Source organism: Paenibacillus sp. Lou8.1 (assembly GCF_024213565.1).
Taxonomy (GTDB): Bacteria; Bacillota; Bacilli; order Paenibacillales; family Paenibacillaceae; genus Paenibacillus; species Paenibacillus polymyxa_B.
This window is the reverse complement of the sequence record NZ_JANAVN010000008.1, coordinates 1-230,686: the sequence shown is the minus strand read 5'-3', so window position 1 is coordinate 230,686 and position 230,686 is coordinate 1. Positions and strand designations below refer to the sequence as shown.

Annotated in this window: 159 protein-coding genes, 5 tRNA genes and 2 pseudogenes; 38 read left to right on the top strand and 128 right to left on the bottom strand. The window is 46.0% G+C overall.

The annotated features are described in order from the left end of the window. Positions 1–77: 77 nt before the first annotated feature. The 28 genes from NLX78_RS13555 to NLX78_RS13420 form a co-directional block, all read right to left on the bottom strand. The gene (locus NLX78_RS13555; RefSeq protein WP_302057384.1) at positions 78–2,060 is read right to left on the bottom strand and encodes a heavy metal translocating P-type ATPase; all 1,983 of its coding nucleotides are present in this window, start codon (positions 2,058–2,060) and stop codon (positions 78–80) included. Between the two features lie 431 nt (positions 2,061–2,491). Further along, positions 2,492–3,940, bottom strand: a complete 1,449-nt coding sequence (locus NLX78_RS13550) for a PEP-utilizing protein (RefSeq protein WP_254350679.1) — start codon at positions 3,938–3,940, stop codon at positions 2,492–2,494. Between the two features lie 306 nt (positions 3,941–4,246). Next, positions 4,247–6,688 carry a heavy metal translocating P-type ATPase gene (locus tag NLX78_RS13545; RefSeq protein WP_254350678.1) on the bottom strand — a complete coding sequence of 814 codons (2,442 nt, stop codon included), beginning with the start codon at positions 6,686–6,688 and terminating at the stop codon, positions 4,247–4,249. A gap of 185 nt (positions 6,689–6,873) precedes the next feature. Then, positions 6,874–7,242, bottom strand: a complete 369-nt coding sequence (locus NLX78_RS13540; RefSeq protein ID WP_007432172.1) for an ArsR/SmtB family transcription factor — start codon at positions 7,240–7,242, stop codon at positions 6,874–6,876. 158 nt (positions 7,243–7,400) lie between these two features. Beyond that, entirely contained in the window at positions 7,401–8,522 is a 1,122-nt protein-coding gene (locus tag NLX78_RS13535; RefSeq protein ID WP_254350677.1) for an NADH:flavin oxidoreductase, read from the bottom strand. Between the two features lie 202 nt (positions 8,523–8,724). Beyond that, positions 8,725–9,060: a cytochrome o ubiquinol oxidase subunit IV gene (cyoD, locus tag NLX78_RS13530; RefSeq protein WP_013311980.1), complete on the bottom strand. Its 336-nt coding sequence runs from the start codon at positions 9,058–9,060 to the stop codon at positions 8,725–8,727. Continuing rightward, on the bottom strand, positions 9,061–9,669 hold the full coding sequence (cyoC, locus tag NLX78_RS13525; RefSeq protein ID WP_023990327.1) for a cytochrome o ubiquinol oxidase subunit III: 609 nt from the start codon (positions 9,667–9,669) through the stop codon (positions 9,061–9,063). Beyond that, a complete protein-coding gene (locus NLX78_RS13520) occupies positions 9,669–11,645 on the bottom strand; it encodes a cbb3-type cytochrome c oxidase subunit I (protein WP_235309930.1) in 1,977 nt (658 codons plus the stop codon). Before NLX78_RS13520 ends, cyoC begins: the two co-directional genes overlap by 1 nt. Before the next feature lie 25 nt (positions 11,646–11,670). Further along, positions 11,671–12,654, bottom strand: coding sequence for a ubiquinol oxidase subunit II (cyoA, locus tag NLX78_RS13515; protein ID WP_061828908.1), 984 nt, complete (start codon positions 12,652–12,654; stop codon positions 11,671–11,673). A gap of 346 nt (positions 12,655–13,000) precedes the next feature. Further along, positions 13,001–13,249 carry a hypothetical protein gene (locus NLX78_RS13510; RefSeq protein WP_061828909.1) on the bottom strand — a complete coding sequence of 83 codons (249 nt, stop codon included), beginning with the start codon at positions 13,247–13,249 and terminating at the stop codon, positions 13,001–13,003. 223 nt (positions 13,250–13,472) lie between these two features. Continuing rightward, complete coding sequence (locus tag NLX78_RS13505; RefSeq protein ID WP_025721514.1) at positions 13,473–14,819, bottom strand: GH1 family beta-glucosidase; 1,347 nt, start codon at positions 14,817–14,819, stop codon at positions 13,473–13,475. Then, complete coding sequence (locus tag NLX78_RS13500; protein ID WP_254350676.1) at positions 14,816–17,293, bottom strand: glycoside hydrolase family 95 protein; 2,478 nt, start codon at positions 17,291–17,293, stop codon at positions 14,816–14,818. The genes NLX78_RS13505 and NLX78_RS13500 overlap by 4 nt, the downstream gene beginning before the upstream one ends. A gap of 106 nt (positions 17,294–17,399) precedes the next feature. Further along, on the bottom strand, positions 17,400–19,094 hold the full coding sequence (locus tag NLX78_RS13495) for an ABC transporter substrate-binding protein (protein ID WP_254350675.1): 1,695 nt from the start codon (positions 19,092–19,094) through the stop codon (positions 17,400–17,402). 74 nt (positions 19,095–19,168) lie between these two features. Beyond that, positions 19,169–20,071 carry a carbohydrate ABC transporter permease gene (locus NLX78_RS13490; protein ID WP_061828913.1) on the bottom strand — a complete coding sequence of 301 codons (903 nt, stop codon included), beginning with the start codon at positions 20,069–20,071 and terminating at the stop codon, positions 19,169–19,171. Positions 20,072–20,086: 15 nt separating this feature from the next. Further along, complete coding sequence (locus NLX78_RS13485; RefSeq protein WP_254350674.1) at positions 20,087–21,100, bottom strand: ABC transporter permease; 1,014 nt, start codon at positions 21,098–21,100, stop codon at positions 20,087–20,089. Between the two features lie 451 nt (positions 21,101–21,551). Beyond that, positions 21,552–21,968, bottom strand: coding sequence for a cupredoxin domain-containing protein (locus tag NLX78_RS13480; protein WP_254329516.1), 417 nt, complete (start codon positions 21,966–21,968; stop codon positions 21,552–21,554). 104 nt (positions 21,969–22,072) lie between these two features. Then, on the bottom strand, positions 22,073–23,839 hold the full coding sequence (gene cydC / locus NLX78_RS13475; RefSeq protein WP_254350673.1) for a thiol reductant ABC exporter subunit CydC: 1,767 nt from the start codon (positions 23,837–23,839) through the stop codon (positions 22,073–22,075). Then, positions 23,820–25,580 carry a thiol reductant ABC exporter subunit CydD gene (gene cydD / locus NLX78_RS13470; RefSeq protein WP_254350672.1) on the bottom strand — a complete coding sequence of 587 codons (1,761 nt, stop codon included), beginning with the start codon at positions 25,578–25,580 and terminating at the stop codon, positions 23,820–23,822. Before cydD ends, cydC begins: the two co-directional genes overlap by 20 nt. After that, the gene (gene cydB / locus NLX78_RS13465; RefSeq protein ID WP_254350671.1) at positions 25,580–26,593 is read right to left on the bottom strand and encodes a cytochrome d ubiquinol oxidase subunit II; all 1,014 of its coding nucleotides are present in this window, start codon (positions 26,591–26,593) and stop codon (positions 25,580–25,582) included. Before cydB ends, cydD begins: the two co-directional genes overlap by 1 nt. After that, complete coding sequence (locus NLX78_RS13460; RefSeq protein ID WP_069290415.1) at positions 26,580–27,986, bottom strand: cytochrome ubiquinol oxidase subunit I; 1,407 nt, start codon at positions 27,984–27,986, stop codon at positions 26,580–26,582. Before NLX78_RS13460 ends, cydB begins: the two co-directional genes overlap by 14 nt. A gap of 403 nt (positions 27,987–28,389) precedes the next feature. Then, on the bottom strand, positions 28,390–30,048 hold the full coding sequence (locus NLX78_RS13455) for a response regulator transcription factor (RefSeq protein WP_254350670.1): 1,659 nt from the start codon (positions 30,046–30,048) through the stop codon (positions 28,390–28,392). Then, complete coding sequence (locus NLX78_RS13450) at positions 30,041–31,831, bottom strand: cache domain-containing sensor histidine kinase (RefSeq protein WP_165179320.1); 1,791 nt, start codon at positions 31,829–31,831, stop codon at positions 30,041–30,043. The genes NLX78_RS13455 and NLX78_RS13450 overlap by 8 nt, the downstream gene beginning before the upstream one ends. A 162-nt stretch (positions 31,832–31,993) precedes the next feature. Further along, on the bottom strand, positions 31,994–32,575 hold the full coding sequence (def, locus tag NLX78_RS13445) for a peptide deformylase (RefSeq protein WP_165179319.1): 582 nt from the start codon (positions 32,573–32,575) through the stop codon (positions 31,994–31,996). Between the two features lie 299 nt (positions 32,576–32,874). Beyond that, positions 32,875–33,849: a polysaccharide pyruvyl transferase family protein gene (locus NLX78_RS13440; RefSeq protein ID WP_367988162.1), complete on the bottom strand. Its 975-nt coding sequence runs from the start codon at positions 33,847–33,849 to the stop codon at positions 32,875–32,877. Beyond that, on the bottom strand, positions 33,824–35,203 hold the full coding sequence (locus NLX78_RS13435) for a lipopolysaccharide biosynthesis protein (RefSeq protein ID WP_254350668.1): 1,380 nt from the start codon (positions 35,201–35,203) through the stop codon (positions 33,824–33,826). Before NLX78_RS13435 ends, NLX78_RS13440 begins: the two co-directional genes overlap by 26 nt. A gap of 72 nt (positions 35,204–35,275) precedes the next feature. Beyond that, on the bottom strand, positions 35,276–36,229 hold the full coding sequence (locus NLX78_RS13430) for a glycosyltransferase family 2 protein (protein ID WP_367988195.1): 954 nt from the start codon (positions 36,227–36,229) through the stop codon (positions 35,276–35,278). 39 nt (positions 36,230–36,268) lie between these two features. Continuing rightward, on the bottom strand, positions 36,269–37,210 hold the full coding sequence (locus NLX78_RS13425; protein ID WP_235309915.1) for a glycosyltransferase family 2 protein: 942 nt from the start codon (positions 37,208–37,210) through the stop codon (positions 36,269–36,271). Between the two features lie 205 nt (positions 37,211–37,415). Beyond that, positions 37,416–38,216 (bottom strand): DUF1836 domain-containing protein, encoded by an 801-nt coding sequence (locus NLX78_RS13420; RefSeq protein ID WP_254350666.1) that lies wholly within the window; start codon positions 38,214–38,216, stop codon positions 37,416–37,418. A gap of 224 nt (positions 38,217–38,440) precedes the next feature. Between NLX78_RS13420 and NLX78_RS13415 the strand changes: the two genes are divergently transcribed. Next, complete coding sequence (locus NLX78_RS13415) at positions 38,441–39,811, top strand: hemolysin family protein (RefSeq protein ID WP_254350665.1); 1,371 nt, start codon at positions 38,441–38,443, stop codon at positions 39,809–39,811. A gap of 127 nt (positions 39,812–39,938) precedes the next feature. After that, complete coding sequence (gene bacA / locus NLX78_RS13410; RefSeq protein ID WP_367988159.1) at positions 39,939–40,736, top strand: undecaprenyl-diphosphate phosphatase; 798 nt, start codon at positions 39,939–39,941, stop codon at positions 40,734–40,736. 134 nt (positions 40,737–40,870) lie between these two features. Here bacA and NLX78_RS13405 read toward each other — a convergent pair whose 3' ends face one another. The 7 genes from NLX78_RS13405 to NLX78_RS13375 all read right to left on the bottom strand — a co-directional run bounded on the left by NLX78_RS13405 (position 40,871) and on the right by NLX78_RS13375 (position 46,892). After that, positions 40,871–41,197: a thioredoxin family protein gene (locus NLX78_RS13405; protein ID WP_025721930.1), complete on the bottom strand. Its 327-nt coding sequence runs from the start codon at positions 41,195–41,197 to the stop codon at positions 40,871–40,873. 210 nt (positions 41,198–41,407) lie between these two features. Beyond that, positions 41,408–42,319 (bottom strand): aldo/keto reductase, encoded by a 912-nt coding sequence (locus NLX78_RS13400; protein ID WP_254350664.1) that lies wholly within the window; start codon positions 42,317–42,319, stop codon positions 41,408–41,410. Between the two features lie 157 nt (positions 42,320–42,476). Further along, the gene (locus NLX78_RS13395; RefSeq protein ID WP_254350663.1) at positions 42,477–43,220 is read right to left on the bottom strand and encodes an alpha/beta hydrolase; all 744 of its coding nucleotides are present in this window, start codon (positions 43,218–43,220) and stop codon (positions 42,477–42,479) included. Between the two features lie 33 nt (positions 43,221–43,253). After that, positions 43,254–44,234 (bottom strand): siderophore ABC transporter substrate-binding protein, encoded by a 981-nt coding sequence (locus NLX78_RS13390; RefSeq protein WP_250266706.1) that lies wholly within the window; start codon positions 44,232–44,234, stop codon positions 43,254–43,256. A gap of 12 nt (positions 44,235–44,246) precedes the next feature. Continuing rightward, positions 44,247–45,005, bottom strand: a complete 759-nt coding sequence (locus NLX78_RS13385; RefSeq protein ID WP_254350662.1) for an iron ABC transporter ATP-binding protein — start codon at positions 45,003–45,005, stop codon at positions 44,247–44,249. Continuing rightward, a complete protein-coding gene (locus NLX78_RS13380) occupies positions 44,999–45,949 on the bottom strand; it encodes an iron chelate uptake ABC transporter family permease subunit (RefSeq protein ID WP_254350661.1) in 951 nt (316 codons plus the stop codon). The genes NLX78_RS13385 and NLX78_RS13380 overlap by 7 nt, the downstream gene beginning before the upstream one ends. Beyond that, positions 45,939–46,892 (bottom strand): ABC transporter permease, encoded by a 954-nt coding sequence (locus NLX78_RS13375; protein ID WP_129550005.1) that lies wholly within the window; start codon positions 46,890–46,892, stop codon positions 45,939–45,941. Before NLX78_RS13375 ends, NLX78_RS13380 begins: the two co-directional genes overlap by 11 nt. A gap of 325 nt (positions 46,893–47,217) precedes the next feature. Between NLX78_RS13375 and NLX78_RS13370 the strand changes: the two genes are divergently transcribed. The 7 genes and pseudogenes from NLX78_RS13370 (at position 47,218) to NLX78_RS13340 (ending at position 56,346) form a co-directional block, all read left to right on the top strand. Further along, entirely contained in the window at positions 47,218–47,895 is a 678-nt protein-coding gene (locus tag NLX78_RS13370) for a response regulator transcription factor (RefSeq protein ID WP_254350713.1), read from the top strand. Next, a complete protein-coding gene (locus tag NLX78_RS13365; RefSeq protein WP_254350660.1) occupies positions 47,892–48,809 on the top strand; it encodes a sensor histidine kinase in 918 nt (305 codons plus the stop codon). Before NLX78_RS13370 ends, NLX78_RS13365 begins: the two co-directional genes overlap by 4 nt. A gap of 108 nt (positions 48,810–48,917) precedes the next feature. Further along, a complete protein-coding gene (locus NLX78_RS13360) occupies positions 48,918–49,595 on the top strand; it encodes an ABC transporter ATP-binding protein (RefSeq protein ID WP_254350659.1) in 678 nt (225 codons plus the stop codon). Beyond that, positions 49,592–52,150: an ABC transporter permease gene (locus NLX78_RS13355; protein WP_254329497.1), complete on the top strand. Its 2,559-nt coding sequence runs from the start codon at positions 49,592–49,594 to the stop codon at positions 52,148–52,150. The genes NLX78_RS13360 and NLX78_RS13355 overlap by 4 nt, the downstream gene beginning before the upstream one ends. Before the next feature lie 313 nt (positions 52,151–52,463). After that, positions 52,464–53,017 (top strand): annotated as a pseudogene (locus NLX78_RS13350) (sensor histidine kinase); the annotation flags it as partial. Positions 53,018–53,125: 108 nt separating this feature from the next. Next, the gene (locus NLX78_RS13345) at positions 53,126–53,803 is read left to right on the top strand and encodes an ABC transporter ATP-binding protein (protein WP_061828934.1); all 678 of its coding nucleotides are present in this window, start codon (positions 53,126–53,128) and stop codon (positions 53,801–53,803) included. Next, complete coding sequence (locus NLX78_RS13340; RefSeq protein ID WP_254350658.1) at positions 53,800–56,346, top strand: ABC transporter permease; 2,547 nt, start codon at positions 53,800–53,802, stop codon at positions 56,344–56,346. Before NLX78_RS13345 ends, NLX78_RS13340 begins: the two co-directional genes overlap by 4 nt. 111 nt (positions 56,347–56,457) lie before the next feature. Here the strand turns inward: NLX78_RS13340 and NLX78_RS13335 are convergent, their stop codons facing one another. After that, a complete protein-coding gene (locus tag NLX78_RS13335; protein WP_254350657.1) occupies positions 56,458–56,988 on the bottom strand; it encodes a GNAT family N-acetyltransferase in 531 nt (176 codons plus the stop codon). 250 nt (positions 56,989–57,238) lie between these two features. On the opposite strand from NLX78_RS13335, the gene NLX78_RS13330 reads away from it, so the two are divergent. Then, the gene (locus NLX78_RS13330) at positions 57,239–58,210 is read left to right on the top strand and encodes a ring-cleaving dioxygenase (RefSeq protein ID WP_061828937.1); all 972 of its coding nucleotides are present in this window, start codon (positions 57,239–57,241) and stop codon (positions 58,208–58,210) included. An 88-nt stretch (positions 58,211–58,298) separates the two neighbouring features. Here the strand turns inward: NLX78_RS13330 and NLX78_RS13325 are convergent, their stop codons facing one another. The 4 genes from NLX78_RS13325 to NLX78_RS13310 form a co-directional block, all read right to left on the bottom strand. Beyond that, complete coding sequence (locus NLX78_RS13325; RefSeq protein WP_053326125.1) at positions 58,299–59,996, bottom strand: M3 family oligoendopeptidase; 1,698 nt, start codon at positions 59,994–59,996, stop codon at positions 58,299–58,301. A 237-nt stretch (positions 59,997–60,233) separates the two neighbouring features. Next, the gene (thiD, locus tag NLX78_RS13320) at positions 60,234–61,043 is read right to left on the bottom strand and encodes a bifunctional hydroxymethylpyrimidine kinase/phosphomethylpyrimidine kinase (RefSeq protein ID WP_013312022.1); all 810 of its coding nucleotides are present in this window, start codon (positions 61,041–61,043) and stop codon (positions 60,234–60,236) included. A gap of 197 nt (positions 61,044–61,240) precedes the next feature. Further along, complete coding sequence (locus NLX78_RS13315; protein ID WP_254350656.1) at positions 61,241–62,647, bottom strand: DNA-binding protein; 1,407 nt, start codon at positions 62,645–62,647, stop codon at positions 61,241–61,243. A gap of 246 nt (positions 62,648–62,893) precedes the next feature. Then, positions 62,894–64,804, bottom strand: coding sequence for a bifunctional 2',3'-cyclic-nucleotide 2'-phosphodiesterase/3'-nucleotidase (locus NLX78_RS13310; RefSeq protein WP_254350655.1), 1,911 nt, complete (start codon positions 64,802–64,804; stop codon positions 62,894–62,896). 257 nt (positions 64,805–65,061) lie between these two features. Here NLX78_RS13310 and NLX78_RS13305 point away from each other — a divergent pair, with 257 nt between their 5' ends. The 4 genes from NLX78_RS13305 to phnE (NLX78_RS13290) all read left to right on the top strand — a co-directional run bounded on the left by NLX78_RS13305 (position 65,062) and on the right by phnE (NLX78_RS13290) (position 68,576). Next, complete coding sequence (locus NLX78_RS13305) at positions 65,062–66,027, top strand: phosphate/phosphite/phosphonate ABC transporter substrate-binding protein (RefSeq protein WP_254350654.1); 966 nt, start codon at positions 65,062–65,064, stop codon at positions 66,025–66,027. Between the two features lie 133 nt (positions 66,028–66,160). Then, positions 66,161–66,931, top strand: coding sequence for a phosphonate ABC transporter ATP-binding protein (phnC, locus tag NLX78_RS13300; protein WP_039273947.1), 771 nt, complete (start codon positions 66,161–66,163; stop codon positions 66,929–66,931). Beyond that, positions 66,928–67,782, top strand: coding sequence for a phosphonate ABC transporter, permease protein PhnE (phnE, locus tag NLX78_RS13295; RefSeq protein WP_254350653.1), 855 nt, complete (start codon positions 66,928–66,930; stop codon positions 67,780–67,782). Before phnC ends, phnE (NLX78_RS13295) begins: the two co-directional genes overlap by 4 nt. Further along, on the top strand, positions 67,779–68,576 hold the full coding sequence (phnE, locus tag NLX78_RS13290; RefSeq protein ID WP_254350652.1) for a phosphonate ABC transporter, permease protein PhnE: 798 nt from the start codon (positions 67,779–67,781) through the stop codon (positions 68,574–68,576). Before phnE (NLX78_RS13295) ends, phnE (NLX78_RS13290) begins: the two co-directional genes overlap by 4 nt. 87 nt (positions 68,577–68,663) lie before the next feature. Here the strand turns inward: phnE (NLX78_RS13290) and NLX78_RS13285 are convergent, their stop codons facing one another. The 14 genes from NLX78_RS13285 to NLX78_RS13220 form a co-directional block, all read right to left on the bottom strand. Beyond that, positions 68,664–69,794: an aminotransferase class V-fold PLP-dependent enzyme gene (locus NLX78_RS13285; protein WP_039273942.1), complete on the bottom strand. Its 1,131-nt coding sequence runs from the start codon at positions 69,792–69,794 to the stop codon at positions 68,664–68,666. Positions 69,795–69,956: 162 nt separating this feature from the next. After that, the gene (gene cysW, locus NLX78_RS13280; protein ID WP_250260386.1) at positions 69,957–70,832 is read right to left on the bottom strand and encodes a sulfate ABC transporter permease subunit CysW; all 876 of its coding nucleotides are present in this window, start codon (positions 70,830–70,832) and stop codon (positions 69,957–69,959) included. 92 nt (positions 70,833–70,924) lie between these two features. Next, complete coding sequence (gene cysT, locus NLX78_RS13275; protein WP_254350651.1) at positions 70,925–71,758, bottom strand: sulfate ABC transporter permease subunit CysT; 834 nt, start codon at positions 71,756–71,758, stop codon at positions 70,925–70,927. A 78-nt stretch (positions 71,759–71,836) separates the two neighbouring features. After that, complete coding sequence (locus NLX78_RS13270) at positions 71,837–72,901, bottom strand: sulfate ABC transporter substrate-binding protein (protein ID WP_254350650.1); 1,065 nt, start codon at positions 72,899–72,901, stop codon at positions 71,837–71,839. 354 nt (positions 72,902–73,255) lie between these two features. Next, a complete protein-coding gene (locus tag NLX78_RS13265) occupies positions 73,256–73,939 on the bottom strand; it encodes a hypothetical protein (protein WP_250266716.1) in 684 nt (227 codons plus the stop codon). Between the two features lie 116 nt (positions 73,940–74,055). After that, on the bottom strand, positions 74,056–74,550 hold the full coding sequence (locus NLX78_RS13260) for a putative periplasmic lipoprotein (protein WP_254350649.1): 495 nt from the start codon (positions 74,548–74,550) through the stop codon (positions 74,056–74,058). A 27-nt stretch (positions 74,551–74,577) separates the two neighbouring features. Further along, complete coding sequence (locus NLX78_RS13255; protein ID WP_254350648.1) at positions 74,578–75,678, bottom strand: leucine-rich repeat domain-containing protein; 1,101 nt, start codon at positions 75,676–75,678, stop codon at positions 74,578–74,580. An 80-nt stretch (positions 75,679–75,758) separates the two neighbouring features. After that, positions 75,759–77,060: a pyrimidine-nucleoside phosphorylase gene (locus tag NLX78_RS13250; protein ID WP_039273927.1), complete on the bottom strand. Its 1,302-nt coding sequence runs from the start codon at positions 77,058–77,060 to the stop codon at positions 75,759–75,761. Positions 77,061–77,092: 32 nt separating this feature from the next. Further along, entirely contained in the window at positions 77,093–77,800 is a 708-nt protein-coding gene (gene deoD, locus NLX78_RS13245; protein ID WP_254350647.1) for a purine-nucleoside phosphorylase, read from the bottom strand. Positions 77,801–77,888: 88 nt separating this feature from the next. Then, complete coding sequence (gene deoB, locus NLX78_RS13240; protein WP_190298005.1) at positions 77,889–79,073, bottom strand: phosphopentomutase; 1,185 nt, start codon at positions 79,071–79,073, stop codon at positions 77,889–77,891. 29 nt (positions 79,074–79,102) lie between these two features. Then, the gene (locus NLX78_RS13235) at positions 79,103–80,281 is read right to left on the bottom strand and encodes a NupC/NupG family nucleoside CNT transporter (protein WP_235306383.1); all 1,179 of its coding nucleotides are present in this window, start codon (positions 80,279–80,281) and stop codon (positions 79,103–79,105) included. A gap of 75 nt (positions 80,282–80,356) precedes the next feature. Then, on the bottom strand, positions 80,357–80,752 hold the full coding sequence (locus tag NLX78_RS13230) for a cytidine deaminase (protein ID WP_254350646.1): 396 nt from the start codon (positions 80,750–80,752) through the stop codon (positions 80,357–80,359). Positions 80,753–80,782: 30 nt separating this feature from the next. Next, entirely contained in the window at positions 80,783–81,445 is a 663-nt protein-coding gene (gene deoC, locus NLX78_RS13225) for a deoxyribose-phosphate aldolase (protein ID WP_134903747.1), read from the bottom strand. Between the two features lie 208 nt (positions 81,446–81,653). After that, entirely contained in the window at positions 81,654–82,589 is a 936-nt protein-coding gene (locus NLX78_RS13220) for a DNA-binding transcriptional repressor DeoR (RefSeq protein ID WP_023990386.1), read from the bottom strand. A 275-nt stretch (positions 82,590–82,864) separates the two neighbouring features. Here NLX78_RS13220 and NLX78_RS13215 point away from each other — a divergent pair, with 275 nt between their 5' ends. Next, positions 82,865–83,278 (top strand): chemotaxis protein CheW, encoded by a 414-nt coding sequence (locus NLX78_RS13215; RefSeq protein WP_039273916.1) that lies wholly within the window; start codon positions 82,865–82,867, stop codon positions 83,276–83,278. Positions 83,279–83,338: 60 nt separating this feature from the next. Here NLX78_RS13215 and NLX78_RS13210 read toward each other — a convergent pair whose 3' ends face one another. From NLX78_RS13210 to NLX78_RS13180, 7 genes are all read right to left on the bottom strand, one after another. Beyond that, on the bottom strand, positions 83,339–84,457 hold the full coding sequence (locus NLX78_RS13210) for a slipin family protein (protein ID WP_254350645.1): 1,119 nt from the start codon (positions 84,455–84,457) through the stop codon (positions 83,339–83,341). Between the two features lie 174 nt (positions 84,458–84,631). Continuing rightward, entirely contained in the window at positions 84,632–84,928 is a 297-nt protein-coding gene (locus tag NLX78_RS13205; RefSeq protein WP_254350644.1) for a hypothetical protein, read from the bottom strand. A 359-nt stretch (positions 84,929–85,287) separates the two neighbouring features. Then, a complete protein-coding gene (locus NLX78_RS13200; RefSeq protein ID WP_254350643.1) occupies positions 85,288–88,206 on the bottom strand; it encodes a glycosyl hydrolase in 2,919 nt (972 codons plus the stop codon). A 318-nt stretch (positions 88,207–88,524) separates the two neighbouring features. Beyond that, positions 88,525–88,797 (bottom strand): hypothetical protein, encoded by a 273-nt coding sequence (locus tag NLX78_RS13195; RefSeq protein WP_254350642.1) that lies wholly within the window; start codon positions 88,795–88,797, stop codon positions 88,525–88,527. Next, on the bottom strand, positions 88,781–89,881 hold the full coding sequence (gene ribD, locus NLX78_RS13190; RefSeq protein WP_254350641.1) for a bifunctional diaminohydroxyphosphoribosylaminopyrimidine deaminase/5-amino-6-(5-phosphoribosylamino)uracil reductase RibD: 1,101 nt from the start codon (positions 89,879–89,881) through the stop codon (positions 88,781–88,783). The genes NLX78_RS13195 and ribD overlap by 17 nt, the downstream gene beginning before the upstream one ends. After that, positions 89,878–90,642 (bottom strand): GTP cyclohydrolase II, encoded by a 765-nt coding sequence (locus NLX78_RS13185; RefSeq protein WP_254350640.1) that lies wholly within the window; start codon positions 90,640–90,642, stop codon positions 89,878–89,880. The genes ribD and NLX78_RS13185 overlap by 4 nt, the downstream gene beginning before the upstream one ends. A gap of 81 nt (positions 90,643–90,723) precedes the next feature. Then, positions 90,724–91,821: an FAD-dependent monooxygenase gene (locus NLX78_RS13180; protein ID WP_254350639.1), complete on the bottom strand. Its 1,098-nt coding sequence runs from the start codon at positions 91,819–91,821 to the stop codon at positions 90,724–90,726. Between the two features lie 251 nt (positions 91,822–92,072). Between NLX78_RS13180 and NLX78_RS13175 the strand changes: the two genes are divergently transcribed. After that, positions 92,073–92,408: a winged helix-turn-helix transcriptional regulator gene (locus NLX78_RS13175; protein ID WP_250260376.1), complete on the top strand. Its 336-nt coding sequence runs from the start codon at positions 92,073–92,075 to the stop codon at positions 92,406–92,408. 138 nt (positions 92,409–92,546) lie between these two features. Here the strand turns inward: NLX78_RS13175 and NLX78_RS13170 are convergent, their stop codons facing one another. Next, positions 92,547–92,939 carry a winged helix-turn-helix transcriptional regulator gene (locus NLX78_RS13170; protein WP_039273904.1) on the bottom strand — a complete coding sequence of 131 codons (393 nt, stop codon included), beginning with the start codon at positions 92,937–92,939 and terminating at the stop codon, positions 92,547–92,549. A gap of 149 nt (positions 92,940–93,088) precedes the next feature. On the opposite strand from NLX78_RS13170, the gene NLX78_RS13165 reads away from it, so the two are divergent. Both NLX78_RS13165 and NLX78_RS13160 read left to right on the top strand, forming a co-directional pair. Beyond that, positions 93,089–93,607: a DJ-1/PfpI family protein gene (locus NLX78_RS13165; RefSeq protein ID WP_165179278.1), complete on the top strand. Its 519-nt coding sequence runs from the start codon at positions 93,089–93,091 to the stop codon at positions 93,605–93,607. 196 nt (positions 93,608–93,803) lie between these two features. After that, on the top strand, positions 93,804–94,505 hold the full coding sequence (locus NLX78_RS13160) for a YoaK family protein (RefSeq protein WP_367988144.1): 702 nt from the start codon (positions 93,804–93,806) through the stop codon (positions 94,503–94,505). 12 nt (positions 94,506–94,517) lie between these two features. Here the strand turns inward: NLX78_RS13160 and NLX78_RS13155 are convergent, their stop codons facing one another. Beyond that, complete coding sequence (locus tag NLX78_RS13155; RefSeq protein ID WP_254350638.1) at positions 94,518–95,693, bottom strand: alanyl-tRNA editing protein; 1,176 nt, start codon at positions 95,691–95,693, stop codon at positions 94,518–94,520. A 238-nt stretch (positions 95,694–95,931) separates the two neighbouring features. On the opposite strand from NLX78_RS13155, the gene NLX78_RS13150 reads away from it, so the two are divergent. The 3 genes from NLX78_RS13150 (at position 95,932) to NLX78_RS13140 (ending at position 99,157) form a co-directional block, all read left to right on the top strand. Further along, positions 95,932–96,465, top strand: a complete 534-nt coding sequence (locus NLX78_RS13150; protein ID WP_069290448.1) for a MarR family winged helix-turn-helix transcriptional regulator — start codon at positions 95,932–95,934, stop codon at positions 96,463–96,465. A gap of 138 nt (positions 96,466–96,603) precedes the next feature. After that, the gene (locus NLX78_RS13145; RefSeq protein ID WP_039273894.1) at positions 96,604–97,923 is read left to right on the top strand and encodes an HlyD family secretion protein; all 1,320 of its coding nucleotides are present in this window, start codon (positions 96,604–96,606) and stop codon (positions 97,921–97,923) included. Beyond that, positions 97,907–99,157, top strand: coding sequence for an ABC transporter permease (locus NLX78_RS13140; RefSeq protein WP_254350637.1), 1,251 nt, complete (start codon positions 97,907–97,909; stop codon positions 99,155–99,157). The genes NLX78_RS13145 and NLX78_RS13140 overlap by 17 nt, the downstream gene beginning before the upstream one ends. 96 nt (positions 99,158–99,253) lie before the next feature. On the opposite strand, the gene NLX78_RS13135 is transcribed toward NLX78_RS13140, so the two are convergent. Further along, a complete protein-coding gene (locus NLX78_RS13135) occupies positions 99,254–99,814 on the bottom strand; it encodes an NAD(P)H oxidoreductase (protein WP_254350636.1) in 561 nt (186 codons plus the stop codon). Between the two features lie 162 nt (positions 99,815–99,976). On the opposite strand from NLX78_RS13135, the gene NLX78_RS13130 reads away from it, so the two are divergent. Further along, entirely contained in the window at positions 99,977–100,372 is a 396-nt protein-coding gene (locus NLX78_RS13130) for a winged helix-turn-helix transcriptional regulator (protein ID WP_013373192.1), read from the top strand. 41 nt (positions 100,373–100,413) lie between these two features. On the opposite strand, the gene arsC is transcribed toward NLX78_RS13130, so the two are convergent. The 4 genes from arsC to NLX78_RS13110 form a co-directional block, all read right to left on the bottom strand. Then, positions 100,414–100,833, bottom strand: a complete 420-nt coding sequence (arsC, locus tag NLX78_RS13125; RefSeq protein ID WP_061828947.1) for an arsenate reductase (thioredoxin) — start codon at positions 100,831–100,833, stop codon at positions 100,414–100,416. A 25-nt stretch (positions 100,834–100,858) separates the two neighbouring features. Then, a complete protein-coding gene (locus NLX78_RS13120; RefSeq protein WP_302057377.1) occupies positions 100,859–102,148 on the bottom strand; it encodes an arsenic transporter in 1,290 nt (429 codons plus the stop codon). 88 nt (positions 102,149–102,236) lie between these two features. Beyond that, a complete protein-coding gene (locus NLX78_RS13115; RefSeq protein ID WP_061828949.1) occupies positions 102,237–102,590 on the bottom strand; it encodes an ArsR/SmtB family transcription factor in 354 nt (117 codons plus the stop codon). 79 nt (positions 102,591–102,669) lie between these two features. Continuing rightward, positions 102,670–104,259, bottom strand: a complete 1,590-nt coding sequence (locus tag NLX78_RS13110; RefSeq protein WP_254350635.1) for an alkaline phosphatase family protein — start codon at positions 104,257–104,259, stop codon at positions 102,670–102,672. A gap of 142 nt (positions 104,260–104,401) precedes the next feature. On the opposite strand from NLX78_RS13110, the gene NLX78_RS13105 reads away from it, so the two are divergent. Then, positions 104,402–105,061 (top strand): class I SAM-dependent methyltransferase, encoded by a 660-nt coding sequence (locus tag NLX78_RS13105; protein ID WP_367988192.1) that lies wholly within the window; start codon positions 104,402–104,404, stop codon positions 105,059–105,061. After that, entirely contained in the window at positions 105,018–105,791 is a 774-nt protein-coding gene (locus NLX78_RS13100) for an alpha/beta fold hydrolase (protein ID WP_254350634.1), read from the top strand. The genes NLX78_RS13105 and NLX78_RS13100 overlap by 44 nt, the downstream gene beginning before the upstream one ends. 54 nt (positions 105,792–105,845) lie before the next feature. On the opposite strand, the gene NLX78_RS26540 is transcribed toward NLX78_RS13100, so the two are convergent. After that, entirely contained in the window at positions 105,846–105,971 is a 126-nt protein-coding gene (locus NLX78_RS26540) for a hypothetical protein (protein WP_302057376.1), read from the bottom strand. Positions 105,972–106,086: 115 nt separating this feature from the next. Here NLX78_RS26540 and NLX78_RS13095 point away from each other — a divergent pair, with 115 nt between their 5' ends. The 4 genes from NLX78_RS13095 (at position 106,087) to NLX78_RS13080 (ending at position 109,373) form a co-directional block, all read left to right on the top strand. Then, positions 106,087–107,592 carry an alpha/beta hydrolase family protein gene (locus NLX78_RS13095; protein ID WP_254350633.1) on the top strand — a complete coding sequence of 502 codons (1,506 nt, stop codon included), beginning with the start codon at positions 106,087–106,089 and terminating at the stop codon, positions 107,590–107,592. Positions 107,593–107,680: 88 nt separating this feature from the next. Then, positions 107,681–107,854 carry a helix-turn-helix domain-containing protein gene (locus NLX78_RS13090; RefSeq protein ID WP_254350632.1) on the top strand — a complete coding sequence of 58 codons (174 nt, stop codon included), beginning with the start codon at positions 107,681–107,683 and terminating at the stop codon, positions 107,852–107,854. After that, positions 107,820–108,041, top strand: a complete 222-nt coding sequence (locus NLX78_RS13085) for a helix-turn-helix domain-containing protein (protein WP_254350631.1) — start codon at positions 107,820–107,822, stop codon at positions 108,039–108,041. The genes NLX78_RS13090 and NLX78_RS13085 overlap by 35 nt, the downstream gene beginning before the upstream one ends. A gap of 105 nt (positions 108,042–108,146) precedes the next feature. Further along, positions 108,147–109,373: a sugar efflux transporter gene (locus tag NLX78_RS13080; RefSeq protein WP_254350630.1), complete on the top strand. Its 1,227-nt coding sequence runs from the start codon at positions 108,147–108,149 to the stop codon at positions 109,371–109,373. Positions 109,374–109,380: 7 nt separating this feature from the next. On the opposite strand, the gene NLX78_RS13075 is transcribed toward NLX78_RS13080, so the two are convergent. Further along, complete coding sequence (locus NLX78_RS13075) at positions 109,381–110,598, bottom strand: macrolide family glycosyltransferase (protein WP_254350629.1); 1,218 nt, start codon at positions 110,596–110,598, stop codon at positions 109,381–109,383. A 189-nt stretch (positions 110,599–110,787) separates the two neighbouring features. Continuing rightward, entirely contained in the window at positions 110,788–114,096 is a 3,309-nt protein-coding gene (locus NLX78_RS13070) for a pectinesterase family protein (protein WP_254350628.1), read from the bottom strand. Between the two features lie 188 nt (positions 114,097–114,284). Here NLX78_RS13070 and NLX78_RS13065 point away from each other — a divergent pair, with 188 nt between their 5' ends. After that, positions 114,285–115,124 (top strand): helix-turn-helix transcriptional regulator, encoded by an 840-nt coding sequence (locus NLX78_RS13065; RefSeq protein WP_254350627.1) that lies wholly within the window; start codon positions 114,285–114,287, stop codon positions 115,122–115,124. Positions 115,125–115,349: 225 nt separating this feature from the next. On the opposite strand, the gene NLX78_RS13060 is transcribed toward NLX78_RS13065, so the two are convergent. The 8 genes from NLX78_RS13060 to NLX78_RS13025 all read right to left on the bottom strand — a co-directional run bounded on the left by NLX78_RS13060 (position 115,350) and on the right by NLX78_RS13025 (position 124,191). Then, entirely contained in the window at positions 115,350–116,387 is a 1,038-nt protein-coding gene (locus tag NLX78_RS13060) for a threonine aldolase family protein (protein ID WP_250266734.1), read from the bottom strand. Next, positions 116,374–116,835, bottom strand: a complete 462-nt coding sequence (locus NLX78_RS13055; RefSeq protein ID WP_076161044.1) for a MarR family winged helix-turn-helix transcriptional regulator — start codon at positions 116,833–116,835, stop codon at positions 116,374–116,376. The genes NLX78_RS13060 and NLX78_RS13055 overlap by 14 nt, the downstream gene beginning before the upstream one ends. Before the next feature lie 141 nt (positions 116,836–116,976). Further along, positions 116,977–120,087 carry an efflux RND transporter permease subunit gene (locus NLX78_RS13050; RefSeq protein ID WP_254350626.1) on the bottom strand — a complete coding sequence of 1,037 codons (3,111 nt, stop codon included), beginning with the start codon at positions 120,085–120,087 and terminating at the stop codon, positions 116,977–116,979. Beyond that, the gene (locus NLX78_RS13045; protein ID WP_367988190.1) at positions 120,084–121,475 is read right to left on the bottom strand and encodes an efflux RND transporter periplasmic adaptor subunit; all 1,392 of its coding nucleotides are present in this window, start codon (positions 121,473–121,475) and stop codon (positions 120,084–120,086) included. The genes NLX78_RS13050 and NLX78_RS13045 overlap by 4 nt, the downstream gene beginning before the upstream one ends. A gap of 201 nt (positions 121,476–121,676) precedes the next feature. Further along, entirely contained in the window at positions 121,677–122,327 is a 651-nt protein-coding gene (locus NLX78_RS13040; RefSeq protein ID WP_250266737.1) for a response regulator, read from the bottom strand. Continuing rightward, the gene (locus NLX78_RS13035; RefSeq protein ID WP_250266738.1) at positions 122,324–123,556 is read right to left on the bottom strand and encodes a sensor histidine kinase; all 1,233 of its coding nucleotides are present in this window, start codon (positions 123,554–123,556) and stop codon (positions 122,324–122,326) included. The genes NLX78_RS13040 and NLX78_RS13035 overlap by 4 nt, the downstream gene beginning before the upstream one ends. Before the next feature lie 250 nt (positions 123,557–123,806). Beyond that, positions 123,807–123,977, bottom strand: coding sequence for a hypothetical protein (locus NLX78_RS13030; protein WP_165179260.1), 171 nt, complete (start codon positions 123,975–123,977; stop codon positions 123,807–123,809). A 19-nt stretch (positions 123,978–123,996) separates the two neighbouring features. Further along, positions 123,997–124,191 (bottom strand): H-type small acid-soluble spore protein, encoded by a 195-nt coding sequence (locus NLX78_RS13025; protein ID WP_254350624.1) that lies wholly within the window; start codon positions 124,189–124,191, stop codon positions 123,997–123,999. 199 nt (positions 124,192–124,390) lie between these two features. On the opposite strand from NLX78_RS13025, the gene NLX78_RS13020 reads away from it, so the two are divergent. Then, a complete protein-coding gene (locus NLX78_RS13020) occupies positions 124,391–125,590 on the top strand; it encodes a macrolide family glycosyltransferase (RefSeq protein ID WP_250266740.1) in 1,200 nt (399 codons plus the stop codon). A 75-nt stretch (positions 125,591–125,665) separates the two neighbouring features. On the opposite strand, the gene NLX78_RS13015 is transcribed toward NLX78_RS13020, so the two are convergent. The 6 genes from NLX78_RS13015 to NLX78_RS12990 all read right to left on the bottom strand — a co-directional run bounded on the left by NLX78_RS13015 (position 125,666) and on the right by NLX78_RS12990 (position 133,058). Further along, complete coding sequence (locus NLX78_RS13015; protein ID WP_254350623.1) at positions 125,666–127,081, bottom strand: glycoside hydrolase family 32 protein; 1,416 nt, start codon at positions 127,079–127,081, stop codon at positions 125,666–125,668. Positions 127,082–127,164: 83 nt separating this feature from the next. Continuing rightward, the gene (locus NLX78_RS13010) at positions 127,165–127,992 is read right to left on the bottom strand and encodes a carbohydrate ABC transporter permease (protein WP_023990432.1); all 828 of its coding nucleotides are present in this window, start codon (positions 127,990–127,992) and stop codon (positions 127,165–127,167) included. Then, positions 127,992–128,876, bottom strand: a complete 885-nt coding sequence (locus tag NLX78_RS13005) for a carbohydrate ABC transporter permease (RefSeq protein WP_061828966.1) — start codon at positions 128,874–128,876, stop codon at positions 127,992–127,994. Before NLX78_RS13005 ends, NLX78_RS13010 begins: the two co-directional genes overlap by 1 nt. Positions 128,877–128,937: 61 nt before the next feature. Further along, positions 128,938–130,263, bottom strand: a complete 1,326-nt coding sequence (locus NLX78_RS13000) for an ABC transporter substrate-binding protein (RefSeq protein WP_254350622.1) — start codon at positions 130,261–130,263, stop codon at positions 128,938–128,940. Between the two features lie 164 nt (positions 130,264–130,427). Continuing rightward, positions 130,428–131,405, bottom strand: a complete 978-nt coding sequence (locus NLX78_RS12995; RefSeq protein WP_165179255.1) for a LacI family DNA-binding transcriptional regulator — start codon at positions 131,403–131,405, stop codon at positions 130,428–130,430. Positions 131,406–131,711: 306 nt separating this feature from the next. Next, positions 131,712–133,058, bottom strand: a complete 1,347-nt coding sequence (locus NLX78_RS12990; protein WP_254350621.1) for a cellulase family glycosylhydrolase — start codon at positions 133,056–133,058, stop codon at positions 131,712–131,714. Positions 133,059–133,443: 385 nt separating this feature from the next. On the opposite strand from NLX78_RS12990, the gene bglS reads away from it, so the two are divergent. Then, entirely contained in the window at positions 133,444–134,157 is a 714-nt protein-coding gene (gene bglS, locus NLX78_RS12985) for a beta-glucanase (protein ID WP_414126420.1), read from the top strand. 675 nt (positions 134,158–134,832) lie between these two features. Here bglS and NLX78_RS12980 read toward each other — a convergent pair. The 9 genes from NLX78_RS12980 to NLX78_RS12945 form a co-directional block, all read right to left on the bottom strand. Next, complete coding sequence (locus tag NLX78_RS12980; protein ID WP_250266745.1) at positions 134,833–135,105, bottom strand: hypothetical protein; 273 nt, start codon at positions 135,103–135,105, stop codon at positions 134,833–134,835. A gap of 284 nt (positions 135,106–135,389) precedes the next feature. After that, positions 135,390–152,732 carry a non-ribosomal peptide synthetase gene (locus tag NLX78_RS12975; protein WP_254350620.1) on the bottom strand — a complete coding sequence of 5,781 codons (17,343 nt, stop codon included), beginning with the start codon at positions 152,730–152,732 and terminating at the stop codon, positions 135,390–135,392. A gap of 229 nt (positions 152,733–152,961) precedes the next feature. After that, a complete protein-coding gene (locus NLX78_RS12970) occupies positions 152,962–154,695 on the bottom strand; it encodes an ABC transporter ATP-binding protein (protein ID WP_254350619.1) in 1,734 nt (577 codons plus the stop codon). Then, positions 154,692–156,518, bottom strand: coding sequence for an ABC transporter ATP-binding protein (locus NLX78_RS12965; protein ID WP_254350618.1), 1,827 nt, complete (start codon positions 156,516–156,518; stop codon positions 154,692–154,694). Before NLX78_RS12965 ends, NLX78_RS12970 begins: the two co-directional genes overlap by 4 nt. Further along, positions 156,508–159,816: a non-ribosomal peptide synthetase gene (locus NLX78_RS12960; protein ID WP_254350617.1), complete on the bottom strand. Its 3,309-nt coding sequence runs from the start codon at positions 159,814–159,816 to the stop codon at positions 156,508–156,510. The genes NLX78_RS12965 and NLX78_RS12960 overlap by 11 nt, the downstream gene beginning before the upstream one ends. 154 nt (positions 159,817–159,970) lie before the next feature. Beyond that, the gene (locus NLX78_RS12955) at positions 159,971–174,967 is read right to left on the bottom strand and encodes a non-ribosomal peptide synthetase (RefSeq protein WP_254350616.1); all 14,997 of its coding nucleotides are present in this window, start codon (positions 174,965–174,967) and stop codon (positions 159,971–159,973) included. Further along, positions 174,960–175,082 (bottom strand): hypothetical protein, encoded by a 123-nt coding sequence (locus tag NLX78_RS26535; protein ID WP_274597363.1) that lies wholly within the window; start codon positions 175,080–175,082, stop codon positions 174,960–174,962. The genes NLX78_RS12955 and NLX78_RS26535 overlap by 8 nt, the downstream gene beginning before the upstream one ends. 462 nt (positions 175,083–175,544) lie before the next feature. Then, positions 175,545–176,447, bottom strand: a complete 903-nt coding sequence (locus tag NLX78_RS12950; protein WP_254350615.1) for an aminotransferase class III-fold pyridoxal phosphate-dependent enzyme — start codon at positions 176,445–176,447, stop codon at positions 175,545–175,547. A gap of 445 nt (positions 176,448–176,892) precedes the next feature. Next, on the bottom strand, positions 176,893–177,444 hold the full coding sequence (locus tag NLX78_RS12945; RefSeq protein ID WP_254350614.1) for a PDDEXK family nuclease: 552 nt from the start codon (positions 177,442–177,444) through the stop codon (positions 176,893–176,895). A 365-nt stretch (positions 177,445–177,809) separates the two neighbouring features. Between NLX78_RS12945 and NLX78_RS12940 the strand changes: the two are divergent. Then, a pseudogene (locus NLX78_RS12940) lies at positions 177,810–177,944 on the top strand (helix-turn-helix domain-containing protein); the annotation flags it as partial. A 447-nt stretch (positions 177,945–178,391) separates the two neighbouring features. Here the strand turns inward: NLX78_RS12940 and NLX78_RS12935 are convergent. From NLX78_RS12935 to NLX78_RS12915, 6 genes are all read right to left on the bottom strand, one after another. Further along, positions 178,392–178,730 (bottom strand): helix-turn-helix domain-containing protein, encoded by a 339-nt coding sequence (locus NLX78_RS12935; protein WP_254350613.1) that lies wholly within the window; start codon positions 178,728–178,730, stop codon positions 178,392–178,394. Positions 178,731–179,908: 1,178 nt separating this feature from the next. Next, the gene (locus NLX78_RS26530; RefSeq protein WP_302057375.1) at positions 179,909–180,040 is read right to left on the bottom strand and encodes a hypothetical protein; all 132 of its coding nucleotides are present in this window, start codon (positions 180,038–180,040) and stop codon (positions 179,909–179,911) included. A 20-nt stretch (positions 180,041–180,060) separates the two neighbouring features. Beyond that, positions 180,061–182,919: an AAA family ATPase gene (locus NLX78_RS12930; protein WP_254350612.1), complete on the bottom strand. Its 2,859-nt coding sequence runs from the start codon at positions 182,917–182,919 to the stop codon at positions 180,061–180,063. After that, positions 182,916–183,464 (bottom strand): ABC-three component system middle component 1, encoded by a 549-nt coding sequence (locus tag NLX78_RS12925; protein WP_254350611.1) that lies wholly within the window; start codon positions 183,462–183,464, stop codon positions 182,916–182,918. The genes NLX78_RS12930 and NLX78_RS12925 overlap by 4 nt, the downstream gene beginning before the upstream one ends. Next, positions 183,457–184,824: an ABC-three component system protein gene (locus tag NLX78_RS12920; protein ID WP_254350610.1), complete on the bottom strand. Its 1,368-nt coding sequence runs from the start codon at positions 184,822–184,824 to the stop codon at positions 183,457–183,459. Before NLX78_RS12920 ends, NLX78_RS12925 begins: the two co-directional genes overlap by 8 nt. Before the next feature lie 15 nt (positions 184,825–184,839). Next, positions 184,840–186,021 (bottom strand): ComEC/Rec2 family competence protein, encoded by a 1,182-nt coding sequence (locus tag NLX78_RS12915; RefSeq protein WP_254350609.1) that lies wholly within the window; start codon positions 186,019–186,021, stop codon positions 184,840–184,842. Between the two features lie 387 nt (positions 186,022–186,408). Between NLX78_RS12915 and NLX78_RS12910 the strand changes: the two genes are divergently transcribed. Beyond that, positions 186,409–192,759, top strand: coding sequence for an ATP-binding protein (locus NLX78_RS12910; protein WP_254350608.1), 6,351 nt, complete (start codon positions 186,409–186,411; stop codon positions 192,757–192,759). Here the strand turns inward: NLX78_RS12910 and NLX78_RS12905 are convergent. The 8 genes from NLX78_RS12905 to NLX78_RS26735 all read right to left on the bottom strand — a co-directional run bounded on the left by NLX78_RS12905 (position 192,756) and on the right by NLX78_RS26735 (position 201,052). Then, entirely contained in the window at positions 192,756–193,112 is a 357-nt protein-coding gene (locus NLX78_RS12905; protein ID WP_254350607.1) for a hypothetical protein, read from the bottom strand. The two genes, NLX78_RS12910 and NLX78_RS12905, sit on opposite strands and share 4 nt — an antisense overlap. A gap of 264 nt (positions 193,113–193,376) precedes the next feature. After that, entirely contained in the window at positions 193,377–193,736 is a 360-nt protein-coding gene (locus NLX78_RS12900) for a hypothetical protein (RefSeq protein ID WP_254350606.1), read from the bottom strand. Then, complete coding sequence (locus NLX78_RS12895; protein WP_254350605.1) at positions 193,733–196,777, bottom strand: phage baseplate assembly protein V; 3,045 nt, start codon at positions 196,775–196,777, stop codon at positions 193,733–193,735. Before NLX78_RS12895 ends, NLX78_RS12900 begins: the two co-directional genes overlap by 4 nt. An 11-nt stretch (positions 196,778–196,788) precedes the next feature. Continuing rightward, the gene (locus NLX78_RS12890) at positions 196,789–197,223 is read right to left on the bottom strand and encodes a DUF4280 domain-containing protein (RefSeq protein WP_254350604.1); all 435 of its coding nucleotides are present in this window, start codon (positions 197,221–197,223) and stop codon (positions 196,789–196,791) included. Positions 197,224–197,249: 26 nt separating this feature from the next. After that, entirely contained in the window at positions 197,250–198,674 is a 1,425-nt protein-coding gene (locus NLX78_RS12885) for a phage baseplate assembly protein V (RefSeq protein WP_254350603.1), read from the bottom strand. Further along, positions 198,671–199,330: a hypothetical protein gene (locus NLX78_RS12880; protein WP_254350602.1), complete on the bottom strand. Its 660-nt coding sequence runs from the start codon at positions 199,328–199,330 to the stop codon at positions 198,671–198,673. The genes NLX78_RS12885 and NLX78_RS12880 overlap by 4 nt, the downstream gene beginning before the upstream one ends. A 20-nt stretch (positions 199,331–199,350) precedes the next feature. Next, positions 199,351–199,911 (bottom strand): hypothetical protein, encoded by a 561-nt coding sequence (locus NLX78_RS12875; protein WP_254350601.1) that lies wholly within the window; start codon positions 199,909–199,911, stop codon positions 199,351–199,353. Further along, a complete protein-coding gene (locus NLX78_RS26735; RefSeq protein ID WP_254350600.1) occupies positions 199,904–201,052 on the bottom strand; it encodes a pentapeptide repeat-containing protein in 1,149 nt (382 codons plus the stop codon). Before NLX78_RS26735 ends, NLX78_RS12875 begins: the two co-directional genes overlap by 8 nt. A gap of 926 nt (positions 201,053–201,978) precedes the next feature. On the opposite strand from NLX78_RS26735, the gene NLX78_RS12865 reads away from it, so the two are divergent. From NLX78_RS12865 to NLX78_RS12850, 4 genes are read left to right on the top strand one after another with little or no spacing between them, the layout of a single operon-like run. After that, the gene (locus tag NLX78_RS12865; protein WP_254350599.1) at positions 201,979–203,223 is read left to right on the top strand and encodes a hypothetical protein; all 1,245 of its coding nucleotides are present in this window, start codon (positions 201,979–201,981) and stop codon (positions 203,221–203,223) included. Then, positions 203,216–203,884 carry a hypothetical protein gene (locus NLX78_RS12860; RefSeq protein ID WP_016818732.1) on the top strand — a complete coding sequence of 223 codons (669 nt, stop codon included), beginning with the start codon at positions 203,216–203,218 and terminating at the stop codon, positions 203,882–203,884. Before NLX78_RS12865 ends, NLX78_RS12860 begins: the two co-directional genes overlap by 8 nt. Next, complete coding sequence (locus tag NLX78_RS12855) at positions 203,865–206,717, top strand: AAA family ATPase (protein WP_254350598.1); 2,853 nt, start codon at positions 203,865–203,867, stop codon at positions 206,715–206,717. Before NLX78_RS12860 ends, NLX78_RS12855 begins: the two co-directional genes overlap by 20 nt. A gap of 41 nt (positions 206,718–206,758) precedes the next feature. Beyond that, a complete protein-coding gene (locus NLX78_RS12850) occupies positions 206,759–208,168 on the top strand; it encodes a toprim domain-containing protein (protein ID WP_254350597.1) in 1,410 nt (469 codons plus the stop codon). 89 nt (positions 208,169–208,257) lie between these two features. Here NLX78_RS12850 and NLX78_RS12845 read toward each other — a convergent pair whose 3' ends face one another. The 3 genes from NLX78_RS12845 to NLX78_RS12835 all read right to left on the bottom strand — a co-directional run bounded on the left by NLX78_RS12845 (position 208,258) and on the right by NLX78_RS12835 (position 209,535). Next, a complete protein-coding gene (locus tag NLX78_RS12845; RefSeq protein WP_254350596.1) occupies positions 208,258–208,665 on the bottom strand; it encodes an HNH endonuclease in 408 nt (135 codons plus the stop codon). Between the two features lie 209 nt (positions 208,666–208,874). Continuing rightward, a complete protein-coding gene (locus NLX78_RS12840; protein ID WP_254350595.1) occupies positions 208,875–209,114 on the bottom strand; it encodes a hypothetical protein in 240 nt (79 codons plus the stop codon). Between the two features lie 169 nt (positions 209,115–209,283). Beyond that, the gene (locus NLX78_RS12835) at positions 209,284–209,535 is read right to left on the bottom strand and encodes a hypothetical protein (protein WP_254350594.1); all 252 of its coding nucleotides are present in this window, start codon (positions 209,533–209,535) and stop codon (positions 209,284–209,286) included. 689 nt (positions 209,536–210,224) lie between these two features. Between NLX78_RS12835 and NLX78_RS12830 the strand changes: the two genes are divergently transcribed. Further along, positions 210,225–210,557 (top strand): hypothetical protein, encoded by a 333-nt coding sequence (locus NLX78_RS12830; protein WP_254350593.1) that lies wholly within the window; start codon positions 210,225–210,227, stop codon positions 210,555–210,557. A gap of 90 nt (positions 210,558–210,647) precedes the next feature. Here the strand turns inward: NLX78_RS12830 and NLX78_RS12825 are convergent, their stop codons facing one another. The 17 genes from NLX78_RS12825 to NLX78_RS12745 form a co-directional block, all read right to left on the bottom strand. Continuing rightward, the gene (locus NLX78_RS12825) at positions 210,648–212,045 is read right to left on the bottom strand and encodes a TnsD family Tn7-like transposition protein (RefSeq protein ID WP_254350592.1); all 1,398 of its coding nucleotides are present in this window, start codon (positions 212,043–212,045) and stop codon (positions 210,648–210,650) included. A 428-nt stretch (positions 212,046–212,473) separates the two neighbouring features. Continuing rightward, a complete protein-coding gene (locus NLX78_RS12820; RefSeq protein ID WP_254350591.1) occupies positions 212,474–213,637 on the bottom strand; it encodes a TnsD family Tn7-like transposition protein in 1,164 nt (387 codons plus the stop codon). A 49-nt stretch (positions 213,638–213,686) separates the two neighbouring features. Next, positions 213,687–215,465, bottom strand: coding sequence for an AAA family ATPase (locus NLX78_RS12815; protein ID WP_254350590.1), 1,779 nt, complete (start codon positions 215,463–215,465; stop codon positions 213,687–213,689). Positions 215,466–215,478: 13 nt separating this feature from the next. Next, positions 215,479–217,587 carry a Mu transposase C-terminal domain-containing protein gene (locus NLX78_RS12810; protein ID WP_254350589.1) on the bottom strand — a complete coding sequence of 703 codons (2,109 nt, stop codon included), beginning with the start codon at positions 217,585–217,587 and terminating at the stop codon, positions 215,479–215,481. Between the two features lie 11 nt (positions 217,588–217,598). Next, positions 217,599–218,426 (bottom strand): TnsA endonuclease N-terminal domain-containing protein, encoded by an 828-nt coding sequence (locus NLX78_RS12805; RefSeq protein ID WP_254350588.1) that lies wholly within the window; start codon positions 218,424–218,426, stop codon positions 217,599–217,601. A gap of 301 nt (positions 218,427–218,727) precedes the next feature. Then, positions 218,728–220,560, bottom strand: a complete 1,833-nt coding sequence (glmS, locus tag NLX78_RS12800) for a glutamine--fructose-6-phosphate transaminase (isomerizing) (protein WP_061832056.1) — start codon at positions 220,558–220,560, stop codon at positions 218,728–218,730. 633 nt (positions 220,561–221,193) lie between these two features. After that, the gene (gene glmM, locus NLX78_RS12795) at positions 221,194–222,534 is read right to left on the bottom strand and encodes a phosphoglucosamine mutase (RefSeq protein WP_013312125.1); all 1,341 of its coding nucleotides are present in this window, start codon (positions 222,532–222,534) and stop codon (positions 221,194–221,196) included. A 60-nt stretch (positions 222,535–222,594) separates the two neighbouring features. Next, positions 222,595–224,064 (bottom strand): CdaR family protein, encoded by a 1,470-nt coding sequence (locus NLX78_RS12790; RefSeq protein WP_254350587.1) that lies wholly within the window; start codon positions 224,062–224,064, stop codon positions 222,595–222,597. After that, entirely contained in the window at positions 224,061–224,894 is an 834-nt protein-coding gene (gene cdaA / locus NLX78_RS12785; RefSeq protein WP_013312127.1) for a diadenylate cyclase CdaA, read from the bottom strand. Before cdaA ends, NLX78_RS12790 begins: the two co-directional genes overlap by 4 nt. Positions 224,895–225,116: 222 nt before the next feature. After that, positions 225,117–225,740: an anti-sigma factor gene (locus tag NLX78_RS12780; protein ID WP_013312128.1), complete on the bottom strand. Its 624-nt coding sequence runs from the start codon at positions 225,738–225,740 to the stop codon at positions 225,117–225,119. 150 nt (positions 225,741–225,890) lie between these two features. Beyond that, positions 225,891–226,457 carry an RNA polymerase sigma factor SigW gene (gene sigW / locus NLX78_RS12775; RefSeq protein WP_016818747.1) on the bottom strand — a complete coding sequence of 189 codons (567 nt, stop codon included), beginning with the start codon at positions 226,455–226,457 and terminating at the stop codon, positions 225,891–225,893. A 191-nt stretch (positions 226,458–226,648) separates the two neighbouring features. Then, positions 226,649–229,441: a phosphoenolpyruvate carboxylase gene (gene ppc, locus NLX78_RS12770; RefSeq protein WP_250260341.1), complete on the bottom strand. Its 2,793-nt coding sequence runs from the start codon at positions 229,439–229,441 to the stop codon at positions 226,649–226,651. 737 nt (positions 229,442–230,178) lie between these two features. Further along, a tRNA-Gly gene (locus tag NLX78_RS12765) sits at positions 230,179–230,249 on the bottom strand. 9 nt (positions 230,250–230,258) lie between these two features. Next, positions 230,259–230,332, bottom strand: a tRNA-Pro gene (locus NLX78_RS12760). Positions 230,333–230,352: 20 nt separating this feature from the next. Further along, positions 230,353–230,429: transfer RNA gene (locus tag NLX78_RS12755), tRNA-Arg, on the bottom strand. A gap of 5 nt (positions 230,430–230,434) precedes the next feature. Beyond that, positions 230,435–230,509, bottom strand: a tRNA-Gly gene (locus NLX78_RS12750). A gap of 10 nt (positions 230,510–230,519) precedes the next feature. Continuing rightward, positions 230,520–230,600 (bottom strand) — tRNA-Leu (locus NLX78_RS12745). Positions 230,601–230,686 lie beyond the last annotated feature (86 nt).

Sequence of the window (230,686 nt, the reverse complement as noted above, 5' to 3'; positions counted from 1 at the left end):
AAGAAGGAGCATTCACCCCCTTGGATTTTAAGAGGTATGAATGCTCCTTCCTGTTTGTCATCTTGTAATTATTAGTCCTATGACCGCAATAAGCGCAGACCATTCAAAATGACCAGTATTGTGCTGCCTTCATGCCCAATAACCCCAAATGGCAAGGCTATATCCTGCACAAAGTTGCTGATCACAAGCAGCAAAATGACACTTACCGCGAAGACCATATTTTGTTTGACCACCCGCTGCGCCTTGCGCGCCAGTGCTATCGTCGGAGCGATCTCCTCGATTCCATCATTCATCAGTACCACGTCTGCGACCTCTAGCGCTGCTCCGCTGCCATGCATCCCCATGCCTAGTCCTACGGTTGCTGCTGTCAACGCAGGAGCGTCGTTCACACCGTCGCCGACCATGACGACATGCCCGTACTGCTCCCGCAGCATGCGAATATGGCTGACTTTGTCCTCCGGCATTAAGCCAGCATATACAGCGTCGACTCCGGCCTGCTCCGCGATCACAGCGGCCGTTTCTGGACGGTCTCCGGTTAACATGACAACCCTGATACCCTGCGCTTGCAGGCGTTTCACGGACTCTTGAGCCTGCGGACGCAACTCATCGCGTAGTGCCAGCATTCCAGCAATCCGATCATCCGCGAGGATGATGGATACGGTTTTGCCCTCAGCTTCCAGCCGGGCCCGACTCTCCATCCACTCTGGCTCTGCCAGAGGACTAGGTCCATCCAGCACATCTGTGCGACCGATTTTCCATTTCACCCCGCCTATGATGCCTTCCATTCCCCATCCGGTGAGTGCCTGCACTTGCTCGGTTGGGAGAGGATCTCTCTGTCCCAATTTAGCTTCGGCTTTGGCTACAATCGCTCGCGCCAGCGGATGCAAAGAATAACTTTCAATTGTGGCGACAATGTGCAATAGCTCATCGGCATCGTATTCTGCGGCGGTAATCCAATCCGTGACGACAGGTGACCCCATCGTTAACGTACCTGTTTTGTCAAAAGCAACAACAGAAGTCAATGCCATATTCTCTACATGTGCTCCACCTTTGAACAGAATGCCCCGTCGGGCACGGTTGGAGATGGCCGATAGCATCACTGGCATAATGGATGACACGAGCGCACAGGGTGAGGCCACGACGAGGAACACCATAGCCTTATAGAACGCTGCTGCCCACGTCCAGCCTAATGCGATGGGTGCACCGACAATGACGATCAGCGTGACAGCAACAACAATTCGAGCGTACACCGATTCGAACGTTTTAATAAACCGCTGGGAATCAGGAACTTCGGTCTGAGCCTCTTCCACCATACGAATGATTTTTGAAAATAAAGTGTCCTCCGAGGACTGACTAACCTCTACATATAGCACGCCTTCTCCATTAATGGTGCCCGCATATACTTCGTCACCTTCCACCTTATTTACCGGAACAGACTCCCCGGTAATAGATGCCTGATTCACTGCCGAAACGCCCTTGGAGATTCGGCCGTCCGCCGGAATCAGTTCGCCCGGCTTCACCAGCAGCAGGTCGCCTGGCAACAGCTGTTCAATGCCGACTGTTTCCATCCCCTCACGAGATAAGCGCAAAGCCGTTTCCGGCTTCAACGCCATAAGCTCAGAAATATCCTTACTACTACGCTCGGTGGTATAGCTCTCCAGCGCACCGCTGAGTGCAAAAATAAAGATCAGCATGGCTCCTTCATTCCAATAGCCTATGGCCGCAGCTCCTAGGGAGGCAGCGATCATGAGTAGATTAACATCCAGATCATGTTCTCGAATCAGTGTTTCGACCCCTTCTCTGGCTTTGGACCAGCCCCCAAGGGCATAGGACACTACATACAGAATGACCGATAGCCATTGCCACCAATGTGAGACTCCCCATGCCATCAGCATCAGCAATCCACTACCTAGAGCAGCTTGCATCTCCTTATTTTTCAGCATGCTTTTAAGCTGAAATTGCGGCTTGCGATTCGGACCGGGTCGTCCGCTACCACTGTTTTTTGAAAGGGTTCGGTTAGAGGGAGACAATGTATCTTGTAATCGTTGAGTAGCTTGCATCATGTCACGTTCCTTTCCATATTTTGTTCCTTGTACTAGCATTTCATTGAGAATGATATCCATTGTTAAGTGCCCTAAAATAGCACATGCTGCTTCGGGAAGTCCGAAGCAGCATGTTTGACAATGAGAATGATAATCATTTTTGCATCTATACAATTATTTTGGATTAGCGAAACTTTTGTTTTATTATATACCTTTTCTTTTCCACTTGTAAACCAGCAATGGCCTAAATAAAAAAAGATACCCGCGCCACCGCAGGTATCCTCCATATTTAAAGCATCCTATTCAGGATTTGCAAAATTCGATTCCAGTCGCTCCAAAGTGCAATATATAGACGAACTAGACCATTTCGATCTATATATTGTTCATTGAAAGTCGCTTATTGGATTTTTGCAAAATCCTCTATTACAAGAATTCCGGTTATCTTCAGGCTAAAGGAAACTTCCACGCATGTGATTGTGTGCAGTTCCTGAAGTGTGCTGACGATCTGCGGGCTGTTGCAGTCCCAGACGCGCAGCCGCAAGGCGTACAGTGGGAACCGCTGTGTCCGGGCAAATGACCCCCGTCAGCTCATTCTCCCAGATCGAAATCCTATCCAGAGAATGGTTAATTTCATCTATTGCTACCCATAAAGGAAGCTCAGACTTTACACGTCGAACAGCCTCCATTATGCATTTTATCGTATCACTATTGTTCTCATGACCATCGACACCGGATGGAATCAACTGATCCTCAGCCCTAATGTCATCGGATGGAGTTGGTATGACTTCTAAAATGACCGTATCGGCAAAACGTGCCAGATCTGCAGCTTGAGCCACCTGCTTGATCTGTCGTGCGCTCACTTCGGACATGTTATTGGAATTGGCTGGCTCCCCCGACCGTGCAGCTTGCCTGTTCCCTGTTTGGCTTACGTTAGGCACCAAAGACGGGTCAACTGTCAAAAGCACGCCTACCCGATATGGAATGCACCGAAGACGCCCGCATAAAGTCTGCTCTGCAACGCCGTCAATCCAGTCTCGCGCTGCCCGGAATTCGTCCACGTCAGCCGGATTGCGCACTATAATCTCCAGCTTGGGTTCTCCCCCCTGCCGCACGCTCCGCAACGCCGCACGCAGCAATGCCTCCAGCTGCATATCTTGCAAGCTTCCAATACCCACTGCATTGTTCTGCTCAATTAGGGCTATAGAGAGTGGTGATCCGTTCAAAGACTCGAATAAGCTTTCATATTGTGTTTCCAGCAAACTGATAATTCGACGGGACAAATGCTCACACAATCCAGGCAGGCCAGATGCCTGGTTAAAGGTTTTGTACGTGTCAGATGCACGTGAACCGGGAATAAGGATGGGATCAGGCTCCCCGTCAGGGGCATGAATCGTCTGTCCAGACTCTGCTACGTCCAGATAGGCATAGCATAGTTTCCCTACACGGCCAGATGCCTGTGACAAGGGACCATGCAGAAGACTATAACCGTCATAACTGCCTATTTCCGATGCTGTCTCTGTGCCAATACGACTCAAACTTGCAGGAGCATCGGCATAAATCCGTATGGAGGTGCGCCTGTATTCATCGCTCCATTTTAGGAGTGTGCGCACTGCTTGCCCAATATCGTTGCCGTTATTCAGCATCGTTTCCCCAAGTAATTCCGGATTCGCAGCCATCAAAGCCTCTGCTCGACTGATTACGCCCTGCTCAGCTAAACCAACCAGCCAGCCCAACGGATCTTCCTCCTGCGTAGCAGATGCTTCATGGCTGCCTGCCTTTAGCGTCTCCATAGCCAACCTCTGTGCAGCAGCCTCCATACCCGGCTCTGGAACTTTGAGATCCCGGCTATTTTTGCCACCCAACAGCTCTGCGAATACATGCATCAGTTTAGCCTCCATGCTATTAATCCATCCTTTCTTCCGTCAGCAAGTTGGCACACACGAATTCGAGTACCCCTCCAAATAAAGAAAACGCTTACTCATTATGGAGCAACCGAATCTTACATGGGCCTTACTTGTAAAGCCCCTACCTTAACGTATTAGGCACGCCACACATTTATACATTTCGGCACAACTACCCTACATCCCAAAATAAATCTCTATCCTGCTGGTACAAGACCACTCGAAAAAGGAACCTATAAAATAAACACCCCCGGTTTTCACAGGATGCCTATACATCCGATGCTAACCCAGAGGTGTTTATTTTTACTCGTAAGAACGAACCTTCAATACACGCATCACATTCAATACAGCTAGCAATGTTACACCTACATCGGAAAATACAGCCTCCCACATCGTAGCAATACCGAATGCTCCCAGCGTAAGAAAAACCGCTTTGACAACTAGCGCAAATATAATGTTTTGCCATACGATACGACGTGTGCGCTTGGCGATATGGATCGCCGTAACCAGCCTTGAAGGCTCGTCGTTCATAATTACGATATCTGCCGCCTCAATCGCAGCATCCGATCCCAAACCGCCCATCGCTACACCGACATCTGCCAGCGCCAGTACGGGTGTATCATTAATCCCATCGCCTACGAACAAAATTTTGTCGCTCGTTTTTTTACTTGCAGACAACTGCTCGATGGCTTCGGCTTTGTGCTGAGGTAACAGTTCTGCCCGTACTTCATCCAAACCCAACTGTCGTCCTACGGCCTCGGCAACAGTCCGATTGTCACCCGTCAGCATGATGGTTTTCAACACACCCAACTTTTTCAGTGAAGCAACCGTTTGGGCTGCGTCTTCCTTAACCTCATCTGAAATCAGAATGCACCCGGCATACGTTCCGTCTACAGCCACATGTACGACCGTTCCTTCATCCAGCGTCCCTGCTTGCTGCGCCACGTTAAAAGCCACATGCTCCCGCTCCATCAGCTTGGCGTTCCCGGCTGATACCAGACGACCATCAATTTGTGCCTGAATCCCGTGACCGGATATTTCACTATATTGCTGAACCCGTTCTGCTCTGAGTTCTTTACCGTAGGATTCACGCAGAGAAGCAGCAATAGGATGTGTGGAATGCAGCTCAGCCAAAGCGACGGTTTCGAGCAGGGTTTCGTTTGTAAAATCTCCGGCAGGATAAATCCCTGTTACACGGAAAACACCTTTGGTGAGTGTGCCTGTTTTATCAAAAACAGCGTATTTCACATGATTCAGAGCTTCAAGATAGTTCCCGCCCTTGATCAGGACACCTGAACGGGAGGCTGCCCCAATTCCCCCAAAGAAGCCCAGTGGAATGGATACTACCAGCGCACAAGGACAAGAAATAACGAGGAAAACAAGCGCACGGTATACCCAATCTGCAAAATGTGCACCCGGCACAACAAGCGGTGGAACAACCGCCAACAACAGCGCTACAATAACCACTACTGGAGTATAGTATCTGGAAAATTTCGTGATAAACTTTTCAGTCGGCGCTTTTTTGGCACTCGCATTTTGCACTAATTCCAAAATTTTCGAGACCGCCGATTCACTAAATTCTTTGCTAACCTCTACCGTTAGAAGTCCGTTCGTATTGATAAACCCACTCAACACGTTGCTTCCCGGCTCTACGGTACGAGGCACGGATTCACCAGTCAACGCAGAGGTATCCACATGCGATTTACCATCTATAACCTTACCATCCAGCGGGATCTTCTCGCCCGGCTTAATTACAATCAAATCCCCAATGCGAACGTCTTCTGGGGACACTCTCCGTACGGACTCAGCCGTCTTCAGGTTGGCATAGTCCGGTCTAATATCCATCAGATCACTGATGGATTTACGTGAACGGTTAACTGCAATGCCTTGAAACAGTTCTCCGATTTGATAAAAGAACATGACAGCTACGCCTTCCGGGTATTCCCCAATCGCAAATGCACCAACAGTAGCCAGCGTCATCAGGAAGTATTCGTCAAAGGCCATTCCACGTACCAAACTGCGTGCAGCCTGCAAGACAACATCACCGCCAACGATGATATATGCCAGTAAAAATAGGGCCAACTTGCCTACACCTTCGACAGGTAACCACCAGGCAACAGCCGCAACGACCGCACCAATAGCCAAACGCGCAATCATGCGGCGCATACCGTCCGTACCGTGATCATGCGTATGCCCAGCGTGGCTATCATCTCCATGCGAATGTGAATGAGTGTGGGTAGCTTCACCATGTTCGTGCTCTGCATGGTGGTTGTGATGCTCGTGTGCATGATCCCCGTGGTCGTGTCCATCGTGCGTATGGGCTTGCTTGCCATGTGCTCCATGATGATGACCAGCGTGGCTGTGAGAAGCATGTTGCCCGACCTCGTGTGTATGCCCTTCACCTTCACCATGATGCTCATGACCGCATGCACAACCATCTGTGCAGTCTGGCTGTACTGCACCAGCATTGCTTCGGCTGTCTTCACGCAGGCGTCCACGAGCATTTTTTACAACCATTCGAACATGCGGCTCAAGTCTGTGGACCTTCCGTTCGGCTTGACGAAATATCTCTTCTTTTTGATCCGAACTTGTGGTCATCGTCAACGTTTTCGTAACAAAATTGACCGAGCAATCCATGACCCCTTCTATTTTACTGACTCCATTTTCAATCTTGAGAGCACAGTTGGCGCAATCCAAACCTTCCAAAATCCATTCATGCCGTTCCGTTCTTTTTAGAGCATCCATAGTCATTGGCCTCCAATTAACTATATATGAGCAACTGTTCATATATTATTTGTTAAGGCCATTATATTCAGGATCAGGGTCAAAAGTCAATGACTCTAGCCCTTTTTAACAAAAAAATCGACTTCAACGGACGAACGCCAAAAGAGCGCCAATCGCTTGGCGCCCTCTGTTGTTTTATCCCAAAATTATTGATGTGATATGTGCTGATGGGTTTGCAAAAAGATCTGCTCCACATGATTATCATCCAGTGAATAAAACACCGTCTTGCCTTCTTTGCGTCGTTTGACAATACGCAGATTGCGCAAATAACGAAGCTGGTGGGATACCGCAGATTGTCCCATGTTCAACACCTGGGTCAGATCATGAACACACAGTTCTTTTTGTGCCAGGGCATAAATCAGCTTGATTCGTGTCGGGTCACCCAGTGCTTTGAACAGCTCCGACATTTTGTATGCGATGGAATCCTCAACAAGGGAAGATTTTATGCGCTCAATTTCCTGATCTGAACCGTGACAAGCCGGCTCGCAATCCAAAGCTTCCGTTTCAGAATTCATCCTTTTCACCCCGTGTATTTCGACTTGATGCTCCTATTATAGCAAATTCGTAGAGTTTACGAATAGCTTATATTACAGCTTGCCCTGTAACAGAAAACTTCCAAGTCACAATGCTTGCCTAACACTATAGCTTTACACTACTTAGAGCCTAATAAAGCTTAATTCAACGTTTTTAATACTTCATCACTGTAAGGAATAATTTCATCTATTTGTTGATCACGTAACTTCACCGCAAACGCTGGATCAACCAGCAAAGCACGCCCAACCGCAACCAGATCAGCTTCCTCTCGTTCTACTTGCCCCACGAGTTGTTCTAATCTTGTCTCTACATTACTGGATTGATCGGTTTGACGATTATTATTTTCAAAATCACTCAAAAAGGCCTTCTCTAAACCAATCGAGCCCACAGTAATCACTGGCTTGCCTGTTATCTTTTTGGTCCAAGCTGCCAAATTTAGATCAGACCCTTCAAATTCCGGTTCCCAAAAACGGCGGCTTGAGCAATGGAATACATCCACCCCGGCCTTCACTAATGGAGTGAGAAACTGTTCAAGTTCCTGTGGTGTTTGGGCCAGCTTTTCTTCATAATGGTACATCTTCCACTGGGAGAATCGCAATACAATTGGGAAATTCGGCCCTACTGCACGACGACAAGCCTCAATGACCTCCACCGCAAACCGAGTACGCTGGACCAAGTTGCCTCCGTATTGGTCGGTGCGCTTATTGGTTTTGTCCCAGAAAAATTGATCGATTAAATAGCCATGAGCTCCATGAAGCTCAATGCCGTCAAAACCCACTCGCTGGGCATCGGCAGCGGCCTGTGCATAAGCTGAAATAATATTCGCAATCTCAGCCTCCGTCAATGGCTCAACCACCTTTTCGCCGGCGGGAGAGATACCGGACGGACCGACAGGCAATGCCTCGGGATTCGGTTGATTATCTGCACCTATTTTACGGGCCGTACCCACATGCCAGAGCTGCGGTATAATCTTGCCACCTACCGCATGAACCTCCTCAACTACCTTGGCCCACCCCTTTAATCCCTCACCATAAAAATTAGGAATGCTTGTTTGCTCCACAGCTGCGGGATGATTAATAGCAGTTCCCTCTGTAATAATCAATCCAACTGCATTTTCCGCACGGCGACGATAATACGCGGCCACATCAGGCCCTGGGATACCTTGAGGAGAAAAATTTCGTGTCATTGGCGCCATAACAATCCGATTGGGAAGAGATAAATTACCTAACTTAAAAGGTTTAAACAGTAATTCTGTGTTCATTACTTTTTCCTCCGCTCTCCACTAGTATTATCGTTTTCACTCTACTGTTATACAATTCCATTTTACACATATGTAAACTTGAGTTCAAGAAGCCACAGTTTTTATTTTAATAAGCTACACAAAAAAAGAAGAAGCGGCTCTAAGTCCGCTTCTTCTTTCCTAATTCGTTTGTACTTGAGTGATTTTGCAAAAATCCTACTTATTAGTGTGCTACCATGTTGTATTCCATAATCCATACAGAACCACCAACAACGGTCAACAGGATAACTACCCCGAAAATCAAAGTCATGACATTCCAGCGTGGTCCATTGCTCTCACGAATGTGCATGAAGAAGAAAAGCTGAACCAGAAATTGCAGCACTGCCGCGGCTAAAATAACAACCATGGTCGAAGTGCGGCTCAACATATGATTCATAACCACACCGAGAGGAATGATGGTCAGTACGATGGACAGAATAAACCCGATAACATAGGATTTCACTGAACCGTGAGAATCATCATGACCATGCGAACCCGCTCCTGTTTGATGCTGTGCCATCTACATCACCCCCATCAAATAGACGACTGTCAGCAAGAAGATCCAGACAGCGTCCAAAAAGTGCCAGTACAAGCTCAATGCCGAAACTTTCCCCTTCGTCTCTGGTGTAAGCCCGCGTTTTTTCAACTGGAACATGAGTCCAATCATCCAAACCAGACCTAACGAAACGTGAAGTCCGTGCGTTCCGACTAAAGTGAAGAATGCCGACAAGAACGCACTGGTTCCAAAATTGGCTCCTTCGTGTACCAACTCAACAAACTCGTAAACCTCAAAACCGATAAAGCCAAGACCTAGGATCGCCGTCACGATTAACCAGTTAATTAATCCCTTCATGCTTCCTTTGTTCATGGCCAACACAGCCAGACCACTTGTGAAGCTGCTCGTGAGCAAGAGGAACGTTTCAATAATAACGCCCGTCATGTTAAACAGCTCTGCGCCACCCGGTCCTCCGGCTGTGTTGTTCCGAAGGACGACGAAGGTTGCGAACAAGGTACTGAACAGGATTACGTCCGTTACGAGGAAGATCCAAAAACCAAGCATCTTCAATTCTTGCGGATCGTGATGCCCGTGGTCATGATCATGGCTTTGGTGTGCTGCTGCTTGTGCCATTATACAGACCCCCTTATTGCCGCTTCCGTGCGTTTTACTTCATCCGCAGGGATATAGTAGTCGCCATCATAGGAGAAGAACGAACGGCAAATCATACAAATTGCCACACCGATCAGCCCTGGAATATAGAAGAACGACCATCCGAATACGAACCCGAAACCTGCAATGAAAAAGAATACCGACATAATGAATGGAATCGCCGAGTTCTTCGGCATATGAATCGCTTCAATTGGCGGTTGCTTTCTGAAAATACCTTTTGCACGTTGGTCTTTTTCTGCCCACCAGTCATCACGTTCTTCTACTTGTGGAATGGTAGCAAAATTGTATTCTGGTGCAGGTGAAGGAATCGACCATTCCAACGTATGACCACCCCAAGGGTCGCCTGTTGTATCCTTCAGCTTACGGTAATTCTTGATGCCCAGAAGAATTTGAAGAACCTGGAACAAGAAACCAATCCCCATCAAGAATGCCCCAACGGTCGAAACGAGGTTAAGCGGCTGCCAGCCGGTATCCCAGCCGTAAGTGCTCAGACGACGCGTCATACCCATCAGACCGAGAGAATATTGCGGAATAAAACATACATAGAAACCGATGTTCCAGAACCAGAAAGCCCATTTACCAGGCGTTTCAGGCAATGTGAAACCGAACATTTTAGGCCACCAATAGTACAGACCTGCCAAGTAACCGAACACTACACCACCAATCAGAGCGGAGTGAAAGTGAGCGATCAGGAAGTAACTGTTATGGAACTGGAAGTCAGCAGGCGCTACAGACAACATGACGCCTGTCAAACCAGCAATCAAGAAGTTCGGAATAAAAGCAATTGACCACATCATAGGAGTCTTGAATGTAATCTTACCCCGATACATCGTGAACAGCCAGTTAAATACTTTAACCCCTGTCGGTATTGCGATAACCATCGTCGAAATCGCAAAGAATGCATTAACATCTGCGCCTGATCCCATCGTGAAGAAGTGATGCGCCCAGGTGAAGAAGGACAAGATCGCAATAATGAACATGGCGTAAACCATGGACTTGTATCCAAACAATTTCTTTTTGGAGAATACGCTGATAACCTCGGAATAAATACCGAAGGCAGGCAAAACTACAATGTATACCTCAGGGTGACCCCACATCCAGATCAAGTTGATATACATCATTGGGTTACCGCCGAAATCAAGCGTAAAGAAGTGTCCTCCTCCGAAGCGGTCAAGGAACAGCAATGCCAAAGTAACCGTCAGAATCGGGAATGCGAAAATGATAATAACACATGACGAAAATACGGACCACGTAAAGACAGGCATTTTCATCCAAGTCATACCAGGTGCACGCATTTTAATAATGGTCACAATAAAGTTGATACCCGTAGCCAATGAACCTATACCCGAAATCTGAATACCCCAGATATAGAAGTTCTGACCGACGCCAGGACTAAATTGCAGTTCTGAAAGCGGTGGATAACTCAACCAACCTGCGTCTGGCGAACCACCGATCACGAAGGACAGGTTGAACAACATCGCTCCCATAAAGAAAAGCCAGAAGCTCAATGCGTTCAGGAAAGGAAACGCAACGTCGCGCGCACCAATTTGAAGGGGTACGGCGATATTAAACAAACCAAACATCAACGGCATCGCCATAAACAGGATCATGATCGTGCCATGAGTTGTGAAAATCTGGTTGTAATGCTCAGGATGCAGAAGTGTAACATCCGGTGTAGCCAGTTGAACACGCATCAATAATGCATCCACGCCTCCGCGGAATAACATTAAGATGGCCGCAAGAATATACATAATACCGACTTTTTTATGGTCAACAGTAGTCAACCAGTTTTTCCAAAGCCAGCCCCATTTTTTGAAATAAGTGAGCACAAACACGATCCCGATCGTCGCTAATGCGATGGAGACGTCCGCTCCATAGATCATTGGGTCTCCAGTAACGAAGAAAGTGGATGCAAACTCTTTTATTTTGTCAAGCATTGGGGGCCTCCTTCCCTATAATCATTTAATTGTGTCCGCTCATATTCATATGACTCATGTCCATTGCCGCATGATCTTCTGTGCCGGACTGAGAAGAACCTTCTGTGGATGTAGCTTCACCATGTCCAGCATGTGGGTTAGAAGCGCCCTCCACTACATACTTGTTAACAATGTCTTTGAACAAGCCATCTGGAATCGAAGAATACTCATCAGGCTGGGACAAACCTGGTTTTGCAAGCGCCAAATAGCCGTCTTTCGTCAGCGGCTTAGACTGCTTTTTGATGTCAGCGACCCAGTTTTTATACTCTTCATCCGACTGGACTTCTACATCAAAACGCATTTGTCCAAAATGCTCACCGCTAAAGTTTGCACCCGAACCAAAGTAAGTTCCTTCGTGATCGGCCTGCAAATGCAGTTTCATAGCCATGCCTGACATGGTGTAGATTTGTCCGCCCAATTGCGGAATCCAGAATGAGTTCATCGGGGCGTCAGCAGTCAGTTCAAAACGGACTGGAACACCTTTAGGAATGTGAACTTGGTTAACTGTAGCTATACCTTCCTCTGGGTACATAAAGAGCCATTTCCAGTCCAGTGAAGTCACTTGAATGGTTACTGGCTTTTGCGTACTTGCCAACGGCTTGGAAGGCTCCAGCAAGTAGGTATATCTTGCAGTAATGACAGCAATAATACAGATAACGATAATTGGGATAGCCCACCATGTGGTCTCCAGCTTTTTGCTGTCATCCCAGTGGGGTTGATACTTCACCTTGTTTGTCGGTGTATCACGATACCGCCAAATGATGAAGAAAGTCAAAATCATGACCGGTACAATTATTAGCGCAGACAATGCCGTTGTAAGAATGATCAGCTCTTTTTGTGCTTGCCCAACGGGTCCTTTCGGATCGAAAACAACGTATTTTCCGCCAGCATAAAAACACGTCCAAATGAGCAATGCTACCGTGAGCACGGTCAAAACCAACGCAATAATCGCTTTTGGTTTTTTGTTCATGTTGTTCCCCTCTCCTTAAATAATAAATTACTCAAAACTTTACGAACTCCTGTAATGTTGCCCCTATATAAGATAGCAGAAAAGTGGCCACTTTTTTTATTGTTAACAGAATTGTCGATTATTTGTCCGTTTTTTGTGAAAAACATCTCTAAAAATAAAATTTCTCTTGCAAATTCAAAATTTCTTATTAATACAAAGATGACATAATAAATACGTTATTTGTGTATCTTAAAGAAGTTATATTAAAGAAAAAAGCGGGACTCCTTACAGTTATCATCCTACACTGCTCGAAGCCCCACATTGTTGTTTTCGGCATATATTTGCTTTAAATCATTTTTAAATTGTATTAACTGCGGCCGTTTTCCTGGTCTTCCTTCTTGCGGGCAATGACAAATGATTTCCCAACTAGAAAAATAAAAATCCCGGCAACAACGCAGCCAATGCCTGTCATTAAATATATATTCCGATCAGTTAAATTACCTATATCAAGCAAAATAAGGATAATACCTGCAATACAGGCGATCCAAGCGATAACAGATACCGTCCGGCTCATTTGCCCGTCAGTTGATCCTGATTTCCTAAAATTTGCAGCCATACCCTTCACTCCCTTCGGTCTAAAATAATTTTTAACGCCCTCGTCTGGTATTTTTGTCAGTATGCACATATCTTGCTTCTTTATTCCCTTTGGTCTCTACATACCTAAAACAACCCTCTGCATATCTTGACTATTATTACCCCGGAAGACCCAGTGTTCAAACAAAAGGGAGTGAAGACAGGTCTATCTTTGCTATATTTTTAAATCGCTCTTCGTTTATCGTTTAACGTCTGGTCTCCAACCAGTTATTACTTACTACATTTCGATACCAATAGTAACTTTCCTTCGGGGTGCGGACCTGTGTGCGGAAATCGACATGAATCATGCCAAATCTCATATTATATCCCTCTGCCCACTCAAAATTGTCCATAAGTGACCATGCCATATATCCTTTGACATGAAGGCCGTCATGAATAGCCCGGTGTACCTGCACCAAATGCTGCTGCATATACGAAATACGACGGTCATCCTGAACCTTGCCATTCACGACATCATCGTTGATGCAAGCCCCATTCTCTGTGATATAAATATCGAGGTTACCGTATTTTTGCAAATAATGCAGTACCTCGTACAGCCCACGCGACTCCACTGGCCAACCGATATCCGTTACAGGTAGCCCCATATTGATTTCTTCAGATTGAAGAAACCCGGCTTCAGGATTAAAACGATTAACTGACATAGCATAGTAATTGATACCGATCATATCAATAGGCTCGCCGATAATATCCATATCCCCATCCTGAATAGGCACGGTGGCTCCCTGCTCCGCAAACCAGTCTACCAAAAACTGAGGATACGAGCCTTGATAAATAGGTTGAAGAAACCAGTCACTGTGCAGGGAAATAGTGCGCGCACAAGCGGCTTTATCTTCCTCAGATGTGCTGTAAGGAACAGCCCAGGAGACATTGGGAGCGATACCGATCTGGCCACTGGTGCCCAGCTCGCGGAAACGGCGCACAGAAAGACCATGCGCAACTAGCAAATGATGTCCTACATCAATGGCTGTCTGAAGATTTGTCAGACCCGGGGCATGAACACCCAGCATATTAGATAAAAAGGCGATGCACCATGGTTCATTGAATGTTAGCCAATGGTGTATTTTACCGTGAAACTCGCGGAACATCGTTTCTGCAAACTGAACAAACGCTTGAATCGTGCGACGATTCTCCCATCCTCCAGCATCCTGAAGCGCTTGAGGCAGATCCCAATGGTACAGTGTACAAAACGGTTCAATCCCATTTTCGTTCAACAAATCGACTACGCGATGATAATAGTCCAATCCTTCTTGATTGACTTCACCATCACCATTGGGAAATATACGCGGCCAGGACACTGAAAAACGGTATGTACGAATGCCCAGTTCCTTCATTAGGCGGATATCTTCCTCGTAGCGATGATAGCTGTCACAAGCTACATTGCCGTTATCACCGTTGAATACTTTGCCAGGCGTATGGGCAAAGGTATCCCAGATCGACAAACCTCTCCCATCCTCCTCATAAGCTCCCTCGATTTGATAGGCTGCCGTCGCGGTCCCCCACATAAAGTCCTGCGGAAATTGAAAAATGGTCATATTATCTCTTCCTCTCCTTCAATTATAATCGTATGTTGGTTCGTTATTTCCTGCTCTTTGGTAAAAATCCATGACAAAATGAATCCTCCATGCTCAGGATCAGGCAGAGCCTGACGAGCATCTGTGCTAAACGGATGTGAATAGCGAATCGTGCAGCTTCCCGTCTGGACAGACGCGGTGAATTCAGCACGGATGAGCCTGGAACCAGACCATTCCATGCCGACCGTCATCCCGCCATGTCCCTTCAATCCACTGACTCGTCCCTCCGACCATGCCGTTGGCAAGGCAGGCAGTAACGTCAGCTCTCCCGGACGGCTTTGTAGCAGCATTTCTGCAATCCCCGCCGTCGCACCAAAATTACCGTCGATCTGAAAAGGCGGGTGAGCGTCGAATAAATTAGGATAGGTTGATCGCGACAGCAACGTGCGAACATACCGATGTGCGGCGTCGCCATCTTCCAGCCGAGCGTACAGGTTAATCAACCAGGCACAGCTCCATCCGGTATGCCCACCACCGTGATCAAGCCGTCGACGCAGCGATATGCGGGCTGCCTCAGCCAGCTCCGGGGTATCACGGATGTGAATTTGTCGACCGGGATATAACCCATATAGATGCGAAACATGTCGATGCCCAGGCTCCGCTTCCTCAAAATCGATAAACCATTCCTGTAACTGGCCGTGACGTCCGATTTGATAGGGCATTAACCGTGCCCGTGTCTCCTCGCAGCGGTTGCGGAATTCATCGTCTAATTCCAGCAGGTCCGCAGCTTGAATGCAGTTATCCAACAGCTCCCGAATCAGCGTCATATCCATGGTGGAGCCCATAGAGATACTGCAATCCTCGCCGTCCGGCGTTTTGAATTTATTTTCTGGTGATGTAGATGGGCATGTCACAAGCCGACCCTCCGGGCCTTCCACGAGCCAGTCCATGCAAAAGGTTGCCGCCCCCTTCATGAGTGGATAAGCTTGTTCTGCCAAATAGGCTGTATCCAGGGTAAACAGATAGCGCTCCCATAGGTGAGCAGTGAGCCATACACCCCCAAGCGGCCAAAACGCCCAACTGGCATGGCCCCCTGAAGGTCCGGCGTATCTCCACACATCTACATTGTGATGAGCTGCCCACCCTTGAGCACCATAATGGATGGAGGCTACCCTCCGTCCCGTACGAGCCACTTCTCCAATCATGTGCAGCAATGGTTCATGGCACTCGGCAAGATTGCATACCTCTGCGGGCCAATAGTTCATCTGCGCATTGATATTGGTTGTATAATTACTATTCCACGGCGGCTGCACCCGGTCATTCCAGATGCCCTGAAGATTGGCAGGCTGACTCCCCGGACGCGAGCTGCCCATGAGCAAATAGCGGCCATACTGAAATAACAGCACCTCCAGCTCCAGATCGGCCTGACCTTTCTGATAACGTTCCAATCGCAGATCTGTCGGTAGAACGGAGTCGTCGGTTAGAGTATCACCTCTCAGTTCTAATACAACGCGGTCAAACAGCTTTCGGTGATCCTGTTCATGGCGTTGCCACACCTGCTCACTTCCCAGCGAAATTGCTTCGTCTAAAATGACTTGACATGCTTCTGCTGATTCCGTTGCATCACTATTCGGCATAGCGTGAAATCCCTGAAATCCGGTAGCAGCTGCCAAATACACCGTGATTTTATCCGCGCCCGAGATGATCAGTGCTCCATCAGCACCCGTCGTCAAGGTTCCTCCCTCGGGAATAACCCTCGCCTGAACTGCAAAAGCCATCCCCAAATCATTTTCATAAACGACAGACCGTGGATGATCGCCGCGATAATTAGATTCCACATGACTGGGCGCTCGTCCAGTCAACGTAATAAAGTCCCTGATCGGCTCATCGGATGGATCGTTATTATCGCTATCCCATTTGGATGAATCACCAAAATGTGCATCCTCTCCAACCTCGTCTTCACAAAGATGGGGGGAAGTGATGCGCACAGATGCATGGATCTTCCCAAGCTTATTCGCAGTCAGTGACACCATCATGATTCCATCTGGCGCACTGGCGATAACTTCACGGGTATAGCGGACTCCATCACTTTGAAAAGTGACCGCTGCCGTTCCAGTCAGCAAATCCAGTTCCCGTTCATAATGCACAATTTCCCCTAGGCCCTCCTGCGTAATCCACAAATCTCCCAAAGGCTGATAGGCTTCCGTATCGCGACCTAGCATATTCGCATTAATCAGTTGTTCCGCTTCCTTGTATTTTCCATCTGCAATCAGCTTTCTGACAGGCTGCAAATATCGCAAAGCATCATACTGAACGCCGTCTCTGGGAAACCCGGACCAGAGCGTATCCTCGTTTAATTGCAAATGCTCCTCTCTGATTCCGCCAAATACCATAGCTCCCAGCCTTCCATTGCCGACTGGCAATGCTTCCTCCCATACCTCAGCAGGCTGGCGATACCATAAACGCAGGGACTGTGGTCTTTTGCCTTTCGTCACATCAAACCCTCCCCCATCAAGATGAAACAGAGCGCTAATCCCGTATGGACCATAAGGACAAGCGCTCTGTCATTCCGGCATTCAAAATTTCGTTAAAAGCAGTCAGCTATTTAGAAGCCTTACCGCTCCATAACTCCACTCTGTCCTTTACCAGTTGCGTGTATTGCTGTTCCATTTGGACAGCTCCGGCGGCATCCAGTTCTTTAATCATGTTGTCGTATACCGTATCAAAATTGGAAGCTGGTGCTAAAATAGCTTCGGGTATACGTTTGCGGATAATGTCTGTCGTTTTTTTGAATGTAACGTTATAGTTGGATTCATTGTCTGTTGTCAGGTTATAGGCTGCGCCCCAAGGCTTTACATCAAATTCTTTCTTGTCCGGGAACAGATCTTTCCACGTTTTTACGCCATACGCTTTAAGCGATTCTTTCTCTGGCTTCGAATAAGCCGCGATAATTTGCTCCGGGAATTTGGCAGTATAGTAGTTGCCTGTAGGGTCCTTCACGCCGTCACCATAGTGTCCACTGATGAGCGTGTACAAATCTATACCCGTGGATTTGTTGAAGTTGGTTGTATTGTTCGTTTTTTGCTCCAGTACATCAGCCGGAATGACGCGTTTGCCGTCTTTGATCTCATAATGCTTGCCCTCGATCCCCCAGTTCACTAGCACCTGTCCTTCATCAGAAGCTAAATAATCAAGGAATTTAATAGCCCGCACCGGGTCCTTGCAATTTTCCGTAATCCCTACACCATAACCGGACGCGAAGCCCGTATCCTGAAAGGAGCTATCCTTGTATTTCTCCGAAAGTGTAACTGGAAAATGCGCGTAGCTGGAATCGGCCTTGCCTGAAGCTTTTAACGTATTTTCGGCATCCTGATACCCCCACTCCTGATCAATTAGACCGAGGACACGGCCGCTGGCAATTTTGGATTTGTATTGATCACTTTTTTGCACAAACGAATCTTTATCGAGCAGCCCTTCATTGTACATGTGGTTCAACCAACGGAAATATTCCTTTTCTTCAGGACGTTTGTAATGAAGCTTCGCTTCAAATGTTTTGGGATCAATAAAATATTCACCATCATCTGGCGCTCCAGTCGTCTGGAAGGCAGGATTCGTTACGGTAATCATAATTCTCCAGTCGTCTGCATCCAGCGTGAGTGGGATCGTTTTTTTGCCATTGATCGTTGGGTGCTTGGCTGTATAGGTTTTGAGTACGTTTTCATAATCCTGTAGCGTTCTTACCTTTGGATATCCTAACTCCTTGAGCACCTTATGCTGAATTTCAAATCCGCCCGTCGCGTCAAAACTCTCCTGTCCCACACCTGCATATGTAGGAAGGACATAGATGGATTGATCTTTATTACTGTATTTCAAACGATCCATATAGGGTCCATATAGCTTTTTGAGATTGGGTGCGTGATCGTTGATCAGATCTGTCAGATCAATCATGGCCCCCGCATCCACAAGCTTGTTAATATTCGCTTTAGGAGAAACCAAGTCCGGGTATTCTCCACTTGCTGCCATCAAAGCAATTCGGTCATCTCCACCTCCACCGCTGACATCAAATTCCGCATTCAAGGTTACACCTGTTTTCTTGGTGATTTCCTTGCCTATTTCATCCTTCATTCCATTCCATTGTGGGCTTGTATCTGCTCCGAAGAAGCTAAACGTAATCGGGTCTGTGCCGCTAGACGTGCCTTCCTTCGCTGCTTTATCGCTTCCTCCACAACCTGCGAGTGCGGTAAGAGACACCGCGAGCAAGGGAATCAGTGCAAATCTGGACCAGTGTTTGTTCATGTATAAATCCTCCTATATTCCTATGATGACTTCTCCTGCAAATAACTTCTATTTCACTACCGGTATCCCGATTTTTATGATTTCACTGCCCCCAGCGTCATACCGCCTACAAAATATTTTTGCAAGAACGGATACACCATCAGGATGGGGAGCGTAACCGTAATCGTGATTGCCATTTTAATCGACTCTGGTGAAATTTGAGCCATTTGCTTAGCCATATCGTTACTATTCGTCATACTGGAGCCGCCTTGCTGCGTACTTTGCAGTATCTTCATCAGCTCATACTGTAGCGTCGTCCATTGAGGCGCCCCACCATTATACAAATACGTATCAAACCAAGCATTCCACTGACCTACTGCCAGAAAAAGAGCAATCGTTGCCAATACTGGTTTGCACAGCGGCAAAATAATTCTCCAGTAAATCGTAAAATCATTCGCCCCATCGAGTTTGGCTGACTCCTGCAGCGCATACGGCAAACCGTCCATAAAGGAACGAATAACAAACACATTAAATGCGCTAATTAAGCCTGGAAAAATGTACACCCAAAACGAACCCAGCAGATGCAGATCACGCATCAAAATAAACACGGGCACCATCCCGCCAGAAAAATACATCGTCAACGCTAAAAACGTAGAAATAAACTTACGAGCGCGAAACTCGACCCGACTCAATGTAAAAGCAAGCATAGACGCGCAGATCAAACCGAGTACTGTCCCGACCAAAGTACGAAGAATAGATATTTGCAGCCCCTGAAGAAGGCCATCGTACTGGAAAATCGTTTTGTAATTTTCGAGCGTAAATTGGCGGGGCCATATATAAATACCACCGCGAACCGTGTCCGTTGAATTGTTCAGGGAAATCGCAAGTACGTTCAGAAACGGGTACAGTGTCAACACCACGATCAGAGCCATGAGGATATAATTGAACAGGTCAAACAGCTTCTCAGACCGGGTAGCATTAAATGCCCTATTTGTCATTTCGCTTCTCCCTCCCTACATGATGCTTTCTTTGGTCAGTTTTTTGAATATACCGTTCGCCGTAAACAACAGCAGAATGCTAACCAGTGAGTTGAAAATACCAATTGCCGTCCCATAAGAGAAGCGACCCAAATTAATCCCGTAATTGAGCGCGTACAGATCCAGCACCTCGGAATAATCCGTCACGAGACTATTGCCAAGCAAGAACTGCTTTTCAAAACCGTTGCTCACCAGATGTCCAATCGCCATAATGAACAGAACCGCAATCGTCGAGCGGATACCCGGAAGTGTAATATGCCACATCTGTCTCCAGCGGCTCGCTCCATCCACGCGCGATGCTTCATACTGTTCTTGATCAATTCCGGTGATTGCAGCTAAATAAATAATCGTATTCCAACCTGTCTCTTTCCATATGTCGGAAGCGGTTACAATGTACCAGAACCAGCTACCCTTTGCCATGAACTGAATTGGTTCATCCACAATATGAAGCGCTACCAATATATCGTTGACAATGCCTCCGTCAATGGACAGCATCTTGGTGACCAAACCGGCTACAACTACCCAGGATACAAAATGTGGGAGGTAGGATATTGTCTGCACAAACCGTTTGAACAGCATACCACGTAGCTCATTTAACAGAATTGCAAAGAAGATCGGTACGACAAAACCAAATATAATCCCCATTAGGCTCATCGCTAGCGTATTGCGTAATACCAGATAAAATCGTTCATCCTGAAATAGCTCAATAAAGTTATTCAGCCCTACCCATTTCTGGTCCGAAAAAGATTTGGCTGGCTTATAATTTTGAAACGCCATCGTCCAGCCCCAGAGCGGAAGATAGCTGAAAACAAACACCCATATGACGAAAGGAATAGACATAAAATAAAGATACTTTTGCTGCTTCACACTGTCCCACAAGCCTTTTCTACCACGTTCAGGCTTCGGGCCGCGAGCCTTGAGCGGTCTTCCCCGGTTGGATTCAGGAATCACAGCACCATTGTTGGAAGCGGTTTCAGTTGAAGATCCCATAACAAGCTCCTCCTCATCTCTAGATACTATTATCATACTTTGCTGGCTTGAAAGCGGGTACCCGACGAATTAGGAGAAAAATCAGTTCAAAATTAGATATATGGGATGAAAAAAATTACATTCGTACCACTACGCATGCGGATGGTGCTTCCCTCGCTGTTGTCCCCGGATTTCTTGAATAAGCAACCAAAGGTAGAAATCCGGGGACAAAGGCGACCGCTTCGCTTGTCCAGCACCATTCCGCCTGCTCCGTTCTCATGTAAATTTTCTGAGAGAAGTCTTGTAAAAAACAAAAGATCAGCAATGTAAGCTGATCAGAGGTAAAGGATAAAGGATAATGCATATTGCACCACAGGTGGATGATGGTATATACAGACTGTCGCAATTAACCTAATTGATTAAAGGAAAAAAATAGCTTTCTAGCATCCATGTGCTAGAAAGCTATTTTGATTTATTTTACTGTGATCGTCCCAAAGTACATGTACATGCCACAATTATACTCATATACCCCCGGCTTCAAGTCCTTGACGGTAAAATAATTATTTTCGTGATCCAGGTAAACGTCCATTCCGATCTTCAACGACTGCACTTCATCAATGCAAGTAAAGGATGTCATTTTCTTGAAATTGATTTTGGTTGGAACGCCAGCTTTCACTTCAATATTTTTAGGATAGAAACCGTCCCCTTTTACACCCACTGTAACAATCTCATATTTGGTCTTGTCTGGCTCTTCCTGAGCTTGTTTAGGTTGACTGGCCGGAAACGACGACACGCTCCCCTGAAAATAAAACAAGACAAACCCGCCCATACTCAGGGCTACAAAACCAATCAGCATCAAATGCCAATGCTTAGAGATAAGTGCTTTCATTCATATCAGCCCCTCCAGTTGAGTGTCTACAGTTGAGTGTCTACATGTGACGCATCAACTCTAACCAGTATATAAAAGTTAATCAAAATTTTAAATACCTCATTTCACAGGCTCGGATGATCCAGCTCATACAGGCTGCGGTATCGGGACTGCTCCTGCCACAGCTGTTCATGGCTTCCTCGCATGGAAATGACCCCTTTTTCCATAAAGATCACCTCGTCCATATGCTCCATTCCTGTGAGATGATGCGTGATCCAGATGAGCGTTTTACCCTCCAGCACACGAAACATCGTCTGCATGAGCTCATGCTCTGTCAGCGGGTCAAGCCCCACTGTCGGCTCATCCAGTAAAACAATCGGGTGATTTTGCAGCAAAATCCGCGCCAGTGCAATTCGCTGTTTTTCTCCACCGGAAAAACGAAGACCTGTCTCCTGCATTCGGGTATCGTAGCCCTCCGGCAAAGAATCAATTAGGGCTCCAAGCCCTACCTGCTCTGTTACTGCACGAACCTCATCCAGCGTAGCATCGGGTCGTCCCAGCCGAATATTGTTCGCTACCGTTGTATCGAATAAATACGGCTGTTGGTTTAGCACTGCAAATAGACTGGAGTATGCTCCACCTGTATATACGGGAATCCCTGCGACAGTGACGCTACCTTCATCAGGCTGCAATGCTCCCTGAATCAGGTTCAGTAGCGTGGACTTGCCCGCACCACTGCGACCAAGCAATGCAACCTTCCCCCCCTGTGGTACGTGCAAAGAGATATCACGAACGCTCCATTCCTGCGTTGTCGCATAGCGGTAGCTTACGTTGTTCAGCAGCAGGTCTCCTCCGTGGCCCAATCGCATAGCGGTAGCCTGTTCCTCTAGAATATCTGCTGTTCCGCCTGCTCCAGGTGTAGGTGTGTCTTTCTCCGAATCCTTTAACCGTCGAAGTGAATCCTGATACTCCGGCGCATGAACCACCGCTTCTCCAGCGCGAACGAAGGCATCCAGCAATGGAAAAGCCACAAGGGCAAAGGATGCCAGCCATGTGGCTTCTATACGATTCTGTGCTACCAGTCCTCCAGCCCACACAGTCATAATCACAACCCCGCCACCTACAACGCATTGTGCGATCCAATGAGAACGCCACTCGCTCCGGCGAAGTGAATTTTCCATTACGGCAGCCCTATTGTGTCGTTGTGTAAAGGTGCTCAGGAAATGCCCAGTCCGTCCGCTCAGCACCAGATCACTCATGCCAAACAGAGCATCCGTTAGCTCCTGATAGGCTTTACTCCGTTCCTGCTTGAACACTCGCCGTTTGGCGAGTGAGGTCCATAGTGAGATAGCCGGGGCAATAAAAAGCAAAAATCCGCCATATAACGCCATGAGCAAGGCAAAGGTTCCGTCCATCCGTCCAAGCGCCCAGATGCCTGCTGCATAAATCAGCAAAGCCGATAGCGCAGGCAAAACTAGCTTCAAATAGATGTTTTGAAGCTGCTCAATATCCTCTGCCAGCAGTCCCAAGAGGTCCCCTGTACGGAATTTGCTGCGAATCATCAGCGCCTGCGGTTCCACTGCCCGATATAAGCGTACCCGCATACGGGACACAAGGCGCAGTGCGGCATCATGTCCTACCAAGCGCTCCAGGTACTGAATAACCGCTTTACTAAAGCCAAATGTTCGCACAAGCACAATTGGAACATACACCATTAATATATTTTCCGGTTTTAAGGCCGAACGGGTAATCAGATGACCGGACGTAAAGAGCAACGCGCCCGCACATCCAATGGCCAATGCACCCAAAAGAGCAGCTACCAGAAAAGCCCAAAAATATTGTCTCAGATACGTCACAAACCAGCCTTGTCTGCTATTGTCCGTTACTCTCATATCGTCCGTTCCCTCCTTCCGACATCCCCGTCAGCAATCGGTAATATGCCCCCTTACGGGCAATCAATTGTTGATGGGAACCTACTTCTTCCAGACGACCTTGATTCATCATCCAGACACAGTCCATATCTGGCATCCAATGTAGCCGGTGGGTGGCAAGAAACACTCTTTTGTGTTTCAAAACCGATAAAATCGTCTGTTTTAGCTCCCACTCTGTCTCAATATCCAGATGCGCCGTAGGCTCATCCAATAAAATGACCGGACGGTTACTGAGCAAGGCCCGTGCCAATGCAATCCGCTGCGCCTGCCCTCCGCTCAGTGTCCTACCCGCTTCACCAATGGGCTCATTCATTCCACCCGGAAGACCGTCTACCAGTTCATGCAGTCCAACCGCGTCAATCGCCCACTCTACCTGCTGGTTGGATGCCTCCGGTTCATAAAAGCGGATATTATCTGCCAAAGATGCGCTAAACAGATATGGATGCTGTGGAATATACGCAATATGACGCTGCCATTCGGCTTTGGCTTCCCCAGCCAATCCGCATCCATTCAGGAGTAGCTCGCCTGAAGTCGGATCAGCAAAGCCGCCAAGCAGACTAAGCAGCGTTGTTTTACCTGCACCGCTAGCTCCAACGATGCCGATCATGTTCATGTGCGGTTCAACATGTGCAGACACATGTTCAAGCCGAGCCGAACCGTCTTCATTAAGGAGGCACACATCAGACAGCTCAAGAATGTCCTGTCCCGTGATGTCCAATCCTTTATCGTTAGCTGCCGGTTTATTCGGCTTGGTCGCATCATCCTCTGTACTGAGAATGGAGCGCATTGCTCCCCAAGCCTCCTTGCCATCCAGTGAAGCATGATAGTCTGATCCCAACTGGCGTATGGGCATAAAATATTCTGGCGCTAAAATAAGCACCGCCAGCGCTGCCTCCAAACCCACCGAGCCACTAATCAGGCGCAAACCCAAGCCTACCGCGACAAAAGCGACCGATAGCATACTAAAAAAATCAAGGGCAAATGAGGAAAGAAACGCTACCCGCAGCGTGCGCATCGTTGCCGTGCGGTATTGGTCGCTGACCTTCCCAACCGTTTCCCCATGCTCTTGGCTACGACCCAAAAACCTTAGTGTCTGAAGTCCACGCAGCGAATCCGTGAAATGGTGAGATAACAGACGATAGGAACGCCACTGCTTGTCTGCCTGCTTCCGCGCCGCCAAGCCAAGCAAAATAAAGAAGCCCACCAGGATCGGCATCGTAGTCGTCAAAATCACACCTGAAATGACATCCAATGTGAAAACATACACAAGCACAAGTATAGTTACAGCCATCATGTCAATCATACGAGGAATGGACAGTTCCAAATACGTGCGAAAACGATCCATGCCGTCCAGCGCTAGCGTCACCAACTTGCCGCTACCTTCCCGCGCTGCAAAACCCGGCCCCCGTTCGAACAAACGTGCAAGCAGACGCTCCCGTAAGGAAGCGCCTGAAGCTTCGGCAAAACGGCCTGCTGTCCGGCGTTGCAGCCAGATCGCCGTATGCCTCATTGCAAAAGCAGCAAAAAACAACACCAGCGACGGCCAAGCCATTACCAGCGGATTCTTATCAAACAAAATCGTAACAGCCTTTGCCAAGAAGACTGCTTGTGCAATCACTGCGGCCCCCTGGAGCAGGGAAAGGGCAGCCAGTAGCAGCATTACTGGCCGAATGCCCTTTAATTCAAACCATGCCTTATCCATTAGTATTCCAAATGATCCTTCTCACTGAGACGCTTATGGAAAACAAAATAGCTCCATGCCTGATAAGCCAACACAAAGGGTAAAAGCGTTGCTGCAACAATCGTCATGGCTTTCAGTGTGTAATGACTGGAGCTTGCATTATAAATCGTTAAATCAAAAGCACTGTTAATCGAGCTCACCATAAATCTTGGGAACAAACCGACGAATAACGATACGAAGGTCAGTAAAATCACTGCACCTGTCATCCCGAAGGCCCATCCTTCACGGCGCTGCTTCAGGAAGTACCCTGTCAGCACATAGGCGACAATTCCCACCGCAACCGCAGCATACATAAAGGGACCGCGACGTGCAAATAAATCCGTTGCAAAATAAGTCCATACCACCATGCCCGCGAGTAAAATGCCCAAAACCGGAAGAAACTTGGACGCGATCACACGAGCGCGATCCCGTACTTCTCCAATCGTCCGCAGGGAAATAAACGTCAGTCCGTGCATTAGACACATTCCGACCACTGTCAGTCCAATCCATACGGTGTATCCATTGAATACATCGGAAAATCCAGCTTTCAAATCCATGTTTTGCTGAATAGGTACACCTTTCACCAAAGCCGCAAAAGCCATACCGAACAGCATCGGCGGTAGAAAGCTGCCAATCAGAATGCAGGCATCCCACGTTCCTGTCCACCATTTCCCTTCAGCCTTGCCTCGGAACTCAAAAGAAACTCCACGCAAGATCAAACCTAGCAAAATAAAGACAAATACCAGATAATATCCGCTGAACATGGTTGCATAAAAATGTGGGAAAGCGGCAAACATCGCACCTGCTGCTGTAATCAGCCACACTTCGTTGGCATCCCAGAATGGACCAATCGTATTGATCATCAAACGTTTTTGTTGGTCATTACGCGGCACCAATCCTGTGGCCATTCCTACGCCAAAATCAAAGCCTTCCAGAAAAAAGAAGCCAGTAAACAGCACAGCAATCAATAGGAACCATAAATCATTTAGCGACAATGGTGTCACCCCCTTGAGCAAAAGGATCATGAATTACCGTTTGTTGATGCGGCTCAATATCTGGACCTTTGCGAGCCGTACGGTAAAACAAAAACGCCAGCACACCTGTTAAAATTAAATACAATGTGGTAAATGAGATGAACGAGAACAACACTTCTCCAGCCACAACCGTAGGCGAAACAGAATCTTTCGTTTGAAGCAGACCAAATACAGTCCACGGTTGGCGTCCTATTTCAGTCATGATCCAACCTGAAGTATTCCCAATGAATGGAAGGGATATCCCCCATATCATAAGACGGAAGAACCAGCGATGCGAGCCCTCCAACTTTTTACGGAACGTCAGGTAAGCTCCGTATAAAGCGAGTGCAATCATGCCACATCCCGCCGCAATCATAATGCGGAAGCTCCAGAACGTGGTTCTTACTGGCGGGATATAATCTCCCGGACCATAGGTTTTCTCATATTCTGCCTGAAGCTCATTCATACCAGGCACAGAGCCGGTAAATTTACTATAGGATAGAAAACTCAAAGCAAAAGGAACTTTAATCTCAAAGGTATTTTCCTTTTTTCCAGGATCAATCCATGCGATAACTGTCCAAGGAGCGGGGTCACCGCTGTTTTCCCATAAGCCCTCACTGGCAGCCATCTTCATCGGTTGTGTTTTCACTAAATATTGAGCCTGACCATGACCAAACAAAGGAATAGCTATGGCGCTGATTAAGGCAACAATAATGCTCAATTTGAAAGAAGGTTTAAAAAAGTCCATATTCTTTTTTTGCATCAGCTTCCATGCACTGATACCCGCGATCAGAAATGCTCCTGTCGCAAAAGCAGCAAACAGCGTATGCGGAAATTCCCATAGCAGTTGCTCGTTCGTTAGCAGAGCGGCAAAATCTTTCATTTCTGCACGTCCATTTTGAATCTCATATCCTACGGGACGTTGCATGAATGAATTAGCAGCTAGAATCCACAATGCCGATAACATCGTACCGATAGACACCAACCACATACAGATTAAATGGACCGTTTTGGACAATCTTTCCCAACCGAATACCCATAATCCGATAAACGTCGATTCTAGAAAAAATGCAAGCAATGCTTCAATCGCCAGCGGCGTACCGAATACATCACCGACAAAACGGGAAAAGTCCGACCAGTTCATCCCGAACTGAAATTCTTGCAAAATCCCGGTGACGACGCCCAGTGCAAAGTTAATCAGCAGAAACGTTCCCCAGAATTGAGCCATTTTTTTGTACAAGTCATTTTTCTTGATAACATACATAGTCTCCATAATTGCCACTAACAACGACAATCCAATGGAGATCGGCACATAAACAAAGTGAAGAATCGTTGTGGTTGCAAACTGCAACCGTGCCAAATCCAATACGTCCATGATGTTGCTCCCCCCTGCACTTCTCTTAACAATGATTTATAGTATTTATAATCTGAAGTCTTCTCCATTTGTGATAGTATTCACATTCTTACATATGCAGCGGTCACTTTTTAGAAAATGACTCACTCCATATCTTCACCATGGTTGTCATGATCCGGCTTCAGATTTATCCCCATTATATAGAATAAATTTAAATGAAATAGAATCGAAAATGTGAACATCGTGTCAAAGCTGTGTCATAATGGTGGCGATTTGATGAAAACGCCCTAAACTCCATAATAAATGTGACATTTTCGATTGATCTATCCATTTTTTCACCATAAAAAAAGAGCCTCTCTTCGTTCGAAGGTTATACCTCCGACATCTGCAAGAGAGACTTCATAGCGTTAAACCTAGGAATCTATCAACAGCCATCTGTTCCTCCGTTCTTTTGAACCCGATTACGGTAGGAGGAAGGTGACATTCCAGCATACTTTTTAAATTTACTATGAAAATAATCTGCATTCGCATATCCCACGCGTTCCGCCACCTGGTGTACCTTAATTCCTTGTGCAAGCAATTCCCTTGCTCGCTCAATCCTCACCTTATCCAGGTAGGCATTAAAGGCCTCGCCAGTATGACTTTTGAACAGTTTGCCCAAATAGCCACTATTGTAATTGAACATATCTGCCAGTAACTCCAGTCGCAAATTTTCATCATAATGACTATGTATAAAGTCAATCATTTGTTTCATGATGATGCCCTTGCCACCAGATTCAGTCTGGCCAATCCATTGCAACACATGCTCCAGCGAGTGATCCACCAGCTCGCCCAATGTGGAATAAGCATATACATCGGTTATAAAGCTGGAGTGCTCCTCCAGCATGGTTCTGCTGTGATCCTGTCCGGCTGCATACTTGTTCAACGCCAGTGTGAATGTTTGGGCGAACGCCGCCTTGATTGCAGATTCTGTGCGATAAATCCATGGAAATTGGTCTTCCATTTCCTTAATGACACGGGTTGCAGCTTCACTATTAGCCATATCTAGCGCATAGTACAGCTTTTCTGCATAACGTAGGGGATCATTTGTAGCACGATCAGACGCTCCACTCATTTCAGTCTCAACTGTCTCCAATTCGTATAGGTCTCCGGAAAGCATGACTCTTTCTGCCCGGAACAAAAACGTACGTTCTAACAATCGTAGTGCCTGCTCAAAAGATCTGGGAATGTCGTTAAGAATGGATACAGGATCACCGGCAGCCACATAAATTTCCGTTGCCCACGGCTTTAGCTCCTGTCGCCAAGTAGCCAGTAACTGAACAGCATCTTTCTCCGTTTTTAACGTGGCGGGAAGCAAAAGACCCATATATATTCCAGCCTCAAACACGATACCTCTGCCCTGCTCATGACACAATTCCGTTAGCCGCTGCTTTGCTGCCGACTGCCGAGCTTGTCGATCCCAGTCAGGAATACGTAAATCCAGCAGAATAACCTGATAGCTACTCCAGTCCAAGGCTGGTAACGCGGGCTGTTGTCCATATTTTCCGTTACCGCTTTGATGTTCAGCTTGCTCGGATGCTTTGTGCAGAGAATCGCTGCCTTCTACGGCCTTACGAGCATGCTCTCGATGAACCGGAAACAATAATGCTTCGATCCAATTACGCTCATGGGAAGGCGTACTTCCCCATTTGCCGTCTTCTTTCTCGTCCTCAATGTTTTGCCATACCCGTTTCAACTCTGTCGTCATTTCTTCCTCATCAACTGGCTTCAGTAGATAGCCATCTACCCCGAAGCCCAAGGCTTGCCGTGCATAATCAAAGTCTGCATATCCGCTTAATATGAGAAAATGAAACGGCTCTCCGTTCTTTTCACGTATGCTTCGTATGACCTCCAGTCCACTCATCCCGGGCATACGAATATCTACAATGACCAACTCCGGCCGATGCTCTCCGAACTTATCCAGAGCCTCGCGTCCGTTCCCTGCCGTATCGACAATACGGAAGCCACAATTCCCCCAGTCAATAATAGAGGACAATCCTTCACGAATCGCAGGCTCATCATCTACAATCATTGCTTTATACATTTGACTCTTCCTCCCTTGGTATGGAAAAGTATACGGTTGTTCCTACTTGTAATGCGCTTTCAATATGCAGTCCATAACGTTCGCCGTACATCAATGTCAGACGTTGATGTACATTACGCAGGCCAATACTGCTCCCTTCCGGCTCATCCGCCCCCCTGATCCGATCTAGCAGACGGGTCAGTTGCCCAGCTTCCATGCCGATCCCGTCATCTTCTACTTTAATTTTCAACTCTCTTTGTTCTATTGTAATATCTACCTTCACGGTAACTGGCTCTTCCTTATTTTCCAGGCCATGAATGACTGCATTTTCCACCAGCGGTTGTATGATTAAGGGAGGAATCGACATGTCCGTCGCGCTTTCTTCCAAATTCACTTCATAGATCAAACGATTTCCAAATCTGAACTGCTGAATTTGCAAATAGGATCGCACCATATCCAGCTCCTGTAGTACCGTCGTTTTACCACTGCCAATCTCCAGATTCCGGCGCATCAGCCTGCCAAGCAAACGCACCGTCGTTGCAATTTCCGCTTCCCCATTCAGATGTGCTTTCATTCGAATGGACTCTAACGCATTAAACAGAAAGTGCGGATTAATTTGGCTGGCCATCATTTTTAGCTTGATATCCTTTTGTGCCAATTCCAGCCTGTTGTTGTGCTCACTCGTCTCATAGACCTGCGCCATGAGTTGGCGAATACTACTCACCATATAGTTGAAACGGCGGGATAAATCCCCGATCTCGTCCTTTCCCTCCACACTCGATACCACATGAAAATCGCCCGCGGCTACCTTACCCAGCTCATAGCTCAACCGCTGTAGTCGTTTGGTAATCAGCCAGGAAATGATGGTGATTAGAATCAGTGCCATAACCAGCACTGCAAGAACACATAAAGCACCAATCAGGCTGATTCGGTTGGCTCCCTGTACAATATGCTCCGTCGAAAACACTGAAATAATCGTAAATCCGCTCACACTGGAGGCGGGCAGCAGCTCATCCACGATGATGTTGGAGGGCACTCCGTTGATTTTCGCTTCATATATTCCCTTACCCGCACGTTGGACGTCAAAGCCCAAATGTAAATCGCTCAACGTTTGGCCCACCGACTGTGGACGAGTAGCTGCGACCACAATCCCGTTACGATCCGTAATCAATGTTTCAAAAGGCTCCTTGCTCAGCATATGATTCAACTCGGTCTGGCTCAGCGATATCATCAGAACTCCCTTGGTATTGTATTCAGGAAATGGAATTTGCCGTACCAGGCTCAGGCGATTAACCGGATTATCTTCCTTATCCTGAATGTAAAACCAGTTAATCGCCGTCCCCTTCAAAGCCATCTGAAACCACGGCTGCCGCTCAATGTTAGAGTCCACTGGAATAAACTCCAGATTATTGACAAGCGTCGGATTGTACGAATAGAACCGGATGGTAGCAACTTCTCTATATTGCTGAGTATACTCATTAAAATCCTTGTATTGATGATACGCATTCATCAGCTCTACCATACCCGGATACCGTCGGTTCGCCATCTCCCTCAGCCTTTTATCGAACATGAGCCCATTTGAAATATCCGTTGGAACACGCAGTAAATTTGCCGTCTGGCTCTTGATCTTTTCCACATTGTTTACCGTCTGGGCAATTGCACTATTCAATGCCTGCTCTCGCAAATAAAAAGTAACGCAACCGCCCACCACCAGCACCGGGATCATGACAATCAGTACGTAGGAGAACAGCAGCTTATTCCGCATACGCATATTATTCATCAAAAGCCGTACTCCACGATTCATGCCATCCCTCCCATAAGATAAGCGCTTACATTTTTATGTATTTTCACATTCTCTATCACAATCTACACGTTTCCAGTTTAAAGCTTCGTAACCTCTATATCTATATTTTTGTAAAATTTAAAAATGTGGCGAACGGAGTCACCACACTTTACAATTCCTAAACTATTTACGTACAAAAGGTTCGATATGCACTCCCTGCGGCAACTTGTGCGGATCTTCCGGGTTGATACGGTCATAGAACATAATGCCGTCCAAATGGTCCATTTCATGCTGCACGACAACCGCTGCATAACCTTTGAAAGTCAATAGCTCCTGTGTTCCGTCTGGTAAAGTGGCCTTAATACGAATTTTTTCGTAACGCGGTACATATCCGGCTACGTACCGATCTACAGACAAGCACCCCTCTCCCTGTTCCAAATAAATCATGGACGTGGAGTGACTGACCAGCTTCGGATTAAACAATGCATACTCTACCGTTTTGTCCCCATCTTCATAATAAATAGCGCACATTCTTTTGTTCAGACCTACCTGATTCGCGGATAGCCCCACACCCGGGCGTAGATCATAGCGAGTGGCCAGCTCTTCATTTTGGCTATTTTTCAGATAATCTAGCATCCATTGCATCTGTTGCAGGTCCTCTTCAGACAGCGGCAGGCATACCGGCTCAACCTTTGTGCGCAAAATCGGTTCCCCTTCACGCACGATATCCTTCGTGAGAAGCATGTCCATCGATTGATTACTCATTCGTCAGCCTCGATTCATTTAAATAAATATACTTTCATGTTATTCTGCAAAAGTTAGGGAGTTCCCAATATTCCTACAAGTTTTATCCCATAAATTATATCTATTCATGAAATGAATTGTCAAAATGAAGCGGTATTTAAGCCATTAAATATTCATTGCCTTAATGGTTTATCTAATTAACAATTATACTGATGCTCTATATATCCTTAAACGAAAAACCCCCTTAACCAATGAAGTGGTCAGGAGATTTTTTGCCGTTATCATACCTTTGAAATTAATCTACGTATCTTTTCTTACTATTAAGATGGCTGCTCCAACGCACTTGGAGCTTCACTAAACAGCTGCGCCTTTGGATTCGGCTGTGTCCAGGTATTATAATATTGCAAGTTCTTGCCGTAGGAGTTGTCAATGACAACATGCGGCATATCAAGCAGACAGGCCAGAATGTGACCGTGCAGCCGTGAAGTGCGAACCTCTCGGTAAGAGCTGAACAGCGTAACCGCCTTATTCATGAGATGGTCTGTGTACTTGTACCAGAATGTTCGCGTAGGCAACGGGCCACCAATTTTCTTATCCAGTCGATAAAACTTCTGGAAATAGACAATTCCCTTCACTTCCAGCGGAGTGAACAAAGTATCCCAGTCCAGACGGTGAGCGGCATCTGCCTCATCATCGAACTTCTTTTGTCCACCCACCGTTTCAATATCTGTGCGCAGGAAATACAATACATCCTTCACGGTTTCCGTAGTCGGCTTCAATGGCCAGAGCTGGTGTGCCATATCAGGACATAGTGTGATACTGCACTGGTTCAGCTTGTCCTTAGCCCACTGATAGGAGCGTGTATCCCGCACAAACATATGTAGATCTGGATGAGCATTGAACAAGGCAGCGACTTCATTAGCCTTCTGTTCAGATTGAAAGTGGATCGTCTGCGGCATAATCACAATTCGGTGGTTAGGGAAATCGCGAACGATGCGTTCTCGCAAATTTTGGTGATTTGAATAGAGATCGCCGAAGTTGCCGCCGCCGTGGCACACGATAATCCAGTCACCCGGAATTTGAAGCCGATCGGGAATATCCATAGCGCTATAACGGGCACGGACACGGATGCCATTATCCTTGAAGAACGCTTCGGTGCCTTTCATGATGAGTACATCCCCACCGTTATTATAGACGGGATAATCGACATAAATGATATTCGAACCTTGGGGGACTACGTCGAGAATGACGCTCAGCTTATTTTTCAGTTTAGCCATGGGATGCAAATTCGGCATCTTTCAGTTCTCCCTTCCTGCGCTTCTTTTGTATAGTCTGAATGACAAATGTAATATCACTTTTATCAAAAATGATCCGTGATAGCGGAACATTGAAAAACATCGGGAATGAGAACAGTGAGAACGCCAATCGTACACAAGCGCCTACAAGCAAAGCAATCGCAATGCCGTCCAGACCGAAGATCGGTGTACAAATAAAAAATAGACCGACGGTGATCGCATAGGCTACAATTTGCCGGAACAATACCAGTCCCGGACGTCCCAGCGCGTTAAAGGCCGAAGCCAGAATCCATGAGCCGCCACCAATGATACATTCCAGTGACAGCAGATAGAACGTTAGCGATGCTTCCAGGAAAGCGGGGCCGTACAGCAAACCCAGCATGTATCGTCCAATGAAGAGAGCAGGCACAATGACGATTAGCATCGCAGCCATAGAGATGCGAAAAGCACGTCCTACCGTTTCGACAATCTTGCTATGCTCCATCCCCGTCACTTTTGGAAAGGTAACGTTAGTGACGGCATTTTGCACCACATTGAACACACGAGACAAGGCGTAGACGACAGAGTACAGGCCGAACGCTTTGGGTGATAGCAGCGCCACAATAACGATTTTGTCCGTTTGTGTGGACAGCGTCCCCATCAGCTCCATCCCGTAAACCCTCGCTCCATAGCTATAATAAGGACGAAGCACTTGGCGGCTGGTAAATGGGCGGAAAGCACGCACATTCATATACTTGCGCAAACGGAGGAACGCCCACACTAGTGCAAGGAAACTCGCGGCAAAATTCACTGCTCCTGCCAGCTGCACATTGAGCAGGCCCATCAGCCACAGTGTCACCAGACCGATGAAATTCAGTAACGGGTAGTAAAACAACAGACCATTATATACGCTAAACCGATCCAGTCCTTGCGACAATGCTGCCGTCAGCGCTGTAAGCACTGCCAGTGGTATGGCTGCCGCACAATAAAGCTGGGACAGTTGGATGATGTCCGCACCATAACCATTCAGCCACAGCGGCATGCATATCCAGGCCACAGCCCCTGCCAACAAGCTGGCAGGCAACTGAATCCAGAGCGACAACGCCAGCAGTTCTTCCGTCGTGCCTGTTTTCTTCTTGATGTTGTAAATTAACGACGTTGGTAATCCGAAGCTCAACACACTGCCGATCAGTGTAGGCCAGAACAGAACTGCCGCCAGTTCTCCTTTCCCCTCTACTCCGAGCATACGTGCGGTCAGGATGGAAGTCAGGGTCGTGACGATTAGCACAAAAAAATTGTTAAAGCTCGTGCGCATGATCGTTTTAGCGAGACTGTCACCCGTGAATACTTTCCTTGCTGCTGTCCATGTGCTCATGTTACGTCCAACTCCTGTTCCTTATTAAGCCTCTCGTCTCTATGCTCAATCGCGTCTTATGACGCACCTCCATCAGCCTACCGTTTTTTTGGAATTACGTTCAGGCAACTGTCCCCCGCCAACAGGCTCCTTCGGACTTGAAAAGATCGCTTTCAGCGCTCTTCTATAGCCTTGAATGGCAGTATGATTTTTCTTGGGCTTTTCTCTCAAAATCTGATACAACGTCGTCCAGTATAGTGCTGCATAACCGATCGGCCCAGATCCCTCTTCACGCAGGAGATGAATATGATTCATCACCCGCATATAAGTAACCTGCTCCATATTGTCGCGTGAGGACGGCGATTCGTGATGAAGCAGCGTAAGCGCCGGGTTAATGTACAATGGGCCGCTTTTCATCGCGATGCGCGAAAGTAACAAATCCTCGCCTACGCTATAGCTTTGCAACCAAGATACCGGCTCCAGACCGCGAATCGCTTCACGACGAAATGACATATTACAGCCATGGAAAAACTGGGTTCTAAACGTCTTCTTGGCCTTGTGCCAGTTGTACATCGAGCCGGACTGACCGCTGAGGGACAGCCTTCCTTTGGACAAAGACTGCTGGAATGACAGCAAGCATCGAATCGTTCCCATGAAGCTGTTACTCATTCCCTGTGCAATACCGCCGACACCAGCGGCCTGCGGGTAAGCCTCATAGGTACGCATCAACTCATTCAAATAGTTGCTCGGCAGCTCAACGTCATCGTCAAGGAACAAAATGATGTCACCCTGCGCAAGTTCAGCTGTCTTTACACGAGATAACCATAATCCCGGCTGCTCCTTACGATGATATCGGTAGGTAATTCCCGCTCTGCCCAACTGACGCTCATAACGTTCCAGCACATGCTTCGGCAGTTCTCCGTCGTCAATAATCCATAGCTCGGTTTCACATGCCTCCGGTGCTCCCCCAATGGCAATTGAATTGATGCATCGGGTCAGATCATTAACCCGATTTCGGGTGCACAGAGCAATGGACAAGCTTAACATCATACTCCCCCTTTATCCTGTCAATGTGTATAAAACGGATTACTGAACCGCCGGGCCTAAATATTCGTTATATTTTTGCTTGCGCGGGTTCAGAATGAACAACACCCCCTGCTTGTATCCATCTGCGGCATTAAAATTGCGACGCAGCGTTTCTTTGAGCATCAAGTAGGATAAGGTCCATAAAAGGGCTCCATACTGAATCACTCCAGCCTTTTTCAAGGCAAGAAAATAATAGTGGTTAATCGCTGTTGCCTTGGCTACTTTGCCCGCCTTATCGCGCGAGCTTGGAGATTCATGATGAATGATGGTTAAGTCAGGATTGATAACCAATTTGCCGTAACGGCTCGCCAACTGGCACATGTACAAATCGTCAGCCACGGCATAACTGGTCATCCACGGATACGGCTTCATGTCCCGAAGCGCATCCCTCCGAAATGACATATTGCAGCCATGGAAAAATTCTGTATCGAAAACCTCCGTTGCTTCGCCCCAACGCAGCAAAGAACCTGCCAGACTACTAGGCGAGAGCTTGCCGAGGGATGGAGACATCTGAAATGTCAAAACGCCCAGCAGCTTTCCTGCCCGGCTCGAATGTAATCCCTTTGCAATCCCTCCAACACCCACAATCGTTTCATCCTGATCATAGGTATCGAGCAAGCGCCGGATATAGAGTTTATCGTCCAGTTCTGCATCATCGTCAAAATACAGCACAATATCATACCGCACAAGGGACAAGGCCTCATAGCGGGATAACCAAACGCCGGGACGACTTTTTTTATAATATTTCAAAACGCTTTGAGGCAATCCGGATACCATGTGACGGTACTGCTCGATCTGTTGGTCGGAAATATCGCCGTCATCAACAATTAGCAGTTCTACAGCCGTATGCTCCAATTGCTGCTGTACTGCAATAGATTGTATACAGCGTGTCAGGTCTTCGATCCGGTTGCGGGTACAAATGATGATGGAGACATCGGACATGCCATTACCTCCTGTGTGTGTATCCAGATGCTTTGGAAGAGATATTCAAAGTTTTTCCAATTGCTGGATTATATATGTTTATTGTATCTTTGACAGCGTTTTAGTGTATATACCTCTTTTGTATACTTTTTCAGTCTCCAAAAGGGTAGACAATCCTCTAAAAAGAGCAAAAAAAATAGGATTGGCTTCTACTGCCAATCCTGATTTACCCTTGGAAGTCCAGGAACAACGTCGCATTCACATACCGACGTGCCATGGACAAAAAATAACTATTTTGTACCGCTACTGCTGCCACCAGCAAAGTATTACGCACCGCTTCACACTGGTTAGGGGTCAAATGCTGTAAACGACTGGTGTATTGATCAGCCGCCTGAACCAGCAACTCCTCTGTCGCACCTTCTTGACGCTGCTGTCCTGTAACGGAAATTCCGTTGTCTTTTGCAAAGCCTGCTACTGCCACATCAAGCAGTTGATCTCCGTTCGCATCCAGCTCCTCAAACAAAGTTGAATAGGCGGCGTACAAATCGACCGGCTGAATCAGATCGTCCGTATCATCTTCGGGTTGTTGGAACAGGATATGAAATAGCTGACGAATGGATTCAAAATCAAGACATGATTTTAAATCTTCTACAATGAGCAATATAGCTGCCTGGTTGACCGAGTATTTTTTGCCGATCTTCGGAGCGCCGAGAAATTCCTTGAAGTCGCGTTTGACCCAATTTTGCATAGAGGCCAGTGAGACATGGCTGTATTCGACCAGTTGACCCAGGGAAACAATCTCCTGCAGCGAAAAGGCTGCGCTATGCTTACCCTTGATGATTTTATCTAGCACAGGTGTCACGTCGGTGTATAAAAATGTCGGCATCGTGCTCCCGGAGCGGGCGAGATGGCTATGAGTGCGCCTCCAGGCGTCCTGCAGAACGGCCAAAGGCTGCAATTCGCGGCGACCTTCCATGGCCAGCAGCAAATGGGCCATATCACGACGAGTAAGGGTAAAAGACTCCATCTGCTTTCCTCCCTTTCTTGCATTTCAAGTTCATATGAACTCATCATACGCCCTCAAACTAGGCTTGTAAAGCGAAGCAATGAGCCGTGCGGGTTCTATTATGCCTTATTTTCCGTGTAAATTGGAGGTAGGTGACCTGCTACGATTCCATATGAACCTTGTATATTTTCTTTTAAGTTCTTAAAATAAGTTCAAGTGAACTTAAAATGGAGTTCCTTAAAAAATTGAACGAAAAAGGGATGAGTGAAAATTATATGGGTATAGGTGTCAGTCTATTTTTGTTTGCGGTGTTGATTTTATTTAGTGCTTTCTTCGTGGCTACCGAGTTTGCGATTATTAAAATCCGTTCCAGCCGGGTCGATCAGCTGGTCGTGGAGAACCGTAAAAACGCACTGGCGCTACAAAAAGTCGTCAATAATCTAGACGGCTACCTGTCCGCCTGTCAGCTTGGTATTACGATTACAGCGTTGGGACTCGGCTGGCTCGGTGAACCGACCGTAGTCAAATTGCTGGAGCCTCTCTTTCAACAGCTCAACATCAATGGGGATTTTTCACATATCCTGGCCTTTATTATTTCATTCGTCATTGTAACTTACCTGCACGTGGTAATCGGTGAACTGGCTCCCAAAACATTGGCGATCCGCAAGGCGGAAGCTGTCAGTCTGTTAACCTCTCCAGTTATCGTGTGGTTTAACCGGATTATGTATCCGTTTATTTGGCTCCTTAACGGCTCGGCCAATCGTCTGGTTCGTCTGTTTGGTCTTCAGCCGGCTAGTGAGCATGAAGAAGCGCACTCTCAGGAAGAAATTCAGATCATTTTGTCCGAAAGCGTGGAAAGTGGTAAGATCAATAACACCGAATATGGCTACGTAAATCGTATCTTTGCTTTTGACGAGACCGTTGCCAAAGAAATTATGGTGCCACGTACAGATATGGTATGCTTGTTTACGAATCGCTCGCTACAAGAAAACATGCTGACTATTCACGAAGAGCAGTATACCCGTTTTCCGGTGGCGACAGATAGCAAGGATCAGATCATTGGTATGATTAATACCAAACAGCTATTCCTTGAGTATGATCGCAATCCCGAGCTTGTTTTCGACAGCCTGATTCAACCGATCTTGACCGTTCCAGAAGTTATCCCCGTCAACACACTGCTGAAACGTATGCAGAAGGAGCAAGTTCATATTGCTCTCCTGGTCGATGAATACGGCGGAACCTCCGGCCTCATTACCATTGAGGACATTTTGGAGGAGATTGTTGGCGAAATTCGGGACGAATTTGATAAGGATGAACGGAAGGAAATCGAGAAACTGACGGAGAACAGTTATTTGATGGATGGTAAAGTGATGCTTTCCGATCTGAGTGATCTGACTGGCTTGACATTGGACAATGAAGACGTGGATACTGTCGGAGGGTGGGTGTATAGCCGGGTTCCGGAACCTAGACAGGGCAAGGAATTCATAGAAGATGATGTGAAATTTATCATTCGTGAAATGGGTAAAAATCGTATTCGTCGGGTGGAGATTATTTTACACCACACATCCCCCGCATCTGAATTGGAAGCAGAATCGGACACTTCTTCCCGGGATTGAACCGTGTGACCTGAGCGTTTATCTTTGCACTTGTGACACTTGTGTTCACTCCTACTGAAATGACATATTTCCAGGGCAAACGACTTAGGTCGTTTGCCCTGCACGCGTGTAAGGAGGAGCTAGTAAAGTGGATATTTTATCTTCTATTATTATGGGAATTATTGAAGGACTGACAGAGTTTTTGCCGGTCTCTTCGACGGGTCACATGATCCTCACGGCTAATCTTCTAGGATTAAACACAGAGAATGATACGGTCAAAACGTTTGAGGTTATCGTGCAATTAGGTGCTGTGCTGGCGGTCGTCGTATTATACTGGCGCAGATTCCTGAGTCTGTTTGATTTCAGACGCAAAATCTCGAGTCAGCCACGTCTAAACCTGTTACATATTATTTTAGCCATGATCCCTGCGGGCCTGATTGGCGTACTGTTCCGTGATGTAATTAAGCAATACCTGTTTGGTCCTGAAACGGTTTTATACAGTTTGGTGATCGGGGGCCTGCTCATGATCGCAGCTGAAAAATTCCATCCGCCTATTAGATCACATACGCTGGATGAGATCACGTACAAACAAGCATTTACCATCGGTGTGTTCCAAGTCCTAGCTCTGTGGCCAGGCTTCTCCCGTTCAGGCTCAACCATGTCTGGGGGCCTATTCGCACGTGTAAGTCATACGGCAGCCGCGGAATTTACATTCCTCGTATCTGTTCCGATCATGCTGGGTGCATCGGGTATTGATATGATCAAAAGTATGGATCATCTGTCTATGAGTGATTTTCCAGTGTTCACGGCCGGCTTTATTACTGCCTTTATCGTCGGGATGCTGGCGATCAAAACATTCCTTGGTCTGCTCAAACGCTTGAGCCTGACTACGTTCGCCATTTACCGCTTCGTGCTGGCGGCTGTGTTCTTTTTCATTATTTTATAAGCCATTGTTTGGTGCCCATAACCAATAACTAAAAAGGGATATCCATAGGGTCTGAATGATCAGCCTTGGATATCCCTTTTACTATTTTGCGGAAAGGATAGATCGTACTGAACTATCCCTATCATGCGTTCTGATTATTGTTTGGATTCCAGCGTAGTCAAATATTCCGAAATTTGAGCTGGCGTTTTAGCGTATTTGCTGTGCAAATGAGCAATTTTTTCGCCATTACGGAACACGAGCAGACTCGGAATGCCGCGCACTTGATTTTCGTCGGCAATCGGCTGAAATTTCTCTGCATCAAGCGCAAAGAAACGCTTATCCGCGTTTTCCTCAATAATGCCGTCCATAAATTTATCCAGTGTCTTGCAATCCGGACACCAGGTTGTATCAAATTTCACGACGGTCAGACCGTCACCGTTAATTAAATCCTGATATTGCTGCTGAGATTCGATGCGTTCCATTCGATGGTCCCTCCTAGAGTGTATTTATAACGTCTCCATATTCACATATGAATAATAAACCGAAGCTTATTCTTATATTGTAATGATTCTTTTATAAATTGCAACTGGGATAGGTACATGTTCAAGCGTGTACTTCGGTTATAGACTGAAATGTAGCGTTTATAGCTAGGAGCAACAGATGAACACGCCTTTGTACCATCATTGCCCTTATCAGCGGTATTGCGCATCATAACGATTGGCTCGGCTGATTTGCTGTAGCGTCTGCCGCTCTTGTTGAGTTAGCGGTGCAATATCCGCAGCAGAAATATTATGTTCCAATTGTCCCAAAGAGCTTGCACCCGGGATCACAGCAGCGACAGTCGGATGTGAAAGACTATAACGAATCGCTGTCTGACCCATACTACGGTCCGACCCTGCAAATGCCTTTAATTGCTTACGCACATCCAACAGCTCTGCTTCATTGTAGTCCAGATATCCCTTGGCTATCTTCCCTTCCCCTTCGTCGGCCAATACACCACTGGCCACAGGCCCACGTGCAATCACGCTAATTCCCCGCTCCTGAAGCAAAGACAGTACCTCTTCCTCTGCACGCCGATCCAGTAAACTATACTGATTCATAACACTAACGATATTCGAACGTTCGACATATTCACGGATGACATGAGGGCGAATGGAGGAAATACCATAGTAACGAATAACGCCCTCCCGCTGTAGTTGCTCAAAAGCCTCTATGGTTTCGTCCATCGGATCGTCAATCGTCCCTCCGTGCAGCTGATACAGGTCGATGTAGTCCGTTCCAAGGCGGCGCAGGCTCTCTTTAACAGCAGACAGAATATATTTCTTGGATGGGTCCCATCCCCAGCCCTCCTGCCCCGGTAGACGCCGATTGCCGACCTTGGTCGCTAAGATGACCTCCTGCCGCCGTCCACGGATCGCTGCACCCACAATTTCTTCATTGCGTCCGTGCTGGTACAAATCCGCCGTATCCAACAGGTTTACGCCCCTGTCTAGCGCTTCATGAATCAAGTAAACACCTTGCTGCTCCTCCGTACCGACCGACATACATCCCAAACCAATCTCACCTACCAGCAAATCCGATGATCCCAGGCAGTTTTTTTTCATTTATGCCCCCCTCACTTCCAACAACGTATAACTTTAAATTTTTAATATTCCTCTATTATACGAAAAAAATATACAAAAAAAACAACCCCAAAGACATAGAGACTCCACGCTCTCCAATCCTTTGAGGTTGTTGTATGAGATTCGTATTCCATTCATGCTATCCGAACAGCCATTGGACGGCCTTAGGAAATTGACGCTGAAAACAATCCACACGATGCACCGCATCCTGATCCAGCTCAAGAAGCACATCTTTTGCGTCAAGTCCCTGTGTCCGCAGCACCTCGTGTGCCTGAAGAGTCAGCGGAACCATATCTTTTTGTACATTCGTCTTCCCTTCACCTTCACGGGTCCCGACAGATATATACAAGCGATGTGTCCCATCCATCACAGTTGCACATGATGCAGATTGCATATAATCGATCATACCGGGATACCAATACGAGCCCGAGATCGAACCGATGCGTCCGAATACATCCTTATACTTGAATACGGCATACATGGAAATTAATCCGCCCAATGAGGCGCCAATGATCCCCGTATGCTGCGATCCAGTGCGCACTGGATATCTTGCCTCGACGTACGGCATTACTTTTGTAACCACAAACGCCAAATAGGCATCTCCGCCACCGCCAAAAGCAGGTCTTCCTTCTACTAAAGCCGCTGCCTTCCAAGGCGTGTAATCATCCAGTCGATTTACGGGCTCAATACCTACCAGCACCACACGGGGCAGCTCTCCCGTAGAAAAACCTCTTTCCAGCTCATCCAACCCGCTTAGAAATAAAGAGCTGCCATCCTGCACATATAGCACAGGATACAGCTCATTATGATTCATGGAGACGGGAGGTGTATAGACGTGCACAAGGTACCCATCTAATGGAATTTCATCTATATGACCTTTCATCCTACACAGTCCTCCATGATGTGAATGTATTCATTACAGTGCAGCATCCATTTCCTTGATCATTTCAGATACGGATTCCAGACCATTACCTGACAGGTACCAGTAGTTAGGATCAAGGTATACAATATGACCGTTTTTGAACGCATTGGTTTTCTTCACCAGTTCATTCTCCATGGTTTGTTTGCCTGTAACCTGTTCCTTGCCTTCTTCGACCACCACAGCCCCACGGTCAACGACAAAAATATAATCTGGATTTTTTTGCTGTACATATTCAAAAGAAACCTTTTGTCCATGCGTGGATACTTTAATGCCAGGATCTACAGGAGTTACGCCAAAAGCATCATGAATGATACCAAAGCGAGATTGTGAGCCATATGCGCTCAGGCTTCCTTCATTCGTCAGCACGATCAGTCCTTTAGCTTTGCTCGCTACGGCCTTGTCATGTACGGCCTTGATGGAGCTATCAATCGCAGCCAGTTCCTGCTTGGCAGCATCCTCTTTGTCGAAGATTTGACCTAGTGTTTCAACGTTTTTCTTAAAGGAATTGATATAATCCTTGGTGTCTACAGCCATCGAAATGGTCGGTGCAATTTTACTCAACTCTTTATATGCATCAGCTTGTCTGCCACCGATGATGATCAGCTCAGGAGACAGGTCACTGATTTTCTCGTAGTCCGGTTCAAACAGCGTGCCCGCACTTGCATATTTGGAATCTTTAAATTTGCTCAGATACGTAGGAAGATCCTGCTGCGCTACTGCCGCAACGTCAACGCCCAGCTTATCCAGCGTATCCAATGAACCGAAATCAAAGACAACGACATTTTTTGGATTAACTTTGACTTGGACCGGGTTTTCATCCAGTGCGTGTTTGACCGAGATGGTTTTGGATTCCGTTGTTGCAGCAGAAGAGCCGTTTCCAGTCGCTTCCGGTGTTCCCGGAGCTGCTGTGCCACAGGCTGACACAATCAGTACCAATGCAAGCATTAACGTTAAAAACATCATATTTTTCTTCATTTAACATTCCCCCTAAGTGAAATAAACGCAAATTTTATGGTCACCGATCTGTTGAATCGGAATATCCATATCGTACAAATCCTTTAATACCTGACTATCAATCATCTCGTCAGCCGTTCCTTGTTTTAGCAACCTGCCATCCTTCATCCCTACAATATAGTCTGAATAGCAGGAGGCAAAATTAATGTCATGCAACACGACCAGAATCGTTTTGCCGAGATCATTCACCAAACCGCGCAGCGTCTTCATAATCTGAACCGAATGCTTCATATCCAGATTGTTCAGCGGCTCATCCAACAGGATGTATTCTGTGTCCTGAGCCAGAATCATGGCAATAAAAGCCCGCTGTCGCTGTCCCCCACTAAGCAAATCAATATGCTTATCTTTCATATCCTCCAGTCCCATGTAGGCCATAGACTGCTCCACCATTTTGCGATCCTCACTGTTCAATCTGCCCTTGGAATACGGAAAACGGCCGAAGCTAACCAGTTCCTTCACGGTTAAGCGAATATTGACATCGTTGGTCTGTTTTAAAATAGATATCTTGCGGGCTAGCTCCTCACTTTTCGTCAGGCTCACGACCTGCCCGTCAATGAGGATTTCTCCCTCATCACTGTCAGTCAGGCGACTGATCATCGACAATAAGGTGCTTTTTCCAGCGCCATTAGGGCCAATAAAGGAGGTAATGGTTCCTTTAGGTACAGTGACGGATACCTGATCCACCACATTTTTATTCCCGTAGCGTTTGGTTACGTTTTTGACTTCTACCATGATTTATTCTCCCGCAGCAAAAGGTACAGGAAGTACACCCCCCCGATAAAGTTAATAATGACGCTGACCGTTGTCGATAAGTCGAATAATCTTTCTGCCAGCAGTTGGCACCCTGCCAATGCAATGACGCTAACACAGATGGAGGCCGGAATAATATAACGGTGCTGATAGGTTTTCATCACCTGATAAGCCACATTGGCCACAATTAATCCGAGAAATGTAATCGGCCCGACAAGCGCTGTAGAAATGGAAATGAGAATCGCTACAATTACCAGCAGCCTTTTAATGATAAAACCATAAGGAAGACCCAGGTTAATCGCATGCTCCCGTCCCAGCGACAGCACGTCCAGATACTTGATGAATCTCCACGCATAAGCGAATACGAGCACAAGAATGAATACAGAAAGCCACAATAGCTCGGTATTTACGTTACTGAAGCTAGCAAAGCTCTTGTCCTGGATTTTCGCAAATTCGTTCGGATCAATCAGTACCTCCATAAAGGTAGATAAACTGTTAAACAGCGTGCCGAACACCAAACCAATCAGCAAAAGTACATAAATCCCGCGTCCATCTTTGCGGAAAATTAATTTGTATAGCAGTCCTGCGAACAGCACCATCAGCCCCACCGATATCAAAAAGTTCAATTCTTTGCTGGTCGAAATGAAAGGGACGGAACCAAATGCAAAAATAATCGTCGTCTGAATCAGCATATACAGTGAATCCAGCCCGATAATACCTGGAGTCAAAATTTTATTATTCGTAACCGTCTGGAAAATAACGGTTGCAAAAGCAATGGAGCCACCTGTCAGAATGAAGGCTGCAATCTTTTTCAATCGTCGTGGCAGCGCGTAATGCCAGGTATGCGGAAGATCTATAAACACGAAAGCAGCAATCAACACAAGCGCGGCAGCGGCTAATATTCCGATTTTTAATTTAGGATTCATAAGCCCTTCTCCTCAGCAGCAAATACAAGAACAACGCGCTCCCGATCACACCAACCGTAAGCCCTACAGAAATTTCATACGGATAAATGATCACCCGTCCCAAAATATCGCAAAACAGCACAAAGACCGCGCCCAAGATCGCTGTATGGGCCAGGCTTTTTTTCAGATTATCCCCCATATACATGCTGACCAGATTGGGTACAACCAGCCCCAAAAAGGGAATCGTCCCAACCGTTAAGATGACAACAGAGGATACCAAAGCCACAATCACCAAACCGACATTGACGGTGCGCTTGTAATGTACACCCAAGTTGGCCGCAAAATCCTCACCCATGCCTGCAATTGTAAAACGATTCGCATATATGTACGCCAACGCAACCAAAGGAACACTAAGATATAGCATCTCGTAGCGACCACTCATGATTAGAGAAAAATCCCCCTGCATCCACGAAGAAATGCCCTGGATCAGATTGTATTTGTAAGCAAAAAAGGTCGTTACCGAATTTAAAATGCCTCCAAACATCAAACCGACAAGCGGGATAAATACCGGGTCCTTGAAACGGATTTTATCCAGTATTTTCATGAAAATCAGTGTTCCCCCTAGAGCAAATCCAAAAGCCGTCAGCATCTTCGTCCAAAATCCTGCCGCTCCAAACACCATAATAGCCATCAGCACACCCAATCGTGCCGCATCCATCGTCCCTGCGGTGGTGGGCGATACAAATCGGTTCCGGGTAAGCTGCTGCATGATCAATCCACAGATACTCATACTCGCCCCTGCGATAATGATACTGATCAATCGTGGGAATCTGCTAATCAGGAGTACCTGCGCCTGATCGTTGGTTAAGTGGAACAAATCAAGTGGAGTTACATCATGAACACCAATAAAAACCGAGGCGAAGGCCAGTACCAGAAAAGCCAGTATTAAATAACGTAATTTCATCTCTAACTAAGGGAGCCTGTCCAATAACTTGTACCAAGCTTCGGCCCTGTCCTCCCCTCCAATAATGATAATCATTATCAAAAATCAACTAGCATAAATTATATCAGTGATATTGTATCTGTCAAATTTTTTGCAATGAATAAACCATGTCAAAAAAGTGTTAGCAAAACCTGAATAGTCTAAAGAGCAAATGAGCAAATAAGAGCAATATCCTGTAAAATAGAGGCGGAAGATTTTGGGGCCCTCTTTTTCTATTTTTACTGTAAGCAGTTCTTGGAATTCGGGATTCATTAACTTGATGAATCAAAAAAACAGGAGGAAAATGATGAATCACATACTAATCGTCGAGGACGATATCGCCTTGAGTAACGGTATTGTTCTTGCTCTTAAAGAACCTAACAACGTATTTACACAAACGTATGACATAGCTACTGCAAAAGAACAATTGAACGTCACTGCCTTTGACCTAATGATTCTTGATGTAAATTTGCCGGATGGAAACGGGCTTGATTTTTTAACAGATATACGGAAAAAAACAACTATACCCGTCATCGTTCTGACTGCGAATGATATGGAAACAGATGTCGTCACTGGTTTTGAGCTGGGTGCTGACGACTATATCACCAAACCCTTCAGTCTTATGGTACTGAGAGCAAGAGTTGGCGTTCAGCTAAAGAAATCCAGATACTCGCTTGCAGACTCCACTCAGCTAGACAATTTTTCTTTTTCATTCGAGAGAATGGAATTTATTAAGAATGGTACACCGATTGAACTAAGTAAAACGGAGCAAAAATTGTTGCGCATCCTAATCAACAATCGAGGAAATACCGTTTCGCGTGATCATTTGATAGACAGCATCTGGACTGACGGGGCTGAATATGTAGGTGAAAATGCCTTGTCAGTTACGATAAAAAGGCTACGTGACAAGCTCGAGGATCATCCTTCCTCCCCACAATATATTAAAACGGTTTATGGGCTGGGCTACACATGGGCGTTGAAATGACAACACTCCTATATATATGTATTGGAATTGCCGTTGTTGCTGTATGCACCGCTGTGTGTGCTATTATGCTGTATCGCAGGAGCATCCAAAAAACAATGAAAACCATTGAGAACATGCTGGATGCCGCGATAAATGGCAGCTTCTCAGAGGATGTCTTTGATGAATCCGTTCTTTCTTCAATAGAAGCTAAATTTGCGAAATTTCTTTCCATTTGTTCCGTGTCCTCCAAAAATCTGCTTGCTGAAAAGAATAAAATAAATGAGCTGATTTCCGATATTTCACACCAAACGAAAACACCATTGGCCAACATCCTGCTTTATTCCCAACTACTTAGCGAATACGAACTATCACAGGATACCTCCACTTGTGTGAAAGCTCTATCTGCACAGGCCGAAAAGCTTAACTTTCTGATCCAGGCATTGTTGAAAACATCGCGGCTTGAAACGGGGATTATCACGGTATCGCCAAGGCGAGAATCTGTTCAAAAGCTCCTTGATGCTGCACTGGAGCAAATGATGCCAAAAGCAGACGCCAAAGGGATTTCTGTTGTTATGGAGGACACATTTACCCATGCTTATTTTGACCTGAAGTGGACGAGTGAAGCTGTCTATAACATTATGGATAACGCTATAAAATATACAGAGACAGGCGGAAGCATGAATATAAAAGTAATGGCATACGATTTGTTTTGCCGAATTGATATTACCGATAGCGGCATAGGCATTGCAGAAGAAGAACAAGGGAAGATCTTTACCCGCTTCTATCGCTCCCCCACCGTTTACACGCAGGAGGGGGTCGGGATTGGGTTGTTTTTAGCTAGAGAAATCATCGCTGCGGAGGGGGGCTATATCAAGGTATGGTCACGCTACGGCCGTGGTTCTACCTTCTCTATTTTTCTTTCTATGGATACTTAATTCTTTCAATACCGTTAGATTTCAGAAAGATTGTAGAAAGATCAGTGTGTTAATGTCTGTACTGTAGATGACTACGATCCAGACATTTTTTTGTGGAGGAGAACGTATATGGCTCTATTAAAAACTCAAGCACTAAAGAAGCATTATGGTAATGGAGATACTGCTGTTCATGCCTTAGACGGTGTGAATCTGGAGGTGGAAAGCGGTGAATTTGTCGCTATTGTTGGTACGTCCGGGAGCGGCAAATCTACCCTTCTCCATATGCTGGGTGGACTTGATCGTCCGACAAGTGGAAACGTTACGATTGACGGCAAAGATATTTCTACATTAAAAGACGAAGAATTGACTATTTTTCGCAGACGAAAGATTGGCTTTGTTTTTCAAAATTACAACCTGGTACCTGTCTTGAATGTCTACGAAAATATTGTGCTTCCTATTGAACTGGACGGTAAAGAACCAGACAAAGCCCACATAGATAAAATAGTACATACCTTGGGCCTTGACCACAAAATGAATAATCTGCCAAACAATCTTTCCGGTGGACAACAGCAACGTGTAGCTATTGCCAGAGCACTGGCAGCCAAGCCCGCCATTATCTTGGCAGATGAACCCACCGGAAATCTGGACAGTAAAACGAGTCTGGATGTGATGGGACTGATCAAAGTATCCAGCCAGCAGTTTCGCCAAACGATGGTAATGATTACTCATAACGAGGAAATTGCGCAAATGGCAGACCGCATCATCCGCATTGAGGACGGTAAATTAGTAGGTGGTGCGACCCGATGATCAAAATAAAAAACAGTAAGGCGGTTCGTAATTTATCAGATAAAAGTTTTAAAGCCAATAAAATCCGCAATATTATTGCGATTATCGCTATTTCCTTAACCACTTTGTTATTTACATCTCTATTTACTATGGGGCTTGGCACGATGGATAGCTTCCAACAGGCAACGATGCGACAGGCTGGTGGGGCAGGGCAGGGTTATCTCAAATATATCAACGATGAGGAATTTAATCACATCAAAGACCACCCTCTTATTAAAGAGATAGCGTATAGCCGCGTGTTAAGTGAAAAGGTGACGAACGAGCAATTTTTAAAGCGCCATGCGGAGTTCTGGTATCATGACGATGTAGGGCTGAAGCTAGGATTGATTGAGCTAGAAAAAGGCCACAAGCCAGTGGCGGAAAATGAGGTTATCGCGGACTCGAAGACCCTACAGTTACTGGGTACTCCCCTGAAAGAGGGCGCCACATTGTCCTTGAAGCTTGAGGTTCACGGCAAAATGGTACAGCGTGAATTTATCCTCTCCGGCTGGTGGAAGAGTGACCCCGCCGCCATGATAGACAGAGGTCAAATTTATGCTTCTAAAGCTTATGTGGATGCACATGCCGAAGAATTACGCTACACATATAAGCAGGATCATGATATGACCGGAACCATCAATGCAACTATCATGTTCGGTAACAGCTCGAATATGCGGGAAAATCTTAATAAAGTGATTACAGAAAGCGGTTATTCCCTTGACAAAAATGCACCGAACTACATTGCAAGTTCTGTGAACTGGGCGTATCTTTCCAACACTTTCAGTTCGAACCCTGAAGCCGTCTTCCCCCTAGCCACTGGTCTGTTACTGATCATGCTTACTGGCTACTTGATCATCTATAATATTTTCCAAATCTCGGTGATGCGTGATATTCGTTTCTACGGTCTTCTAAAAACCATTGGCACAACCAGCAGGCAAATCAGCAGAATTATCCGCAGACAGGCATTATTTCTTTCCTTGATCGGGGTTCCTATCGGCTTGCTCGCAGGTTTTTTAGTCGGCAGATCGCTTATCCCTCTGCTGCTTATGAACACTTCTATGCACGCAAATGCTGAGGTAACTATATCCCCCAGCCCATGGATTTTTATCGGCTCCGCTTTGTTTGCAGTCATGACAGTTATGATCAGTGCATATAAGCCTAGTAGAATTGCGGCGACTGTGTCTCCGATCGAGGCAGTAAGATACGTAGACGGAACTACCAAAAAGGATAAGAAAAAACTAAAAAAATCTACTAACGGTGCTAAAATGCCGCTGATGGCTCGAACCAACTTAGGCCGCAATAAGAAGCGGACTATTTTGGTGCTGCTTAGCCTTTCTCTAGGTCTAGTGCTACTGAATACTACTTTTACATTATCCCAAAGTCTGGATATGAATAAGTATGTGTCTAAAAGTCATGACACTGACTTTCTGATTGCACATGCTGATTATTTTCAAGAACATTTCACGGGCCCTGACAATGCAACGACAGAAAGCTATATTCAGGCCGTCCAGGCACAACCCGGTTTTGAAGAAGGTGGACGATTGTACAGTGGCGGCAATTTATTCACTGTCGAGTATAAAGAGAACAAAGAGGGGAAGAAGCTGTACGGGGAAATCGTCACTCCTGACGCTCGCGGCAACTTATCTGCACCAGTGTATGGGCTTGAAGATCTCCCCCTTCACCGACTACAATTAATTGATGGTGAGCTTGATTATGGCAAGCTAGCTTCAGGAAAGTATATTTTGGAAGGAATCAGGTTAGACAATTACGATCATCCTGAAATGGAACTATCCGTATACAAAGTAGGTGAAAAGGTTACTCTTCATAACTATATGGACACAGCAAATGCCCAGGAGTATACTAGCCATGAATTCACAGTGCTTGGTCATGTTGGCGTAAAATCATCCAATTCTGGTGTAGCCGTTGCTAGTTATACTGACTTCTATCTCCCGGCGGATATCTACAAAACGCTTGTGAAGAAGCCTGTGGTGATGAGTTATGCCTTTAATGTATCCGATAGTAAAGAAAAAACGATGGAGAGCTTCTTAAAGAACTATACCGAAATAAAGGAGCCCACGATGCATTATAAATCCAAATTCACCTCAATTGCCGAGCTTTCAGGTATGCAAAAAACAATTTTGATGATCGGCGGTACGCTCAGTATTATTATTGGGGTGATTGGCATTATTAATTTTGCAAACGCGCTTCTAACTAGTATTCTGACCCGCCATCAAGAATTTGCTATACTACAAAGTATCGGCATGACCAACAAACAATTAAAAACAATGCTTGTTTATGAGGGGATGTACTATGTGCTCGGCACCAGCATATGCTCCATCTTATTAGGAAGCCTATTTTCCGTCCTGATTGCGAGACCCTTGAGTACTCAAATATGGTTTATGAGTTATAAATTTATTATCTGGCCGCTGATCCTCGTGCTGCCTGTTCTGCTCGCTCTTGGGATATGTCTTCCTCTCGCTATTTATTCTCTGAGCGACAGGAAAACTATCGTAGAACGACTGCGAACAGAAGAATAAATCCCCCTGTAAAGAAAATGACCTGGTCAAAACTTCTGGCTGGGTCATTTCTTGGTTATTCAACAGTGGTTTAATACCTGCTCCCTGAACCATGAGCAAATAAGAGCAATATCCTTTAAAATAGAAATAGAGAATTGGCCGGCTCTCATTTACATTTTTATTGTGAGCGGTTGTTAAAGCTCGGGATTCAATGACTTGGTTAACCAAAATACAAGAGGAGAATAATGAACTATATATTAATTGTCGAGGATGATATCGCCTTGAGTAACGGGATTGTTCTTGGTCTTAAAGAACCTAACAACGTATTTGTACAAGCTTTTGTGTGAAAGCTCTATCTGCACAGGCCGAAAAGCTTAACTTTCTGATCCATGCATTAGTGAAAACTTCACGGCTTGAAACGGGGATTATCATGGTATCGCTAAGGCAGGAATCTGTTCAAAGGCTCTTGATGCTGCATTGGAGCAAATAACGCCAAAGGCAGATGCCAAAGGGATTTCAGTTGTTAGGGAGGACACTGTTATTCATGCTTATTTTGACCTAAAGTGGACGAGTGAAGCTGTCTATAACATTATGGATAACGCCATAAAATATACAGAGACAGGCGGAAGCGTAATTATAAAAGTGATAGCATATGAATTGTTTTGCCGAATTGATATCACTGACAACGGCATAGGGATTGCAGAAGAGGAACAAGGTAAAATCTTTACCCGCTTCTATCGCTCCCCCACGGTTAACTCGCAGGAGGGTGTAGGTATTGGACTGTTTTTAGCTAGAGAAATCATCGCTGCGGAGGGGGGGTACATCAAGGTACGATCACGCTACGGCCATGGTTCTACCTTCTCTATTTTTCTTTCTATGGATACTTAATTCTTTCAATACCGTTAGATTTCAGAAAGATTGTAGAAAGATCAGTGTGTTAATGTCTGTACTGTAGATGACTACGATACAGACATTTTTTTGTGGAGGAGAACGTATATGGCTCTATTGAAAACTCAGGCATTAAAAAAACATTATGGAAACGGAGATACTGCTGTTCATGCCTTAGACGGTGTGAATCTGGAGGTGGAAAGCGGTGAATTTGTCGCTATTGTTGGTACGTCCGGGAGCGGCAAATCTACCCTTCTCCATATGCTGGGTGGACTTGATCGTCCGACAAGTGGAAACGTTACGATTGACGGCAAAGATATTTCTACATTAAAAGACGAAGAATTGACTATTTTTCGCAGACGAAAGATTGGCTTTGTTTTTCAAAATTACAACCTGGTACCTGTCTTGAATGTCTACGAGAATATTGTGCTTCCTATTGAACTGGATGGTAAAGAGCCAGACAAAACCCACATAGATAAAATAGTACATACCTTGGGCCTTGACCACAAAATGAATAACCTGCCAAACAATCTTTCCGGTGGACAACAGCAACGTGTAGCTATTGCCAGAGCACTGGCAGCCAAGCCCGCCATTATCTTGGCAGATGAACCCACCGGAAATCTGGACAGTAAAACGAGTCTGGATGTGATGGGATTGATCAAAGTATCCAGCCAGCAGTTCCGCCAAACGATGGTAATGATTACTCATAACGAGGAAATTGCGCAAATGGCAGACCGCATCATCCGCATTGAGGACGGTAAAATAGTAGGTGGTGCGACTAGATGATCAAGGTAAAGAACAAAAAAGTAATCCGCAAGCTGGCAGATAAGAGCTTCAAAGTAAACAAAACCCGTAACCTCTTTGCTATTGTTGCCATAGCTCTCACTTCATTGTTATTTACAATACTGTTCACTATGGGGATTGGCGCTGTGGAAAGCTTACAACGGGCGACCATGCGACAGGTCGGTGGAGATGGACATGCCGTACTTAAATATATAACGGATGACGAATTTAATCATGTCAAGGATCATCCATTGATCAAGGAAATAGCTTATAACCGTATATTAAGCGACCGAGTTATAAACGATAAATTCCTAAAACGCCATACGGAGTTCTGGTATTACGATGATGTAGGGTTGAAGCTAGGTTTTATTGAGCTTAAAGAGGGGCACAAGCCTGTCGCAGAAAATGAAGTGATTGCAGACTCCAAGACGTTGCAGCTATTGGATGTTCCACCGAAGATTGGAGCACCTTTGAGATTAAAGCTTAACATACGAGGTAAAGAAGTACAGCGGGATTTTGTCCTCTCTGGCTGGTGGAAAAGTGATCCTGTATTTAACGTAGGACAAATATTCGCTTCTAAAGCCTATGTCGATGCTCATGCCAAGGAATTACAAAGCAACTATAAAAAGGATCACTTCCATACTGGAACGATTAGTGCATCTATGATGTTCGACAATAGTTTTGATTTGCGAGGAAAGCTCAATAAAGTGATTACCGAAAGCGGTTATTCACTTGACGAAGATGCACCAAACTATATCGCGAATAATGTAAGTTGGGCATACATCTCAACCAATTTTAGTCTAGATACAGAGACAATCATAGCGTTAACTTCTGCCCTGTTACTGATCATGTTTACCGGTTATTTGATTATTTATAATATTATCCAAATATCAGTGATGCGAGATATTCGTTTTTACGGTCTTTTAAAGACGATCGGTACAAGCGGTAAACAAATTCGCAGAATTATTCGTAGACAGGCGCTGATTCTATCAGTGTTAGGAACCCCGGTAGGATTAATAGCAGGTTTTTTTATCGGTAAATCGCTCGTGCCTTTTATTATAAATATGAGTGTATATAACGGTACCGAGATATCGGTATCCCCTAACCCTTGGATTTTTGTCGGATCTGCTCTGTTCGCGCTCATTACCGTAATGATCAGCACTTTCAAGCCAGGCAGAATTGCAGCTGCTGTTTCGCCGGTTGAGGCAGTAAGATACACAGACGGAAATACCAAGGGTGGCCGTAAGCTGAAAAAATCAACCGGAGGTGCAAAAATCCGCCTCATGGCTCGTTCCAACCTGGGGCGTAATAAAAAACGCACTATTTTAGTGGTGATTAGTCTTTCTTTAAGCTTGGTGCTTCTAAATACAGTATTCACGCTGTCTCAGAGTTTTGATATGGATAAATTTTTAGCCAAATTTAATGATACCGATTTTCTCATTGCTCATGCTGGATATTTCCAGGTTCCGAGTAGTTTTAGTGGGCATGAAAATGAAACCACTGAAAGTTTTATTAAGGCTGTACAGGCACAACCAGGCTTCGAAGAAGGCGGCCGATTATACGGTGACCCAACAGCTTTCACGGCTGAAAATACAAAGGGAATTACGGATGATACCCAGAACACTGACGCTCACGGCAACTTCCTTGTAGACGTGTATGGGCTGGAAGATTTGCCCCTGCATCGGCTGCAGTTGATTGATGGTGAGCTTGATTTTAAGAAAATGGCCTCAGGTAAGTATATTCTGGAGGGAGTCGAACTGAACGACAACGACAAGCCTTACATGGAAAGCATTCATCATAAAGTGGGCGAGAACGTTACTTTGCATAGTTATGTGAGAACAGCAAATGGTGCTCCATTGGGTAGAGAGTATTTAACACAAAAGTTTACAGTACTTGGCCATGTGGGTATCAAATCCACCAATTCAAATCGCATTTCGAGCTATAATAGCTTTTACCTCCCGGCGGAAATATACAAATCACTTGTAAAAGAGCCTGCTATGATGAGCTATGCCTTTAATGTATCTTCAAATCAGGAAACGTCCATGCAGAGCTTTTTGAAGCGATACACAGAAACAATTGAACCAATGATGAGCTATGAATCCAAGATTACATCCAGAAACGCTTTATCAGGTATGCAAACTACTGTTATAATGATCGGCGGCCTGCTCAGCTTGATTATTGGCTTGATTGGTATCCTGAACTTTATTAATGCGATTTTAACCAGCATACTGACCCGCCGCAATGAATTCGCTATGCTGCAAAGTATCGGCATGACCAAAAAGCAATTGCGCGGAATGCTGATTTATGAAGGACTATATTATGTTGGGGCTACTAGCCTAACCTCTATTCTATTGGCAATCTTATTTTCTCTTTTGATTGTGAAACCGTTATGTAGCCTGCTATGGCTTTTAAGCTATCACTTTATAATTTGGCCACTGTTTGTCTCATTGCCTTTACTGTTATTGCTGGGGATACTTATTCCAGTAGCAGTCTATTCTATGAACAACAAACAAAGTATTGTGGAGCGACTTCGAGAATCAGAGTAGATACACCTAAAAATAAGAAAGTAAAATACCCATACGCGTCAAAAAAGATGACTCCTGATCCATTCAGAAGTCATCTTTTTATGCTTAGTAAGGCCTTATTTTACAGAATACCTATAACCTCCACTCTTCCCGTAGAAGACCCATTCGGATCGAATCATAATACTCTCCATTATAATATCTGCACTTTCGAAGTCTGGCTTCGAGGGTCATGCCCAGTTTCTCCCCAACCTTCATCATCCGATGGTTTCCTGACCAGGTTGTAAAGCCCACTCTTACTAGAGGTAATGTATTAAACAAATGCGTGATCCATAGTCGAAGCGCCCTCGTACCGTACCCACCGCTCCAATACCGCGAATCAAAGATACCTATCCCCATTTCAAGCCATTGTGAAGGCTGATGCTCCCAATAGTAGCTCACCGATCCAATGATCTTGCCTTCTACTTCAATGATCCAAAAGTCATCTTGTCCGATTCGTTTTTCCTTCTCTTTTAAATAATCATCAAAAGAAAGTGGCTTATGTTCATAGTAGGGTGCATCCCACTGCTTCCATTCCGGTGCTTCTTCTTTAAAAGTTAACGTCCAAAGAGCCGGCAGGTCTTCTTCTGTAACAGGCCTAATCGTTAAATCCTTATCCGTATACATTTAGTACACTCCTTTTATAATAAAATTCATTCTATCTACTTTGGGCTATATTGAGCTTTATTGTATCTGCTTTTGCACTATTTCGAATTTCTAGTTTTGTCCGTCTTTGAAGCAAGACCGTAATTTAAGTTGACAAACAATCAAAAATAATATATCTTAATATCAAGATAATAAATATAAAGAAAAGTTTTTCGACTGTTTATTTTGTTTAGAAAAACCTAATCATATAAAAACCAAGGAGGATAATGACATGAAACTATTAGGATTGCATCACGTTTCGGCGATTACAGCGGCAGCGGCTAAAAATGTTGATTTTTATACTCAGGTAATGGGACTTCGGCTAATCAAGAAAACGGTGAACCAAGATGATGTTAGTGTGTATCACCTTTTTTACGGAGATGAGCGTGGAACTGCGGGTACAGAAGTCACTTTCTTTGAAATTCCACATGCGGGACAAACTCGTACAGGAAATAACAGCATTTCAGCTCTCTCCCTACGGGTACCGAATGACAAGGCACTGGATTACTGGAAAAACCGCTTCGAGCAGCTGGATGTAAAACATGGTGAAATTACGGATCAAGCGGGACGCTTGGCACTTTCGTTCGAGGATTTTGAAGGACAACGCTTCTTCCTCGTTTCAGATGAGCATGATCACGGAATGCGCGGCGGCACGCCTTGGGAGAAAAGCCCTGTCCCTGCCGAATACGGCATTGTAGGACTTGGACCGGTTCATCTGACTATTCCCAAAGCGGAGAATACCATTCTTATTCTTGAACAGGTTATGGGCTTCCGCAAAAAGGGCTCCTATCCTTCTCCTGTGGCTGGACAACCGGATGTGGTCATCTATGAAACGGGTGAAGGCGGTACAGGAACCGAAGTTCATCTGGAAGAGCGCAACGATCTGCCACAAGAGCGACCAGGACGCGGCAGTGTGCATCACGTAGCCTTCCGTGTTGAAACTGAGGAAGAGCTCAAACAGTGGGTAGACCGTATTGGGCAGCTGCAAATTTCCAACTCTGGTTTTGTAGATCGCTTTTATTTCCGTTCCTTGTACTTCCGTGAGCCGAACGGCATTCTGTTTGAATTGGCAACCGATGGACCCGGCTTTGATACGGATGAAGAACTCGAGTTTCTGGGTGAATCGCTGGCGTTACCGCCATTTTTGGAATCGCGCCGTGCCTCTATTGAAGCCAATCTCAAACCGCTTAACACCAAACATTAATTGAAGTTTCATTTACACAAAAGGGCATTCCACTATCTGCAAGCTTTTCAGCTTTGACAGGTAAGCGAAATGCCCTTTTTAGTTATGCTTACAGCTTTTTATCATCCACACTGTTCAGCCATGCTTCGATTTCTCCGATTACAGAGGCGATACAGCCATCTTGGAACGGCGAGATGAGTCCAGCCAACTCAACCAATCCGGTAAAAGATCGACTTCCTCCGGCACGGCATAGCTTCAAATAATCTTCCCACGCAGCTGTCCGGTCGATACTCATGCGTTTCCAGAATTGGAACGCGCACAGTTGCGCGAGTGTATAGTCAATATAGTAGAACGGGGATTGAAAAATATGACCCTGTTTGTGCCAAAATCCGCCTTGCTCCAGATACTCGTTGCCTTCATAATCCAGATGCGGTTTATACTTACGTTCAATGGAGCGCCATGCGCTTTTACGTTCGGCTGGGGTCCAGTCTGGATGTTCGTATACGGCATGCTGGAATTCGTCCACGGCTACGCCGTAAGGTACGAACAGCAACGATGAGGATAGATGTTCAAAGTGATATTTGTCCGTATCTTCTTCGAAGAACAGATTCATCCAAGGCCATGCGAAAAACTCCATGCTCATAGAGTGGATCTCAGCCGCCTCCATGGTTGGCCAATGGTACTCAGGAATTTCAAAATGTCGGCTTTCATAGACCTGGAAGGCATGACCTGCTTCATGCGTCAATACGTCGATATCACCGGATGTACCATTGAAATTAGAGAAAATAAACGGCGTGCCATATTCACTCAAAAATGTACAATAGCCTCCGCTTTGCTTGCCCTTTTTGCTGATCAAATCCATCAGTCCACGTTCGATCATAAAGCTGAAAAATTCATGTGTTTCCGCTGAAAGTTCCTCATACATACGTGCTCCATTACGAATGATCCACTCCGGGTCACCTTTAGGCGTAGGATTGCCTGACAGGAAGTTGAAGCCCTCGTCATAATAGCGAAGCTGATCTACTCCGATCCGTTCGCGCTGGCGCTCCTTCAACTTGGTTGCCAGAGGAACGATATGCTTCAGCACCTGCTCGCGGAAATTGGCTACCATTTCGGCATTGTAATCTGTACGTCCCAAGCGGGCATAGCCCAATTCTACGAAGTTGTCATAGCCCAACTTGTGTGCCATGCGCGTGCGTACCTTCACCAGTTCATCATAAATCCGGTCCAGCTCGTCCTCATGCTCACTCATAAATTGATATTTAGCCTCGGAGGCCTGTTTGCGCGTCTCCCGGTTGGTAGCCATTTCAAAAGGCAGGAGCTGCGACAATGTGCGTTCTTCTCCCTCGAACGGGATCTTCGCTGAAGCAATCAATTGAGCATATTCCGAGGTCAGCTTATTTTCCTGCTGTAAATCCTCAATAATATCCGGATGGAACGATTTGAGTGCTACCTCGGCAATACTGAAAAGCTGGCTGCCCCATTGACTCTCCAACTCGGTTCGGAATGGAGAATCCACCAATGCCCGGTAGTAATCGGTTACATACTCCTGAATAACCGGCATGAAATCATCAGCGTACTCTTGCTCCGCTTTGTAAAAGGCATCCTCCGTATTAATAGAGTGCCGAACTTCCACCAATTGCAATTGTGTTTCCACATTACTGCGCAGCTTGTTAATCGCATGAATCACTTCATTTTGACGTTCTACGCTGTCTGCTTCACGAAACTGCTGCAACAGCGTTTTAAACCGCTGTTCAATTTCAGGTTGCTCTGGTCGACTGTAAGCCATTTGGCTGAATAATGTCATTGCCTCGGTTCCTCCTTAAATGTAATAAATCTGATGCCTATTATACAGTACGATTAGACCAAACTGGAAGCTGCAATTCCAAAAAAATACAACCTCAAAAGCCGCAATACTATGTATTGCGGCTTTTGAGCCTCATCTAACTCTATATATCAAAAAAGTCATGATCTAAAACAATCTAATATATATTCAGCCTGATGGAGATTTATAAGTCTTTCTAAGATCGCAGACCTTCATGCTTTATTGATTTTGCAAACGATGTGCCGCATGCAGGGTCGGACCGACGAATTCATTCAGCTTGAAGCTACCTTCAATGGCCTGTGTAATAAATCTCTTGGCCTGATCCACTGCTTCGCGTACAGTCAGCCCTTGTGCCAAACCAGCCGTTACCGCTGCCGAAGTGGTGCAGCCTGCACCGTGGGTAAAGTTTGTTTTTACAACATCGGCTTCAAACCAGTCAAAAGTGATTCCGTCATATAGCAGATCCATCGCTTTACCTGCGCGAATTTTGCCACGGTCCTTGATCAGTACATGCTTAGCTCCACGCTCATGGATAATCGCAGCCGCTTCCTGCATCTGCTCCAGTGTCGTGATCGGTCCATTCTTCGCCAGTTGCGAAGCCTCGAACAAGTTCGGTGTTACCAGGTCAGCGCCAGGAATCAACAATTCCAGCATCGCCTCTGTATTTTCCGGCTGAAGCACTTCATCCGTGCCTTTGCAGACCATAACCGGGTCAATTACGATCCGCTTCAGATCATGCTTTTTCAAATGGCTGGCTACCAGCTCGATAATTTCAACGGAACCAAGCATACCGGTTTTCATCGCATCAAAACCGATACCTTCCAATACAGTACGCAGCTGCGCTTCTACCACATCCAACGCAACAGGATATACAAGATGATCCCAGGTTTTAGGACCCATCGCTACTACGGTTGTCAATACGGTCATACCATATACGCCAAGCTCCTGAAAGGTTTTCAGGTCTGCCTGAATACCCGCTCCACCGCTTGTGTCGGAGCCCGCTATCGTTAATGTTTTGGGAATCGTCATTTGTACATGCTCTCCTTCACTTTCTGTGCTGCATTTATCCTAATCCCGCTTGCGAAACTTGTCAACGCGCAAAACGGTCCTCTCTATGTTAAAAGTCACAAGCGACAGCAGCAGCTAAAAAACGAGAACATCCCCTTTTGAAACAGGAACATCCTCGCAATAACGTGTTATATGAAGAATTCGAAAGAAATTTGGAATTATAGATATCCACCGGTACTGTGATCATAGGCATGATTCTTTTCATTTGCACGTACGCCCAGGCACAGGCTCTGATACAGCTGCTGCTGTTCCGGTGTAGCAAAATTCCGATGCTGCTCAAATAAAGCCATACAACCAATGATATGTTCGGTATAGCTATTATCGACAGACAGTTGCAAGCAATGCAGTATTTGTCCCACTCCCTCGGGGTAATCACCTTTTCGGAAATAATATTCCGCATACACCTTACAAAAGGATGCAAAGCGAAATGCATTAAAGTGCTTGCGATAATGAGTGTCCCATCGTTCCGGTGCAAGCTCCCAGAAGCTCTTGAGTTGCTGACTAAACAGTCCCAGTTCGGCATCCACGAAATAACCGAACCGGTTCGCCGATTCGAGCAAGGTGTTCAAGCCTTCCAGTGTCTCATCCGGATGCTCACGCAGGTAAGTAATATATTCATAGATTGCAGAAGTGTTGCCCATTTTAATTTCAATACAAAGTCGGTTGCCCTGTGCATATACACGATGTAGGTTGACCACTTTCCAGCCTTCTTCGTCTAAACCCTCAAACCAGCTCAAATCTGCATAACCCTCAATCCATTGCTTGGATTCCTCATATCTGCCCTGAAACTCATAGCAGCTGGCCTTGAGCAGATGCCCCTGAGCATAGTAATAAACGAGCGGTTTAAGCAGCTCCAGGTGCTCATCTCCAAAACGGTTCCGATTGCGATACAATGCCTGCGCCAGCTCTCTTAGTTCGTCCGCATACATTTCCATCTCGGACCATTGCATTTTTAAAGCAAACACTTGAGATAGCATATGTAAGCCTTCCAGTGCGTAAATTTCCGGTAGACGACTACGGTACAAATGGAATTGTACAGCAGCCTTCAAGTTCCGTTGGTTATCCTTAATCTGAATCTGGAATATACGGAAATAGCTGATCGCCAATCGTTCAGAGTGGGTATACTTCTCACTCTCGATGACACAATCATACAGAAGCATGGAAGCTTCATGTCTGCCATCCTCAAACATCGCTTCTGCGGTCTCAAAAATAGCAGGAACGTTCGATAAATCGTCCATCAAATAGCCAAGTACACTGCGTATACACTCCAGCTTATTCAACTCTGAGCAACGCAGGAGAAACGGACGCAACCTCCTCCAGTGTGGTAAGGAATGAATAAAACATTCATCCACATACATCTCGAACAAAGATCCTTCTTCCAATCCCATGGCCTCTGTAATCAGATCAAGCTGATTGACTGAGATAGGCCGTGGCGGGTTCCGATTAAGTATACCGCTAAGTGTACCCGGATTTACCTTGGAAGCATCTGCAAAACATTGCATTGAAATGCCTTCACTTTGAATATACTTTTCTATTTCTGCGCGGATCGTGGTGTTTTTTTCCAAAGGGACACCCCCTCAAACGAATGATGGTGACTTTTTCATTACCTTTTAAACCAAAATTTGTTTAATCAAAGTATATGTCTATTTATACGAGAGGTCAATAACTTTAAACACGACTCAGGACATATAAAATCACGAATTTTGTACGATTTTAAAACTGTTTTATGAAAAAAGACCGTCCTCTGCGGGACAGTCTATTTCTATTATTTTGATGCTGTGGACTTATAGGACAAAAACTAGTTAGCAGTTCTACCGTGAACGTCCGAAATCGATGGCAAACTTAGCGTATCCCTCTACCGTTAACCCTTCATAAAGCAACTCCGAATAGGCATTAGCGGCATCCGTTGCTTGCGGCGAGGTCAGGAACGTCACATGCGGACGCCCTGACCATGGGGCGAGGGACCAATGGCCGTCAGCTTTTGGCGTCAACGTCTCCATATGCCGCACGTATTCGGTCAGCACATGACGGTTCTCATCCGGTGAAGCAAGTATAATTCGCTCTCCACCCGGATTGACCAGCGCAGAGGAAAACGCGCGATAGTTATTCGTAACAACCAGATAATTTCGCTGCATATCCATCGGTTCGCCATCAAAAGACATCTGAATGATTCTGTGTGCATCTGGGTCCTTTAGACCCCCGTCAGCATCATATCTGGCTGGCTGTGTTACATCAATTTGATACCTGATGCCGTCGATGATATCGAAATTAAAGCTTGGAAAATCAGAATTAATCAGCTCTTGCTCTTGTTCTGCTGAAGGATCAATTTGCCGGAATTGTCCAGCGGACCACTCCAGCCATTCCCGAATTTCTGTACCGGTCAGTCGAACGACATGCAGCGTATTCGGAAAATTGTACAGATCGGCGATATGCTTGATCGCCAACGTCCCCGCCGGAATATCGGTATAGTACGATGGCCCGTATCTGCCGCCTGTTTTAAAAGGAGCTGCTGCCGACAGAACGGGCAATCCTTCGTACTCGCTCCCTTGCATCTGCTGCTTCACATACCACATTTGCGCATCATTCACCAGCTGAACCGAAGCATCATCCATCACCTGAGCAAAAAAGCTGTTCACCGCCATCGTCGTCTGACCTACAGGTGCACGAATATACTCCAATGTTCCGGCGTGCTCTTCTGCTACCTCCAGCTGAATGGCAGTATCCGGTTGTACCAGCGCCTCCTTGCGTATCGGATCATACACCGGGCGTACCTCGGCAGCAGATGCAACCACCTGCCACTTTCCTCCACTAAAGGTCAGCTCCAGATCAATGATACCCAGATGATCCCCCCAAAAGCCCGGCTCCACTGCTGGAATATCGTGGATGGTACCTCGCTCTAGATCAACACCTGTTTTCCCCATAAACGAAGGTCCAGGGAATACTTTATGGGCATGACCAAATACAATGGCGTCAATCCCTTCCATCCTGCTCAGATGCAGCACCGCATTTTCCATATAAGGTGTTTCGGGAATATCTTCGAAGCCAGCATGGGGCATGGCAATGATCAGATCGGCTCCCGCCGCCTTCATTTGTGGAATAAACCGTCTGGCCGTTTCCAGCATATCTTTGACAATGATTTTCCCCTCCAGCCACGCCTTGTCCCATTGCATAATTTGCGGAGGAACAAAGCCGATGATCCCTACCTTCAACAGATGCTTACCGCCTGCTTCATCCTCTACCGTCTTATCCAGCAATAGATAAGGTGTAAAGTAATTTCGTTCTTGTTCTCCTGCTATATAAATGTTCGCATTCACATAAGGAAATTGCGCTCCTTGAAGGCAAGTCTGCAAGTATTCCAGTCCGTAGTTAAATTCATGATTCCCGATATTGCCAGCCTCATATCCAAGCAGATTCATGGCTTTATAGGCGGGATGCACCGCGCTTGGGTCCTGTTGGATTCGCTGTACAGCATAATCCCCCATCGGATTCCCTTGGATCACATCTCCGTTATCCAGCAGCATATGGTTGGGTACCTCCGCCCGGGCTGTTTGAATGAGACTGGCCGTTTGCGCCAGACCGTAATGCAGCGTTTCCTGATCCGTATAATAATCGTAATTCCACAAACTGACATGCAAATCGGTTGTAACCATAATGCGGAATTTCACTCTCACAAGGCTTACATTGTCTTGGTCTGCCTTTTCGTTAATATCCAAAATATCCACTCTTGTTCTCTCCCTCAGCTTCGGTCATAGAGCTTGAACAAGTCTAACAGAGCACTGTTAAGAGAATGTTAAAATAAGCATTTCGCATAAATCCAGAAAATGGTTTTTACCATACGATAAATTTTACATCATTTTTACCAAAGTCAGGAGTGGTTTTTACCCTAGCTGTGGGACTAGCTGTTAAGATTTGGTTTGTCACAGCATTTACAGGTTTTTAATTTTATTTTCGTTATCACTATGTTTAGGGGGAAATTATTTTGTTCAAAAAAGCACTGACCTTGTGCATGACCTTCACACTGGCAGCGGGTCTAGCCGCTTGTGGCTCCAATGCAAGCAACAACAGCGCGTCCACTCCGGGTACAGATGGCTCTAAAAACGAAAGCACAGCCTATGTTCCTAAGGAGTTAAAGGTACAGTTCGTTCCTTCTCAAAATGCAGATACGCTCGAAGCCAAAGCCAAACCGCTCGAAAATCTACTGGGTGACAAGCTTGGAATCCCGGTGAAAGTAACGGTATCTCCTGACTACAATACGATTGTGGAAGCCATGTCTTCCAAGCAGGTAGATGTAGGATTCCTTCCGCCGAATGCTTATGTACTGGGCCACGATAACCGTAAAGCAGCCGATTTGCTGTTGCAAGCTCAACGCTACGGCATTGAAGATGCTACAGGCAAGGACACGACTGAAAAAGTAAACTTTTATAAAGCAATGATCGTGGTGAAAAAGGATTCTCCGATTCAAAGTCTAGCTGATCTGAAAGGCAAGAAGGTTGGCTGGCAAAATGTAACCTCCTCCGCAGGCTACGTGTACCCTGCAGCAGAGCTGAAAAAAGCTGGCGTGGACCCGGACACGGATGTGCAGGGTGTGACGATCAAAGGCCACGATGCTGCTATTCTGGCGTTGCTGAACGGTCAAGTTGATGCGGTAGCTGTTTTCCAGGATGCACGTAACACGGTGAAGAAGGAAATCCCGGATGTATTTGAAAAAACTCGCGTCATTCATTACACAGCTAAAATTCCAAATGACACCGTCAGCGTACGTTCTGATATGGATCAAGCGTGGAGAGACAAGATCAGCCAAGCCTTTATTGACATTTCCAAAGACCCTGCAGGCGGCGAGATCATTAAAGAAATTTACACCCATGTAGGTTATGAAAAGGGCGACGATAAAAACTTCGACTCCGTGCGTGAATACGCCGAAGCCGTTGGCCAAGCGGTTAAGTAATCGGAGCAAACTAGATACTGTAATGAAGTAACAGCTACGAAACAGGCTTTACGAATGACAGGGCAGCACCGTCCATGTATTCATGGCGGTGTTGTTTTCATTCCACCCCATCGGGGGAGAAAGTTGGGAGCATATGATCGAATTCCGTAACGTATCGAAAACATACCCGAACGGCACCAAAGGGTTGAACCATATTAATTTGACGATTCAGGAGGGAGAAATGGTCGTCATCGTCGGCTTATCCGGTGCAGGTAAGTCTACCCTGCTGCGTTCCATTAACCGACTGCATGACATTACGTCCGGCGACATTGTCGTGGGTGGCAGGTCCGTCACGTCTGCTGGAAGCAGCGAGTTGCGGCGCATTCGCCGTGATATCGGCATGATCTTTCAAAGCTTCAATCTGGTTAAGCGTTCGACAGTGCTCCGCAATGTACTTTCCGGCCGCGTCGGCTATCATTCGACGCTGCGGACCATTCTCGGTCTCTTCCCGAAGGAGGATATCGAACTGGCACTAACAGCGCTGGAGCGCGTGAACATCCGCGAAAAAGCTTACAGCCGGGCAGATGAACTGTCCGGTGGCCAACAGCAACGCGTATCCATCGCCCGCGCCCTGGCGCAGGAGGCTAAAATCATTCTGGCGGACGAGCCTGTCGCATCGCTGGACCCGCTGACCACCCGTCAGGTCATGGATGACCTCCAGCGCATCAACCGTGAAATGCAGATTACGACCATCGTCAATCTGCATTTCATTGATCTCGCGCGCGAATATGCAACGCGGATCATCGGATTGCGCGCCGGGGAAGTGGTCTTTGACGGCACACCGGAGGAAGCTACGGATGAGGCCTTTGCGGAGATCTACGGCCGGGCCATCAAGCATGATGAGCTGCTGGGAGTGGGATCATGAAGCCCGGCTCTACTGCCCAGCCGCTCTCTACGACGCAACCGTCACCGCATGCTGGACCGCCACAGCCAAGCAAGCCGCCCGCAGGGCCACCTTTGCCAGGACGTTACAAGCGTTATGCCACCTGGATGATTTTTATCGTGGTTCTGGTAGCCTGCTCCATTCATACGGATGCCACACCATATCAGTTGATCGTCGGCTTGCCGGAGATGGGCAAATTGTTGGGTGAAATGTTTCCACCCGACTGGAGCTACCTGCCTACCATCTGGAAACCCATGCTGGAAACGATCCAGATCGCCATTGTCGGCACGACACTGGGAGCCATATTGGCGATCCCTGTCGCGTTGCTGTGTGCCTATAATGTGATGCCGCGCAAACTGATTTCGCTGCCAATGCGCACGATCCTGAACCTAGTACGGACAATTCCTGATTTGCTGTTTGCCTCAATCTTTGTGGCGGTGTTCGGCATCGGGCCGTTTGCAGGGATGCTCGCCCTGCTCTTCTTCTCCTTTGGCATCATAGCCAAGCTGACCTTTGAGGCGATTGAAGCCATTGATCCCGGGCCGCTGGAAGCCATGACCGCTGTTGGCGCGAGTCGCATTCAAGTCATCGCCTTTGGTGTGGTTCCGCAGGCTCTTCCTTATTTTGTGTCGTACTTGCTGTATACCTTTGAGGTTAATGTGCGCGCGGCTTCCGTTCTGGGCCTGGTCGGGGCTGGTGGTATCGGTCTGTTGCTTGACCGTTCTCTGGGGCTGTTCCGATATGATCGGGCAAGCATCATTATTCTACTGACCCTCGTCATCGTCCTTGCGATTGATTACGGCAGTAACCTGCTACGGAGGAAATTATTATGAATGATCCTACGCTTCGCAGACCTATTGGCTCCCGCCTACGCCTATGGGCGATAGCTACTCTGCTAATCATCATTTATATTTGGGCTTTTCGCGGGATGCAGTTTGAAGGATTACAGGGAACGGCCAAAAGTGTCTCTGTCGCTATATTGGACGGCTTCCTTCATCCCGACTGGTCGTTCGTCTACATCCCTGAGGGAGAGGATTTACTGCGCGGGTTGCTGGATACGCTGGTCATTTCAGTACTCGGAACCTTCGTGTCCGCATTTGTCTGCCTTCCGTTCGCCTTTTGGGCGTCCAGCAATATGACCCGTCTACGTCCCTTATCGGGTAGCGGGAAATTTGTGCTTAGTGTCATCCGGGTTTTTCCCGAAATGATCGTCGCCATCCTATTTATCAAAGCCGTTGGCCCCGGCTCGTTTGCGGGTGTGCTTGCCCTCGGCATTCACTCCATCGGCATGCTGGCGAAGCTTTTCTCGGAAACGATCGAAAGTGTCGATCACGGGCCTCAAGAGGCTTTGATCGCGTGCGGTGCCAACCGTTGGCAGGTGATTTTCTTCGCCGTGCTACCGCAGGTGATTCCACAGTTTCTTTCGTATTCGCTTTACCGTTTTGAAATTAATATCCGTTCTGCTACCACGCTCGGTCTGGTCGGTGCAGGTGGTATCGGTACTCCGCTACTGTTTGCACTCCAAATGCGCAACTGGAACCGTGTAGGCGTTATCTTGCTCGGCATTGTGGTCCTGATCATTTTGACGGATCTGATTTCCGGCTGGCTGCGCAAACGGATCGTATAATTAGAATTCTAAACGTCCAAAAAGCCTCTCCTGTGTAAAAAGGGATGTTATACTCCCATTCACTCGGAAGAGGCTTTTGCCGTTCGTTCAACATCGCCCTGCCAATTCATCTATGACCCGTCGGACTTCCTCAGCCGTATTGTAAAAATGCGGAGCCACACGGATAACATCCTTTCGTGCTGAAACGATCATATTTTGGCTTCTCAAATTCCTTTCCACAGCCGACACGTCGGCTACTTCAACAGCGAGCAGGCTTGGTAATGTACCTCCCCTGTAAGGTACACGTATGTGTAACCCTTTGCGCCGTCCATATTCAACGGAAAAATCCAACAACTCACTCATATAGGCCTGAATACTCGTGACTCCAATCTCCAGCAGCAGCTTTAAGGCCGCATTGGCGGCAAAAATGCTAATGAAAGAAGGCAATCCCGTCTCAAAGCGTCGGGCTCCCGCCGCCGGAACCGGGTGAGCAATATCAAACCGGGAAGCGGGCTCCTGCCCAAGCCAGCCTGTAAGACGGGGCTTGAAGCGGTCTATTCGGTCCTTGCTTACATAAAGAAAAGCCACGCCTGGAATTCCAAGCATATATTTACGTGCTCCCGCGACCAAAATATCTACGCCCATTGCCTTTACATCCACTGGAACGATCCCTGCAGACTGATAAGCATCCACAAACAGCAACGCCTGATTTCGGTGAGCTATGTCTGCAATGGATTTTAAATCCTGCTGAAATCCGTTGGTATAGTTCACTTGTGACACCATAACGAGTGCAGTTTTCTCCGTAACATGCTCCTCATACTGCTCTATCGTCACTTCTCCCTCGATGGAGGGGATACAGCAGATGTGATCCCGGAACATCTCCTGTGCCTGCCAGATGTGTCCCACCGTCGGAAAGTCGGTGTCCGCATACACAATGCCTTCTTTTCCCGGTACATAAGGAAGGGCTGTGGCCACCCCGGCAATCGCCTCAGAGGCTGAGGACAGGACCGCAATTTCGTCAGGCTCCGCCCCAATGAGCTTGGCAAAATGCCCTCTAGCCTCCTCCAAACGTGCCATAGACAGATCGCCGTTATGACCGTGTTGCAGCAAACTTCGATGATATTCCTCAATGGCAGCGGAAACCGGCCTTGATACGGCCCCCTGGGAACAACTCCCTACATGGATATGTGAGGACAGCACTGGAAACAGCTGACGGTAGGACTGAAACGGATGTTTCATTTTTCCCTTCGCTCCTCCTGGGCACACCAACGTGCCTTGATATAATCATTTTATTATCCATATAAGCCACCTTAGAACAAGGGCCTCTCTTCCCATCTTCTCGCCGTTAACAGACGATAGACGCAAAGAGAGGCCCTGAGGAATCATATACAAAATCATAAATTAATGCACGCGTTTGCGTCCAAACCAGCTTTTAAGCACCAAAGTAGCCAGAGCTAGTAACAATAACAACGAGGCCACCGCAAAAGATGCCGAGAATTGATATTCGTTATACAAAATTTCTACATGCAACGGCAGTGTATTCGTCTCTCCCCGGATATGTCCAGAGACGACGGACACTGCACCGAACTCACCCATGGCTCGCGCATTACACAAAATGATGCCATACAGCAGACCCCACTTGATATTCGGCAGCGTCACTTTCCAGAAAATGCGCCAGCCGCGCGCGCCCAATGTGACCGCCGCTTCTTCCTCCTGCTGTCCCTGATCTTCCATCATTGGAATGAGTTCTCGCGCCACAAATGGAAAGGTGATGAACAGCGTCGCTAAAATAATACCAGGCAGAGCAAATATAATTTTAATATCATGCTCGTCCAACCACGGTCCAAGCCAGCCCTGTGCGCCGAACACTAATACATACATCAGCCCTCCGACGACAGGAGAGATGGCAAAGGGTAAATCAATCAAGGTGACCAGCAAGCCTTTGCCGCGAAATTGAAATTTCGTGATCAGCCAAGCGGCAGCTACACCAAATACCGTATTCAGCGGTACCGTTATCGCTGCCACCAGCAGCGTCAACCGCAATGCAGACATGGCATCTGGGTCCCGTAACGCTTCGACGTAGACGCTCCATCCTTGCTTGAGCGCTTCGGTAAGCACGACGATTAGCGGCAATACCAGCACCCAGAGCAAAGCTAAAAAAGCAGCACCAATCAGCGTCCACTTCACCCAAGTGGCCTCGGTCGTGACCCTGTTGGGCGGTGCGGATGAAGGCACTGGTGCAGAAGCAAGCTCCTGCCCAGTTATTGCTTGTGACATGGTGTATCCCTCCTTAGAATGCGGGTATCATGCGCAGCCCTGCATGTTAACGTTAGATAATTACATTAGACAGTTGCGTTCAGGCAGTTACGTTAAACTGCACGGCGCCGTGACCAGCGCTGAATGCTGTTAATCACGAGTAGCAGCACGAATGAAATCACCAACAGCATCAACGCTACCGCCGTAGCTCCTGCATAGTCATTTTGCTCCAGCTTGGACATGATGAGCAGTGGAGCAATTTCCGTTTTCATCGGCATATTGCCAGAGATGAAGACGACAGAACCGTACTCGCCAATACCACGGGCAAAGGCGAGCGCAAAACCCGTCAGCAGCGGTGGCATCAGCTCCGGCACAATAACGCTGCAGAAGATACGCCATCTGCCAGCTCCCAGCGTAGCAGCGACCTCCTCCTCATCCTTATCCAGCTCCTCCAAAACCGGCTGCACTGTCCGTACGACGAACGGAATGCCAATAAACATCAATGCTAGCGTAATTCCCGTCTGTGAGTATGCCAGCCTCCATCCAAGCGGTTCAAACAATGAACCGATCCAGCCGTTCTGCGCATACAGAGCAGTCAAAGCAACCCCCGCTACGGCAGTAGGCAAAGCAAAGGGTAGATCAATCACCGCATCAAAAATTCGTTTCCCCGGAAACTCATAACGCACCAGCACCCAGGCTATCAATAAACCGAGAAACAGGTCGATCAGCGCCGCAGCCGCGGCACACAAAAAGCTTACCTTGTAGGAAGCCAGCACCCTGACATCAGTCGCCACGTCCCAAAATTTTTCCCACGTCAGTCCAGTTGAATTCAGAAGCAATGCCGATAAAGGCACCAGCACCACCAGACTGAGATACAGCACACTATAACCCATTGTTAACCCGAACCCGGGAAGTACGCGTTTTCGGGTGGCTTGCACTTGACTCATGTTCTGTTCATCCCTCTCTGAATCCATTCACTATGACACTCGCGGCTACCGATCAATCGCCTACACAGCCCACCTATTTTATGAACTGCCGGGTACATAAATCTGGTCAAAAATGCCTTTGTCGCTGAAATGCTTCTGCTGCGTCTCCTTCCATGTCCCGAATACATCCTTCAAGGTTACGAGCTCCAAGTTAGGAAATTGATCCTTGAACTTTGCCGTCACACTCTCCAGTGTTGGGCGATAATAATTTTCGGCAGCAATGGTCTGCCCTTCTTCACTGTACAAATATTTCAGGTACGCGTCCGCTACCTCGCGTGTACCTTTTTTATCTACCACCTTATCGACTACTGCTACCGGAGGTTCAGCCAATATACTGATCGATGGATATACGATATCGAATTTATCCGCACCCAGCTCCTTCACGGAGAGCAATGCTTCATTTTCCCATGCAATCAGCACATCGCCAATTTCACGCTCTACGAAAGTCGTTGTCGCTCCACGTGCTCCGCTATCCAGTACCGGCACATGCTTATACAGGTCCTGTACAAACTGCTGGGCTTTAGCTTCATCGTTATTGTTCTTCTTGAGTGCATAGGCCCAGGCTGCAAGATAGTTCCAACGTGCTCCGCCCGAAGTTTTAGGATTCGGTGTAATAACTTGCACATCGCCACGGATTAAATCGTCCCAGTCCTTGATCCCTTTCGGGTTCCCTTTGCGCACCAGTAACACGATGGTTGAAGTGTACGGGGCGCTGTTATGCTCATATTTACTTTGCCACCCCTCTTTAACAAGTCCTTTTTCCTGTAGCGCATCAATATCGTAGCCCAGGGCCAGAGTTACCACGTCCGCATCCAACCCGTCCTGCACAGAACGACTTTGCTTGCCAGATCCTCCATGAGATTGCTTGATCGTAACCTTCTGTCCTTTCTCCTTCTCCCAATGGGCGGCAAACGCTTTATTATATGCCTCATACAGCTCACGGGTCGGATCATAAGAAACATTGAGCAACTCCACTTCCTTGGAACCGGCAGCAGAACTACCATCCGCCTGCGTCCCTCCTTTGCTTGCCCCGCAAGCGCTCAGCATAATCGTTAAAACCAAAGATAGCCCGAGAATAAGTCCACTTTTCCATTGCCTTTTCATCAAGACACCCCGAATTCTATGTAATTTGTATTCATTTACGCCTGTTATTTACAGACATAATCAAAAAAAGAGCGGAGAATTCCCTGATGCAGCTCTGATAGGTCAAACCTGTCGCGTGGACAGTGTCTGCCTGCTGTTCCTAGAGGTTCTCCGCCAAAATGGCGAGATCATACTTTAATTCTTTAATTCCTACCTGTTTAATGAGTTATATGGATATAATACGAGAGTTTAGGAGTGATGTCAAACCTTTTTTTGGTATGTATCATCTGTACTTTTCTTTCTTTAAAGGGGGGCAGTCAGAAACATGATATATGTTTCCGACCGTTTAGAGGTCATTTACACACGGAGTACGACTTAGTTGGCAACCGTTTCAAGATTAATCGAAAAGACTCCAAAAAGCTTCGGATTGTCCGTAGCTCTTCTCAACCACAGTTCACCGGAACCCACCATGACTCCCTGATAATTAACAAACAAATCATCTGTCTTTTGATTCACCAGCGCCTCACGAATTGCGTCCGTAAAAATCTGATCATACTTGGCCATAAAATCTTTCTTATTCGGAATCGTTAGCGACTTTTCACTATCATTAACACGCAGAGGGTACAAAATATAATCGGCCACTTTCTCCTTGTCATTGTCGGCAACTGCCTTCTGCAGCGCTTTGAACGTGTTCAAAAACGCTTTAGGATCTTGAATACCTGCTACCTCAAATGGATTTTGCGATGGATTGGAGACTGCCGGAGAAGAAGATGTATCCGATGAAGCAGCTGGAGCCGAAGGAGCTGACTTTTGTGCATCCGTACCGCTGTTTTCTGCACTCTCGCTCTCTTTCGCTGCTTTGTCACTTTGGGCTGAACCGCTACGATTACCACCGGCTCCGTTCTCGATCACGCTTGTACTGCTTCCAGTATCAATGGTTTCAGCATTCTTATCCTGACCACAGCCAGTAAGTGCTACAAAAGTAAGTGTAAGTAAAATGGCTGTGAGTGACAGCCTCCGTGACATCTTTTGATTACCGAATTCATGGTTTCTGGGCACAACGGGTCATCCTTTCTGCTTTCTGCTCTGACCTATTCTGTTCATTAAGTCTTCAACCGTTCTATTGTAACATAAGTAGACTAATGACCGCATGTCGCACCCTTTCTGGAAGGGGCTTACAGTGTAATATATGCGAAGGTTTTAACGCTTCCTTGCGATCCATCGTCCGTACTTACTTTCAAAATCATCTCTTTCAAGGAGTCACTTACAGCTTCATCCTGCCCCTCTGGCTTTACAAACAGCAGATCGTGGCGTTCTCCCGGCTGCAACGTTTGGCTGGAAAACCCGCTCGTTGACCCTTGCAAGTCTAATCCATTTGCACTATTGAGCTTGTATTGTACGGGTTGCTTTCCTGTATTCTTGATACTGATGTACAACTTGTGCCCCTCTTCAAATCTAAAGCTCGTTTGTCCTTGTCCTCCAAATTGCATCTCCTGGTCATGTACAACGCGTTTCGCTGCACTTCCTTGCTTACTCTGCATACTAAGCGGAACAGTCGAATGACTCTGATTTACTTCTGTAATAGTTGATGTAGGAACGCTCATATTAGCAAAAGTGGCATAACCCACAATTGCCCCTGCAACCCCCATCCAAACCCATTTCTCCACCATTTGATTTCCTCCTCTTCTTATCTATCTTCAGTCGTCACCGTGATTGCACAGATGGAACGGCTTATCTTCTATAAGGAAGCGATCAAGCCAAGTCATTTTATATATAAAGTCGGGTGCCGATTCGATGAATCCGTTCACAATGTCCAAAGAGCGTAGATTGTTCAAGTTTTGTATTTCAGGAGGCAACGTACGGATTCCGCTATACTGGATATCCAGATACTCCAGTTGTTGCAGCTCTCCAATTTCAGGAGGCAAATGCCGGAATGCCAGCTCCTCTTTGGGTATTACTTTGACATCTGGTGCCGGGCGATCATAGCATCCACAGCTGATCCTCAGGCTTTTGAGCCGGGTCAGCTTGGCAATATCAGCCGGTAGCTCTTCCAAATCCGCTACTTGTATCGTCAGTGACTCCAACGATTCCAATTCGAACAAAGCATGCGGTAGTGTTCGTATATCCTGCTCGAAAATGGTCAGATGCTTCAGAGAATGCAGTTCTCTAATCCGTTCCGGTATCTCCCTCAAGCCAAACGACATAAGCTCTACTCGATCCGGTTGATGCCGAATAGCATCGTTCAGAAAAACATCTATATTCTGATGATATTCAGGTTTGTGAATAAACACACCGGGGATAAGCTTCTCCAATTCATCCGCTTCTTCTGTAGCCATGTTTAGTCTACCTATTCGTTCGTGAGCTATGTTAATGATCCAATCCTCTCCATCCGCATTCTGGAAGCACAAATCTTCAGGCAATTGGGGATGTACCCAGGAAAACAGACTGGACGCCGCTTGCTTTAATAGTCCCCCTGCCTCAGGCGCACATTGGTATCGGTAAAATGTTCCTTGTGTGTAGGCAATGGAATGCATGCCCCTAATTTCCTCATATGAGTGTGTGGACAGTAAAAAAGGTTTCAATTGCTGTAGTAATTCCTTGAACAGAGTATCCTGGTCGATCACTCCATTCTCATCCTCTGTCGCCCATTTATGTATGCCTAGCATAAACGTGTCTGCCCGTTCCATAGCATAATCAATCAGTCTCTCATAGGCTGCTCCCCGAACATCGCTGTATAATCTGAACTTGTCTCTCCCCCTCTGTGCCCTCGGCCTTACAATAAAAAAAGCCGAACTCATATCTATTATGAGTCCAGCTGTCATATTTTTCAAACTTGATCAAAGACACCCCATACGACTTTTTGAATAGGGCTTACCGCTTACTCTGTCACTGTTCCATAGATCAGCACTGGTGCTTCCGCATGATCCGCAATACGGATGTTCGCGTAGATTTTCTCCAGCACTTGGGCTACATCTTCACGGTTCGCATGGATAGTAACTAGCGAATCGCCTTTTTGAACAGCATCCCCGACCTTTTTGTTCAGCATCAAGCCGACAGCCAGATCAATCTCGGATTCTTTGGTCGCACGTCCTGCTCCAAGCAACATCGCTGCGGTACCGATTTCGTCAGCCACGATTTCAGCTACCACACCATCCTGCTTCGCAGGCACCTCAATAAGATACTGTGCTTGTGGCAAGCGTTCAGGATGATCCACCACAGAAGCGTCACCGCCCTGATTCGCAATAAACTCTTTGAATTTCTCCAGTGCTTTGCCATTGCGAATGACTTCTCTGAGCTTCTCTTCGGCGTTTTCAAGGGATTCTGCTTTCCCTGCTAAAAATACCATCTGACTGCCCAAAGCCATACACAGCTCTTCCAGATCTTTCGGTCCTTCGCCACGCAGCGTATCAATCGCTTCTTTCACTTCCAGCGAGTTACCGATGGCCAGACCCAGCGGTTGACTCATATCGGAAATGACTGCCATCGTTTTGCGACCCACATTGTTACCGATGCTTACCATGGCATGTGCCAGTGCTTTGGCATCATCTACGGTTTTCATAAATGCGCCTGCACCTGTTTTTACATCAAGCACAATGGCATCGGAGCCGGCAGCGATTTTCTTACTCATAATCGAGCTGGCAATCAGCGGAATCGAGTTGACCGTCGCCGTAACGTCACGCAAGGCATACAGCTTTTTGTCCGCAGGTGTCAGGTTACCGCTTTGTCCGATGACCGCAATTTTGCTGCGATTCACCAAATCCACAAATTCGTCCTTGCTGATTTCGACGTGGAAGCCTGCAATAGCCTCCAACTTGTCGATTGTTCCTCCGGTATGTCCGAGGCCGCGGCCTGACATTTTGGCTACCGGAATGTCCAAGGCCGCTACGAGCGGAGCCAGTACCAGCGTTGTTGTATCACCCACACCGCCAGTGGAATGCTTATCGACCTTTACACCTTCAATCGCGGACAGATCAATGGTATCACCCGAATGAACCATCGCCATCGTCAGATCAGCGCGTTCGCGTTCAGTCATATCTTTGAAGAAAATGGACATCGCCAATGCACTGACTTGATAATCGGGAATTTCACCCTGAGTGTAGCCTTGGATAATAAAATTAATTTCCTCCGTACTCAGTTCTTTTCCGTCACGTTTTTTCTCAATCAAGTCTACCATTCTCATATGTCATTTCTCCTCACTGTGCGTATGATCGTTTACAGAGATACTGCTGTATCCAGTGCAACTTCCATCATTTCTTTAAAGGTTGTTTGCCGTTCTTCTGCGGTCGTTTCTTCCCCCGTCAGCAAATGATCGCTTACCGTCAGAATCGTCAGTGCGTTTACGCCAAACTTGGCTGCCAACGTATATAAAGCCGAAGTTTCCATCTCTACACCCAGCACGCCGTATTCCATCAGCTTTTGTACCACTGATTTGTCATCACGGTAGAAGCTGTCTGAGCTAAATACATTGCCGACATGCATGTTCAAGCCTTTGGCAACACCGCGATCATAAGCGCCCTTCAATAGATCGAAGCTGGCAATCGGCGAGTAGTCGTAGCCGCCAAAGATATGGCGGTTCATACCGGAATCCGTACAGGATGCTTGTGCCAAAATGACGTCACGAACGTGCACATGCTCCTTCATTCCGCCGCATGTACCTACGCGGAACAGGTTTTTCACACCGTATTCGCTAATCAGTTCGTTGACATAAATACTGATGGAAGGTAGCCCCATCCCGGTTCCCTGCACAGATAGGCGTTTCCCTTGGTACGTACCCGTGAATCCGAGCATTCCGCGAACCTCGTTGTAACAGATCACGTCCTCCAGATACGTATCAGCAATAAATTTTGCCCGTAACGGGTCTCCTGGCAGCAAAATCGTTTCTGCAATTTCTCCGGGTTTGGCTCCAATGTGTACACTCATGTTTTTTATTCCTCCGTCCCATTTGTCCATGCTTGTATCGTTATTTATATGGTTACTAGTAATCTTGCTTGCTCTTGCTGGTCCTTGATTACTGAAGCTCTGCCAAAAAGCTCGTTCCGTGTTCAGGCAGTTTTACACCAAAGTTATCCGCTACGGTCGCTCCAATATCAGCAAAGGTTTTACGAACCGCAAGCTCCTTGCCCCCAGCTGTAAAACGTGGCGAATATGCCAGCAAAGGTACATATTCGCGGGTGTGATCCGTTCCACGATACGTCGGGTCATTCCCATGATCTGCAGTAATGATCAGCAGATCGTCATCGGTCATTTTGGCAAAAACTTCTGGCAAACGCGCATCGTAATCGTCCAAAGCTTGACCATATCCCTGCGGATCACGACGGTGACCGTATACAGCGTCAAAGTCCACCAAATTCAGAAAGCTTAATCCGGTGAAATTCTCATCGAGCGTAGCCACCAGCTTATCCATGCCGTCCATATTGGACACCGTACGCACAGCCTTCGTCACACCCTCACCGTCATAAATGTCAGAGATTTTACCCAAGGCGATCACATCCAGACCTGCATCCTTCAGCTCGTTCATGGTGGTGCGACCAAACGGCTTGAGCGCATAATCATGTCGATTGGAGGTACGGGAGAAGTTCCCTGCCTCGCCTACGAACGGACGTGCAATAATGCGACCCAGCATGTACGGATCTTCCAGCGTGATTTTACGGCAGAACTCGCAAATCTCATAGAGCTCCTTCAAAGGTACAACTTCCTCATGCGCCGCAATTTGCAGCACAGAGTCCGCCGAGGTATAGATGATGAGCGCTCCAGTTTTCACGTGTTCTTCGCCCAGTTCATCAATGATTTCCGTTCCGCTAGCAGGCTTATTGCCAATAACTTTGCGACCTGTGTGCTCCTCAATGCGTTGAATCAGCTCATCCGGGAACCCATCAGGAAATACACGGAAAGGAACCGCAATGTTCAAGCCCATGATTTCCCAATGGCCCGTCATCGTATCCTTACCATTGGACGCTTCCTGCATCTTAGTGTAATACGCGAGCGGCTTGTCGGCCGCTGCCACTCCTTCTATGGAACGAATATTGGACAGACCCAGCTTACCCATATTCGGCATCTTCAGGCCACCGCGTTCGCGGGCAATATGACCGAGCGTATCTACATCGTAATCATCAAACTGGGCAGCATCCGGCGCTTCGCCGATACCAACCGAGTCCATAACCACCAAGTGAATCCGTTTGAATTTAGACATCATAAAAATCCTTTCCTGACTCGCTGTTTTTTTTACAAAAACAACCCTGCAATCGTTGCCGACAGCACGCTAACCAGCGTTGCCCCGTACAACAGCTTCAGACCAAAGCGGGCCACCACATTTCCCTGTTTTTCATGCAACCCCTTCACCGCCCCGGAAATGATACCGATGGATGAGAAGTTAGCAAAGGATACGAGGAATACCGATACGATCCCGACCGTGCGCTCCGACAAGCCTGTTTGCTTGGTCAGATCCAGCATGGCCACGAATTCGTTGGATACGAGTTTGGTAGCCATAATGCTGCCCGCCTGAACGGCTTCGTTCCACGGAATACCCATGACAAAAGCGAAAGGCGCAAACACATATCCAAGCAACGCCTGAAAGCTGATTCCAAACAACCAGGAGAAAATTCCGTTAACCATGGCAATCAGCGCCACAAAACCGATCAGCATTGCAGCTACCGTAATAGCAACCTTGAAACCGTCCATAATATATTCCCCGAGCATTTCGAAGAAGGACTGCTTCTCTTCCTCCTGAACCTCCAGTAAATCGTCTTCCTTCTCAATCTTGTACGGATTAATAATGGAAGCGATAATAAAGCCGCCGAACAGGTTCAATACCAAAGCTGTGACCACATATTTGGGATTTAACATTTGCATGTAAGCTCCCACAATCGACATGGACACTGTAGACATCGCAGACGCACACAGCGTATACAACCGATGTTTTGGCAGCAGACCAATTTGCTTCTTAACGGAAATAAACACCTCGGATTGACCCAAGATAGCCGAAGCTACAGCGTTGTAGGATTCCAGTTTACCCATTCCGTTTACTTTGCTCAAGACAAGCCCGATATATTTAATAATAAAAGGTAACACTTTTACATATTGCAAGATACCAATCAGCGCGGATATGAACACGATTGGCAGCAGTACACCGATAAAGAACGGTGCTGCTCCTTCATTCGCAATTCCGCCAAAAACGAAGTTAATCCCTTCAGTTGCATATGCCAAAAGACTATTAAAACCTTCTGCAAAGCCTTTGACCAAAAATTCGCCAATTCCTGTATGCAACAATACGAAAGCAAGCGCTGCTTGCAAAACAACCATAACTATCAGCGGACGATACCTGATTTTACGTTTGTCACTGCTGGCAACGTAAGTAAGTGCAAATACAACGAGCAGTCCCACCAGAGCGATTACATATTTCATTTAATTTCCCCCTCATTACATTAAGCGCTTACATTCCCTATAAAAAGAATGCGCTCCAAAGAGGCATTCTTTTTTTTATTTGCCCAGATCCGCAGGTCGAAAAGCACCCGGCAGTAATTGATCTACCTTCCACTCTTCCGTGTTGCCATGAAGGTTTGTCAGATAAATTTTGGTATCTTGATGAGCAAATTCGGAAATAACCTGACGACAAGCCCCACATGGAGACACAGGCCCTTCCGTATCAGCTACTATCGCAATCGAATCAATTTGACGGCAGCCTTCGGATACCATTTTGAAAATCGCTGTCCGCTCTGCACAATTGCATAAGCCGTAGGAGGCATTTTCCACATTACATCCGTGATAAATCGTGCCATCGCTTCCGAGAACCGCAGCACCCACCTGAAAATTCGAATACGGAACATATGCCTGTTTACGCGCCTCAAGCGCTTTCTGAATCAATTGATCCTTCATCGCGAATCCCTCCATGACTTTAAAATAAACTTAGTAGGAAGATGTAGACTGCTCGCCCTCGATGATCTTCACACCGGAACTTGCACCGATCCGACTTGCGCCAGCTTCTACTAATTTTTGCACGTCTTCCAGACTGCGTACACCGCCTGAAGCCTTAACACCAATCTCAGGTCCTACCGTTTTGCGCATCAAAGCCACATCTTCCGCAGTAGCTCCACCTGTTGAGAAGCCTGTCGAGGTTTTCACAAAATTCGCTCCCGCTTTGACGGACAGTTCACATGCCAGTACCTTCTCTTCGTCTGTCAGCAAGCAAGTTTCGATAATCACTTTTACCAGTGTACCGGCAGCTGCCTCCACGACCGCACGGATGTCCTGCTCGACGAGCTGTACATCACGTGCCTTCAAAGCGCCTATGTTAATAACCATATCAATTTCAGTCGCGCCGTTAGCAATAGCATCTTTCGTTTCAAATGCTTTCGTTGCCGACGTGCTCGCTCCCAGCGGGAAACCGATAACTGTACAGATGGCTACACCTGTGCCTGCGAGCTGTTCTGCTGCATAAGCTACCCACGCCGGGTTCACACATACAGAAGCAAACTGGTATTTTTTGGCCTCGGCAGTCAATTTCGTAATTTCATCCTTCGTCGCATCTGCACGCAACAATGTATGGTCGATTAATGCTGCAATGTTCATATCTAAAAGCTCCTTCATTAGATAAATAGTGTGAAGACAAAAGTTCTTTATTTCTCTGTGATGAGACCATCATAGCACGGCTTTGAACATATGTAAAACACATTTTGAAATTATGTTCAAGCTTATGCACAAGGCGTCACCTACAATTCATATTACCCTGTAGGTACGCGCCATAACCGTACATTTTGCTGGGTTGAGACGACTTGCTCTATTGTAAAAGTGCTTGAGCCGTAAACTGATCCGTCACCAAAATATTCGCATACTTGCCACGCAGCGATGCTCGAATGGCCTCCACTTTACGCTGGCCTCCAGCGACGAGAATGGACTTCTCCTTCTTTCGCAAATCAGGCAAATCAATCCCGACGGTACGGCTATTGATTTCCTGACTGCATATATTGCCCTCAGCGTCAAAAAAGCGCGAGCAAATATCGCCCTTGCCAATTCTTTGCAGTAGCTTCTGCTCTTCCCCGTTAAAATAGCCCAATCGGAACAGCAACGCATCCTCCTTGACCGTCCCCACCGTAAACACAGCGATGTTCGCCTGCTTCCCAAGTTCGATGATGCGCTGGATATGCCGATCCTCCTCGACCATTTTCTTAACTGCGTGACTGTCAAAAATCACAGGCAGCGGCAAATACCTTGCTATGGTATGAAAGGCTTCTGCGAACAAATTCACGGTTTCCACGGCATATGTGTTGACATGCGAATGGCTCACGCCTCCTTTGAGCTGAACCACCTCAACACCCTTGACCTGCTTTTGTTGGAGATGAAGCGCCACGGCATGCATTGTTGTTCCCCATGTCACTCCAATAATATCAGCATCCTGTACCGTTTCATGCAAATAATCGGCTGCTTTTTTGCTAATATGCTTCTTAATCTCCTGATATTCATTTAACGGCGAATAACAGACTAACACAGTATCCAGTCCGTACTTCTTCTTCACCTGCTCTCCGAGCGCGTCCATATCCTCCATCGGGTCCACAATACTGATCCGCACGTATCCCTGTTCCTTGGCAGCCTGAAGTAACCGCGATACCGTAGGACGCGAAACCCCGAGTCTGACCGCGATATCTTGCTGACTGTAGTCGTTTAGATAGTATAATCTGGCTGCCTCGATACTTAATCGCTGCTTTTCATGATCCATTCTACCTCAACCCGCTTATCTTAAAATGTAGTGCCAGCGGACACAGCTTTAGTCCCAATCATTATATATGAAGGGAAACTTGAAGCCACGCCTTGGCCGTATGGTTGTTATTTTGGAAGATTTAACTGCTCGTTTGTGATATTCTGTGATTAACTACAACTACTTTAACGCATCCTCAACTTTATCGTTCCATCTGTCAAAACGCAATAGCTAATCCATTTTACCGCTCATTCACAACCTGTGATGGCTTATCTGAATATGTAAGGAGAATTGCTATGTCTGAATTTATTGTGTGCAGTCTGGCGGACAAAAAGTTCGCTTTAAACTTTCTGGAAGTAGAAGAAGTCATGAATGCCAAAAAAGGGACTCCACTTCCCTTTTCCGAAGCGTGGCATGAAGGAATGGTAACTATTCGCGGTGGTGTCTTTACAATCCTTAATTTACGCAAAAAACTGCTTCTTCCTGCATCAAGCGATTCCTCCGAAGACAAAATGATTTTGCTCAGCCGTGCGAAGATTGCTCTGCTTGTCGATCAGGTGGAGGACACGGCTTCTGCCGAGGACAGTCAGCTACAAAGCAATGAGGAAGAATGGCAGCGCGAGTTGTTCCCTACTGTGATGGAGCATCAGGGTACCCTCATTCCGGTGATCGATATGGACGCTTTTCTTGCATCCACCAAGACGAACTAAAACGCAAAATACTCCCGAACCTTGAGCCGGCTTGCACTCATCGTTCGGGAGTATTTTCCGTTATTGGAGTCCCTGCGCCTCTTTCATGTGAACCAGCGTGTTCAGCTGCTCCAGCAACGTATTCCCGCCAGTCAGCGAAATCGTGCCAATCTTCTCGCAGATTTTTTCCATGAATTCTAGTTCTTTAAGACGATAGAGGGTGGCATTCTCGTCCATCAGCTTGGCCGTATTGAGCAAACTACGAGTGGATGCCGTCTCTTCACGTCGTGTGATAAGGTTGGCCTGTGCCTTCTTCTCTGCCAACAGCACGGTATTGAGAATATCCTTGATATCCCCTGGCAAAATAATATCCTTCACCCCTGCTGACGTAAAAGTCACTCCATATTCGCCGCTCTGCTCATTTAGTCGAGTCAAAACATATTCCGCAATCTCCTGCTTCATTTTCAGCAAATCATCCAGCTTCATCGTGCCAACGTACTCGCGCAGCAGCAGTTGAAGCATAATGTACATTTGTTCCTCGTATGCTCGGAATTCCAACGCCCGCAACGGGTCGATAATACGGTACTGACAGACAAAGTTGAGGCGCAGCGTGATTTTGTCCTCTGTCATGATTTCCTGTCCCATCAGGTCCAACTGCTGCTGTCGCATATCTATCGTTTTGATCTCTGTATTCACCGTGGACATCCAGAAATAATATTTGCCCGGTTTCAGCTCACCCTGCAACACATTATCGTAATACAAAAAGCCCATTTCATAGCTGGCCACCTGAAGTGCCTTCCAAAAGCCCGGTGTCTTGGACAAGAATGCTTGCCCCAATGCTTTATCAATTGCAGGCTGCCGAGTATCTGCACGAACAAAACGATGCTCCTTGAGCATGTTCCAAAAAGCATATTTCCCAGCCGTCAGAAGCTCCACAAACCGATTATCCTCATAATGCAATACATATTCATGGTCCTCTACATCGATGACATTCAATTGTTCAAGCAATAGGGGATCTGTCAAAAACAAACGAATATCATGATCCGGTACAAAAAATGGTTCGGCTACATTCAAAATTTCAACTGCTTCCTGCTGAAATGTCTTCAATAGGTAAGTTCCTGGGTGCAACAACTTGTGGTAGCTTCCTTTTTTGAACAGCAGCCCGCGCTCATCAGATTTAATCGTTATCTTCTTAAACATCGTATCACTCCTAGTATTAAAATCCTCCACTTAAAAGTATGCTTCTTTCTATGTGTGGCGGCTCCGCGGTCCATTTGATCTTCCGATCGCTGTTGCCACTGAATTTTTAGAATGGATGAACCCGTTAAAGGGTTAAAATTCAGTGGCAAAGGCGAACGCTTCGCTTCTTCAGATTCAAATGGTCCGCTCCGCTGCTGCCCGCCTTAAAATCAACACACTTTTAAAAAGAGGATTTTTTATTTTTATTTGTTGTAGTAGGGTTAGTGACCCTTGCAGAGCATCCCTCCGGTGTGGACGGCGGGGCCAAGCTTGAGGAAAAAGGAAGATACCGCCTGTTCCCGTGTTCCTAAGATGGTGTCCAGCAGTCCGACTTCGACTGTGAACTCGCATCTCTCGAAGCTTCGGAGCCTGTCGGCGCTTGCTCTCTCCGGTATCCGCTGGACGCATAGCCATCGTCCCGGTATCTGTCATCGAGACCAGACATGGGATGCTCTCATCCGGGTCTTTTCATTGTTTTTATTCGATCATTCGAATACTCTCAGAAGTCGCGTGGAAGGCGATTGGGAATTGAACCCTAATTGTTGATAGATACATCAGATTTACAGGATACCTGACCCCATCAGGGTAGGCACTGCGGGACCTTTGGAAATCCACGCCTCGGTAATATCTTCCTGTATCAGCCTTTATCATTATCGCGCAACCTGGAACTCACGAACATGGCGAAAGTATTACGACCCTATAAAAAAAAAGACACAGGAGAAGCGTATGTGCTTCCCTTGTGTCTTTCTTTCTATAATTAACTGTCGCGTTCGTATCTTAGGCCTGATCCACTAGGATGTTTTTTCGAAAACGGGATCAACGCTCGGTAGTGGAAGTTGTGGAACGTCTGTCGTTGTAGAAGCAGTCTGCTGGTGTGTATAGCTGAATGAAGGGGTCTCGTATTGCAATCCCGCCTTTTCATAGGTAAACCAATAGCTGACAGCCTTCCCGATATCGAGGTCTGTAACCCGCTGCTCCCAGACACCGCCGTTGTTTGTCATCCGGTAATTGAGCTGTTGTCCACCCGTTAAAGTATAATGCACGTCAACATAGGCTGAGGCTGTTTTGGGTGTAAATTGAAGCAATGCTTCACGATCGCTAACAAAGCGAGCTCCTACTTTATAATCTTCCGTTTCTCCGCCACCCTCATTACCACCAGATGCTGGCTCTGTCGTTACCTCTACGGAATTGCTTGCTGCAGATAGGTTGCCCGCTGCATCGCGAGCCTTAACGGTAAAGCTGTAAGTGGAAGCTGCACTCAGCCCTGTAATTGAAGCGGAAGTACCACTTACCTCTGCTGCCTGAGCCCCGTCCTTATAAAGGATATAACCCGTAACGCCAACATTGTCTGTAGCTGCATCCCACTCCAGAGTGACTACCGAAGCCGTTTTGGTCGTAGCTCGAACATTCGCCGGGATGGATGGAGCCTCCGTATCAGGCTGCGGATTGCCACCGCCGCTTCCATTTCCGGTATTAAAGCTATTCGGCTGCACAGTAATACTATGCCCATCTGAGAAGGTTACCGTTTTGACCTGGTTTGTAAAGTTGTAGGCCACATAAGTTTTCACACCATTTTTATCAAATACGGCATAAATAGGTGAATTAGCGGTGATGCTGCGGTCGATGTTGCCTAAAGCATCCAAATTGTAGATCAAGTGGTAGGCATTCGCCTTGGAATTCCCTGCTTCCGGTGTCATGGCTGCTACGCGTGCACTGAATTTCGCCTTGGCATCGGACGGGTTCGAGATTGCTCTGTACATATACACAATATCTTCCCATGGACTGAAGTTCCCACTGCTTTTTCGCAGCAGATCGTTATAGTTCTTAGCCGCATACTCCGAATATTGCGTCAGATACAAGGAGGCCGAGGTAATCGGGAGCCAGTTGATACCATGCACCTCTGCGGCATTATCGGTCCACCATGTTGCATTCCCTACCGTTTTACCGCCCCAGATCATGCTTGCCGTCGCGCTTTGCATCCCTGCAGGAGTGTTTGTGCCATGCACATCAAACCAGTATTCGTTAATGGCATTCATTTCCGTTGTGTATAGATAGATGCCGAGATCACGAGTTTGAGTATTTCCCGTCGCCTCGCCCCATAAAATAAGACCGGCCCAAGCATTCATCGCCTCCGAGGAGGATTCATTGTTGTTGCCGTCGCCAAATTTGGCATGGCCGGAAGCCCAGGTGTGCCCGGCATAGGGATCAAAATTACGCAAATACGGAAATTTTGAATCAGACCTGTCGGTATTGGCAATGTCGCGAATGAGCAGCTGCACCATTTGTCCCCATTGGGAATCGGATGCCCAGTTCTTGTCCACACGTGCAATTTCGGCCGCAGCCTTAATAAAGTAGCCATAATGGAAGTGATGGTCATTTAATTCTACCGCACTACCAAAGCTGTCAGGATAACCGATCAATGTCCCCCAATGGTTGTTATACACAAATAGACTGGAGCTTTTCAGATTCCCCGAGTTGTCACTAGCCTTAAACCAGTCCTGCAGCCGGCTTTTGATCTCATTGCGGAACTGGGTCGCTGCTGAGGTATTGCCAGCCTGGTCGGCAATCGGCGCCAGTGCTGCCAGCTTGCCCAGACGTTTTCCAGTCCAGTACGTATCTCTATCGCCGGAGTAGACTTCTGCTTTCGCTTCGTTTATATAATTGTTGAGCGTATTTTTATCGTAGGACCCCAAGTCGGGCAGGGAAGGCAGTACCCCTGTAAATTTCATTTTCGTTTGAAAAGAAGCACCCTCTGCTGTTTTCATCAGACCACGTACAGAATTGTACGTATAGCCTAGCAGGGGTTGTGATGAATTTTTCCACTGATGCGGGTATAAGGCAAAAATAGTGCCGCTTTGTGTGCCTTCTTTCGCTGTGGTTGCAACGTTAAAGGTGGTCGTTACCTCGGAAGAGGCTTCGTTATAGCTGTACTGTGCTTTGGAGTTTGTAACGAAAGAATAAGCGTATTGCTGAAACTTGTCCAATGTCGCTTTTGTTTTGTCAGGCAAAGCCGCCACTGTAAAATAGTTTTTCCCGTTCAATTGATTGATCAGAGTACTCGTTCCGAGGCCAGACCAAGTGCTGCCTGAAGGAGCAAACAGACCATAGTGTGAGCCATTAACCGTAATTCCAAGCACAGGGGAACTAGCTGACCCAGACCAAACCTCTGGCACCCCATTAAATGAAAGCTTGGGATTGCCACCGCCAAACTCAAAAAAAACATAGGGGGAGCCGTGTCCATAGGTAGCACTCATTTTATTGCTGCCGCTTTGAAATAATGATTTGACAAACCAGTCGCTGAAACCGTCCACCTTGGCATCAGGAAATGAAGCGCTTACAGAATGACCGACGGTAAAATCGTTCACATCATCCATCCAGCCTGCGATGTATCCCGGATTTACCGTAATTTTCCCACTCGGGTTAAAGATGCGTAAACCGTTTTGCTGATTTTTCAAGGCAAGGGGATGCGGATATTGAGCCTCCGAGTACGGTACCCACGCCAGACTGCTCCACCAGTCATTGGTAGGCATTGGGCTGGTTACATTCGCTGTTTTGTAAATCTCGTTTTGCGGTGTTGCTGCTCCGGTAGGTAGTGTGGTTGAATATGAGCCAGCGCCTTGTGTGACCTCACCCGAAAAGGCTTTAGTAGAAACTGGTGCAGCTAAAAATATCAGACTGGCACTTAACAAGCATAATATCGTTTTTTTCACAACCTACATCCTCCTTTGATTTCTCTAATCCCTTTCACTGCAAGGCTTTTCCCTTCTCTCTTCCAAGTTGAATTCAACTTCATTGTGCTCGATCTCAATTTCCAGGTCAATCCTTTTATTTCTATATTCTAACTAAACGAGGCGAAAGTCTCTAAGAATACATAAGAAACCAGGACGAAAAACCCAAGCATGCGTAATTATGTTATCTCGAATTCACCCCATTAGACATTCACCCTATGAGTTATTCATCCCATTAACCATTCACCCTAATAAACGTTTAGCATATAAAAAAAAGAATCCTCCAGGCCTTTTAGCCCTTCAGATTCTCTGTTCTTTTAAGTATATGAGCTTTTGAGCTTTTGCCTTTCCCATGCTCCACGCCATTTCGGAAAAAGAGTGACTTTGCGGCGGGCAGTGGCGGAGCGAAGGAGTTGAATCTGGAGAAGCGTAAGCGTTCGCCTTTGCCGTGGGATTCTTACCTTTAAATATCTTATACAATCCGAAGAATCCCACTGCAACAGCGATCGGAAGATCAGCCCCTTCGCGGAGCGCCTTCTTCACCCGCAAACAACACTCATTTTTCCCGCTCAAAATACCCTTCTATTTTCCAGTCTACGCCCACCTGCGTTACGCTCAAATCCTGCAATGCCACCGCATCGCTCATCGCAGACACGCCCTCTCCCCCGAGAAATCCCGGGGCTGCGCGCCCTCCAACTAGCTTTGGTGCAATGTACAGCACCAGCTTGTCTGCCAGCCCTTGCTGCACGAACGAAGCGTTCACCTCGGCTCCGCCTTCCACGAACACCGATGACACCTCCGCTGCACCCAGAATATCCAGCATTTGCGGCAGGTTCACCCGATCGCTGTTTTCATCCTGAGTCGGATATATCCTCACACCAAGCTGTTCCAACTGGCTACGCTTGCCTTCATCATAAACGCGTCCTGTGAATATCCAGGTAGGTGCCTCCCCATCTGTAATGACACGGGCATCCAATGGAATTCGAAGCTTGCTATCCAAAATGATACGAATCGGATTCCGTCCTTCTGGTAGACGAGTCGTAAGCTGAGGATTATCGTGAATCACCGTCTGTACACCGACCAGGATTCCCACATGCTCGTTACGAAGACGATGCACATCCTCCCGTGCAGCCTCAGATGTAATCCACTTGCTTTCCGAGGTCCGGGTCGCAATTTTACCGTCCAGCGTTACTGCCGATTTGATCGTAATAAAAGGACGCTTGCTCACGATATATTGATTGAACACTTCATTCATGCGGATGGATTCCTGCTCACATACTCCGACAATGACCTCAATGCCCGCATCTTTCAAAATCTGTACCCCTCTGCCGGAAACCAGCGGGTTCGGGTCCAGCGCTGCAATCACCACTCGACGAATGCCAGCCTTCACAATCGCTTCCGCGCACGGGCCTGTCCGGCCGTGATGGGAACACGGCTCCAGCGTTACGTAAATCGTCGCTCCCTGAGCGTGTTCACCCGCCATACGCAACGCATGAATCTCGGCATGTGGCTCGCCGGGCTTCAGATGAGCGCCGATCCCAACGATACGACCGTTGTTGACAATGACTGATCCGACGAGCGGATTCGGTTCTGTTTGCCCTTTAGCACTTCTGGCATTTTCCAGTGCCAGGCGCATATATTTTTCGTGAGTGGTCATAGAACCTCCCTGAGATCGGAATCCCGCAAATGGCCGGATCGTTCCACTTTTGTATTCAAATACCGTTCATTATATTGCGACACATCGCCCCAGAGCGGCATGCGACCGGCCACATTCATACCCGACTTCTTCAAAGCATCCATTTTTTTAGGATTATTTGTAATCAAAGTTACCGGTTTTTGTCTCAGGTGACGGAGCACACTAATGGCATCCGCATAGTTGCGTGTATCATCTTCAAAACCCAATTGATGATTGGCTTCGACAGTATCCATGCCTTCTTCCTGCAGAATATAAGCCATTGCTTTACTAAACAAACCGATTCCGCGGCCTTCATGGTTAGCCAGATAGAACAACGCACCCGTTCCATGTTCCACAATCATTTTCATGGACTGGTGGAGTTGAAATCCGCAATCACAACGCTTGCTACCAAAAATATCTCCAGTATGGCAAATACTATGCATGCGAACTAATGCATTTTCCGACTGTTCAAGATCGCCATACACCAAAACGCTTGACTGTTGTCCCTCTGCCAAATCCAGTGTGGACAATCGCTTCACAATCGTCTCAGCAGTGGCATTAAGTAAGTCCTGACGATCTTCCTCATCCCGTACGGGCAACCAGCAGTACCACTGAAAAACAACCGTTTCTCCTTCCAAATTAACTGGCAGCTTGATCGGTCCTACCAAAATCGTCGAAGATTGCTCTCCACGAACGGTTTGAATTTTATCGTTAAGTAGCGTAGCTACATCTTTTTGGTTCATCTATCTGCACCATCCTTTATATGAACTCTATATAGAAAATGCCTATTCTTCAAAGGCTAATCGTTATTGTCAGGGTATAAATCATTGAACTATGTGTAAGAAATGTTCATGAAACGTGGATTCCATCGTCAGCTGCCGTTCCTGAAGCTCGGTGACAGCCTGTCGTCGTCCGTCTTGGAACGCCTTTAGGTCTCCTGCGGTATAGCTCTTCTGTCGTAAACGAAGAAGCTCACTGGCTAGCACATCGGCATCCTTCAAAGCTGCATTCAAGCCAAAAGCTCCGGTAGGTGTCATGGTATGCGCCGCATCTCCAATAAGGACCAGTCCGTTCTGCGTCCAGGTGTCACTGCGGCTGCTGAAAATATCCAACGGTACGAAGTCCTTCCATGAACGAATGTGATCATGCACACTATGCTTCAAATCTGGAAAAGCCTCGGTAAACAGTTGTATAAATGGTTCAAAGGATTGCTTAAACAGGGTTGAAAAGCTACCTTCCTCCACATTCCAGCCAATTTGAATATAGCCCTCAGCCTGCGAGAATAAAGCCAACTGCCCTCCGTTGACTCGTGCCAGACGAGTGACGGGCTCCCACCCAGCAGGTGCTGTGATTTTCGCCCATAGCAGGTCATAGCCGTGTCGAATGTTCGTCACAGGCATCTGAGCCAGCTTGCGCACAGTTGAATAGCGACCGTCTGCCCCTACAATCAACGAACTGTCAATCGTGATCTCATGACCGTTCTTATCTCGGGCGCTCAAGCCCGTGTAGCCCTTTTCGCTGTTACCTTCCAACGCAGTCACCGTTGTACCCGCCAGGTAACGGAAGGACTCGTAGGTTGACGCCTGCTTGAGCAGAGCCTTCAAAAATCGAGGCTGTGGAATATGAACCCCTACATTACCATTTACTGAACCCGGCTTGACCGTTTTTACCTGCTGCTGGTGCTCCCAATATTCGATTCTTGTAGAGGCAAGAACGTAGTCCTCATGAATTTGTTCGAGCAGCTTATGCTTTTGGATCACTTCCTGACCCTCATCATTTAAAATTTCACCGCGGAAAGCCTTTCCGGGCAAGCTCTGCCGCTCAACCAATATCGTGGAAACACCCTGCTCCGCCAGTAGACAGGATAACAAAGTCCCTGCGGGTCCTCCCCCAACTACACACACTTCACATTCCAGCTTCATCCGACTTCCCCCTGCGCCCAAACCATAACCACAACGATTCGTTCGTACCTGTTCATTTTATCATTAATCATATCAAAACAAGTTCAATTTTTAAGTATTCACATATAAGGCTCCGTATCAAATCCAATAAGTTACTTTATGTAACAAAGTATATTTATATCATTCAGTTTCGTCAAGTAATAAATTTATGTAAAGTAAAATCATTTACTTTTAACAGTGAATCGTTAATAATAAGAGCATGAGGTGATCACATGAACATTCCGCAGATGTGCCCACGGTTTGAAAAAGCTATGGAGCTACTAAGCAAACGTTGGACGGTGTTGATCGTATTTCAACTAACGAATGGACCGCAACGTTTCGTCGCTATTGAGAATTCAATTCCTAATTTAAGTGGAAAGGTCCTTTCGGACCGTTTGAAAGAGCTGGAGGAAGAAGGAATCATACAACGTACGGTTTACCCTGAGAAGCCCGTGCGGATTGAATACTCACTTACGGATAAGGGACGCGATTTAGCTCCTTTATTTGACCATATCGGTACCTGGGCTACACGCTGGATTGAGGTTCTACCAGCAATTGAACAGCAATGATCCATATCGGCTACAGCTATTTTTCCTAAACTAACATGATAAACACACACAGACTGCTAACATGCCAAAGAACGCCTTTGCTCTAAGTGCAATTTGTACTCATAGTGCAAGGCGTTCTATTTTTCATATGAAGGAACTTTAAACGTTCCCCTCACCGCTGCGTTGCATTTCCTCACGAATGGATTGCACCCGTTTTTTCCCCCAGTCATACATCATCTCCACAATGGGTAAAATCGTCATTCCCAGCTCGGTCATCGAATACTCCACCTTTGGAGGTACCTCGGGATACACTTCCCGGTGCACAATACCGTCCTCCATCAACTCCCGCAACTGATTGGTCAGCACTTTATGCGACAGCTTCGGAAACAGCCTTTGCAGGTCACTGAAACGGTGCGCTCCTTCCACACCCAGATGCCATAAAATGACGACCTTCCATTTTCCGCTTAACACTGACAAGGTTAGTTCCTTTTCGCAGTTATAGTCTCCGTTAACGATCTTTTCCCGTATTTCTTCTCTCAGCGTATCAGTCATATATCAACTAACTCCTTCTAAACCATCATGGTCTTGCACTCTAATAGTAACCTGCAGGTAACCTCCGTACTTGAAAGTGCATTCTTCACAGCCTGACGAAGCCACCCTACAATAGTAGGTAACGTTACACATTCAAGGAGGAATAAAGTATGAGTAAAAAAGCTCTTTTTATTATACCCCCAGAGCGCTTTAATGAGGATGAATTGTTTAAACCCAAGGAAGCACTGGAGCAAGCAGGTGTTACTGTGACGCTAGCTAGTACAAAAACAGGCGAAATCACGGGTGACTACAACGGTAAAGCGACAGCTGATCTTGTTTTTACAGACGCTGTGCTGGCTGATTATGATGTAGTATCTGTGATCGGCGGATCAGGTACGAATGACCATCTGTGGAATAACGCGGATCTCCAAGCTCTGCTAAAACAAACTCATGAGCAAAAGACTTTATTGGCTGGCATCTGCGCAGGCTCTGTAGCTGTGGCTCAAACCGGACTACTCTCTGGTAGAACGGCTACATGCTATCCAGTGGATGTACAAAAAGATCAGCTCCAATCGCATCAAGCCGAATATGTGGCGCAGCATGTCGTTGCGCATAGCGACATTATTACGGCCGACGGTCCAGATGGCGCACAGGCATTTGGCGAGGCGCTCGTTCAAGCCCTGCGATAAGCACCCTTTAAAGTCCCGTGTGGGGACTAAAAACGAGCATCCCCAAAGAAGCCGCATCACGTCCTTTCTATTGTATGGGACCTGATGTGGCTTCTTTGTGTCATTTTCATGCTAAAGTGACTAATTTAATTGTATGGTCCTGGATTTTCGTGTTAGCTTTAAAGAATCGACGTTTAGCATAGGAGGCTTATATGCCGTGATTATGAAAGGCAAAATCCATTTACATCAGGTAACGTCCGAATCGTTACGACTGGGCGCCTTACTATCATTAGTAGGGGGCTTTTTGGACACATATACCTTTGTTGGAAGAGGCGGTGTTTTCGCCAACGCACAGACAGGCAATATCGTGCTGCTGGCTGTCAAAGTCATTCAGGGGCACTGGATTCAGGCGTTATCCTATATCCCACCCCTGATCGCTTTTTCACTGGGCGTTTTTGTTGCTGAAGGGATTAAACGAAAATCAACCCACCGTCTAACTCCGGACTGGACCCGCGCAATTATTTTATTGGAAATTGCAATTTTTTTCATCGTGGGACTGATTCCGCAAGAAGTCCCCAATACGGTAGTGGTGGTGATCGTCTCGTTCGTCGCTTCCGTGCAAATGACTTCCTTCCGCAAGCTCATTGATGTGCCGTACACCTCCACGGTCAGCACCGGTAACCTCCGATCAGCTATCGAGGCTGTGTATGTCGCTATAACGACCAAGGACACGAACGCTGCCATTCGAGCGATGCGTTATGGTGTTATCCTGGCAGCCTTCTTGGTAGGAGCCTTGCTGGGGGGATTTCTAACTTTGACAATTGGGGATAAAGCCGTTTGGGGCGCTGTTGTTGTACTTATTTTTTCTTTTATTTTATTTACAGAAAAGGAAAAGTGGAAGCTTCCCCTACGCCACTAATCCTCCATTACATCAGCCCTGAATGAACTGCCGCTGGGCCGTTTCAAAGAAATTCAAAAGGTCTTCGCGGGACGAGAATGCTGCCTGAGCAGATTGGTTGCTACCGCCCCCCTTACCGTGAAACGCGCCCAGATTTTCTTTCAAAAATGCTCCGCAGGCAACAGACTGGGTGCCGTTATGTGCCAGAATGATTTTGTTTTCTGCTGTTGTGGCAAATAAAACAAGCAGATCATGCTCAGCTGTCAGCTTAGTAGCCAATTGCTGCATGTCCTGAAGGGATTTTTGTTCGAATACATGAGCAAGAACATGCCCCTGCACAGCAGATAGCAACTCTTTCGCCTGGTACGAAGCATTTTCCTCTTGTAGGAGCTCCACTTGCGCCTTAAGCTGCTTATGCTCCTGCTCCCATTTTTCGAATCGGGTCAAAATATCTTTTCTCCCGGTATTGAACTTCGTAGATAACACGTCCAATATCTGAACACTATCGTTAAAATCCTGGAGTGCGCGAACGCCACATTTGAAATGGATTCTTGCCATCCCCTTCTGCTTCTCCCATTTTAAGCATTTAATGATCCCAATTTCCCCGGTCTGAGCTACATGTGTGCCGCCGCAAGCATTATATTCAATGCCCTCGATCTCGACAATCCGAATATTTTCTGTCACTTTGGGCGTTTTCACCAGCGGAATATCCTTCAATTGCTCACTGGTTACAAAAAAACTTTTTATGCTGCGATTACTATAGATTTGCTGATTTACTTCCTGCTCGATTGCCGATAGCTGCGCAGGCGTTACATCCGAACAGTTCACATCAATCGTGGCATATTCTTGTCCCAGATGAAAGCTTTCAGTACGCGCACCCAACAACTCTAGACAAACCGCTGACAGCAAGTGCTGCCCGCTATGCTGCTGCATATGATCAAATCTGCGCTCCCAATCCAATCGGCAGGCTACTTTCCTATCCTCCGGCAAACGCTCTACCTGATGCCAAATATCCCCATCCTCAAGAACAACATCTAATACACGGATGCCCTGAATTGTTCCTGTATCACAAGGCTGACCTCCACCTTGCGGATAAAATGCCGTTTCCTCCAGCATAACCAAATATTTTCCGTCTCTTTCCATGCTCTGTGTAATATGAGTGTCCCACTCCGTAAGATTTGGAGCAGTGTAGTATAATTTTGTCGTCATTCCAGGTTCCTCACTTTTGAGTTTTTGGTCTCGTACGATATCCACTTATTATCAAACACTTCATTGTAAATATCAATGTAGGGAAAAGCTTGAACCATTGCACGAACAACCTCCATATGGTGAAAAATCGCATGACGATTAACAAAATTTAGCTTGAAATTCATTTTTGAATAGATTAAGATTAGTCGGCTAACTAATTTGTCGATTGGAACATACTGTAAGAAGAAAGGAGAACCTTATGGATTTTGATTTACGGGATTTGCCCACTCGTGAGGCGCTACAAGAATTTTCTGTGCGTATCCCTGAGATTGATGTAAGAGCGACGGAAGCTATGTTATTTTTTATGCGAGTATCTTCCAGTGTTTTTAAAGTCAGCTTTGAGGGCTTTGAGAAGTTCGGTATATCTCATGGTAAATTTTCGATATTAATTCTTCTGTACCGCAACATCCATACAGGATTGCTGGCTACAGAGCTTGCGGAGAAAGTAGGGGTTAGCAAGCCTACCGTTACCGGTCTGCTTGACCGCCTGGAACGCGATGGGCTTATTATTCGATCTGTTCATCCTTCCGACCGCCGCATGAGCATTGTTAAACTGACCGATCAAGGAACAGAAATGATGGAAAGACTGCTGCCTATACATTTTACAAGCACTTCCACACTGATGAGCCACCTGTCCACCGATGAAAAAGAGCTGCTCCTGACGTTACTGCAAAAAATAGAAAGCGGCATCCCTCAAGCAAAAGAGATATATAAAGCAGCAAAACCAGAATAAGTTTTAATTTTGCGTTTTAGTTAGTCGACTAACTTTTAAATTATTAAATAAAAGAATAAATAAAATGTACATACCAGGATATTTATTTATTCGAGTCTCTGTTTAACTCATTTTATGAATTTAAGGAGCGTATTACTCATGAATCGCACACAAGTCACCAGCCTCATCATCCCTCTCATTTCTATCGCCTGTCTTATCGGCGGGGGGTTCCTACTCCAGACCAACGGACAAGATCAAGTCAATGCTTCTCGATCCGTTAAAGGCACAACACTAAATGCGGATAGCATTCATGTATCGTTTGAACAAGTAGGAGGCAAAATCCTGAACATCCCGGTAACAGAAGAAACGAAGGTCAAAAAAGGAACTGTCCTTATGACTTTGGATTCCACAGATGTGGATCTGCAAATTGAGCAGCTGCGGACACAAATCGCCCAGTTCAATACGCAAATCAGCCAACAACAACAATCCATCGATTTAGGGTATACACGAGCAGCAACTCAGGAAAAACAGGCACAGCTAGATATCGCGCAAGCTCAAGTGACTGAGCGTAAAAGTCAGGCGGCATTGCAGCGGGCACAAGCGGCTGAGCGTCAAGCCACTGCTGCGGAACAACAGGTCAATAACGGGGCTCGGGCTGAAGATGTTCAGCAGCAACGAATTGCCGTAGCCTCCGCTACCAAAAACGTTCAGACGGCGCAAACCAACTATAAGCGTAATAAAGCACTCTATGATGCAGGAAGTGCATCCAAAGCAGCGTTGGATGATGCCGAATCCTCTTTGACTTTAGCGACAAATCAGTTGAGCCAGCAAAAAGAGTCTCTTCAAAAACTACTTCATGGTGCCACTTCCGAAGAACGTATGCAGGCCAGTGAACAGACGACACAAGCAGCCGTTTCGGTAAAACAAGCCGAGGAAGAAATTCGCGGTGCCCAATTGTCCGTCGATCGTTCCAAGACCCAGCTAGAAACCATTCAGCAGAGTCGTCAACAGTTGGCAGATCAGAAGCTGGCTATTGACCTCTTAAAGCAACAAAAAGACACACAGGAAGTTCAGCTTAAAACGTTGCTGCTCAAAAAAGAACGCCTGGTGTTAAAAGCACCACAGGATGGCAAGGTTACTTCGATTAGTACCAAAGTCGGCGAAAATGTGGCGCAAGGGGCTCCTGTGATTACCCTGGAAACCAATGATTTATATTACGATCTCTATGTGAATGAAGAACAAGCGGGGAAATTCAAGGCCAATCAAGAAATTAAAACTCATATCTCTGGTCTCAATAAGGACCTGAAAGGTACGGTACGCTATGTAACTGCTGCACCACAATTCGCTAATGTGAAGATGTCCCGTGAAAAAGGAGAAGCAGATACCGCTACATTCCAGGTACGTGTATATGTAACAAGAGAAGCAGCTTTGCTACCAGGCATGACAGTTGAGGTGAATACAAATGAAATCTCTTCGTGATGAATGGTCGTATCTGGTTCACTCCAAGTATCCGATCATAGCTATTATCTTCCCGTTGATTGCCGTACTGGGGTATTCACTGTTGCTCCCAAGCAGCCAAATTAACGACGCTAACGTGGTAGTAGTGGATCAAGATAACACAGCTTACAGCCGTGAGTTCATTCAGAAAATAGATGCTTCCCCGTATATGAACGTAGCTGAGATTGTTTCGTATACGGACAACCCTGAACAGTATTTTTATCACGAGCAATATTTGGCTGTTATTTCCTTGCCGCATGGTTTAGAGGATAATCACAATCGCTCCCTTTCCAGCCGCGTGGGTCTCATTCTCGATAATACCAATGTTCAATCTATTACTTCGATTCGTACAGCTATGCAGGAAATTAGCGTTTTCGAGAATATGGAATTGTCTGTTCCAGCTATGTTGAAAACCGGGATGAACGCAGAACAGGCTCAAGGGGCCCTCAATGGTATCGCCTTGGAAGTGCGTTCCCTGTTTAATCCAACTAATGACTATCAGAATACGACGATACTTGCATTCACTTGTATGTTCTCTTTTATGATACTGAATATAAATAGCTTACCTCTGGTCGCCAGACTCCGGGTTTCCAAGAGGCTGGCTGCTGAGCTGCAAAATCCATTCAACATCCTGCTGCGTATGCTTCCTTATACGCTGTTCTCGACGGCTGGCTTGATCTTCTCTCTCGGGATGCTTAAAGTGTTTGGAGGAGGCCGTTTCGAGGCCAATCCAATTCTCTTTATAATTCCAGTTGTCCTGTATGTATTCGGTACCGTTTGTATCAATGTCCTGGTTGCATGGGGCGCTGCACATCCGGGAATAGCCATTGGCAGAATGGTGATGATACTCATGCCTGCTTTTGTTCTATCGGGGGCTGTTCTTTCCAGATCACTGTTTCCACCTTTAGCGATTCAAATCGGTGATTTCTTCCCCTTTGTATGGATGTATAAATTCCTGCGCACCATGGGTCTGCGTGGTGCACCTTTGCAGGAGATGCTTCCCGAACTCGGTTCTCTGTTACTATATGTGGGTGTACTCTCCATGCTAGTGATCGCCAGGGCCCTGTGGGAAAAACAGAAGCTGGCCAAGCAAACTGCGGGTTCTGCTTCTGAAAAGGGCTCGCCACATCCCGTTGTTCCAGCAAACACAACTGGCGGCGGGTTATCTATGCAAGGGGCACCGTCAGCACCTATGCACGAGCCTATAAAAGGATAGAGTCTCGTCTGTAAAATAAAAAAGGGTTAAGTGCCGTCTAACGAGCCTTAACCCTTTTTTAATAATATTAACTTCCCATTGTTATCAGAATAAAATTCACTTATATGCCCGACCTAATTGATAAGCGTGCTCCAGTAAACCTTCAATGTATTCTTTCGACTCGGACAAAGTATCATAGAAGAACTCCACCTTGGACTCTCTTACTCTTGCGTAACCAGCAATGGCTTTATTCAAATAATTAGTAACCAAATCGTGATATTCATACTTGATCAGATGTTCTTTCGTCCCTCCCGCCAAGCACATCCACAACACCTGCTTCGTCGTAAATTCCTGAAGTAAACCTATGTTCCACACTTTATCCAGGTACCCTTTTAGCATGGAAGGCACACTGTACCACCATAGAGGAAACACAAAGACCAGAGCATCCGCAGCAGCAATTCTGTCCATCTCTCTCCGTGTTTCAGGAGCATATTGTTTATGATGCGTATTCCAATCCAGCTCATCTGCCGCGCTATATACCGGATTAAACCCATCCCGATCCAAGTCCAAAATATCTACCTCGTGCTTATTCTCCTTCAATCCCTCTACAAAACGATTCATGACTGCAAGGGTAAGTGAATCCTCTCTAGGATGCGTAACGACCAATAGAACTTTCATGTTATCCGTAACCTTCTTTCTCCTCATAATTGTTGAACCCTGTCTACAGATGCTATTATGGATGTTATACATTAGAGTGTGAAGTACGCACTTCAATGTACTGTAGGTACTTTAAGGTTCCTTAGTGCCTTTTGTACTACAGATCGGAGAGGGGGAAAGTCTATGGAAGACAAAGCCAAAACCTATATGCTCGGGATCGAGGCAACTTTGGAGGTCATCAGTGGAAAGTGGAAGGGCATCATCCTGCATCATTTAACCAGCGGCAGAAAACGTACATACGAACTTCGTCAACTCATTCCGAAAATCACCCAAAAAGTGCTTACCCAACAGCTTAGAGAGCTTGAAAAGGATGGAATCATCCACCGCATCATTTATAACCAGGTTCCACCCAAAGTGGAGTACGAGCTTAGTGAATATGGATGGGATTTTAAAGATCTGCTTGATCGTTTTTGTTTATGGGGAGAAGATCATTTGGATAGGATCTATGGAGATAAAACAAAGGTGCTGGAAGAGTATTCTGTGAAGGAAAAAAACGCCAAACAAGCACCACCTCTTTAAGGAGGCGTGCTTGTTTGAAATACTATAGCTGTGCACCTTGTTTATTCACCAGTCTCCGCAAATTTCCGAATACGAGCCCCGACTTCATCCCGTACACGCTGGAACACGCTCCATTTCTCTTCTTCTGTTCCTTGTGCTTTAGCCGGATCATCAAATCCCCAATGTTCACGACGAACGTGCGGAGGTGTGATAGGACATTTATCTGCAGCATCTCCGCACAAGGTCACAACCAAATCCGCGCTGTTCAGCAAAGCAGGATCTATAATATCTGAAGTTTGTCCGGAGATATCGATCCCTATTTCATTCATCGCTTGCACCGCTTTAGGGTTAAGGCCGTGTGCCTCAATGCCCGCACTGTATACATTCCAACGGTCTCCCAAGTATTTTTTGGCCCAGCCTTCTGCCATTTGACTGCGACAAGAATTACCAGTGCATAAAAAGTAAATTGTCTTCTTTTCCATCATTACCGTCTCCTTCAATGTTCAATTATGAAATGATTAACCATAGATATAAGCCCAGTAGGGTTATAAAAAGTGTAGGAATGGTTAAGACAATGCCTGTCTTAAAATAAGTTCCCCAAGAAATTTTCACGTTTTTCGATCGAAGCACATGCAGCCACAACAACGTGGCTAATGAACCGATCGGAGTTATTTTCGGCCCCAGATCAGAACCAATGACGTTAGCATAAATCAACGCCTCTTTGACCATACCGGTTGTATGGGTGGCATCAATGGCAAGCGCATTAATCATGACCGTAGGCATGTTATTCATGACCGACGAGATAATCGCCGCAATAAAACCCATGCCCATGGTGGCCACAAACATACCTTGATCGGCAGCCGCTTGAATCACATGGGCCAGCAGATCCGTCAAACCGGCATTACGTAGACCATACACCACAACATACATTCCGATGGAAAAAAATACGATGGCCCATGGAGCGCCCTTGATGACTTCTTTCATCGGCACTGCAGGGCTTCTACGCGCCATCAATAAGAAAAAGATAGCAATAATACCGGCCACCACCGAAACGGGAATGTTAAAAAATTCGCATGCAAAGTAGCCCACGAACAAAACCGCGAGAACGATCCAAGACATACGGAACATTTTTGGATCTTTAATCGCTTCCGCAGGCGTGATTAATTGTGCCGTATCAAACGTTTTCGGAATTCTTTTGCGGAAAAAAAGATACAGTACTCCTATACTGGCTGCTAAAGAAAATAAATTAGGTACAATCATGCGACTCGCATATTCCATAAAGGTGATCCCAAAGAAATCGGCTGACACAATGTTGACCAAGTTGCTGACCACAAGCGGAAGCGACGTCGTGTCTGAAATAAAACCGCTCGCTATGATAAAAGGAAAAATCATTTTCTCATCCAATTTCAGTGCCCGAACCATCGCTAGTACAATCGGTGTCAGTATTAAGGCGGCACCGTCATTCGCAAAAAAAGCAGCAACAACGGCGCCAAGAATGGTCACATAAACAAACATCCGGGTTCCGCTTCCTCGCGCAGCTCGTGCCATGTGAAGCGCCGCCCATTCGAAGAAGCCGATTTTATCAAGCACCAACGAAATCAGAATAATGGCTACAAAAGCCAGTGTCGCATTCCAGACAATATGAGTAACTTCCCAAACATCATGCAAATCGACGACACCCACCAGCAAGGCTAGTATGGCACCGCCGCAGGCAGACCAGCCGATAGACAGATTTCTAGGCTGCCAGATCACCAGCACTAAAGTGGCTAAAAATATAATGCATGCCAACAAAATCAATGTTTTAAACCTCCATCACATTACCTTATAAACATATAATTATGTTAAAAACACCGTCTATCCCCCGAGGAGATAAACGGAACAGCCTTTAGGATGAGCAGCAAGCCGATGAATCCGGTGCACAAGATGCTATCGGCTCCTCTTTATTCAGCCATTTTAAAATCTGCTTGGAGTCTGGCATACGCTCAAGAACGGCTTGAATATGCGGCTTGTCGTCTACATTTAAGGAATAGTATACCCACTGACTTCGTCGTTCTTCTTTTACAATTCCTTGCGACTTTAATTTTCTCAAATGTTGGCTAATTGCTGGCTGCGACATATCAAAGATATCTACAAATTCGCAAACACACCATTCTCTCTCTCTTAGCAGGGAAAGCATGGCCAGCCGAGTTTTATCGCCCAATAGCTTTAAATGATCGGCTATATAACCAAGTTGCTCCAAAGTGTAACCTCCTTTCATTTATATAACTGTATGCTTATATACTAATGGAGTATGTTTTTAATATCAAGAACAATAATACTTATCCATTCACCAATTGCATAATCCAGTCTTTTATATCAACGATTCGCAGTGTTTTGGGGCGTGTATTCGTTCCGGAAATAATTAATGGGACAAGGGAATCTTTTTCATGCAGCGATCCATGAGCTCCCCCTCCGATGTGGGTGGGAGAACTTTCACCGACGAGTTCATATCCGGGTTGTACCGTGACGACAATATATCTTCCTTCATGTGAATACATTGCCCCGTGTAGCCTCGCCAAAACGTCTGGATATTTTCCATATTTGATCCGGTTGTTATTTATCGTAATATCCACAAGGTCTTCTTCGCCCGACAATGTCCACGATTGTCCATATTCATCGGTGTATTTTCCACCAGGATGATAAGAAAACAGGGTACCCTTTTTCCCCTTTGTAACATGAATATTGTTTTTACCATCTTTCATAGCGATGATATCGAGCTTTTCCTCTTTTTGTAAGCGCTTCACTACATCAGATAACTCGACGTTATCATTAATCGCATAAACATAAGCCATTCGTTCATTCGTGGAAATGACAATTTGATCTTCTTTTTTTACTGATTGATTTAATTTTGCTATGCGGTAATGGTTTAACAGCGGCTTTATCTCAACAGTCGCTACCTGTCGATCATCATAAACCGCGCTTTGCGCACTATCACCCATGACAATCCATATCGCATTTTTTACAGCCTGTTCCCACGAACCGTATGCGTTCAACACGGTTTGCAGGGCTTTATCCGCTTTTTCAATTCCTTCCAACTGAGCCGGGCCTTTTTTATGCACCGAACTATCATTTTCTGGAAAATATGTGACAGTTACGCTTGGAAGTTTTTTTTGATTGATTAGAAAAGCGGTATCTTTTGCGGAAAACTCGTCGTTCATCCCGAATTTTTTCCACGGAGGAGTATTCCAGCTATTCTTTGGATCCAGTTGTGCAAAAGTTGCATAAGAAAACCATTTAGGTCCTGTTATTCTCAATTGTTCTGGCACACGATTGCTGTTCGTTATAAAGCGAGGTACTTTTAAGTCATGTTCCGTTCTTCCTCTAAAAACAATAGCGTTGATTGATGCCGATTCTTTTCCTTTGTCGGCCAGCTCTTCGTGAATTGTTTTTGTTTTTTTGTTCAAATGAACTTGATTTAACTGATAAATAGCATCCATAAATACTTGCATTTGATCTATCTTCAAGGCTTCTTTGGCACCATTGCCGTAGAGAATCATGCGTTTCTTTTGGTCGCTGTACCAAACGAGTCCAGGCACATGATGTTGGTCTGCATACGTTCCCGTTAATAATGTACTGTCGATTGTCACAGACATCGTGGGAAATGAACTCACTACCTGCGGGAAATATTGCCCTTGTTTGAGAAGATATTGCATTGCCGGTGCGCGGCCTGCTTGAATCGCATCTTGCAAAGGCTTATCCATTAAAGAATCAATCATGATGAATATGACCGGTTTGGCCTTATTATTCACTGGGATATGGGACTTGATGCTTTGTTGATTGAGCTGTTGACTGGAGTCCGCCCTGCAACCGACGAGTAGTAAACTTAAACTTAGCACTAGTACAATCGCAATTTTACACTTTATTCCCATTTGTGTATCCCCTTCTTTGAAAAACACTTTCCTTTGATTTTTTTATTTTTGCTTACACTAAAAAAAATTATTCCGAAATGAATTTTTTTGATCTAATAGGCCAAATTATCTCTAGTGACTCGAATAATTAGAAAGATGGTGAATTCCCATTAACATTCCGTTCTCACCTAGACTTTATCATTGGTTTGTCCGTCCGAAATGGTTTACTAAAAAATATATCCATGATTATGTACATTCCCATTTTTCTTTTGATGGACAAACTGTACTGGATTTTGGCTGCGGCACTGGAGCAAATTGCTCCATGTTTCACCCATTGTATTATGTTGGGATTGATCCTGACACCCAACGAATTGGTTATGCAAAGCGATTATATAGCCGCCATGCATTTCAAGTTTTAAATAGTAAGAAGCTCCCATTTAATAATGAGTCGTTCGACTACATACTTATTATCGCTGTATTACACCACATTTCTTCGGATGAAATATCAAGTTACATGAAGGAATTTCAAAGAATTCTAAAGCCTAACGGAACCATTATCGTTATGGAACCATGTTTATCCAAGAAAAAACCGCTATGTAACTGGTTTATGAAATGGTACGACAACGGGGAGTATATTCGTAATGAAAAAGAATATATTCGATTGTTTAGAGATCAGAATTATGATTGTAGAGTCATAAAACGATTCCGAAAATGTTTTTTATATCACGAGTTATTTTTTTCAGTAAAACCAAATTCTTCAAAGGGAGAGGAATATAACGATGACTACCACAAGCATAAACGGATACTCGATGCATTATATTGATTCCGGAAAAGGGTTCGCCATCCTATTCATTCACCCTCCAGTACTCACAAGCTTAAATTTCACATACCAAATCCAAGGACTCTCGCCCCATTTTCGAACTATAGCTTTTGATATTAGAGGACACGGTAAAAGTCAGCCTTCCCAGCAAACGGTTACTTACCCTCTCATCGCCCTGGATATTAAACATTTGATGGACCGGATGAGCCTTGATAAAGTATTTCTGTGTGGATATTCTACCGGGGGCTCGATAGTACTTGAATTCCTCTTGACTTATCCAGATCGGGCATGGGGAGGCATTGTGATCAGTGGAATGTCGGAAGTAAACGAATGGCGACTAAGAAATAAAATTTCTTTGGGCATTGCTCTTTCCAAAATCGGCACAATCGGTACGATTGCCCTTTCTAATGCTTGGTCACAAACGAAACAGCTATCTTTATTCCGTAAGTTATTCAACGATGCGAAGCAGGGAAATCCCAGGAATGTCGAACAATATTATCGATACAGCTTGAAGTACAACTGCACCTCACGGCTCGGGGAAATCCAGCTTCCTGTCCTGCTCGTTTATGGTGAAAAAGATAAGCACTTCCATCCCTATGCCAAAATATTGCATCAACAATTACCAAATAGTGAGCTGGTTTTCCTTAAGAAAGCTGATCATCGCCTTCCTACGAAGGCCGCCGGATTATTGAATGAACTGATCAAGCAGTTCGTAGATCGGTTCAGCCTTTAAGGCAAATCCTACAGGATAATTCCACATACATAGCTACATCCCACTCCTGTTACGTTAAGCGTCAATAGCCCCCCACCTGTTCAACATCCGCTGGCCATGACATGCGGCGGATGGGCATTCCTTCACGGACCCCGGCCGAAAGGCAGAAATCAGCACATTACATGCCGTTTTCTGCGCCATCGTCGCGCAACCTTACAAGAGTGTTAGGCAATTGTCATCTAGATCAATGGTATCAACCTAGCTGCTCCTCTATACTAATCCATTGATAGGATTATTTTTAAAAGGGGGAGTTGGCGTGAGGTTTTTTGAAATGCTGCTATTCTTTTCAAGTGCTTGTTTGTTGGCACTCCTGTTCATTATCAATCAACGTATCCGAAGACCAGCTTTGCTCCTGACAAGCGGAGCAGGCTCTATTTTTTTAGTGATACATTTGCTTGTCGAAGGATACAGGGTTCAGCTTTTATTTTTATACGGATTTACGATCCTGATGCTTATGCTCTCGCTTATAGACGTTTTCATAACGCTGAAAGTCGTTCGGACTGCCTCGCGAATCCGTAGGGTGCTGGGCCGCCTTTTTATCGTGATTGGGCTAATCGCAACGGCGTGCTTCCTCTATGTGTTTCCCGTATTCGACTTTCCGGCGCCAACCGGCGAGTTGAAGGTTGGCACGCAAGTCTTTCATTTCATCGATCCAAGCCGGGAGGAGACATTTGGCAAAACTGCGACAGGCAAAAGGGAATTGATGGTTCAGGTATGGTATCCGGCTCAAGCTGGCACCGACAAGTACGCTCCCTTTATTCCCGATACCCAGATTTTACGTTATATGGCCGCGGACTATGGCCTTCCCGGGTTTACTTTTCAACACCTGAAGTACGTATCCAGTCATGCTTATTCGGGGGCCGAAGTCTCTTCGGCACAGACTTCATACCCGCTGATCCTTGCGAATCCCGGCAACGGCTCTTCCAGGTTCCTCCACACGTCGCAAGCCGAAAATCTCGCGAGTCATGGATATATCGTGGCAGTGATCGACCACACCTACAATACATTTGCAACCGAGTTTCCGGACGGGCGAATCACGACCAGCGCAACCAACGACTTATTCTCACCCGCCCATGACTACCAGACGAGTAGAGGAAATCGCGACAAGTTGGGACAAGTTTTAACCGACGATGTGGCGTTTGCGCTGGACCAATTCGAGCTCATCCAATCGGGGCAGATTCCAAGTCATCTAAAAGGGAGGATTGATCTCGGTCATGTCGGGGTGTTCGGTCATTCCATCGGCGGAGCGACGGCCTATGACGCTTCTTACGATCCGCGAATCGCGGTTGGAATAGACCTTGATGGAGGGCTTTATCGACTGCGTGACAGAGAGGGTCTGCGAAAGCCGTTTTTGTTCATCAACTCGGAAAGCTATTTTGAAAAATTAAAAATGGTGATGGATAACCGGGTCTACACGGATGCAGAGCTTAACCGTATGGGCTCAACAAGAGAGTGGGAGGATCAAGTAACGGAAGATAAAAAGTTGGAGCTTGAACGGATGCGCGAAGCGGTCAACGAAGGGGGACAAGTCCTCTATATCGAAAATACGGAGCACTTGAATTTTGCCGACGTACAGTTCATTTCTCCGATTTTCGAAATGCTGGGCATTACAGGAAAGATTGCGCCCGAAAGAGCGAACTCCGTTATCAATGCCTATATGCTGGATTTCTTCGATAGGTATCTGAAAAATCAAGGCGGAATCTTAATGAAAGGACCGGATAGCCGCTTTCCGGAGGTGAAGTTCGTAACCTCGCTATTATAAATTACGGAACAGGCTACCGATTTTGATATGCTCCCCTTCAGGTAGGCAGATTTAATAAATAAACCGCTACTTGAAGGGGAGTTTTCCTTTGTCTAAGAAGAACGAATACAATGCGATTGAGAAACTAGCCATCATACAGGAGTTAAAAGCAGGACAGAGCAGCCGTGTGGAAGTAGCCAAAAAACATAACATCAGAGTTACCACCTTAGTGAAATGGCGACATCGCTATGAGTTGTACGGAATGGGGAAGCGAAAGCTATGAGCAAGGGGCGGTCTACCAATCATCAGGAACGAATAGACATGTTCTTTACTGTCTTGCCCACGATCATGACTACCGGAAGACAGCGGAACAGTATCAGGTTTCCTATCATCAGGTGTACCAATGGGTCAAGAAGTATAAGGAGCACGGTCCAGATGATTTGTGCCGCTTGTCATGCTCATCAAAGTGAAAAATAATATATAATATTTTACACCATGTAAATATACAAATTATGCTAAAGTCATATATAGTTTGGTTGGGATAGGTATGTATTCGGAAGGAGTGTAAAAATGAAATGCTAAAGCGTATTCAGAATCTTTTTGTTATCCCTAACTACCCATTGTTCATGATCTGCATGTTATTGCAAGGCATGGCTATATCCATCAGCGCACCTTTTTTAGCTGTATATTTTACAAGTACACTTGGCATATCTGTGGGAACCTTTGGTGTGTTTACAGCGGTAACTTTGATTTGTGGCATATGGATAAGCTCTCTGATTGCCAAACGTTCTGATACCGGATTAGATCGCAAACAAATTTTGGTGATTTGTACGTTATTTAATGCCATAGCCTTTGCAGGATATCTTGTAATCCAAAATTTTTATGTACTTTTTGTTTATATGACGATCTTTACGGCCATTGGTGCTCCTGGGATGCCGCAGTTATTTGCCAGTGCACGTGAAGCAGTAGATCGCAGTAAATCTGCGGATCACGCCTTTGCTAATTCAACACTTCGGTCTATGTTTTCTCTCGGATTTATTACCGGGCCGCTTTTTGGTTCCTTTTTGATTGCACATACGGGCTTTAAAGGTATCTTTATGGGGACGACCTCTATTTTTGTTCTTATTGCTGTTCTTTTATTCTTTTTTATCCAGCAGCCTCCCGCTCAGCTTAAACATAAGAATCAACTTTCACTTCATAACATTACATTACATAAAAATATTGAGATTCTGATCCCTTTCTCGGTTCTTACTTTGCTCTATACGTCTCACTGGATGAATAGTTTAAATATTTCCTTGTTCATCATTTACAATTTAAAAGGTGACACAAGTGATGTTGCCCTAGTATCCAGTATTTGCGCCATTTTAGAAATACCTTTGATGCTTATGCTAGGCGTACTAGCAGCTAAATACTCCAACCGTTTGCTTGTATTTTTAGGGGCATTAACAGGAGTTGTCTATTATATCCTTGTCCTTATGTCTACGGAGATGTGGCAGCTATTCGTGGGGCAACTTCTTCTAGCCTTCTTTGTTGCAGTGATTTCTGCCATTGGCATTAGTTACATGCAGGATTTGTTGCCCTCTCTTCCAGGGTACGCTTCGACGCTATATTCCAATGCGACAACTATCGGAAGACTGGTGGGGAGCTTGATGGGCGGATTAACCGCTCAATGGATGGGTTACCGAAACACCTATTGGGTATGTTTGGCCCTAATCATCTGCTCCCTGGGTCTCCTGGCAATTTCGAAGAAATTAGAGTTTGAAAAATCTGCTGCTTTAAAAGAAAGGAATCACAGTATATAGACTGCGCTTATTTTTCTATGGTGGAGAAATGACTCATAATTGTATCTGCCGCATGTCTGTACCCACCAGCCTGGCGTAATGATTCGCCGATCACATGAGCCTGTTCTTTATAGGTTGGATGACTCAATACCTCTAATAAGGCAGCTCTCAAACTAGCGGGTGTAAGCTTATTTTTATCCACAACAACACCCGCTCCCAGTTCCTGCACCCGACTAGCTACGATCGGCTGATCCGATGTTAAAGGAATCATGACCTGCGGTACATTGTAATATAAGGCTTCACTTGTACTGTTCATCCCCGCATGTGTAACAAAAGCGTCCACATGCTGAAGCATTTCCAATTGCGGAATATAAGGCTTGATTATAAAATTGTCAGGGATACATGGGGCCAATGGCTCCATGTCTGTATAATTGCCTGAAGACAGCACAAACTGCACAGGCAAATCACGAAATGCTGCAAAACAAAGCTTATAAAATTCCAAGTCTTTATTCAAAATAGTACCCATCGAAATGTAAACCGCCTGTGGATGCAGAACACGAAGTTGTTCGAACGGGAAAGATGGAGCATCTTTACGCGGTACAATAGAAGGACCTGTAAAAATAAAACTGTGATCCAGTTTTTCAGCTTGCGGTTGAAAATAGCGGCTTGTATAAACGATTCTTAAGCGCCCGCCATGAGGAGCAATCTTTTCTATAGCTGGAGCCTCAACCTGAAGCTCATTAGCTAGTTGATGCGTTATTTGCATCGTAGCCGTGTATAACTTCTTTACCTCCGGATCATTGTCATTCATGCCTTGCCCCGATCCCAATGGCTCTACGAAAGCAAAAGAAGCGATAGAGCACACAGCAGGGATTCCTAGCTTCTCAGCAATAATCGTGCCTCCCCAGCCCATCAAAGAATCATAGATTAAATAATCATAGGTTCTGTTTTCAATAACTCTCAAAACCTCTGGAATAATCGGAAGAATCATACCTTTTACCATCATGTACACAAATTGATAATGATGTTTGTATTCTGCTGGCTTTAAATCAGAGTCTTTAGAAAAAGCATCATCAACAAAAGGGTAGGTGATCATCTGTGCTCCTGTCTGTTGAATTCTCGTACGATATTCTTCCGTACACACATAGTCAACATCCTCCCCACTGTCTACCAACCTTTTCACTAATCCTAATGTCGGATTAACATGGCCTTCAGCTGGCGTGATCACTACTAACACACGTGCCATACCTTACACCTCCAAATCAATAATAAATTTCAATTTGAGATAAATGCACTTTTAACATAGCAAACTTTTACCATATAAACAAGTTTTTTCAATATCGAAAATCAAGTATGTATCCTCTACTCAAACTATAGAAATAAGCGAGGCTGAACGCTAGAAGCGCTTGCCCCGCTTAACCACTGAACATCAAATTTAAAGACGCCAATCCCAATGATCTATCCCGCTCAGAACAGCTTCAACGGTGTACTGACTTGCTTCATCAGCGGTAAGCTGTTTGGCCCAAGATACACGCCCGCTACTTCCTGCACCTGGTCCAAAGTTGTCAAACTCTCCAAATCTTGCGGTCTGCTCATTGGATTCCTTGCCCCAATTGTTCCAGCCGCCCGGCTTGATATGGTCATCCATATAGGTCTTCAAAAAAGTAACATGAGCGTAAGGGCGCCATGGCCGTCCAAGATCTACCTTGCCTGTCAAGCCATTTTCTGCTGTAAGACGACATTGAATAAATACAAAGCCCGGCTTGTTCTCTTCTGTTGAAGCTGCTGTCACATATCCAGCACGCAGGCTGTGTATGATCGAATTATCAAACACGGCAGGTGCATTGCCAAATATAAAATCTACACTACCACTGATGTAGCTGTCCTTAAAATACTGTCTGCCACGGTTCACAAGCAACGTATCCTGTAGGCCGGTAATTTTGACATTGTGGTACTTACCACGATCACCTTCGGCATATAACGCTACAGCCTGCACCTGCCCGGTTCCTTCTGTATTGGCAACCGTGACATTCTCCAACACAAAATCGGGACTTTGCACACGCATTGTATAGCTGTTGCTTGTTCCTAATTCTTTTCCGTCCACCACCGTTTTGGCCGTATCATCAAAAGCAATGATCGTTTTGTCGCGATCTTCTCCGATAATACTCAGATTTTTTTTGGAGGAATTCACCTTTATTTTTTCACGATACGTACCGTTTTTGAGATGGATAACTGTCCTTGTGTTGCTGTCGTCAGGGACTGCGTCAATCGCTGCCTGGAGAGATGTAAAGTCAGCAGGGCCATAGGTCGCTACCACCACACTAGTGGGATGAGTTCCTCCTGAGTCTGTCAGGTTGCGGATAGTGACATTGCTGAATTCCGACGTATTGTAATTCCATACATCGTTTTGTTGTTTGGATGCATCGGTGGCCAACCCGAACAATAGCGGCTGATTATCCGGCACATCTATAACAGTTTCACCAACCTTCTCCCAGTTCGTCACACCATCTGCGGATACCCAGCCGGTAACCTTTTGTCCTTGTCGTACCAGACGAACCGAATATGGCGTTGCAATAAACGTCTCCATTGACGCACGTTTCGTCTTACCATCCGTTTGATCACGACTGATAAGAATACCCTGTTTGCCATATTTAACAAATGCTAAAGACATAAAAGCCATTTTTGATCCAGACTTCAGCGATTCACGAATCATTACACCCGCTTCGGCATTATCATCCACCGGAGTAATTTGTTCCACACGGGCTGTAATTTCAGTGTCACCTTCCCATTTTTGATAAGCATAATGGAAAATATCTGCCTTACCGTCAACGTCTCCCGCTGACTTCAGTCGTATACTGCTGCCGCTTGCATCTTCTTTTAAGACCTGAGTATGCCCTTTTATATAACCATCGTTGCCCTCAGAGCCAATCTCTTCGCTGAGCCAACTTCCCGATGGCGCAGTCGTATTGACGTGAATGGTAACAGGATTGGAAAATGCAGCAGTCCCCATGCGGTCGGTCACCCGTACAATAATATTATGGGTACCGTCTGTTACATGATTCCAATCGAGATGATAAGGCGCGGTCTCTACTTTACCAACAAGTTTGCCATCAATGATAAATTCAACATGAGCAATACCATCTTTGTCCTTGGCTGTTGCTGTTATGGTCGCATCACGGCCTGCTTCCAAAATATCGTTATGCTTTAGTGAACGTCCGTTTGTATCCGACACCTGAACGACGGCCTCTGGATTATCCACCTCATTTCCATTCGACAGCTTCTCAATAAGATCATTTAAATAGACCTCCAAATTGGTATATCCCTTGACAAAATGAGTATACGTCCCTGTGCCGGCAAGCCCCTGACCGTTACGGTCATCTGCATTATTGGGGTCCAGTCCATGGGCACGTTCCCATTCATCCGGCATTCCATCATGGTCACTGTCAGAAAGCTCCGTCGTCGTTACGTTAGAATCGTCGTAAATCCACCCTGCTTCACGCGGAGAGTTAATAAACGCACCCGTTCCATTCTTCACATCATTCATAATTCGGGCGTCCACCGCATCTCTTCTTGGCAGCGTGGCTCCTGAGCCGGCAAGCACCTCCGTATATGCGGTTTGTGCATCTGTCGCTTGATATGGACCATACGCATCCGGTGAAATTCCGTTGTCGTATTCCCCTCTGACTTCAATCGGCTTCGCCAAACGGGTGGAAGGATCAATAATTGACCCAATGGATGTGCCAAGCTGCCAGTTGTCTTTCGTAACCGAGTCATTGCCGTACATGTAGTTACCACCAATAAAGATGCGTGTTTTATATTTTTTACTACCCACGTCTACAAAAATTTGACCGCGAACGTCCTCATATGTGTTGGGGCCATACTTATAATAGTTATTCAGCACATTATACGATCCTTCACCCCCACCGTATGAAGAGAAAAATCCCCAGTTATAAATGACATTATTGGCCATTTCTACAGCGTCGATTTGTTTTTTATCGGTTGGAAAACGCGGATTACGACTTGCATTGTGAGCCAACAAATTATGATGATAGGTGGAATTTCGTCCGCCCCATATGCCGCCATAGCCGTGGCGACCTTTCTGATGCGTGGTCATTAGCATACTTTCGGACGCAATGGACCATTGTACCGTTGTATTGACGTTGTCATACAGGCTCAGTACCTCATCCACCGACCAGCTAAAGGAACAGTGATCAATCATTATGTTTTTATGGTATCTGGCTCCTAACGCGTCATCCTCACTGGGGTATCGGTCGGTCAATCGGAAACGCAGGTAACGGAGAATGACGTTATCTGCATCAATCCCTGTTGTGTAATCGCTTACAGTTATACCATCGCCAGGAGCTGTCTGACCCGCAACCGTCAGGTTGTTTCCCAAGATTTTAAGTGGCTCCTTGAGATGAATCGTTCCACCCACCCGGAATACGACCGTCTGATTATCGGAGCTGACCGCTGCACGAAGAGATCCGGGTATTATCTGTTCCCCTTTGCCGTAGTCTGCCAGCGTGGTAACCTCATACACTTCACCTCCGCGTCCACCGGTAACATATTTACCGCCACCCTCAGCCCCCGGAAACGCCGGAATATCCGTCGCCACTTTTGACACCTTTGCGTTCTCTGTTCCTACCGCAGTCTCCGCTTGGATTAGTGGTGGGCACAAGGTCAACAACAATGAACCCACAACCACATTACATAGCACCTTTTTCCATGTACGCTGCTTGCTCATATTCTGTTTCCTCCCTAAGATTTTCTTCCACATCAGCGCATATTTTTATAAAAACACGATCCGAAACGTTCAGAAGCGCCTTCACCTCCTTTCATCAATCTTTTCTGCTTTTATCATTGGCAGGTTGTCATATATACTGGTGGTATATGAATGCGCTTACTTATCTTAATTTGCAAAGGAAGAAGCACATGAATGAAATGATAGAAGATAAATATGTCATTGGAGAACAACAATTCTCCATTCATCACATCTATCGTACCGGTTTCACGGTTATGCCCCGGCCTCATGTCCACGAGAACTATGAGCTGTACCTCTTACTGCGAGGCGAACGCATCTATTTTATGAATGGCAAGGTATACACCGCTCGCAAGGGGGATCTGATATTCATCCTTCCTCATGACTTGCACTCTACCGCCAGCACACAATTGCAGGAAACGGAGCGCATTTTGATTCATTTTTCTCCGACATTTCTCCCACAGCAGGATCATGACATTCTTGACCTGCCGCCGTATCAGCAATCCGCGTTGCTTCGCTTACCTGCGAGAGAGCAAGTGGAGGTTGAACGTTTATTCCTACAGATGAATACCGAATGCAGGAATAAGCAGCCTCTGCATGACCGTTGCGTACAGCATTTACTGCTGGAAATGCTTATCCTGGTACACCGATCGGAGACAATCGAGCGTAGTGAACCTGTTTCCTCTCATCCCATGCATCAGAAAATCACGGAGATTTCTTCTTTTATTCAGGATCATTACAATGAACCGTTAACTCTCGAACAAGTGGCCGCATGCTTCTTCATTAGTCCAGCTTACCTAAGCCGTATCTTTCTAAAGTTGACTGGTTTTCATTTCAGCGAATACATCCGCGTAGTGAGGGTCAGGGCGGCCCAAACAAGACTTCGAACCACCAAAGACAAAATCCAGCATATTGCAGAGGATGTCGGGTTCGGTCATGCTTCCCACTTTAATAAAATCTTCAAAAAAATAACTGGGCTCTCCCCTCTTCAGTACCGCAAGCAGGTTCGGTAGATATACAGTGTAAAGAATTAGACGCCGATTTTATACCTCCGCTCTTGTCTTGTTTTTCCATTTTTATATCCACTTGCTCTTTCATGGAACTAAAGACAAGCCGCTTTGGAATAAGTAAAATGCACAAAAAAAACCATACTTCGCTGCAATGCATGCAACGAAGTATGGCTATTCCATAGTCATTTTACATCTTTAAAATTATATAAATTACTCTTTCTATGACCTTTATCGCAATGCTTTAATATCCTGAATCAGCATTGCAACATTTTCTTTCTTTGTAGCCCAACTGGTACAGAATCGAACAGCACTATGTGCGTCATCAACCTTTTCCCAAAAGGAGTAAGTATATTTTTCACTCAATGTCTTTAGTATACGATCTGGCAAAATCGGAAACTGCTGATTGGTTGTAGAACGGTATTGAAAAGAAAAACCTTGCTCAGATAATCCGTTTTGAAGCAGCATTGCCATATCTATAGCGTGTTTGGAAATTTCAACGTATAAACCGTCTTCAAACAAAGTTTCGAATTGAATGCCCAACATTCTTCCCTTAGCCAGCAGTCCTCCTTTTTGCTTGATCATATATCGAAAATCTTTTTTCAATGTATCATTTAGAATGACTACTGCTTCTCCCATCAAGGCTCCAATTTTGGTCCCGCCAATATAAAATACATCGCATAGCTTTGCTATATCTGCTAAAGATACGTCGCTATCTTCGGCCACCAAGCCATAGCCTAATCGGGCTCCATCTATAAACAGTGGTAAACCACACTCTTGACAGACTCTACTTAGTGCTTCCAGCTCTGATTTGCTATAAATCGTTCCATTTTCAGTAGGTTGGGAAATATAAACCATCCCGGGCTGTACACTATGCTCAGGAGCGGCATCATTCCAGTGAGCGTCATATAGCTCCTTTACCTGCTCGGCCCGAATTTTCCCATCATCACTTGGCAAAGTAAGTACTTTATGCCCAATAGCTTCAATCGCTCCGGTCTCATGTACGGCAATATGTCCAGAAACTGCAGCAACGACGCCTTGATGCGGACGCAGAATAGAAGAAATGACGGTGGTATTGGTCTGTGTACCTCCAACCAAAAAGTGTACATCCGCATTTGGGGAGTCACATGCTTCTTTAATATATGCTCTGGCTTTTTCACAATGATCGTCGACACCATAACCTGGAGTTTGTTCATCATTAGTCTCCAGTAGTCGCTTTAATATGCGCTCATGAGCACCTTCGGTATAGTCGCATTCAAATCGTATCATTCTGTATCCTCTCCAAATTATCCAATTTCTTCTGAATTAACAACATAGAAGCATGTAATTCCTTAATCTCTTCTTCTGAAAGTCCTTGAACTAATTTTAGAATTTGTTCATCAGACCTTTCATTCAGTTGGTTATAGAACTCCTTTCCTTTAGGAGTCAAACGAATCAGATTTGTTCTATTATCCAACGTTGAATTTTCCTTAACAAGAAAGCCCTCTTTGCAAAATTTAGCAATGATCCTACTCATATAGCTGCGATCAATTTTAAGAGATTCGACTAGAGTATTCGCAATACATGGCTCGATCAACCCGATCTCTATAATGACACGGGCCTCAGTAAAGGAATATCCGCTATCCAGCACATGTCTATCTAAAACACCCAGTATATTCGTATAGAATCGATTAAAACGCCTCATATCCGCTATGATATTAGCATCTATATTGATCATAACTCCCCCTATTTAGTGGACTTTTGCAACAATTATAGTAATGATTTTTGTGGACTCTGTCAATGAAATAATAATCAATATCGACAAAAGAAAAAATCGTACATTAAGACACTTGTCTAATGTACGATTTCATATATTTACCTACAAGGTCAATGAGCTATCGCTATTTATAGCCTTTTCCTTCTTATGCTTCCGTTTCAGCTTCAGATGAGCTACGACCATATACAGCGTCGGAACTACAAACAATGTTAAAATAGTTGAAAAAATCAGTCCGAAAATAATGGTCGTTGCTAACGGTTTGAACAAGATCTCGCCTATTGTGGCAATAGGGATCATACCCACAATCGCAGTTAGCGAAGTAAGCAAGATCGGACGGAAACGGGCAGAGCATGCCATTAGAATGGCGTCTGTTAAATCAGCGCCTTCACGCCGCGCATCTTCAATAAACTCTATCAGCACGATACCGTTACGCACGACGATACCAGCAAGTGAAATGATACCCATAATACTCATGAATCCAATTGGCATCCCTGAAATAAAACTTCCAAGGATTCCCCCTGCCGCTGCCAGATAAACAGTGGTCATAATAATGAGCGGTGTGGAAACCGAGTAAAACTGCATGGTGATTAAGAGGAGAATAAGAAAAATAACAATCACAGCTAATTTGCCCAAATCCTTAAACATATCAGACTGCGCGGATGTTTCCCCTCCCATCTCCCAGGTGTAGTCTGGTTCAAACTGGGTATTTGTAAGTTTGCTACGGATATCATTAGTGAGTTCTGTAGCTGTACGCCCATTTCCATTGGCTGAGATCGTTACCGTCCGTTCCAGATCATAGCGATGGATTTGTTGGATGGAAAAGTCCGGTTTCATCGTGGCTAATTGGGATAAGGGGATTTGCTCCCTTGCCGCATTGTTCACACTTAATTGTTGGAATAATACCTCAGGATCATGGTTTGGTTTGTTCATGTATATATTGACATCAAGCAATTCCTTACCCGTATCAAAATCCGTTACGTTCACACCGTCACCCATTAATAGCAAAGTACGCGTTAAATCGGAATAGCTAACCTGATATTTATCCAAGGCTTGCTGATTAATTTGGAAATTCAGATTATAGCTTTGCATACCCATATTATCGGTCACATCTACAGCTCCGGGGGTTCCCGCAACAACTTCTTTGACTTTAGTTGTCATGTTTTGCAGCTTATCAATGTCTTCTCCTTTTATACGGATAGACACCGCACTGCCGACCGGAATACCTAATTGGGGAACACGAATGCTGATTAATGCAGATGGATATTTAGCTTGTAGCGTATGGGTCCAGTTATCCACTGTTTTTTTGAGATCAAATAGCCCCTCTTTTCCAACGACAGCAATTTGGCCATTTACCGCTCCCCCAGAGCCGTGACCACCTGCAACATCGCTGTACAGCTGAGGCGCTCCTCCACCTGCCGTTGCCGCCAGCCGCTCTGTTTCTGGCTGTTTTTTGACCCACATGCCAATCTCGTTAATAACCTGATTGGTTGCCTGCAACGATGTTCCTTCTGGCATCGTTACACTGATCGTGGCATCCGCTTGATCGGAATCCGGAAATAATTCAATAGGAACAACAGCAAGTAGTCCATAAGCTGCTGTACCCATCATAAGACCAATAAGCGCTGTTAAAAGTGGACGTCGCAGTATTCTTGGCATCCAGTTTTTAGAGTACACATTGGATAGAGACTGGATTTGATTCCCCAGAAGTCCAGGTGGCTTAACTGTCCTATTATTCTCTTTTCCTTTACGACGTTGATCATACCATTGACGGAAAATAGGAATGATCGTTAATGACATAATCATGGAAGCCAGCATCGTTAACGAAATAACGGTAGGTATCGGTTTAATAAAGTCACCAATGGTGCCCGGCAGGAATAAAAGCGGGGCAAATGCTGCAACCGTAGCTAGTGTAGCTGTAATGATTGATAAGGATACCTCTTTCGTCCCTTTAATGGCTGCCTCCGTAGCATCTTCCCCAAATTCAGTGCGTCGGCGTTCAATATTGTCATTGACCACGACGGCATCATCAACCAATATCCCTAGCACGATGATTAATCCGATGACTGAAATTTGATTCAGCGTGATTCCTGTTGTAGGCAAGAAAATAAAGCCGATGGCGATGGAAACAGGAATGGCCAAGGCCACAAATGCAGAAGTCAGCAAATTTAAACCTAATGTACATATAACAATGACCGATATAATAGCGATGATCATCTCTTTGGTCAGGTTTCCAAACATTTCATCTACTCGATCATTTTGCGCAAAAAGCAGCTCAAAATGTACATTCTTCGGCAAACTGCTCACAAGTTCATTGATTTTGGCTGTAGTCGCTTTAGATACCGTTGGCACGTCTGTGCCTGTATCTCCACTCACACTGATCGAAATAGCAGGCTTGTTATTCACATACGTATAACTAGCTGCTTTTTTAAAAACAAGTGAGGCTGTCCCTACATCTTTCAGAGATATCGGGAATCCATCGTCATTACTTGAAATCTGGACGTTATTTAGAATGGATGGATCGGTAGAGGCATTTACCGTCAGCTGATAAGTACGCTCATTGAAATCCATACTACCTGTAGGAACTCTTTCATTCTCATTTTTGATTGCTTGAACAACCTGCTCCCAGGAGATGTTATATTGTTGCATCTTTTGTGTGTCTAAACTGATTCGTACTTCTTGATCTGGTATTCCTTGAATATTAACTTGCGAAACACCTGAGACCGTTTTTAATTGATCTTTCCATTTGTTCATCAATTCATTCAACGAGTATAAATTCTCAATTTTATCAGAAGTAATCGCATATGAACCAATGAAAGAGCTTGTCATGCTATCATTGATAACCGGCTGCATCGCATCAACTGGAAGCTCGGACTGTGCATCCTGTACCTTTGTACGAAGATCAGCCCATACCTTTGTCGGGTCTGCATCTTCAAAAGCTTCTACAGTTATACTGGATTGGCCTTTAGATGAAGTGGAAGAAATCGTTTTGACACCTTGTACGGCTTTAATTTTCTGTTCCATGACCTTAGTAATGGTTTGCTCGATTCTTTCGGGTGAGGCGCCCGGATAGATGGTTGTAACACTGGCTGACAAGGGAATAACATCGGGCTGCTCTTGTTTAGGTAACGATGTAAAATTGTAGAGCCCTAGCACAATGCACATGCCAAAGAAAATGAGTGTAATTTTTTGTTTTTTAACGATATATTTAATCATTCGGACGACTCCTCCGATTTCTCAAGTACGTCATTCCCAATTAAATCACCATTAAATAAGGTTCCTGCTCCTTGTGTAACGATTTGATCGCCTGCCTGTAATCCAGAGACCACTTCGAGCTGATTATTAGTCACTTTCCCCAGTTTAATCGGTGTTTTGACGGCTTTTCCGTTTACTGCTTTAAAGACATAAGGGTCATTTCCCGTACTAATTACGGCCTCTACGGGCACTAAAAGCGCTTCGTTTTGATTCATGCTTTTAGATGCGCTTATGACTTGACCAGGTTTCCAATTCAGTTCGGGATTGGGAATGCTAACTTCCACATTGATGCTTCCCGTTTTGGAATTAGTCGATGGATAGATCTGAGTAACGGTCCCTGTTCTAATTTCATCGTAGAGAGATATATTTACTTTTTGGTTTTTCTCCCACGATAAGATTTCACTGTCCGGTACGGGGAGGAGTACTTTTAAAGTCTTGATATTTCCGACAACAAATGCCTCACTCCCGCTGGAGCCCAGTTGGCCATCAGATATCTTTTTTTCAATCACAACACCCGTGATCGGGGAAGTTAAAGTAGCTTTTTTCAGTGATAAGGATGACTGTTCATAAGCAGCCAATGCATCTTCATAGGTAGCCTGCGCCTGAGCTTTACTGGCTAGCCCTTGTTGTATAGTAGCCCTAGCCGATTCCAGCCCTGCCCTGGCCTGATCTACGCCGGCCGAAGCTTGGGCACGCTCTTCCTGGGATGCCCCTGCAAGCAAAAGAGACAATTTCTCTTGCGCATCACTTAAGCTTTTTTGTGCGTTTGCTAATTCCAGCTGCGCATTCTCATTTTCCGTTAATGATACTGCACCTGCCTGGAATAGACTTTGGGACCGTGCGTCATCCGCTTTCTTCTTGTTATAATTATTAGTTGCTACAGTAACCGCATTTTGAGACTGTGCAATCTCCTGCTTTTTGGCGCCATTGTTCAATTCCTGCAATTTGGATTGGGCCGCGTTGACCTGGGATTGTGAACTATGAATGCCCGCCTGGGCCGATTGAACAGAAGCCTCCGCTTGGCTTACACCAGCCTTTGCCTTTTCCATGGTTGCCTTTGCCCGATCTAGCTGTAACTGGTAAGCAGATGTATCTAGCTTCGCAAGGACACTCCCTTTTTCTACTGAATCCCCAACTTCGACCATAGTGTTCAATATACGTCCATCCGCTTCAAAGGAAACATTAGCCTCATTACTTGCCTGCAATGTTCCCGCCAAATTAAAATCATTGGCCAAAGGTTTCATTGCAAGTTTCTCAATTTTCACCGGGTGACTGGCTTCTGTTACAGAGTTCTCCGATGCACTGGAGCAACCGGAAGCTACTAAAGCTAATGCAACCCCTGCAATCATTATCCTGATTTCTTTTCTCTTCAACTAATGTCATCCTCTCTGATTCTCTCTTCTAAAGGTGCTATCAGCAACCCGTGGGTCAAGTAAACTTTTTCATCCTTTTTTCATGTTATAACAATGAACAAACAAAAAAATCGTACAAAGGGGCAAGCACCTTATGTACGACTGGGCAAATAAATAACATATTTTCAGTTATTATTTCTAAAGCTGTAAAATACCACGTTCCAACGAAACGGCAACGGCTTCGGATCTGGAATCAACACCAAGCTTGTTATAAATATTCGTTAAATGTGCCTTTACGGTACGCTCGGAAATTCCCATATCAAACGCAATTTCCTTACTTTTAAAACCATGTGCAACAGACTTTAATATGTGTCTTTCCTTATCAGTCAGAACTAAGCTTCTTTCGTGTGATTCTATCTCAGCTTCTCTCTTATTCGTAGCAGCAAATACCCTTGCTGTTATTTCTGGCTGAAGCAGCGTTTCACCCCTTAGCGCAGACTCAATAGTGCGAAATAAGTTTTCTCGACTGGTATCTTTTAGTAAATATCCTTTTGCCCCCAATGAGAGTCCCTTAATCATTAAATCATCTTCGTTATAGGTCGTCAGGATAATGACTGGTGTTTCATTTTGTTTTTCTCTGAGGGCTTTCATGGTTTCCAAACCACTCATTTGTGGCATATATAAATCCAACAATATGACATGCGGCTGAAGTTCTTCGATCAATTTAAGAGCCGTTACACCTTCTCCAGCTTCACCAATCACTTCATAACTGTCATTGGTCTCCAGCACCAGCTTTAATCCTTCTCTAACTACCCAATGATCGTCGACGATTAAAATCTTGTATTTCATGATAGGTCTCCTTTAGTAAGAGGCGCCTCTATTTTTATAGCTGTACCTTCTTGAAATATACTGCTGATATTGATTTTTCCACCCAGCATCCGTACACGTTCATGTATGCCTATTATTCCGTAATGCCCTGTTTGCTTGGCAATAATATCCGTATCAAATCCTTTTCCATCATCGCGAATCTCAATTTCAATCATGCCTTCTTTATCTAAAATATGAATCCATACGGTATTAGCATGTGAATGTTTCGCTACGTTGGTTAAACACTCGCTTATAATAAACAATCCATGTTCGAACAACAGTCTGGGGACGGAAGCTTTAATTTTGATGTTGCGTATTACACGGATGCTCGTAGCCATTGTAAATCGCTGTATTTCTTCCTCCACTGCTTCTGCAAAATCAACTTCCGAGATGGTTTTCGAACGCAGATTATCTATAGCTCGCCTTGAATCAGACAATGTTCTTCGCACTTGTGACATCGATTGTTGGACGATCTCCTGAGCTCTTTGCGTACTCCCTTTTGTCAGATGGGCATCAATGGCTTCAAGTTGCATGATTAGCCCAGCAAGCCCTTGAGCCAGCGTATCATGAAGATCACGGGCCATACGTTGTCGTTCGTTAGCAATTGTAAGTTCTTCGACCTTTTGATGTGCGATTTCAAGTTCTTTAAGAACGTTTTGCGTTCGGATTCGTGCTTTGACTTGTTTGAGAAAAAGAACGGCATAAGCTACTATAACAACTGCAATTAGAAAAAATAGCGGGATGAACAACACAAACTGCCTGCCATCATTATGCCAGACCACAGCTACACAAAAAAGTACATAGGAGATCAAAAATACAAGAATGACCTTAAGCGGCTTGTAATAAATACCTATACTCTGACCCACCAAAATTGGCATTAACCCAACCAGTACAATCGAAAAACTGTCAGGTAGAAGAAATGCACTTGAAAAGATCAATCCCCCTTGCACAACAAAATAAGCCCATGAAAAATATTTTGCAACTCTATGAGCATGCAAGTACAAGAGGATGTGCAATATGATGATTACAGTGAATAAGACACTTTGCAGCAGATTTAGACCACTAGACAAATGTTGAAGAATTACAGACTCACTATAAATTATAAAAATCCATATTATAGTTAATACTTTTGAAATATCTTTCTTCTCAAATTCACCTTCACTTATTTCCGGATCTAGATTTTGAATCTGTTCATTGAATACATCAATCATAATTCCCTCCTACAATTCTGAATTCGGCTTTTCAACTTATTAGAGACAACGCCGCTATGACGACCTGGTCAATTTAGTTTGGACAGAAATCATTTATTATTATTTTACAAAAAAACAAACAGAAAAAAACGTACACATGGGCAATATCATTTGTACGTTTGGGCATTAAATACTATTTGTTCGACTCCAGCCAAATATGTGTCATATAAAAAGCACGCAACAGGTTATCCTGTGCGCGCTTGGTCATTCTCTATTTCTCCTCCAACTCATCCGGTACATCGTATTTATTGATATGTGAAGTTATTGCTGCAACGGCTTCGCTGGCATCCGTCGTGGCCGGTACTTCTCTAACCACATCATCCGTCTGGTCACGAAAATTCAAACGGTCTGCCTCGATTTCCTTCTGTTGATTTGGTTTCATTTTTCATAGCGCTCCTTTCTTATTCCAGTGCCTGATCTCGTTCTGTTAACGTGTATAAAGGTACTTCCCGTTCCTCTTCTGGATTGCTCAGCGCATAAATGCGTGCCGTCTCACGCTGTTCATTCACATGCTGAATATAAATGGGTAGCCCATCGCACAACACATTCGCCATGATGGAAGAGGACGCTATTTCTTGCGCTCTTTGAATATTCACTTAGAAAAAACCTCCCTTGCTAAGTAGAGTTCGCCTTTACTATGCACGAGTTAAATATTTGTTATACACATTTCATGCCAACATGTGTTTCACGATCATGAAAGGATATCATTTGAAAAAATAAATATTATTGTTATTATGGATTAAGAGATTCAGTGAAAACTGCGATCTTAATTGTAGAGAAAAGGAGTAATGATGGATGTTAAACGTATTAATGGTTAACTTTCCGGCAGAAGGACATGTAAACCCCACGCTTGGGATCACGCAAGCCTTTGCAGCACGAGGGGACCAGGTTCATTACATTACAACTGAGAAATACAAGAATAGACTCGAAGCAGTTGGAGCGAAGGTTCACCTGCATCCTGATCTGGTCAGGACTGCTTCCATTGATACCAACACTCCGGCAGGACTGAACGCATTTATGAATATTCATATCCAGACTTCGATGGACATCTTAGCCATCACTCAGGAGCTGTCCGAGCGTATTCAATTTGACTTGGTGTTCTATGATCGATTCGGAGCTGGTGAATTAGTAAGAGATTATTTGAATATTCCAGGCATTTCTTCATCCCCATCTTTTCTCATTTCAAATCATCTGATGGCTGCCAATCTCTTCCGCTCCGACGCTAAAGTACCGTTTCAGCCTGATGAACAAGTCACGTCTTCACTGCATCTCATGAAAGAAAGGTTCGGTGTTGCTCCCAAAGATCTGGTTCAATTTATGAACAATTCAGGAGCTTTGAATGTTGTATATACGAGCAGATATTTTCAACCGAATGGTGAACAATTTGGGGACGAGCATCTTTTTATTGGCCCCAGCTTCCCGGAGCGCAAAGGAGAAAATTCATTCCCGCTGGACAGACTACAGGGTAAAAAGGTTTTATATATTTCGATGGGAACTGTGCTGGACCACACTGAAGACTTTTTTAACACCTGCATTGAGGCTTTTTCCGATTTTGAAGGCATCGTCGTGATTGCAGCTGGCGAGAAAGCTGACTTTACCAAAATTAACCCGGCCCCTGAGCACTTTATCATCTCGTCTTATGTTCCTCAATTGGAGGTATTACGTCATTCAGATGTATTTATTACTCATGGTGGAATGAACAGTGTGAATGAAGGAATTCACTTTAATGTACCCTTGGTCGTGCTGCCTCAGGACAAGGATCAGCCCATGGTCGCGCAGCGGTTAACGGAACTTCAAGCGGGCTATCGAATAACTAAGGATCAAATCAATACACAAACGTTAAGAGATGCCGTACATGAGGTAGTGTCAAACGCAGCGTATAAAGAGGGCGTACAAAAAATAAATGACAGCTTCCAGCAATCCGGCGGTACAAAAGAAGCTCTCGCAAAAATTGATGCTTATCTTGATGCTTATCTGCAACATAAGCGCGCCTAAAATCACACGAGCAAAATGGCCACAAAAAAACAGGAATCTGACCATCCACGGTCAGGTTCCTGTTTGTATGCGATTCTATGCGAGGATATCCCACTTCTGGAACGAGGCAATCGTACAGTTTCCGTTCGCAAATGCACGAATACCTGTTGATTCCATTCCGGGATACACTCTTCCTGTGAGAACGTATTCGCCGTCGCCGATGAATATCTCCACAGAGCTTTTATCGACGAAAATCCGAAGCTCCAGGCGCCCCTCTTGTAATTCCAAGGGCACTCTTCTCTCTCCGCCCGGGCCTATACCGGCACGTTCTCGGTTGAAACGGAACAGACCGTCATCGGGACGGTACGACAGTACAGTCTCCTCTTCGCTACCCACCCGCAGTTTCAAACCGAATTCATCGGTGTTACTGGACTCAAACTCAAATACGACCTTCAGTTCGTAGCTATCTCCGCGCGTGTCCATAATCTGCTCACCTGTCAGTAAGATATCTCGCTGCTCGAACAGATTGCATCGGTAATTCTTTACCTCTTCAAGTGGACGGAACAGCAGCCTGGCGCCGTCGATCACCGCTTCCCGCGGAAGACTCATCGCACCAGCCCAATGGTGCCCCTCCTGAGTCGGCATCTCCGACTCCCACATATCCATCCATCCGATAACGATACGCCGCCCTTTATCATCCAAGGTTGACTGTGGGGCATAGAAATCGAATCCGTGATCCACCTGAGCATACCGCTCTGCCGTAAATGTTCCGGCAGCGGAATTGAAATCACCTATACCGTACATGGTTGAATGCAGATTGCGGTAAGCCTCTCCCTGTGCAGGCATGCGCTGCGGGGATAGCATAAATACGTGCCGACCACCGAGCGGGAACAGATCTGGACACTCCCAATTATCGCCAAAGCGTCCGTCACTCACGGCTAGTACATTGACATACGTCCAGCTTTTCAGGTCTTCAGAACGGTAAAGCAGTACAAGTCCGTTCCCTTTGGCATCATTAGAACCGAGAACGGCGTAATATTGATCTTCGTGCCTGAACACCTTAGGGTCACGGAAGTCTTTACGGCTGATCGTGTCCGGTATAGCGTCATAACCGATAACTGGGTTGCCCTCCCACTTTTCGAACGTTATTCCGTCTTCTGATACTGCAATTCCCTGCGACTGCTTGTAATCCTGATCTTTGTCAGGCCCGGTTACAACATGTCCGGTATACATCAGGACAAGCTTTCCGTCCTGCTCAATCGCACTGCCAGAGAAGCAACCATCCTGGTCGAACTCACCGTCCGGTGCCAAAGCGATCGGTAGATAATCCCACTTCATAAGATCGCGGCTGACTGCATGTCCCCAGTGCATCGGTCCCCATACTGATTTATACGGGTAATGTTGATAGAACAAGTGATATTGCCCGTTATATTGAATGAAGCCGTTCGGATCATTCATCCAACCCAATTCAGCCATTAAATGGTAGTGCAGCCGATAATCTGGCCGAAGCATATGCTTCGATTGGGAAATAAATTGATCTGCACGCTCTCTCGTATACGTTCTAGTCTGTTTGATAAAGCATCCTCCCCCTGCAGTTATTTAATCGAGCCTTGCATAACACCCTGAATAATATACTTCTGGGCGAACAGATAGATGATAATGATCGGAAATATCGTCAGTACCAAACTTGCCATCAATGGACCATAATCCACTGTATAGGTTCCATAAAAGTTGTACGTGGACAACGGAAGTGTCCTTTGCTCCGGATCGACCAGAATAAGGGACGGCAACAGAAAATCATTCCAGATCCACAGTACATTGAGAATGGAAATGGTGGCAGTCGTGGGCATCAGTACCGGAAACACAATCCGGAAGAATGTCTGAAACCGCGTGCAGCCGTCAATTAGCGCCGCTTCCTCCAGTTCCTTTGGAATACTCTTTACAAAACCATGATAAATGAAGACGGCCAGCGAGCTGCCAAAACCGATATACATGTAAATCAGCGACCACTTGCTGTTCAGTAGATCAAGTGATCCGTAGATTTTCACCAATGGAATCATGATAGCCTGGAATGGAATGATCATGGATGCAACCATCAGCATAAATGTATATTGGTTGAACTTGGTGTTGTTTCTGACAAAATAATGGGCCGTCATCGCCGCGAACAGTGAAATAAACAGAACACTTAACACCGTTATGACCAATGAGTTGGTGAAGGCAGCGATGTAATTCATTTTATCGAATGCGTTCATATAATTGACCATACTGAAGCTCTCTGGAAGCGATAACGGATTTGAGGTGATGGCCATGTTTTCCTTGAACGAATTGATCAGCAAAAAGACGAAAGGTACGATGAACAATATGAGTATGACTGTCAGCACAATGAATTTGATCACGGAGGAAGCAATTCTTTTTCTTGTCATTACGCCTCCACCTCCAACTTCTTGCTAAAATAAACCTGAAGCAGAGTGATGAGAGCAACCATCAGGAACAACACGAATGCTTCTGCCTGCCCCACACCATAATCACGGGAAAGGAATGCCTTTTCATACACATGCATCGACACCATTTGAGTACTGCTGAACGGCCCACCTTTCGTGAGCGCAAGGTTCACGTCATAGACCATAAATCCGCGCTGCAGGGACAAGAATATACATACGATGAAAGAAGGAACCATCAAGGGCAGCACCATTTTCCGCAGTCTGGTCCAGCTGTTTGCCCCATCAATGCTTGCGGCCTCCATAATATCATTCGGGACACCAGTCAACCCTGCGATGTAAATGACCATCATGTAACCCGCGTTCTGCCACACGGTTACAATCACGAGTGCCCAGAACGCTTTGTCGGGATCAGCCAGCCAAGTCGTGCTGAGCGACTGTATGCTGGCATGTTGTCCCAAATAGACAAGCACGTTGTTGAATATAAACTGCCATATAAAACCGAGTACAATGCCGCCGACAAGGTTGGGCAGGAAAAAACCCGCCCGGAAAATACTCTGTCCTTTTAACCCTTTTGTCAGCACATAAGCCAGCATAAAAGCGATCACATTGATAAGAACAACGGTATAAAACACATACTTGAGCGTCAAGCTGAACGATTTCCAAAACTCAATATCTCTAAAAACAGCCAGATAGTTTTGGACGCCAACCAGCGATAGTGTGGTGGAAATACCATCCCAGTTTGTGAACGTCAGATAGATGCCGTACAAAAATGGAATGATCATTACCGTTATGAAGGCAAACAAGGTTGGTCCGGTAAACAGCAGCCGCGTACGCAGCCGATTCCATACTCCTTTTTCCGCAATCATGATGCCCCCCCTCTCTTTGTCCCTGATTTCTCTCTCTATTCCGGGTAATTTGAAAACAACCTTATTTTGCGGTCTTCCAGTAGTTTTCGATTTCTTTAACCAGTGTTGCACGATCGCCCTGTTTCGCCAGATACTTTTGCATAGAAGATCCTGTCTTAGACCAGTGGTCGGCAGGCAGCATACTCATCGACTGCTCTGACTTGCCTTTTGCGATATAATCCTGGATGGACTTGCCAAGCGGGTCGGCCGCAGACAGTGTAATATTTTTGAACGCCGGGATGATGTTTGCTTGGTTCACGAGGAAATCCTGGCCTTTCTCTTCATAGACGATCCAGTTCAGGAACTTCTTCGCCGCCTCTTGCTGTTCTGGAGTAGCCTTCTCCTTGTCAATAACAATGCGCTTGGATACAGCAGACGAAATCTCCTGATTGCCGTAGTCATCGGCATTGTTGCTGATGGGTACAGGCAGAAAACCATATTCTTTGTTAGCGGTATCAAAACTGTTGATTTGCGGCCATGCCCAGTTGCCCATGAACCAAATGCCAACTTCACCTTTGCCGAGCAGTTCCGGTCCGCGTTCATAAGTTCCTGCTAGCGGAGAAGCCTGATCGATATTGTATTTCATCATGACGTCGAATGTATCCATAAGTCCGTTAAATACAGGATTATTAGCCAAGTCCGCCTGGCCCGCTTTTAGTGACGCCATGAATTTGTCCACTTCAGCCATGTCTTTGTTCTGGCCTGCATAAGCAAGAGGCAAATAATGAGCGCCCAGGGACCAGTCCATTGATGAAATCACCAGTGCTTTCTTTCCGGATGTCTCTATTTGCTGAAACAGTTTTTCAAGGTCATTTCGGGTTTTAATTGTGGTGGGATCAAAGCTTCCGCCTACCGCTTTATCTACAACGGCTTTGTTGTAAATGAATCCGTAGCCTTCAACAGCCAGTGGAAACGCGTAATTTTTACCATCAAATGTCGTAGCATTGGTAGCGCTTTCAACAGTGTCCGCATTCCACTTTTCCCCGCTTAGATCGAGGATACGGTCCTTAAATTTCTCAACATCACCTGTATCTAGCATGATCATGGTCGGCGGGTTTCCTGATGCATACAAGGCAGAGGCACGCTCAAAAGGAGATCCACCAGTCGGAACCGGCTGGATTTCAACTGTAATGCCCGGATTGTCTTTCTGGAACGCCTTCGCGGCTTCCTCCAGCTGTGGAAGGATTTCGCCTTTGGAGTTCAAAAGCGTAATTTTCACATTTTTCGAATCCCCTGATCCCCCTCCAGAAGCCGAATTACCTTCTCCTCCGGAGCCACTGCATGCAGACACCACCATAACCAAAAGAAGCAGCATTACCATCCATTGAACTCTTTTGAATTTCCTCATTGTTGTCATCCCCTTATTTATATAATGGCTCTGAATACTTAAATAAAACGCTTACAAACGGATTATATGTCAAGGTTTTAACTTGTGTCAATCGTTTGACATGTTAAATTTTTAACATGTACTAAAAAAAATCTGTTCCCCTTGTTAGAGGAACAGATTTTCATTCAGGTCGTTGCACGCTCAATTAGTTCAACAGGCAGCAGATTGACAGGTTGTACCTGCTCCCCTTCCGCCTGCCTGCGGATCAGCTCGACCGCCAGTCTGCCGATGTCTGCAATCGGCTGTCTTACCGATGTAAGTTCCGGCGTCAGCCAGGAAGCAACGCTTACATCATCGAAGCCTACAATGCGTACATTCTCTGGCACATGCCTTCCAGCGCGAATATATTCTTTCAGCGCAAAAGCCGCAATAATATCACTTGTTGCGAACACTCCATCAACATCGGGATGTTCATGAACGAGTTTTGAAATGATTCGCTCGTACTCCTTCTGGTCGAACACATTCAAGTCTGTTTGAACGATCACATGCTGGACATTATGCTTGTCCACAACATCTCGGAATGCTTTGGTCCGTTCATTGGACAGCATGTTCAGCTCCAGATTTCCGCATATATGCGCAATTTTCTGGCAGCCTTTGCTGATGAGCAGCTCCGTAGCCAGCTCGCCTCCGCGATAATTATCCGAGGATATGTAAGGAATACACGGGTCAATCTGTCTATCAAATGTCACAATCGGTGAATTCAAATGTCGGTACTCTTCTACTTCTAATGTATGGCTACCCATAATGATGCCATCCACCCGGTTCCGCTTCAACATATCGATATACACTTTTTCCTTCACGGGATCCATATGGGAATTGCACAGCAGGACCTTGCAGTTTTGCTGATAGGCATAGAACTCAACCTGATTGGCAAGCTCACTGAAGAAAGGATGCGAGACATCGGGAATAATCAGGCCAATAATATTAGACTGCTTACGCAATAGGGATCGTGCTATTTCATTCGGTTGATAATTAAGTTCCTCCATTGCGTCGAACACTTTTTTGCGTGTAGTTTCGCTAATATATCCCCGGTTGTTCATTACACGGGATACTGTTGTGACCGACACGCCCGCTTTTAATGCTACATCATGAATTGTCGCCATATTAACCTCTTCCCGCACAAAATAAATACATACAAACTATACTCTCTCCTCATCATTTCAACAACCTTACATAACGGAAGCCTAAAAATGGACGTAAATGTTAGGTGACTGAACTTTGCGAATCCCAAATTAGAGGTTACAGCAAGTTCTACTAACTTCATAAACTGATCATCATACATAATTCGCGAAGAGCTTTCTTCTTCCATTTGTTCACCGCCTGCTGAGTGATTTTGAGTTCTCATTTCTATAAAATAATACAACAGCCTATCCAATTGGATAGGCTGTCGGTAGCTGAAAGTATTAACATCATTCTGATTGTGCGTCAGTCGGTGCATTAATGTATGTATCTGTAAGCACATCAGTCGGTGCATCCGCAGGCACATTATCCGTTGCTGATTCACTGTTCTGGAGTAGTGCTCTCGGATAGGCCTGTGCACGCTCATAGTACCAGTTAAACAAGAAGCGGGCCATCGCCTGACGTCGGGTATCGCCATCCCACTTTAACCCTGCTGTTGGGTCCGCAAATGAACTCCTTGCTCCAGATTCCAGCAGAAAGCCATTCATGTGTGCGGTCATGCTGACATTACCGGCTGCTGTAAAAATGGACTTCGTGTTTTTCCCAAATCCATCATTAGAGCCGTTAAACAAATTCCAGTACTCTGAATCGCCGGGTTGTGTTTTGAACCAGGTAAATTCTGTAACATTTATTGGATAGGCTTGAGCTGCCGCCTTAATGTTGGAATCCCATTGCGATTGCAGCTTGTCCTTGTTATCATAAGCTCCGTAGCCTGGATACCAGTGGACAGCATAGCCGTAGTTGTTCAAGGGGTCTGTCAGCGGGTGTTTTGCCACCGGGCTGTAAAATTGGTTGTATCCAAGTCCTACAGCCCAGATGACATTATCCGCTCCTTTACTTCGAATCGTGGAAATGATAGAGTTCTGGAATCTTCTCAGATCATTCCAATGGTCAAGAAAATCATTCTCGCCGGGATAGCCTCCCCAATGCCCATTCGCATACGACTTAATTGGCTCGTTGATCAGTTCAAACATGACGTTATCCGCGCTATTAATAGCCGGCTGCGAGGCAAGATACCCCCAGATTTGATTAAATTTGTCCAAATTGGATTGTGTTGTACCCTGGTCGTTAGCCAAAGTGAAATCAAGACCAAGAGTAACATAAACGCCCTTTGTTTTCGCATAATTGATGTATGGAATAATCACATTTTGTGTAACTGCCTGTAAACCGGCGAAGTTGTATGACCCTGCGGCCACATCTCCCATATCCTGGCGGTCAATAAACAATCGGACCTGATTCATATACCAACCGTGGTTGCTTCCATACTTCGGTCTGGTGTCTGTAAAGGTGTCGGTGATATCCTTCAAATAAGCCAAAATTGCTGCATGACGATTGTTACCATTCAATTTGAGATAATAATTACTGTTTTGATAGGTCCAGTATGCTCCCGACGGCTGATGCCAGCCACTCAAAACAACAGGTTTTCCGCTGCTGTTCACCAATTGATTGCCCCTGACATGGAGCTCTCCCATGGGCATACCTGACCATGCATCTATATGTTGGTCAAACACCGGTTTTAAAGGCAATATGAATACAAGTATCAGAACTATTTTACATACCATACCTAATTTTTTCAAAGAAAGGCCTCCTCCTCAAAAATTAATTGACTATTATGCCAAAAGAATAAAATGGTATAAACATGTAGTGGCACCGCTTCCTGAGTCTATCCTATTGCAAAATCATCACCTCCCTTAATGGAAAATTATAACGTTTATTTGTATTTCTTGCATCTAATTGTATAACTTACATTTCCAAACCACAACTTGATAAAATTTAGTTTTTTTTGAGATTATTTTTCAAGAGTTAAGTTTGCTATAGTCTACGCCTCAATTTCAAGCTACAATGAAGATACCAAATATGGAAGTCTTTTATATTTTTCCGATAAGCCGGCCAATACTTGAAATAATGTATCATTGCCAGCCGTTTCTTTCATGTTTGGTCAATCTTTTATGGAGGTGTAAAATGAAGAAGAAATCTTGGTTCACTTTAATGGTCACGGGTATTGTCTCTCTGTTTTTTTCGGTAAGCGTTTATGCAGGGAATGTTTTTTGGGAACCACTTAATGGTTTCAATTCTGGTGCATGGCAAAAGGCGGATGGATATTCCAATGGGAACATGTTTAATTGCACTTGGCGTGCCAATAATGTCAATTTTACGAACGATGGCAAAATGAAGCTTGGCTTAACAAGTTCTGCGTACAATAAATTTGACTGTGGAGAGTATCGATCGACGAACACTTACAGATACGGCTTATACGAGGTCAGCATGAAGCCTGCTAAAAATACTGGGATCGTATCTTCCTTCTTTACGTATACGGGACCTACTGATGGCACGCAATGGGATGAAATAGATATTGAATTTTTAGGCAAAGACACGACAAAAGTGCAATTCAACTATTATACAAACGGGGTCGGTGGTCACGAGAAGATTGTTGATCTGGGCTTTGATGCATCAAGAGGCTTCCACACCTATGCTTTCGATTGGCAGCCAGGGTACATTAAGTGGTATGTTGACGGGGTTTTAAAGCATACGGCAACTACAAACTTACCAAGCACGCCAGGCAAGATTATGATGAATTTATGGAATGGTACTGGCGTTGACGACTGGCTGGGTTCGTATAATGGAGTGAATCCGCTATACGCTGAATATGATTGGGTAAAATACACGAGCAATTAGCCCGTAGTACAAAAGCAGCCCTGTAGGGGCTGTCAGGCTGTCGAGAAACCCCCTGTTTTTTTGCAGGGGGTTTAAAACTGTCTTAGTGGTCTAAAAACTAGGGTCCTCAGATCGTTTTAAATCGATTTTTGTTTTAAAATATGCGTCTCCCCATATAAAAATAGAAGTGTCGAAAAGTCCTCTGGACTTTCTCGACACTCTGGCAGCCCTGTAGGGGCTGTTTTTTTTTGATGATGCATTGAGTCAGCCATGTTCGGCCATGAAGAAAACCACCGGAAATCTATTCAAATCTGGCGATCATCGATGCGCAGCTTGAATATAATCAGGGATTTAATAACTCCTCAGTTTACCCCATACGTTTGTAGGTGATTGGAATTCATCTGCTTCAATTACTTTAAAACACCAATACAGGAAAGGATTCATGTAACTATACTACGCACTGATTGAGCCAAAGCTGTAGCCTCTGAATTTAATAAAAAAGCCCGGTGTACAAAGGTACCAACTTTAATGTAACTAAACAATAGTTTGTCAGGTGATAAAAAAGTCGTGAACCAATTTTGTTGATTTTACTGCGTTGCCAGAGCACGTGATAAACACGAAAAATAAAAAGTGAAACCACCACAAATTACCATAAAAAGAAATTTGGAAACTTGTACTATTACGATAATATAATTTTCATAACCATTTCCTCAATATACTGAATGTCGCATATAACGTGCTTAAATGATCAATTTTCTTTTTCAAAGAATTATCTCTAATAATCTGTCCATCTTTAGTCCATTGTCCATATATTTGAACTAACCACCCTGTAGTTCGTGAGAGTTCAAGAAGTGTTGTCTTCAGATGCTCTTTTTGAACTAAAGTTAGGTTATTTTCCATTTTTATTTTATTAAATTCTTCTATCAAATCTCTTACTAATTCATTATTCACTTCTTTCAATGAAGCCATTATATCTCTAGCTAGTTTATTAATTCTCTTTTTTTGTTCGAATGATAGCTTGATTTTACTTCATTCTTTAAATAGTGAACTTATGGAATGGTTTGATTCTTAGTATACCAAAGGTAAACTACGATTTCTGTTGTGTTTTGTCGATTTCCAATAAATTGAAATCGTTACTCAGCGGCACTTGACGTCAGATTCCTGTGGTGGATTTTTCCCTTTCATTTGGAAAAAAACACCCGGCAGGATGCGTACCGAGAGAAATACGGCATACACCCAAGCCGGGTAAGGGATTAGAAAATAATATCAATGGCCTCTAGCACATCTTGCTCCTGTTCGGATTGCCCGTTCAGGGAAATATCCTTCAACAGCACCGAAGGCTGTTCGCAAATTTGGGTGATGATCACGAGCAGGTCCTGAGCGAAATTGTCGATCAGATTGCGCGTAAACAACTTGGTGGCATATTCAAACTGCCCGTTCATTCCCTCATCCAGCAACGAAATGACCAAGGTAAGATCAAATTGGGAAACCGTATGAGTTTCCGGATAAGATTCGATCTTGATATCCCCGAAGCTTTGAACATTATCTTCCTTGGTTTCCAGAACAAACATGACATCGAATACAGGATTGCGGCTTTGATCTCGCGGCGCCTGCAGCTTTTTCACAAGCTCCTCGAACGGATAATCCTGGTGGTCGTAGGCCCCCAGCATCGTTTCTTTGACTTCGTTCAAGTAAGCGAGGAACATCTTCTCCCCGGACGGATAATGGCGAATCGCCAAAGTGTTAACAAACATTCCGATGAGCGGCTCCAGGTCGGCATGTGTGCGGCCCGAAACCGGTATGCCTACAATGAAGTCTTCTTGTCCTGAGTACTTGCTGAGCAGGATTGAATAGGCCGACAATAACACCATATAAAGGGTGGCACCGTTCTCATTGGCGATGCGCTGCAAGCTGTCGGTCATCTGCTTGTCGATGCTGAAAGGCAGCACATCTCCCTCAAAGCTGCGAGCGGCAGGTCTGACAAAGTCCGTAGGCAGTTCAAGCGTCGGCAGTTCGCCTTCCAGCACGTCCAGCCAGTAGGCTTCCTGACGTTTCAGCCGCTCTTTTACAGGTTCGGACTGCTGCCAAGCGGCGAATTCCTTGTATTGAATCCGAAGCGGTTCCAGAGTCTCGCCGTTATACAGGCGCAGCAGCTCTTCGACGAAGATGCCCATCGACATGCCATCCGTGACGATATGATGAATGTCCAGCATGAGCAGATGCCGTTCCGCTTCCCATTCGACTAAGCCCACACGCAGCAGCGGCGGCCGCTCCAAATCAAAGACGCGCACAAAGCCGTCTACGATGCTCTTCGTTTCACTTTCCGTCGCTTTCGTATACTCGACGGCAAACTTCAAGGTCGGATAAACTCGTTGTACCGGTTCGCCGTCGACCATTTCGAAGCCGGTTCGCAAAATTTCGTGACGAGCTATCAATCCTTTGAGCGCCGCCTCGAATTGATTCCGTTCCAAGCGCCCCACGAGAACCGTCATGCCGGACATGTTGTAGCTAAGCTCGGCGCCTTCCATTTGCTGCTGGATGTACAGCCGTTTTTGCACGGAGGAAAGCGGATAGTAATCCCTCTTATCCAGAACCGGAATGGAGAGGTGTTCCTGCCGCTCCAATTGGCTGATCGCTTCGGCCATCGCTTCGATGGTCGAGTGCCGGAACACATCGCGCAGCGGCAGGTCCACGCTCAGCTCCTTGTGCACCTTGCTGACCAGCGTCGTCGCCCGCAGGGAATGCCCGCCGAGGTCGAAGAAGTTGTCCGTCACGCCAATCGTGACCGGTCCGAGCACGTCCTGCCAGATGGCGACCAGTTTCGCCTCCAGTTCGGTGCGCGGCGCCACGTATTCGCGGCCTGCGCTTGCTCCCCCTTCCGGCGCCGGCAGCGCCTTCCGGTCGATTTTCCCGTTCGGCGTCAGAGGCAGGCGCTCCAGCTCGACGAAGTACGACGGGATCATGTAACCCGGCAGCTCCCTGGAGATCGCCCGTTTCAGGTCTGCCGCCGTCAGTTCGCCATCCGTTGTGTAGTACGCGCACAGCGCTTTCTGCCCGTTCGCGTCACTTCGAACCAGCACCACCGCTTCGCGCACGCCTTCCACCCGCAGCAGCTGCGACTCGATCTCGCCCGTCTCGATCCGGTAGCCCCGGATTTTCGCCTGGTTGTCGATCCGGCCGATGAAGTCCACGTTGCCGTCCTCCATCCACCGCGCCAAGTCTCCCGTGCGGTACAGCCGCTCGTCCGCGGCGAACGGGCTGTCTACGAACTTCTCTTCCGTCAGCTCCGGACGGTTCAAGTACCCGCGCGCCACTCCGACTCCGCCGATGACCAGCTCGCCCAGCACCCCGACCGGCACCGGGTTCAGATGCGCGTCCACGATGTAGAATTTCGCATTCAGCCACGCTTTGCCGATCGGCACATTGCCTGTCTGCGGCAGCTTCGCCAGCTCCTCGTCGTAGAAGCTCGAGTCGATCGCCGCTTCCGTCACGCCGTATGCGTTGATGATCCGGAACAACGAGCCGAAGCGTTCCTGCAAGGTCCGGTAATCCGCCACGCTGCAGCTGTCCGAGCTCGTGATCAACAACTCCATCCAGCTCATATCCAGCCGCTGCTCGTGCACGTACTCCAGGAACGGCACGATCAGCGCCGGCGTCGATTCGAAGATGGTGACCCGCTCCCGCTCCATCCAGTGGTGCAGACGAGAAGGATCGATCCGGTCGTCCTTCGGCACAATCACCATCGTGCCTCCGTTGTACAGCGTCCGCGCGATATCTCCCACGAACACGTCGAACGAGAAGCTTGCGAGCTGCAGCAGCCGCACCGGGAACTCATCCAACTGGTATTCCCGCCGGTAGCCCGCCGCCGTGTTCACCAGGCTGCGGTGCTCGATCATCACGCCCTTCGGCTTGCCCGTCGTTCCCGACGTGTAGATCACGTACGCCAGGTCCTCTGGACGGGCTTCATGGAAGCTGTCGGCATTCGTCCGCTCCTCGCTGTACGAAGTTTCGTCGTCGAGGTACAGCACCGCCGCCAGCGCCAGCTCCTCTTCGCCGAACCAGGCTTCGGCACGCTCTCGCAGCGCCGTTTGCGTCAGCAGTACCTTCGCTCCGCTGTCTTCGAGCATGAACCGCACGCGGTCCGCCGGATAATCCGGGTCGAGCGGCACATACGCCCCGCCCGCTTTCCAGACGGCCAGCACGGCTACCAGCAAGTCCACCGAACGCTCGGCGAGAATGCCGACGATCGTCTCCCGGCCGATGCCGCTTGCACGCAGCGTGGCCGCCAAGCGGTTCGCCCGCTCGTTCAGCTCCGCATACGTCAGCCGGTCGTTCTCGTACACGACGGCCGCCTCTTCCGGCGTGCGCTCCGCCTGTTCCTCGAACAGCCGGTGGAACGCGGCCGCAGGAGCCGCTTCCGGCTGCGCCGGGTTAAACGCGCCGAGAATTTGCTCTTTTTCCGCCGGTGTCAAAATGCCCAGCTCGGCAATAGTCGCCGACGGGTTGCGGAGAATGGATTCAAGCAGCTGCAAGTAGTGAGCGGCCAATTTCTCCACCGTTTCGGTTTTATAAAGAGCAGTGGCGTATTCAAACAGATATTCCAAGCCTTCCTCGATCTCCGTGACGTCCAAGCTGAGATCGAATTTAGAAACAATTTCTTCGCTGGCATACGTCGACAAATGGAGTCCGGGAAGCTGGATTTCCAAATTCTCTGTATTCTGCAAAGCAAACATCGTATCGAACAGCGGATTGCGGCTTAAATCGCGAGCCACGTTCACCTTATCCACCAGTTCCTCAAACGGATAATTCTGATGTTCAAAAGCGCCCAGCGTCGTCTCCTTGATTTCCTTCAAGTAGTCAAGGAACGTCTTACCGGCAGCCGGATAACTGCGGATGGCCAGGGTATTGACGAACATCCCGATCAGCGGCTGAACGTCACTGTGATTTCTTCCCGCAATTGGCGTACCGACCACCACGTCTTCTTGCCCTGTATATTTATTCAATAATATTGTATAACCAGCAAGCAGAACCATGTAAAGCGTTGCGCCGTTCTCGGCTGCAAGCCGTTTCAGACCCTCGCTTTTCTCCCTATGCATAAACAATTGCAGCGTGCGGCCCTCGTAGCTCTGCATAGCCGGGCGCGGATAGTCCGTCGGCAATTCCAAAACCGGCAGCTCTCCGCGGAACATGTCGAGCCAGTAGGCTTCCTGCTTGGCAAGCTGAGCTTTCTGCTCGTTCGATTGCTGCCATACCGCATAATCTTTGTACTGAATGCGGAGCGGCTCCATCTGCTCCCCGCTGTACAAGCGGACGAACTCTTCGATCAGTACGTCAATCGAAACGCCGTCAGATACGATATGATGCGTATCGAACATTAGAATGTGCCGGTCCGGCGCCAGTTCGGCAAGGCCTACCCGCAGAAGTGGCGGCTTCGCTAGATCAAACGGACGAACGAATTGGCGCACCGTTTCTTCCGCCTGCTCCCCGCTGATCTGCACATATTCCACCTGGAAGGCGGCTTCTTCGTAAATCCGCTGAACCGCTTCGCCTTTTACCACCTCAAAGCCGGTACGCAGCGTTTCATGACGAGCTACGAGCCCGCGGAACGCTTCTTCAAACCGCTGCCGGTCGAGCTCCCCTTCGAGCAGCATAGCTCCCGGTATGTTGTAGCTCAGCTCGGCTCCTTCCAGCTGGTTCAAGATATAGAGACGTTTCTGAGCGGAAGAGAGCGGATAATACTCGCTAGGTTCCGCAGCCGGAATAGCCGTGAACGAGCCGATCTCCAGCCGCTCCATAGCCGCGGCCATTTCCTCAACCGTCGAGTAGCGGAATACGTCGCGAAGCGGGAATTCAATGCCTAGCTCCTTATGCATTTTGCTGACAAGCGTCGTCGCCCGCAGGGAGTGTCCGCCGAGGTCGAAGAAGTTGTCCGTTACGCCTACCGCCTTCTCCCGAACAAGCACATCCTGCCAAATGGCGGCCAGCTTCGCCTCCAGTTCGGTGCGCGGCGCCACGTATTCGCGGCCTCCGCTTGCTCCCCCTTCCGGTGCCGGCAGCGCCTTCCGGTCGATTTTCCCGTTCGGCGTCAGAGGCAAGCGCTCCAGCTCCACGAAGTACGACGGGATCATGTAACCCGGCAGCTCGCTGGCAATCGCCCGCTTCAGGTCCGCCGCCGTCAAGCCTTCTTCCGCTGTATAATAAGCACACAAAGCTTTCTGACCTTCTTGATCTTCCCTGACGACGACGACCGCTTCCTTCACGCCACCTACACTCAGCAGCTTCGCTTCGATTTCGCCCGTCTCAATCCGGTACCCCCGGATTTTCACCTGGTTGTCGATCCGGCCGATGAAGTCCACGTTGCCGTCCTCCATCCACCGCGCCAAGTCTCCCGTGCGGTACAGCCGCTCGCCCGCGGCGAACGGGCTGTCTACGAACTTCTCTTCCGTCAGCTCCGGACGGTTCAAGTACCCGCGCGCCACTCCGACTCCGCCGATGACCAGCTCGCCCAGCACCCCGACCGGCACCGGGTTCAGATGTGCGTCCACGATGTAGAATTTCGCATTCAGCCACGCTTTGCCGATCGGCACATTGCCTGTCTGCGGCAGCTTCGCCAGCTCCTCGTCGTAGAAGCTGGAGTCGATCGCCGCTTCCGTCACGCCGTATGCGTTGATGATCCGGAACAACGAGCCGAAGCGTTCCTGCAAGGTCCGGTAATCCGCCACGCTGCAGCTGTCCGAGCTCGTGATCAACAACTCCATCCAGCTCATATCCAGCCGCTGCTCGTGCACGTACTCCAGGAACGGCACGATCAGCGCCGGCGTCGATTCGAAGATGGTGACCCGCTCCCGCTCAATCCAGTAGTGCAGACGAGACGGATCGATCCGGTCGTCCTTCGGCACAATCACCATCGTGCCTCCGTTGTACAGCGTCCGCGCGATATCTCCCACGAACACGTCAAACGAGAAGCTTGCGAGCTGCAGCAGCCGCACCGGGAACTGATCCAACCGGTATTGCCGCCGGTAGCCCGCCGCCGTGTTCACCAGGCTGCGGTGCTCGATCATCACGCCCTTCGGCTTGCCCGTCGTTCCCGACGTATAGATCACGTACGCCAGATCCTCCGGACGGGCTTCATGGAAGCTGTCGGCATTCGTCCGCTCCTCGCTGTACGAAGTTTCGTCGTCGAGGTACAGCACCGCCGCCAGCGCCAGCTCCTCTTCGCCGAGCCAGGCTTCGGCACGCTCTCGCAGCGCCGTTTGCGTCAGCAGTACCTTCGCTCCGCTGTCTTCGAGCATGAACCGCACGCGGTCCGCCGGATAATCCGGGTCGAGCGGCACATACGCCCCGCCCGCTTTCCAGACGGCCAGCACGGCCACCAGCAAGTCCACCGAACGCTCGGCGAGAATACCGACGATCGACTCCCGGCCGATGCCGCTTGCGCGCAGCGTAGCCGCCAAGCGGTTTGCCCGCTCGTTCAGCTCCGCATATGTCAGCCGGTCACTCTCGTACACGACAGCTGCCGCTTCCGGCGTGCGCTCCGCCTGTTCCTCAAACAGCCGGTGGAACGCGGCCGCAGGAGCCGCTTCCCGCTGCGCCGGGTTAAACGCGCCGAGAATTTGCTCTTTTTCCGCCGGTGTCAAAATGCCCAGCTCGGCAATAGTCGCCGACGGGTTGCGGAGAATGGATTCAAGCAGCTGCAAGTAGTGAGCGGCCAATTTCTCCACCGTTTCGGTTTTATAAAGAGCAGTGGCGTATTCAAACAGATATTCCAAGCCTTCCTCGATCTCCGTGACGTCCAAGCTGAGATCGAATTTAGAAACAATTTCTTCGCTGGCATACGTCGACAAATGGAGTCCGGGAAGCTGGATTTCCAAATTCTCTGTATTCTGCAAAGCAAACATCGTATCGAATAGCGGATTGCGGCTTAAATCGCGAGCCACGTTCACCTTATCCACCAGTTCCTCAAACGGATAATTCTGATGTTCAAAAGCGCCCAGCGTCGTCTCCTTGATTTCCTTCAAGTAGTCAAGGAACGTCTTACCGGCAGCCGGATAACTGCGGATGGCCAGGGTATTGACGAACATCCCCATCAGCGGCTGAACGTCGCTGTGATTTCTTCCCGCAATCGGCGTACCGACCACCACGTCTTCTTGCCCTGTATATTTATGCAATAATATTGTATAACCAGCAAGCAGAACCATGTAAAGTGTTGCGCCGTTCTCGGCTGCAAGCCGTTTCAGACCCTCGCTTTGCTCGCTATGCATAAACAATTGCAGCGTGCGGCCCTCGTAGCTCTGCATAGCCGGGCGCGGATAGTCCGTCGGCAATTCCAAAACCGGCAGCTCTCCGCGGAACATGTCGAGCCAGTAGGCTCCCTGCTTGGCAAGCTGAGCTTTCTGCTCGTCCGATTGCTGCCATACCGCATAATCTTTGTACTGAATGCGGAGCGGCTCCAACTGCTCCCCGCTGTACAAGCGGACGAACTCTTCGATCAGTACGTCAATCGAAACGCCGTCAGATACGATATGATGCGTATCGAACATTAGAATGTGCTGGTCCGGCGCCAGTTCGGCAAGGCCTACCCGCAGAAGTGGCGGCTTCGCTAGATCAAACGGACGAACGAATTGGCGCACCGTTTCTTCCGCCTGCTCCCCGCTGATCTGCACATATTCCACCTGGAAGGCGGCTTCTTCGTAAATCCGCTGAACCGCTTCGCCTTTTACCATCTCAAAGCCGGTACGCAGCGTTTCATGACGAGCTACGAGCCCGCGGAACGCTTTTTCAAACCGCTGCCGGTCGAGCTCCCCTTCGAGCAGCATAGCTCCCGGTATGTTGTAGCTCAGCTCGGCTCCTTCCAGCTGGTTCAAGATATAGAGACGTTTCTGAGCGGAAGAGAGCGGATAATACTCGCTAGGTTCCGCAGCCGGAATAGCCGTGAACGAGCCGATCTCCAGCCGCTCCATAACCGCGGCCATTTCCTCAACCGTCGAGTAGCGGAATACGTCGCGAAGCGGGAATTCAACGCCTAGCTCCTTATGCATTTTGCTGACAAGTGTCGTCGCCCGCAGGGAGTGTCCGCCGAGGTCGAAGAAGTTGTCCGTTACGCCTACCGCCTTCTCCCGAACAAGCACATCCTGCCAAATGGCGGCCAGCTTCGCCTCCAGTTCGGTGCGCGGCGCCACGTATTCGCGGCCTGCGCTTGCTCCCCCTTCCGGTGCCGGCAGCGCCTTCCGGTCGATCTTTCCGTTCGGCGTCAGAGGCAAGCGCTCCAGCTCCACGAAGTACGACGGGATCATGTAACCCGGCAGCTCGCTGGCAATCGCCCGCTTCAGGTCTGCCGCCGTCAAGCCTTCTTCCGCTGTATAATAAGCGCACAAAGCTTTCTGACCTTCTTGATCTTCCCTGACGACGACGACCGCTTCCTTCACGCCACCTACACTCAGCAGCTTCGCTTCAATTTCACCAAGCTCGATCCGATAGCCGCGAATTTTCACCTGGTTGTCGATCCGGCCGATGAAGTCCACGTTGCCGTCCGGCATCCAGCGCGCCAGGTCGCCTGTCCGGTACAGCCGCTCCCCAGCGGCGAACGGGCTGTCTACGAATTTCTCCGCCGTCAAAGCCGGGCGGTTCAAGTAACCGCGGGCCACACCCGCTCCGCTGATAACCAGCTCGCCCAACACCCCGATCGGCACCGGCTTCAGATTCGCATCCACGATGTAGAACTTGGCGTTCAGCCACGCTTTCCCGATCGGCACGCTGCCCGTCTTCGGCAGCTTCTCCAGCGGCTCGTCATAGAAGCTGGAGTCAATCGCCGCTTCCGTTACGCCGTAGCTGTTAATAATACGGAACTGCGAGCCGAAGCGCTCCTGCAAGGTGCGGTAATCCGCTACGCTGCACGCATCCGAGCTTGTGATCAGCAGCTGCATCGAGCTGAGGTCCAGACCCTCGGCATGCACATGCTCCATGAACGGCACGATCAGCGCCGGCGTCGATTCGAACACCGTCACGGCGTAGTCGCGAATCCAGCCGTAGAGGCGGGTTGGATCAATCCGGTCGTCCTTCGGCACGATGACCATGGTGCCGCCGTTGTACAGCGTCCGCGCAATGTCGCCGACGAACACGTCGAACGAGAAGCTGGCGAGCTGCAGCAGCCGGATCGGGAACTGATCCAGGCGGTATTCCCGCCGGTAGCCCGCCGCCGTGTTCACCAGGCTGCGGTGCTCGATCATCACGCCCTTCGGCCTGCCCGTCGTACCGGAGGTGTAGATGACGTAAGCCAAATCGCGCGGCTTGTTCACATTCGCCGGATTCGATGCGAGATCCGCCGCTAGTACGTTCTTCTCGGCTTCTGCCGTGGCGGACGTTTCGGCAGCCGCCGTTTCCGCTTGCGCCAAAGCCTCCACCTTTGCTTCGCCCAAAGCTTGTACGCCCACAGCCGCTTCCGCCGCTCCGAGGCTGTACGTCGCGGCGTCGTCAAGCGCAAGCACCGTTTGCAGCACTAGAGCTCCGTCGCTGCGCCAAGCTTCCGCCTGCTCCAGAAGGCGGGTCTGTGTGAGCAGCACCGACGCCCCGCTGTCCGCGAGCATATACTCGATCCGCTCCGCCGGATAGTCCGGGTCGAGCGGCACATAAGCGCCGCCCGCTTTCCATACGGCGAGCACCCCGATCAACAGCTCCGCCGAACGGCCGGCCAGAATGCCGACCACCTGCTCCGGCTTCACCCCGCGCGCCCGCAGTGCATACGCCAGACGATTCGCTTTGGCGTTCAGCTCCGCATACGTCAGCTTGCTGTCTTCGTAGACAACCGCCAGCGCTCCCGGAGTGCGCTCCGCCTGCTCCTCGAACAGCTCGTGGAACGTTCTCTCTCCCCACGACTCATCCGCTTCCAAACCTGTACCCTCTGCGGCGGGTTGCTTCGCAAGAGCAGAAGACGACACGTCAAACCCGACCAGCAAATCATGCTTTTCGCTGTCCGTCAAGATATCCAAATCCGAAATCCGCGCACTCGGCTGAGCCAGGATCGACGCCAATAGCTGCTCGTAATGACCCGCCAGCCGTACCATCGTTTCCTGTCTAAACAACGAGGTAGCGTACTCGATCTTGCAAACCAGCTCGTTATCGGCTTCCACGATATCAAGGCTAAGATCAAACTTTGCCGTCTTTTCCTCGATGTCGAACAACGACCATTGCAAGCCTTCCATGGTTAAATCCAAGCTTTCGTGTTTTTGCAAAGAAAACATGGTGTCAAACAGAGGATTCCGGCTTAAATCCCGGCTCACCTGAAGAGCTTCCACCAGCTCCTCGAACGGATAGTCCTGGTGCTCGTAGGCTCCAAGCGTCGTTTCCTTCACTTCCTGCAAGTAATCCAGGAACGTCCGCTCCGCCGCCGGACCCAAGCGAAGGGCCAGCGTATTGACGAACATGCCGATAATCGGCTGCAGGTCGGCGTGAGAACGGGCAGCAATCGGAGTGCCGACCACTATATCTTCCTGTCCCGCGTATTTATGAAGCAATACGGAGTACGCAGCCAGCAGAAGCATGTACAGCGTCGCCCCCGAATCGCCGGCAAGCCGTTTGAGAGCTTCGCTTTTCTCCGCATCCAGCGTAAACGTGAGCGTTTGACCGTCAAACTGCTGGACGGCCGGGCGGGAGAAGTCGAGAGGGAGCTCAAGAACCGGAAGCTCGGAGCTGAATACCCCGCGCCAGTATTCCTCCTGCCGTTTGATGCGCTGGCGCTGCTCCTCGGATTGCTGCCAAACGGCGTAATCCTTATATTGAATCCGCAGCTCCGGCAATTCTTTCCCATTGTAAAGCCGCACGAATTCGCGCAGCAGCACGTCCATGGAAAGGCCGTCGGAACCAATATGATGAATATCCAGCGCGAGCAGGAATTTCTCTTTCTCCAGTTCGATCAGCAGGGCGCGCAGCAAAGGCGGCTGGGTCAGGTCAAAAGGCTGAATGAAGCCTTCAAGAATGGCCGCAACCTGATCTTCGCTTGCTTGAAGCTTCTCGACCTTGAAAGCTACGAGCGGATGAATACGCTGAACCGGCTCCCCATTCACGATTTCAAAACCGGTGCGCAGCATATCATGCCGGGCCACCAAAGTTGTCAGCGCCTTTTCCACTTTGGCCTCGTTCAAAGCCCCTTCCAACTGCAAGGCACTTGGGAGGTTGTAATTCAGCTCCGAGCCATCCAGCTGGTGCAGGACGTACAGCCTTTTTTGCGCGGAGGAAACCGGATAGTACGCTTTCTCTTCCGCTTTCGGAATCGAGCTGTGCCGCGTTTCTTCCAAGCTGGCAATAGCCCCGGCCATCGACTCTATCGTCGTATAGCGGAACACATCGCGCAGCGGAAGTTCGACGTTCATTTCCTTCTGAATCTTGCTGACAAGGTTCGTCGCCCGCAAGGAGTGGCCTCCGAGCTCGAAGAAATTGTCCAGGACTCCAATACCGGAGTAGCCCAGCACTTCCTCCCAGATCTTCACAAGCTGGGACTCCGTCCGGTTACGCGGCGCTACGTATTCGACGCCTGTTTGCAAGCCGCCTTGCGGCTCCGGCAGCGCTTTGCGGTCCACTTTTCCGTTGGACGTCAGCGGCATGCGCTCCAGCTGCACGAAGTACGACGGGATCATGTACCCCGGCATTTCCTGGGCCAGCGAGGTTCTCATTTCGCTGACCGTCAGCGTCCGGTCCGCCACAAAGTAGGCGACAAGCGCCTTCTCGCCCCCGCCGTCCTGACGGGCGAGCACCACCGCTTCTTCCACGCCCTCGACGTTCAGTAGCTGCGTCTCGATTTCGTCCAGCTCGATCCGGTAGCCGCGGATTTTGACCTGGTGGTCGATCCGGCCCAGGTATTCGATGTTGCCGTCCGGCAGCCAAGCCGCCAAGTCGCCCGAGCGGTACAGTTTCTCCCCCTCCGCAAACGGGGAATCGACGAACTTCTCCGCCGTCAGATCCGGACGGTTCAGGTATCCTCTCGCAAGGCCTTCCCCGGCCACGTACATTTCGCCCGCTACGCCGATCGGCACAGGGCGGCGGTTTTCATCAAGGACGTATACGCTCAGCGTCGGGATCGGCTTGCCGATATTGCTCTTCGCCGCCTCAATCTCGACCCACGTAATTTCCTTATACGTAACGTGAACCGTCGTCTCGGTAATGCCGTACATATTAATCAGCTTCGTCTCCGGGTACTTCGTCTTGAAGCCCTTGAGCAGCAGCGGACTGAGCGCTTCGCCCCCGAAGATGACGTTGCGAATCCGCAGATCGTACGGATGGTCCGCCAAGACCTCACGTAGCAGCTGGTAGAAGTACGTTGGCGTCTGGTTCAAAATCGTGACCTGTTCGCGGCCCAGCAGCGCCAGGAAATCGGCCGGATTTTTCGCCGTGAGTGGCGGTACGATGACCAGCTTGCCTCCATACAGCAGCGCTCCGTACATTTCCCAGACGGAGAAATCGAAGCAGAACGAGTGGAACAGCGTCCACGTGTCGGATGGCCCGAAGTCAAACAGGTTCTTGTCGTTGAACAGGAGGCGCACGACGTTCTTATGCTCGATCAGCGTTCCTTTCGGTCTGCCGGTCGTTCCCGACGTGTAGATGACATATGCCAGGTTGCCCGGCCCGGAAATCGGCTCCAGGTTCGAAGCGTCCAGCGCATCGGCGGAGTCCGCCCCTCTGTCGCCCCAAACGAAATCGTCCAATTCAAGGCGCGTTCCTACAAAGTCGGTCTTCTCGTGCAGATGCTTTTGAATCAGCAATAACGGCGCGCCCGAATCCTCGATCATAAAGCGGATGCGCTCCTCCGGGTAGTCGGGATCGACAGGCACGTATGCTCCGCCCGCTTTGAGAATCGCCAGAATGCCGACAACCATATCGAGCGAGCGTTCGGCCAGAATCGCTACCAGCTGGTCCGCTTCTACTCCCGTCTCCCGCAGCTTCCGCGCAAGGCGGTTGGATCGCTCGTTCAGCTCGCGGTAGGTCAGCTGCCGCTCGTTCATGACGGCGGCCACGTTGTCCGGGTAAAGCTCCGCCTGCTCTTCAAACAAGCCGTGAATCGTCTGCTGCCGCGGGTAGTCCGCCTCCGAATCGTTGAAACCGTGCACCAGCTCGTAGATTTCCTCCTCCGTGAGCATTTCCAGCGAGGCAATATCCTCGTCCGGCGCTGCTGCGATGGTTTCGAGCAGCTTGTCATAATGTCTGGCGAACCGCTCCGCGGTCTCTTGTTTATACAGAGCCGTAGCGTACTCCAACCGGCATTCGAGCTGACCGTCCAGCTCCGAAATATCCAGGAGCAGCTCGAACTTGGATGTTCGGTTTTCCAGCGGATAAAACGATTGCTCCAACCCCTCGATGACAATTTGCTCGTTCTCCGTATTTTGCAGGGCGAAGAACGTATCAAAGAGTGGATTCCGGCCGGTCGCGCGCGGAATGTGAAGACTTTCTACCAAGTCTTCGAACAAATAATTTTGGTGTTCGAAAGCCCCGAGCGTGATGTCCTTGATTTCTTCCAGGTACGTAAGGTACGGCTTGGAACGCTCCGGACGGCTGCGAATGGCCAGCGTGTTGATAAACATCCCTACGATCGGCTGCACTTCTTCCTGCGTTCTTCCGGCAATCGGCGTGCCTACGATCAGATCTTCCTGACCCGAATATTTATGCATAAGGATGGTGTAAGCCGACAGCAGCACCATGTACAGGGTCGTCCCTGTCCGTGCCGCCAGCTCTTTCAGCTTCTCCGTCCGATCTTTCTCGATATAAAACTTCACGGTTCGGCCGTCAAAGCTTTGCACCGCAGGCCGCGGGAAGTCCGTCGGTAGCTCCAAGACCGGCAGCTCGCCCGACAGCTGTTCCAGCCAATACTCCTTCTGCGGCTGGAGCATCTGCCCGTAAGCTTCGGAATGCTGCCAAACGGCATAATCTTTGTATTGAATGCGCAGCGGGGCCAGCTCCTCGCCCCGATACAGGCGGCTGAACTCGTCGAAGAGCAGCGCTGTCGAAATGCCGTCCGAGACGATATGGTGCATATCGAACAGTAGAATGTGGCGATCCTCGGCGACTTCGATCAGGCCGATGCGGAGAAGTGGCGGCTTGGTCAGATCAAACGGGTGATAGTAAGCTTCCACCACTTGCTCCACTTCCCGCTCGCTCGCTTGGAAATAATCTACAGCAAACTCCACCTCGTCATAGATGCGCTGGACAAGCTCGCCTTGAACCTGCTCGATCCCGGTACGCAGCGTCTCATGGCGCTGAATCAGCGCCCGGAACGCGTGCTCGACGCGCGTGCGGTCCAGCTTGCCTTCGAGAAGAAGCGCCGCCGACATATTGTAGCTGCGCTCGGCCCCGTCAAGCTGGCGCAGGACGTACAGACGCTTTTGCTCGGATGAAACCGGATAGTACTCGGCCTCAGCCGCCTTTGTAATCTCATACGTCTCCTGCTGCCTTAAACCGCCGATTCTTTGGGCTAGCTGTTCGATCGTGGTGTAACGGAAAACTTCCCGCAACGAAACCTCGACTTGCAGCTCTTTCCTAATCTTGGAAACAAGCGTAGAGGCCCGCAAGGAATGACCACCCAAGTCAAAGAAATCGTCTTGGACTCCAACTCGCGCAATACCCAGCACCTGCTGCCAAATGAGAGCAAGTCTTGTTTCCAGCGTTGTGCGAGGAGCCACATACTCACGGCCTGCTTCTACCTCTCCGGTCGGTTCAGGCAGCGCTTTACGGTCAATTTTGCCGTTCGGCGTGAGCGGAAGCTTATCAAGAGACACCAGCCGGGCCGGGACCATATGGGCCGGCAGCTCTTGCTTCAATTGGGACAGCAGATCGCTCAGCTGCAAAGAAACATCCGCCGCCACGTAGCCGCACAAATACTTTTGCCCCTGCTCATCCGTACGGTCGGTCACCACAGCCTGCTTGACGCCCGGGAAACGCAGCAGGGCCGTTTCAATTTCGCCGAGTTCGATCCGGAACCCGCGAATTTTCACTTGATAGTCGATCCGGCCGATGAAGTCGACGTTGCCGTCTTCCAGCCAGCGGGCCAAATCGCCTGTCCGGTACAGACGTTCGCCCGGCACAAACGGGCTGTCCGCAAACTTCTCGGCGGTTAGGTCCGGACGGTTCCAGTACCCGCGCGCCACCCCGGCGCCGCCGATGACAAGCTCGCCCGGAACCCCTACAGGAACCGGCTTTAACGCGGTATCGACAATGTAAAACCGGGCGTTCAGCCAAGCTTTGCCGATCGGCACATGACCCGACGGCGGCAGCTTATCCAGCGGCTCACCGTAAAAGCTGCTGTCAATGGCCGCTTCGGTAACGCCATAGCTGTTGATGATGCGGAATTGTCCGCCGAATCTTTCCTGCAGCAATCGGTAATCGGTGACACTGCAAGCATCCGAGCTGGTAATCAGCAACTGCATGGAACTAACGTCCAGCCCTTCTTCATAAATATGCTGCATGAACGGCAGGATGAGCGCAGGCGTCGATTCGAATACCGTAATGTTTTGGTCCCGAATCCAGCCGTATAAGAGGTTCGGATCAATCCGGTCATCCTTCGGCACAATCACCATCGTGCCTCCGTTATACAGCGTCCGCGCGATGTCTCCGACGAACACGTCAAACGAGAAGCTGGCCAGCTGCAGCAGCCGCACCGGGAACTGATCCAACCGGTACTCGCGACGGTACGCATCCGCCGTATTCACGAGACTACCGTGCTCGATCATGACGCCTTTCGGGCGTCCCGTCGTACCCGAGGTGTAAATCACATAAGCCAAGTCTTGCGGGGCGCTGTCGGCAGATTCAAATTCCACGATTAAGGCATCCCCGTTATAAATCTGTTCATCGTCCATGGCATAGACAGCTTGAAGCTTCAGCCGGTCATCGGCCAACCAACCTCTGGCCCGCTCCAACAGATGACGCTGCGTAAGCAGCACCGATGCATCGCTATCGCTGAGCATGTACTCAATCCGCTCCGCCGGATAATCGGGGTCCAGCGGTACATAGGCTCCGCCGGCTTTCCAAACGGCGAGCACCCCGACCAGCAGTTCCACTGAACGCTCCGCCCAGATTCCCGTAATCGTCTCCCTTCCCACGCCCTGTTCGCGAAGGAGAGAAGCCAGCCGCTCGGCGCGTTCGTTCAATTCGCCGTAGGTCAGCTGTTTGTCCATGTAGACGACTGCCGGATGATCCGGAATTTCCCGGGCAAACTTTTCAACATACCGATGAAACGCTTCTCCCTCGCTCAGCCCTGCCATCGGCGGGTTAAAAACGTTGAGAATGCGGTGTCTCTCCTCATCGCTCAGCAGAGAAATCTCGCGTATCGGCAGTTTGGGAGTCTGAAGGAACTGGTCCAGAACGGTTACATACTGTTCCATAATCCGATCAATCTCGGCCGTCTCGAACAGGCCGGTACGATAGGAAGCATGGAGAATTACATGGCCTTCATTCAGCATATGGTCGAAGCGCAGCAGCAAATCGTCCATCTCGTGCCTAGCGAAGTGAGCCTCCAGGCGTACCTTGATTTCTTCGTACTCCACGATTTTCAAAGGCAGATATTCCAGAGACGTGCGGAACAGCCCCGAAAGATCGTTGCGGCCGTGTTGTTCGCGTAAATCCTGGATCAATTGGTTATAAGGGTATTTCTGATACCGCAGATCCGCCGTATTTTCCTTGGAAACCGTTTGGATCAAGGAAAGCACGTGCCCGTCTGGATTCAGACGAATCCGCGTAGCCACGGTGCTGACGAACATGCCGATCGTTTCTTTTTCCTTCTTGCTGGTGCGATTGGCGAAAACCGTGCCGACCGGAACATCGGTGCTGTCGGTCAGCTTGTACAATAAGGCGTACATGGCGGACAGAAATAACGTATATAAGCTGACCTGATATTGTTCGCTGAAGGCCAGAATGCGTTCATACCGGGAACCGTCCAAAGTGATGGCCAGTTTATTGGATTCGCTGCCGATCGAGAATGGCGGATACGATTTAATGCCGGTCGTTTCAGGCAAAGTGTTGTACTTCGTCAGCCAGTATTCCTTGCCTTTTTGATAACGCTGCGATTGCTCATATTCACGCTCCGCGGAAATATAATCCAGATAGGTAGGGGCCTGGTAACTGCTGGAGATGCCTTTGCGCAGTTCCAGGTATTTTTCCATCACCGCATGCAGCAAAGCATTGACGGACAAGCCGTCGGCGATAATATGATTTACCGTCAAATTGAGCCATACTTGGCCGTTCGCAAAATGGATAATTGTAAATTGGTAGAGGTGTTCGTCGAACACGCTGGCCGGTTTTTCGCTTACTTCTTTCACCCAAGCATAGAATTGTTCGGTTGTGCCTATTTCGAGGCGGCTTATCCTAGCTTGGACATTCTCCGGCTCTTCGAACCACTGCGTTGGATTTTGCAAATCCCCGCTAATGCGGATTCGGAAAACGTCATAGGTTTTGACGATCTCTGCCGCCGCTTGCTCCAGAAGCTGTGTGTTGATCTCGCCCGTAATCTGGTAGGTCGCGGAAAGCATCGTGATGGACGTTCCCGGATTCATAATTTCCATGAACCATATTCGGCGCTGGGCTTGCGTTAATCCATATTGCTCGTTGGTATTCTCTCTCACATCGACACACTCCCGGTTTAGAGATTCTTTATAGATAGGCTTTGTACCTAGATGTCACTTAGTCACTCTTAGAAGAACCGCGCGGCCATTCCCGGAACGGCTCCTTCGGACTCTGTCCCCTTTTTCGTGTCTGCGTTTTCTGGTAACTACCGGTTATAAAGTCATACCTTGGATTACTAAAAGACTCTGTCGCATTCGCAAGCAGGAAGCCGCCCGCCGTAAAGCGGGTTTAGCCGTACAGCCGGGCGTAATAACCCCCGAGCGCCAGCAGGTCCTGATGGCGGCCCCGCTCGACGACCGTCCCTTGGTTCATGACGGTAATCAAATCCGCATGTTCCACGGTGCTGAGACGGTGGGCGATCAGAATGGTGGTGCGCCCCTTCATCAACACGTTCAGGGCCTGCTGTACCCAATGCTGGGATTCGTTATCTAGCGCGGAAGTCGCTTCGTCCAGCAGCAGAATCGGGGCGTTTTTGAGAATCGCCCGGGCGATCGCAATTCGCTGCCTTTGTCCGCCCGACAACGACGCTCCTCTCTCTCTCACCGGCGTTTCATACTGTTCAGGAAGTTCCTGAATGAAATGGTGAGCGTACGCCGCTTTGGCCGCTTCGATCACTTCTTCATCCGTTGCTTCCGGGTTGCCATAGCGGATGTTTTCCACAATCGTGCCGGTAAACAAGAACGGCTCCTGCGGAACGTATGCAATCTGCCTGCGGATTTCGTCCAGCGTGTAATGGCCGAACGGTTTGCCTTGGAGCAGGATTTCTCCGCTGTCCACAGGATAAAAGCCGAGCAGCAGCTTGATCAGCGTACTTTTGCCGCTGCCGCTGGCCCCCACGATAGCGGCGACCTGGCCGGGAAACACCTGCATGGAGATGTCGACAAGCACCTTTTTATCCGCCTGATAGGAAAATTCCACATCGCGAAACTCCACCGCAGCCTCCGACACGAGCTCGCTGTGAGGAGATCCCAAACGCTCCGGTTCCTCTTCCTCTCTTAGTACCTCTTGAATCCGGTGAGCGCCCGCGATCGAATTTTGGGTCATCGACAGAACCATCCCCAAGTTCAACAAGGCGTGCGTCAGATTCACTTGCAGAACCGCCAGGGCAGCGACGCTTCCCATTCCCATCAGTCCGTAGGCATAAAGAAGACTGCCGATGACGATGATACCGCAGAACGTGACGTAGCTGATAAAATGATTCACCGCAGCCTGCATGCCGTTCTTCTGCGCGGTTTGCCGAAGCGTCTGCGTCATTTGTTCGTTCAACGCCTCGTACTGGCCGTAAATCGTGCGGATGCGGAACAGCTTCACAATTTGAATGCCGCCCATAAAATCTTTGAATTTTTCGGTCATTTTACCGAGCATTTGCAAGCCTTGTTCGGACAAGGCGCGAATATCCCGCGCAAATTTCAGGCTGACCACGGAGGACAGCAGCAGAATGACGAAGGATACGCCGGCAAACCGCCAATCGATCAACACCATGGAGACAATGGAGCCGATGCAAAAGACAACTTGAAGCAGCAAAACGAAGTAAACCTGCGAGAATGTAAACTCAACGGTCGTTACGTCGTTGTTCACCCGCGACAGCAAATCCCCATGGTGCGTCTGCTCCAGGAATCTCGGCCGCACCCGGCACAGCTTGTCATAAAGACGTTCGCGGATATTCAGCACAGTCAGCTCGACACTGCGCTGGTATAAGTAAATGAACCAGGGAGAAATCACATTTTCCAGGAACAAGGCCGCGCCCAAAATAATAAAGGCTTCCACCATCAGGGACGTATCTCGGGACACGGCGAAATCAACCAAGTTATGTACGACCAAGCTGAAGGCGATCAAGAACAATGTCTGGGTGAGCGCCGTCACGGCCAGGCCAATGGCGTACTGGGTTTTGCGCTTGCGGTTCATAAACATCAGCAAGTAGCCGAGTTCTTTCACTTGCGAGAGCCATCCGCCCTTTTTCATGTGTACGCCACCTCCCTGCGTTCGGCAGACTCGGTAAATTCCTGATAGTACGACTGGGCGTACAGTCCCTTCATCTTCAGCAATTGTTCATGAGTGCCCTTTTCAACAATACTCCCCTGTTCCATGACCCAAATTTCGTCGGCGTTTTGTACTGTAGAAAGCCGGTGGGCAATAATCATCGTCGTTCTCTGCTTCATCAATGCGCCCAGCGCTTCCTGAACCGCGCTTTCCGACTCCGGATCAAGAGCCGACGTTGGCTCGTCCAGCAGCAGAACGGGAGCATCCTTAAGAAAAGCCCGGGCCATTGCAATGCGCTGGCGCTGCCCGCCGGACAAAAGGCCTCCGCGCTCTCCGACATACGTCTGGTAGCCGTCGGGAAGCTGCATAATGAAGGAATGCGCCTGAGCGGCTTTAGCGGCTTCGATAATCTCGTCCATCGACGCTACTTCCCGCCCGTAGCCGATATTTTCAGCGATCGTGCCGCTAAACAAATATGAATCCTGGGTTACCACGGAAAAATGCGACCGAAGCTGCTCCGGATCGGCGCCATGGATCAGGCTGCCGAACACGCGGATTTCGCCCTGGTCCTCCGGAAGCGGATAAAAGCCGCATACAAGCTTAAACACCGTGCTCTTCCCTCCGCCGCTCGCTCCGACAAGCGCGATCGTCTTCCCTTCCGGCACCGAGAAGCTAACATTCCGCAGGATCGGGGAGCTCTCCTCATACCCGAAGGTTACGTTCTGAAACTCGATGGGGGCGGCGCTCGCTTTCGGAAGCGAACGGCCATTTTCCGTTTCGGTCGGCTGCTCGACGATTTCGGAGACCCTTCTCAGGGCACCGGCCATTTCGAACGTCCGCGTGATGAGCTCGGGAATATGCTCCAGCGGCTCCAGACACAGATTCAGCAAGTACAGGAAGGCGATCAGCTCTCCCGCGCCTAGCTGCCCTTTGTAGATCAAATAGCTTCCGTAACTGACGGCGAAAATGATCGGGCTGATCATCAGCGTGGAAAGCAGCGGGTTGACCCAGGCTTCCCGCTTTTTCACGGCCAGCTTTTTTTGGGCCGTCAATTGCAGCAGCACTTGGTAGGAGCGAGATAACATGCCGGATAGCAGGTAGCTTTTTACAATAGGCATACCCCCAAGCGTATCCTGGAGGTTGACGTTCATTCGGCCCATGTTCGCCTGGGCTTCCTCCGTCAACCGCTCCAACTGCTTGCCGATCCATTGGGAAACCAGCAGCGCTACGGGAAATAACAGCAGGCTGTACAGCATCAGCTCCCATTGGAGGTAGATCAAATAAGCGAAACAGCCGATGAACACCAGCGGATGATAAAACCACTGGGCGAGGTCCCGAATCATAAACTGCTGGATCAGCTGCAGGTCATTGTTGATCCGCGACAATACGTCGCCGGAGTGCTGCTTTTCCAAGTAGGAGACCGGGAGTTTGCCGATATGACGCATGACATGGTTGCGGATATCCTGCACCGCAGAGGCGCTGCTTCGCTCCACGCCGAAGCTCATGAAAAACTTCGCCGGCACACCGATCAAGATGACCACAAAGACCGTGTACACGATTTGCAGAACGATTGGCCCTGCCCCCTTCTCGGCCTGGGTGGTCAGCTGCTCGATCAAACTTCCCATCCATATCTCAATAACGGCGGCGGCAATCGCGGACAAGATACCGACGATCATCCAGCCTTTGTGACGGCTTACATAGGACATCAGCCAGCGGAACGCTTTCCAGGCGGCGTAAGCGGTTTGGCGCTTGGAAGGCGCCGCTGTGCCTTGTTCTAGAACAGACGGCTGGCGCTCAGCTTCCATGCAGTACCCCGGCCTCCGCTTCGATCTGCCGCTTGACTTGCTCTAAGATGTCCCGGATGACGACGGCCGTTTCTTCCACGCGCGCGAGTTCCAGCAATTCCTCGTGCGCGCCCTCCAGCCGGTAATCGGCGTAAGCTTGCGTCGTTGCCCCCCGCCAGGAAGGCAATTGGTGCTCCAGGCGGAACGCTTCGCTGTCCTTCGCAATCATTTCGTAAATCCGGGCCGGGATCGTGCCGGAATTAATAAGCTGCGCTTCGTACGCCAAGGTCGCTTTGACCTTCCGATGAACCCGCTCCCGCACGAGCGGGTTGCTCATTAATTCCTTCTCTTCTTCGTCGAAATCGGCAAGCGTTTCTTCAAGCTCTTTCTCCGACGTTTCGGAAGGCGTCAGCGTGTCCTTTATCCACGAGTCCACCATGAGCACGTCCGTTACGGAATACCCTCTTTTCTCCATCGTTTTGGCTACCTCGAACGTCAGGTTGCCTCCGAAGCAGTAGCCGAGCAGCACGTAAGGTCCTTCCGGCTGGATGCGGACGATCTCGTCCACATAACGGTTCAGCATGGCCTCGTAATCGACGGCATCGTCGATAAAATCAATGCCGTAGAGCACGAACCGGCCGTCGAGCCTGCTTGCGAGCTCTCGGTAACCGATGCCGAAGCCGCTGCCCGGAGGGAAACAGAACACGTTCAGATCTCCTGCTTTATTCAGCTTAATGAAGGAGTCTCCCCCTTTATCCAGGCCCAGATCCCCCTCGCCGAAAGCCATGGCTTCAACTGTTAGATTGTGGAATTGGCGGTTCAGCGGTATCTCGATGCCCGTTTCATCGTAAACGGCTTGAACGAGCCTCATCAGACTTAACGAATTGCCACCCAACTCAAAAAAGTTATCCTTTACGCCGACCTGCGGAACGCCAAGCGTATCCTGCCAGACGCGGGCGATCTTCATTTCGAGCAGAGTTCTCGGCGCGACATATTCCGCTCCTCCGGCCGCGGCTTCCTCCGGCGCGGGCAGCGCTTTGCGGTCGATTTTCCCGTTCGGGGTCAGCGGCATCCGCGAAAGCTGCACGAGGTGCGAAGGAATCATATACCCCGGAAGCTGCTTGGCGAGCTCCTCCTTGAGTTCATGCGCCGCCAGCCTCGTTTCCGCCACGTAATAAGCGACAAGCTGCTTATGGCCGTTCGCGTCGTCGCTGTCGAGCACCTTAGCTTCTTGCACGGCGGCGATCTTCAGCAGCTGCGTCTCGATTTCGTCCAGCTCGATCCGGTACCCACGGATTTTCACCTGATGATCGATCCGGCCCAGGTATTCGATGTTGCCGTCCGGCAGCCAAGCCGCCAAGTCGCCCGAGCGGTACAGTTTCTCCCCCTCCGCAAACGGGGAATCGACGAACTTCTCCGCCGTCAGATCCGGACGGTTCAGGTATCCTCTCGCAAGGCCTTCCCCGGCCACATACATTTCGCCCGCTACGCCGATCGGCACAGGGCGGCGGTTTTCATCAAGGACGTACACGCTCAGCGTCGGGATCGGCTTGCCGATATTGCTCTTCGCCGCCTCCATTTCGACCCACGTGATTTCCTTATACGTAACGTGAACCGTCGTCTCCGTAATGCCGTACATATTGATCAGCTTCGTCTCCGGGTACTTCGTCTTGAAGCCCTTGAGCAGCAGCGGACTCAGCGCTTCGCCCCCGAAGATGACGTTGCGAATCCGCAGATCGTACGGATGATCCGCCAAGACCTTACGCAGCAGCTGGTAGAAGTACGTTGGCGTCTGGTTCAAAATCGTGACCTGTTCGCGGCCCAGCAGCGCCAGGAAATCGGCCGGATTTTTCGCCGTGAGCGGCGGTACGATGACCAGCTTGCCTCCGTACAGCAGCGCTCCGTACATTTCCCAGACGGAGAAATCGAAGCAGAACGAGTGGAACAGCGTCCACGTGTCGGACGGCCCGAAGTCGAACAGGTTCTTGTCGTTGAACAGGAGCCGCACGACGTTCTTATGCTCGATCAGCGTTCCTTTCGGTCTGCCGGTCGTTCCCGACGTGTAGATGACATAAGCCAGGTTGCCCGGCCCGGAAATCGGCTCCAGGTTCGAAGCGTCCAGCGCATCGGCGGAGTCCGACCCTCTGTCCCTCCAAACGAAATCTTCCAATTCGAGGCGCGTTCCTGCGAAGTCGGTCTTCTCGTGCAGATGCTTTTGAATCAGCAGTAACGGCGCGCCCGAATCCTCGATCATGAAGCGGATGCGCTCCTCCGGGTAGTCGGGATCGACAGGCACGTATGCTCCGCCCGCTTTGAGAATCGCCAGAATGCCGACAATCATATCGAGCGAGCGTTCGGCCAGAATCGCTACCAGCTGGTCCGCTTCTACTCCCGTCTCCCGCAGCTTCCGCGCAAGGCGGTTGGATCGCTCGTTCAGCTCGCGGTAGGTCAGCTGCCGCTCGTTCATGACGGCGGCCACGTTGTCCGGGTAAAGCTCCGCCTGTTCTTCGAACAAGCCGTAAATCGTTTTCTCCCGCTCGAACCCGGTTTCGGTGTCATTAAATCGCTTCAGCAGCGTCTCCCTCTCGTCTGGGGACAGCACATCGGCTTGTCCGAGCTCCAGATCCGGCTGAAATAAAAGCACGGACAGCAGCCTAACAAGATGGTCGGCCGCCTGTTCCACAAATGCCCGCTCGTACCGCTGCCCGTCAAAGCTTATTTCCAGCTCGATGGAGTGGTTTTGGCGGTCGAAGCGAAAAAACGTATCGGCCGCCACCCGGTTACCCAGCGGTTCCGGATGAATCGGGGCGAAGGATACGACGGTGTTGACGACCGGGAGGCCGTCCCCCGTATAGTCCAGATGGAGCGGCTCCACCATTTTCCGAAAAGGCAGGTGCTGATGCTCCAGCGCCTCGCCGATGGAGGCTTTGATGCCCCCGAGCAGCGTTTTCAGCGTAGTCTGGCGGCTTACGGACGTCTTGATCACCAAGATGTCATGCGGCGGCGGAGTCCCGTCGGGGTCTGCGCTATAAGAAGGCATGCCGACCAGCACTTGGTCCCGCCCGGTATATTTGAACAGCAGGCTTTTTACTCCTGCCAAAACAATCATGTACAAAGCCAAATCCGAACCGTTGGCGAGGCAAATGATTCTCTCCGAGAGTTCACTCGGCAGAGTACGGTGAAGCAAGCCCGGCTCGGCCGCAGCTTCCCCGTCGGCGGATAATTTGGAGGATTGACTGTAGGGAAGGAAGCTCAGGCTGTCATCGGCGTCAAACTTGCCGCTCCAGTACTGTTCTTCCTTTTCAAACAAAGATTTCATTTGTACCTCCCCTAAAAATGAAGTGACCGCATGCCCCGGCGCAGGTCCGAAAAAGCTTGCTTTCGGCCTGCGCGTTTACGGGCTTGGGCGTTGTTCGCCGTCTTCCTTGGGATGCGCGCCGCTTTCGCTTGACGGCGGAGGCGCGCTTGTAGGATTAGAAGGCGAATTCGATCGTATCGACGGCACTCTTTGCGCCTGCCGCCGGTTTATGACATTCAATCCGGCTTAGCTCGAGTTGTGGATTTTCCGCAATTTGAGACAGTACCCGCAGGTAATCCTCGGTCAAGGTGCGGATCATCGCTTCTTTGAACAGCTTGGTGGCGTAGAAGAAGCCCCCGCTCAGCGCTCCGTTGTTTTCATACATAAACAGCGTCAGATCGAACTTCGCTTCTTCCAAATGGTCAAGCTCGTAAGTCTTCAGGCTGACCCCTTCCAGCTCGGCGTCTCGTTCTTCGATATTTTGCAAGTCGAAAACGGCATCGAACAGCGGGAAGCGGCCCGGCTCCCGCTTCACATTCAAACGCTCCACGAGCTCCTCAAATGGATAATCCTGGTTCTCGAAAGCACCCAAAGCCGTTTCCTTCACTTCTTCCAGGTAGGACAAGAACGTTTTGTCGCCCGACGGACGATTGCGGATCGCCAGCGTATTGACAAACATCCCGATGACCGGTTCCAAATCGGCGTTCGTTCTTCCCGCCACCGGGGTACCCACGACCAAGTCCTCCTGCCCGCTGTACTTGGACAGCAGCACGGTATAAGCCGCAAGCAGCACCATGAACAGCGTGCTTTCACGCTCGGCCGCCAATTCGCGCAGCCGCGCAGAGAGAGAAGCTTCGACTTCGAACTCCAGATGCGCGCCTTCGTAGCTGCGAGACGCAGACCGTTCGTAGTCCATCGGCAGGTCCGCCGTCGGCAGCTCGCCTTCGAAGGTTTTTAGCCAGTACGCTTCCTGCCGCCCGATCCGCTCTCGGTGGGCCTTCGACTGCTGCCAAACGGCATAATCCTTGTATTGAATGCGCAGTGGCGGCAGTTCTTCCCCGGCGTAGAAACTCGAGAACTCATCGATCACAATCGCCATCGATACGCCGTCGGACACCATATGGTGCATGTCGAAAAGGAGAATATGCAGGTTCGGCTCCAGCTCGATGACCCCGGCGCGCAGTAGCGGCGGCTTGCCGAGATCAAACGGACGAACGAAGCTGCGGACGATCTGCTCGATTTGAGCCGCATCCTCTTTATCCGCTTGATGATGCTCGATAGCAAAATCGACCTGCGGGTAAATCCGCTGAACCGCTTCGGCCTTCACGATTTCAAAACCGGTGCGCAGCGATTCATGCCGTGTTATCAATTTCCGCAAGGCGGCTTCCAACCGGTCTAAATCAAACTCGCCTTCCACCTGCACCAGCTCCGGCATGTTGTAAAGCTGATCCGCTCCATCCAGCGTGTGCTGAATGAACAGCCGTTTCTGCGCGGAGGATAGAGGGTAGTACTCTCTCTCCTCCGCTTGAGGAATGGCCTCATGCTCCCGCCGTTCCATCCGGGCGATCGCCTCGGCCATCGCCGCAATCGTCGAGTGACGGAATACGTCGCGCAGCGGCAGGTTGACGTTTAATTCCTTAAATACCTTGCCCGCCAGCGTCGTCGCTCGCAGGGAGTGGCCACCGATGTCGAAGAAGTTGTCGTGAACGCCAACCTCCTTCGCAAGCCCCAGCACCTCCTGCCAAATCGCCGCCAGCTTCGTTTCCAGCTCATTGCGCGGTGCGACGTACTCCGTTCCGCTTCCCGCTTCCCCTTCCGGCGCTGGCAGCGCCTTCCGGTCAATCTTTCCGTTCGGCGTCAGAGGCAGGCGCTCCAGCTCCACGAAGTACGACGGGATCATGTAGCCCGGCAGCTCCTGCGCCAGCGCGCTGCGCAAATCGTTCACCGCCAGCTCCGCTCCGGTATCCGGCGTGTAATACGCGCATAGCGCCTTCTGCCCGTTCGCGTCACTTCGAACCAGCACCACCGCTTCCTTCACACCACCTACACTCAGCAGCTTCGCTTCGACTTCGCCCGTCTCGATCCGGTACCCCCGGATTTTCGCCTGGTTGTCGATCCGGCCGATGAAGTCCACGTTCCCGTCTTCCATCCACCGCGCCAAGTCTCCTGTGCGGTACAGCCGCTCGCCCGCGGCGAACGGGCTGTCTACGAACTTCTCTTCCGTCAGCTCCGGACGGTTCAAGTACCCGCGCGCCACTCCGACTCCGCCGATGACCAGCTCGCCCAGTACCCCGACCGGCACCGGGTTCAGATGCGCGTCCACGATGTAGAATTTCGCATTCAGCCACGCTTTGCCGATCGGCACATTGCCTGTCTGCGGCAGCTTCGTCAGCTCCTCGTCGTAGAAACTTGAGTCGATCGCCGCTTCCGTCACGCCGTATGCGTTGATGATCCGGAACAACGAGCCGAAGCGTTCCTGCAAGGTCCGGTAATCCGCCACGCTGCAGCTGTCCGAGCTCGTGATCAACAACTCCATCCAGCTCATATCCAGCCGCTGCTCGTGCACGTACTCCAGGAACGGCACGATCAGCGCCGGCGTCGATTCGAAGATGGCGACCCGCTCCCGCTCCATCCAGTGGTGCAGACGAGACGGATCGATCCGGTCGTCCTTCGGCACAATCACCATCGTGCCTCCGTTGTACAGCGTCCGCGCGATATCTCCCACGAACACGTCAAACGAGAAGCTTGCGAGCTGCAGCAGCCGCACCGGGAACTGATCCAACCGGTATTCCCGCCGGTAGCCCGCCGCCGTATTCACCAGGCTGCGGTGCTCGATCATCACGCCCTTCGGCTTGCCCGTCGTTCCCGACGTGTAGATCACGTACGCCAGGTCCTCTGAACGGGCTTCATGGAAGCTGTCGGTGCCAACATTCTGATGGCTCTCATCGCCGTCGTCCACAGCATCCGTCAGCTTGCCGGAGACAATGCCGGAGCCAATCGGCGCATTCGCCCGCTCCTCGCTGTACGACGCTTCGTCGTCCAGGTACAGCACAGCCTCCAGCGCCAGCTCCTCTTCGCCGAGCCAGGCTTCGGCACGCTCTCGCAGCGGCGTTTGCGTCAGCAGCACCTTCGCTCCGCTGTCTTCGAGCATGAACCGCACGCGCTCCGCCGGGTAATCCGGGTCGAGCGGCACATACGCCCCGCCCGCTTTCCAGACGGCCAGCACGGCCACCAGCAAGTCCACCGAACGCTCGGCGAGAATGCCGACGATCGTCTCCCGGCCGATGCCGCTTGCACGCAGCGTAGCCGCCAAGCGGTTCGCCCGCTCGTTCAGCTCCGCATACGTCAGCCGGTCGTTCTCGTACACGACGGCCGCCGCTTCCGGCGTGCGCTCCGCCTGTTCCTCGAACAGCCGGTGGAACGCGGCCGCAGGAGCCGCTTCCGGCTGCGCCGGGTTGAACGCGCCGAGAATTTGTCCTTTTTCCTCTGCCGTCAGCAAGTTCAGCTCGGCGATCTTCGCATCCGGACGGCTTACGATCGTTACGAGCAGCTGCTCGTAATGTTTCGCCAGCCGTTCGATCGTCTCCCTTTTGTAGAGAGCCGTCGCATATTCGAAGCTGTAATCCAAGCCGCCGTTCTCCTCGCCCACATCCAAGCTGATATCAAACTTCGCGGTATCCAGTGCGCTCGGATAAGGAATCAGGCGAAGCCCTTTCAGCTCAAATTCCTCGTTCTCCGTATTCTGCATCGTAAACAGCGTGTCGAAGAGCGGATTGCGGCTTAAATCACGGGTGACTTGCACCTTGTCCACCAATTCTTCGAACGGATAGTTTTGATGCTCGAAGGCGTGGAGGGTCGTTTCTTTGACTTCGTTCAGGTAGGACAGGAATGTCTTCTCCGAAGCCGGATAACTGCGGATAGCCAGCGTGTTTAAGAAAATCCCGATCAACGGCTGCACATCTCCATGATTCCTTCCGGCAATCGGCGTACCGACGATCACGTCTTCCTGACCTGAATATTTATGCAGAAGGACGTTATACGCCGCAAGCAGCACCATAAACAGCGTCGTGCCCGTTTCCGAGGCCAGCTGCTTCAGGCCGTCGGTTTTCGAAGCGTCGAAGAAAAACTCCAGCGTTTGGCCTTCGTAGCTCTGCACGGCCGGACGCGGATAGTCGGTCGGCATTTCCAGCACCGGAAGCTCGCCTTGGAACATGTCCAGCCAGTACGCCTCCTGACGCTGATGCCGTTCCTTCTGCTCCTGCGAATGCTGCCAAACGGTGTAGTCTTTGTACTGAATGCGCAGAGGCTCCAATTGCTCGCCGCCGTACAAGCGGACGAATTCTTCAACAAAGATTTCCATCGAGACGCCGTCGGAAATAATATGATGCATGTCGTACATTAGAATATGGCGTTTCGGAGCTAGCTCGACAAGGCCTACCCTCAGCAGCGGAGGCTTCGCCAAGTCAAACAGACGGACGAAACGGCGAACCGTCTCTTCGGCCTCTTGCTCATCCGCTCGATAGAACTCCACGGCAAAATTCACGTCCTGGTAAATCCGCTGCGATGCTTCGCCATCCACCATTTCGAACCCGGTGCGCAGCATTTCATGCCGCGCCACGAGCTTACGGAACGCTTCTTCGAACCTTGCCCGGTCTAAAGCACCCTCCAGCAGCATCGCTTCCGGCATGTTGTAGCTAAGCTCCGCGCCTTCCAGTTGATTCAGGATAAAGAGACGTTTTTGAGCAAAAGATTGCGGGTACACCTCTCGGTCATCCGCCATCGGAATGGCAACGAATGTTTGCTCATCCAGCCGGGAAATGGCGGCCGCCATGCTCTCGATCGTGGAATGGCGGAACACGTCGCGCAGCGGCAGATCCACGTTCAACTCTTTATGAATCTTGCTGACCAGCGTCGTCGCCCGCAGGGAGTGGCCGCCGATGTCGAAGAAGTTGTCGTGAACGCCAATCTCCTTCGCAAGCCCCAGCACCTCCTGCCAAATCGCCGCCAGCTTCGTTTCCAGCTCATTGCGCGGTGCGACGTACTCCGTTCCGCTTCCCGCTTCCCCTTCCGGCGCCGGCAGCGCCTTCCGGTCAATCTTTCCGTTCGGCGTCAGAGGCAGGCGCTCCAGCTCCACGAAGTACGACGGGATCATGTAGCCCGGCAGCTCCTGCGCCAGCGCGCTGCGCAAATCGTTCACCACCAGCTCCGCTCCGGTATCCGGCGTGTAATACGCGCATAGCGCCTTCTGCCCGTTCGCGTCACTTCGAACCAGCACCACCGCTTCGCGCACGCCTTCCACCCGCAGCAGTTGCGACTCGATCTCGCCCGTCTCGATCCGGTAGCCCCGGATTTTCGCCTGGTTGTCGATCCGGCCGATGAAGTCCACGTTGCCGTCTTCCATCCACCGCGCCAAGTCTCCCGTGCGGTACAGCCGCTCGCCCGCGGCAAACGGGCTGTCTACGAACTTCTCTTCCGTCAGCTCCGGACGGTTCAAGTACCCGCGCGCCACTCCGACTCCGCCGATGACCAGCTCGCCCAGCACCCCGACCGGCACCGGGTTCAGATGCGCATCCACGATGTAGAATTTAGCATTCAGCCACGCTTTGCCGATCGGCACATTGCCTGTCTGCGGCAGCTTCGTCAGCTCCTCGTCGTAGAAACTTGAGTCGATCGCCGCTTCCGTCACGCCGTATGCGTTGATGATCCGGAACAACGAGCCGAAGCGTTCCTGCAAGGTCCGGTAATCCGCCACGCTGCAGCTGTCCGAGCTCGTGATCAACAACTCCATCCAGCTCATATCCAGCCGCTGCTCGTGCACGTACTCCAGGAACGGCACGATCAGCGCCGGCGTCGATTCGAAGATGGTGACCCGCTCCCGCTCCATCCAGTGGTGCAGACGAGACGGATCGATCCGGTCGTCCTTCGGCACAATCACCATCGTGCCTCCGTTGTACAGCGTCCGCGCGATATCTCCCACGAACACGTCAAACGAGAAGCTTGCGAGCTGCAGCAGCCGCACCGGGAACTGATCCAACCGGTATTCCCGCCGGTAGCCCGCCGCCGTATTCACCAGGCTGCGGTGCTCGATCATCACGCCCTTCGGCTTGCCCGTCGTTCCCGACGTGTAGATCACGTACGCCAGGTCCTCTGGACGGGCTTCATGGAAGCTGTCGGTGCCAACATTCTGATGGCTCTCATCGCCGTCGTCCACAGCATCCGTCAGCTTGCCGGAGACAATGCCGGAGCCAATCGGCGCATTCGCCCGCTCCTCGCTGTACGACGCTTCGTCGTCCAGGTACAGCACAGCCTCCAGCGCCAGCTCCTCTTCGCCGAGCCAGGCTTCGGCACGCTCTCGCAGCGCCGTTTGCGTCAGCAGTACCTTCGCTCCGCTGTCTTCGAGCATGAACCGCACGCGCTCCGCCGGGTAATCCGGGTCGAGCGGCACATATGCCCCGCCCGCTTTCCAGACGGCCAGAACGGCCACCAGCAAGTCCACCGAACGCTCGGCGAGAATGCCAACGATCGTCTCCCGGCCGATGCCGCTTGCACGCAGCGTGGCCGCCAAGCGGTTCGCCCGCTCGTTCAGCTCCGCATACGTCAGCCGGTCGTTCTCGTACACGACGGCCGCCTCTTCCGGCGTGCGCTCCGCCTGTTCCTCGAACAGCCGGTGGAACGCGGCCGCAGGAGCCGCTTCCGGCTGCGCCGGGTTAAACGCGCCGAGAATTTGCTCTTTTTCCTCTGCCGTCAATAAGTTCAGCTCGGCAATCTTCGCATCCGGACGGCTTACGATCGCCGCAAGCAAATGTCCGAAATGAGTCGACAGCCGCCGGATCGTGCTTTCTTTATAAAGAGCCGTTGCGAATTCAAAGCTGCACTCCAGGCCGCCGTTTTCTTCCGTAACATCCACACTCAGGTCGAACTTGGCCGTGCCGTATTCGCTAGGGTACGGGGACAATTTCAGCCCTTCCAACTCAAACTCTTTATCCTCCAAGTTTTGCAGGGAGAACATCGTGTCAAACAGTGGGTTGCGGCTCAAATCCCGGCTGACCTGCACTTTATCAACGAGCTCTTCGAACGGATAATTCTGATGCTCATAAGCGCCTAAGGTCGTTTCTTTCACTTCCTCCAGATACGACAGGAAGGTCTTCTCCGAAGCCGGATAATTGCGGAGCGCCAGCGTATTGACGAACATTCCGATCAAAGGCTGCGTGTCTCCGTGCGTTCTGCCCGCAATCGACGTTCCGACGATCAAATCGTCCTGACCTGTGTATTTTTGCAAAAGCACGGTATATGCCGCAAGCAGCACCATATACAGCGTCGTTCCTCTTTGAGCGGCCAGCTGCTTCAAGCCTTCGTTCGTTGCCTCGTCCACGAAGGACGTCAGCGTTTGTCCCTCAAAGCTCTGCACGGCAGGACGCGGATAGTCCGTCGGCATTTCCAGAACCGGCAGCTCGCCCCGGTAACGGTCCAGCCAGTAAGCTTCCTCGCGTTTCAACTGCACTTTTTGCTCGTCCGACTGCTGCCATACCGCATAGTCCTTGTATTGAATGCGCAAAGGCTCTAATGACTCGCCGCCGTACATACGAACGAGTTCCTCGACTAACACGTCCATCGAAACCCCATCGGAGACGATATGGTGCATGTCGAACATAAGCAAATAACGTTCGGCTGCCAGCTCTACGAGCTCCGCCCGCAGCAGCGGGGGCTTCGCCAAGTCGAAAGGCCGGATGAAGGCCTGCACGACTTCGGGCGCTTCTTCCTCGCTCACATGACGGTACTCGACGGCAAAGTCGACGCTCTCGTAAATGCGCTGTACAGCTTCGCCTTGTACGATCTCAAAGCCGGTTCGCAGCGTTTCGTGCCGTGCGATCAGTCCGCGGAAAGCCTTCTCCAGCAGGCTCCGGTCAATCGATCCTTCCAGTAGCAGCACGCCCGGCATGTTGTAGCTCTGATCGGCCCCTTCCAGCTGATTCAGGATAAACAGCCGCTTCTGAGCTGAGGAAAGCGGATAATATGCTCTTGCGCCCGCCAGCGGAATCGACGAGAACGACTGTTCTCCGATCCGGGAGATGGCGAGAGCCATCTCTTCGATCGTCGAGTAGCGGAATACGTCGCGCAGAGGCAGCTCGACGTTCAGCTCCTGATGCACCTTGCTCACCAGTGTCGTCGCCCGCAGGGAATGGCCGCCCAGGTCGAAGAAGTTGTCATGAACCCCGATGTGCTCCAGTCCGAGCACGCTTTTCCAAATTCCCGCCAAGCTAGCTTCCAGCGGAGTCCGAGGCGGAGTACGTTCTTCGCCCGGCTGCAAGCTCTCCTCCGGCGCCGGGAGTGATCGGCGGTCGACCTTGCCGTTCGTCGTCAGCGGGAGCCGCTCCAACTGGATCAGGTACGCCGGAATCATATAGGCCGGCAGTTCCTGGGAAAGCACGCTCTTCAGCTCGGCCGCCGTAAGCTCGCGGTCCGCTTCATAATAGGCGCAAAGCTGCTTCTCGCCGGAGGCGTCTTCCCTCGCGAATACCGTCGCTTTCCGAATTCCCTCCACTTTCTGAAGCTGAGCTTCGATCTCGCCCAGCTCAATGCGGAAGCCGCGGATTTTCACTTGGTCGTCCGTCCGTCCCACGTATTCGATCGTGCCGTCCGGCAGCCATTTCGCCAAATCCCCCGTCCGGTACATGCGCTCTCCCAGCACAAACGGATTGTCCACAAATTTCTCCGCCGTCAGCTCCGGCCGGTTATTGTAGCCCCGTACCAAGCCTTCTCCGCCGACGCAAAGCTCCCCGGCCACGCCGATCGGCAGAAGCTTATTCCGGCTGTCGACGATATACACCTTCGTATTACTGATCGGCCGTCCGATGGGTACGGTAACCGCCGACTCATCGACGAAGTCGACCGGAAGGTACGTGGTATAAACCGTGCTTTCCGACGGGCCGTACAGGTGGTTGAGCCTGCCCGGTCCGATATGGGCGAGCGCTTTACGTACATGTCCGACCGACACTCGCTCTCCTCCGAACAAAATCGCCCGGACATCCCGCAGGCAATCGACGTTCACATCTACAAGGACGTTGAAGAAAGCCGTCGTAATCAGCATGACCGAGATGCGCTCACGCTGGATGAGATCCGCCAGCCGGACGATTTCCAGCAAAGTCTCGCGGGGAACCAGCACCAGCCGCGCCCCGTTGGTCAAAGCGCCGAAAATATCGAAAATCGCTCCGTCGAACGAATAGCTCGAAAGCTGGAGGACATGATCCCGTTCGGTGATGTCGATATAATTCGTATTTCGCACGATCCGCACGATGTTGCGGTGCGAAACAAGGTTGCCTTTCGGCTTGCCCGTCGTGCCTGACGTATAGATGACGCAGGCCAGATCCGTCGCTTCGGTGCCCGGATTTAGATTTGTGCCGTCCTCGTGATAGAAGGACTCGTCATCCAGTAAGATCACGGAGTCCGAACCCGCCAGGCGCTCGCGCAAGCGGCTTTGCGTCAGCATGGCCTGCGCTCCCGAATCCTCAATCAAGAAACGGATACGCTCCTCGGGATATTCCGGGTCAATCGGTACGTAAGCCGCTCCGGCTTTGTGTGCCGCCAGCATGCCCACCACCATTTCGATGGAACGCTCAGCCATAATGGCGACCAGACGGCCTTTGGATATCCCGTGGCTACGCAAGGTACGGGCAAGGCGGTTGACGCGTTCGTTCAGCTCGCGGTAGGTCAGCTCTTGCTCATTCAAGGAGATGGCGGCTGCATCCGGGATGCGCTCCGCCTGCTCTTCGAACAATTGAATGAGCGTCTTCCCGCGCGGAAATTCCGTGGTGGTGTCGTTAAAACGTCCGAGAAGGTCGGCCTTTTCCGCCTCCGTCACAAGTTCCAGATCGCCCACGGTAATTTCCGGGTTATCCGTCACCTGCTCCAGCAGATGGACGAGATGCCCCTTGAGCAACTCGATGCTGTCTTTATCGAACACTTCGGCGTTAAAGTCGAATCGAATTTCGATCTCGACTCCCGGCACCACGGTCACGTTGAAGTTATAGTTCGTCTGCTCCTCCATCTGAACGTCAGCGATGGTCAGGTCGCCGTGCTGCTGGTCGCCCGCCTGCTCCATCTGCTCGTCCACTGGATAGTTCTCGAAAGCGATGATATGGTTGATCAGGTTCTGCTTTTGCACGCTGCGGGCTTGAATTTCATACAGCGGATAGTAATCATAACGCCCGGACTCCAGCGCCCGCTCTTGGAGCTTCGCCATCAGGTCGGCGAACACGGTGTCCGCTTCGCTCGTGACGCGAACCGGCACCGTATTGATGAACAGCCCGATCATGGACTCGATGCCCGGGATTTCCGCCGGTCTTCCGGCCACGACGCTGCCGAATACGGCAGCGTTTGCTCCGTTATATTTTTGCAGCATCACGCCCCAAGCGGCTTGCAGCAGCGTATTGACCGTAACCAGGCGCTGTTTCGCCACCCGGTCCATCCGCTCGCTCAAGTCCTTGCCCAGCTCAGCGGTGACGTGATCAGCCGTAAATCTGCCGTTTGGCGCCGGTTCCTTTTGTCCCGGGAGTACGGTTTGCCCTTCATAACCTGCCAGGAATGCCGTCCAATAGCCGGATGCCGCCTGATCGTCCTGTTTCTCCAACCATTCGATATAAGCGCCATAATCCGATCCCTTATCTCCCGCTGGCTGCTTGCCGGATGCCAAGGCCGAGTACGTCTCAAACAGCTCCTGCGTCAGCTGCGGCAGGCACCAGCCGTCCATCAAAATATGCTGGAAACTCCACAGCACATGATAGCTTTGCTCTTCGGTGCGCAGGATCGTAACCCGAACGAGCGCGTCATGTTCCATGTCGAAGCCGCGAAGCTTGTCATCCTCGGCCTTTTTATCCAAATACGCTTGTTTCTCGTCCGCCTGCAAATGAAGCAGCTCTTCATATTCAAAGCCGACCGGCTTGTCGCGGTATATGATTTGCAGCGGCTCGCCCGCCGGTCCTTTCACAAAATTCGCCCGCAGCACCAGATGACGTTTCGCAAGCTCCATCCAGCTCCTCTCGAAAAGCTGGACGTCGAGCGCTCCCCGCATCGTAAACCGCGTCTGCTCGAAGTAAGCGGCCGTTTGCCGGTCAAGCGCGCTGTGGAACCACATGCCCTTCTGCATCGGCGTAAGCGAGTAAATATTTTCAATTTCCCCGAGATGGCCCGAGCGCTGGGCGATTTGCTCCAATTCCGCGATGGTCAAGCCTTTAAATTGCACGTCGCTCGGCGTCAATTCGGTGTTTTCTTTGCCTGCGCAGTGGGTAATGAGCTCTCGGAGACTTTGCTCAAGCCGCTGAGCGAAGGCTTCCATCGTTTCCTTGCGATACTGCTTCCGGCTGTAGCTGAGATCGAGCGATAAAGCGCCGTCCAGCACCATGCCGTTGATATCCAGCACAAAGCTGCGGGCCTGCCGGTCGCTGGCCGGGCTGCCGCTGGAATAAGAAGATATGCCGATCTCGTCCTGATTGACATCATCGTCGAACTGGCCGAGGTAGTTAAAATTAATTTCCGGCTCTGCGCCCCAAACAAAGCCATCCTCCGATTTGGAGAGATAGCGGCATACGCCGTACCCAAGCCCCTTGTTCGGAATGCGGCGCAAGCTTTCCTTGACCTGTTTAATCTGATAGGCCAAATCCCGGTCGGTTTCCGGCTCCAGGACGACCGGAAACTTGGTCGTAAACCAGCCGACTGTGCGCGTGATGTCGATATCCGTTCCGATCGATTCGCGTCCGTGTCCTTCGAGATTGATCCGCACCCGTTCGTGTCCCGTCCACTTGCGAACAGCTATGCCGAGTGCCGTTACCAAAATATCGTTCATTTCGGTGTTGTAGGCCCGGTGAACCCGCTTCAGCAGCAGCTCCGTTTCTTCGGGAGTCAAACGGACGAACAGCGATTCGCTGTCCTGCTGCGTCGTAACGTCCGCCTCCAGATCCTTCGGCACGGCCGGAACCGCAATTTGTTCCACGGCCTGCCAATAGGCCCGTTCCTTCGCCATCTCCGGGCTTTGCGCGTAAGCGGCCAACTGCTCGGACCAAGTGCGGTACGCATCCGTTTTCGCCGGGAAACGAATTTCCTCTCTTTTGCCGGCCTGCTCGTAACCCAGAGCGAAATCCTCCATCAAAATGCGCCAAGACACGCCGTCCACCACGGCATGATGAACCGCGAGCAGCAAATGGTCGCCGTCCGCGCACCGGAACAGTCCCGCCTTCACGAGGGGCCCATTCTCCAGATCGATACCCGCTTGAATGTCCGTTGCCTTCGCTTCCACAACCTGCGCGGTATTCTCCGCATCCTTGAAGTCGAACACGTCCAGCGTGAACAGCCCGCCTTCCTGAATCGCGCGGTTCCGCGCGCTAAACCCTTGTTCCGTCTTGCGGAACACCATCCGCAAGGCGTCATGATGCTCGGCCAGCTTTTGCAGCACCTGACGTACCGTCTCTTCGTCGAAGCGTTCCTTCCGGTACAGCATCACCGACTGGCTGAAATGATGCGGGTCCGCAAAGGAGCTCTCGAAAAACCAATGCTGAATCGGCGTCAGCGCCGTTTCACCCGTTATTTCGCCTTGATCGATAGTACGTCCGATCGGTTTCACATGCAGGCTGAGCTGTGAGATAGTCGGATATTTGAACAAATCCCGGATTTCCAGCTTGTACCCGGCTTGATGAAGCCGCGAAGATACTTGAATGGACTTGATCGAGTCTCCGCCCAGCTCGAAGAAATGATCCGTTACCCCAACGCGATCGGCGTTCAATACCGCCTGCCACACATCGGCAAGCGTCCGCTCGGCTTCATTGCGGGGAGCTACGTACGCACCGCCGGTCAGCGCGTTTCCTTCCGGAGCGGGCAAAGCCTTGCGGTCGATTTTGTCGTTCGGCGTGAGCGGCATCCGCGGAAGCTGAACAAAATGCGCTGGAATCATGTAATTCGGCAATTTTTGCGCCAGCGCGCTTCTCAGCTCGCCGAGCGTAAGCGGGCGGCCCGCGACCAGGTAAGCGCACAGTTCTTGCCCGCTTTTGCCTTCCCGCGCGATTACGATCGTCTCCTGCACGGAGTCGATCTTCAGAAGCTGCTCTTCAATCTCGCCGATCTCGATCCGGAATCCACGGATTTTCACCTGATGGTCAATCCGGCCCAAGTACTCAATATTTCCGTCCGGCAGCCAGCGGGCCAAGTCGCCCGTCCGGTACAGTCTCTCTCCGGGCTCAAACGGGTGTTCGATGAATTTCTCCGCCGTCAGATCCGGCCGGTTCCAATATCCCCGGGCGAGGCCGACGCCCGCGATGCATAATTCTCCCTCCACTCCGATAGGCGCCAGCTGATTCTGTGCGCCCAGTATATACAAGCGATGGTTCCAGATCGGACGTCCGATCGGTATCGCTCTGCGTTCGGTGTCATGCGTAGACGCCGCCCACACGGATGTGGCGATCGAGGCTTCCGTCGGACCGTACGCGTTATAGTACTGTACCTTGTCTTTCCACTGCTGCACGAATTCGGCTGAAACGGCGGAGCCCGCCGTGATGAGCCTGCTCAGACTCGGCAGGCGGTCTGAATTCAAATAAGCAGCATAAGTTGGCGGCAAAGTGGCGATCGTAATTGCATGCTCGTTCATGAAACGTTCGAACAGCTGATCATCCAAAACCGTCTCGGTTGACGGTATATATAAGGTCGCCCCGAAATACAGAGCGTTGAACATCTCCCAGCACGACGCATCGAACGATAGGCTGGCGAATTGCAGCACTCGATCCTGTTCGGTCGTGTGAAGCGTATGGGCAAACGTCAGTTTCAGGCTGACCAGCCCGCGATGCTCCAGCATGACCCCTTTGGGTTTGCCCGTCGTACCTGATGTATAGATGACATAAGCCAGATCGTTCGGACCGCTGGCCGGCTCCAGGTTCGAGCCATCGTCGCTGTAGGCCTGCTCGTCATCCAGCGCCACCACGGTCCCTTCGAACGACACCTGCTGCTGCAGCTCCCTTTGAGTCAGCAGCAGCTGCGCGTTCGAGTTCTCCAGAATGTAGCGGATGCGTTCTTCCGGGTATTCCGGGTCGATCGGCACGTAGGCACCGCCAGCTTTCAGAACCGCCAGAATGCCAACGACCGTCTCCAGCGATCTCCTAGCCATCAAGCCTACCAGCTGATTGGGCAGCACGCCGACCGATCGCAGCGTCCGCGCCAGCCGGTTCGCCCGTTCGTTCAGCTCCGCGTACGAAAGCCGCCGCCCCTCAAAGACAACCGCCGTCGCTTCGGGCACCCGCTTCACCTGCTCCTCCACGAGCTGATGAATCGTCCGATCACGGGGATAGTCCTTCTCGGTATCGTTAAAGCTTTGCAGCAATTGAAATTTCTCGTCCTCCGACAGCATGTCCGCCCGCACGATGTCCAGCTCCAACTCGTGAAGCCCCACGGCCAGCAGGCGATTCAGATGGCCGACGACCCGAGTCATGAACTCGGAGTCATATAAGTGCTCGTTATATGACAGCGCTAGCTGTATCGTCCCGCCGGTTAAGCTGAATTCAAAGGAACAATCCGTGACCACGTTTTGCCCGATTTCGTCCAGATGCAGCTCCTTAAGGGATACTAGCGTATGGACGACGGGTATCCCGTCTGCATATTGCAGGTCCAGCTTCTCCGTCATTTTCAAGAACGGAATATGTTGATGCTGAATCGCTTCCGGCAAGGAAGTCCTCAGCTCGCTCAGAAGCGTTTTAAAAGTCGCACCCGCCGAAAGCGAGTTTTTCAAAATGATCGTATGATTAACGGATCGGCGCGTCTCCGTCGGTTTCCGTACAACCGGCATGCCGACCAGAATGTCAGAAGCGCCTGTATATTTATGCAAGAGCGACTGAACACCGGCGAGCAAAATCATAAAAGTGGCCAGCGGAGCGCCCTTGCTCATTTGAAGGACGCGCTGCGCCACTTCCTCCGAAAGCGTCCCGCCGACGGTTGTCATAATGGGCGCCAGGGAGCTTGGAGCTTTGCTGTAAGGCAGCCGCGTCAAGGTATAATCGTCGCTACCGAATTTTTCGTTCCAAAACAACGTTTCTTTTTCAAAAGCCATCTGGATCGTTCCCCTCTCTTCATCGGTAAAAGCAATCCGGCGGGGCATATGCCGCAGCAACGCTCCAGCCTCGCTCCCCGCCTTTTCAAACATGTGACAACAATGTCAATGGCTTTCGCCAGGTCACCGCTTCGCTTGCCCGGTTGATCGCATGCGGCAATCCTCTGCCTAGCAGCTGTCCCGCTCGGCTCCCATGCGTGAAAGACAACAAAGAGCATCGTTCTACGCAAGAGATGCGGCTGCTTCCGGCCCCTCTGCTTCAATATGCTTGCTGCGGACGAGCCGCCCGAAGACGGGCTTTGGTTTAACATTGGGTTTCGGAATTGGATTTGGGGGTGAACAAGGGATGTTCCTCCCATCGATGTAAGGCTTGCTGTAGGATTCCGGCCGGCCAGCAGGAAGTCGGCCGTACCTCCGGATTCGGCACCGGAGCTGCCTTTGTCGAAGCCTATGTTTAAGGGGTATTGATACACTCTATGTACGATTTGTATATTCCCCCGCCTGGTGTGGATAAGTAAAGATTCGGCTGCGGGGTAGTGAGCTTTTCCTGACGATTAGATGTGACGATGGTGCTGCATGAGGGTGAAAGCGTTATCTTAACATCAGGGCCGCACGGCCCCGGAAGGCACTTCCGTGCCTCTTGCCGGGGCGGCCACCGGCTTGGCCGAGCTTAGGTCGTTACCAGCAAATCCTGGGTCTCCTGAGAGATCACCTGCTGCATACTGGACTTGATAATGTCGCAGCCGGCGGCCAGATGCTCCATCGAGACGGTCAGCGGAGGCATGATCTTTAGTACGCGGTCTCCTCTGCCGGCTCTTTCAATGATGAGCCCGTTCTCGAAGCTGATCTCCGTCATCCGCTTCGCCCCGGCTTCATCCGTGAAGCCCGAGACGTCAATGTCCCAGATCAGGCCAAGTCCGCGGATGGCGATGGACGGATGCAGAGGCTTGATTTCTTTGTCAAAGAACCAGCGCACAAACTCTTCCTTCAGCTTCACCTGGGCTTCCAGGGCGGCTCTGTCCCGGAACTCGAGAGCGGCCTTGACGGCCGGCTTGTCGATTCCGGAGTGCGAATCAGTCAGGATATTCTCGATATAGCCGAGCGTATCCATTTCTGCGAAAGCCCCGCTCGGGTGCGGCATGAACGTAACTCCGCCCAGAGGAAGCCCCGCCCCTTCCCTCATGGACTTGGAGCTTGTCGCCGACAGGCTGCCGAGCGACATGCCGTGGAAGCCGCCCATGAATGCGAATATCCCGGTTCTCTTCTTCGCCTTGCGTGTGAGCTTAAGGGCCGCCTCCACCGCGTTCGTCCCCGTCGGACCGCAGACTTGAAGCTTGTAATTCAGCTTCTTCGGCTCCAGGATCCGCTCCGAGAAGCTCTTGAAGAATTCGCGCTTGGCCATTGTATACATATCCAGACCGTGCATAATCCGGTCGGAGGTCAAGTAATCGAGAACCCGGTCCTTGATATAATCGTTGTTATGACCGTAATTCAGTGCGCCGGTACCTGCAAAAAAATCAATATATGCTCTTCCGTCCTCAGAATATAACAGGTCCCCACCTTCTGACGTCATGGATCAACATATTCTCGGCTGTCATTTTCCACAATTGTCGGTCTCCGCATGCCGGCTTGCTGGGTAGCCAGTGGACTGGTCTCTCGCACACAGCTTGGATAGGTATAAAAACCATCCAATTCTATTTTCTATCATAATTGGAAAGATGACCTAGGTAGAATTATATCAAAATTTCCAATAATGTATAGTAAAACTTCAGTTAAATTTGGTCAACATGGTGTTAATATTTTGCCTAAAAAGAGCGAATGGAGAAGAAACGCTGGGAATGGTTTGCCATCAATCGAGGAATTCGACGCGTGTCGACATTCAGGCGGGGTGCCGGCCGATTTGGGAGATCTTCCCTGTAGACATTCTCTGCCGGTGCTCCGAATCCTTGCGCTTTGCGATAACTTAACATGATTACCTGACGAATTTCTGGAAGCCTGGCTGGAAACGTGACTGGATGTCAGCTGGTATTCTGCTGGAAAATCCGTTGGATACTCGCGTTTTGGTCGGGTGTAACGTTAATTCCAGACGTTCCATTATCGTTCGAATGATCTCGTATGCCCGATCCGCATCCTTCTTGGGGATATATTGGCGCTTTACGGGTTGCGGAAAGTGCAATAAATTTTATACTTTCTTCTTGTTTTACTGTAAGTAACATATCTGTAGTCATAATGATGGGAAGCTTATTCTTGGGGTCAGTTGGATGTTTAATGCCTAACTTTTGTGCAATATAGAGGGTTTTATCTAGGGGTAATAAAGGAAATTGTTCGCGAATATCAATCTCTTGCTCTGACCACTCCATTTGGTAATGATGTGCCAATTCAAAGTGTTCAGACAGATAATGGTGAAGTCGACCACTTTTCCAACCAAGAATTCGAGTAACTATCCCTATTGAAGGTACATCATGTACAGTCAACCAAGGTTTATATTCCGAAAAGTGGCCTTGACCTCTTCCTTCTTTGATTTTCCGTTGAATAGATGCTATAGATTTACTTGATCGAATTTTGTTCATTATTCACCTTCTTTTTAGAACTACTAAATCAGAGTAAAGTTCAGTTATCTTTTTCTACTCCTAAGATATATTTTAGTTTTACTTCAAAATACAAATGTAGAATATAACAACTCACAGCTTTATACAATAGCAAAGTAATATTTTTTAGCTATATTTTACTTGATATCCTATTCATAGGCTACTCGTAGGGTACAGTAGGGTATGAATAAGCTATAATATGGGCTATAAGTAGGTATAATTAGTAAGTAGATGGGTCGGGTTAAAACCTATTTGATATTCTCAATAGAGGTGAACTCATGAATACTTTGGGACAGCGATGTAGAAATTTAAGACTACTCCATAAATGGACATAAGAGGAACTTGCTAATAAAATCGGGGTAACCAAACAGGTTGTTTCTAATTGGGAGCGAAATGTAGCACGACCTGAAATTAATCATTTAATATCTTTAGCAGAGGTTTTTAATGGAGCATTTTGTCTCTCCTTTAAAGAAAAGATATAGTAAATAGAAAATTTTAGTACCCATTAGTTCGCTTAAAGAAGTAGCGCCTCACACCTTCTTTTACAATTTAATTAACTTTGTGTTAGCTGAAGTTTTACTTTTAGGGATAGTCTTTCAATATTTCTTTTGCAAGTTTCATTAGTTGCACACTCTGTAAATAGGTCTCTATGTTAAGACCTTGTAATGATTCTTTTACCACCAATCTACATTCTTCATAATCTTCAAATCCATTTCTTATGTAAATTGATTTTAGATCAGTTGGGGTATATCTAATGCTGAGGTTCCAACCGCCTTCTTTCAAAGCTCTTTCAAACCATTTCTCACATTTTTAATTTTTTTATGCATAAATGCCAGGAATAATCGGTATACGGATAATTTGTGACTTTTATGTACCAAAATTAAAATGAGTATTTCTAAGACATATTATTAAGGAACTCCCGTGAAAGATTAGTACCGAACAATCTTTAGTTTTATAAAATCAATAATTTCATCTCTATCTTCTTTAGTAAGTTCTCGAAATAAAGAAATAAGTTCTAATTCCTGAGCTTCAATGGCTAAATTAAAAATAGTGTTCTTTGATACAGGCGTATCTCCAAAGATTAACCACTCTATATGGGAATTGAAGTTTTCTTTAATTGCTATAATTATATCAAGAGAGGGTCTGTATTTATCTTGCTCCAGCTCACTCAACGTTCCTTGAGAAATTCCAATTATATTTGCAAACTTTATTTGATTTAAGTTGTTTGTTTCTCTAATAGTTCGAATTCGTTGGCCTATTGTAGACATAATTGCCCTCCTAAGCTAAAAAGATCCCGATATATCATCGGGATCTTTCTTGATGTTTGTAAAATGACTAGTTCCAGACTTTTTTACTGGTTCCACAGTTTTTTTTATTGGTTCCATACATCTTTTACTGGTTCCACACTTTTTTATCACCAGACAAAATGTTTAGTGACATTATAGTTGGTATCTCAAAAACTCAGTAATTTCAAGCATTTTGATGTTTTTTGCCTCTTCACTAAATTACATTAAAGTTGGTACTTGCAAATAGGGAACCCATAACACGATTACATTAAAGTTAGTACCTGTGATTTACATTATAGTTGGTATCTCAACCCATAGAGAAAGTGTGTTTGTAATCCCTTCATACTTCAAATAAGCACTGTTAATTAACTTCGTTGGGTCTCTCTTTCCAAACTGGGAGATGCGGCCATTGATTGCAGTGTAACATGGCTTAGGACGAAATTATGGAGAACTGGTAAACCTGCTTTTGATCGATAGACTCACTCGAGCCGTAGAATTCTTCTCAAACAAGGTAGAACAGAATACGATTTATTAGCCAAGAGTATATGCAGTGATTTTAGAATTTTAATTGAACGCTTTATCGAAAACGAGTTGCTTGGAATTGTTGTACAACGCTTCAGAAGATCGTCAACACTATGGGCAAAAACAGGTAAGCTAGCACAGCAAATTTTTTGATGAATTCATGACTAAGTACTCTGCCTATGAACATTTCATTCAACGAAACTCCTATTATGCTACCAGAAATAGGGGTCGGCCTATTATGTTCATCATAACTCACTATAGTTAAGAATAGTGTACCCTCACTTTGGATGCTGCCTGATTTTCGGGGAAAATAAGTGACATCTAGAGTACGTCTTCGTTCACCTTTCATTAGCTTATAATTATAATCATTAGGAATACGATCTTCACCAATATCTTCAAACTTCAACCAATAACCAGTCACATCATCAAAATCATTTGCCTTGTGTAAAATTGGCTGAACCTATAATAACGGAGTGGGCATCAAACGAGTAAAGCTTGGAATGTAAATCGATTAAAGCATAAATTTTTAGCCTTTGCGTGGAGCATGCATTCTAATCCGTAAATGCCGCTAACTCGATCTACAAAATCTTCCCTATAAAATCTGGTAATAATGTTACAACTAATAGTTGGATTCAATATTAGCCAATCTGCCAATAGAGTAGCGGTTTGCGTTCCATGAATGGGGAAATAATATTTAATTCATTCTCAGTAACATCTAATAATTCTTTAAAACACTCCAATAAATCATTATATACTAAACTTACCGCCATTAGTACCTCCCGAAAATTTGTTATATAGATGCATCATTAAGTTCTAATAACTTGGATATAGAAATTGGGTCTTCAGCAGGTATAATCAATACATTCTCCTCTATTTCTGCGTTTTCACTAACTTGTTGCTTTATAAGTGGACCTTTTTCGCTATATCCTACATACTCAATTACCGCAACATCTTGATTTCTAAATTTTTTCAACATCATTTGGTAAAAACTATAATCATGAGTTGAAATAATAAACTGCTTATCATACTTTTCCATAAATAAACGAATTAGATCAATTAGTGATAAAACATTAATCTCATCCATACTTTGGATTGGATCATCCATACCCATAAGTTGTAGACTAGACCACTGTTGATGTAAGCCCATAGCCATAAAAAAAGATAGTGCTATTGAGTTAATTTGTGCTGAACTGAATATGTATGTTGCATTTGCCTGTGTTTGATTTTCAAGATATCCAGTTAAGACTAAAATCAATAATCTGTAAGATTTATGCCTATATTCTTTATTAAAATTAATATGGTTATAAACTGGATGAGAATTAATCCGGGAGAAGATTTTCTGAATGGTATCGAATAATTCAGAAATCATTTTTTCATTTAATTGATCAACGGCTGGTTTAACATTGTTAATTAGATCTTTGATAATTTCTTGGTCTTCATCGGCTGTTTTTTTAAGTTGGTCTAAATGCTGTAAGTGACTCTGTTGCACACGCATTTCTTCTTGACGTGTCTTTAATAACAATTCTTCTTTAGCATTTTCTATTGCAGTTATCGACTTAATAATTACTGATTCTAGATGAATCAGCTTCTCTTTATCACTCTGTACATTTTTTGAAGCATCTTGAATAAAACCCTTTATTTCCTCAACGCTCCACTGTTTAGCCTGCAAAGGTGCACCCGCAAGCAACAGTTTACTTATAAAAGATTCAACAAAAGCTCGATTTTCCACAATAATTTCTTCTGTTTTTTTAATTTCTTGAGGTAAATCGGCTTTTTCCTCTGCTGTTAGTACCATTAAATTTTCTGCAAATTTCTGATCTAACTGTAGTAATTTTCCCATTTTATTTTCTACAGTTTCATTTAAACCAATTCTCAGTAAATCCTCATTGTATTCTTGAATGAATTTATTCCTCAATTCTATTTGAGCACTCAGATTCTGTATTTCTTTTTCCATTTTCACCATATGGTCTTTCTTATTCTGACACTCTTCTTCAGCGCTTTTTAGAATTGTTTTGATATCTAAATAGGATTTTTCAATATCCAAATTCAATTCATTTAATTTAGTTTTCTCTTTTTCAAATTTATCTTTCATCTCTTTAATTTGTTGTTCCAATGAAGGCAGTTCATTATGAATTTGGGCTTGTTCCAATTGAATTCGTAGTTGTAATTGTGGCTTGCTAATTCCTTCTGTTCCACAAGCAGGGCAACTATTTATCTCCTCTTCTACGGATAAATAATCAGATAAGCTGCTAAGAAAATTTTTATATTTCTGATCTATACCATGTAACGCTAAAACGGATTCTTCTAAAAGTTTCAGTGAACTACTCGTACTAGCATGAATACTCAATAAATCTACAATAGAAGATTGAGTTACACTAATAATTTTCAAGAGCTCCGATGTTTTAGATTTCCATATAAAATTCTCATGTGCAATTTGGACATCCTTGATTAAGTCATATTTATTATTCCTTAAATTTTCTATGCTCTCTGTAACTACTTTAATGAAGTTGTCAGAGATGTGCACTGAAGCTTTAATTGTCTCGATTGCCTGTTTAGTACTGTCGATCTCTATATTCTTATCTTTAATGAAGATAAGAGACTCCTCATATTGGTTGTTGCGATTGGTCAGGCTAGAAACCAAATTAAGCATATTGTAATCATTACGGTGAATTTTTAATTTTTCCAATCTGCCTAGTTCTATGTTTAGTTTCTCCAAATCGGTTATCCACTTTGATTTAATATCTTCTAGATCCTGAATACGCCGTTCCCTATTTTCTAAATCATATCTTCTGTGTTTTAGCGTCTCGGTTTCTTTCTCAATTAATGGTATCAAAGCCTTCCAATCCTCTTTTTCAAATAGGTTTTCAGGAGCTGAGAAATTGTCCTTATATTCACTAAGGGCAACGCTCAAAAGTTTCTGGTTTGGATCAGAAACTTTTTTACTCAGTTCATCAATGGACGCTTTTAATTCTGTCTTCTTTCGAGTACCTTCAGTAATTTGGCCTTCTATTTGATAAACTCGATCGTTTATTTTTTTGATCAGCTCATTATATAAATCTTTATATTTCAAAAAATGCTCGGTTCCAAACAGCAACGAAAGAGAATCGTATCTCTCACCGTCTTTCATTCCTCGAAGAAATTCATTTAATTTCTCTTGTCCCAAAATATGAGTGAGGTGTAGCCCACGGGAAACCTCAACTTTTTTTATCCAAGCTGTTTTTACTAATAGTCTTTTTAACAGGTACTCCGCCTGGGCATCCATAAACTTGGTTCTTCCATCAATAGGCTTTGACCAATGAATTTCTAGTTCATGTTTTCCATAATCCGTCATATCCTGAGGTCTGGCAGTACATGTTCTCTTAACTTTGAATATTTCCCCATTAGGGGCAATAAGATCTACTTCTACATACGTCTCTTTTAACTGACTAGTATGCATATTCCTAATGAATCGGGTTCTTTTTCTCTCATCAGTGGCTTGATTAAATCTGTGTATTTCTCCTGAAAGCACCCATTCAATAGCATCAAACACTGATGTTTTTCCGTGCCCATTTGGTCCAAACAGTAATATTACCTTCGCATCATTAAAACGAAAAATAGTTTCATCTGAAAATCCTCGGAACCCACATATTTTCAATGATCTTATCTTCAATTTAAATCATCCTTTTTTATTGAACTAAAAAAATCAATCAATTGATCAGCATTTAAATTAGGGTTAAAGAATTCCTGAGGTAACTTACTTAATGTTGATTTTTGCAGGCACTCTCGGAATTCTTCAAAAAATTCGTTATCATTAAATATGAGCAATTCCTTGTTAGTAGTTAAATCAAGTACAAAAGGAATTCTATTTATGTAGGGATCGTCATTTTTTGTAATAACAATTTTCCTGAAATAGTGTCTGTCATTCTCGATCAACTTTCTGTATGACGTGTCAATTTGATTTTGTGTAATTATAACCATAAGATAAATATCCCATTTAAGCATATGAAGCTCTTTAATCAAACGACTCTGCAATTTAACAGCTAATTCATCAGCAGCTTTTTCCCAATTTTTTCTTAACTCCTCTTCGGTTTCAAACTGAACTAAGCCGTAAATTTGCTCAGGTGAAACATAAACTGTATCAAGATAGTTAAAATCAAGCTGATCTAGTTCTATAAATCCATTTTCCTCAAAAAATCCAACAAGTGCTTCAATCAATATTGTTCATCTCCCTAACATGAAATTCTAATTCTTCTATGTTAGTTACGTGATTGTGCAAAGTTCTAATACAATCACCGCACAGTACTTTTGTTTCGTTAAGACTTTTATAGTTGTTCTCTTCTAGCCCCTGAAAATATCCTTGTTCATTAACCTTAGTGAAATCTATCAAGATATCCTCAAAAGAGAACTCATGTTGGCATCTCCTGCATAGATTAGTTTTCTTGTTTTTACTACAATTGTCCAATATTAAAGGAAAGGGGAATAGGACTTCTCCACGACGAATTTCTCTTCTTCCTGTTGCTGTTGCTGCCTTTTCTCGAAAAAGGTCTAATATAAGTTCAGGCATTTTCGCATGTCTTTTTGTTGAGAAAATAAGATATGCAAATATCTCTTCATGTTCGTCTAAACTCAGATTTGCATTTATATCATTGTGAATAAAACTTAACTCTTTAAATCCACATCTCAATACGGTTATTAATTCCAGTAATTGCTCCATTCCTGAATCAGATCTCAAACCATTAAACGGATGTCTATAACGTTGAAGGAACGTTCGAAGCTTCTCAGTTTCCGTGTTTAAAATATTGTCTATAGATTGAACTAAACTCTCCATTAAAATAGGATGTGTTTCTGGTGGGAAGTCTTCAATTAATGCCATAACGATTTCTTTTTCCGAATCATATTGACTCTCAAAGATGGTCACGCCATCTACACTAAGGGCACTTGAACTTTCCATTTTGCTGTAACTTATATCTCGAATAGTGACGGATATATTCATTAACCTTAGTATTGGCAGGCAGCGTCTAATAGAAATAGCTCCGATAATCCCTCCACCAGGTGCCTTATCTTTCATAATACCTACTATCGCACGGTCAACTATTATAGGTGATCCGGATGCTCCATGAGTTATAAATCTAGGATCCGTTATTTTAGGAATTTCACAAGCTAAATCTAAATCAAAGTCACATTCCTCTCTCTCATCAAACACTTGTAATATGGTTCCTTGAAAGGGTTGCCCTCTGTCTTTCTGAGTATCCGGGAATCCAAAAGCTTGCCATTTCTCATTTAACTCAAGGACTTGTATACTTAGTGGTAGTGTAGGAGAATATCCTCCCCCTTCAGGTAACGACAAAATTGCGAAATCCCCCCCTACATAAGGCTCATTTGGAAAAATAACCGTAGCTTGTATCTCAATATTATTTTCAAACATAATATACACAGCTTCTAACTCGTTCGGATCTAAGTTATCGTCAATAACATGTCTGGCTGTAATCAACGTAGCTTCATTTACTAGAAAACCCGTTCCATTCTCACTCCCACAACGTACTTTAGCAATAGATTTAAAATCATTTTGATTCACTGATGCTCCCCCTAGTTATAGGTGTACTATTACACTCTCTTCAGTACTCGGGTAAAATACTTCATAATTATATTCCTTCTTCAATTCTTCCTTATTCATTGAGATTGCCGCAGGAGTTGGATAAGAAAAAAATATATTTCTTGTAAAAGTAGATTTTCTTGCAACTATTCTGGATAAGGTCTCCATGTCAGGATGCCCATGACCTGAACCGCTAGTAGATATTAAGTAATTCTTTGAGTCAATCATATTGAGGAGATCCACATTCGTATTAAATTGACTCCCATGATGAGAAACTTTAATTAAGTCAAAGTAAGGCGGCACCTCAGTAGTAGAAAAAAGAGCTTTAAGTTGTCGAATCGTTATTGAGGGTGGACAATCTCCTAAAAAAAGCATTTTTTTATCTTTATGTTCTAAAATAAAAGTAATGGAACTAGCATTAATCTCATCACCGTCTTCAATAAAGGGCGACATTGACAATTTCTTTATAGAACCTGTCGCGGATACATTCGTTCTACCTACACCGACCCCTTTGGGTTCCAGATATTCAGAAACATATTCTACAGCATCATCAAAGCATCGATCTGATGTCAATGGCATCCTGGGAAAAGTTCTGCGCAGTTCTTTTCTCCACACTCTTTCTAAATCTTTAAGCTCAATAACAGTCGGAGAAAGTACTATAATTTTCACATCCCCGTTACCGAGTAATATTGGAGTTTTATTATAAGAAACCGCGTTACCACTATAAAACCCGTTCCAATTGTAACCGTTTAAGTATATATGGCCTGCAAGTCTAGATCCTTGTTTTCCACTTATAGGAGTCCTACTATCAAAGTCTCTTTCAACGTAAACAACTTTTTTCTCAATGATTTCTTTCTCCGTTTTATTCAATTGATGCTCATGCTGGCAAATGGATAAGTGCCGATAACTATTGTGCCAAATTTCCTTCACTTCAATTATATTAGGGGCTTCACAAGTACCGTTATCTTCTAAAAAGGAAATTGCACCGGCAATATGATCCTGATCGATATGTGTAACAACCATTAAATCCAGATATTCACCCATTGTACTCATATTTAAAAGAACAGGTTTTACAAAATTCTTATATGTAAGGAGGTAAGCCAAATCTATAAGAATGTTTACATTTGAATCCCCAAAACAACTAACCAGAAATGTATCGCCATTTTTTGCCGGAAACATTTCAATTCTTGAAGTATATATTGGACTCACCCTTATTTTTTTAATAGAATTTTATCCAGAAAAACTAGCTTGGGTTATTTAGATACATTTCTGGAATATTTTCTCCCGTAAACTTTCCAAATAACGTCATCGCATTTTGTGTACTTGCCAACGTTATAATATTTCGACAAATGATCTGGCATACCTGCTAAAATACCTATAATTTGTAACAAAGTAAGTAGTTAAAGAGTCCGGTATGATAAAATAAAATGGTATATCCTTGCATGAGCTCAGTTCAAAAGTATGATATTGAAAAATAAAATTTAGAATATCAAGAATGTTAAATATTTTTCGGAAAATTATGTGTCCTTCTAAAGAGGGGCAATTAAAAGAACGGAAGTGATACAAATGAATAATAATAGTACTAATGCTGGAGCACTGCCTTCAAACGCTGGTGATGACTTTCACCTTCTCTGGGCAGCACAAAAGTTGTTAAAAATGCTTAACCATAATTCTGATCTTTCCTCTGTAACTGTAGAGGGACCGGCCTGGCAAGACTCTATTATTAACGATCTAGATGAGAGTAAATTGTTTTCAATAGATTTAGCTGAGTATTACGGAGGTGAAACGATACATAGCGCAACTTACATCATCTTTTCACAATTAAAATATAGTACTTACATGGGGAATATCCCTTGGACTACTTCGACTTTATGCCATTCAGATAATAAAAAAAAGGATAACTCTATTATTCGACGACTCGCCGATACATATGAGGAATACACAAAAAAGTATTCTCATTTAAAGGATAAAATAACTTTGAAGTTAGTCAGTAATCGGCCAATTTCAGGAGGCTTAGAAAAAGGGATCAAAGAGGCAAAAGAATTACTACTTTCCAAGAAAATCAAAAATTCAATTAGCTTACTAAATGCTCTCTCTGAAGAATCCAAATTAGAAATAAAAAAAATCTATGAAGAATCTAAACTCAAATCAATAGTTTTTTTGGGTTTTATTAGAGCTGTTGATTTTGAAGATTGCGGAGCAGAAACTAGAAGTATTCAAAAAGCCAAAATCATTCAACAATTAGGTAATTGGGGCATCGATAGCCTACAAAATAAATATAACGAATTAATTATGATCATACGCGATAGAATGATGCCTGGACGAAATGCACAAGTACCTATGACAAAAGATTTTGTATGCTCGCTTTTTGGTGGAAATTATGCTCGCTTTTTCCCTGCTCCTACAAACATTTCGGAAAAGAAATATGTAGAAAGAGAATGCACTCAAGAGCTAATGAAAACTATAACTCAACAAGATAATAAATCAATATTTGTTCATGCTACTGCTGGTATCGGAAAAACTACTCTCGTCAATAATCTTCAAAATTATCTTCCGGATGGTTCTGCTGTAGTATTTTATGATTGCTATGGCGGTGGAACCTACTTGCAGCCTGCTGATTCAAGATATGAATACGACACAGCTATTCTTCAAATTTGTAATAGTTTGGCAGTTGAATGTAAAACAGATTTCTTGTTAGAACGTAGACTAAAGGAATCTGAATTCTGGCATGAACTATCTATACGAATGATACAAGCTGCTAAATATGTAAAATCATACGCAGAGGATGCCATTGTTTTGTTAATCATTGATGCCGCGGATAATAGTGTATTTGCGGCTGAAAAAAATAATAAAGTTTCCTTTGTTCACAAATTACTACAGCAGCCACTACCAGAAGGAGTAAAAATTCTACTGACTTATCGTACCGAACATTCACATTATTTTAACTTTCCACATAATTCAACATTTTTTGAAGTCCCAGCATTTAACTTGCAAGAGAGTACAGAGCATGTTAAATCTTATTCACTTGGATTGCCCGAAGAGGTCATAACAGAATTTCACCACTTAAGTCGGGGAATTCCACGAGTTCAATCCTATGTATTAGCTGCAAAGCAAGATACACCACACCAATTAGTCAACATGCTACTACCCAACGGTAAAACTACCGAGGATTTACTTAGGGACATTCTTGAGGAACTTCGTTTGAGGTATGGAGAAGGAAATGATAAGACCTCTTTCATCTTTGGCATCCTGATCAATTTGCCACGGCCAATACCAATGACAAATGCAACGAAAATCCTCAATTGCTCACAGGATATGCTACAAAGCTTAAGTGTTGACTGCTCATTTGGTCTTTATATTGAACACGATTTCATTTTTTTCAGAGATGAAGATTTTGAAACATTTTTACGAGAGAGGTACTGCGATAATTCCAGATCAATAAATATAATTGCAGATTATATGTATCAAAATCGACACCTTGATGCGTACTCTGCAAAACATGTGCATAGTTTTTTAGGCTTACTGAACAACACATCAAAGTTGATAAACATTTCTTTAAACGAATCCATAGATGAATCGATTATTGATGTTACAGAAGCAAGTAGAATCATGCTTTCACGCATTAAAAGTACTTTAAACCTTCCCGTGCTAAAAAGCGAACAATATAGAATGGAATATTTCCAGTTACTGTATAGGAGCATTGATTTCTCTAAAAATGACGAGGCTATTACAAAACTAATTGAAAAGTACCCTGAGCAAGCATCTTTATATTGTGATAACAACACTCTCTTACAAGTATTTACAACCGAAAGGAACAATTTTGAGGAATTAGGAAAAGCAGTATTTGTCTTTTCAATGGACCCGAATACAAAATCAAAAGCTCTATTTTACTTAGATAGTTATCGAGGGTCTCTCAATCTTTATTATAGTAAACAAGAAGAGGAAAGAGACCCACTAGAAAGACCACGTCAAGATGATATTGTAAATATTGTAGACTCAATTGTGCGCCTTAAGAATGAAACTGACATGAAACGCTGGATAACTGCTTGGAGTAACAAACAATTTCAAGCGGACATTATCTTTAGAGTTTTAGTTCGATTAATTAACCGAAATGAACTAGAATCAGTAATAAAAATTTTAAAAATAGATTGGCCTTCTCACTGTAAGCTTTCAATAGTCGCAGCCTATTTAAAATGCAGAAGAACTCCACCAATCGACTTAATAAAGTACCTCAATCGCCTATTCAATCGATTGCAAATTATAGATTCAAAACAATTTGACCAAGCTCACTTCATATTGTTTCTTGAGTATTTGTTTAGCCAAAGCAACAATAAGTTGTTAAATAATATAATTTCAAAATATCATATCAACTTTCCTATATCACATTTGCCTTATATTCATGGAGAAAATGAACATCAACTGGATCTCAATATCCGATTATATGTGCTAATAAAAACCATGAAAGGAGAACCGCTTAATTCAGATGATTTTATCGATTACGATGGGTTAAACAAGAGCCTCAAACAAAGAGACATTTCAGATCGCATAAATGATATTAAAAAAGTGTACGATTTTCTCCTTCCAGCCTATAAATACCGTATTACGGTAATTAAAGGGGATAACTGCGAAGAGACAAAATCGTTATATAACGATTGTTTAGGAGGATTAGATCGTTTGTATTGGTGGAGTGATATGGACAATAATAAAACGGGTAGTATTCGACTTTGCTTATTAGCTCTAGCTGATGGGATTTTAAATACACCCAGCTTTAATCTTCAAGATATCCATAATTACCTATCTGATATTTTAACAGCAACTAAAATATATCGAGATACAAAGTTAGCTTTGTCTGACTTATGCGCAAATGATCGTCGCTCACAACAATTTACTTTAGAAATTCTTAAATCTTTATCAAGCGAGCTCATTCAGCACCCAACCTCAGCTTCAGAAGCAACAGAGGTCTATATTCAATGTGCCCAGATTGGGCAGAGAATTCAGATTGATGTTGGGAGGAATTATTTTGAAAAAGCACTTCATGCCGCTAAAGGACTGGATTATGAGTCCTACAAAAAGCTTGAGCTTTTTAATATTCTATCTGATACTGCTACCAATAGAGGATATTTAAATGATGTGGAGCTATCTCATGAATTTATACGTTTAGCAGAGGATTTTTATCGGAAACTGTGGGACTCTAAGAATTATCCATACAAAGAGGTATTCACTACCGCAACAAAATTAAGTCCTATGAATATTTTTTCGGCAATATGTCGATTGGACGATCGTGATGATTTTGATCATTTTTCTCTGCCTGAGAGCACCTTTCATGTATTAAAAGAATTATTAAGACTAGGTATTTACCAACCAGATATAATAGCATCTTTATCAACCATTTTATTACCAGAGCACCCCTCAGAATACATTGAATTAGCAAAAAAAATATTACTTAAACTTTCAGAAACGCCTGTGACAACTCAGCAAAATGGAGTAGAAATCTTAATTCATAACACACTGTATAATGTGCCATTAATTTCTAAGGAGACCCTAGCAAAGGAAATTATAACTTATATTAATAACCAGCACCTTTCAAACATTAATAACAGTTCTAGACTCGTATCATTACATGAATTTATTGTTTCCACAATGGATCATGATATTAAAAAACAATGGAAGATAACTGACGATAAAAAGACTCCCTATGCAGACAAACAACTTACGGATACGATTGTTATATCTGGCGCACAGCAATTGACCGAATATCTGAATAAATTAGATCGAAATAACCAATTGAATTTTATTGATATGTGGCTTGCTAGTTCCTTACCGGAAGCTTACGTTTCAAATGCAAATATACTGCTAGAATTATCATTCGAGAGCTCTTATTTGATTTATGGATCAGAGATTCAAAATATTTTTATAGAATATCTGAACAAGTGGAGTCTTTGGCCTGAAGTGGAATCTTGGAAGAATGATACTCATCTTCAGAAAAAGACCTTTGTTGATAATATGTATAAAATATTGCATTACCCAGGCTATTATAATAATTTGATGCGAATCTTTACTTGGCGATCAGAAAATATCATATCCTTTTTTGTAGAATATCTAGTAAACGAAAATAATGTTTCAAGTGAAAGCATTCTAGAGATATTAAAAAAAATATCCGTCTTACTCCCTTCTCATATGGCAGTTGATATTTTGAAGTGGTGTATATCTACAGAAGTCCCAAACATTCATCCTATGTCAGGAGACCAGCCATTCTCTAAAGTTTCCTCGCATATTGATGGAGATTTGTTACCGATCAGCAAATTATTATGGCGCATGTTGGGACACCCTGATAAGAAATTGCGATTAACAGCGACACACATCATACAAAATATTTATTCTTGTGGTTACTCAAATATTATCGATAACTTAATAGTTTTGTACAAGCTGCCCTTTGATCAGAAATACATTGATAGAAAAAATTTCTTTTTCTATGATTCAGCAAAACTCTTTTTTCTACTTGTATGTCATCGAATTTTTTTGGAAGAACCCCAAAAGGGTAAAAATTATTATAACTTTTTCAAAGATATTGCATGTTCAAAACAAATTATTCATGCGTTACAAAGACGCTTCGCGAAACAAATCAGTCTTAGAATTGCAGAGGAGATATATCCTGAGGATATACCAGAACTTCTAACATGTGATGAAATGAAATGCGGTACAACAAAAAAGAAAGCCAGGTATGCTAGAGCAAATTTATCATCAAAACAGCAGTTTCGTTTTCGTTTTGATTATATGGATACACTCCCCTATTGGTATAATGACTTGTCGAATATATTTATCCTGACTCAAGAGGAAGTTGCCAAAGACTGCGATAGCTATATTAATCAATTCAATATTAATAATAACAGCGCTCGAAAGTGGCGAGATGACTTCATCCGGTGCAATAGATATAGAAACCGCAATACTCTTAACGGTCATGGGAGCTTACCTGAAATTGAAACACTGGAGAAATATGCTGAATGGCATGCAATGTTTTATGTTGCTGATCAGTATAGGTGTACATTGCCTTATGCTGAAGATACCTATTATGATTATCATCAATGGCTTGACTCTTATTTCCCCGGATTTCAAGGACACTGGACAAATGAATATCGAGATCATATACCTTTGATTCCATTCTTATGGGAGTTCAAAAACTACAAAAGCTCTGATAATGAACAAGAGTATGTGATTCCAAAAAAATTAATCCAATCTATAATCATGAATGAAGATTATATCTCTACCTATCTGAGCTATCACTCATCTTTTGACCAAAGTTGCCAAAGTATCATTATAAAAAGTGCATTAATAGATGAAAAAAATATCGATAGGTTAATTACTCAACTAAAAAAACCTCATGCATTTTTTGAAGATTTCTATGAACCAGATCCTGAAGAGTATATGTTTCGAAAAAAAGCGGATATTACAATTAAGCCTATGCATGTTGATATTGATTCATTTAGAAGTGATCGACTTGATCAACATGATCCCTTTGCTAAAGATGTGAATACAAATGTCTTCACTTTTGCTGAAGATATATTAAACTTTGGCGATCAAAAGCATTTAAATGTGGCATTTTTCTCGCTTCCTGTAAAGCATTCTAACCTTCCTTTTCGTATAAAAAAATGGAGCGAACCAAGCCAAGAAGGAGGGTATACTAAACAAGGAACTTACGGATGTATTGCAGAAATTGAAATCAAATTTTGCATGGATTTTCTTAATAATATAAAAAAGGCCCTTGTTTTTGAATATCATGTAACTTTTGAAGACCAAACTTATCAATTTTACGGAACGCCAAGTAAGACTGCCAAAGAAAAGGGGATACTTGTTTTAAGATCGAATGGTAATATTGAGTCGTATGTATTAGATTCGGACTTGGACAACTTAGTTGATTAAAAGAATAAATCATCACCATTGACCATGAGTGGGGGAAAAAATATCTGGCTAATTTTGTTCTTTTCAACGATTAGCCAGATTACTGCCGCTATCACATTTGAATATAACCCGAGATTGGAGTCAGATGACTTTCCTTCATCTCGGTTACCATACATACTTGTTAGGTCTAATAAAGCTAACTCCGTAAGATAAAACACTTTTCCTTTAACCTTACTTGTTTGAAAATTATCATATTTAAAAACTATAGTTAAATCATTAATTCCATCCATTGCACTGCTTTCCCAAAAGCATTTAATAAAATATCCTATGTAGAAAGCCCAAAAAGCAAAAATAGCAAAAAACAGGCCAAGCATTGGTGCTATCTGACCATGAATGACCTGTTCAATGTAACCAAAAGGAAAAGGTTATTTAGGGTATAAGATTCAAGCATTAATGTGTTACAAAGTAATGGAGAAATCATTATAAGGATATTACATGGTTTATATGTGCTACTGGTTGAATGTTGGGTTCATTCGGTACCCCCTTCAAAAAAGAGACCTTGAAAAGAACCACCAATCAAGGTTCACTACCAGACTCGCAGTACATGTATGCAACCTATCGAGCGTACTATACAGTATTTAGCTATTTCGATGGTCTTTCTTCGCCAAATCAATCGCCACGGCTAATTTAATTTGAAATATTTTACTAAGACCTTTTTGGAAATCTTTTAGCGTAAAAGTTTCAATTATAGGAGCTTCCAAATGATTGATTCTACTAATCTCAACTTTAGCAATTTTATCAAGGTCAATTAAAATGGTGAAGATATCCTCGTACTGTTCTGGTGTCCAATTTAGAATATATGCTGTCTTAATTTCTCCGAAAATAGTTCTTAACACATTCAATATTGCTTTTTCTTTATCGCCTTGAGCTACAATAATATTACAGTCAGCTAACTCTTTTCTAAAATCCTGTTCCTGTTTGCTTCCTATCAGCTTCATTTAATCACCCCCGGACTAGCTGTAACTAGGTTCCCATGCTTATCGGTTAATATAGTCATAATATTTGTAGGGCCACTAAACTTATCAATACCTATGTTTGAGTTTAATGTAACTTCTCTAACATATCTAGCTTGTATTTCAGTTTTTCCATTTGGTAACTGAATTTTCGCTTGTAATACCCGTGTAACTGGAGTGTTCACAACCTCTTTACTTTGCAGTATAGTCTTTAACTTATCAGGCGTAACCGTAAATTGGGAAGCATTCTTTGCAGGGTTAAAATGCCTATCTAACACATGATCAAACCCTGCTCCTTCTGCTGCACTTCCATTTCTTAAGTTTATTCTAGACTGCACGATAGGCGGCATACCAGGGACTTTTCCCGTCTCCTTAGAAGAATGATCATCCTTCTTATGCGGCGATCCTCCTGGTGAAGCACCGTCATCTTTAGAATGCTTCTTTCCTTTCCTCCCAACGGCAAATAAAAATGCTGCTTCTACTAACAGACGGGCATTTTCTTGTTTGGAGCTGTTTATCGTTTTTTCATAAGCAGCATCTGGATCCGTTATGACTTTAACAATTTTATCTGCTACGTCTTGTTTTCCTTCGATGTTATCGATCACCATTTGGTGAATATCTATATTAGGGAAATTCCGGAGCCTCTCTGCCATGTCCTCTACACTCTCATAGGCAAAGTTTTTGATTTCATTAAACACAATCCGCTCAGTCTCATCCAGGTCTTTCATAAAAGGGCTTTCCCTATACGACCCATACTCTTTCCTATATTCGTCAATTGAATTCAGAAAATCAATTAGATATTTCTTCTGTTCTGTCGTGTACCCTTTCATATCATCCCGATACTTGGAACTCATCAAAGCTCTGTCACTATATCGAAAATGATTGTCTGTCTGCCGTTGATGTTCCATTAATGCGACTATATCTGTGGAGAGATCCTGATTATTATAATAAGCATCCAGCGCCTTTTCAAACTGTTGATCCACATTTCTTTGATACCAGCGTTCCCGTATATCAGAAGGTACTTCGCTATAGGCTTGGACGGAAGCTTGATTGACTCCCTTTACATAGTTGATGAAGTCATGTATGGATTGTATTTCTCCATACCCTCTGGCACTCGTCCATACCTTACCAAGAAAATCCATTGTCGCATGCCGTTCACGAGCCCTCTGTTCCTCCGCGTGCGCATGTAAGGTTTGAGCAGCAACCTTGGCGGTCTTCCCCAGCACCACTCCCCAACCATGGGAAGGTACGCCGGCAATCATGGACAATCCTGCTGCCGCATATTTAACTATGGATGACGGTCCAGAGGAAGCCACTTCGGAACGAATCGAAGCTATTTTTTTACTTGCTGCTTTCGGTATAGCTCCCAATACAGGAATAGACGCAGCCACATCACATACTTTCTGAGCTAATCCTAATACGCCATCGAGTAGACTAGCCTTCGGTGAATTCGGAGTGTTTACGGCTGACTTAACGGCTCCCCCATCTTTCGATGTAACGCTTGAATTGGAGCTTCGTCCTGTACTGCTGTTTGCTGCACTTTTCGCCGCCTGCGCCTCTGCATAAGCTTTCACAGACATTAATGGGGGTTCCCAAATCGGTGCTAAATCTACTACAAAAACCGGCCTTTTAACCGTGCCTTCCAGCTGTACTTTAGCGGACCGTATATCCGTTTCTCCATCCAACACCAAGCTACTGCTGCCCGCTTTGAAATAAATAGCCTCGGCAGCTTGAATATTCAGCTCCCCGTCCGCATGCAAGGAGAGCGTCTTGCCTGCCGACAATGACAATTCATGTTCACTGACGACCTGAATTCCTGAACCATTCATTGAAATGTGAACCTGTTCCGATTTAGCCGTCACCTTTAATTCACTGGCACTCAGCTTGATGTCCTTATCATGAGGTGTCCCCCAATACTTGGTGGCTGGGTCAGCGAGCTTGGGTGACGAGCTTCGCCCTTGTCGTATGGAACTTGCCGCATATCCATCCGCCTCCTGCTCTGTAGGGAAGCGGACAGATACTTTATCTCCTCGTTCCGGCATGACGTACCAACCGCTATGTCCTTCGGCGGTATAACTGCTGGCATATGGAAACCACCATGCCTTATCCCGATCTTGTTTTTCATCCACTGTAAGATGAACACGGATTCGGCCTGATTTGGCTTCTAATACACGTCCTTCGAGTGAAGCTCCTGTGAGGTGGGGGCACAAAATCTCTGTTTGCTGAACTCCCTGTTCGCGAACCAGTTCATATTCGTGTAACAGCAATCCTTTTCGCAATTCAGAAGTGACTTCTGCCACCATCCATTGCTCACCATTCCAATTCGTGAGGTCTCCGGGCCGGGCAAGCGTTTCACTCTCCATCATATAGCTGAATTCCGCTATCCTTTTCGGATCAAAACTACGTCGAGTACGGTAAACCGGATGCCTCATCTCAACGTACTGCCCCTCAGGCATACCAAACCAGAATTTAGGTCCATTTAGTGAGATCTCTGGGATCAACACTGTTCCAAACCGGGAAGCCATCCGTTTGAGAAAGGCCCAATCCGTCTCTCGATATTGTAAAGTAAATTCATGCAAGATAGTACCGTTTGTTGCGTTATCAATAACATCGGCCTGACTGTACTTCTGAATGATTTGCTTGATCAAATTTCCGTAGGGCATTAAGGAATGCTGATAAGAACGGGTGAGAGGTGTGATATCCAACTGAATCGTATGAGAAACGGCTTCAAGCTCCACATAATAGATGCCACGCACCATCCGTGTTTCTGCATGGACGAGTAAACCATGGAACAAAATCCGTTCAGGTTGACCATTGTCTGTTTTGGTTCGGATGATGACAGGCTCATTATCCTGATCCTGTTCTATGTAATGGTCTCTCTGCTCTTCACCTATCCATCCACTGATCCTTAACCGGGCATGATCGTTCAATTTCCGTTCAATACGCAGTTCATGGATCGTCTGAAGAGGATATGGACCTGTACATTCCAACTCCGTATACGTTAACATCGTTTGTGTGTGATTCAACTTGTACCTCCTTACTCCAGCGTCTGGCCATCGTCTGTAATCCGAATCATTCCCCCGTATAGGCACGCATTCGTGCATTGATCCAGCAAGGCTGGTTCTCCTTCCACGAGCACATCGCTTTTGCCGCCGATCCAGGGTCCGGTAATCACCGGAACACAGTTCGCTTTTTTCACCCCGTAGATATCCACCATGTCACTGCTTTTGACCGCTGGGTTAGCTGGGCAGGAGCAACGACCGAAATTGCTGATATTGGTTCCTGGCAAGTAATCCCCAACGTTCATTTGCGCTTTCTCTTTTACATATACTCCGTGACTGAACGGACGTTTGAGACGTGTCGGTTGCGTACCAAAGCTGCAGCTTAAGATCGCCCCAGCAACAACATATCCTTGTTTACTTCCCCGTCCAGCTTGAATAGGTTCCTTATCGGAATGAGACTTATTTGCCATTCTTCTATCCCCCCTTCATTCCTTTCTTAGTTCGTCTTCACTTCACTGCCCAGAACATTTGTCATTCCGCCCAGCGATACGGTACTGCCTTTGCTAGTCATTTGAATTTCATTCCCTGCCGTGATTTTCACTTTACTGCCGGAATGAATGGAGATATTTCCTCCTGCTGAGAAATGAATCTGTTTGTCGCTTACAATATGAATGCCATCTTTTTCATTTAACTGTATATACACAGCTCCCTCCTTACTGGTGATTACAATTTCATCGGGAGTTAATTTGATTTCCTTACCGTGGGCCGTACGAAATAATTTAATGTCGGGATTAGCAAGCACATGCTGCTCTACACTCTGATTCTTTTGGCGCAAAGATGTACTTCCCATGCTTTCTTCCTCCCGATGGGCAGGGAAATAGAGCAGCACGTTATCTCCCAACTCAGGCATTACGTACCATCCGCTATGTCCTTCCGCAGTATAAGGAGAAACATACGTGAACCAGTGGGCCTTCGCAGGGTCTTGAACGGTATCTATATTCAAATGTAATTTGATACGATCTCGCTCTACCTGAATGACTTTACCTGGTAAAGACAGACCGATAAGCTGTTCGTTAAACACTTCCTTGTGTCTCAACCCCTTGTGAGAAGTTAAGGTATACACGTGCTGCATCACACCCTTTTGCATGTGAGTGTCTACCTTGTACACGTACAAGTTTTTACCTTTAAAAGTAACGGTGCTGCCCAACTCCAAAACTTGCTCCGCCTCAACCAGGTAATCAATAAAATCATGCTCGTTTACATGTGCTGTATCATTACCGTTGAAATAACGATAATCCGCAACTCGTTTACTGACGGTATAATGATAATTCGTTACATCAAGCCCTGACTGGGTCTCCTCAACACCAAAATAACACTTCGGCACATCAAACACCGAGGCAGGCGTGAGTGAAGTATGATAACGCGAAGCGATCCGTTTTAGGAACTCCCAATCGGTTTCACGATACTGGACCGCTATGCGACCTAAAGCTGCTCCCCCTGTAGCCGAATCAATAATGTCAAAACCGGGATAATCCCTACCTACAGCCCGCAGCAATTCCTCTACCTTCATATTTTTATCCTGAAAGGACCTGTCTTTTTTGCGAATATCCAGTTTATACGTGTGTGATATAGCCTCGACCTCCAGGTAATACACATCTCGGACAGCTTTGACTTCCATATGAAGTATCGTTCCGTTAAATAGCGGTGTTGGTGTTCCTGCCTCATCCAATTGTGATACACAAACCGGGGAATCGGCTTCGATCAATTGAACATAACTGTCCTGTAATTCTTCAGGTAAAATAGCTGTAAAAGAGAGCCGGGTGTGCTCATTCAACCGCTTGGTCATACGCAATTCCTGAATACTCACCAATTCAAATGGCGTAATTTGCAGCCGATCATATGTAATGTTAGTTAATGTCATAAGGGTTTATTTTCCTTTCGGTCAGACTCGATTTTCAACGTTAGCAGCATACTGCGGGCAACGGGCTTCCAAGTCACCATTTCTTCATCCGTACAGTTAAACGCACACATTAGCGCCCGTCCTTCCAACACTGTAAAAAAGGATAAATTATACATGCGTGCATTCCATACAGGCGTCATGAATTCGCAGTATCCTATTCGATTCTCTCCTACCTCCAACACTTCATGGCCAAACCATTCGGTCAACTTCTGGGTTTGTTTTACCACCAGAGCCATCTCATCCGTAAAATTCTCCAACTCTTCTGTTTGCAACGGGCTTTCGGTATGCTTGAAGGTTAAGTTAATCGTGCCTGCCTCATTAGTGAAAATAAAATCTGGGCGATGATGAGAAGGATACTTTAATAGTTGCTCATCCATTGGCATATCTCTAAAGCTCTTTGGCATTGTTATACTAATGCGTTCATCCACTAAATACCGCTGAGCAAAAACCAGACTTTCCCCTTCAAGCTGCATGAATGTTTGTAATGTTTGCCCAAACGGCTCCTTCTCGTGTGCGTGACTTAAAGCTTCATCCTCAGTTAAGGATGGATTATTTTCGGCATTTCCTGATGTTACTGTATGTAGCAAAGAAACAATTTTCTTATCCAGATGTTCCACAAATATCTCCTCCCATTTCGTTACTGCATATCGACTTCCTGAAAGGAGATACCGCTCGTTCCCCTCCGCAATAGACTTTCTGCTAATGCCAGATTTACTAATGTACAGGTTTCACGCAACCCTTGAACTTGCAACAGGGGCCTCCCCTCAGTGCGCTCTCGATCCACTACCAACTTCATCAATGTTCCTCCGGGATGAAATGTACTTAGCTCACCTACACACTCCACTAAAGGGGGCTGAATCATCCAGTACAACTTTTGCTGAGAACGTTCTATATCCCGGAACAAAGCCATACGGCTGAACAGGCTCGGCGTATAGACCTGTAACAACTCATGCACTGCATCAGATACCATCATCCTGGAACCCATCAGAATATCAGGGTAAACCGTGTAATCGTGACCCTTGACCTTAAACTGTGCAGCATAAGAAGAGGGCCATTCCGTCCAATCATTTATATTTATCATCTCCGCATTGACTTCTTCGTCCCATACGGGAACAGCGGAATACAACATCCGATCATCATGTTGACAAAGAAAATACTCCACTATGCCACGTCCCTTTCCATTGCGTCTGTCATCCAAATGAAGTTAGGTCCTGGGCAACTGGATGCATGCCTAAACTAAATCGGGTTCCATCCAGCACCGCCCCTTTGAAACAGGCCCCCTCTATAGCTGCACCAATGAAGTCGGCCCCCTGCAATATTGCCCCGGTGAAATCTGCATCCTGTAAGTAAGCGTCCTGAAATGTGGCTCCTGTAAGATCTGCTCCTGCAAAACTTACGGGTTGAAAACCAGGTCTTTCCCATCGTTCAGACTGGTATATTCCAGGTACAGCTACTGCATCTCGAAAAGAAGCTCCTCTTAAATTGGCTTTTTCAAAACGTGCTTCTTGTATCAAACAACCGCTAAAGTCAGCTTCTATTAAACATGCTTTATTCCAACGGGAACCAATCAAATTCCCTTTCGTAAAAACACTATTTATAAAGGAACTTTCATTCAAATCGGCATATTGTAGACGTATTCCTTTATAATTTCCTTGAGACCCGTCAATTCCCCGAAAAACTTCATGTATGTAGTCATATGGTTTCTTTTCCTCAAGCCAATCTTTCATCACACTAGAATCTTTGGCACGCACATCCCGTTTAAAAACGACTTCACTTTGGTCCCAATATTCTCCGACTCTCAGCTCGAACACATCTTCCAACTGTATTTCATGAGCAAACTGGATTTCATCCAACCATGCTTCTGTGATACTAAAACGCGCCAAAGCAATGATATATTGGTGAATATGTATTGCCGCGCGCAATTTCATTCTTTGAATATCATCCAATCCGATTCTTCCGCCATATTTCTTAGCGTGCTTGCTTAATTCAGTCTCCCACTCGTCCAAATAGCGAAATGCCCAATCCGCATTATAGGTATCTCGGCAAGAATGGAGATCCATAAGCCATCTCTTATCCAGCGCCTCTACTAAATAGGTCGCCCTTCCGTTTGCTAATTCAGTGCGGAGCATGGAGTAAGATATATATCCCAACGATTGTTTGGTACCTTCTTGCTGCATTAACATGACTTTCCCGAGTACTTGCTCCAGTGAATTGCGAAATGTCTTGGCCAAGGAACACTTATGATTCTGAAAATGTGCTTCCAACGCAAATAACATTTGATGCTTTAGGGGTTCATAGATCTCATTGGTAAAATGCCAAAAAGCCTCTTCACGTTTCACATCCTATCTCCTTTCTGATTGCTGCATTTTACATAGCCTGTGAGTATAGTAGCTGGTTATCTTAAACAGAGATCTAGTATAAATGATATGTGGAATCATAATTCTCAAGGATATATTTAACAATAGATCATCCTTATGTATGTATCGGACAGATTAGTAATTTTGTTTACAGAAAGAACCATAATACGTGTTATTTACAATGTAAACAATAAAGACATTGCTATACAACTAGTTTACCAAAGCATTTAGCTAGGAAAGTTAGAAAATATAATTTATTCAAAATCACTTCCACTGGGTTAGATTTATCTCTTTTTTAGGAAGGCTACCATGCAAATCATACAAACCAAAGACGTGAATTCTTTTCATTTTTCCTCGCTTTATCTAGCCCTCTTTGACACATCTTGAACTCGGAGTAGTACTCTATTTCACTCCGGAAATATAGCCAACTATATAGGGAATGAATAAGTAGATATCCTTGTTACATCAAACCAGAAGACCCCCTCCTGTCTCCAAAGCAAACACATATGTTCATTCAGAATACTAACTAAAAAATAATCCGTCTTCTCTTTAAGGCCAAATAGTCATCTAATTAAAAAGCAACAGTACTGACAAAAGTTTCACTCTATACGAAATTCGATGCTGTAACTATTTTTCTATAGAAATGGAATGAATACTATGTGAGTTTTACCTTTTCCGAATAAGAGAAATGCGCCCTTAACTTACTCATTCAGGAACAACTGAGTACACATTTGTCTCGTTTTCCTCTTTCCTTATTTTCCATGTATACCTTAGAAGATTGGCTCGGCTTTTGGAGGAACAATTAGCTAACTGAAACAATTTATTTATAAAAACCTGAGCTTGCTTCATTTTTTTGAAAGTATAGTTCTCTTACATTTCGGTGATACTGCTTAATAGAGGTGATAGATATGGAAGAACACATATCAGAGTACAACTTGCCCGAGCTAGGTTACGCAGAAGGGTTCAATTATCTGTATGAACTGCTTAGCCATTTAACAAGCTCCAGGCAATGGTTCGCTCACAAGATATCTACTATGCTTCGATTATCAAGAGAGACACAACAAAGTCATTTTACTCGAACAGATATCGGAATTATGTTACCCCAATACACTGCTAAAGAAATGGATATAATCCTAAACAGCCTTATGGAAGGTTCTTGGCTTGTACGCCAAGAAGGCACTCTTCAATACTCACTTTCCAAAAGTGGATTATTATTTTTGAGGTTCCTCCCTTTTCTATATCGTGGAGATGAAATGGATGAGATGGATTTTCAGCTTGCAGTAACAGAGATTTTAAACGTGGCCGGCATTATGGGTTTGGATTTGCCCTCACTAGAATTACTTCGAGACCAAATTTTGTATTCTGTGCAACGCAGTATCACTGAGCTCTCCGCTGCTCTTATTTCAAAAAATGAAGAACGTATACGTAAGCTTATTTATAAAATAAGCGGATTTATTGGAAATATTGACGACTTGATTGAACGTATACGCGAAATCAATCATTATAAATTATCAAAAGGAATCGAACTCACAGAATCTGATAGATACGGAATCGAAATGCTCTGTAGTTTTAACACACACGTTATGAGTTTGTACAATGAACTAAGTCCTTATTATCTAAAACATCAGCTTCTAGCTACGGCTCTGTTTACCAAGAATGACATTGATCGTTTACTTACAAAAACATCCTTCTACCAATTGGCAGCTTGGATCAGTAAAGGGATTTATGCTCCTTCTTGTTCCTCATGGTTGGATGAATATGATTTAGCCTTCGCTTTAGACTTATTTTTGCAAAAAAGGATACGCCGTCACAAAAAGAAAATAGGTCCTAAAGTAGTCAGTCAAGAAGAAGCTTTTGATACCCTTTTTGAAGAACCCACCTATTCGGAAAAATTAAAATTTTCCCTTTCTGAGAAGTTTAAAACGACTGAAAATATTACAATAGAACATTTTTTAAAACCATATTCCAATAAAGTTGATGGCCTGATGCTGTTGGCAGCACTTTGTGCTATAGAAAATCAAACATATTTTTGGAATGATTCACCATATAAAGGATATACACTTGATGTGAAAGAAGATGGACTTTTTCTTCATGAGCATCCTTTCTATCAACTTTCGAATGGTTTAATTGAAAGGAGAGAGCCGCATGTTTAAGTTAGATAATTATCAAGATTTTAGCCCAACTGAAGTCTGTGCCATGCTTACTATCAAGGCTTGTCCAAAAAGCATGTTTCCTCGTTTGGAGTTTGATGATAACTTTCGTAAGGATGTTGAAGGTCGTCTAGAGCAGGTTGGATACGAATTAGTTGATGATCGCCTATCACATCATTTTGATGCCCGTTTAAAACAAACTGTTAGGCTTTCAGAACCTTTTACAGAGGGAGCTTTTTTGCCAGGAGATGGCCTTTCAGTCATTTGCAAAGCGCTGCTTGTTATTTTATGGTGCAATCTCATTTTACCTAAATATGATACTGACTTAAAAAAGCAACTCAACGAAGAGCCACACTTAACCGAAGAACAACTTTTTGAAAATTTCAAGTCCCAGTTGGGCTCCATGCAAAATCTTAGAAAGAACCTAACCTTTCTCAAACAACAAGGCTTTATTCAAGGTATCCGCGGGAAATCTTCTATTATTGCAGGACCACGTTTATCAACAGCCATCGATAACTCACGGCTCTATGAACATATTCGTAAAAATGTTAACGAGTTACTGATTGAGGAAACTAAATATGTACATGAGAAAACTTCAGACCAGATCCTACAGGCTAAAACTAAAGGAAAAGAGGCGGATAATCGTGAGCAAATTCTCGGATAGAAAGTATCTACCCATTCGGTTTTTGAATCTCGAAACGGAAGGATTTTCCTTTTTTCCCCGTCAAGAAATTCCTTTACATTCAAAAATCAATGGAATTATTGGAGTCAATGGTGCTGGTAAAACTACCCTACTAAATATGATAAGGGTGCTTATTGGATCAAAGAAATTTGATAACAATCAGTCCCTTCAAACTTTTTTTGAGCGTGATGAGATTGATGAGATTTATATCGTGGGTCGTTTTGATAACAAAGTTAATCCTTCCTATGGGCGACGTCCTTTTGAAGCCATTGGAAAAAGGCAAGATATCGTGTCTGTTATTTGTCGTATAAAACGTGACACCAGTAGACGCGAATATTGTGTCTATGATGGAAATTTTGATCTTGAGCATGACCTTCAAACATATATTCGATGGATTAAAGTGGAACAATACGCTAAACAAATGCAGGAGGTGGGTCTGACAAGATCCCTAATTAATGCATGTAGCCTTAGCCAAGGAAATACAGAGCAGATTATGGATTTAACTGAAGAAGAATTGGCGGACTACATTTTACAAATCTGTGGTGAGCAAGAAAGAATCGATCAGTTTAATCAGATCAAAATTGACCTCAAAGCACAGAAAGAGCAGTATTTTCATATCGAGATGCAGAAACAACGAGAAGAAAGTACATTAAGAGAGATCGAAAACAATCTAAATCTATGTAAAAAGATCGTTGATCAACAAGAGCAATTGACAAGGCTTCACTTCGAACTACCTATTTCCCAGTATGCAAATGTAAAAAATGAGCAAGCACAAAACGAAAGCGAATTAAGGAAACTCATTCAAGATCAGCAACGTTTAAAAGATTCCATTCAGTCTCATGAGGAGTCCCTAGAGGATACAGGGATTAAATTGTCTGAATCACAGGAGACAACGTCACACTTAAGCGAAACGATAAGAGAACTCAACGTAAAAAGCTCAGCCGCTGCAGTTGATTTGCATAACCATCAACGTATAGTTTCAGAGTTAAATACTTTTATGGACACCTATCGCTCTATCCCTCTACAAGATCTAGTAAAACTAACTGAAGATAAACTTCATTTAGAAGAAGATCATAAAGGAAAATTAACTGCTACAGCTACCCTTCGAAGTAATTCACGTGCCTTGGAAAATAAGATTACTCGTATGGAAACAACACATAAAAACGATTTTCCAACTGCAGTTATTCAAATGCGGCAATGGCTAGAATCACAAAACATTAAATATTTGCTGATAGCCGATTGTATTGAAATTCAAGATGAGTTTTGGCGAGAAGCTTTTGAGGCCATGCTTGGATCGGAACGGTTTACCATAGTTGTCGATCCTAAAGATATGGTTTACGTAATGAAAACTGCCCAAGAAAACCGATATCCGTTCTGGGTATCTCCTTTTAAGCCGGCTAAGTTGAAACTTGAGAAGCATGCCATATTAAATAAAGTCACTCTTACAGATGATCGAGTTGCAGGTTATTTGCAAAGATTTGATAAAGTTATGGTTGCGACTCATATGGAAGAGGCATGGTCATGGATAAATAAAGGCTACAGCGCTCTCCTCAACCATCCCTCTCCTTACTATGTAGTTGCTAACCGAGGGGGGCGCTCAATACGTTCGAAAGAATTATGTTGCGGACGACATGCGTATGAAGCTCAGCTTCGAGAATACAAAAGGCAGTACGAAAAGTTAAAGCCCTTACTTTTAATGGCTGAAAATGAGGAAGACAATGCATTCGAAAAGCTTAGCGAGGTAACGGAACAGATTCGTATTCAACAGCAAAGGCTTTTGTTACCCAGCAAAGAAGAAGAGTTAGTTCTTGCTAATAGGACTCTTCAAACTTTACAGGATGCTCTGAACAAAGTAGACACCTTGATTGGTCAATGTTCTGAGCAACTTCTCAAGGAGATACGACACCAAAACGAACTGAGTAGTTACAGCGGTATACTCAAAACAAAGTTACATGCTAATCGAACTCAGTTAGAGGAAAAAAATACTGTTCTAGAAGATAAAAAATCAAAACGAAGTACTTTAGACTCTCAGATTCAGGATATAAAAAAGCTATTTAACGACGAACAAAAGTTGGTTGTAGCGGATACAGAGAGGATGAAATTAATCCTAAGCCCAGACCAATACGAGGAAAATATAAAATCAAAAAAATCCCAAATTGAATTCTTGCGCAATAACTTAACGGGAGGGAACTTTCGACCTGGAGAAGAGAAAGCAACTATTCGATTAGAAAAATCTCATGAAAAACACCGTATACTTCTCGATCAGCATCTTGAAGAAATTAAAAAGATCAAGCATGATTTGGAGAAACTCGAGGAAAAAAGAGTTGAAGCCAAAAAAGAGTATCAGATTATGGTTGATGAGGTTTTCCAAAAAGTACGAAAAGCGCTAGAAGAAATGTCGAAACACGGCGACTTTGATGCCTCACTTAGAGCTGTCTACCTTGATGATGAGCGTTGGAAAGTTGATTACCGGTTAGGATTTAATGGGAAGCCCATAAAAAGCTACCGTGACAAAAGCTCCTTAAGCGGAGGACAAAAGGTGATAGCCTCATTACTTCTAACTTTTGCCGCTATTAAGGCAGATGGCGTACTTAGTTTCATGATTCTAGATGAACCTTTTGCCCATCTGGATGAGGAGCGCATTGGATTAGCTGGTCAATTCTTGAGTCAGTCCGATGCACAGATCATTATTGGTATGCCTTATTCTGAGAATATCAAGCTCATGATGCCCTGGGTAAACATGTTGCTTAATTTCCGGCCGAAAGCAAGAGGCGAAAATGTAGCGCCTCCAATTACCTACGGCGAGTATCGCTAGGAATAATAAGATTAAACTTTAATAGTAAGGGGTTACGAGTCATGTTATGCGAAAGAGGAAAACATAATTACAAGACTACTACTGTATGGGAACCCATCAAACTTGAGGATCAATTTTACGTCCAACATAAAATCAGGATTCAAAAGTGCAAGTATTGTGGACTCAAACGGACTGCTACTCTTCCTGAACGTATTCGGTATGGCGCCTCTAAAATGCCTCAATCTTTGGGAAGTGCAAAAGAAGGAGAAATGCTGGAGCTGACTCGCTCCTTGCTACTAGATCTATTCAAATCTAAAACACATAAGAGATGGGAAGCATGGAAATCAAAATGGCTGTTGGAGTATGATTATCAATTATTTAATGAAGCTGTCGATTCATTATTTAGTTGGGGATTACTCGTGAAACAGGAGAAAAAATTACAGAATCGAATCCAAACCTGGGAACCTACCTACGTTTTTGCTAATCTTGAATCTTTTCACCTTGATATTGCCCGTTTACTTCATGTGGAGCCATATTTCAATAACGATGAAATGGAATTACTTCTCATAAACTGTAAGAAACTCAAACCCATCTCAACACAAACACAACAAATAAAATCAGTTATGTATGAACAGCTTAACAGAAATAAAAGTCATCCTCGTTCCTTACGAATGATACAAATACTTTTTGCCCTTTATGATCTTACTGAAAAGCAAAAAACAATGAGCTGGAAAATGTTCTCTCAACGATATTTTAAATCCACAAAAGCTCTTCAAGAAAATGACAAGCAACGATTACAAAAACTTCTAGGAAAAAAGCTTTCTGAATTTGGAATTTTCTCAAACAAAACACGGATTTGGTTCTCAGGAGATTTTGCGTGGGAATTAAATGGTTATATAAATTACGGACTAGGTTTTTTAGGTAGTCTATCCTTGCCCCGTAATATGACAAATAAAATGAATATTGTTTATTGGAATTCTCCATATCTGCTTATCATCGAAAACAAAGATTTATTCGATACTTTAATTGATAGCCAATGGCTTAACACTCAAAAATGGGCAGTTCTTTATGGTAAAGGATTTGTCTCTTCTGAAGAAATAGAACTCATTAGCCGCGCTTCAATTCACAATTTAAAAACAATTACAATATGGCCTGACTTTGATCCATTTGGTTTATCTATCGCAATGAATTTAAAAAAGAAACTAACGGAAAAAGACGTAAACATTCCCGTACATCTCTTTGGTTTTTCTCAAGATTGGGGAGAGCATCTGCCTGTAAAAAGTAATTTGTCTCATGAAGATCTTGAAGAAATTCAACGACTTATGAACTCCCCTCTTCCATCACCTTGCCTTCAAGCTCTCCAGTGGATGAAAAATACGAAACAAAAGGCAGAACAGGAATTATATTTTGATCTATTGGATGAATTTAATGTTGATACCCTTCTTAGTCAAGAAATTATCCAATTACTTTGAATATAGAAAGCCTAGTATGCTAAGCGGGGTATGAATTAATGCTAATAGCAAAAATGAATTGCAAACATAAAACCTTTAAAATATAAAATCTACTTTGTCACAAGTTGACTTATTAAATACATATTACGTTTAGTAAGAAATTGAATATCGTTTTGCAAGTCCAGTATGTGTATTTTTTTGTGACAATTGGGACACAGTGCAATAGTATTTTCGATAGTGTCTTCTCCGCAGCGAGACAGCCATTGGATATGATGCGCCTCAAGATAAGGAACTCCATCTTTATCTGTGAAAGGAGCATCCTCTAAGCAAAGCTGACATTTACCCGACGCCAATCTTTTTGCAAGTAGGGCCACATACAAATTACGCGTGAACACATCAAAAATTACTCCACGCACTCTGGAAATATGCAGTGCTCTTTTTGAAAATTGATACAAGTGCTCTGTGCTTATATTAGCAAAGCCTAGCTTCCATATTAAAATCGGGCTTAATTGCTTCATGGAGTTTCTTCCATTTTTGCAAAATTAGATAAGATGAATCTTTATCACCAGCATTATCTAAGTGCCCCTTACCTAGAAAAATCCCCTTCCCGCGGCTTCTTGAAAAAAATACTCTGCTTGTTTTCTATTTTCGGATACTATTATCAGTTGAATTATAGCCTAGAAAAAGCAGCTTCTGGCCTGACTTTTCTAAAGTGTTTTACCTTAAATTACTCTAATTTCTTATGTAAATCTAAACATTCATCCACTGAAAAAGCAAAATAAGTCATCTGTTCAAGCATCCATCTGGTTGTTTTTTTACCTAAACGTGAGAATTCGCCGGCTAACCATTTTGCTTCTTGATAACTGTTTATTTTCTGTAGAAGATAAATAAAATCCCTTGCACTCGGTCTAATTCCCCTCTCCCCATTCATCCATTGTAAGTAATCAGTTATAATAGGGTCTTTCATCGCATAATCTCCATTTCATTACACTAAAAAAATCATACTTTTTTAACAACTACACAAATTCACTCTTTCACCACACTTTTGAATATAAACTACAAATTTTATCATCTTGCTACTTAGGTCTCTTTATTTAATTTTTTGAATATATTGATCTAATCTATTTAATGTAAATTTACTCCCTTATTGTTTTTACTCTATTTTTTAAATCTTCATGAGATTTTGCATAATAAATCTCTGAACACCACTTAATTTGAGGTTCTCTATTCTTCTCATAAATTTTAATTAGTTGGTTTAAAACAAATATCTTTTGAACAATATTTTCACAAAAGAAGTTAAGCTGCCGATTATAAAAATTAATATCCTTTTGATAAGGATGGCGTTCCTTTTGGTTCCTCTCATATACATCAAGAAGCTGAATATGCAAATTATATATTTCTTTATAATTGATCTTAATCTCCCCCCTTCTTATTCTCATAATCAGTATGCCCTTAAGTAAACGAAATAGACATATTAGCATCAATCTATATTTCTCAGGAATTAATCAACAAAATGAAATAACTGATGTGTACCTTTTCTCCCCAGATTAACAAATACAATCTAAAAACAGGTCTGTTGACTAGAGGCCCAACGAAGTCAGGCTTTGCTGACAGTCACGGTGGTCGAACAACGAGCAATAACGCTTTGGGTAAAGCTAAATGCCGAGCTCCTCACGATTACTGGTCCAGAAGTCCATTGAAAAGAGCTTTAAATAGCGCAAAAGGTGCCTCGCTACCTTTCCAGAAAAAGTGGAATAGTGCACGGGACGTAGACCGCTTCAGTAAGCGCCATCAGCACCAAGACAATAGCCTCTTCATTGCTCGAAAACCACCTGAGCCCAGTAAGTAACTCAATATTTCTTGCTGGTACTGTACTAGCCCTCTGTTGAACAGTCCAGAATGGTAGATGCCGACGAAAAAATTATCATTAATGTTGAATAACCAATATTAACAAGGATCAAATTACGAATGAGAAAAGTATCCTGTCACTCTGACTAATATTCAAATGAATTTGACAACGGACCTTATATGAAAGTATGGGTTACACTCAAGAAAATTTCTAAAGGGAGAGAACATTTTGTATTATTCCATTTCTAAGGACTCCAAGTACTATGTAACTGTAACAGATGGAATTATGGATGTTCCACTTATGGAACTCCCCTCTAAAGAACTTGCTGATGAAGTAGCATATCAACTGCAGTTGGCTTGGGATGAAGGAAAGTCATGGGGAAGAAACGAAATGAGGCGTCAACTCGACCCCGAAGGATTCGCTAAGGAGGCTGCTCAAATCATGCAAAAATTCAAAGCTATGAATGAAATTGACAAAAAAAATTACAGTGATCAAATCTTAAAAAAATACAGAACTAAACAACAACAGATTAGAGAACAAGTATCTCGCTGGAATAAATAAAGTTTTTACTGACTATAAGACATTTTTAGCTTCTATGATGGTTTAGTTGGCTTAAGTTTGAAGGCCACTCTAGTTAATGTTCAGCTGATATCATATTTCCGATTGTTTTACCTGTTTTTGAATCTCTTCCTTAATTAATTCATCATACTTTAATTCAAAAGCTTTTCTTAAACCAGCAGCTCTTTTCACTTCCCATGGTAAAACAGTAGGTTGTCTTTCTATCAATCGCTTTACCGTCCTCCGAATCCTTCTTATTTGGAATTGCTCTAAAGATTCAACTGACTCATTAAGCGCTTTACTTGTCAAAGGCAACTTATGAATGGCTCTAACTAAAAGAGACTGCATTCTCAGTTGCCTCCCAATCTCCGTCTTCGTTACACGGATCAACCTAGGCCCAGTATTTTTAATCTCTTCAGCTATTAGTGCTATTTTAGAAGCTATTGCTTTATCTCTTTTTTCCCAATCAATCCTTAAAAGCTTAGGTTTTAGTTGTGCAGAGGTATTAGTTGGTTTAATAATTTTTTTGTATTGATTTCTTACGTTTTTTTGTTTTCCATGCGTAAGGCTAGCTGCCAACGAGAAAACATTTTCCTTAAGAAACCCTAAAACGAGAATATGCCTCATTGGGTGACAAGTCACTCTTGGAAACCGCAGTAGTTTATGTAGCCAAGTATCTTCAATTCCAGGAGCAATATAGCTATCTACTCTAAGCAAAAATTCCTTACCGTAAAAGTAAGTGAATCGACTAATTAGATCCATCCACCTAACTCTTCCTGCGGTTGTCACTATATCCAACTCTTGAAGTTTATCTATGTAATATTTTCTTATACTTTCAAGGCCAAATACTCTAGACTTCATATTTAAAAGATCATGAGATTGCTGTGCCAAAAACAATTCTTTTGCAGAACACTTTCTTTCATCTTTATTAATTGTTCCTAAAGATTTGATGTAATTATTCAGTGTTATCATTTCAAATTTATGTCTTTGGTTGAGTTTTACACTAGACTCAATTAAAAAGCACTCATGCTTATAACATGCAACCACACCTTCAGCTTGATGCGATCTATGCCAATACGACTCTCCATATTTCATTGAATCTGCGTGTGCACAAATCGGGCAATACTTTAATAATCCCCCTTTCTTTATTCCACTTGCCGCAATACCTAAAGACATATATATTGAAGTGCCTCTTTCATGAGTCATAATATTTTTGATTTTTATAATTCTCTCATAAGGCACAGATAGTTCATAGTACGGTAGAAATGTATGATTATCAATTATTTCATCCGGCATCAACTTATGAGTCAACGGGAGTCTTTCGCAGAAAGCCTTTAAATTAGCAGGAAACAGTACTGTCGAACACACATTCGGTGACCCAAACATATCTAACATTGAAGCTCTAGGATTTATATTTCCAGAAATCCAATGATAACGTGCCATAGCACTATAAAGAATCTCATCCTCAAATACAAAAGGGAAAAAAATCATAATCTCACTCCCGTGAATTTTGCCTTCTTAACATTACAATTATTTCCCCTAATATTATGTTTATTCAATTAAGTAATTGTTTAATTACATACGCAAAAGCCCCTTCTCTTTTAGATATTTCAAAAGATACTGTTACAGCATCTCCCTCTGGTATTATGAGCGGATGTAGTTAAGCTTTAAACTGGCCTGATGTCAATTGCGTGATGACTTTGTTAATTATTTTTTCATAGTGACGAAGGATACTTCGAATAAGAAATTTTTTTGAATTTTTCAATAAATTCGAGTCCGGTAGATTACGCCATTTTCCTTTGTAATAACTACTCCTAGAGTGATTAATTACCTAAAGCATTTTTGCGTTCAACGATCATATTGAGTCCTATTAATCTCATGCCAATCCAAAGTTTATTAGTGACGGCTGGTTATTTAAATCAACCTTTTTTAATTCTTATTCTGTAAGATGTAGGACTTCCCTCTATAACGGTATTATAATCACAGGTTATACACAGAAATTCCATGTGATAAATACCTCTACGACCATTAACCAAATGACGTTTACATATTGATATAAGCGGAACCTCATAATTTTCACAATTAGGATTTCCACATTTCCATGGGCCTGTCCCAAATGGAATATCTATAGATATGGGAATCTTTCTTGAAATAAAATCTTTGAATGAATCACACAAAAATCTAACTAAGAGGAGATAAAAATCCATGTATTTTACCATTATTTCTCTATCCAGAAATCTATTTTTGAAGTAAACATTATCTAACTCTTTATTTTTAAGCAATAATCCAAATTTCGAATTAATAAAATCTGATATAAGATTTTTTTTCTGAATTTCACCTTTCATTGTTATGTACCCTTTTTCAAACAAATGTTCCTTAAATCGAAATATAATATCATCAATTGTAATGTAATGATGATTTTCTCTTAAATAAAGAAGATCATGTAATAATGAAATTTCCAATTTATACTCAGTCCCCATATTCTTTTGATATTCGATAGGGATGGTATGCCCATTTCGGCACATAGGTCTTTTTAACAATATACCTGTTTTTTCATTGGTAAGATTAGTATTGCAGATTGGACATTTGGAAATAAGACGCGCAGAATGTCTATCACAAGTAACTAAAAACGATACTTGGTGCTCTCTATGAACATAGATTTCTCCAAATGTATGTATATCATCATAAATACAAGCAGGGCAGTATTTAACAACAGAGGATAAAATGGAACGTGTTGATGCATATATTCGCCCTTTATGTTTATTGGTTTGCCCCTCTAACAAACCATATTTAAATAGTTGATAATTTTGTTTATGGCGAGTGGATGTAATGAAGGCTTTAAATAGTCCATACCATGTATGTTTATATAAAAAATACTCAAGAGTAAAGTTATTATTAATGGGTAGTTTATCAATAAGATGCCCTATTCCCCTTGGAAAGGGAATGAGTGCGCAAGAATTAATTCCAAATATCTGATAACGAGTTTCCTTATATGTTGCGTTCCCAGAGCGTACATGGTATCGATACAAAATACTTCTTAAATCTTCGTCAGGGAACATCTCAGGAAAACTGATTAGTTTCATAATGTTACACTCACCTCATGCTGGAGTTTTCAAAACATTTTAACTTAAGTCATTTTATATATGAAAGAATTTCGTCGGCTTCCCTTATATATCCCTTTTCTTCAAGGGCTTCTTCTGTAGTTAGTTCCTTCTTATGTCCTATTTGAACAACAAAACGAATGTCATCTTCGCTCATATCAGGGCTAACTTTCTTAGTCCTTAATTTCTTTGGGAGTTCTGACGCTATTTTTATCTTCTTCGCAACTTTTTCTGATTTCTCTCCTTGTAAAGCTAATTCTGCTATTTGTACAAACATACCAGTAAGATCCCCCATTCCATTACTTGCATCGTAAACTCGGTATGCAAGCTCTTCTGCCGTCGAGGGGGATTGGACCAATACGATCGCAAACTCAGTCAACTTTTTCAAAACTTCCGTTTTATCCTTTCGCTGAAGAATACGAGCATGCTCTTCTGCAATACTTCCATGTACTTGAATTCGGTGACTTACCTCGCTAATATAGCCGTTGAGAGGAACCCAATCAGGTTTAATGTCCTCAAGATCTTTATAAGCTTCAGGATCACCAGAGCGAATTCGATCAAATATGGGTTGCACCAACCTTAGACTTCGCTCTGCTACTTCTTTAATACATGTTATACTTATTTGTTCATTGCCACCCATCACAATACATTTTGATTGACAATGAATAAATAATTTAACTGTTATGTCTGGTATACCCAAGGAGTAATAGTACATAGCTTTTTTCAACTTTGGAGTCAATTCCGTGTACTTTTTGGTATATTGAATATCCCATAAGTTTTCAATAAATTCATTCCACTCCCAGCTATCTTCCAGCATATATCCTGATATACTCTCTGAATAACCACTCGGAATTCCTCTACGTGTATTTGCAAGAGAATCTTTAAAAAGATATAAAGCTTTAAACGAACCCATAAGAATCGTAGGAATGCCAATCGTGTTTACTAGTTGTGTAATGAAATCAATCATATTATCTTTACCACCAGAATAGGCGCTTTGTATCTTTTGAATCTCATCGATAATTAAAACACCTAAATTTATTTGTGCTGCTACTTTAATCATATTGAGTACAAGTTTATCAATTTTTCCTGGTTTCTCACCAAACTTCTCATAGAAATTTGTTCCTAATAGTTTGTCTACTTCCATGTAAAATACTTTGCAAAATGTACCAACCGATTTGTTATATGGACACTCTACTTTTATCCAAACTACTTGAGTAAGTGGGATATTCCTCCCATCATACTCACTGTGATGAATAACTTGCGGAAAAAGCTGCGTCAACATACGTTCATAAAGTTGTGATTTTCCAAAACCATTAATCGCGATTTCTACATGACTCTGTGCTGTTTGTATATTCCCAGCTAAATTTGCTCCATTCTCATCAACCCCTGCTTTGAAAATCTCGTCCCAGCCTATTGAAAATTGTCGATTATACATCGCATGGAGAGGGTTTCGTGATTGATATCCAATTTTGATCATTGTGTAGAGATTAAGATACTTCTCAAAATGCGTTGGCAAAGGCAACCAGAAATCGGGTCTAATTTGTTGGACAAATTCCAAGCGATCTTCACTACTTAAGTTATTGAATTTTTTATCTCGTGGTGGAGAAGAAGAAAGGACATCAATAAAAGTTTCTAAATCTGTTCTATCAGGTAGTGCTTCAATAAAAGGATTACCTATATTCTTGGGATTGATTTGCTCATTGTACTTGGCTAAAACGTGAGTTCCTTTCAATCCATCAATCTTGTTGTTCATCCGATTCATCCTTCCTTCTTCTTTCGCTACTTTTTCTTGAAAACAGCGCTTGAACATCGTTAATACGTTGTTAAATGAAGTCTTTTTCTTCCCTTTCCTCCGATGAGAGAAAGTCAATTACATTAGAAGCTTCATTTTTTGAAACTTCCTTATCTAATTTATTCTCTGACTTAGTCAGTGCGTTTTTAGCTCCCCATACTTTTCCATCCACAGTTCTAACTTCACGCTTATTTTGCTTACGGGAGTAGAAGCTTTTATTTTGCGTATTCTCTGCTGTACTTTTCTTTGCTACTTTGTTTAGCTCTTCAGTAAATGCATGAAACTCAGCTCGATGCTGCTTTTCTACTTTTTCCTGTTCTTTAATTTGGTTATCACGATATTCCATAATTTTCTTTACTTCATCAAAATGTAAATTTTCATATTTTCTTGATTTTCCAGTTAGAAAACACTCAATAAGCCCTTTTTTATGTTTAACAAATATATTGCTACAATTCCTGGGATCAAAAGTAACTTCGATATTTTTATTTCCAACTGTAGCCACACTTTCTCCCTCAAACCATCCCTCTTCAATCCCAAGCATACAAGTATAAAACAAATTATTAAACTCAATTCCGAATCGGGATACCTTTGCTTGCCCACGTGGTAGTAAATTATAGCGGAGCTCATCTCTTGTTTTTTCATGCAATAAGCGTTTATTTTTTGACCAGTTCCATACTTTCAATGGAGTCAGCTCTACTTGGTCAGTAAACATTTCTTTTGATGGTAAATAATCTTTACTTAAAGCACTCTTATTATATGTCATAAAGTAAATTATTAAGAATTTATTAAACTCTTCAATGGTCAGTGCTGAATCTAGAGCAGGATCGCGATCTCCCCTTACCATCTGCCTTGCCTCTGTTGAACCCGGGAGTAATTGACGTATCGTTTGGTTAGTGATATGAAAAGTTGATTCTATAAACGGTTTTAAATCCCCTCGATATGAAGGAGCATTTAAGACATCCACATTCAGGTTTACGAATCTCTCGGATAATTGTGACTTTAACTCTCCACGATCTCCTACTAGATTTTTAGGTAAGTAATGACAGGGCCAGTCTTCCTCCGTAATATGAATACCAAACTGTGCACAGTTTTCAACCTTGCTCGTTCCAGCATGCTCTACAGCCACCATAGATTCAAACCAAGACTCTGAAGCCAAGCTTACATGATAACCAGCAACAAACCTACTAAATACATCCATTACTACATATAGCACTGGTTTTCCTAGAATCGTCTTACGGTCAAATGAAACCAGTAAAATATCAGCTCGAGTTGCATCTACTTCAAAAAGTGCGCCCACATAGTCAGCTTTTTCTGAGGCATTTCCCTTCATATGACGAACGTCCATGGTTGCCCGGCGTCTACCATAATTATTTGCATATCGATTAAAAGAGGTTGTATTTTGTGTATACCAATATCTAAACTGGCGTAAGCTTGGAGATCTATCCACATCAACAATCGGAACCCTTACACCATGCTTTCTATAAAAACCTCTTTTATAGTATGTTTCACACATTCTTTCGTGTGTTGTCGTTAAATTCATTCCCTGGCGTATATGAAAAATACGTATAGCCGATTTGAAGTTTTGAATATCGGCCTCCGTGATCAGATATCTGTTGGAAGAGACGGGCCCAGGTTTCTTCTTGTAAACTCGTTGATTACCTGGAGCACCACAATCAAAATAATTATTTAGCAGACCATTTCTAGATTTTCCATAAAACCAATATTTTTTTAAGTAATTTCTTATAACTTTTTTTGATTTCCCTGAATTTAAATGAGCTTGATGGATAAGTTCTCCTCTTTTTTCTGAGATGAAAATTTCAGGCTCTTGAATCACGATATCCTTTATAATATTCCATATACGATCTCGATTTTGTTTGTATTTTTCTAAATAATCCTCATCAGGTGATAATAATCGCATATCAGCTTCTAATTCAGTAACTCTACACCTATTCAATTCAATTTCCTGAATCAAACTTTTATATGAATTTATAAAGGGAAACTCCATTTTTCGATTATTCTCTATACTCATAACTACTACTTGATCTCCCTCTTCGTCTATCCACAACACACGAAGAAGCTGCTCTGTTTCAAGATTCTCATCCAATCTCTCAATTACTGAATTTACAACAAACTGTATCATTAGTTTCCTCCTTATCGAATTGATTTGGTAAAGTTAGGTTTACTCTCTATTTCTGTTACGAGTAGGGGTTCACTTTCTTTAATGACTCGGCTGTGCATATCCGTTGTCCACCATTTGTTCGCCAACATATGTTGCATGATAAACATACAAGTTCCTCTCTCAAGTGAATATTCTTTATCCGTACGAAGGCAAAGATTTGTGATAGAGGTTTGGCCTTTATCTTGAATAATAACTTCAAGTAACCCATCTGATATCAAAGTGGTTAATTCTTCGTTCACGCCTGGTCTTGTTTCCAAATACTTTGCTTCAGAGAGCCATTCGATATTTTTAACAAGAATTGATGGGATCTTGTTGTCAGTGATAATACACCAATCAATTCCTTGCTCAGCAAAATAAATTCTCTCGATTTCAAATAATTCTAATGTACGATCAGTTAACTTTTCGCAAGGCTTTATAGTCCTAATGACGTCGAGTAGTCCTGATTTTGTTTTAATAGTAAGCCTAAAGTCAGTAGTCATAACTACTGGTGTACCATCAATATTTGCGTGTTTGATTCCAAGTTGTTCAGCAATTTCTATTGTCTTATCTATAGGTAGTAAAGGCCATTGTTCTCGTATATCCACAACTTCATCCCACCATTCACAAAAATATAAATACTTTCGTTCATGCTCAGATAAAGTGTGATGAATTCGCCCTGTTTTCCATCCTTTGTGTCGAGTTAACCATCCCTCAGAAGCGATTTTATTATCGTGTGCTTGAATGAATGGAGTGTAATCTGAACCGATTCCCTGCCCTCTCCCCTTTTTTATATAGTTTTCTTGTAACTTTGCTATCCTCATACTGCGCCGAGTCATAACTTACACTTCCTTCCATTAATGAACGTTCATTTGAACGTTTCAGCTATAAAAACGCACAAATGGCTTCGTCCTTGTTGTTTTTAAGGACGAAGCCATTCAATTAGGTTGTTTATGCTTGTTCTAGTTGCTTATACCAAATTTATATCCATAAACCGATTAATTTAAACATATAGAAACCAACTTTATTGTAAAAGTACTAACTATAATGTAAAGAAACCAACTATAATGTCTAGGAACCAACTTTAATGTAACTGAACAAAAAGTCATAAAAGCAACTTAAAACTTATTCTACAGTAACACTTTTCGCTAGGTTACGTGGTTTATCAACATCATGACCCAGTGCAAGAGAAGCGTAGTAAGCCAACAGTTGGAGAGAGACAACTGAAATTGCAGCAGACAGAATTGGAAGTGTCTTCGGAATGGCAAATACCTGATCCACGGACTTCAGCAACTCAACTGCGTGCTCTTCGTACGTAATCGCAAGAACATCTGCACCACGAGCCTTGACTTCCTTAATGTTGCTCACGGTTTTCTCCAACACGGATTCCTGTGTTACCAAAGCGATAACCGGAATGCCGTCTTCAATCAATGCCAGTGTACCATGCTTCAATTCACCCGCAGCATAAGCCTCGGAATGAATGTAGGAAATTTCCTTGAGCTTCAGGGAGCCTTCCTGTACTACAGCATAGTCCTGACCGCGACCAATAAAGAACAGGTGCTTGTGGCTTGCAATTTGCTCAGCATAGGCTTTGATCGCATCTGCTTTACCCAGCATCTCTTCCACTTGCTCTGGCAGGGATTCCATAGCAGCCAGCACGTGAGCCACTTGCTCATCCGTTTGTGTGCCACGCACTTGAGCGAGATACAAACCAAACAGATAGAACGCAATCAACTGTGAAGAATATGCTTTAGTGGAGGCTACGGCAATTTCCGGTCCTGCCAGTGTAACCAACACATCATCTGCATCACGGGCGATGGAGCTGCCGACTACGTTTGTAATCGCCAGTACATGAGCGCCATTTGCTTGTGCTTCACGCAAGGCTGCCAACGTGTCAGCAGTTTCACCGGATTGGCTCACCACGATCACCAATGTCTCTGGTGTTACGATAGGTGAACGATAACGATATTCGGAAGCCACATCATTTTCTACCGGTATACGAGCCAAACTTTCAATAACTGTACGACCAATCAAACCAGCATTGTAAGCTGTACCACACGCAACAATTTGAATGTTGCGGATATTTTTAATTTGTTCTTCTGTCAGCTTCAGCTCAGGAAGAACAACTTTTTTAGTATCTTTATCGATACGGCCCAACATTGTGTCACGATAAGCCTTAGGCTGCTCGTGAATTTCTTTCAACATGAAATGCTCATAGCCGCCTTTTTCCGCTGTTACAGCATCCCATTCGACATGAATCATTTCCCGAGAAATAAATTGGCCTTCGATTGTCATTAATTCGACAGCATCACTGGTCAAAACAGCCATTTCGCCATCGTTCAAAATAAATACATTGCGTGTATATTTCAGAATAGCCGGAATGTCGGAACCGATAAAGTTCTCGCCTTCTCCCACACCAATAACCAGCGGGCTAGCTTGACGAACAGCAACCAGCTTATTAGGCTCGTGCTCTGTCAGCACACCCAGTGCAAAAGCACCGCGCATAAAGGTAATTGCTTTTTGTACTGCTTTAACGATATCCCCTTTATATTCACGCGCAACCAGATGAGAAATAATTTCCGTGTCCGTTTCGGAAATAAAGGTATGACCTTCGCTGATCAGCTGCTCCTTCAGCTCCAGATAGTTCTCAATAATTCCGTTGTGAACTACAGAGAACTTTTGGCTCTCATCCAAATGTGGATGGGAGTTTTCATCAGAAGGCTTACCGTGCGTTGCCCAACGTGTATGTCCGATACCTGCATGGCCTACCAACGGCGTACCATCCAGTTTAGCTTCCAGATTAGCCAGACGACCTTTAGCCTTGGCTACTTGCAATCCTGAATCTGTAAACACGGCAATACCCGCAGAGTCATAACCGCGATACTCCAGCTTTTTCAATCCGTCAATCAATACCTCTTGCGTATTCTGATTACCAATATATCCTACAATGCCACACATATTCGTTATCCTCCCGATCATCATTTCACAAGACGACTCATCACAGGACTAACGTGTGCGGTAGATTGTGGAATAAAGTTCATTCATCTATGAAGTTGTCAATGATAACTATAGAATTTACAGGCATCTCTTCACGAATGTAACGAAATTCCCAAACCGCGCACGCCAATGATGATGGCCGCACATTCATGAAATGAATCTTATAATTTAGGTTATAAAATAATAAAAGCATCTACCGGTGCGTTGTGTAAACAGTTGCCTGCTCATTTTCCGCTGCCGGTTTACGGCTTGATGCTTCACCGGAAGGTCCCCGCCGAATGTTTCGAACACCTTCACCTCGTCAGCTTGTTTTGTCGTGAACCGATTTGCGAGCAACTTTATCTCAACTGAATCCGTTGCTTCTCCACCAAGTTCCCCCCGCACAAAATCAAGCTCTGGCGCTTGTATTACGTTACCTTACAACCCTCGCTTTCTCTATCTGAGTCACAGCATCCCTATATTATATTCAGCTAAGTATCATTTGGCAATGACACTTTATTCATTATTACACTATGAAGGCCATAAATCGTTAGTAAATAACCGCAAACGCCGTTGCCTGCTTCTTTTTCACAGGCAACCGACGTTTACAAAATTTTAAACTAATTCTTTCTTCACGACATCTACGATCTGACCGACAAATTGCTCCAGTTCGTCCTTATCCGGGCCTTCGGCCATCACACGAATAAGTGATTCTGTGCCTGAAGCACGGACCAATACACGCCCATTATCGCCCAATTGTTGTTCCACCTGCTCAATTGCTTCTGCAATGGCAGGATTCCCTTCGTAATTGCGTTTGTCCTGCACACGCACATTTACGAGCACTTGCGGATACTGTTTCATGAGCGATTTTAGCTCACTCATTTTCTTGCCGGATGCTTTCAAGGTATCTACCAGCTGAATCCCAGTCAGCATGCCATCGCCTGTCGTATTGTGATCCAGGAAAATAACATGACCAGACTGCTCACCGCCTAGGTTAAATCCACCCCGTCGCATTTCTTCCATCACATAACGGTCCCCGACCGCAGTTTTTGCAGTCTTGAGTGCCAGCTTTTCAGTAGCTTTATAAAAACCGATATTACTCATCACTGTCGATACAATGGTGCTGTCCTTGAGTTTTCCCGCACGGTTCATTGCATCTCCGCAAATGCAGAGAATATAGTCGCCGTCTACCTCTTCCCCGTTCTCATCAATCGCGATTAGACGGTCGGCATCGCCGTCAAAGGCCAAACCAATATCTGCTTTCAAGCGGCGTACTTCCTCTTTCAGCTTTTCAGGATGAGTCGAGCCGCAATGATCATTGATGTTCAAACCGTTCGGCTCGGCACCAATGGTGTGTACCTCAGCTCCCAGTTCTGCAAAAAGCTTCGGTGCCAGCTCATAAGCTGCTCCGTTAGCACAATCCAGTACAATTTTTAACCCTTCAAAAGAATGGCTAATTGTTGTTTTCAAGAACTCCAGATAATCGTAGCGAGAATGCTCGTCTACAACAACCGTTCCCAATCCACCGCCAATCGGACGAGGCAGTTGGTCTTCTTTTGCATCCATGAGCTCTTCAATTTTCAATTCCGTTTCGTCTGTCAATTTAAAACCGTCACCGCCAAAAAACTTAATGCCGTTGTCTTCAACTGGATTGTGTGATGCTGAGATCATTACACCAGCGTCTGCTTTCAATTGACGTGTAAGATATGCCACCCCAGGTGTCGAAACAATACCTAGACGAACCACATTAGCCCCAATGGACAGCAAACCGGCTACAAGAGCCGATTCGAGCATCAGTCCGGATATCCGTGTATCCATACCAATAACAACTGTCGGTTTCTCTACATTACCTGCTAAAACATATCCGCCGCAGCGGCCAATGCTATATGCCAGTTCGGCTGTAAGTTCCTGATTAGCAACGCCTCGTACACCATCTGTACCAAAATATTTCCCCATGTAAAATGACTCCCTTTTTTTGTCTAATAAATCTTGATTATTTACTACAGATAAAACATGTTATGGCTGACTGTTCTCCGAGGTTCCATTCGCAGAAGAATCTGCGCCGTTATGAGGATTTGTTTTATCCTCCGCAGCTGCGTTGTCCCCGGTCTTAGCGTCAGAATCCCCACCTTGACTGCCTTGCCCCTCCTGTGGCCTCTCCTGCTCCTTTTCGCCACTACCAGAGGGGTTTGATTCATTCTCACTATTCGGATTCGTTACAGCAGGCGTAGAAGGGCTCTCAATGTTGACCGTTGCCTTTAGTTGGCCAGCATTTCCGGCTTGCGTAATATATTTAGGCAAGCCTACTTTCAGAGTAACCTCGTGTTGACCAGCCGCGAGGCCACTTACATCTGCCACCAAACTAATATCATCATTGGTTAAATTGTTTACCATATCCTGCGGGCCCTTCACAGTAACATCCATCGTCTTACCTACGGGTGCTGTAACAGTCGTAGTCGCTTTATCTCCTGCACCTTGTAAAACGATTGGGATGCCTGACAGCGTCCGTTCCGTATCTGTGACTTCATTGGAAGGGACGACGGTCACCTGAATTTGTATTGACCCTGGCTCGATTTTATCAGAACCTGAGGGGGCTGCCAAATTAGCTTGAACTGTACGAGTCCCCGCTTCCGTGAATTGACTTAAATCCAATGTAGCCGTGACGTAAGAGCTGAGGCTGCTCAATACATCCTGCGATGCATACACCGCCGCTTCCTTCACGTTTGCATTGACTTTAGAAAGCGCCAATCCGTCTGGCAACTCTCCAGCATAGACAATCTTAACAGGCACAGATTTCGCCTGCTGAGTTACAGGAATTTCAACGGACACAGTGGATGGCTCAATGACCGCTCCTGTAAGTTCCTGTCCCTTTTTGTTATAAGCCTTCAGTTTTACACGCTTCTGTTCAAACTTTTCTGAGATACCATCCGTATTAACAGCCCCTTGAACGGCAGTAACGGTACTCAACTGGCTTTTAGGCAAGGTAACCATCACGGTTTGAGGAGCAATTACAGGCTTCCCAAGCTGCAGTCCCCCATCTGGGTTTCCTTTAGGAACTATAGATACATTAAATGATTTCGTTTGTTTTTCCTCAATCGTCACTGTAACACGGTTAGGAGTCATAGACACCAACTCCACTCCATCCGGCAAGTCCGGTTCGAGTGACAATGTTTTAGTACCTGCTCCTAAGCCGTTTAAGTTTAGCTTTGCCTGATAATTATCCGCGAAAAAAGAAGTCAGCACAGAGCGCTGTCCTCTAACCTCCATCTTAACATGGTCAGTATCCATGGTAGACAATACATATTTTGAATCATCCAGACCACTAGCCTGAATGCCCACATTATCAATCACTTTATTATTATAAGAAACGGTCAGCGTAGATGAAGGTGTACCTGTATCTAGATGGACCATTCCCCACAGCAGGACAGCAACCGCAAGCGCCAATATCTTGGAAATCGTATTATTGTTAATCCATTTGTCCATCATGAATTTCCACGGCCTCCCCTCCGATTCCAGAATGAGCCGCGTTTTTCCTTCAAAGACGGTGTTGGCCGCAACTCCTCATACAGCTTGGAGATTAGGGATTCTTCCTTAATGTCGCGCACGACCTGTCCATTAATGGCCAAAGAAATTTGCCCTGTTTCCTCCGATACCACGACAGTTACGGCATCCGTTACCTCACTCACCCCAATCGCAGCACGGTGACGGGTTCCCAACTCCTTGCTGATGAACGGATTTTCCGATAATGGCAAATAACAGGCCGCAGAAGCAATCTGTTTATTTTGAATAATCACCGCACCATCATGCAAAGGCGTATTAGGAATGAAGATGTTAATTAGCAGTTCAGAACTGACTACGGCCTGTGTCTTGATACCAGACTCCGTATATTCGTTTAGCCCTGTCTCGCGCTCAAATACGACCAAAGCTCCTATTTTCCTACGTGATAAATAATTCAGCGCCTTAATCATTTCTCCGATTAGCTTGTTAATCTCTTCATCATCCGCAGACGAACGCCCAAATAATTTGCCACGCCCCAACTGCTCCAGTGCACGACGCAACTCAGGCTGAAAAATAATAAAGATAGCCACCACACCAAAGGTGAACATCTGGTTCATCAACCACTTGAGCGTATACAAATCAAACCAGGTGCTAACCGCCCAAATGACAACCAGAAACAGAATCCCTTTCAACAATTGAACTGCACGCGTTCCGCGAACAAGTAAAATAAGCTGATACATAATATAGGTTACGATCAAAATGTCGATAATATCTTTAATGGACTCTTTCCAAGTCAGGTCCGCAAAATAATCCAACATGCGCATGCCCCCGCAATTTTCTGTAGTGAGTGGGTGTAATATGTACACAGTATGCTCTCTCTATCTAGGTTATAACGATCAGGCTCACGTTGCAAGCTGTGTGACAAAAGAACCGCTAAAATCAGTAAAATACAGTACAATTCGCCAGCTTCATATACAAAAAAAACGCCTTTTCCAGCGGAAAGAGGCGCTCGATATTGTCCTTGCCATTTCAAGCTTCTTTTATGGAGAAGAGGGTCCCCCGAATAAATCAGTAACCTTGTACCAAATCCAATCCAAGGTTTGATCAATACTTTTAACCTGTCCTGCAATATGGGCGGTGGACGCTTGATAATAAGAACCATCAATCACAGTTACATTTCCTTCCACATCACCGTATACACGGGCTTCACCATTTTGCACTGTTAAATCTCCGGCAATGGATTTCCCTTCAGGCACAATCACAGTATCACCCTGAATAACGACTTGATCCAGTTGGCTTCCTTTGACTACCAATTGATGGTCCGTGCTAGAAAAGCTGGCCATGCTTGAGCATATAACAATAAGGAAGAAGGCAGCGGCTGTTACAGCGGGATGCCTTTTCACCCACGTCAGCATAGGCACCGCAGTCTGTCTTTTATGCGGCGGCAAAGCATTCATAATGCGAAATGTCAGCTCATCCGATACACACGGCACTTGATGATAGCGTGTACCGTAAAGCATCGCATCCGTCCGCTCCAGCTCTTTAAAACGCATGCGGCATTCCGGGCAGTCTAACAAGTGCTGTTCCAACTCATGTTTGTCCTGCTCAGACAGGTCGCCATCTAGATAGTCATGCATAAAAGAGACGGCTTGTTTGCAATCCATATGAGCCAATCCTTTCTAATATTCTTCCGTGTTTCTCAACATAACATGCTCCGGCTTAGAAACTTTGCTCATCTTACATACGTTACAACGAGCATTATGTTTCATAAAAACATCTATGCAGACTTTTCTCCTAGAATCTATGCGTATGATCTATAGCTTGTGCTCCAGTTTTTTGCGCAGAAAATCCCGCCCCCTGTGTACTCTTGTCTTAATAGTGGTAACTGGGAGATTGAGCACATCGCTGATTTCCTGTAAGGAAAGCTCCTGCAAGTACCGTAAAACCATAATCGTTCTGTATTTATCTGGAAGGCTGTCAATGGCGTCATGAATCAAAGCCTGCGTTTCGGACAGAAGCGTACTCCCCTCAGGGGTAAGCTCTTCACTGGCGAGCATGGCGTACCCATCGACACCTTCCTGATCATTCATTTCAGCATCAAGTGAGTATGTAGGTTTTCTCCTTCGCAGACGATCAATGCACAGATTTGTAGCAATTCGATAAATCCAGGTTGAGAACTTCTGTCCATGATCATATTTTTCCAAATTACGATACACACGCAAAAAAGTTTCCTGCACCAGATCCTCCGCCTCATGGCGATTACCTAGCATCCGGTAGGAAAGATGAAAAATCCGATCTTTATATAACTCGACTAACTCCGCAAAAGCTCGCTGATCGCCTTTCTGTACCAGCCTTACCAAGCGGCTTTCCATATTATCCACTCTATACTCCCCCAGACTTGCTGATGGGTTACTTATTACATGTTTATGATTATTCATCGTAGTTTAATTTTATCCAGAAATCAACTGTAGTATTGTTACTAACTGCAAGCACGCCTGCCATCAATATACAAACAGCACAATCGGGCACCCCATGAGTACCCGATTGCCTGTTTTCGTACAACCGTACTATATCAGCCCGTATTTCTTAAGCCTGCTGCAATTCCGTTAATTGTCAACAATACCTCACGCAGCATTTCAGTGTCATCACCGTTCTGATCCCTCAGCTCCCGTAGCTCACTTAGCAATTGAACCTGCAAGTAACTTAACGGATCGACATAAGGATTACGCAACCGGATAGATTCCTGAATAACCGGCACGTCATCCAAAATCTCGGATTGTCCAGTTATTTTCAAAATCAACTCAGATGTCAGCTTGAACTCCGCTGAAATCTGCCCGAAAATACGCTGCCGGGCCTCTTCGTTATCCGACATCCCAGCGTACTCTTCTGCAATCAGTAAATCCGCTTTAGCGATTGCCATTTGCAGTGTATCAATAAGTGACCGGAAGAAAGCAGAGTCCCTAAACATCGTTTGCAGCACTTTGAGGTTATCCTCATTGTTTTGATAGAAGCTTTGCAAACCTGTTCCAGCCGCATACCATGCAGGTAACAAGTAACGGCTTTGTGTCCATGCAAAAACCCATGGAATGGCGCGTAAGTCCTCAAAACGTTCGCTGTTCTTGCGCTTGGACGGACGAGATCCAATATTCAGCTCGCCCACCTCAGGCAACGGTGTAGATTCTTTGAAGAAGTTGAAGAAATCCGGATCTCGGAAAATCAAATCCTGATACTTATCCAGTGAAACTTGGGAAATGCGGGCGATAATCTCCTCCCAGCTCTCCTCAAACACTTCCTTCTTCCCGGAACGATGATATGCCACAGCCGTAATCAGCGCCGATGTTGCCTGCTCCAAGCTCCGGTACGCGATGCCTCTAAGCGAGTATCGGGATGATAGCACTTCACCTTGCTCCGTGATTTTGATTCCGCCTCCAATCGTATGAGGAGGTTGAGCCAAAATACTGCGATTAAGTGGCATTCCTCCACGACCCAGCGCACCTCCACGACCGTGGAAAAACTTCACTTTTACGCCAAACTCATTAACTACTTCCGTAATGCTGTTCATAGCGACCCGAAGTTCCCAGTTCGCTGTAACCACACCGCCATCTTTATTACTGTCCGAATATCCCAACATAATCTCCTGAAGCTGGTCCATCGCAGCCACAGATTGTCGATATACAGGCAAGTTCATCAATCTTCTCATAATATCGGGTGCAGCGTGCAGATCATCTATTGTTTCGAACAAAGGGACGGATTGCAGCGTACAGATAACAGTGCCATCCTTCTCGATGCGGAACAGGCCTACCTCTTTGGATAAGACCATAACCTCCAGTAAGTCACTGGCTCCCTGAGTCATACTGATCAAGTAGCTTGTAATGGACTGCTTGCCGAATTCCTCCTGAGCCAAATAAATCGTACGATATACGTCAAGACATTCCTGTGTGCTATCGCTATATTTTAAATACGGTGAAGTAATCGGACGAGGTTCATTCAGCAGCTTTTCCAGCAGATTTATTTTTTCCTCTTCTGATAGCTTACTGTAATCCGATACAATATTCATTTTAGATAGAATTTCAGTCATCGCATTTTCATGTTCCTGACTATGCTGACGCACATCCAGTGTAGCTGTATGGAATCCAAACAACTCTACCTGGCGAATCATCTTTTGAATATATGTGTTTGCCACATAATCGGCAAAATGATGACGCAGGCTGTTGTCAATAACATTTAGGTCTGCAATGAGCTCTTCCGCAGAATTATAACGCTCATTGGTACCCTGTTTGCTTTCATCCAGGATGTTGTTCACTTTAGCAATCATATATGCCAGTTTAATGCGGTAAGGCTCTTTTTCGTTATGCCATACTTCCATCTTTTTAAGTGTAATATGAGTACGGTCTTCTTCAATAGAAGCCAGTAGATCATCGGAAACTCGCACAATGCTGGTGCTGAAACTCAAGTAACCCATGAGTTCCTTTAACGTGTGCTGATATTCTCTCAAAGCCAACTTGCGCTGCATACGTAACGTTTCCCAAGTCACATGAGCTGTCACAGACGGATTGCCGTCCCGGTCTCCACCGATCCAGGAACCAAATCTCAGATAAGTGGGTATGTGCCATTTTTGTTCGGGATAATATTTGTCCAAACATCGTTCCAATTCTTGGTACACATCTGGCAGTACATGAAACAAGGTCTCGTGAAAATAATACATTCCATTTCTTACTTCATCTAATACAGTTGGCTTGCGATCACGCAACTCATCTGTCTGCCAAAGCGTAATTACTTCGTTTAGCAGATTCTCCCGTACCTGTTCCCGCTCACGTAAGGTAAGCATCGGATTATCCAGCAGCATGACGTCCTCGGAAATGCGCTTGTGGATATCAAGTATTACTCGTCGTGTCGCTTCTGTAGGATGTGCGGTCATGACCAGCTCCAAAGAGAGCTCATTCAGCAAGTTGCTAACGTCCTCGGCGGAGAAGCCCCCTTGTTTAAGCTCCTGAACGGAACTTTCAATGGAACCAGGTTGAACATCTTCACCAGCGGAATGCTCATAATCCCGCTTACGACGAATACGATGGTTTTGCTCAGCGATATTCACCAACTGAAAATAAATCGCAAACGCGCGAATAACCTGGTGACGAATATCCGTATCCAGTCCGCTGACCATTTGTTTGAAATCCTCATACAACTCCGGTTGATACCCGGCACGTAACGATTTACTTGTCTCACGTATTTTCTCCACGATATCCAAAAGTTCGTTGCCACCCTGATGAACCAAAACCTCACCAAGAATATTCCCTAGAAAACGAACGTCCCGCCGCAGCAGATTGTTGGATTGGTTTTTGTTAGCGGTTAACGTAAGCTCAGTCATGCTTTTCCCCCCATCTGATCTGTTCCACACCATATACAGTTGTAGCAAAGGTACGTATACACACGAAATTTGACACTTTCTTAACATCATACAATAAAAACGCATGAAAAGCTGCAAAATTTACAGTAAAAAATCATGTTTTTGAAATACTTCTTTTGAGAAAATATTGGATTTTTATGCAAAAATATGAAATTTATAATAGAAATGAATGTATACACTAGTGATGCGTGAAACATTATGCACAGTCTCTTATAAAGAGTGTGGTTTTAAAGGTGCAAATTCATGCAACATGATGTGTATATGTTTATTAATTGTTAACAAAGTCAACCCCATTATCCTTCTATCCACAAAGATATACACAAATTAGCCATATCCTCAGTGTTTCTAGGGCATTTCCTCTTTAAGACTTCGCTTTTTACCCACATAAATAAATGGGAATGTGCACAACGCAAGAGCAGATGCAGAGTTATCACCATGAATTCGTACCATAATAGCTATAGGATTCCTATATTCAAAGGATTTGATCACGAAATTAGCCTTACTGCAGGAGAAAAGGGGTACGCTTGAGGGGAAATTCGGGATCTAGACGTCATAGTAACAAGAGCCTATGTATAATATGCACAAGTCATCCCCAACTGTGCATGACAGGAGACATAACTGCATTAACTTATATACATAGAAGTAAATGTAATGTGGACAAAATAAAAAGAAGCCTTTCGGCTTCTAGGTAATCGGTAAGCGGGTGATGGGAATCGAACCCACGCTATCAGCTTGGAAGGCTGAAGTTCTACCATTGAACTACACCCGCAAATTAGTATCGGGATGACACGATTTGAACATGCGACCCCCTGGTCCCAAACCAGGTGCTCTACCAAGCTGAGCTACATCCCGATATTATACTTTTTTAAATATGGCGCGCCCTGAGAGATTCGAACTCCCGGCCTTTTGATTCGTAGTCAAACGCTCTATCCAGCTGAGCTAAGGGCGCAAATATGGAGCGGACGACGGGAATCGAACCCGCGACCCTCGCCTTGGCAAGGCGATGCTCTACCGCTGAGCCACGTCCGCAAAAACAAGATGCGCGTGGAGGGACTTGAACCCCCACGTCAAAGACGCTAGATCCTAAGTCTAGTGCGTCTGCCAATTCCGCCACACGCGCATGTAATACAATGGTGAGCCATGAAGGACTCGAACCTTCGACACCCTGATTAAAAGTCAGGTGCTCTACCAACTGAGCTAATGGCT

What these genes read in the sequence shown, in the direction of transcription:
- NLX78_RS13175 (WP_250260376.1), top strand. Translation starts at nt 92,073, where the DNA reads ATGAACATTCCGCAGATGTGCCCACGGTTTGAAAAAGCTATGGAGCTA.
- NLX78_RS13065 (WP_254350627.1), top strand. Translation starts at nt 114,285, where the DNA reads ATGAATGAAATGATAGAAGATAAATATGTCATTGGAGAACAACAATTC.
- NLX78_RS13495 (WP_254350675.1), bottom strand. Translation starts at nt 19,094, where the DNA reads ATGAACAAACACTGGTCCAGATTTGCACTGATTCCCTTGCTCGCGGTG.
- NLX78_RS13210 (WP_254350645.1), bottom strand. Translation starts at nt 84,457, where the DNA reads ATGTTTAAGAAGATAACGATTAAATCTGATGAGCGCGGGCTGCTGTTC.
- NLX78_RS13220 (WP_023990386.1), bottom strand. Translation starts at nt 82,589, where the DNA reads ATGGATCATGAAAAGCAGCGATTAAGTATCGAGGCAGCCAGATTATAC.
- glmS (WP_061832056.1), bottom strand. Translation starts at nt 220,560, where the DNA reads ATGTGTGGCATTGTAGGATATATTGGTAATCAGAATACGCAAGAGGTA.
- NLX78_RS12815 (WP_254350590.1), bottom strand. Translation starts at nt 215,465, where the DNA reads ATGTTCAAGCGCTGTTTTCAAGAAAAAGTAGCGAAAGAAGAAGGAAGG.
- NLX78_RS13180 (WP_254350639.1), bottom strand. Translation starts at nt 91,821, where the DNA reads ATGAAGCTGGAATGTGAAGTGTGTGTAGTTGGGGGAGGACCCGCAGGG.
- NLX78_RS12945 (WP_254350614.1), bottom strand. Translation starts at nt 177,444, where the DNA reads ATGAACAAAATTCGATCAAGTAAATCTATAGCATCTATTCAACGGAAA.
- NLX78_RS13510 (WP_061828909.1), bottom strand. Translation starts at nt 13,249, where the DNA reads ATGGCTGCAAATTTTAGGAAATCAGGATCAACTGACGGGCAAATGAGC.
- NLX78_RS12865 (WP_254350599.1), top strand. Translation starts at nt 201,979, where the DNA reads ATGGAAGAACACATATCAGAGTACAACTTGCCCGAGCTAGGTTACGCA.
- NLX78_RS13285 (WP_039273942.1), bottom strand. Translation starts at nt 69,794, where the DNA reads ATGAAACATCCGTTTCAGTCCTACCGTCAGCTGTTTCCAGTGCTGTCC.
- cydC (WP_254350673.1), bottom strand. Translation starts at nt 23,839, where the DNA reads ATGAGAGTAACGGACAATAGCAGACAAGGCTGGTTTGTGACGTATCTG.
- NLX78_RS12845 (WP_254350596.1), bottom strand. Translation starts at nt 208,665, where the DNA reads ATGAAGCAATTAAGCCCGATTTTAATATGGAAGCTAGGCTTTGCTAAT.
- NLX78_RS13040 (WP_250266737.1), bottom strand. Translation starts at nt 122,327, where the DNA reads ATGAAATACAAGATTTTAATCGTCGACGATCATTGGGTAGTTAGAGAA.
- NLX78_RS13270 (WP_254350650.1), bottom strand. Translation starts at nt 72,901, where the DNA reads ATGAAAAGGCAATGGAAAAGTGGACTTATTCTCGGGCTATCTTTGGTT.
- NLX78_RS13360 (WP_254350659.1), top strand. Translation starts at nt 48,918, where the DNA reads ATGGCTCTATTAAAAACTCAAGCACTAAAGAAGCATTATGGTAATGGA.
- NLX78_RS13205 (WP_254350644.1), bottom strand. Translation starts at nt 84,928, where the DNA reads ATGACAGATACCGGGACGATGGCTATGCGTCCAGCGGATACCGGAGAG.
- NLX78_RS12910 (WP_254350608.1), top strand. Translation starts at nt 186,409, where the DNA reads ATGAATAATAATAGTACTAATGCTGGAGCACTGCCTTCAAACGCTGGT.
- NLX78_RS12915 (WP_254350609.1), bottom strand. Translation starts at nt 186,021, where the DNA reads ATGTTTCCGGCAAAAAATGGCGATACATTTCTGGTTAGTTGTTTTGGG.
- NLX78_RS13460 (WP_069290415.1), bottom strand. Translation starts at nt 27,986, where the DNA reads ATGGACGTATTGGATTTGGCACGGTTGCAGTTTGCAACCACAACGATT.
- NLX78_RS13540 (WP_007432172.1), bottom strand. Translation starts at nt 7,242, where the DNA reads ATGAATTCTGAAACGGAAGCTTTGGATTGCGAGCCGGCTTGTCACGGT.
- NLX78_RS13325 (WP_053326125.1), bottom strand. Translation starts at nt 59,996, where the DNA reads ATGACATTATTCAGCCAAATGGCTTACAGTCGACCAGAGCAACCTGAA.
- NLX78_RS13035 (WP_250266738.1), bottom strand. Translation starts at nt 123,556, where the DNA reads ATGATTGATGTATTCAATGAACAGATTCAAAATCTAGATCCGGAAATA.
- NLX78_RS13050 (WP_254350626.1), bottom strand. Translation starts at nt 120,087, where the DNA reads ATGATTAAATATATCGTTAAAAAACAAAAAATTACACTCATTTTCTTT.
- deoD (WP_254350647.1), bottom strand. Translation starts at nt 77,800, where the DNA reads ATGAGTGTACACATTGGAGCCAAACCCGGAGAAATTGCAGAAACGATT.
- NLX78_RS13215 (WP_039273916.1), top strand. Translation starts at nt 82,865, where the DNA reads ATGTCTGAATTTATTGTGTGCAGTCTGGCGGACAAAAAGTTCGCTTTA.
- cyoD (WP_013311980.1), bottom strand. Translation starts at nt 9,060, where the DNA reads ATGGCACAGCATCAAACAGGAGCGGGTTCGCATGGTCATGATGATTCT.
- NLX78_RS26530 (WP_302057375.1), bottom strand. Translation starts at nt 180,040, where the DNA reads ATGGCGGTAAGTTTAGTATATAATGATTTATTGGAGTGTTTTAAAGAA.
- def (WP_165179319.1), bottom strand. Translation starts at nt 32,575, where the DNA reads ATGAGTAATCAATCGATGGACATGCTTCTCACGAAGGATATCGTGCGT.
- NLX78_RS12980 (WP_250266745.1), bottom strand. Translation starts at nt 135,105, where the DNA reads ATGGCTTCATTGAAAGAAGTGAATAATGAATTAGTAAGAGATTTGATA.
- NLX78_RS13395 (WP_254350663.1), bottom strand. Translation starts at nt 43,220, where the DNA reads ATGAAAGGTCATATAGATGAAATTCCATTAGATGGGTACCTTGTGCAC.
- NLX78_RS13440 (WP_367988162.1), bottom strand. Translation starts at nt 33,849, where the DNA reads ATGCCGAATTTGCATCCCATGGCTAAACTGAAAAATAAGCTGAGCGTC.
- NLX78_RS13370 (WP_254350713.1), top strand. Translation starts at nt 47,218, where the DNA reads ATGAATCACATACTAATCGTCGAGGACGATATCGCCTTGAGTAACGGT.
- phnE (WP_254350653.1), top strand. Translation starts at nt 66,928, where the DNA reads ATGAAGCCCGGCTCTACTGCCCAGCCGCTCTCTACGACGCAACCGTCA.
- phnE (WP_254350652.1), top strand. Translation starts at nt 67,779, where the DNA reads ATGAATGATCCTACGCTTCGCAGACCTATTGGCTCCCGCCTACGCCTA.
- NLX78_RS12950 (WP_254350615.1), bottom strand. Translation starts at nt 176,447, where the DNA reads ATGACGTCAGAAGGTGGGGACCTGTTATATTCTGAGGACGGAAGAGCA.
- NLX78_RS13075 (WP_254350629.1), bottom strand. Translation starts at nt 110,598, where the DNA reads ATGGCACGTGTGTTAGTAGTGATCACGCCAGCTGAAGGCCATGTTAAT.
- NLX78_RS12890 (WP_254350604.1), bottom strand. Translation starts at nt 197,223, where the DNA reads ATGGCAAATAAGTCTCATTCCGATAAGGAACCTATTCAAGCTGGACGG.
- NLX78_RS13330 (WP_061828937.1), top strand. Translation starts at nt 57,239, where the DNA reads ATGAAACTATTAGGATTGCATCACGTTTCGGCGATTACAGCGGCAGCG.
- NLX78_RS13555 (WP_302057384.1), bottom strand. Translation starts at nt 2,060, where the DNA reads ATGCAAGCTACTCAACGATTACAAGATACATTGTCTCCCTCTAACCGA.
- NLX78_RS13015 (WP_254350623.1), bottom strand. Translation starts at nt 127,081, where the DNA reads ATGCTTCGGCCAGATTATCGGCTGCACTACCATTTAATGGCTGAATTG.
- NLX78_RS13365 (WP_254350660.1), top strand. Translation starts at nt 47,892, where the DNA reads ATGACAACACTCCTATATATATGTATTGGAATTGCCGTTGTTGCTGTA.
- NLX78_RS12805 (WP_254350588.1), bottom strand. Translation starts at nt 218,426, where the DNA reads ATGAGGATAGCAAAGTTACAAGAAAACTATATAAAAAAGGGGAGAGGG.
- deoB (WP_190298005.1), bottom strand. Translation starts at nt 79,073, where the DNA reads ATGATGTCTAAATTCAAACGGATTCACTTGGTGGTTATGGACTCGGTT.
- NLX78_RS13375 (WP_129550005.1), bottom strand. Translation starts at nt 46,892, where the DNA reads ATGAAATTACGTTATTTAATACTGGCTTTTCTGGTACTGGCCTTCGCC.
- NLX78_RS12965 (WP_254350618.1), bottom strand. Translation starts at nt 156,518, where the DNA reads ATGGAAGCTGAGCGCCAGCCGTCTGTTCTAGAACAAGGCACAGCGGCG.
- NLX78_RS13005 (WP_061828966.1), bottom strand. Translation starts at nt 128,876, where the DNA reads ATGATTGCGGAAAAAGGAGTATGGAATCGGCTGCGTACGCGGCTGCTG.
- NLX78_RS13155 (WP_254350638.1), bottom strand. Translation starts at nt 95,693, where the DNA reads ATGACGACAAAATTATACTACACTGCTCCAAATCTTACGGAGTGGGAC.
- NLX78_RS12900 (WP_254350606.1), bottom strand. Translation starts at nt 193,736, where the DNA reads ATGAAGCTGATAGGAAGCAAACAGGAACAGGATTTTAGAAAAGAGTTA.
- NLX78_RS13055 (WP_076161044.1), bottom strand. Translation starts at nt 116,835, where the DNA reads ATGATCAATATAGATGCTAATATCATAGCGGATATGAGGCGTTTTAAT.
- NLX78_RS26540 (WP_302057376.1), bottom strand. Translation starts at nt 105,971, where the DNA reads ATGGCGCAGAAAACGGCATGTAATGTGCTGATTTCTGCCTTTCGGCCG.
- NLX78_RS13430 (WP_367988195.1), bottom strand. Translation starts at nt 36,229, where the DNA reads ATGTTAAGCTTGTCCATTGCTCTGTGCACCCGAAATCGGGTTAATGAT.
- NLX78_RS13260 (WP_254350649.1), bottom strand. Translation starts at nt 74,550, where the DNA reads ATGGTGGAGAAATGGGTTTGGATGGGGGTTGCAGGGGCAATTGTGGGT.
- NLX78_RS13045 (WP_367988190.1), bottom strand. Translation starts at nt 121,475, where the DNA reads ATGATTGCAGGGGTTGCATTAGCTTTAGTAGCTTCCGGTTGCTCCAGT.
- NLX78_RS13020 (WP_250266740.1), top strand. Translation starts at nt 124,391, where the DNA reads ATGTTAAACGTATTAATGGTTAACTTTCCGGCAGAAGGACATGTAAAC.
- NLX78_RS13435 (WP_254350668.1), bottom strand. Translation starts at nt 35,203, where the DNA reads ATGAGCACATGGACAGCAGCAAGGAAAGTATTCACGGGTGACAGTCTC.
- NLX78_RS12905 (WP_254350607.1), bottom strand. Translation starts at nt 193,112, where the DNA reads ATGCTTGGCCTGTTTTTTGCTATTTTTGCTTTTTGGGCTTTCTACATA.
- NLX78_RS13165 (WP_165179278.1), top strand. Translation starts at nt 93,089, where the DNA reads ATGAGTAAAAAAGCTCTTTTTATTATACCCCCAGAGCGCTTTAATGAG.
- NLX78_RS13490 (WP_061828913.1), bottom strand. Translation starts at nt 20,071, where the DNA reads ATGACAAATAGGGCATTTAATGCTACCCGGTCTGAGAAGCTGTTTGAC.
- cyoA (WP_061828908.1), bottom strand. Translation starts at nt 12,654, where the DNA reads ATGAACAAAAAACCAAAAGCGATTATTGCGTTGGTTTTGACCGTGCTC.
- NLX78_RS13140 (WP_254350637.1), top strand. Translation starts at nt 97,907, where the DNA reads ATGAAATCTCTTCGTGATGAATGGTCGTATCTGGTTCACTCCAAGTAT.
- NLX78_RS13485 (WP_254350674.1), bottom strand. Translation starts at nt 21,100, where the DNA reads ATGGGATCTTCAACTGAAACCGCTTCCAACAATGGTGCTGTGATTCCT.
- NLX78_RS12780 (WP_013312128.1), bottom strand. Translation starts at nt 225,740, where the DNA reads ATGGATTGCAAACAAGCCGTCTCTTTTATGCATGACTATCTAGATGGC.
- NLX78_RS13010 (WP_023990432.1), bottom strand. Translation starts at nt 127,992, where the DNA reads ATGACAAGAAAAAGAATTGCTTCCTCCGTGATCAAATTCATTGTGCTG.
- NLX78_RS13400 (WP_254350664.1), bottom strand. Translation starts at nt 42,319, where the DNA reads ATGAAAAAAAACTGCCTGGGATCATCGGATTTGCTGGTAGGTGAGATT.
- NLX78_RS13420 (WP_254350666.1), bottom strand. Translation starts at nt 38,216, where the DNA reads ATGGAGTCTTTTACCCTTACTCGTCGTGATATGGCCCATTTGCTGCTG.
- NLX78_RS13100 (WP_254350634.1), top strand. Translation starts at nt 105,018, where the DNA reads ATGACTACCACAAGCATAAACGGATACTCGATGCATTATATTGATTCC.
- NLX78_RS13520 (WP_235309930.1), bottom strand. Translation starts at nt 11,645, where the DNA reads ATGCTTGACAAAATAAAAGAGTTTGCATCCACTTTCTTCGTTACTGGA.
- NLX78_RS13385 (WP_254350662.1), bottom strand. Translation starts at nt 45,005, where the DNA reads ATGGTAGAAGTCAAAAACGTAACCAAACGCTACGGGAATAAAAATGTG.
- NLX78_RS12850 (WP_254350597.1), top strand. Translation starts at nt 206,759, where the DNA reads ATGTTATGCGAAAGAGGAAAACATAATTACAAGACTACTACTGTATGG.
- NLX78_RS13080 (WP_254350630.1), top strand. Translation starts at nt 108,147, where the DNA reads ATGCTAAAGCGTATTCAGAATCTTTTTGTTATCCCTAACTACCCATTG.
- cdaA (WP_013312127.1), bottom strand. Translation starts at nt 224,894, where the DNA reads ATGTTGGATTATTTTGCGGACCTGACTTGGAAAGAGTCCATTAAAGAT.
- NLX78_RS12810 (WP_254350589.1), bottom strand. Translation starts at nt 217,587, where the DNA reads ATGATACAGTTTGTTGTAAATTCAGTAATTGAGAGATTGGATGAGAAT.
- ribD (WP_254350641.1), bottom strand. Translation starts at nt 89,881, where the DNA reads ATGACCACTCACGAAAAATATATGCGCCTGGCACTGGAAAATGCCAGA.
- NLX78_RS13170 (WP_039273904.1), bottom strand. Translation starts at nt 92,939, where the DNA reads ATGACTGATACGCTGAGAGAAGAAATACGGGAAAAGATCGTTAACGGA.
- NLX78_RS13335 (WP_254350657.1), bottom strand. Translation starts at nt 56,988, where the DNA reads ATGTATACGGATAAGGATTTAACGATTAGGCCTGTTACAGAAGAAGAC.
- NLX78_RS12955 (WP_254350616.1), bottom strand. Translation starts at nt 174,967, where the DNA reads ATGTTTGAAAAGGCGGGGAGCGAGGCTGGAGCGTTGCTGCGGCATATG.
- cydD (WP_254350672.1), bottom strand. Translation starts at nt 25,580, where the DNA reads ATGGATAAGGCATGGTTTGAATTAAAGGGCATTCGGCCAGTAATGCTG.
- bglS (WP_414126420.1), top strand. Translation starts at nt 133,444, where the DNA reads ATGAAGAAGAAATCTTGGTTCACTTTAATGGTCACGGGTATTGTCTCT.
- ppc (WP_250260341.1), bottom strand. Translation starts at nt 229,441, where the DNA reads ATGACTGAGCTTACGTTAACCGCTAACAAAAACCAATCCAACAATCTG.
- NLX78_RS13345 (WP_061828934.1), top strand. Translation starts at nt 53,126, where the DNA reads ATGGCTCTATTGAAAACTCAGGCATTAAAAAAACATTATGGAAACGGA.
- arsC (WP_061828947.1), bottom strand. Translation starts at nt 100,833, where the DNA reads ATGGAAAAGAAGACAATTTACTTTTTATGCACTGGTAATTCTTGTCGC.
- NLX78_RS12820 (WP_254350591.1), bottom strand. Translation starts at nt 213,637, where the DNA reads ATGAAACTAATCAGTTTTCCTGAGATGTTCCCTGACGAAGATTTAAGA.
- thiD (WP_013312022.1), bottom strand. Translation starts at nt 61,043, where the DNA reads ATGACGATTCCCAAAACATTAACGATAGCGGGCTCCGACACAAGCGGT.
- NLX78_RS12885 (WP_254350603.1), bottom strand. Translation starts at nt 198,674, where the DNA reads ATGACATTAACTAACATTACATATGATCGGCTGCAAATTACGCCATTT.
- glmM (WP_013312125.1), bottom strand. Translation starts at nt 222,534, where the DNA reads ATGGGGAAATATTTTGGTACAGATGGTGTACGAGGCGTTGCTAATCAG.
- NLX78_RS13085 (WP_254350631.1), top strand. Translation starts at nt 107,820, where the DNA reads ATGAGTTGTACGGAATGGGGAAGCGAAAGCTATGAGCAAGGGGCGGTC.
- NLX78_RS12970 (WP_254350619.1), bottom strand. Translation starts at nt 154,695, where the DNA reads ATGAAAAAGGGCGGATGGCTCTCGCAAGTGAAAGAACTCGGCTACTTG.
- NLX78_RS13130 (WP_013373192.1), top strand. Translation starts at nt 99,977, where the DNA reads ATGGAAGACAAAGCCAAAACCTATATGCTCGGGATCGAGGCAACTTTG.
- NLX78_RS12840 (WP_254350595.1), bottom strand. Translation starts at nt 209,114, where the DNA reads ATGAAAGACCCTATTATAACTGATTACTTACAATGGATGAATGGGGAG.
- NLX78_RS13000 (WP_254350622.1), bottom strand. Translation starts at nt 130,263, where the DNA reads ATGAGGAAATTCAAAAGAGTTCAATGGATGGTAATGCTGCTTCTTTTG.
- deoC (WP_134903747.1), bottom strand. Translation starts at nt 81,445, where the DNA reads ATGAACATTGCAGCATTAATCGACCATACATTGTTGCGTGCAGATGCG.
- NLX78_RS12825 (WP_254350592.1), bottom strand. Translation starts at nt 212,045, where the DNA reads ATGATTTTTTTCCCTTTTGTATTTGAGGATGAGATTCTTTATAGTGCT.
- NLX78_RS13110 (WP_254350635.1), bottom strand. Translation starts at nt 104,259, where the DNA reads ATGGGAATAAAGTGTAAAATTGCGATTGTACTAGTGCTAAGTTTAAGT.
- NLX78_RS13145 (WP_039273894.1), top strand. Translation starts at nt 96,604, where the DNA reads ATGAATCGCACACAAGTCACCAGCCTCATCATCCCTCTCATTTCTATC.
- NLX78_RS12960 (WP_254350617.1), bottom strand. Translation starts at nt 159,816, where the DNA reads ATGAAATCTTTGTTTGAAAAGGAAGAACAGTACTGGAGCGGCAAGTTT.
- NLX78_RS13340 (WP_254350658.1), top strand. Translation starts at nt 53,800, where the DNA reads ATGATCAAGGTAAAGAACAAAAAAGTAATCCGCAAGCTGGCAGATAAG.
- NLX78_RS13250 (WP_039273927.1), bottom strand. Translation starts at nt 77,060, where the DNA reads ATGAGAATGGTAGACTTGATTGAGAAAAAACGTGACGGAAAAGAACTG.
- NLX78_RS12995 (WP_165179255.1), bottom strand. Translation starts at nt 131,405, where the DNA reads ATGGCGACAATTCATGATGTAGCATTAAAAGCGGGCGTGTCGGTCACA.
- NLX78_RS12790 (WP_254350587.1), bottom strand. Translation starts at nt 224,064, where the DNA reads ATGATGGACAAATGGATTAACAATAATACGATTTCCAAGATATTGGCG.
- cyoC (WP_023990327.1), bottom strand. Translation starts at nt 9,669, where the DNA reads ATGGCACAAGCAGCAGCACACCAAAGCCATGATCATGACCACGGGCAT.
- NLX78_RS13185 (WP_254350640.1), bottom strand. Translation starts at nt 90,642, where the DNA reads ATGAACCAAAAAGATGTAGCTACGCTACTTAACGATAAAATTCAAACC.
- NLX78_RS13545 (WP_254350678.1), bottom strand. Translation starts at nt 6,688, where the DNA reads ATGGATGCTCTAAAAAGAACGGAACGGCATGAATGGATTTTGGAAGGT.
- NLX78_RS13235 (WP_235306383.1), bottom strand. Translation starts at nt 80,281, where the DNA reads ATGAAATATGTAATCGCTCTGGTGGGACTGCTCGTTGTATTTGCACTT.
- NLX78_RS13505 (WP_025721514.1), bottom strand. Translation starts at nt 14,819, where the DNA reads ATGACCATTTTTCAATTTCCGCAGGACTTTATGTGGGGGACCGCGACG.
- phnC (WP_039273947.1), top strand. Translation starts at nt 66,161, where the DNA reads ATGATCGAATTCCGTAACGTATCGAAAACATACCCGAACGGCACCAAA.
- NLX78_RS13535 (WP_254350677.1), bottom strand. Translation starts at nt 8,522, where the DNA reads ATGAACACAGAATTACTGTTTAAACCTTTTAAGTTAGGTAATTTATCT.
- NLX78_RS13135 (WP_254350636.1), bottom strand. Translation starts at nt 99,814, where the DNA reads ATGAAAGTTCTATTGGTCGTTACGCATCCTAGAGAGGATTCACTTACC.
- NLX78_RS13355 (WP_254329497.1), top strand. Translation starts at nt 49,592, where the DNA reads ATGATCAAAATAAAAAACAGTAAGGCGGTTCGTAATTTATCAGATAAA.
- NLX78_RS13150 (WP_069290448.1), top strand. Translation starts at nt 95,932, where the DNA reads ATGGATTTTGATTTACGGGATTTGCCCACTCGTGAGGCGCTACAAGAA.
- NLX78_RS13230 (WP_254350646.1), bottom strand. Translation starts at nt 80,752, where the DNA reads ATGAAGGATCAATTGATTCAGAAAGCGCTTGAGGCGCGTAAACAGGCA.
- NLX78_RS13255 (WP_254350648.1), bottom strand. Translation starts at nt 75,678, where the DNA reads ATGAGTTCGGCTTTTTTTATTGTAAGGCCGAGGGCACAGAGGGGGAGA.
- NLX78_RS13390 (WP_250266706.1), bottom strand. Translation starts at nt 44,234, where the DNA reads ATGAAGAAAAATATGATGTTTTTAACGTTAATGCTTGCATTGGTACTG.
- NLX78_RS13030 (WP_165179260.1), bottom strand. Translation starts at nt 123,977, where the DNA reads ATGAAACCAAATCAACAGAAGGAAATCGAGGCAGACCGTTTGAATTTT.
- NLX78_RS13405 (WP_025721930.1), bottom strand. Translation starts at nt 41,197, where the DNA reads ATGGAACGCATCGAATCTCAGCAGCAATATCAGGATTTAATTAACGGT.
- cysW (WP_250260386.1), bottom strand. Translation starts at nt 70,832, where the DNA reads ATGTCACAAGCAATAACTGGGCAGGAGCTTGCTTCTGCACCAGTGCCT.
- NLX78_RS13060 (WP_250266734.1), bottom strand. Translation starts at nt 116,387, where the DNA reads ATGATACGATTTGAATGCGACTATACCGAAGGTGCTCATGAGCGCATA.
- NLX78_RS13450 (WP_165179320.1), bottom strand. Translation starts at nt 31,831, where the DNA reads ATGAATCGTGGAGTACGGCTTTTGATGAATAATATGCGTATGCGGAAT.
- NLX78_RS13480 (WP_254329516.1), bottom strand. Translation starts at nt 21,968, where the DNA reads ATGAAAGCACTTATCTCTAAGCATTGGCATTTGATGCTGATTGGTTTT.
- cysT (WP_254350651.1), bottom strand. Translation starts at nt 71,758, where the DNA reads ATGAGTCAAGTGCAAGCCACCCGAAAACGCGTACTTCCCGGGTTCGGG.
- NLX78_RS12935 (WP_254350613.1), bottom strand. Translation starts at nt 178,730, where the DNA reads ATGTCTACAATAGGCCAACGAATTCGAACTATTAGAGAAACAAACAAC.
- NLX78_RS13070 (WP_254350628.1), bottom strand. Translation starts at nt 114,096, where the DNA reads ATGAGCAAGCAGCGTACATGGAAAAAGGTGCTATGTAATGTGGTTGTG.
- NLX78_RS13380 (WP_254350661.1), bottom strand. Translation starts at nt 45,949, where the DNA reads ATGAATCCTAAATTAAAAATCGGAATATTAGCCGCTGCCGCGCTTGTG.
- NLX78_RS13455 (WP_254350670.1), bottom strand. Translation starts at nt 30,048, where the DNA reads ATGTATAAAGCAATGATTGTAGATGATGAGCCTGCGATTCGTGAAGGA.
- NLX78_RS12860 (WP_016818732.1), top strand. Translation starts at nt 203,216, where the DNA reads ATGTTTAAGTTAGATAATTATCAAGATTTTAGCCCAACTGAAGTCTGT.
- NLX78_RS13550 (WP_254350679.1), bottom strand. Translation starts at nt 3,940, where the DNA reads ATGGAGGCTAAACTGATGCATGTATTCGCAGAGCTGTTGGGTGGCAAA.
- NLX78_RS13425 (WP_235309915.1), bottom strand. Translation starts at nt 37,210, where the DNA reads ATGTCCGATGTCTCCATCATCATTTGTACCCGCAACCGGATCGAAGAC.